This is a genomic window from Kaistia adipata DSM 17808 (assembly GCF_000423225.1).
Lineage (GTDB): Bacteria > Pseudomonadota > Alphaproteobacteria > Rhizobiales > Kaistiaceae > Kaistia > Kaistia adipata.
In genome coordinates, this window is the sequence record NZ_AUHO01000007.1 from 168,228 (window position 1) to 390,250 (window position 222,023).

Genomic DNA, 222,023 nt, shown 5'->3' on the forward strand with positions numbered 1-222,023 from the left:
CATGACCACGCTCGCCTCGCCCGTTTCCTCGCCCGCCGCCGCCCGGCCGCGCTCGCTGAAGAAGCCCGGCCATGTTTTCCCGGTCACCGTCGTCGTGATCGCGATCGTCGCGATCTGGTATGTCGGCGCCTTCTTCCTCAACGGGCAGCTCGCCCGCGACGCCTTCGCACGCCAGAAGGTGGAGCCGACGATCAGCCAGCTCGCCGAGGCGACCTTCTCGATGGAGCGGCCGCTCCTGCCGGCGCCGCACCAGGTCGCGACTGAGCTCTGGAAGAGCACGACCGGCTACGCCATCAACTCCAAGCGCAGCCTCGTCTATCACGGCTGGGTGACGCTCTCGGCGACGCTCGCCGGCTTCGTCATCGGAACGGCGCTCGGGCTGCTGCTCGCCATCGGCATCGTGCATGTGGCGAGCCTCGACAAGAGCCTGATGCCCTGGGTCGTCGCCTCACAGACGATCCCGATCGTCGCCATCGCGCCGATGATCGTCGTCGTTGGCTATAATCTGATGAATGGCCAGCTCGGGCTTTCGACCGATACGTCGCGCTTCCTCGCCAAGGCGATGATCTCGACCTATCTCTCCTTCTTCCCGGTCACGGTCGGCATGGTGAAGGGGCTGCGCTCGCCGGATCCGATGCATCTCGACCTGATGCGCACCTATTCGGCGACCAGCTGGCAGGCGTTCTGGAAGCTGCGCTTCCCGGCCTCGCTCCCCTATCTCTTCACCTCGATGCAGATCGCCATCGCGATCAGCCTGGTCGGCGCTATCGTCGGCGAACTGCCGACCGGCGCTTCGGCCGGTCTCGGCGCGCGGCTGCTCGCTGGCTCCTATTACGGCCAGACGGTGCAGATCTGGGCGGCGCTCTTGGCCGCCTCGATCCTCGCCGCCGTGCTGGTGGCGATCGTCGGCTTCGCCAACCGCATCGTCCTGAAGCGCATGGGGATGGCACGATGAGCGACTTCATCCATGCGTCGGGCCTTCTCCCTCCCCCCTGTGGGGAGGGCCGGGGAGGCGGGGCCACCTCGAGGGCGGGAATTGGTCTCTGTTCGCGCCGATATCATTCAATGCGGAGGGACCGAGCCGGTACCCCCTCCCTAACCCTCCCCGCAAGGGGGAGGGGATCTATGGCGGAGGGGATGGCACGATGAGCTCGCGCGGACATTTGCAGCCCTGGATCGCCTTCTTCGGCCTGTTCGCGGCGGTCGCGCTGCCGCTCGACGCCGCCGACCCGGCAAGCCTGCTGCCGCGCCAGGGGCTCGCCGGCTGGAGCGTCATCCTGCTTTTCGCCGCGGCGATTTACCAGTCGATCCGCGCCGAGCGGAGCACGTTCACGGCGATCCTGCTGGCGGTGGCGGCGCATGCCGGCGCCTGGCTGGCGCTCGACAGGCTGCCCGGCCTCGCCGGTCATGCCGGCCCCGGCTTCTGGGCGCTGCTCTTCACCTCGTGGCTGCTCGCCTGGCGGCTGGTGTCGCAGCTTGCCGCGATCCGGCCGCGCGGCGGGCTCGGCGGCTTCCTGCTGAAGCTGGTGGTGCCGCTGATCTTCGGCATCTGGATCCTGATCTTCTGGGAGGTCATCGTCGTCGCCTTCGAGGTGCCGCGCGTGCTGATCCCGCCGCCCTCGGCGATCTGGGCCAAGCTCATCTCGTCGATCCCGATCCTCGCCGCCGATTTCCGCCAGACCTTCCTGAAGGCGGTGATCGCCGGCTATGTCATCGGCTGCGGTTCCGGCTTCCTGGTCGCCATCCTGGTCGACCGCATCCCGTTCCTGCAGCGCGGCCTGCTGCCGGTCGGCAATCTCGTCTCGGCGCTGCCGATCATCGGCATCGCGCCGATCATGGTGATGTGGTTCGGCTTCGATTGGCCGTCCAAGGCGGCGGTGGTCGTGGTGGCGACCTTCTTCCCGATGCTGGTCAACACCGTCACCGGCCTCGCCGCGGCGCAGCCGATGCAGCGCGACCTGATGCGCACCTATGCGGCGAGCTACTGGCAGTCGCTCTTCAAGCTGCGGCTTCCCGAGGCGCTGCCCTTCATATTCAATGCCCTCAAGATCAATTCGACACTGGCCCTGATCGCGGCCATCGTCGCCGAATTCTTCGGCACGCCGATCGTGGGCATGGGATTCCGTATCTCCACCGAAGTCGGGCGCATGAACATCGACATGGTGTGGGCGGAAATCGCGGTGGCGGCGCTGGCCGGCTCCGCGTTCTACGGGGTGATCGCGCTCATCGAGCGCGCCTCGACCTTCTGGCATCCGTCCTTTCGCACCTGAGGGCGGGTTCCGGGAAAGGCTACAAGAACCGAACCTGGAGGGGTCAATGAAGAAGCTTATGATTGGGGCGCTCGCGGTTGCCGCGACGCTCATGACCAGCGTCTCGGCCCAGGCGGCCGACGCGCTGACGCTGCAGCTGAAATGGGTCACGCAGGCCCAGTTCGCCGGCTATTACGTCGCCAAGGAGAAGGGCTTCTACGAGGAGGAGGGCCTCGACGTCACGATCAAGCCGGGCGGCCCCGACATCGCCCCCGAGCAGGTGATCGCCGGCGGCGGCGCCGACGTCATCACCACCTGGATGCCGGCGGCGCTGGCTTCGCGTGAAAAAGGCGTGCCGCTCGTCAACATCGCCCAGCCCTACAAGAAATCGGGCATGATGCTGACCTGCCGCAAGGATACGGGCATCACCTCGCCGGACGATTTCAAGGGCAAGACGCTCGGCGTCTGGTTTTTCGGCAACGAATATCCCTTCCTCGCCTGGATGGCGAAGCTCGGCCTTCCGACCGAGGGCGGCCCGAACGGCGTCACCGTGCTGAAGCAGGGCTTCAACGTCGACCCGCTGATCCAGAAGCAGGCCGACTGCATCTCGACCATGACCTATAACGAGTTCGGCCAGGTCCTCGACGCGGGCATCCCGGAGAGCGAGTTGATCGTCTTCAAGTATGAGGACCAGGGCGTCGCGACCCTCGAGGACGGCCTCTATGTCATGGAGGACAAGCTCAAGGACCCGGCCTTCGTCGACAAGATGGCGAAGTTCGTCCGTGCCTCGATGAAGGGCTGGGCCTATGCCCGCGACAACACCGAGGAAGCCGCCAAGATCGTCCTCGACAATGACGAGACCGGCGCGCAGACCGAGGCGCACCAGAAGTTCATGATGGGCGAGGTCAACAAGCTCACCGAAGGCACCAACGGCAAGCTCGACGAGGCGGACTACAAGCGCACCGTGCAGACGCTGCTGTCGGCCGGCGGCGAGGCGCCCGTCATCACCAAGGAGCCGACCGGCGCCTGGACGCATGCCGTCACCGACGCGGCCGGGCTGAAGTAATTCCTGCCGCGCGACATCCGATAAGCGAACGGGCGCCCTCGAGGCGCCCGTTTTTCATTCTGGTCAGCTTCCACTTCTGCCCCTGACGCGAAGGGCCTCAGGATGATGGTGGAGCGGATCGCAAGCCTGGGGGAATCCGTTGCGATCGCGCGATCAAGTTGCGCAGGCGCCGAGCGCCTCCGGCAACAGCGCGGGGTCACGAGCGATCATCGTCAGCGTTTGCTCGCCGAAGCGGAAGCGGCAGACGATGGCGTCCGCCGTGAGCGCGGCCGGCAGCGGCTTGTGGGAGGCGGTCAGCAGGACGGCGAGCGGGCGCCCGGCCGCCCTGTCCCAGAGCCTCTCCATCGGCTCGCGCATCGGGTCGATGGCGTCGTAGCGGATGCCGTCCGTGGCGGCGACATAGTGGCGGAGCGCCTTCTCGGCCTGCGGCGCGTCGGTGAGGATCTCGGTGTCGGCGACGCCGTGCGCGCGCAGGAAGGCCGCGACTGGGCGCCAGTCATATTTCCGCTCCGTGACCAGCATGTCGGCCGCCTGCAGGCCCAGCCCGCAGAAGAAGAGGGTGAGGAGGGCCCCCGCCGCGACGCGGGATGCGCCGCGCCGGGCCGGGAGCGCCGCGACGCCCGCCGCCGCGAGCAGGATCGCCGCCGGCAGCATGCCGATCAGGTAGCGCCCGGCGCTGGCGGAGAAGAGGCCGAGGCCGAGGAAGACGAGCGGCGTGCCGAAGGCGGTGACGGCCAGCATGCGGAAGGCCGGGTTCCGGCGATGGGCGAGGAAGCCGGCCAGCATCAGGGCGAGGAAGCCGGCGGCGATCCAGCCGTTCCAGCCGGCGGCGAGGAATCGGTCGGCGTCGCGTGGCACGGCGAAGCCATAGGTCTCGCCGAAGGCCTCGACGACGCGCTGGCCGAAGGTGTCGCGGGTCTGCCACTTCATCAGCCCGACCGGCTTCGCCGCCTGCGCCAGCACGGCCGGGATCAGGAAGGCGGCGGCGCAGAGGATGCCGGCCCAGGTGACGAGGATGTGCCGCCACCAGAGCCGCTTCTCGGCCGGCGGGAAATCCCGGAAGCCGCAGAGCGGCAGCGCGAGGTGCTGCAGCGCGACCGGCACGATTGCGGCCGGCATGACGAACGCGGCGCCGAGCGTGCCGATCGTCGCGAGCACGGCCTGGCGCCCGGGATTGGCCCGCCCCGACAGCAGGCCTACCTGTCCGGTAATGGCGAGCGCGACGAAGGCGAGCATCAGCGCGTAGGGGCGCGCCTCCTGGCCGTACTGGATGAGGGCCGGGTAGAAGGCGTAGAGCAGCAGCGCCGCGATCGCCCCGGTGCGTCCCGACAGGCGGAGCGCGACGACGGCGACGAGCGCGGCTGCGAGGCTGTCGAAGAGGGCCGAGGGCAGGCGAAGCGCGAACTCCGATCCGCCGGCGAGGCCGAACGCCTTCAACGCCGCGAAATAGGTCGGGAAATGGCCGTTGCCGAGGCGGTCGGCGACGAGCGCCGGCCAGGGCGCGGCGGCGATGTCGGCGGTGATCACCTCGTCGAACCAGAGCGCCAGATGGCCGAGCGTCGACAGGCGGAGCAGGAGCGCGAGCAGGAAGGCGAGGGCGGCCCAACCGAGGCCCGCAGGCACGCGGACAGCCGGACGGGCTGCCGCGCTGACCGCCGCGAGTCGTCCGCCATCCGCCTCTGCCATGCAACCTCCCGCCTGATGCCCCTGCGTTGCCGCGTTTCGGGCCGGCCGTCAATGGCGGCTTGCGATGCGGGCCGGAGCGGGCTACCGGAGACGCGTCGCTCCTGTTGTCGTAGGGGCGGCCGCCATTTCCAGCCCCTTTCTCCCGGAGAACCGCCCCGTGCCGAGCCTGAATGCCGCCGACGATGCGCTGTACGAGGCCCTGATCGAGACGACGATCGCCGCCGGCCGCGTCGTGATGGAGGTCTATGATGGCGGCTTCGCGGTCGAGCAGAAGGGCGACGCCTCGCCGGTGACGGAGGCCGACCGGCGTGCCGAAATCGTCATCCTGGAGGCGCTGCGCCGGCTGGTGCCGACCATCCCCGTCGTCGCCGAGGAGGCGTGCTCGGTCGGGCTGATCCCGACCGTCGGCGGCGCGTTCTTCCTGGTCGATCCGGTCGACGGCACGCGCGAGTTCATCAGCCGCAACGGTGATTTCACCGTCAATATCGGCCTGGTCGAGAACGGCGCGCCCGTCCTTGGCATCGTCTATGCGCCGGCGCGCGGTGATCTCTATGCCGGCCGCTCCGGCCTGGGCGCCGAGCAGATGGCGGTCGCCGGCGGCGCGATCACGGCGCGCCGGGCGATCCGCGTCACCGATCCCGCCGCGATGCCGCCGCGCATTCTGGCCAGCCGCTCGCACCGGACGCCGGAGACGGATGCGTTCATCGCCCGCTATCCCGGCGCCGCGCTGGTCGCGGCCGGCTCGTCGCTGAAGTTCTGCCTGATGGCGGCGGGCGAGGCGGATCTCTATCCGCGCATGGGGCCGACGATGCAATGGGACACGGCGGCGGGCGACGCGGTGCTGCGCGCGGCCGGCGGCCGCGTCGAAACCGTCGACGGCGCGCCGCTCGCCTATGGGCCCGGCGCGGCCGATGGGGTCGCCGCCTATGCCAATCCGTGGTTCGTCGCGCGCGGCGGCGCGACGGCCGCGGACTGATTAATCCCGACTATTTCTATCGAATTTACTGAAATGACTTTTCGGAAACCGCTGCCGTCGCGCCAATCTTCCCGCTATGGATGGAGATATACGGCACGGCCGTGCTTGAGAATGCTTGCCTGCCAAGACTAGGTTTTCGCTCCCTTTCGGAGTTTCGCATGTCTCTATCCGCGCTGCCGCATCTTCGCCGCCTCGAGGCCGAGGCGATCTTCATCATGCGGGAGGTCGTGGCGAGCTTCGACAATCCCGTGATGCTCTATTCGATCGGCAAGGATTCGTCGGTCATGCTGCATCTGGCGATGAAGGCGTTCTATCCGGCCCGGCCGCCCTTCGCGCTGCTGCATGTCGACACGACGTGGAAGTTCCGCGAGATGATCGCGTTTCGGGACCAGACGGTGCGGCGGCTCGGCCTCGATCTTCGCGTCCACACCAATCCGGAAGGCAGGGCGGCCGGCATCAATCCGTTCGATCACGGCTCCTCCAACTACACCCAGGTGATGAAGACCGAGGCGCTGAAGCAGGCGCTCGACGCCGGCGGCTATGACGCGGCCTTCGGCGGGGCGCGCCGCGACGAGGAGAAGAGCCGCGCCAAGGAGCGCATCTTCTCGTTCCGCTCCGCCAATCACGGCTGGGACCCGAAGAACCAGCGGCCCGAGCTCTGGTCGCTCTACAACACCCGCATCAAGCCCGGCGAGAGCATCCGAGTCTTTCCGCTGTCGAACTGGACCGAGCTCGACATCTGGCAATACATCCTCGCCGAGAACATCCCGATCGTGCCGCTCTATTTCTCGGCCGAGCGCCCGGTCGTGCAGCGAAATGGCCAGTGGATCATGGCCGACGACGCGCGCATGCGCCTGCTGCCGGGCGAGGTGCCGCAGCCGCGCCGGGTCCGCTTCCGCACCCTCGGCTGCTACCCGCTGACGGCGGCCGTCGAATCCGACGCCGAAACGCTGGAGGACATCGTCCGCGAGATGTTCCTCGCCACCACCTCCGAGCGGCAGGGCCGCCTCATCGACCACGACGAATCCGGCTCGATGGAGAAGAAGAAGCGCGAGGGCTATTTCTGATGACCGAGTTGTTCAACCCGTCCCGCCCGGTCCTCGCCGAGCAGCCCGCCGCCGCGCTCTTCGGCGAGCTGGAGGACAAGGGCATCCTGCGCTTCCTGACCTGCGGCAGCGTCGATGACGGCAAGTCGACCCTGATCGGCCGCCTGCTCTACGACACCAAGCGGCTGTTCGAGGACCAGCTCGCGACGCTGGAGAAGGACTCGCGTAGGTTCGGAACGGTCGGCGACGACATCGATCTCGCCCTCCTGGTCGACGGCCTCGAGGCCGAGCGCGAGCAGGGCATCACCATCGACGTCGCCTATCGCTTCTTCGCCACCGAGAAGCGGAAGTTCATCGTCGCCGATACGCCCGGCCACGAGCAGTACACGCGCAACATGGCGACCGGCGCCTCGACGGCCGATCTCGCCGTGCTCCTGATCGACGCGCGCAAGGGCATCCTGACCCAGACGCGGCGACACGCCACCATCGCCGCGCTGCTCGGCATCCGCCATGTCGTGCTCGCCATCAACAAGATCGACCTCGTCGGCTATGACGAGGAGACCTATGCCCGCATCGTCGCGCAGTTCGATGCTGATGCCGACCACTATGGCTTCGCCACGCGCGTCGCGATCCCGCTCTCGGCCCGCTTCGGCGACAACGTCACCGCGCCGAGCCCGAGCATGGCCTGGTATCGCGGCCCGACCCTGCTGCAGCATCTCGAGACGCTCGAACTGGCGCCGGCCGCCGAGCGGCCGTTCCGCTTCCCGGTGCAATGGGTCAACCGTCCCGACCTCACCTTCCGCGGCTATGCCGGAACGATCGCGAGCGGCGCCGTCCGGCCGGGCGACGACGTGGTGGTCGCACGCACCGGCCAGCCGGCGCGGGTCGAGCGCATCGTCACGCATGACGGCGACCTCGCCGTCGCGGGGGCCGATCTCGCCGTGACGCTGACCCTCGACCGCGAGATCGACGTTTCGCGCGGCGACGTGCTGGTGCCGGCCGATGCGCGGCCCGAGGTTTCCGACCAGGTCGCGGCGCATCTGATCTGGATGGCCGAGGCGCCGATGCTGCCCGGGCGACCCTATCTGATGAAGATCGGCACCCGCGTCGTCGGCGCCGCGGTGACGGAGCTGAAGCACCTCGTCGAGGTCGAGACCTTCAAGCCGCTGGCGGCCAAGACGCTCGGGCTGAACGACATCGGCTTCGCCAATCTGTCGCTGGCCGAGCCGATCGCCTTCGATCCCTATGAGGCGAACCGCGCCACCGGCGCCTTCATCCTGATCGACCGCTTCACCAACCAGACGGTGGCGGCCGGCATGATCCGCTTCGGCCTGCGTCGCGCCACCAACATCCACCGTCAGGCGCTCGACATCGACAAGCAGGCGCGCGCCGGCGCCAAGGGCCAGCGCCCCGGCATCCTCTGGTTCACGGGCCTCTCCGGCGCCGGCAAGTCGACCATCGCCAACCTCGTCGAGAAGAGGCTCCACCTGATGGGGCGGCACACCTACCTGCTCGACGGCGACAATGTCCGCCATGGCCTGAACCGCGATCTCGGCTTCACCGACGCCGACCGGGTCGAGAACATCCGCCGCGTCGCCGAGACGGCGAAGCTCTTCGTCGATGCCGGGCTGATCGTCCTGGTGTCGTTCATCTCGCCGTTCCGCTCCGAGCGGCAGATGGCGCGCGACCTCGTCGAGGCGGGCGAGTTCATCGAGATCTTCGTCGACACGCCGCTTGCCGTCGCCGAGGAGCGCGACGTGAAGGGGCTCTACAAGAAGGCGCGCGAGGGCCAGATCAAGAACTTCACCGGCATCGACAGCCCCTATGAGGCGCCGGTCACGCCCGACATCCACCTCGACACGACCGCGCATGACAGCGAGGCGCTGGCCGACCAGATCGTCGACTACCTGACCGGCAACGGTTACCTGCCGGGGTAAGGGGGGCTCTTCCCCTCTTCCTGAGTGTCTGGCCCGAAATGCAGGGGACACTCTACTTTCACCTCTCCCTCAGGGAGGGGTGAAGGGAAGGCGGCGTGGCGGGCCTTGTCCAATTACGGGCCAGACACTCAGGAGACCTATGCCAGACACCACGCTCATCATGCTGAGGGGCCCGCAGGGCCGTCTCGAAGCACGCAGAGCCGACGTGCAATCGATGGCTTGCACCGAGATTGTGTGTCCTTCGAGGCCCGAGCTGCTCTCGGGCACCTCAGGATGATGGGGATCCAGCACCGCATGACCGCCGGGGGTGAAGGCGAACCTCCCGCCTGCGACCGGCGCTGCCCCTATTGCAGGATCTCGATCCGCACCGAGCTCACGTCGGCGGCCGTGCCGTCGCCGGGGATGCCGGGCTCGATCATGATCGCGTCGGTCTCGGGGCCGCCGCGTTCCTTCGGAACCTGCCAGGTCAGCGACAGCGGCGCATAGTCGGTGCCGAGCGCGCCGTCGAACCAGGGGCTGAGGCTGCGGCCGTTCTGGTAGGAGAAGCGGAGCGACGAGGCCGGGTCCGTCGCCGCCGCGCGCGCCACGACGACGACGCGCACGGTGCGGCCCTCGAGGCGCTCGAAGACGCCGCGCCCGACCGTGATCCGCGATCCCGAGCCGTTCGGCGAGGAGGAAATACGGGCGAAACCGCCCAGCGTGTCGCCCTCGAAGCGGATGGGATTGCCCGGCGACGACTGGAACACGCTCGGGTCGCGGCCGTCGAACAGGCTGAGCGTCTCGAGCGCCAGGCCGCCATTCGGGATCGCAGCGGGAGGCGGCGCTTCGGCGGGTGGTGTCGCGGGTTCGGTCGGCGTCGCGGTCGGCGGTGCCGGCTCCCCGGCCGATGCCGCCGGCGGCGCGGGCTGTTCGGGGGCCGCCGCCGTCAGTTGCGGCGTGTCCGGCCTGCTCATGAAATAGGTGGTGCCGAGCAGGATGCCGGCGAGTCCGACCACGCCCGCGGCGGCGGCCGCGATCATCGTGCCGTTGAGGCCGCCGGCGATCTCGCTCAGCCTCTCGCGCAAGGTCGGCCGGTCGCGCAGGTCATCGTCTTCGTCGGCGGCGGCGTCATCATCATCGTCGCGGTCGCCGGCGACGTCGTCATCGTCCTCGACGAGATGCCTCGGCATCGCGCGGGCGCGCGGATCGGCCGGCAGCTCGTCTTCGTCGGTGTCGTCGTCCGTGTCCCGTTCGTCGTCGGTGTCGTCGTCGTCCCGCCCGTCGTCCTCGTCCAACTCCTCGTCCGTCGCGTCGTCCGAATCGGCCTCGCGGTCGTCTTCTTCCTCGTCGTCGGCGCGATCGTCCGCCTCGACGGCGTCGGCTGCGTCGTCGTCCTCGAACAGGTCCGCGTCGTTTTCTGCGTCGTCCTCCGGGGCGTCGTCCGTCGCGACGGCCTCGTCCGCTTCATCCTCGAGCGGTTCGTCGAGCGCGTCGCGATCGTCGTCCGGCTCCGCCGTTTCTTCCGGGATGGGCGCCAGCTTGCCGTTGAGACGGGCGAGGGCCTGATCGACGGCCAGCTTTGCCAGCAGCGCGCCCTCGGTGGGCGGCTTGGCGGCGAGAGCGGCGGAGGTATCGGACTTTCCGGCCAGGGCTCCCGGCGTCGGCGACCCGATCTGCGGCATCGGCTCGAAGCGGGCCGGCCGGCGCAGCAGCGCCAGCGCCTCGGCCCGGCGCTCCGACATGACGGGGGCGTCCGCCGGCGGGCGGGACGGCGTGGTCAGCGGCGCCGGCGCCGCTACGGGCACTTCCGCGTCGTCCGGCGAGCCGCCCTCGTCCTCGTCCCAGGCGGGCTCGGTTTCGTTGCGTTCGGCCTCGTCCGGTTCGGTCTCGGCCGCCTCGGCCTCCGCTTCCGTCTCGTCCGTCCTCTCGCCGAGGATGATCGCGACGATGTCGTCGAATTCGTCGATCTTGCTGTCGATCTCGCTCGGCGAGAGCGGCGGGTCGTAGGACCACAGCAGCCGGATCATCGCTTCGCGCGCATTGACGAACACACGTTCCCGACCGTCGTGATCCGACGGGTCGAGATGCGCTACGGAGCGACGCAGGACCGATTGAAGCTGACTCATGTTCCTCGGGATGACCGGAAAAGGGTGAACGAACGGTTGATAGGACAGGCCGAAGGCAAAACTTCGGCAGCCTTGCGGCTGTCCATCGACCGCTGCGGGTCGTTTCCTAACCCTTCTTCAGGAACTTGAGGCCATGGCCGAGGATCAGCGGATCCGGCTCGCGCACCACCGACTTGTCGCGGCCCGGATAGTCGATCTGGCCAAGCACGTGGCGGATGATGTTGAGGCGGGCGCGGCGCTTGTCGTTGGCGAGCACCACCGTCCAGGGCGTGATGTCGTTGTGGCAGGCGTCGAGCATCGTGTCGCGCGCCTTGGAATAATCCTTCCACTTGCCGAGCGCGGCATAGTCCATCGGCGACAATTTCCAGATCTTGAGCGGATTGTGCCGCCGCTCGTGGAAGCGCTTCAGCTGCATTTCCTGGCCGATGTCGAGCCAGAACTTGAACAGGATGGTGCCGGACTGCACCTGGGCGGCCTCGAAATAGGGCACCTGCTTCAGGAAAATCGCGTGTTCCTCGGGCGTGCAGAAGCCCATGACGATCTCGACGCCGGCGCGGTTGTACCAGGAGCGGTCGAAGGTGACGATCTCGCCGGCAGTCGGCAGCTGCGCGACATAGCGCTGGAAATACCACTGGCCGCGCTCGGTCTCGGTCGGCTTCGGCAGGGCGACGTCGCGCGCGGTGCGCGGGTTCATGTACTGGCGCAGCGCGAAGATGGCGCCGCCCTTGCCGGCGGCGTCGCGGCCCTCGAACACCAGAACCACCTTGAGGCCCTTGTCGATGACGTGGTGCTGCAGCTTGACCAGTTCGATCTGCAGCGCCGTCAGGTCTTCCTCGTATTTCTCCGACTTGAGCGTCTTGTCATAGGGATAGCCGCCCGACTTGAGCGCGGCGTCCGCCACCCATTCCGGCAGGACGGGATCGTCGAGGTCGAAGGAACCGAGCCGGGTCTCGATCGGCGGGGCGTCGATGGTCGGCTCCAGCTGCTCCGGCAGGGGGGCGGCCGCCTGGCCATTGTCCTTGCCGCCGTTCTTGCCGTTCTGCTTGCCGCCGTTCCTTCCCTTGTCGCCATTCTTGGCCGTGTCGTTCGGCTTGTCGCCGTCCGTCTTGTCGTCCGATTTCGCCATCGTCCTTGCCGATGCCTCCTTGCCTGCTCCGCCATTCCGGGTCGATTGGCGACGGGACCGCCGATCGCCTAAGTATGGCTCGCGGCACACTGCCACGATGTCATCGGCTTGTCCTGTTCGACATGCAATGATGAGCCGGCAGTGGATCGGCACGGATATGGACATACGGAATGAACAATGACGACGGCGCGGCGGCGGGGCCGGACGGGATCGGTGAGGGGAAGGGCGGCGTGCTCGCCAGGCTGGCCGAGGCGCGCGCCTTCTTCCTGACGCTGGCGGCGCTCCTGCTGCTGCTCGTGCTGCTCGACCAGATCAGCGCGGTCGCGGCGGGGCTGCTGCTGGCGGCGAGCGTCGGCCTGTTCGCGGTGTTCGTGCGCGGCCGCGAGGCGGCGCCGGTGCGCCTGAAGAGCCGACAGCCGCCGTCGATCTGGCCGGAGACCGGCGTCAAGCGCATGGCCGACGCGCTGCCCGATCCCTGCGTCATCCTCGATCGCCGGGGCGTCGTGCGTTACGCCAACAGCCGCGCCGAGGCGAGCTTTCCGATCCGGCCGGGCGATCCGCTCACCTTCCGCCTGCGCGCGCCGGATTTCGTCGGCGCCTTCGACCGGGTCGCCGCCGGCGGCCCGGCGGAAAAGGTGGAGTTCCTCGAGCGCGGCCTGACGGAGCGCTGGTACGAGGCCTGGTTCGCGCCCCTGGAGCCGGCTCCGAACGGCGCCGGCGAGCGCAGCAGCTTCATCGTGCTGATCTTCACCGACCTGACCGAGCAGCGCGTCAGCGAGAAGATCCGCGTCGATTTCGTCGCCAATGCCAGCCACGAGCTGCGCACGCCGCTCGCCTCGCTTTCGGGCTTCATCGAGACCATGCAGGGGCCGGCGCGCGACGACGCGGTGGCGCGCGCGCGCTTTCTCGGCATCATGCACGACCAGGCGACCCGCATGAGCCGCCTGATCGACGATCTCCTGTCGCTGTCGCGCATCGAGATGAAGGCGCATATGCGGCCCGAGACGCCCGTCGACGTGGTGCGCGTCATCCGTGGCGTCGTCGACGCGCTGGAGCCGCAGGCGCGCGAACTTGGCGTGACCATCGAGACGGACCTGCCCGACGCGCCCCTCGTCGTGCCGGCCGACCGCGACGAACTCGTGCAGGTTTTCCAGAACCTGGTCGAGAATGGCTGCAAGTACGGGCAGTCCGGCAAGCGGGTGCTGGTGACGGCGCGGGCGGCCGTCGACGGGCGCGGCGGGCCGGTCGTCTCGGTGCGCGATTTCGGCGCCGGCATCCCGGCCGAGCACCTGCCGCGGCTGACCGAGCGCTTCTATCGCGCCGACATCCAGGCGAGCCACGCGCAGCGCGGCACGGGGCTGGGCCTGGCCATCGTCAAGCACATCCTGAACCGCCATCGCGCCCGCCTGCTGATCGAAAGCAAGGCCGGCGAAGGGGCGACCTTCACCGTCGCATTCACCACCACGCTCAGCCTTCCCGATTCGTCATCTGTCGGAAAAGTGAATTGATTTCAAAGGTTTGCACTGTCACAAAACAGTAATGATATCGTCATAGAACGATTACCTGCCGGCTCTAGGGTCCCCTCGCGTCCCGGTCGACAGCGGCGGGGACAGGCAACCGCAAGTCCCGGAACCTTCGTCAGGGAGACGTCAGGTGAAATTCAAGAACATCGCACTCGCCGCCGGCTTTTTCGCCGCCACGATCGGCTTCGGCTCGGCCCAGGCCGCCGATATCTCCGGCGCCGGCGCGACCTTCCCCTATCCGGTTTACGCCAAGTGGGCTGACGCCTATAAGAAGGAAACCGGCACCGGTATGAATTACCAGTCGATCGGTTCCGGCGGCGGCATCAAGCAGATCAAGGCGAAGACGGTCACCTTCGGTGCCTCCGACGCCCCGCTGAAGCCGGAAGAGCTCGAGAAGGCCGGCCTGGTCCAGTTCCCGACGGTCATCGGCGGCGTCGTGCCGATCATCAACGTGCCGGGCCTGAAGCCGGGCGAGCTCGTCCTCGACGGCCAGACGCTCGCCGACATCTTCCAGGGCAAGATCGCCAAGTGGAACGACGAGGCGATCAAGAAGCTCAACCCGTCGCTCGAGCTGCCGGACATGGCGATCGCCGTCGTGCGCCGCTCGGACGGTTCGGGCACCAGCTTCGTGTTCACCACCTACCTGTCGCAGGTCTCGAAGGCCTGGGCCGACGAAGTCGGCGCCGCCTCGGCCGTCGAGTGGCCGGTCGGCATCGGCGCCAAGGGCAATGAGGGCATCGCCGCCAATGTCGGCCAGACCCAGGGCTCGATCGGCTATGTCGAGTACGCCTTCGCCGCCCAGAACGGCATGTCCTACGCCAAGCTGATCAACAAGGACGGCAAGACCGTCGCTCCGGACGCGGCCAACTTCGCCGCCGCCGCCGCGAATGTCGACTGGGCCAACGCGCCTGGCTACTACGTCACCATGACGAACGAGCCGGGCGAGGCTTCCTGGCCGATTACCGCCACCACCTTCATCCTCGTCTATGCCAAGCCGGACAAGCCGGCCGACGTCGCCGAAGCCCTCAAGTTCTTCGACTGGGCCTACGCCAAGGGCGACGCGATGGCCGAGGAACTGCACTACATCCCGCTGCCGGACAGCGTCGTCGCCAACATCAAGGCAACGTGGACGAAGAGCATCGTCGACGCCGACGGCAAGCCGGTCTTCGCGGCTAACTAAGTCGAAACAAAGCGGAAGAGGGGCGTTCGGCCCCTCTTCCCACTTTCAGCAAATGGGTCCGTATGCGGAGCCGGGAAAACAACATGGTCGATGCAGCGATGACAGGCGTGACCAGCGCCGGCATGGATAGCGCCAGGCTCAAACGCATGCGGCGGTTCAGGACCGGCGACGCCACCTTCAGGGGGCTGACCTTCGGCGCCGCGCTGACGGTCCTGCTGCTCCTCGGCGGCGTGATCCTGTCGCTGGTCCATGGATCCCTCCCGGCGCTGTCGGAATTCGGCTTCGGCTTCCTGACTTCGCAGTCCTGGAATCCCGTCACCGAGAAGTTCGGCGCGCTGTCGCCGATCTACGGCACGATCGTCACCTCCTTCATCGCGCTGCTGATCGCCGTTCCCGTCGGCATCGGCATCGCCATCTTCCTGACCGAGCTTTGCCCGCCCTGGCTGAAGCGCCCGATCGGCGTCGCCGTCGAGCTGCTCGCCGGCATCCCGTCGATCATCTACGGCATCTGGGGCCTGTTCGTCTTCGCGCCCTTCTTCCAGACCAACGTCCAGCCCTTCCTGATCTCGCTGTTCGCGCCGATCCCGGTGCTGAACAACCTGTTCGCCGGCCCGCCCTACGGCATCGGCATCCTCACCGCCGGCTTCATCCTGGCGATCATGGTCCTGCCCTTCATCACCTCGATCACCCGCGACGTGTTCGACACCGTCCCGCCCGTACTGAAGGAGGCCACCTACGGCCTCGGCTGCACGACCTCGGAGGTCGTCACCAAGGTGGTGCTGCCCTACACCCGGGTCGGCGTCATCGGCGGCGTCATGCTCGGCCTTGGCCGCGCCCTCGGCGAGACCATGGCGGTCACCTTCGTCATCGGCAACGCGCACAAGATCTCGGCCTCGATCATGGCGCCCGGCACGACGATCTCGGCCTCGATCGCCAACGAGTTCACCGAGGCGGTCGGCGACCTCTACACCTCGTCGCTGATCGCGCTCGGCCTGATCCTCTTCATCATCACCTTCATCGTTCTCGCCGGGGCACGCCTGCTGCTGCTGCGCATGAACGTCAAGGCCGGCAACTGAGGCGCGCGATCATGGCAAACACTCTCGGCACCTCCGCCTCCGCCGGCTTCTCGGCCGCCTCCACGCCCGAGGCCCAGGCGCTCTATCGCCGCCGCCGGCGCGGCAATGGGATCCTCCTGTCGCTTTCCGTCGTCGCCACGCTGTTCGGCCTGCTCTGGCTCGTGCTGATCCTGGCGGCGCTGCTCTACAAGGGCGTCAGCGGCCTCTCGGTCGCGGTCTTCACGGAAATGACCCCGCCGCCCGGTTCCGCCGGCGGCCTGCTCAACGCCATCTGGGGCAGCCTGCTGATGACCGTCGGCGGCGTGCTCATCGGTACGCCGATCGGCATCCTCGCCGGCACCTACATGTCGGAGTATGGCCGCGGCAGGAAGCTCACCACCGTGGTCCGCTTCATCAACGACATCCTGCTCGCGGCGCCGTCGATCGTCATCGGCCTGTTCGTCTACGAGGTGATGGTCGTGCAGATGGGCCACTTCTCGGCCTGGGCCGGCTGCGTGGCGCTCGCCATCCTGGTCATCCCGGTCGTCGTCCGCACCACCGAGGACATGCTCAACCTGGTGCCGAACCAGCTGCGCGAGGCGGCCGCCGCGCTCGGCCTGCCGCGCTCGATCATGATCCGGCATGTCGCCTACAAGGCGGCGATGTCGGGCATCGTCACCGGCGTGCTGCTCGCCATCGCCCGCGTCAGCGGCGAGACGGCGCCGCTGCTCTTCACCGCTCTGAACAACCAGTTCTGGAGCTCCGACATGAACTCGCCGATGTCGTCGCTGCCGGTGACGATCTTCCAGTTCGCGCTCTCGCCCTATCAGGACTGGCAGTCGCTGGCCTGGACCGGCGCCCTGCTCATCACCTTCACCGTGCTTGCGCTCAACATCGTTGCGCGCGCCTTCCTCAGCCCCAAGGCTCAAAAATGAACCAGCTCGCGATGAACACCACCGGCTTGGCCGAGAAGGTCTCGATCCGCAACCTGAAGTTCTTCTATGGCGACACCCAGGCGCTGAAGACGATCAACCTGCCGCTCTTCGAGAAAAAGGTCACCGCCTTCATCGGCCCGTCGGGCTGCGGAAAGTCGACCCTGCTGCGCGTGCTGAACCGCATGTACGACCTCTACCCGCGCCAGCGCGCCGAGGGCGAGGTGCTGTTCGACGGCAAGAACGTGCTGGACCCCGACCAGGACCGCAACATGCTGCGCGCCCGCATCGGCATGGTGTTCCAGAAGCCGACGCCGTTCCCGATGTCGATCTACGACAACATCGCCTTCGGCATCCGTCTCTATGAAAGCCTCTCGCGCTCGGAGATGGACGGTCGCGTCGAGGCGGCGCTGACCCGCGCCGCGCTCTGGAACGAGGTCAAGGACAAGCTCAATTCCAGCGGCCTCAGCCTGTCGGGCGGTCAGCAGCAGCGCCTCTGCATCGCCCGCACCATCGCGGTGCGGCCGGAAGTGGTGCTGTTCGACGAGCCCTGTTCGGCGCTCGATCCGATCTCGACCGCTAAGATCGAGGAACTGATCGACGAGCTGACGACCGACTACACGATCGCCATCGTCACCCACAACATGCAGCAGGCGGCGCGCGTCTCCGACTACACCGCCTTCATGTATCTCGGCGAGCTGATCGAGTTCGACGAGACGGCGAAGATCTTCACCTCGCCCAGCGACAAGCGCACCCAGGATTACATCACCGGACGCTTCGGCTGAGGCCGGGCCGGGGGGTAGGAGCACGACATGTCCGAGCATATTGTTTCCCGTTACGATGATGAACTGAACGACGTCGCCCGCCGCATCGCCGAGATGGGCGGCATGGCGGAGCGCCTGGTGGATGTGGCCGTCGGCGCGCTGATGCGGGTCGATACCGAGACCGCCAAGCAGGTGATCGCCGACGACAAGAAGCTCGACGCGCTGCAGCGCGAATGCGAGGAGCGGGCTGTCATGATCATCGCCCGGCGCCAGCCCATGGCGCTGGACCTGCGCGAGGTCATCGGCGTGCAGCGCATCTCGAGCGATCTCGAGCGCATCGGCGACCTGGCCAAGAACATCGCCAAGCGCGTCATGGCGCTGGACGGCCAGTTCCAGTCGAAGCGCTTCAACACCGGCGTCGAGCACATGGCGCAGCTGTCGCTGGCCCAGCTCAAGGACGTGCTGGACGCCTATGCGACCCGCGATGTCGACCAGGCCTACCAGGTCTGGAAGCGCGACGAAGAGATCGACGCCATGTACACGTCGCTCTTCCGCGAGCTCCTCACCTACATGATGGAAGATCCGCGCAACATCACCTTCTGCACGCATCTCCTGTTCTGCGCCAAGAACATCGAGCGCATCGGCGACCACGCCACCAACATCGCCGAGACGATCTACTACGTCGTCAATGGCCGCGTGCTCGAGGAAGACCGTCCGAAGCAGGACGAGTCGAGCACGACCGCCGTCGCGTACGAGCAGAACTGAACCGCGCGCCGAGAGATCCGGATATTTCTTCATGACCCCCCGCGTGATGATCGTCGAGGACGAGGAGGCGCTGAGCCTCCTCCTCCGTTACAATCTTGAAGCCGAGGGCTATGCCGTCGAAGTGGTGCCGCGTGGCGACGATGCCGAGATGCGGCTGCTGGAGACGGTTCCCGACCTGCTGCTGCTCGACTGGATGCTGCCCGGCATCTCCGGCATCGAGCTTTGCCGGCGCCTGCGGGCGCGCGACGCCACCCGCACCCTGCCGGTGATCATGCTGACCGCCCGCGGCGAGGAGCAGGAGCGCATCCGCGGCCTCGCCACCGGCGCCGACGACTATGTGGTGAAGCCGTTCTCTGTGCCGGAGCTGATGGCCCGCGTCCGCGCCATCCTGCGCCGCTCGCGGCCCGAGGTGATCGCGACGCTGCTCAAGGCCGGCGACATCGAGCTCGATCGCGAGACGCACCGCGTCCGTCGTTCCGGCCGCGAGCTGCATCTCGGCCCGACCGAGTTCCGCCTGCTCGAATATCTGATGAAGAGCCCCGGCCGCGTGTTCTCGCGCGAGCAGCTCCTGGACGGGGTCTGGGGGCGCGACGTCTATGTCGACGAGCGCACCGTCGACGTGCATATCGGCCGCCTGCGCAAGGCCGTCAATCGCGGCCGGGTCAAGGATCCGATCCGCACGGTGCGCGGCTCCGGCTATTCCTTCGACGACCAGTTCGCGGCGGCCTAGCCGTCCGCCGGAGCCTTTCGCCTTTCGGGGCGGTTCGCTTCAATCCAAGCCGCGCGGGAACTCCCGGCGCGGCTTTTTGCTGTCCGCGCGACGGACGGCAGTCCCTGGAAACAATTCGGCCGCGCGTCTCCGGGGAGGCGCGCGGCCGAATCGTGTCGCGCCGGGAGGGGGGAGGACCGGCGCGTGGAGAGGATCAGCCTCGGCTCAGGCGCCGACGGCCTTCTTCTGGCGGCGGTCATGCACCGGCTGGTAGGCGACGCGCGAATGATATTCGCAGTACGGGATGCCGGAGTTGGAGCGCTGGCCGCAGAAGTGGAAATCCTCGGAGCTCGGATCGCCGATCGGCCACTTGCAGGTCTGCTCGGTCAGCGTGAGGATCGTGGCGTGCAGGCTGATCGGCACGACCACGTCGTCGGTGCTGGCGGCGCGGACGACGCGGCGCGGCTCCGGCGCCAGCTGGCCGAGCGGCTTCAGCGCCGTGTTGCCGGCGACCATCGGCCTGACCGGATTGGGCCGTCCGGTTGTCGCCGAGCGGCCGCTGCTGGTCGCGGCGGGCTTGCGGGCGCGGGCGACCGGCGTCGAGGCCGGCTTGGCGCGACCGGAGAGGCTCAGCCGATGTACCTTGCCGATGACCGCATTACGCGTTACGCCGCCCAATTCGGAAGCAATCTGGCTCGCACTCAGGCCGTCGGTCCAGAGCTTCTTAAGCAACTCAACCCGTTCGTCCGTCCAAGTCATTAGCGTGTCCTTGTCGGTCGGAGCGATACCCGGAATCCTGTCACGGTCGGCGGCGGGGGATGCACGACGACTGTGAACGCCTTACAAGGGTCAGGGAGAGGTACCTGCTCGATATTTCGTATCTTAACAATTGGTAAAGTACTATATGGCCGGACTCGGTGACAAGAGTCGGCGGGAATCCTAGGTGTGGATCAGCGCGTTTTCCCCAACTTGCGGCCGCATGCCGGAACCGTGAGTCGCGTCAAGCGCTTAGCTGGCGATGGGGCGTCGTCGTCCCCGTTTCGATTGACACAAATCGTCACGACCGTGATATAAGGGCAACGCAAAAAGGTGCTGCCTGCGCTTCGGCCTCGGCGGCACTTTTGATTTTTGGCACCCGTTTCCGTGGTTTTATTCAAGGAGGGGACATGAACGCCCCCGATAGCAACGCAACGAAGACCTCGACCAGCCTGTACAACACCTTTGCGCGCGCGCCGCTCGAGTTCGAGCGAGGTGAAGGGGCCTGGGTCTTCACGCGAGGCGGGGACGCTTATCTCGACTTCTCGGCCGGCATCGCCGTGAATACCCTCGGACACGCCAATCCGGTGCTCGTGCAGGCGCTGACCGAACAGGCCGGCAAGCTCTGGCACACTTCCAACCTGTTCCGCATTCCGGGCCAGGAGCGGCTTGCCGACACGCTCGTCGCCAACACCTTCGCCGACCGGGTGTTCTTCGCGAACTCCGGCGCCGAGGCCAACGAGGCCGCGATCAAGACGGCGCGGCGCTACCACTATGTCAACGGCCAGCCCGAGCGCTTCCGCATCCTGACCGTGGAAGGCGCCTTCCACGGCCGTACGCTCGCGACGCTCGCCGCCGGCGGCCAGCAGAAATATCTCGACGGCTTCGGTCCGAAGGCCGAGGGCTTCGACCAGGTGCCGTTCGGCGACATCGAGCTGGTCAAGGCGGCGGTGACGCCCGAGACCGCCGCGATCATGATCGAGCCGATCCAGGGCGAGGGCGGCGTGCGCGCCTTCCCGAACGCCTTCCTGCGCGAGCTCCGGGCGCTTTGCGACGCCACCGGCATGCTGCTGATCATGGACGAAGTCCAGACCGGCATCGGCCGCACGGGCAAGCTGTTCGCCTATGAGTGGACCGGCATCGCCCCGGACATCCTGACCGCGGCCAAGGGTCTCGGCGGCGGCTTCCCGCTCGGCGCCTGCCTCGCCACCGAGGCGGCCGCCGCAGGCATGACCCCCGGCACGCACGGCACCACCTTCGGCGGCAATCCGCTCGCCATGGCGGTCGGCAACGCCGTGCTCGACGCCGTGCTGGCGGACGGCTTCCTGGAGCATGTGCGCGAGACGGCACGCTATCTGTCGCAGCGCCTCGGCGCGCTCAGGGACAGCCATCCGGACGTCATCGACGACATCCGCGGCGAGGGGCTGCTGGTCGGCCTGCATGCCGTGAAGCCGGTCGCCGACGTGGTGGCGGCGCTGCGCGACCAGCACATGCTGGCTGCCGGTGCAGGCGACAACGTCCTGCGCCTGCTGCCGCCGCTCAACATCGGCAAGGCCGAGGTCGACGCGGCGATCGACAAGCTCGAGGCTGCCTTTACCGCTCTCGAAGCCGGCGCCGCCACGGCGCAGCAGCCGGCGTAAGGGGCGAGGATTTCATCATGGTTCGGCATTTTCTCGACCTGACGGATTTCGACTCCGCCACGCTGCGGCTCATCATGGACGGCGCCAAGCGCATCAAGGCGTCGCGCGCCGGCGCCCTTGATGGCGTCGGTCCGCTCGCCGGCAAGGTGCTGGCGCTCGTGTTCGAGCAGCCCTCGACGCGTACCCGCGTCTCCTTCGATGTCGGCATGCGCGAGCTGGGCGGCCAGACGCTGATGCTGACCGGGGCCGAGATGCAGCTCGGCCGTGGCGAGACCATCGCCGACACGGCGCGCGTCATGTCGCGCTACGTCGACGGCATCATGATCCGCATCCTCGACCATGACTCGCTGATCGAGCTGGCGCAGAACGCGACTGTGCCGGTCATCAACGGTCTGACGCGTCGTTCGCATCCCTGCCAGGTCATGGCCGACATCCTGACCTATGAGGAGCATCGCGGCCCGATCACCGGCAAGACCGTCGCCTGGGTCGGCGACAGCAACAACGTCATGGCCTCGTGGGTGCATGCCTCCGCCCGCTTCGGGTTCCGGATGAAGATCGCGACGCCGGAGGAGTTCGCTCCGGCGCACAGCCTGCTCGACTGGGCGCGCACCAATGGCGGGGAGGTGATCGTCGGCGAGGACGCGCACGAGGCGGCGGCCGATGCCGACTGCATCGTCACCGACACTTGGGTGTCGATGGGTGACAGCGAGGCCGAGCGGCGGCACAATCTGTTGAAGCCCTATCAGGTCAATGCCCGCCTGATGGCGCGCGCCAAGCCGGACGCGCTGTTCATGCACTGCCTGCCCGCCCATCGCGGCGAGGAGGTGACGGCCGAGGTGATGGACGGTCCGCAATCGGTCGTCTTCGACGAGGCCGAGAACCGGCTGCACGCGCAGAAGGGCATCCTGGCCTGGTGCCTGGGCGGTCCGGAGGCTCTTTGATGGAACAGGCTCAACCCACGGACGCCGGCGCGATCAGCGTGGCCGGCGATGACGCCGTGCTGCCCTTCGCCGTCGAGGGGCTCGACGTGCGCGGCCGCGCCATCCAGATGGGGCCGGCGCTGTCGGCCCTTCTCGCCCGTCACGACTATCCGCTGCCGGTCTCCAAGCTGCTCGGCGAGGCGGTCGTGCTGGCCGTGCTTCTCGGCTCGTCGCTGAAGTTCCAGGGCCAGTTCCTGCTGCAGACGCAGACCGACGGTCCCGTCGACATGCTGGTCGTCGATTTTCGCACGCCGGGCGACATCCGCGCCTATGCCCGTTTCGACAAGGAGCGGGTGGCGGCGATGCAGGAGGAGGGCACGCTGAAGCCCGAGCTGCTGCTCGGCAACGGCATCCTCGCCATGACCATCGACCAGGGCGCCCATACCAGCCGCTACCAGGGCATCGTCAAGCTCGACGGCGCCAGCCTCGAGGACGTGGCGCACGCCTATTTCGCCCAGTCCGAGCAGATCCCGACCATCGTCCGCCTGGCGGTAGCCGAGATGATGACGCGCGAGGATGGCGGCCCGGCGCATAGCTGGCGCGCCGGCGGCATGCTGGTGCAGTTCCTGCCCCAGTCGGGCGCCAAGCACCGGGACCTGCCCGCCGGCGACGTGCCCGGCGGCCATCTGGCGGAAGCGGAGAACGACGCCTGGGCCGAGGCGACCTCGCTGGTCCAGACGGTGCAGGACCACGAGCTGATCGACCCCGAGGTGCCGGTCGAACGGCTGCTCTACCGCCTGTTCCACGAGCGCGGCGTGCGTGTGTTCGAGCCGTCGGCCGTGCGCGATCAGTGCTCCTGCTCGCGCGATCGCATCGAGGGCGTGCTGCGCGGCTTCTCCGCCGAGGAGATCACCGACAGCATCGAGGACGGCGAGATTTCCGTCACCTGCGAATTCTGCAGCGCCAAATACAGCTTCGAGCCGCAGGAATTCCTGGGCTGATGTCGGTGCCCTGATCGCCCCGCGTCCGGCTCAGTGCAGGACGCGGGCGGCGTTCGGGATGTCGAGCGAGAAGGCGGGAATGTCGACGGAGAACATCTCGCCGTCGTCGGTCTGCATCTGGTAGGTGCCGACCATGATGCCGGACGGCGTCGAGAGCGGGCAGCCGCTCGTGTATTCGAAGCTTTCCCCCGGCTTCAGCGAGGGCTCCTTGCCGACCACGCCGATGCCGCGCACTTCCTCGGTGCGGCCGCGACCATCGGTGATCTTCCAGCAGCGCGACCGCAGGCGGACGTTCTCGAGCCCGAGATTCAGGATCTCGATCGTGTAGGCCCAGACATAGCGACCCTCGCTCGGCGCGGAATCATCCTCGACGAAACGGGGCTGCACGGTCACCTGGATCGATCGCGTGACGCTGCGGTACATGGTCTTTCTCGGCAATGGTCCGTGGCTCTTACCCCCGGCCGAGCCGGCGCGTCAATCGCGCCCGGCGCCGCAGCCCTGTGCGTTTCGCTTTCGCCAGTATTGATACGGCAGCCGTACACGTTTCACGCGTCCGGAGCCTGCGCTATAGTTCCGCGCGTGGTGAATCGAGCTAGCACAGCGAGCTGGGCAAAAGGAAGACGTGCATGCTGAAGGAATTCAAGGAGTTTGCTCTCAAGGGCAACGTGGTCGATCTGGCCATCGGTATCATCATCGGCGCCGCCTTCAGCGGCCTCGTCAATTCGATCGTCAACGACATCATCATGCCGATCATCGGTGTGATCACCGGCGGCATCGACTACACCAACAAGTTCATCCAGCTCGCCGGCGAGAAGCAGACCACGCTTGACGCGGCGCGCAAGGCCGGCGCCACCGTCGCCTATGGCAACTTCCTGACGCTGCTCATCAATTTCATCATCGTCGCCTGGATCCTGTTCCTGATCGTCAAGGGCATGAACCGGATGAAGCGCGAGAAGGCGGCCGAGCCGGCGCCGCCGCCGGCGACGCCCGAGGACGTGGCGCTGCTGCGCGACATCCGCGACCTGCTGGCCAAGCAGAAGGCCGGTTGATCCTCCGCGCCATTCGACGCGACGAGACGGCGGCCTCTGGCCGCCGTTTTGTCTTGGTTGCGTGCTAGACGGCACGATCATCCCATGGCGCTGCGGCGTGGGGCCCGCGCCATCAGCCATTTGGAACAACGCGTGACACTCCATCCCGTACTGAAGACACTGCGTCCGGAAGCGAGCGAGGCGCCGGAGAGCGGCATCGTCGAGGTCTTCAACTACGGCCGCGACCGCGCCGGCCTGATCCCGCTCTGGGTCGGCGAGGGCGACCTGCCGACGCCCGCCTTCATCAGCGAGGCGGCGCAGGCGGCCCTCTCGGCCGGCGAGACCTTCTACACGCACCAGCGCGGCATTCCGGAGCTGCGCCAGGCGCTGGCCGACTATCACGCCCGCGTCTATGGCCGCCCGTTCGACGTCGATCGCTTCTTCGTCACGTCGGGCGGCATGCCGGCGATCCAGATCGCGCTGCGCATGGTCGCCGGGCAGGGCGACGAGGTCGTCGTGCCGACGCCGGCCTGGCCGAACTTCGCCGCCGCCGCCGAGGTGGGTGGAGCCACGGTCGTCGAGGTGCCGCTCACCTATGGCAATGCCGGCTGGACGCTCGACCTCGACCGCTATTTCGACGCGGTGACGCCGCGCACCAAGGCGCTGTTCCTCAATTCGCCCTGCAACCCGACCGGCTGGACGGCGACGCGCGAGGAGCTTCAGGCGATCCTCGACTTCGCGCGGGCGCGCGGTCTCTGGATCGTGTCGGACGAGGTCTATACGCGGTTCTTCTACGAGGGGAATCGCGCGCCGTCCTTCTACGACATCATGGAAGCCGACGACCGCATCCTCTTCGTCAACACCATGTCGAAGAACTGGGCGATGACCGGCTGGCGGGTCGGCTGGATCGCGGCGCCGCCGGCGCTCGGCCAGGTGATCGAGAACCTCGTCCAGTATTCGAGCTCGGGCACGCCGAAATTCCTGCAGCGCGGCGCCGTCGCGGCGCTGGAGCAGGGCGACGCCTTCATCGACTTTCAGCGCAAGCGGGCGACTGAGGCCCGCGAGATCGTCTGTTCCGGCCTCGAGCGCACAGGCCGGGTGCGACTGGTCCGGCCGGCCGGCGCCTTCTACGCCTTCTTCGCCGTCGACGGCGAGCCCGACACCCGGGCGCTGGCCTTGCGCCTCGTCGACGAGGCCGGTGTCGGCCTGGCGCCGGGCGGGGCTTTCGGCGCCGGCGGCGACGGCTTCATGCGGCTTTGCTATTTGCGCGATCTCGACCAGATCCGCGAAGCGACGCGGCGCCTGGCCGATTGGCTGGCGAGATAGGCGCAGGCTGACCCCCGCCGTCCCTTGGACATGCAGAGGCCCGTCGATCCGTCGGCGGGCCTTTTCTCATGGCGCCTTAGGCTCGCGCGTCGCTGGCGGCGGCTCGATGCCGAGGGTGGCGCGCAGATGCGCCCAGGTCGCGCGCTCGAACCGCTCGGGCCAATCGACGCCGAGGCGTGCCGCCATCCGCCGCGCCCGCGGCAGGTAGAGCGCCGCATAGGCGAGATACGCGGCGATGAGCGCGTCGCGCTCGGCCACCAGCGGGGGCAGGGCGGCGAGCGCCTGCTTCTGCTCGGCCGTGATCAGCCGGTTCAGATGCAGCGCGCCGCCGCGATGCGGCGCGGCCGTTTCCTCGACCAGGAGATCGACGATCAGCGTTCGCAGGTGCAGCAGGCCGGTGACCGAGTTGAAGTATTCGGCCCGCCCCATCGCCAGCGGCAGCAGGCCAAGGATGCGGAGGAACTCCTCGATCTGCCAGAGCAGGCGCTCCGGGCTCGGCCCCGGCTTTGCGGCGGCTTCCGGCAACGCGCCGAAGAGCAGGTCGTGGTCGAAGAGGATCTTGAGCCCGTCGCGCGTCCGCCGGGTGATTTCCGGCGGGGTCGCGAAGTCGGCGTCGATCCGGAGCCACTCCGCCGTGATGGCGTTGACGAGGCTCGGCTTGACCTGCCGGTCGCGCCACAGGACGATTTCGCCGACCGCTGCCACCGCGCCGCGCCAAAGTGCCACGACGGTATCCGTCGCGCCGTCGTCGGCGACGACGAGGAAGTCGAGATCGCTATAGGCGTCCTCGAGGCCGGCGCCATAGCTGCCGCTGAGCGCCAGCGCGCGGATGCGCGGCTCCGCCACGAGCGCATCGGCGATGACACGAATGGCGGTGGTCGCGGTTTCCGGCGCGGGCGTTCGATCGGTCATGCGGCAGGCACTCCGTCTCGGCTGCGGCCCAGGGGTGCGCGGGCACCAGGGGGCGCCGGCGAGCCTAGCAGCCGGCCGGAATTGTGCAATCAGCCCCCGGGTTGACGCGCCAACGACCGGCCCGCAGACTTCTTGCCATGACCGATGCGTCCCCAGTCCTGACCGATGCGGAGATCGAAGGCTTCGTCGCCAACGGCTTCGTGCGCCTCGATGCGGCCTTCCCGTCGGAGACGGCGCTGGCCGCGAGGGCCATCCTCTGGCGCGATACCGGCTGCAATCCGGGTGATCCGTCGAGCTGGACGCGACCGGTGGTGCGGCTCGGCGAATATGGCGCGCCGCCTTTTGCCGAGGCGGCCAACGCGCCCCGCCTGCGCGCGGCGTTCGACCAACTCGTGGGCGAAGGCCGGTGGCTCCCGCGCAGGACGCTCGGCAGCTTTCCGATCCGCTTCCCGAGCGAACAGGATCCGGGCGATGCCGGCTGGCACGTCGACGCGAGCTTCCCCGGCAGCGATCCCGTCAACTATCTCGCCTGGTGCATCAATGCGCAGTCGAAAGGGCGGGCCCTGCTGATGCTCTTCCTGTTCTCGGATGTGAGCGAAGCCGATGCGCCGACACGCATCCGCGTCGGCTCGCATCGCGACGTCGCCCGCGTCCTGGCGCCGGAAGGCGAGGCGGGTCTCGACTTCATGGAGCTCGCCGGGAGGCTCGCCGTCACGGAGGGGCGGGGAGAGACGCTGGCGACTGGTCCGGCGGGAACCGTCTATCTCTGCCATCCGCTCCTGGCCCACGCGGCACAGCCACATCGCGGCCATGTGCCCCGCTTCATGGCCCAGCCGCCCCTGCTGCCGCGCGGACCGCTCGATCCGTGGCGCGCGGACGGCGCCGCCTCGCCGGTCGAGCGCGCCATTCGCCTGGCACTCGAAGCGGGTGCCTAGCGTCCCGCTTCGTGCTTGCCAAGCGCCCCTTGCTCGGCTAGAGCTTCCGCTTACATCAAGAGTTGGGCCGACGCCCGACGCCAACCTGCCTTTCCGGGCAAGGTGGCACTCCCGCAAGGGAGGATGTGGCCGATCCGGCAATCATACGGACCCAGTCACGCGTCGGCCTCCAGGAAGAAGGCTGATGCGAAATGCCGATCAAGATCCCTGACGACCTGCCTGCGCGCCGCAAGCTCGAAGCGGAAGGCGTCGTGGTCATGCGCGCGGCGGATGCCGTGCGGCAGGACATCCGTCCGCTGAAGATCGGCCTTCTCAACCTGATGCCGAACAAGATCACGACCGAGACGCAGATCGCGCGCCTGCTCGGCGCGACGCCGCTGCAGATCGAGCTGTCGCTGGTCCAGATCACCGACCATGCGCCGCGCAACACGCCGGCCGAGCACATGCTCTCCTTCTATCGTCCGTGGGAGGAGGTGAAGAACGAGCGCTTCGACGGCTTCATCATCACCGGCGCGCCGGTTGAGCGCATGCCGTTCGAGCAGGTCACCTACTGGGGCGAGCTGCAGCGCATCTTCGACTGGACCCAGACGCACGTCCATCGCGGCCTCAATATCTGCTGGGCGGCGCAGGCGGCGGTGCATCATTTCCACGGCATGCAGAAATACGACCTGCCGGCCAAGGCGTTCGGCATCTATCGCCACCAGGTGCCGGCGGCGAGCGCGCCGTCGCCCTATCTGCGCGGCTTCGCCGACGAGTTCGCCGTGCCGGTGTCGCGCTGGTCCGAGGTGCGCAAGGAAGAGATTCCGGCCGACAGCGGCATCATCGTGCTGGCCGAGAGCCCCGAGACGGGGCTGTGCTTGCTCGATGACACGCGCCATCGCGCGCTGAACATCTTCAACCATCTCGAATATGACAGCCAGTCGCTGGGCGACGAGTATTTCCGCGACGTCAATGCCGGCCTCGGCGTGCCGCTGCCGGTCGATTATTTCCGCAACGACGATCCGGAGCAGCCGCCGGTCAACAGCTGGCGCGGCAGCGCGCATCTGCTGTTCGGCAACTGGATCAACGAGATCTACCAGACGGTGCCGTTCGACATCGACCAGATCGGCCGCACGACCGAGGACGTCGCCGCCTGAAGCACGGTCCTTGGGCCGCCCCGGGCAAACCCTCTCCCGCACGCGCGGGGGAGGGTTTTTTTATGCGCCGCTGCCGCGCGGCGAATTCGAGCGCAGGAAGCGGATCGCACGATGCCGGCGGGCCTGACACCGTGCCCTGGAGCCGGCCCCGAGCGGCCGGACACCATGGGAAGCAGGAACAGGACGTCATGGAGCTCGAAAACAAGTCGATCATCATCACCGGCGCGAGCAGCGGCATCGGCAGGGCGGCGGCGCTGCTGTTCGCGGCCGAGGGCGGCAACGTGGTTCTCGGCGCGCGCCGGTCGGCGGAGCTCGAAGCCCTTGCGGCGACGATCAACCGCGGCATCGGCAGGGCCGTATACCTGGCCGGCGACGTGCGGGACGAGGGCTATGCCGGCGCCCTGGTCGATCTCGCCACGCAGGCATTCGGCGGTCTGGATGCCGCGTTCAACAATGCCGGCATCGTCGGCGAGATGGGGCCGGTCGCCGACATGGAACTCGGCACCTGGAACGATGTCCTCTCCGTCAACCTGACGGCCGCCTTCCTCGCCGCGAGGGCGCAGATCCCTGCGATGCGGGAGCGGGGCGGCGGCTCGATCGTCTTCACCTCATCCTTCGTGGGCTTCAGCAATGGCGGCCTGCCGGGAATGGGGGCTTATGCCGCGTCCAAGGCCGGACTGATCGGCCTGTCGCAGTCGCTGGCGTCCGATCATGCTGCGGAAGGCATTCGCGTCAACGCGCTCCTGCCCGGCGGAACGGTCACGCCCGTCGGCGGCGAACTGAAGCCGGACGTCATGGAGTTCATCGCGAAACTGCATCCGATGAAGCGGATGGCGGAAGCCAGGGAAATCGCCCAGGCGGCGTTGTTCCTGCTGTCCGATCGGTCGAGTTTCATGACGGGAAGCCCGATGATCGCGGATGGCGGGATATCCGTCCGGCTGGTCTGACCGGTATCCAGGAGAACCGGCATTCACGATCCCGAAAGCAAAAGGCCCGCCGGGACGACCGGCGGGCCTTTCGAATTCGGAAGAACGGTCATTCAGCCGCCGGCCGGCGGGAACAGCTCGAAGCCGGTGGCGCCGCCGACCGCGACGCGGGTATTGGCGGGGGCGGTGCGGCCCATCGGCAGCCACAGGCGCTGCCAGACGTCGATCAGCGCGTCGCGCAGCGCCAGGATCAGCGTCTCGTCGTGGCAGGGCGTCGGCGTGATGCGCAGCCGCTCGGTGCCGCGCGGCACGGTCGGGTAGTTGATCGGCTGGATGTAGATGCCGTGCTCCTCGAGCAGCATGTCCGAGGCCTTCTTGCAGAGGTCCGGATTGCCGACGAAGAGCGGCACGATATGCGTCTCGGACGGCATCACCGGCAGGCCGGCGGCGATCAGCACTTCCTTCGTGCGCTGCGCGTGATGCTGCTGCAGGTCGCGCTCGATCTGCGAGGTCTTGAGGTGGCGGATCGACGCGGTGGTCGCGGCGGCGATCGACGGCGGCAGCGCCGTCGTGAAGATGAAGCCCGGCGCATAGGAGCGCACGGCGTCGATCACGGCGCGGCTGCCGGTGATGTAGCCGCCGAAGGTGCCGAACGCCTTGGCGAGGGTGCCCTCGATGATGTCGATGCGGTGCATCAGGCCCTCGCGCTCGGCGATGCCGGCGCCGCGCGGGCCATACATGCCGACCGCATGCACTTCGTCGATATAGGTCATCGCGCCGTATTTCTCGGCGAGATCGCAGATGCCGGCGATGGGGGCGACGTCGCCGTCCATCGAATAGACGCTCTCGAAGGCGATCAGCTTGGCGCGGCCGGGGGCGGCTTCCTTCAGCAGCTGCTCGAGATGCTCGAGGTCGTTGTGGCGGAAGATGCGCTTCTGCGCGCCGGAGCGGCGGATGCCCTCGATCATCGAGGCGTGGTTCAGCTCGTCCGACAGGATCAGGCAGTCGGGCAGAAGCTTGCCGAGCGTCGACAGCGACGCGTCGTTGGAGACAAAGCCCGACGAGAAGACGAGGCCGGCTTCCTTGCCGTGCAGGTCGGCGAGTTCGGCCTCGAGCTCGACCAGCGGATGATTGTTGCCGGAGATGTTGCGGGTGCCGCCGGCGCCGGTGCCGAGGCCCTGCGCCGTCTCAACCATGGCGCGGACGACGTCCGGATGCTGGCCCATGCCGAGGTAATCGTTCGAGCACCAGACGGTGATTTCGCGGGCGCCGCGCTCGGAACGCCAGATCGCGTGCGGGAAGCGCCCGACGATGCGTTCGAGGTCGGCGAAAACGCGATAACGCTTCTCCGAATGGAGAGCGGCGATCGCGTCCACGAAAAACGATTGATAGTCCATCAGCAGCGCCCGCTTCTTGGATGGGTTCCAAACTAGCCGAGGAAACCTAGTGAGTCCAACGGTGTTTGGCTTTGCGGCAAATCAATGTTGCGTCAGTAATCACGACAACCACGCGATCGCCATTGCGCAATTTAGCGCATCTCCAGCCTATGCTGTCGCAGGGGCCGCCGGACCGGCGCGCGGCGGCAGCGCGAAACCGCCGGAACGTCCCGTTCCGGCGGATCCAGCGGCGTCTGTGGCGTCGCGGCCGTCAGGCCTTGTCGAGCGCCTGCGTCAGGTCCTCGATCAGGTCGTCGACGTCCTCGAGGCCGATCGAGAGGCGCAGCATGCCCGGCGTGATGCCGAAGCCGAGCCGGGCTTCCTCGCTCAGGCGCTGGTGAGTCGTCGTCGAGGGATGGGTGATCAGGCTCTTCGCGTCGCCGAGATTGTTGGAGATCGTCACGACCTCGGTGGCGCTGGCGACGCGGAACGCCGCTTCCTTGCCGCCCTCGACCTCGAAGGCGATCAGCGTCGAGCCGGCGCCCATCTGCTTCTTGACGACATCGGCCTGCGGGTGGTCGGCGCGGCCGGGATAGATCAGCTTCGCGACCTTCGGGTGCTTGGCCATCGCATCGGCGACCTTCGCCGCGCTCTCGGTCTGGCGGCGGACGCGAATGTCCAGCGTCTCCAACCCCTTCAGCAGCACCCAGGCGTTGAAGGCCGACAGCGTCGGGCCGGTCTGGCGCAGGAAGTTGTGCAGGTGGTCGTTCACATAGGCCTCGTCGGCGGCGAGGATGATGCCGCCGAGCACCCGGCCCTGGCCGTCGATGTGCTTGGTGCCGGAATAGACGACGACGTCGGCGCCGAGCTTGATCGGCTGCTGCCAGATCGGCGTCGCGAAGACGTTGTCGACGATCAGCAGCGCGCCGGCCTCATGCGCGATCTTGGCGACCTCGGCGATGTCGATCACCTCGAGCGTCGGATTGGTCGGGCTCTCCAGGAAGAAGGCCTTGGTGTTGGGGCGAACGGCATCGCGCCACTGGTTCAGGTCGGTGCCGTCGACCAGCGTCGACTGCACGCCGTAACGCGGCAGCAGGTCCTCGACGACATAGAGACAGGACGAGAACAGAGCCTTGGCGGCGACGACGTGATCGCCCGCCTTCAGCATGCACATCAGCGCGGCGGTGACGGCGGCCATGCCGCTGGCGGTCGAGCGCGCGGCGGCGGCGCCTTCCAGCAGGCGCATGCGCTCCTCGAACATGAAGGTCGTCGGGTTGGAGAAGCGCGAATAGATGAAGCCGGGATCCTCGCCCTTGAAGCGGGCTTCCGCCGCCTCGGCGGTGTCATAGGCGAAGCCCTGGGTCAGGAACATCGCCTCGGAAATCTCGCCGAACTGCGAGCGGAGGGTTCCGCCATGCACGAGCTCGGTGGCGGGGCGGCGGGGGGGCTTGGCCTTGTCTTCGGACATTCGTTCAGATCCCGATACGAAAAACCCGACGCGAGGTCGGGCCAAAAATCGGATGTCGGATCGCCGGCAACCGACCTTTTAGCGACGTTGTTTAACGTGGCGGCAAGCCGGTCGGCTCAAATTGACCACGGTGTATGTTTTTTTGATATGCCTCCGGCGGCTTGGCGTCAACGAAGAGTTCGGAGAACGCGCGGCTTGCCGCATCAGTCCGGCTCGCCTATGCAGTGGCATGAGTTACGGAGCGGGCATGTCAAGCGAAGCAGCAATCGGAATTCTCTCGGCCGAACAGATCCGGGCGAGCCTCGCTGCCGGCGCGATCCGGATCGAGCGGCCGCTCGACGTCGACCAGGTCCAGCCGGCGAGCCTTGACCTCCGCCTCGGCAGCGTCGCCTACCGCGTGCGCGCCAGCTTCCTGCCCGGCCCGAACGTGCTGGTGAAGGACCGCCTCGCCGAGCTCACGCTGCACGAGATCGACCTGACGCACGGCTCGGTGCTCGAGACCGGCTGCGTCTACATCGTGCCGCTGCAGGAGAGCCTGGCGCTGCCGGCCGACGTGCAGGCCTCGGCCAATCCGAAATCCTCGACCGGCCGGCTCGACATCTTCACCCGCGTCATCACCGACCGGGCGCAGTCCTTCGACACCATTCCGGCCGGCTATGAGGGTCCGCTCTATCTGGAAGTTTCCCCGCGTACCTTCCCGATCGTCGCGCGCGCCGGCTCGCGCCTGTCGCAGATCCGCTTCCGCCGCGGCGACACGCGCCTGAACGACGCGGCGCTCGCCGCGCTTCATGCGCGCGAGCCGCTGGTCGACGGCGCGTTCCACGCCTCGTCCGGCCTGCTGCTCTCGATCGACCTCGAGGGCTCCGACGGCATCATCGGCTATCGCGCCAAGCGGCACACCGGCGTCATCGACGTCGACAAGCGCGCCGCCTGCGACGTGCTCGACTACTGGGAGCCGATCCCGGTGCGCGGCAAGGCGGAGCTGATCCTCGACCCGGACCAGTTCTACATCCTCGTCTCGCGCGAGGCGGTGCATGTGCCGCCGGACTACGCCGCCGAGATGGTCGCCTTCGATCCGCTGGTCGGCGAGTTCCGCGTCCACTATGCCGGCTTCTTCGATCCGGGTTTCGGCCACCAGGCCGCCGGCGGCGCCGGCAGCCGCGCGGTGCTGGAGGTGCGCAGCCACGAGGTGCCGTTCATCCTCGAGCATGGCCAGACGGTCGGCCGGCTCGTCTACGAGAAGATGGCCGAGCGGCCATCGGTTCTCTATGGCAGCGGCCTCGGCTCCAACTACCAGGCGCAGGGCCTGAAGCTTTCGAAGCATTTTCGGTAGGGACCTGCCGCGGTAGCCCGCTCGCGATCGACAACACGGCTCCCAACATGCTGAGGAGGCCCGAAGGGCCGTCTCGAAGCACGCAGGGCCGCCGGGCAGGCGATCTCCCGCCCTTGGGCGGTGCGTCCTTCGAGACGGCTTTCTGCGAAAGCCTCCTCAGGATGTTGAAGGACGGTGTGCTGCAGATCCGGGTGAGGTGAAGGAAGGGCCAGCATTGCCGGCGCCTACTCCGAAACAGTCATCGTCACTGAACCAAGCCCCGTGATCTCGATCTCGACGGCGTCGCCGGGCTTCAGCCAGCGCGTCTCGACCAGGCTGCCGGTCAGCACGATCTCGCCGGCCCTGAGGCGGGAACCCCGCCCGGCCAGGCTGTTGGCGAGCCAGGCGAGGGCGTTGAACGGATGGCCGAGCACGTCGGCGCCGCGGCCGCGCGCGACCTCGGCGCCATTGATCCGCGTCACGCCAGTGAGCGTCGCGAGATCCGGGACGTCGTCGAGCGAATGCGGCGCGCCCAGTACCGAGCCGGCGGCGAAGAAATCGTCGGCGATCAGCGTCGGCGTGTCGGTCTTGCGCCAGTCGGCATAGCGGTCGTCGACCAGCTCGATCGCCGCCATGACGCTCTCGACCGCTCCGGCCATGTCCTCGGCGCGGAAGGGCGCGGCGCCCGGCTCCAGGTCGCGGCCGAGGCGGACGGCGATCTCGCATTCGATGCCGAGCTGAATGAAACCGGCGGCCGAAACGGTCGCGCCGGAGCGGTGCGTCGTGCCCTCGAACAGGCCGGCGCCGCAGGGGTTCGGAATGCCGAGATAGGTCTGCATCACCGGCGTGGTGCAGCCGATCTTCCAGCCAATGCGGCGCCCGTAGCGGTCTTCTGCCAGCCGCTCGTGCACACGGGCCTGCACGGCATAGGCCGTCGCTTCATCGGCGGGGCGGAGCGCATCGGGAAGGAGCGCCAACGGGGTGCGGGCGAGGCGCGCGTCGGCGATCAGGGCGGCGGCGTCTTCGATCTTCGTGGGCATTTCCGGATCCGGCGGGCAGGAAGGGGCGAGGGCAAGGCAAGGGCAGGCGCGGGCGGATCGCGCGCGAGTTGCACGCTTGCGACCAGCCCGGCTAGGATCGCGCGCGGCTCGTGTCCCGTTCCGTGCCGGCCCAGCGTGCCGCGCCGTTCCGTCCGGGACAAGCCCATACAACCAATTCGGCTGATGAACAGCGAATGAAGCAGGAACGGGGACGATGGAAGCGCGGGTAGACGGCAGGATTCTTCTGGTGACGGGCGGCACACAGGGCATCGGGCGCGCGGTGGCGCTGGAGGCGGCCCGCTCGGGCGCCGAGGGCGTCATGCTGGTCGGGCGCAATCCGGAGCGTGGCGCCGCCGTCTCGGCCGAACTGGAGGCGCTCGGCGTCGAGGCCGGCTTCGTCTCGGTCGACCTCGCCGATTCCGACGCGGCCGACATCGTCATCGACGCGACGCTCGATCGCTTCGACCGCGTCGACGGCCTGGTCAACGCCGCCGCCAATACCGATCGCGGCTCGATCGCCGACGCCGACATCGACTTCTTCGACCATGTCTTCGCGATCAATGTGCGCACGCCGATGTTCTTGATGCAGGGCGTGATCCGCCACCTGCGCGAGCGCGGCGCGCCGGGCTCGATCGTCAACGTCCTCTCGGTCAACGCCTATGGCGGCACGCCCGAGCTCGGCGTCTACGCCTCGTCCAAGGCGGCGCTGTCTATCCTGACCAAGAATGCAGCTCATTCGCACCGCTTCGACCGCATCAGCGTCAACGGCATCAATCTCGGCTGGGCCGACACGCCGGGCGAGCGCGAGATGCAGGCCGTGAAGCTCGGCAAGGGCGAGAGCTGGCTCGCGGCCGCCGAAGCCTCGATGCCGTGGGGCCGGCTGATCAAGCCGGACGACGTCGCCCGCCTCGCCATCTTCCTGATGAGCGACGTCGCGATCCCGATGACGGGCTCGATCGTCGACCAGATCCAGGACTATGTCGTCGGCGTGCGCGACTGAGGGGCGGGTGGCTTCCCGCATGAGGCTTCCGCTTCGCCGGATCCGGGGCGCCGCCGTCGTTGCGACGGCGCTGCTCGCCTCCGGCGCGCAGGCGGGAGAGGCGGGCGCCGGGTCGGCGCCTGCTTCGGCGGATTTCCGCGATGCCGAAACCGGGCTCGCCTTCACGGTGCCGCCATCGCTCGTCCTCGGCAAGCGGCGCGGCCATCGCGGGCATGATTTCGTCGTCCAGGTCGACAGCACGATGTTGCCGCGCGCCGGCACGTCGAAGAGCCTGTGCGGCGTCGGGCTGAAGAGACAGCCGGACGAGGTGCAGGCCCTGGACCAGGCGACGCTGTCGTCGTCGGACATGGTCGAGGAGACGCTCGAGTCGATGCGCCTGACCCTCGGCATGCTGGGCCGCGTCGACGCCATCGGCGCGGTCGATTTCGGTGGCGGTCTGCGCGGCGTGGCGGCGGTGACGACGCCGAGCTTCGGACCGGACCACGACGGCATCCGGCAGTACATCGCGATCGCCGAGACGCCGGCCTATCGAATCAGCCTTTCCTGTGCGACCACCGCTGCGGCGCTCGACGAGGCCCGGCCTCTGTTCGAGGCGCTTCTCGGATCGCTGCGGATCGAGGCCGTGCCGGAGGGGCGCTGATCGCGGGGGCTCCGGCCCGCACAGTCTGACAGGCAGGGGACATGACGCTCGACATCCATTCGCCCGATGAAGACATCCTTCGCGCGCTCTTCGACGCCGCGCTCGCCGCCGCGCTGCCGGACGGCCGTTTCGACGGGCTGCTGCCCGAGCCGCCGAAGGGACGCACGATCGTGCTCGGCGCCGGCAAGGGCGCAGCCCGCATGGTGCGCGCGTTCGAGGATGCCTGGGAGGCCGCCGGCAACCCGCCGCCGGAGGGCCTCGCCGTCACGCGCTATGGCCATGGCACGCCGACCCGCTTCGTCGAGGTGGTCGAGGCGTCGCATCCGGTGCCCGACGCCGCCGGCATGGATGCCGCCCAGCGCATCCTCGACATCGCTGGATCGGCAGGGCCGGACGATCTCGTCGTCTTCCTGATGTCGGGCGGCGCCTCGTCGCTGCTGGCGCTGCCGGCGCCGGGCCTGACGCTCGAGGACAAGCAGGCGCTGAACCGCGCGCTCCTGAAGAGCGGCGCGCCGATCGGCGCCATGAACCGCGTCCGCAAGGCGCTCTCCGCCATCAAGGGCGGCCGCCTCGCCGCGGCCGCTGCCCCGGCCCGCATGGTGACCTTCCTGATCTCGGACGTGCCGGGCGACGATCCCGGCGCGATCGGCTCGGGCCCCACCATTCCCGAGGCATCGGATCCCGAGGGCGCGCTGGCGATCCTCGCCGAATACGGCATCGCCGTGGAGCCGCGCATCGAGCAGGCGATCCGCGCCAACGCGGTCGAGGCCGGCGCGGGCGGCGCGGTCGAGATGCTGGCGACGCCGAAGATGGCGCTCGATGCGGCGGCAGAAAAGGCGCGCGCCATCGGGCTGACGCCGCTGGTGCTGGGCGACGCGCTGGAGGGCGAGGCGCGCGACGTGGCGCGCGTGCTGGCGGCGATCGGCACCTATGCGGCGGCGCATGACGAGCCGGCGACGAAGCCCTGCGTGATCCTGTCGGGCGGCGAGACCACGGTCACCGTCCGTGGCAAGGGCCGGGGCGGCCGTAACGCCGAATTCCTGCTGGCGCTCGCCGTGGCGCTCGGCGGCGAGAAGGGCATCGCCGCGATCGCCTGCGACACGGACGGCATCGACGGCTCGGAGGACAATGCCGGCGCCTGGATCGACGCCGGCATCCTCGCGGCGGCGAAGGCACAGGGGCTCGACCCGGTCGCGCGCCTCGCCGACAATGACGGCTACAGCTTCTTCCAGGCGCTGGACCGGCTCGTCGTCACCGGCCCGACGTTGACCAACGTCAACGATTTCCGCGCGATCCTGGTGCGGTGAAGCCGGAACGACTGTTGCCGACTTGCCGCAGCGGCCGCCTCGATTCGGAGCGCGGCCGCCCGTTGCCTTGACGGATGCCGCATCCGTACCGATCTGGGTCGTGATCGCGCCTTGTTTTGGCGCTATGGTGGCCTTGCTGGTGGGCTCCATGCGTATGCGTGCGGGTTCGAGAGGTACGGGATGAAGCGATTTCTTCTTGCAGGCGTGGCGTGGCTGGCGGTGTCCGGCGCGGCGACGGCTGCCGATATCGCCGTCAACGAACCGATCCCCGCGCCGGCGGAGCCTTCGGGCTTCGACTGGAACGGCTTCTACGCCGGCGTGCATGGCGGCTTCGGTTGGGGTAGCGGCACCAAGGACGCGGATTTCCTCGACAGCGTGACCGGCGGCCTGTTCGGCGCGCAGGTCGGCTACAACTACCAGGTCAGCGATCCCTGGCTCGTCGGCTTCGAGACGGACATCGCCTATAGCGGCCTCAGCGACAATGTCGGGGACGCCGCGATCGACCTGAACTGGCTCGGTTCGACGACGGCCCGCATCGGCTTCACCTATGACAAGTGGCTGTTCTACGGCAAGGGCGGCGTCGCCTATGGCGATGTCGAGGCCAAGCAGGCGGGCTTCGGCTCCGACAGCAAGTGGGCCGTCGGCTGGACCGCCGGCGCCGGCGTCGAATATGGCTTCACGCCCAACCTGACCGGCCGCCTTGAATATGACTATGTCGATCTCGGCAGCAAGACGATGCTCGAGGGCACGCCCGCCCAGACCGACGTCGGCGTCACCTCCAACGCGGTCAAGGCGGGCCTGAACTACAAGTTCTAGGGTTCAAGCCTCCGCCGATGGAAAAGAAAAGGCCCGGTCATGCCGGGCCTTTTGCGTTTCTCGTGCCCGCGTTCAGTCCGCGATATAGGGCTGCAGGAAGGCGAGGTCGGCCGGGCCGAGGCGGTCCTTGGCCGTCGCCGCCTGGTGCCAGTAGGGGTAGTTCAGCGGCTGCTGGCTGACCTTGTCGAGGCGGGCGCGCTCTTCCTCGGAGAGCTTGAGCTCGGCGGCGGCGAGATTGTCCTGGAACTGCGCGTCAGTGCGGCCGCCGATGATGGCGGAGGTCACGCCCGGCCGGCCGAGCAGCCAGGCAAGCGCCACCTGCGCTCCGGACACCCCGCGCGCGCCGGCGATCGCGACGAGCTCGTCGACGATGTCCCAGAGGCGGTTCCAGTCATGGATCGGCGGTTCGGTCCAGCCCTTGGCGAGGCGGCTGTCCTGTGGCGTCTCCTTGTCGCGGCGATGCTTGCCGGAGAGCAGGCCGCCGGCGATCGGGCTCCAGATCAGGATGCCGAGCCCCTGATCGAGCGAGATCGGCACCAGCTCCTGCTCGGCCTCGCGCGCCTGCAGCGTGTAGTGGATCTGCTGCGACACGAAGGGAACGCGATGATCGCGGCGGGCGATCTCCATCGCCTTCATGAGGTGCCAGCCGGAGAAGTTGGAGCAGCCGATATAGCGGACCTTGCCCTGCCGGACGAGCGTGTCGAGCGCTTCCAGCGTCTCTTCCAGCGGCGTCTGGCCGTCCCACTGGTGCACCTGGTAGAGGTCGATGACATCGGTCTTCAGGCGCTTGAGGCTGGCCTCGCATTCGCGGATCAGGTGGTAGCGCGACAGGCCGCGATCGTTCGGGCCGTCGCCCATCGGGAAGCGCGCCTTGGTGGCGATCAGCACGCCGCCCTTGCGCTTGCCGCCGAGCGCGTCGCCGATGATCTCCTCGCAGGTGCCGCCCGAATAGGCGTTGGCGGTGTCGAGCAGGTTGACGCCGGCGTCGATCACCATGTCGATCTGGCGCTGCGCGTCCTTGACCTCGGTGATGTCGCCGACCTTCGAGAAGCCGCCCTTCATGCCGAAGGTCATCGTGCCCATGGTGAGCACCGATACCTTCAGGCCGGAATTGCCGAGTTGCCGATATTCCATTGTCCGCTCCCGTGATCGCCGCGGTGTTGCCCGCTGAACTTTGACAGCACCGTCCTGCATTCGGACAGCGCTGTCAAAGCGGCAATCGACGGAGGGGAGGGGAAATCAGACCTCGATGATGGCCTTGATCAGGCCGCGCTTGTCATGGCTCCAGACCGGCATGTCGGTGGTGAGCTGATCGAGCGTCGTGCGGTGGGTGGCGAGCGCGTCGAGCGGCACCTTGCCGGCCTTGATCGAGGCGACGACATGGTCGAAATCGACCTTGGTGGCGTTGCGGCTGCCGATCAGCATCATCTCGCGCTTGTGGAACTCGGGGTCCGAGAACGAGATGTTGTCCTTGACGATCGACACCAGCACATAGGCGCCCCCATGCGCGACCAGCGCGAAGCCGGCCTCGATCGCCTTGGCGTTGCCGGTGGCGTCGAACACGACGTCGAAGCCCTCGCCGCCGGTCTCTGCCATCAGCGTCTTCTGCGCATCCGGCCCGGTTAGCGCCGACTTCTCGAAGCCGAGCGTGTCGCGCGCGAAGGCGAGGCGCTCCTCGCTGGCGTCGAGCAGCGTCACCTCGAGGCCGGCGATGCGGGCGAAGATCGCGACGCCGAGGCCGATCGGGCCGATGCCGACGACGAGCGCGCGGCCGCCTTCCGGCTGCGCGCGGCGCACCGCATGGGCGCCGATCGCCAGGAACTCGACCATGGCGGCGTCGCGCAGCGACAGGCCTTCGGCCGGATAGAGGTTGCCGGCCGGCATGACGATCTTCTCGGCCATGCCGCCATCGGTGTGGACGCCGAGCACGCGTACCGCCGTGCAGCAGTTCGGCTTGTTCTTGCGGCAGGCAACGCAATGGCCGCAGGCGATGTAGGGGTTGATGACGACCGGTGTGCCGACCGTGAGCGCGACGCCTTCGCCGACCGCGGACACGACGCCGGACAGCTCATGGCCCATGATGCGCGGATATTCCAGGAACGGGTGCTTGCCCTCGAAGATGTGATAGTCGGTGCCGCAGATGCCGACATGCTTGATGTCGACGGTGGCGAAGCCGGCGGCGGGTGCGTCCGGCTCGGGGCGCTCGACGAATTCCAGCTTGCCCGGCTCCACGCAGATCACAGTTTTCATGAGGTCCTCATCGACATCGTCCCAGCGCGCCGGTCCTAGCGCAGGCGCGGCGGATCTGCCAGCGGTGAAATGGCGATGGAGCGAAATGCCGGTTCGGGCGTTGGGGTTGTAAACGCGGGGGAAATCCTCTCCGGCGCGTACGCACGCGTGACGCGAACCTTGTTGTTCCGCACGCGTTGTTGAATACTTGACCAGTCGCTTCAACAAAAAGGAGATGGCGATGCCGCCCCGGAAGACTGCAATCGATCTCAAGTCCAACACCAAGACCGCTGCGATCGAGCTGCTCAACGCGGTTCTGGCCGACAGCATCGATCTGGCCTTGGTCACCAAGCAGGCACACTGGAACCTGAAGGGCCTGCAGTTCATCGCCGTTCACGAGATGCTGGACACCTTCCGCACCGATATCGACGGCCATGCCGACACGGTGGCGGAGCGGGCCGTGCAGCTGGGCGGCTTCGCACTCGGCACGACGCAGGCGGTGGCCTCCGGCACCAAGCTGGCGCCGTACCCGACCGAGATCTCGAAGATCAAGGATCATCTGGCGGAACTGATCGAGCGCTACGCCTATGTCGCCAACGAGGTGCGCAAGGGCATCGACAAGGCCGACGACATCGGCGATGCCGACACGGCCGACATCCTGACGGCCTATTCGCGCACCCTCGACAAGGCGCTGTGGTTCCTCGAGTCGCATCTCGAGTAGGGGGGCGTCGCCCGGCAGGTCGAGGCTCGCCATCGGCGGGCCTCACGCCGCGGACGGCTGAAGACGACAAGGCCCGCCGGAGCGGGCCTTGTGACAATTGCTCGGGAGCGCCGTCCTAGCCGTAGGGCGAGGTGCACTGGCGGCGCGGGCCGTTGTTCGGCTGGAACGTGTTGTCGGACGCCCGGTACGAACGATAGCGGTTCTCGCACCACTGGTAATGGGCCGCGCTGTAGCCGCCATAGCCGTTGTAGTTGTAGGACGGCTGCGTGACCATGGAACCGACAGCGGCGCCGACGCCGAACGCGGCCAGCGGATACCACCAGCCATCATAATAGCGATAGCCCGGCCGGGCATACTGGTAGCCGTGATAGCCGTTCCAGTATCCGGGACGGTAGCCCGGAGGACGGTAGCCGGGCCGGTGACCGCCATTCCAGTTGGGCGGGCGATGGCCGCCGTTCCAGTTCGGCGGACGATGGCCGGGCCGGTTGCCGGCATGGCCGGGGGGACGATTGCCGCGCCGGATCTCCTTGTGCGAACCGCCGTGGCGGACGTCGATGACGTTCGAATTCGCGCTGGCGGCGAGGTCGGGGACGATGAGCGGCAGGGCCATCGTCGGGGCAGGCGCCGCTGCCAGGAAGGTGACGGCGAGCACGCTACCGCATAGCTTGGTGAGAATACGGGTCAAGGCGATCCCTTCCCTTTGAAAATGTCCAGCCATTTAGGGTTGCTGGTCCTGGGATCAAGTCACGGGAACCGTTTTCGTTCCAAGGCCCGGTTTGGCAATCTGAGATTGGTGGTTGCCCCGGAGATCAGGCCGCCGGTCCCGGTGTCGACGTCAGGTGGGGCCCGGCGCGGTGGCCGCCCGGCGTCGTCCCTGCCATGGCCGGGTCGAGCCAGCCCGCAGGGCCGGGACGCATGGCCCGTTGAACCCCGGCGCGAGGAGGCATATCCATGAGCCGGATCGGGCGGCCTTCGATGGCGACGCCACGCCATGGAACGGGAAGGGACGACGAACCGATGACAAGACCGCATGCGGGCGCGGCGTTTCATCCAGCCAGCGAACCCGAGTGGCGCCAGTTGGCGGTGAAGGCGCTGAAGGGCGCCGATTTCGAGGCGAAGCTCGTCTCGCGCTCGGCCGATGGCCTGCGTATCGAGCCGCTCTATGCCAAGGCTGCCGGAGGGCATCCGCGTCCCGTGCGTGCCGGTTCCGGTCCGTGGCGCGTCGTGCAGCGCATCGATCTTGCCGATCCCGAAGCGGCGCGGCGCCAGGCGCTCGAGGATCTCGAGAACGGCGCATCGGGCCTCGTGCTGGTCTTCGCCGATGCGCCAACGGCGCGCGGTTTCGGACTGGCCGATGCGGGGGCGGCCGCGATAGCCCGCGCGCTGGACGGCGTGATGATCGATCTCGTCGCGCTGCGGCTCGAGGCCGGCCGGGCTGCGCCCGAGGCGGCCCAAGCCCTGGTCGACCTCGCCAGGAGCCAGAACCTGCCGCTTGACGCGCTCGATTTGGACCTGGGGCTCGATCCCCATGCGTTGCTTGCGCTCGATCCCGCCGGTGGTGACGCGACCGCGGCTCTGCTGGATGCGGCGGTCGAACTGGCGAGTGCCTTCGGCGCCGAGGCGAAGAGCCGCTTCCTGCGGGTCGACGGGCGTGTCTGGCACGAGGCGGGCGCATCGGAAGCGCAGGAACTGGCGCTTGCGCTCGCCGCCGGCGTCGACCATCTGCGCGGGTTGGAGGCGCGCGGGATCGCGCCCGAGCGCGGCCGCCGCATGATCGCCTTCCTGCTCGCGGCGGACGCCGACGAATTCCTCGGCATCGCCAAGTTCCGGGCGCTGCGCCGGCTCTGGGCCTGCGTCGAGGCGGCCTGCGGCCTCGCGCCCATGCCGATCCGGCTCGACGCGGAGACGAGCTTCCGCATGCTGACGCGCCGCGATCCGCACGTGAATTTGCTGCGCAGCACGACCGCAGCATTTTCCGCCGGTCTCGGCGGCGCCGACAGCGTCACGGTGCTGCCGTTCACGCAGGCGCTGGGGCTTCCCGATGCCTCGGCGCGCCGCATCGCCCGCAACACGCAGATCATCCTGATCGAGGAATCCGGCCTCGGCCATGTGGCCGACCCGGCCGGCGGCGCCGGCGGTTTCGAGGCGCTGACCGACGAGCTTTGCGCCGCGGCCTGGGCGCTGTTCCAGCGCATCGAGGCGGCCGGCGGCATCGCCGCGGCGCTCGGAAGTGGACTCGTCGCCGGCGAGATCGCGGCTGTCGCGGAAAAACGCGAGCGCGACGTGCGGCGCCGCAAGCTGCCGATCACCGGCACGAGCGCCTATCCGCATCTTGACGAGGCGACGGTCGCCGTCCTCGCGCCGCTGCCGGCGCCGGCTGGCGCCGCTGATGTGTCGCCTTTCGCGCCGCATCGCACGGCGGAGCCTTTCGAGCGCCTGCGCGATCGCGCCGAGGCGATCGCCGCGCGGCGCGGGCGCGGACCGTCGGTCTTCCTCGCCAATCTCGGCACACCCGCCGCCTTCTCCGCCCGCGCCGGTTTCGCCAGGGACCTGTTCGAGGCGTCCGGCATCGCCGCGCCGATGAACGACGGTTTTTCGACGGTCGACGCGCTGGTGGCGGCGGCGGTCGCGTCGGGCGCCGATGCGGTCTGCCTCTGTTCGTCCGACGAGGTCTATGAGCGCGAGACGGGCCATGCGACCTATGAGGGCGAGACGCTGGTGGAGGAGGTCGCGCGCCGCCTCAAGGCCGCCGGCATCGCGCATGTGGCGCTGGCCGGAAGGCCGGGCGAGCGCGAGACGGCCTATCGCCATGCCGGCGTCGAGGCCTTCCTCTTTGTCGGCTGCGACGCTCTGGACTATCCGGGCCTGGTTCTCGACCGGCTCGACGAGGCTCTGAAATGACCCGTATTCCCGATTTTTCGACCCTCGGCTTTGTCGACGCGCCGATCGCGCTTCCGGCCGCTGGCCCCGACTGGGCGACACCCGAGGGCATCGCGGTCAAGCCGCTCTATGCCGCCGGGGATCGCGACCATCTGGAGGCGGTCGACAGCTATCCGGGCGTCGCGCCGTTCCTGCGCGGTCCCTATCCGACCATGTATGTGAACCAGCCCTGGACGATCCGCCAATATGCGGGCTTCTCCACGGCCGAGGATTCCAACGCCTTCTACCGGCGCAATCTCGCCGCTGGCCAGAAGGGCCTGTCGGTCGCCTTCGATCTCGCCACCCATCGCGGCTATGACAGCGACCATCCGCGCGTCGCCGGCGATGTCGGCATGGCCGGCGTGGCGATCGACTCGATCTACGACATGCGCACGCTGTTCTCCGGCATCCCGCTCGACAAGATGAGCGTGTCGATGACGATGAACGGCGCGGTGCTGCCGATCCTGGCGCTTTATATCGTCGCGGCCGAGGAGCAGGGCGTCAGCCCGGACAAGCTGTCGGGGACCATCCAGAACGACATCCTCAAGGAGTTCATGGTCCGCAACACCTATATCTACCCGCCGGGGCCGTCGATGCGGATCATCTCCGACATCTTCGCCTATACCTCCGAGCATATGCCGAAGTTCAACTCGATCTCGATCTCCGGCTATCACATGCAGGAAGCGGGGGCGACGCAGGATCTCGAGCTCGCCTATACGCTGGCCGACGGCGTCGAATATATCCGCGCCGGGTTGAAGGCGGGTCTCGATATCGACCAGTTCGCGCCGCGTCTTTCCTTTTTCTGGGCGATCGGCATGAACTTCTTCATGGAAGTCGCCAAGATGCGGGCCGCGCGCCTGATCTGGGCGAAGCTGGTCAAGGAATTCCAGCCGAAGAACGAGAAGTCGCTGGCGCTCAGGACGCATTGCCAGACCTCCGGCTGGTCGCTCGCGGCGCAGGACGTTTACAACAACGTCGTCCGCACGACGGTCGAGGCGATGGCGGCGACGCAGGGCCATACCCAGTCGCTGCACACCAACGCGCTCGACGAGGCGCTGGCGCTGCCGACCGACTTCTCCGCCCGCATCGCCCGCAACACGCAGATCTTCCTGCAGCAGGAAAGCGGCACGACGCGGATCATCGATCCCTGGGGCGGCTCCTATTATGTCGAGGCGCTGACGGCCGAACTCGCCGCCCGCGCCATGGCGCATATCGACGAGGTCGAGAAGCTCGGCGGCATGGCCAAGGCGATCGAGGCCGGAATCCCGAAGCTTCGCATCGAGGAAGCGGCGGCGAAGACGCAGGCCCGCATCGACAGTGGCCAGCAGACCGTCGTCGGCGTCAACAAGTACCGCCTCGCCGACGAACCGGCGATCGACGTCTTGAAGGTCGACAATTCCGCCGTGCGGGCTCAGCAGATCGAGAAGCTCGCCCGGCTCCGGGCGGAGCGCGACGGGGAAGCCGTCGCGGCGAGCCTCGAAGCGCTCGCGGTGGCGGCGCGTTCGGGCACGGGCAATCTGCTGGCGCTCGCGGTGAAGGCCGCCCGCGCCAAGGCGACGGTGGGCGAGATCTCGTCGGCGCTGGAGCGGGCCTGGCAGCGCCACAAGGCCGAGATCAAGGTCAACAGCGGCGTCTATCGCGAGGGTTTTGGCGGCAACGACGGCGCGCCGATCGAGCGGCTGACGACCCTCGTCTCGGAATTCACCCATGACGAGGGCCGGCGCCCACGCATCCTCGTCGCCAAGATGGGGCAGGACGGGCACGACCGCGGCCAGAAGGTGATCGCCACCGCCTTCGCCGATATCGGCTTCGAGGTCGTCATTGGCCCGCTCTTCGCCACGCCCGAGGAGGTCGCGGCGCACGCGATCGCGGAACAGGTGCATGTCGTCGGCGTCTCGTCGCTGGCGGCCGGCCATCTCACGCTCGTGCCGGAGCTGAAGGCCGAGCTGGCGCGGCAGGGCCGTCCCGACATCATGATCGTCGTCGGCGGCGTGATTCCGCCGCAGGATTTCGAGGCGCTGATGGCGGCGGGCGCCGCCGCGATCTTTCCGCCGGGCACGCCCGTTACCGAGGCGGCGGCGGATCTCCTGGAAAAGCTGCGCGGCCATCTCGGCTTCGCGCAGAAGCATCCCTCCGCCTATGTCTGAGCCGGCGGGGAGGGCGGTTCGATGACGTTCCGCCTTTCCCGCCGCATTGCCGGGTTCGCGCTTCTGCTGCTGGCGGGCGTCGCGACGGCGCCGGCCGCCGGCGCTGCCGAGGAGACGACCGTGCAGACGATCTGCCGGCTGATCGACGGTGCCGCCGACGCGCATGACCTGCCGCGCGACTACTTCACCCGGCTAATCTGGCGGGAGTCGAGCTTCCGTCCGCATGTGACGAGCCCAGCCGGGGCGCAGGGCATCGCGCAGTTCATGCCGGGCACGGCGGACGAACAGGGGCTCGACGATCCGTTCGACCCGGAACTGGCGATTCCTGCCTCCGCCAAATATCTGAAAAGTCTTCGGAATCGGTTCGGGAACTTCGGCCTCGCTGCCGCCGCCTACAACGCCGGCCCGACGCGACTGGCGAAATGGCTCGACAGCGGCGGCTACCTGCCGCTGGAAACGGAGGACTATGTCCTCTTCATCACCGGCCGCAGCGTCACTGACTGGTCTGGAAAGGTCGAGGTGTTGCTACCGGCCGATGAGAAGGCTGCCGAGGTCCCGATTGCCGATCCGAAATCGGCGGCCCTCGTGAAGCCGAAGGCGGCGGGCCCGACAAAGAAGGACTGCGAGACGCTGGTCGCGTCGATCCGCAGCTATGCGCCGTCGGTGATCGAGGGCGCCTATGCGCCGTTCGGCGTGCAGCTCTCGGGCAATTTCTCCAAGAGCCGGGCGATCGCTTCCTATCACCGCCAGGTGGCGCGCTTTCCGTCGATCCTGGAGGGCAAGCCGACGCTGATCCTCGGCAAGCGCGGCGCCGGGCGCGGAAGGCGGGCCTTCTATAGGGTTCGCCTGCCGGCTGAAACGCTGCGCGAGGCGACGCGGCTGTGCCAGTCGCTGCGAAATAAGGGCGGCGCCTGTGTGGTGCTGCGGAACTGACGGCCAGTACCGCTCCCTCGGGGAGAGGTAAAGGGCAGCCTCGAAGCACGCACGGCGTTGGGGCCGGACAGGGCCAAAACGAATAATCCGGGCGGCTCGCGCCGCCCGGATCCGGTTCGTTCAGGCTGGGATCAGCCCTTGTTGGGCTCGACCTTGGCGGCGATGAACTTGAAGTTCGACCACCACCACCACGGGCCCTCATAGTAGTTGTCGGCGCTCGGGTAGTTCTTCCAGTAGGTCTCGTTCACCGGAACGAACTTCGAGGTGCCGAACATCTCGATCGAGGGCAGGCCCTTGACCAGGTCCTTCAGCATCTCGGTGCCGAGCGGCACGATCTGCGGGTCGTCGGCCGGGATCGAGCGCAGCGTGTCGATCTTGGCGGAGAGCACCTCGTCGACATAGCGGCCCTGGTTCGAGGACGCGGCGGTGCCGTTCGGGCGGACATAGTCCTTGTGCCAGCCTTCGAGGCGGACGAACGGATCCGGCACGATGCCGCACGAGGCGCCCCAGTAGGAGCCGACCTCATAGTTGCCGGTGTTCTCGGCCGTGAAGAACGGGCCGTCCTGCATCTGCTGCACGTTGGTTTCGATGCCGAAGGCGTTCCACTCATTGGCCGCGGCGAAGGCGAGGCGCTGCGACTGCACCTCGAAATCGGCCGGCGCCAGGATGTTGATCGTCCAGGGCTTGCCGTCCGGCAGCATCCACTTGCCGCCTTCCTTCTTGAAGCCCTGGGCCTCGAGCATCTTGGTGGCCTGGTCCGGATCGAACTTCCACCAGCCGACGCCGAGCAACTCGCGGAGCTGGTCGGGATCGGTCGGGATCGCCTCGACGCCTTCCGCGCGCAGCTGTTCGCCGATCTTGATCGCGTAGTCCGGATCGAACGGCTTGTAGCCGTCGGCGAGCGCGAACTCCTTCAGCCAGGGCACCATCGGCTTGTGATAGGTGTCCATCAGCACCTTCGTCGGCGGCAGGGCGAGCGGCGAGGCGCGCAGCATGCCCGAGAAGGTGGCGATCGAGGCCTGCGGCAGGTTCATGGCGAGCGCCAGCGCCCACCGGGTCTCGGCCTTGTCGTAGGGCGCCTTCGAGGTGTTGAAGTGGATGCCGCGCTCGCACGGATCGTCGAGGTTGGCATAGGGGAAGCCGCCGAACCACGCCTTCACCTTCGGATTCTGCTTCTGCAGGATGTCGAGGCTTTCCGGCGAGATGTCGGTCAGGATGTCCATCTGGTTCTGCGCCATGGCGAGGACGCGCTTTTCCTCGGTCCCATAGGAGCGGAACAGCACGTATTGCGCCTTGGGCTCGCCGACGATCTGGCCGACATCGGAGTTTTTCCAGTCGTCGCGCTTCTCCCACAGGAACCACGAGCCGTTCGGATCGGAGCTCTTGTACTTGTAGGCGCTGATCGTGACCGGCGGGAAGTTGGTGAAGGTGGCCGGGTCTTCCTTCTCCCAGATGTGCTTCGGCACGACGTGGAAGGGATTGCCGTAGATCAGCGAGCCGAGCACGAGGGAGAGGCGCGGCGTCGGCTTGGTCGTCTCGATCTCGATCGTGTGGTCGTCGACCTTGGTGAAGCCCTTGATCGCGGCGTTGAAGGCGGCGCTGTAGGCGATCGCGTCGTTCTTGGAGATCATGTCGGCCGTGAACACGACGTCATCGGCGGTGAACGGCTTGCCGTCGCTCCAGGTCAGGCCCTCGCGCAGCTTGACGCGGAACTTGGTGTAGGTGTCGTTGAGCGGCTCCGGCATCGCGGCGGCGAGATCGGGGATCTGCTTACCCGACGCCGTGTCGATGTCCCACATCAGGGCCGAGGCCATCTGGTGGAAGCCGTGATTGATGGTGACGCCCTGCTGGTAGGGGTTCATCGTGCCCGGATTGGAGACGCGGGCGTTCAGCATGTCGACGATCAGCGTCTGATCGCGCGGCGTGCCGACATCGGTCATCTCCTGGCTGAAGGCGGGCGCCGCCGTCAGCATGGTGCTCGCCATGAAAAGGGCGGCGCCCAGAATGGCGATGCCGCCGCCGCGTGATTTGCGGATGGACTTGGTCATGCGTTCCTCCTCGATGATGTGGTGCAGTCCGGCAGTCTGACGTCGGGTTCTGGGGCGAGGCTCTCTCCGCTTGGCGCTCCGGCCTTTTTCACGCTCTTCGAACCCGGCGTCGGTAGTCCCCCCCTCTCAGGCCATGGCGCGGCGCGGCGCGCGCGTTCCGTCGCCTCGGCCTTGATCGCCTCGATCTCGGGCCAGCGCTCGCCGAGCCGCGGAATGGCGGCCATCAGCTCGCGCGTATAGTCCTCGCGCGGATTGGCCAGGATTTCCTGCGGCGCACCGGCATCGACGATGCGGCCCTTGTTCATGATCACGACGCTGTCCGACAGGTAGTAAGCCGTCGAAAGATCGTGGGTGATGTAGACGAACGAGACGCCCTTCTCCTCCTTGATCGTCTTGAACAGGTTGACGATGTTCATCCGGAGTGAGGCGTCGACCATCGAAACCGGCTCGTCGGCGACGATCAGCTTCGGGTTGGGGATCAGCGCGCGCGCGATCGAGATGCGCTGCAGCTCGCCGCCGGAGAACTGGCGGATATACTTGCCGCGGATGCGCTCCAGCGAGAGGCCGACCGAGCGCAGCGCCCCTTCGGTGATCTCCGCCGCGTCGCGATCATTGCCGGCGACCTTCAGATTGCGCGCGGTGGCGAACAGGTAGCTGTCGAGCGGCAGATAGGCGCTGAACGCCTCGAACGGGTTCTGGAAGATCGGCTGCACCAGGCGGCGGAACTCGAAATCGTCGATCCGGTCGCGGTCCTTGCCGGTGAGCGGCCGGCCGCCGAGGCGGATGGTGCCGCTGGTCGGCTCGACCAGACGCAGGATCATCCGCGCCAGCGTGGTCTTGCCGGAGCCGGATTCGCCGACGATCGAGAACACCTGCGGCTTCGGGTCGAGCGTCAGGCTGACGCCGTCGACGGCGGCGATCTGCTTGCCGCTGAACAGGCCGCCGGCACGATAGTTCTTGTGGAGGCCGGCGATTTCGAGAACGGGCTTTTCGGACATGCGCGGGCCCTCAGCGGAAATGGCAGGCGGAGGCGTGGTTCGGCGCCTTCTCGGCGAGCGGCGGCGACGCCTGGCGGCAGATCGCCTGCGCCTGCGGGCAGCGGGGCGCGAAACGGCAGCCGTCCGGCGGCGAGGCGAGGCTGGGCGGGCGGCCCTCGAGGCCGACGCGCTCGCCCTTCTGGCCGACGCGCGGCAGCGCGCCGATCAGCGCCTCCGTATAGGGATGGCGCGGGTTCTCGAACACCTCCGCCGTCGGGCCGACCTCGACGATCTTGCCGGCATAGGCGATCGCGATCCGGTCGGTCATCTGGTAGTGCACGCCCAGATCATGCGAGACGAGCACCAGCGTGTTCTTCAGCCGCCGCTGGATCTCGACCAGCATCAGCAGGATGCGCTTCTGCACGACGACGTCGAGCGCCGTCGTCGGCTCGTCGGCGAGGATCAGGCGCGGCCGCACGAAGGCGGCGATCGCCACCAGCACGCGCTGGCGCATGCCGCCCGAGAGCTGGTGCGGGTAGCTGTCGAGCACCGTCTCCGGCAGGCCGAAGCCGGCGAGGAACTCGATGATGCGCTGGCGGAGCTCCGCCTTGCCGCCCTTCTTCTCGCGCTTCGGCAGCGCGTCGACGATCTGCTTCTCGATCTTCATGATCGGGTTCAGCACGCTCATCGAGCCCTGCGGTACGTAGGACATCACGTCCCACCACAGGTCCTGGAAGCGAGCGGCGTCGCTTTCCGTGGTGCGGCCCGTTTCGGGATCGGTGAAGCGCCCGGTGACCTTGCCGCCGGCCATCTTCAGCCCGCCGGAGAAGTCACCATAGAGGGTGCGCATCAGCGTGGACTTGCCGCAGCCGGATTCCCCGGCGATGCCGAGGATCTCGTTGTCGTTGACGGTCAGCGTGACGTCGTCGACGGCCGCGACGAAGGCGTCGGGCGTGCCATAGCCGGCGCGGACATTCTTCAGTTCGATCATCAGCCGATCCTCTTGGCTGCCGAGCGGATCGCGAGACCCGACGAAATCAGGAACAGCGAGATGAACATCAGCACGATGCAGAGCACGGGCGCGCCGACCCAGAGGTAACGCTGCGCCAGCAACGCCTGATACTTGAGCGCCCAGTAGATCATCGTGCCGATCGTCGCCTGCTGCGCGCTCGACAGGCCGATGACGGCGAGGCTCGTCTCGGTGGCGATGCCGACCAGCACCGTGTTGATGAAGTTGGCCGCCGACCAGCCGGCGATATAGGGGAAGATGTGGCGGCCGAGGATCTTGTAGCGCGGCTCGCCGGAGAACCAGGCGACGTTGATGAACTCGCGCTCGCGCATGGTCAGCGCCACGGCGCGCACCTGGCGGCCGGGATAGGGCCAGTTGAACAGGATCAGCGCGAGGCCGACGATCGGCAGCGACAATTGTCCGCCGAACAGGGCCGCGAGCAGGATCAGGATCGGCAGGCTCGGGATGCAGAGCAGCGCGTCCATGAAGAAGGACAGCACGCGGTCGAGCCAGCCGCCGGAATAGCCGGCGGCGAGGCCGGCGAAAACGCCGATCAACGTCGAGAAGAAGGCGACGACGAGGCCGAGGATCAGCGAATTGTGCAACGCCCAGGTCAAGAGCCAGAAGATGTCCTGGCCGAGATTGGTGGTGCCGAGCAGGTGCGAGAAGCTGGCGCCCTGGTTGCGAGGCGCCTTGTACCAGGTGAGCGGATTGGTCGGCGCGAACCAGGGCAGGATCAGGCCGAGGACGACGAAGATGGCGAGCAGGGTGAGGCCGAGGCCGAGCCGGAAGGAGCCGATCTTGGGAAGCTTGAAGGCGCGCATGATCACCTCGCCCGGATGCGTGGATCGAGGAGCGGGTAGATCAGGTCGATGATCATCGTGGCGGTGGCGACGGCGATGATCGACAGGCTGATCGTGCCCATGAGCAGGTTATAGTCACCCTGGATCACGGCCATGTAGATCAGGTGGCCGAGGCCCGGATACTCGAACAGGATCTCGGTGACGATCGAGCCGTTGAACATCAGGCCGATCTGCAGAGCCAGGAAGGTGATCTGCGGCAGGATGGCGTTCGGCAGAATGTAGCGGGTCAGGATGCGCCGGTCGGGCAGGCCCTTGAGACGGGCATAGCGGGAGAACTCTTCCTCGGCGAGCTGGGTCGTCTGCGCCTTGACGCTGATCACCCACCAGCCGAACACCACCAGCACGATCGACAGCGCCGGCAGGATCGAGTTCCACACCACGCTCTTGATGAAGGCGAAGGTCCAGGGCGCGCCATGCACGGACGCGGTCAGCGGGAAGATCGGCCAGATGTAGGAAAACAGGATCGAGAGCACGAGGGCGAGGATGTAGTAGGGGATCGGGTAGACGATGATCGCCAGCCCTTCCATGATCCGCGACGAGACGCGGTTCGGGCGCCATCCCGCCAGCAGGCCGACGAAATTGCCGAGCACCCAGGCGATCAGCGTCGAGGTCAGCAGCAGGCCGAAGGTCCAGGGCAGCGCCTGCGCGATCAGTTGGCTGACCGGCGTCGGATACATGGCCAGCGACGGACCGAAATCGCCGGTCAGCACGATGCGCTTGACGAAGTTCCAGTATTGCGTGAGCAGCGATCCCTGCAATCCGAAGGCGTCGGTGAGCGAGGCGCGCAGCGCGTCCGACTGGGCGGCGTCCATGTAGGCGCCCTGCGAACTCACCTTGGCGAGCATCGCCTCGACGGGATCGTTGGGAGCGAAGCGGGGTACGAAGAAGACCACGGTCAAGCCGAAGGCGATCACCAGTACGTAGGAGATCAATCGGGTCGCGATCTGGCCAAGAAGTCTCATGGGCGGCGGTCCCGTCCTGTTGCATCGGGCTCGAGAGGCGGGTCCGTGCCGGGATGTCGGCGGGGCCGCCTGGCGCTCCCGGGATGTGGCGTCCCGGAAGCGCTTGCTTGATGCGGCTCTGGCGAGCCGGGACGGCGATCCGCGTGGCGACCGCCGACCGTGGGATCGGGCCGAAGCCTCAGATGATCTCGAGATAGTCGCTGTCGGGCAGCGGCGGGAACGGCGCCGCGGGAAGCGTCTGGTACCAGAACGCGACCGAGGCGATGTCGTCCTGCAGCGGCAGGTAGCGGCGGCGATCCCTGCGGTCGGTCCGCCAGCCGATCGCCTGTATCGTCACCTTGAGATCGCTCTCGAAGCGGACCGGATCGGTGATGTGCCAGCGATACATGCCGAAGCGGGTCTGCGAGCGATAGGTGCCGTCCGGCCGGATCACCTGCGGCAGGCCGGCATAGGCGGTGGTGAACTCGCGGTATTCGCTGGTCATGGTCTCGTCGACGACGCCGCCGTCGAAATTGTAGGCGCCGCAGAAATAGTCTTCCGTGCCGGTGCCGCAGATGGTCGGGAAGTCCTTGTCGCCATCCATGAAGAACTTGATCTCGCCTTCACCCCACCAGCCGGCATTGTTGACGCCCCAGGCCATGTAGGTGCCGACATACTGGCCCTGGCCCTTGACGCCGTCGAGGATGGTGTAGTCCTCGCCATAGGGCAGCGGATTGGTGCGGCGGAACTGGGCGTGGAAATAGGCGGCGTCGGCCGGAACCTCGGTCAGTGTGTAGTTGATCTGGTAGTAGATGATCGCATGGTCGTCCGGATCGCGGTTTTCCAGCGTGATCCGGCAATGCTTCCGGAACGGCATTTCCCAGTAGCAGTTGAAGGCGCGGCCGGGATTGACGCAGACGGCGAGCGAGGAGACCTGCGCATACTGGTTCCAGCCGGCGCAGAAGAAGTCGCCGAGCGGGCTTTCGACCGAGGGATGCTCCTGGCCGTCCCAATAGATGCGGAGGATCAGGTTGCGCCAGCGCACATTGGCGGGGGTCATCCAGATCTGCTGGATCGCACCGGGGCCTTCGATATCGGCGATGACGCGGGTTTCGCCGGCTTCCATGCGGATCGACGGCGACACTTTCCAGCCGAGGCCGCTGCCATCCTTGCCGAGGCCGCGGGCGCAGCTGGCGCCCGTGCCTTCCAGCGCCATGCCGCCCTTGCCCTTCTCGCCGGTGAAGTTTTCCGGGCTGATCGAGCGGGTCTTCGCCTTGGACAGAAGCGAGAGATTGCCGAGATTCATCCCGAGTCCGGAAAAGCCCTCTGACATTTTTCCTCCATGTCAGTGCATGCGACGTCGATCCGTGGCGATCAGCATATCGCCATCGGTTGGGTGATCGTTGAAGTGTCGATTTTCGATATTTCGAGACAATAGCCATCCTGCCGCAGAGTTTAATACTGCGACTTGATCACTATGATCAATTTTAGTCTGCTGCCTGGTGATTTAACCTTGGCGTTGTGTTTCCATCCGGGAGAATTTTATTATTTTTATTTCGACGCTTTGATCGAAACTAGGTTGTTCGACGCGTCTTATTGATGTGAGATGCTAGGATCCTAGTTTGGAGGTGTCAATGGCCATCGCGATGTCGCGGAGAAAATCTCCGCCCGGCTCCGAGCATCAGCCCGGCGACAATCCGTTTCCCGCCGAGGCGGCCATCGACCGGTCGCGGCCGATCGGCGAGCAGGTCTATGCGCTGCTCCGGCGGGCGATCGCGCATTGGCATCTGCTGCCCGGCGATCCGATCCCCGAGGCGCTGGTCACCCGCCGCTTCGACATTTCGCGTTCGCCACTGCGTGAGGCGTTCCGCCAGCTCGCCTCGGACGGGCTGGTGGTGATCCGGCCGCAGGCGGGAACCTATGTCTCGCCGGTCGACCGGCTGCGTTGGGAGGAGGGGCGGATCATCCGCCGCGCGCTCGAGATCGAGGGCATCCGGCGCGCCGCGCTGCATGTCTCGCAGGCCAATCTGGACGAGCTGGAGCTGTTGCTGCGCCAGCAGCGCCGCGCCGCCGAGGCCGAGGATTTCGAGGAGCTGATCGATCTCGACGACCGCTTCCATGCCGCGATCTGCAACCTGAGCGGCTTTCCCCGGCTCTGGCGGATGATCGACGGCGCCAAGGCGCAGATCGATCGCACGCGCTTCATGGCATTGCCGGAAATGGGGCGCGCCGACGCGACCTTGGCCGAGCATCAGGGCATCGTCGATGCGCTCGCCGCCCGGGACCCGGAGCTATCCGTCCAGCTGCTCGTGCGCCACCTCGACCGCTCCGACGAGGCGATGGCCCGGCTGTTTGCCGGCGGGGATTTCTATTCTGGCTTGCCGCCTGCGGGCTGAGGCGCCGGCAAAAAAGAAGCCCGCCGGTTGGCGGGCTTCCCGATCGCCGCGATGCGGCTCAGTTGAAGGGCGAGAAGCACTGCTGGCGCGGCCCCTGATAGGGCTGGAACGTGTTGTCCGAGGCGCGGTAGGAGCGGTAGCGGTCCTCGCACCAACGCAGGTGGCTGGTGGAGAGGTGCGGCGGCGCGACCTCGCGCGGCTGGCTGGCGATGGCGCCGCCGATCAGCGCGCCGACACCGAAGGCTGCCATCGGGTACCACCAGCCGTCGCTGTGGCGGCGATAGCCCGGGCGCGGACCGCGATGGCCGTGATGACCATTCCAGTAGCCGGGGCCTGGCGGACGCGGGCGATAGCCGGGACCGCCGTGGCCTGGACCGCCATGGCCGGGGCCTCCCCAACCGGGACCGGGGCCGGGACGGTTCGGTCCGCCATGGTTGGGTCCGCCATGGTTCGGGCGGCCGGGCCGGTCGCCGGGACGGCAGCCCTGGGGCGGGCAGCGCCGGTCCTGGATCTGGATGATGTCGGAGGACGGGCTCGCGCCCGGATCGATGCGCAGCAGCGGCGCGGCCTGCACCGGCAGGGTGGCGGCAGTGACGCTGAGGGCCAGTGCCGCGGCGCAGATCTTCTTGAGATCCATGGGACTTCCTTCTGAACGGGGCGTTCGGAGCTGGCCCGGAGTGGGGGCCGCTCGTCCGTCGATCCGCGATCCGGATCGCGGGCGCCCGAATCGCAAATATCAACTGACCGTCAGGATAACTGAATAATTCAAACGGAATTGTGTCCGGGCGCCCGGTTTCGCGGAAAGGTTGCCGGGGCGTCTCGGTCCGTGGGCTGTGAGGGCGGGGACTGCCGCAGGGATGGTCGCGCATCGCGCAGACGGATTTCGCCCTGGCGGCCTCGGTCGGGAGGGCATGGAGCGGGTGAAGGGAATCGAACCCTCGTATGCAGCTTGGGAAGCTGCCGTTCTACCATTGAACTACACCCGCATTCCAAGCAATTGATATTGCTCGTCTTTTCGCTAAATTGTCCAACTAGAACGGCGAATCCGCGGAAAGTGGGACAATATGTACCTGCTTCACCCCACCTTGATCAAGGCCATCGCCTTGCCGGCCTGCTTCTTCCGATTAGCTCGTTTCGTGTAGTGCGACGCCTGCTTTGCAGAGGTCCATCCGAAGATGGCCATCAGCTGAGACTCCGTCGCCCCGTTCTCAGCGGCGATCGTCGCGCCGGCCTTACGGAGGCCGTGCGCCGAGCATTGCGGCAGCCCTGCCTCGTCGCACCAGTCGCGCATGCGGTTCGACAGGCCTTTCGCCGAATACGGCTTGTGCTGATGCGTCATCAGGAAGGTGAGATTGTCCTGCTTGCAGGCGTCGAGGACCTTCTGAAGATCCGGCAGAACAGGAACGCTCACCTCGATGCCGCTCGATCGGCTCGTCTTTGCCGGCTTAAAATCGAGCCATCCGTCATTGACATGCTGTCGGCCGAACAACCGGACGTCGGAGACGCGGGCGCCCGTATAGAGCAATAGTGCGTAGGCCAGGCGGGCCTGGGTTCCGATCGGATGGCGAGCTTCGAACTGCAGCGCCTCGGCCACCGTCCATGCGTGGTGGCCGTCTGTGGCCGCGCTGAAGAGCTCGACCTTGGCCGCCGCGCTCTCCGTGATCATCTCCTGTTCGATCGCGAACTCGAACACCTGGCGCATGATCTTGATGACGGCATTCGCCGCGGCGGGCGTCGCCAGCTTTCGGTCGCGGAGCACCCGCACGGCTTTCGGTGTCATGCGGCTGATGGGGACATCCCGGAAGCAACGGCTATCGCCCGGGGCGATGGGCTCGTCGAAGGTCGCCTCCAGTACTCGGCGATACGCGGCCCGTGTCGGCGGGGTCATCCGCAGATACGGGGCATACTCCGCAAAGTAACGCTCGCAGACCCATCGCCACGACCCGGATTCCGATCTCTTCAGGCGGCGCTCATCGTTCGGCGCCTCATCTCGCAGAGCGGCGTGATAGGCGTCCATGAACTCCGTCGACCAGGGCGTGCCGAGCAGCCTTACCTTCGGGCGACCTGGGCGACGCAGGTAGATGCGGATGTTCTTGTAGCGGTCCCTGTCCTCGACGCAGCCGGGCGGCAGGCGGCGGGGCATGGCATTCTCCATGGTCTCAGGGGGCGAAGTTCCAGTCGTCACCATCAACATCCCCTAAGCCGGAAATCGCGTCAAACGCTGCGTCGAGTGCCCGGATGTCCCAGATCACACAGCCATCTATCCGAAAGGGTCTGGGCATCTTCCCTTCAGCAACCAGCTGGTCGAATTTGCTTGAGCCGACGCCGACATAGGAGGCGGCCTCTTCGCGCCGAAGTCCGCGTCGCGGCGACGGCCGCAGCGCCGCCACCATGATGGGCTGGTGGGCATTCATTCGTTGCCTCCATGGGCGGAGCGTGACTCCGCTCTATATCCCCGCGGATGCTTCACCGCTTCGAACCTGTGCACGTCTGGGAAGGTCACGGCATTCGTCGAGTGATCAGCGATGTCGAGCGCGCGGCCGAGTGGCTGCTCGAGCGATGGCCGCCGGCGTTCAAGGATACGCCCGCTCAACTGGCCGCTCGGATGGCCTGCCTCGACGCATGGGAGGGCAAGGTGGCTGCCGGCCATGCGCGCACCGCGTTCGTCGTGGCGGCGCGTGAGGCGGGAATTCTGGTGCCGGAGGAGATCGCCGTCCGCCCGACGCGCGAGCTGTCGGCCCAGCGCTGGAAGTAGGCCGCTCGGCCGGGCCTCATTCCCCATGGCGATGCGGGGCTTGCGGCTGCTCATTCGAGCACCTCGGTCGCCATGCTGTCGGTCGGCTTGCCGCCGGCGGCGATGTGGGCGTCGAACCGGGCGCGCAGATCTTCAGGCTTGCTCGGCTCCTCGGTCTCAAGATCCACGAAGCCATCCGGCGCGTCGATCAGCACCTGATAGGTCGGCGCGCAAGCGGCGCACATCATGTCGCCACTGACGTCCGGATAGTAGTGATCGCCGGCGTGCATCCGCTTGCCGCATCCGAGGCAGGCGCCCAGGTCGTCCGTCAAGCTGGCCCGCCGTGCCAGTTCGTCTGCCACCTTCCGGCGAGCATCCTCCTCGTTGGGCTCGTCGACCTCGAATTCGTCGTCGCTGACCGCATCTTCGGCGGGCGGCAGCTGGGCGTAGTAGCGGGTCTCGACGACACCACCTCGCGAGATCGCGACGACGGTGCCCGGTTCGATGCCCTCATTGTCGAAGTATTCATGGGGGGCGCTGATACCGGCCTCGGAGCTGGTGTCCTCGGCGGGCCAGTACCAGTCGCAGGCGTCGAGGATCTTCTTCAACCGCGCGTTTTCCGCCTCGGCGGTGCGGGCGCGCTCCAGATAGCGATTGTTCGCCTCGAGCAGCTCGGCGACGCGGAGGTGGTGTCGGAGCATATCCGCTATGAGCGGATCAAGATTGAGCGTCTCCTCGGCCCGCGCCAGCATGAACGCCACATCCCAGTCATTGAAGGAGTGGGGGCCCTGGTAGCCGTTTGCCCGGGCTTCAAACCATGTCGCCAGGCTGTCGAGCATCGCTCGGTCGATCTCGCGGCGCTTGTTCATGACGGTATGGCAGCTCATGCTGCGGCTCCATTCTGGGTGAGGAAGCTGTCAACCGGCGCGATGTCGATGGCCTCGGCCTCGATGCGGCGCTCGCGGTTGCGGCGGCGGGATGCGGCGCCGCCGCGATCCCAGCGGACGGCGCCGCCATGACTCTCGCGCCAGTGCAGGAAGTCGTTCGCCTTCTGGCGCAGGGCAGGGGAAATGCGTGTGCGCATGGTCAACCTCGCATGGGCATGATGACGACGCCGCGGCTGTCGTCCTGGTCGTCGGAAAGTATGAGCGGGCTTTGCGGGTCGCTGATCGAGAGCGTGATGTCGTCCGAGGCGAAGCTGCCGAGGCCCGTCACGAGATATTGCCCGTTCACGGCGATGGTCTGAGCCGGCCCTTCGAGAATGACATTCAGGTGATCCTCGATCTCGGCCGTGGTCGTCGCGGATGCCGAGGTCAGCGTGAGGCCGTCGTCCTGTTCGCCATTAAAGGCGAGGCGGATCTGCTTGCTCTCCTTGTCGAGGATCGCGACGGCGCGGCCGCTCGCCAGTTCGAGCTGGCGGCGCGGCATCTTCACGAAGGTGACCGGGTTGGCGGGAATGACGCGGAGATAGTCCGGATAGCGGCCATCGATCAGCTTCGACAGCATGCGCCAATGGCCGAGTGCGACGCTGAGCTTGGTCTCGCTGACGGCGCAAGCGACCGGCTCGGTCGCATCTTTGTCGGCTCGCTTCGCAAGCAGGGGGAGAATTGTCGAGACCGTCTTGCGCGGAATGATGACAGCTCGCATGCCGGCGGCGGCGTCCGGCAGGTCGGTATGGGCCCAGGACAGGCGATGGCCGTCCGTGGCCGCAGCCGCGAGCTGCGCCTTGCCGTCCTCCTTCTCGCGGGTGTGCAGGTACACGCCGTTGAGCCAGAACCGCACTTCTTCGTCCGACATGGCGAACTCGGTGGCGGCCAGCAGCTTGACCAGATGCCCGACCGGGATCTGGAACTCGTGCTCCCAAGCCGCTGCCTCTGTCTTCGGGAAAATGTCGGCACCGAGCGTGAGCAGCGACGCCTTGGTGCGCCCGGCCCGGATCTCAAGGCGCAGGCCGTCGTGATCGAGCGCGATCTCGGCGCCGTCGGGGAGGCGGCGCACCAGGTCGTGCAAGTCGCCATGGTTGACGCAGAGCTCGCCGGGGCGGAGCACCTCGGCGGCAACGCGATCCGTCGTCTCGAGATCGTGGTCCGTGCCGGTGACGCTGAGTTCCGCGCCAGACGCGGAAAGGCGCACGCAGGCGAGAATCGGAATGGTGGTCCTGGCCTCGACGGTCGCCTTGCAGGTGGTCAGCGCCGCCAGGAGATTGGAGCGTTCGATGATCAGCTTCATGGCGTGAGCTTTCTTCCGGTCTCGCGCTCGAGGAGGGCGGTGATCGGGTGCAGGTCGGGGATGGCTCGGACGAGGTAGGTCAGAACGTCCGGCAGGCGCCGGGTTTCGTCGCCCATGCCCTTTGTCAGCGCGTGAATTGCGAGATCGATGTCCGGCTCACTGGCTATCGCACGGCCATCCGCATCGAAGTCGAGAGGCTCGCCACATGCGCCACAGATCATCATTTGCGTTCCTCCCCGATCCAGACTTCCAGGTTGGCGATGATGGCGTGGTCGTGCATGCCGTCCTCGATCAGGCCGAGGAGGATGAGCGTTGCCGTGGCGACCTTGGAGACGATCGCCCGGGGCGGCGTGATGCCGCCATTGCGGGCCGCCTGCAGGTCGGGTGCGGCTTCGGTCAGCAGCTGCTCGGCCTGCGCCAGGGCGGCGCGTTCGCTTCGGGTAAGCTCCGTCATCCGGGCAGCCTCCCGCAGACGAAGGCGACAAGGGCGATGCCGGCCAGGCAGGCGGCAAAGGCATTCCAGCTCGCCGCCGTGCTGTCCTGCACCGCGGCGATCATTTCGGTGATCGTGCGCATGGTTTGGTCTCGCTATGGGTGCTCTAGGCGAGCGTGCTACGTATTGGTGTGCCGGCCCGAGTCACCGGGCCGGCTTCCGCAACCCCCTCGAACTGGCTGAAGCCGAGGAGATTACGAATGGGAGAAGCAACATGGCAGGCAGTGAGGGAGCCCAAGCCTTCGGAGCCGAGGCCTCGACCGGAACCGCGGCCGACCGGGCCAGGGAACGAGACGAGGGATTCGCCGGTGGGCCCTCGGCCTCCGAGAGACGGGCGGAACTGAGTCCCGCCGAAGAGCTGCAGTTCGAGCTGATCCGGAACGCCCGGTATCACGAGGATCGCGAGCGGTTTTTCGATGGCGTGCATCGCTGGCTGATGTTCGCCGTCGTTGTTGCTGGCACAGCCGCCTTTGCCAATCTTGCGGGCCAGAACCGAACGGTTGGAATATTCGTCGCGCTGCTGACGACCATCGCAGGTCTTGCTGACCTGGTCTTCGATCTGTCCGGCAAGGCCCGGACCCATGGCTCGATGCGGCGCCTGAGCTTCGCCCTTCTCGGTGAGTTGGAGGGTGGTGCGGACCTCAGAAGCATCAAGGCCAGATTGTTGACGTCCTACGGCGACGAACCTGCCCCGAATGGGACGGCTGGCGCCTGCGCCTACAACGCGGCGATGCTTGCTATGGGGCGACCATCTGAGCATCTGTTTGCCATTGGGCCGTGGCGTCGGAGATTCCGACACTTCAGGGCCGGCGATGGCGACTTGAAGACGTATCATGAGCTCAACCTTCATCCGCCCGCCGACCTCAAGAATGCGGGATAGTGTCCGGTGAGACGCGGCTTCGGCGGGGGAAGAGGGCGGGAGGACCGAAGCCGCGCTGGCCTGACGCTTCCGCGTCAGGCGGCTGCCTGGCGAATGGAGCGACGCTGCGCTTCCTGGTTGGCTGCGCCGGCGTGCTCGGCGATCTCGGTCGCGGAGAAGCCGTAGTTGCGCAGGTCGGCTTCGGTGCAGCTGCCGCCGCCGGCGGCGAGATTGATCATCTCGGAGGCCATCAGGTCAGGCAGGCGGCCGAGGCGGCGCGCCTTGTCGAGCGCGGTCTCGCGCATGGTGCGGGAGGGGCGGGAAAAGCGGGTCTGGGTCGAAAGCATCGCGATCTCCATCGTGAACCTTGAAAGGTTCGGCGCGGGCCGCTGTTGCGATTGAATGGCCGTCGGCGTCGCGTCGATGATGGATATCAACACGACAACATGATTTATGTCAACATCGAATATGTTGATTGTGTTGGGCGGCTACAGCTTCGAGACCCTGCCAACCACCCGGCCGATGATTCTGAGGACCGAGAGCGACATCCGGTCCTCGCCGTAGGCATCCCGATTGTCTGAGATCACGCGGACCTCGTCCGTGCCCAGTACCTTCTTGAGGGACTTCACCCGGGGCTCTCCGTCGCCGTCATCGAACACGTAGATCGCGTCAGGTCCGAATACGTTCTGCCGGGTGTCGACGATCACGCGGTCGCCAGGCCAGAGCGTCGGGGCCATGGAATTGCCGATCACCGACATGAATACGCTGCCGTCTGGGTTGGCCTGCAGTTCGTGGCGATAGAAGGCATCCGGCAGTACCCACTCGGCAATCACGCGATGGCCGGTGACGCTCGAACCTGCTGAAATTGCGATACTTCTGGTGTCCCCGACCGCGCCTTCCCCAGCTCCCGGCATGACGTCGATTTCTGGTCGCGCGCCGGGCAAGCGGGGCTTGTAGTGATCGGCCGTGTAGGCTGCGACGCCATCTGCCTCGAAATCCGGATCGGGGTCGAACTCCTGGCCGAGCGGCACCCGTTTCGGGCCGTCCTCCTCGCCAGTCAGCAGCCATGCGGCGCTGACGCGGAACTTCTTCGCATAGATCTTGGCGGTCTCGGCGTCGAACTCATTCTGCCCGTTCTCGTGGGCGTTGTAGGTCGATGGCTTGAGGCCGAGGGCGAGCGCCGCCTTTGCCGCCGACGTGAACTTGGCCGCGATGCGAGCCTCTTTGAGGCGGGAGTGCATAGTTTCCATGGCGGAACTATCACACTTTATGTCAACATCAATCATGTTGACTTGCAAGCACGTTTCGTGTGAGTTCTGGCGAATGAACACGATTGGCGACCTCATCGACGCATTCGGCGGTAACACGAAGTTTGCGGCCGTGATCGGAAAGAACGTTTCGACGGCTTCCGAGATGAAGCGGCGCGACTCCATCCCGATCGACTATTGGCCGCTGATCATTCAGGCGGCGGCAGAGCGGGGCATGGCTGGCATTGATGCTGATCGGCTGATGAAGCTGCACCTCAAGGACAGCTCATGACGGTCGGCCTTGATGATCGCCTGCGCCGGTTCGAGGGCTCCGATTTCCCGGCTGTGGCCGGACCGAGAAGCGGCCGCCTGCGTGCTGCCGTGACTGCCCTCGGTCATCGCGTCCTTGGGCGTTTCCTCCCCAGACTTTGGACGGGCCGGCCCGCGCCGCGCCCGTCCGCTCTTTTCCTGGGCGACCTTCCCGACGATCGGCATCCGCGCGGCCCTCCCTGAGGCGTTCCTGACCGCTCGAAACTGACAGTTCGCCTTCGTTTTCGCACCGAAAAACCATGGGATGCTTTTTCGTGGACGCTATCGCTTTGCCTGTTGGCCTGACTTCCCTGATGAAAGAGGCGACGCGCCAGCTGGTGCTCGCCGCCGGCGGCCCCGCGAAGGTCAAGATTCTGACCGGCGTTTCGGACGGCCAGATCTCGCGCTGGCAGGGCGGCGCCTATCCCGATCTGATCCCGAGCTGGGCCGTCACGCTGATCGAATTCCATACGCAGGAACCGATCTGGGCGACCATGCTGGCGTCGCTCACCTCGCATCGCCTCGTCGCCGTCGCCGATTGCGCCGATGGCGGCGACGATCTCAATGGCGACCTCGTCGGCGACCTGGTCGGCGTCGCGCAATCAAGCGCCGAGGTGACGTCGTCGCTCGGCAGCGCGCTCGCCGATCGCGACGTGACGCCGGGCGAGGCCAAGGCCGCGCTGGCGACGATCGGCCGGCACGAGCACCGGTTGACGGCCACCAAGCGCCGCCTCTCCGTCGTCGCCGCGCGGGGCGCCTGACATGCGGCGCAGCCTCTCCGTCCCGCGCGTGCCGCGCGACACGCTCTGGCGCGCCATCGGCATCGCCATGCTCTGGCTCTCCTTCGCCAGCGTGCTGCTCCTCTCCGGGGCCAAGATCCTCTCCATCGCCATCGAATGGGTGAAGTCATGATCCTGACATGCCACGCATGCCCGCGGCAGTTCTGCGCGCGGGGGAAGCTTTCGACGGTCGCCGAGCTGGCGCGGCTCTTCGGTTGGACCCGGCGCGCCGGCGGCGACGGCTTCCTCTGCCTCGCTCATGGAGGCGCGGCATGACCTGGAAGCAAAGCCGCTCCGGCCTCGCGATCGACCTGGTGTGGCCGGATCTCTCGGCAATCGATGTTCGCGTTGATGTCGCCGTGCCGCTATCGCTGATCAACCGCTTCGACGGCCACGCCAGCTTTTCGGAATGGCACGGCTATTCCGTCGCCCAGCATTGCTGTCTGGGTGCCGACGCCATCCTGCATGAGACGGGCGGCGACACCAACGCGGCGCTCGCCTTCCTCCTGCACGACGCGCATGAGGTTTTCTCCGGCGACATCACCACGCCCGTCGCCGAGGCGCTGGACAGGATCGCCGACGACAGGAGCGTCGGCGGCATGCCTGGCCTGGTGCGTGCGGCCATCAAGGGCATGAGGCAACGGCTCGACGCCGCGCTCTACGCCCGTCTCGGGCTCGACTGGCCGCTTCCGCCGCGCATCGCTGAGATCGTCGCCGAGATGGACATCCGCATGCTCAAGGCCGAGCGCGACCAGTTCATGGCGAAGCCGCCCGCGCCCTGGCATGCCGCGGTCGAGGCGGCCGCGCCGATCCCCTCGCTGAGCTGGCTCAGCTTCGAGCCGAAGCGGCCGGGCTTCTGGGCCGACGAATGGATGGTGCGGGTCTTTGCGTGGCATCCGTCGCAGGCAATCGACGTGTTCGGCGACGTCATCACAATGGGCGTCGATGTGGTCGCGGAGGGCGCGCCATGAGCGAGGACGTCTATGACCCCTATGCCGCCGGCCGCATCCGCGCCGGCAAGACGCTGAAGCCCGACGCGCCGCCGGCCGATGACGGCGCGGTGGAGCGGATCGCCTCGCAGCAGCTTCGCTCGATCGTCGAGCGGATCGAGCGGCTGGAAGAGGAGAAGAAGGGCATCGCCGACGACATCAAGGGCGTCTACGGCGAGGCCAAAGCGAATGGCTACGACACCAAGGCGCTGCGCAAGATCGTGGCGCTCCGGAAGAAGGACGCCGGCGAGCGCGAGGAAGAGGAATCGATCCTCGAACTCTACAAGAACGCGCTGGGGATGGTGTGATGGAACAGTCAAGCGCTCCCCTCCGCATCATCGACAGGCCGCCGGCCGGAACGCCGCAGCATCCGGCCCGGCTTGCCACCGGCGCCGCACCGCAGCTGTCGTGGCTGTCGATCGATCTTCTTGTCGTCGACCCCGCCTATCAGCGCGAGATCTCGAGCAGCGGGAGAAAGAACATCCGCCGGATAGCGGATGGCTTCCGCTGGACGCGCTTCTCGCCGGTGATCGTCGCGCCCGTCGAGGGCGGCCGCTTCGCCATTCTCGATGGCCAGCACCGCACGACGGCAGCGGCGATGATCGGTATCGACAGCGTGCCCTGCCAGATTGTCTTCGCGACGCCCGGCGAGCAGGCCGAAGCCTTCACGGCGATCAACGGCGCGACGACGCGCGTGCACAATCTCGCCCTCTACAAGGCAGCGCTCGCCGCCGGCGATGCCGAAGCGGCGCGGATCGCCGAGGTTGCCGCTCGGGCCACGGTGAAGATCCTGTCGTCACCGACAACCGAGCTCAAGCAGAAGCCCGGCGAGACCATGGCGATCGGCGCGCTGAAGGAAGCCATTCGCGCCTATGGCGATGAGGCCACGATCCTGGCGCTCCGTTGCGTCCGCGAGACCCACAACAATGTGCAGGGCGGGCTGCCTGCCGCCATCATCACGGCGATGTCGCATTTCGTGGCGCGGGCGCTCTCTTTCGACCACCAGCCGACGGACATCCTCGCCTTCTTCGAGAGCGTCCTACTGATCCGCGAGCTCGACAAGGCCAAGATGACCGAACGTCCCAAGGGTACGGCGGTCTGGACTGTGCTCGTCGCCCGTCTCGACGCTGCCTGGACGAAGCACCTGGGAAGGGCTGCCTGACATGCTGCCGTTTCATCCCTATGCCGATCTCTTCCCGCTGATCGAGGGCGTCGCCTTTGACGAGCTGGTCGCGGACGTCGCAGCACGCGGCCTGCGCGAGCCGGTGGTGCTGCTCGACGGACGGATTCTCGATGGGCGCAACCGCTATCGCGCCTCGCGCGCCGCCGGCGTCATCAACAGCGAGGGCGCCGTCGATCCGGCCGACGCGCGGCACTTCGTGCGGTTCATCCCCGCCGTCGACGGCGATCCGCTCGCCTATGTGATCTCGAAGAACATGCACCGGCGGCAATTGACCGACGATCAGCGCCGCATGATCGCCGCGCGCCTCGTCACGATGTCCAAAGGCCGGCCCGATCTAAATACCGCCAATGGCGGTATTTCCCGACAGCAGGCGGCTGACCATCTTTCCGCCGACGAGGCGGGCGTCGAGCGAGCGCGGACAGTGATCAACCGCGCGGTGCCGGAAATCGTCGCCGCGGTCGACGACCGGAAGTTGAGTGTGCGGGCGGCGGCCGAGATCGCCACCTTGCCCGTTCCAGAACAGAAGGCTGTGCTTGCGCGGATTGCCGCGCAGGGGGAGACGGCGCGGGCGTTTCGCGCGGTCATCAAAGACCTGCGCGACGAGAAGACGGCCGAGAAGAAGGCGCGGCGTGCGGGGCGCGAGGCCGATCTCGCGGTGAAGCAGCGGGCGCTGCCCGACAAGCGCTATGGCGTGATCTATTCCGATTGCGAATGGCGCTTCGAGCCCTACAGCCGCGACAGCGGCATGGATCGGGCGGCCGACAATCACTATCCCACGACCTCGACCAACGACCTCGTCCTGCGCGATGTCGGCAGGATCGCGGCGAGGGACTGTGTGCTCTTCCACTGGGCGACGGCGGCGATGCTCAAGGCTGCCATCCGCGTCATGGAGGGCTGGGGCTTCGAGTACAAGTCGCATTTCATCTGGCTCAAGGACCGGACCGGCACCGGCTACTGGAACCGCAACAAGCACGAGCTGCTGCTCGTCGGCACGCGCGGCGGCATCCCGGCGCCGGCGCCGGGCGAGCAGTGGCCCTCGGTGATAGAGGCGCCCGTCGGCGCGCATTCGGCGAAGCCGGAGATCTTCGCCGAGCTGATCGAGGCCTATTTCCCGAACCTGCCCAAGATCGAGCTCAACGCCCGCCGCGCGCGGCCTGGCTGGGACGTCTGGGGGCTGGAAGCGCCGGAGGTGGCGGCATGAGTGCGCACGCCACTCCCGAAGATCTCGCGATGTCGCGCGAACAGCGCGTCGTGGCATGCCGCCGCGCGCTGGCGTTGCTCTTGATCCATCATGGCGCGAAGCCGCCGGACCGTCATGCGCGGGACGCCGTGAGACGGCTGCGCCACCAGATCGGCGGTTCGTGCCGGCTGAACGGGCCCAAGCTCTCCAAGGCGGCGCGTGCGACGGCGGCGCGGAAGGCGCGCCACAGCGCGACAGTCGACGACCTGGCGCATATGCGCGAGATATCCGCGGCCGTGATGGCCTTCTACGGTCTCACCGAAAACGAGCTGTTCTCGCATCGCCGTCATGGCGCGCTCGCCCGCGCGCGGCAGGAGATCATGTATCGCGCCGCCAAGGAAACGCGGCTCTCCCTGCCGCAGATCGGCCAGTTTCTCGACCGCGATCACACCACCGTCCTGCACGGCATCGCGCGGCATGCGGAGCGCCTCGGCCTCGCGCCGGCGCGCGGTCCGCTCGACCAGAGGAAGTCATCGGCATGACCGGGCCGCGTCTCTCCATCACGCTGGCGACTGCCTTCACGGACCCGCGCCTGAAGGGCAAGGCATTGAACGTGCTTGGCATTCTCGGCAGCCATACAGACCGGCATGGCTGGTGCACGCGCAGCCAGGTCAAGATGGCCAAGCAGCTCGGCTGTGTGCCTTCGACGATCAATGCCGCCGTGAAGCTTCTTGTCGAGCTCGGCTACATCGAGCAACGCCGTCTCGTTCGCGAGGACAATGGCGATCGCGCCAGTGAATATCGCGTGCTGCTCGATGATGTTCGTCCGGCCGAATTCATCACGGATGATGATGAATTGGAGGAGGAAGAAGATGGCGTCGACCCCCCCCCTGTCGATATACCGACACCCCCCTATCGGCTCCACCGACACCCCCGTATCGGCTCTGGGTCGATACCCATAAGAACGATCCCTTTATCTAACGATGAAGAGAGAGAGGCGCGCGGGGCGCGGGTTGGTGTGGCCGTGAAGGAGACGGCCGGCGAGAAGGCTGCACGCATTGCCAATGAAGCATGGGCCGATACGCGGTTCATCACGTCGGCGTGGCAGGTGTGGCCTGACACTGCCGCGGAGGTCATCACCCGCACCTACCCGGCCTGGCAGGCGCTCACGTCGGAGGAACAGGAAGCTGCGCTTGCGGCCATGCCAGCCGCGATTGCCTCGATGCGGGCCGGACGCAGGAAGGGCGGCAGGCGGCTGTTCAACTATCTCGAAGAGCGGGCATGGAAGAACTTCCATCTGGTCGCAGGCGGCGGAGCGGCGCTGTCGTCCGTCACGCTCGCTGCCCGCACGCTGCCATGGTTCGCGATGTTCTGGCGGCTCGTCGCGGCGGGCAGGCCGGTCAAGGTCATGTTTGAAAATATGCAGCGCGGAACCGGCTATGCCGTGCGTGTCGCCGACGTTCCGAGCGACGCCGAGACGGGCGCGCTCGTCAAGATCGGGGTGGCCGTCGATGGGCGCCCCACGGCGGAAATGGCGGCCTGGACGGCGGCGATGGCGCGGCACGGCATCAGCTTCACGCCGCTCTCGATCGGCATGCCCTTCGTCTGGGTTCCGAGCCGATGGCCTCCTGGCCACGAGCAGGCGAGGGCGGGCTGATGACGATGATCTTGGGAATGGAAATGGCGGCGGGTCTCATGAGCGAACAGGGCAAGGTCTGGCGGATCGGGGATATCGTCGAGGCGGGCCGCGCCGGGCGGTCTGCGGCAGCCGTTCGCGCGCCGGGGCGTGAAGGCTGGTACATCGTCTATGTGGCGGGCGGCGACGGGCGCGCCGTGCATGCGCTGGAGCGGCGCGGCTGGACCGTTTATCGGCCGATGACGACGCGCTATGCGATCGTGAAGAAGCGCGGTGGGCTTCGGGCCGACCGCACGCAATCGCGTAAGAAGCGTCGCGAGAAACCGACAATGCAGAGAATCACCGTGCCGCTCTATCCGCGATACCTGTTCGTCGCGGCCGATTCGCGCCTTGGCGCCTGGTGGGTGCTGCTCGATATCCCCGGCGTGGCGGCCGTCATCCGGCATGGGTCGAGCGAGGTCGTGCGCCTGGATGATGCCGTCGTTGATGGCATTCGGAACGTCGAGGCGAGCGGAGAGTACGACGAGCGCGAGCCCGTTAACATTTTGAAGCCATTGCCGAATATGCCCGTCCTCATCGTCAAAGGCCCGTTCCAGGGGTTCCCTGCCACGGTGGTTGAGGGCGGCGATCCGGACACCGTCAAGTGCGACGTCGGCGTGTTCGGTGGAACGGTGCCCGTCTTCATGCCGCTTGACCATGTTGAGGTCACCTGATAGCGAATCCGACAGGACGAGCGGACTGGAACACCATCGCACCCAGCAGGGTCATGAGCGAGGTCGGTCCCCCCGGAAGGCGGTAGCAACCGACCTTCGCCGGGGACGAAGTATGGCCCGGACGCGGACAGCGTGCCGGGCTTTCGTTTGTCTGGGGTATGTCGACCATCACCGTCAAATGGGCCGATGCTCATCTGGAACAGTTTCGTGAGCGGATAGTCGCGCTCAACACCAAGTTCCCGAAGGTGATGCCCCGCATCATCAACCAGGTCGGCAATCGCGCCAAGACGCAGGTGATCCGCAACCTGACCAAGCAAACCGGGCTGCAGCGGCGTGTGATCGTTGCGGCGGTGGAGGTGGCGAAGGCGGGGGGCAAGCGCCTTTCCTACGACATGGTAACGCGAGGCGGGAACATCCGGCTCAAATATCTCGATCCGAAGGAGACAGCGCCCGGCGTCGTCGCCAAGCCCTTCGGTAAGCGCACGCTTTATCCGCGGTCCTTCATGATGGGCGGAGCATTCCCGAGCCGCACGCCGGTCCCGCAGTGGAACGGCCACGTGTTCTTCCGCAACCGGTCGAAGGGGCGGCAATACAGCTACGCGCGGTCGGGTGTGTTCATCCCGAAGGAGATGTTGACGGGCGCGACAGCCGCCGCGTTCAAGGACGTGGCCGGCCAAGTGCTGAAGGACCGTGTCGAAAAGGCGTTGGCGAAGCTGATGCCCTAGTCAAGGAGTGAGCTTAGCGTGTCCTGTAGGCGACAATGTCCTTGATCTGTCTTCCCGTCTGGACATTGACGATCTCAAGGATCCGATCCGAACGGAACGTACGGCGATCATCTCTCTCGAAGCACCAGCAGAAATAGTACGTCACGGCTCCGCGCTTTCGCCAGCCGTCGACGTAGATCTCGCGCTCCGTCACGACCCCATCTTCATCCGCATAGGTGATGCGGAACTCCGGGTACGCCAAGCCATCAAACCGGTAGGCGTGAGGGTTGTACTCTCGCATCGAGGCTTCGGTCACAATGCGGAGATCGCCATGATCGGTGATCGTCTTGTGACTGAACTGAGTGTCCGTCGTCGGCGGCGTCGAGCATTTACTCCGCCCAAGCATGGCCAGAACGAGCAACACCACCACAAATCCAATGATCCACGCCATCATTCGAGTGCCCTCCCCAGCATCACTGTTGCCGAGCGAGGCAGGTACGGCAAGGCACCTCGATGGACGTCGATGACCAGGGCGAGGGGGTGACGCTTCTCGCAGGTGCGAGGGGCGACGGGTGGCCTTCGCAGGCGCGGCATGCCCCCCTCGGTCGGGTCCTCCCCCCGGCCTCGGCACCGAGCGGGTGAGCGCGACTGCCGGATATCGGCCTATGCAGAGTTTCGTAAGGGGATTCCCCCGCCCTTTGATCGGAATCGGAATCACGTGGCCAAAGGGTATCCATCAGAGCTTCGGCAGCAGGTTGTCGTCTTCCTGGATGAAGGACATACCGTGCGCCAGGCGGCCGAGCATTTCGGTGTCAGCCCCAGTTTTGCGGCGAAGGCGCGCAAGAAGCAGGCCGAGCAGGCGGAGGCGGAGCTCCCACTCGAGGTTGCGGCCGCGGAGGAGGCCAGCGCGCCGATCCTCGACGCCGAGATAACGGCCATGGACCTGGCCGACTTCCTCGGCGTTTCGAAGCGGGCGATCTCGGATTTCGCGGACCGTGGAATCATCGCGAAGACAGGGCGGAATCGCTTCGACCTTCGGCGGTCCGTCCAGCTGTACTGCGACCACCTGCGCGGCGTCGCCGCCGGTCGAGGTGGCGATGCCGGCGACGCCCTGTCGACGGAGCGTGCCAGGCTGGCGCGGGAGCAGGCGGACAAGGTGGCCATGGAAAATGCCGCCAGCCGCCGGGAACTGATCACTGTCACCGAGGTGCGCGGCGAATGGGTCGCCATCGCGAGGCGGATCCGCAACATGATGATGTCGGTTCCGTCGCGTTGCCGGCAGCAACTGCCGCATCTCACCACCTTCGACGTCGACCTGATCGACAGGGAAATCCGCACGGCGCTGACCGAGCTTGGTGAAAGGGACTATGACGGCGCTGGCAACACTGCGGCGCGCGGTGTGGGAAGCGATCACGCCGCCGGCGAAGCTCAAGCTCTCGGAGTGGATCGAGCAGACGGTCTATCTGCCTGACGGCGTGTCATCACTGACGGGCCGTGTCCGGCTGTGGCCGCCGCAGCGCGAGATCGCCGATGCGATCGGGGACAGCGCGATCGAGCGCGTCACGCTGGTAAAGCCGGTCCGCGTCGGTTTCACGACGTTGCTGACGAGCGCGATGGCAAGTTTCTGCTCGAATGACCCGTCGCCGATCCTGTCGCTGCTGCCGACCGAGGCCGACTGCCGCGACTACATGGTTTCCGACGTCGAGCCGATCTTCGACGCCTCGCCCGCCTTGAACGGGCTGCTGACGGGAGACGTGGACGAGGGGGGCAGGAATACGCTGCTGTCTCGTCGCTTTCCAGGTGGCTCGCTCAAGGTGATCGCGGCCAAGGCGCCGCGCAACCTTCGCCGCCACAACGTCCGCATCCTCTTCATTGACGAGGCGGACGGCATGGCCCCGACGAAGGAAGGCTCGCCGATCATCCTCGCCGAACGCCGGACGCTGTCCTTCGCCGATCGCAAGATCGTGATGGGCTCGACGCCGGTCTACGAGGAAACCAGCCATGTGCTGCAGGCATACGAGCAGTCCGATGGCAGGATCTTCGAGGTGCCGTGCGTTCGCTGCGGTGTCTTCTATGAGATCCATTGGAAGGACATCCGATGGCCCGAGGGAGATCCGCACAAAGCGGAGCTTGTTTGTCCGCAGTGCGATTCTGCGATCCATGAGCGACACAAGCTGGAAATGGTGGAGGCCGGCATCTGGAGCCGTACGCGCCCAGAAATAACGGACCACGCCGGCTTCCGCATGAATGCCCTCATCTCGCTGCTGCCGAACGCATCGTGGGGGCGCCTGGCGAAGGAGTTCGTCGGCGCGAAGAATGATCCGTCGAAGCTCCAGACCTTCGTCAACACCATCCTGGCGCAGGGCTGGAAGGAAAACGCGGACGAGCTCGATGACGTCGAGCTGTCGGGCCGGGTCGAGGATTTCGGTCTTGTCGAGGGCGGCGAGGACGGCACGTCGGGCATACCGGTCGAAGTCTTGATCATCACTGCCGGCGTTGACGTGCAGGATGATCGCCTCGAGGTGACACTGATCGGGTGGGACAAGGACGGCATCCCCTACGCGCTCGGGCATTTCGTCATCTGGGGCCGCTACGACGATCATACGACCTGGGCGGAGCTCGACGTGCTTCTGGCCACGAGCTGGGATCATCCGCTCGGCGGCAAGATCAAGGTGGATGCCACCTGCATCGACAGTTCCGATGGCGAGACCATGGAGACGGTCTATCGCTATGCCTTCCCCCGCTTCCGGCGGCGCGTCTATGCGATCAAGGGCGCGGCCGGAAACCGGCCGTGGATCGAGCGCTCCAAGTCGACCGTGCGGGGCGGCAAGCTGTTCATCGTCGGCGTCGAGGGCATCAAGAGCCATATCTTCGGGCGCCTGGCGCGCACGAAATCCATGCGGTTCTCCAAGAGCCTGCCGGCGGTGTGGTTCGAGCAGCTCGTCGGCGAGCAGATGGTCGTCCGCTATGCACGCGGCCAGCCGAGCCGGCAGTTCATCCCTGTGCCAGGGCGGCGGCATGAGGCGCTTGATTGCACGGTCTACGCCTTCGCCGCCCGGCAGATGGTCAACGCGAACTGGATGCATCGAGAGGGCGAGCTGTCGACGCCGCCCGAGATCAAGCCGGTTTCCAGAGTTCCCCAGATCGCACCTTCGGAGTGGTTATAGCCGTGGCCTCAATCGACGAGCAGATCGCTGCCCTTTCCGACGCGATCGCGCAGGGCGCGAAGCGGGTGGTCTTCCATTCCGGCGGGACACGCCGGGAGGTCGAGTATCATTCACTGAAGGATATGCGCGAGGCGCTGGCAGCCTTGCAGGCACAGAAGTCCGGTGCCTCCCGCATCATCCTGGCGGCGTTCTGATGACGAGGGCGAATTTCATCGATCGCGCCGTCGGCTGGATCGCGCCGCAGGCAGGTCTTCGCCGCATCCGGCACCGCGCCGCCATGGATGTCCTGACGAGGGATTATGCCGGCGCTGATCGCGGCCGGTTGAAGGCGTCGATCCGGGCGCCGTCGACCTCCGCCGATGCGGAGGTCTCGAAGGCCAGCCGCCTGCTGCGGGACCGCATGCGGGACCTGGTGCGCAACAACCCGCACGCCGCCAATGCGCTCTCGGTTCTCGTCACCCATGCTGTCGGCGACGGCATCGTGCCGCGGACCAAGGATCCGAAGGTCAACGCGCTATTCGCGGCGTGGTCGAAGCGCTGCGATGCGGATGGCTTGCTCGACTTCGCCGGCATCCAGTCGCTGGCCGTGCGTGGCATGTTCGAGTCGGGTGACGGCCTGGTGCGTCGTCGCCGTCGTCGTGTCGAGGATGGCCTGCCGGTTCCGCTACAGCTGCAGGTGCTGGAAACGGACCTGATCGACAGCAGCAAAGACGGCATCCAGTCCGGCGGCGGGGTCGTCATCCAGGGGATCGAGTTCGATGCGATCCGCAAGCGCCGCGCCTATTGGATGTTCGGCGCGCATCCCGGCAACTCGTTCTTCGACCCGCTCTTGTCGATCAAGTCGAACCCGGTCCCGGCCGAGGATATCGCCCACGTCTACGAGCGGCAGCGTCCGCAGGTTCGCGGAATTCCGTGGGGCTCGCCGGTGATCGCCGATCTCTATGACCTCGCCAGCTACGAGCAGGCCGAACTGGTCAGGAAAAAGCTGGAGGCCTGCCTCGTCGGCGTCGTCACGGGTGGCGATATCAACGATCCAATCGGCATGGAGATGAGCGGCGCCGATGGGCAGCCGCTACCGGCCGGTGTCTACAATGCCCGGGGAGCCCGTGTCGAAAAGTTCGAGCCGGGCATGTTCTACAATGCGGTCGGTGGCAAGGACATCAAGTTCAGCCAGCCCGCGGCGACTGGGTCCTACGACGCCTACAAGACGTCGATGCTGCATACCATCGCCGCCGGCTTCCGCGTTCCCCATGCCCTGCTGTCGGGGCGCCTCGACAAGATCAACTATTCGTCCAGCAAGGTCGGGATTGAGGTGTTCAACCGGATGATCTCGGCACTGCAGTGGCAGGTCATCATCCCCATGCTCTGCGAGCCGATCTGGCGGTGGTTCCTCGAGGCGGCGTATTTCGCCGGGCTGATCGACCACATGAACCATGAGGCCGAGTGGTCGCCGCCCAGACCCTATTCGGCGGATCCGGGCCGCGACGTGAACGCGAAGCTGGCGGAGGTGCGGGCCGGCTTCAAGTCGCTGTCCGCGGCCATCGCCGAGACGGGCTACAACCCGGATGACGTGCTCGCCCAGATCGCCGAGGACAACAAGAAGCTCGACAAGCTCGGCATCATCCTGGACAGCGATCCGCGTCGCATTTCGCAGGCCGGCCAGGTCCAGCAGCAGATCGACGACAAGGCCGATAGCGAGGACACGCCATGAGCCAACAGCAATCCCGAAGGATGCCGGAAGCCTTGCCGCTTCAGGTGCGTCAGCAGTCGATCGGTCGGGACACGATCGATATCGAAGCGCGCACTGTCACGCTGGTATTCACGACGGGCGCGACCGTGCGTCGTCGTCGCTATGCGGGCTGGGACACGGTCGTTCCCTTCGATGAGACCCTTGTGGTCAGCAGCGCGGCAATCGACCTCTCCCGCATGAATGCCGGCGCCCCGGTGCTCGACAGCCATTCGACCTACACGACCTTCTCGCAGGTCGGCGTTGTCGAGCGTGCCTGGATTGAGGGGAAGGAGGGCAAGGCAACTGTCCGCTTCCCAGCCGCCGGCCTCGACGAGCGCGCCGATCGCATGTTTGGCCTGGTCTCCGACGGCATCATCAAGAATGTCTCGGTCGGCTACTCGATCGACAAGATCCGCGTCGTCGAGCCGGAGAAGAAGGGGCAGGTCGAGCAGCACATCGTCGAGCGCTGGACGCCGAGCGAGATCTCGTTCGTCACGGTACCCGCCGATGTCGGCGCGCAGGTGAGGGCCGCTGCCCCGATCTTCCCCGTCGAGTTCGCGGATCGCGGCGGCATCGCGGCCGCGGCGCTCGCCCGCATGCGCATGCGCAGCCGGGCCTTGGGCTTTTAGCCCGGCTCCTCACTGAAATTCATCTCCTGTCGATTACCGCCAGCCTGGCGGAACGCCGTCGCCTGCCCTTCGGCAAGGCAAACCTCAAGACGAAAGGAATGTCCCGATGCGGACCCTGAAGCAGCTGCGGGCGGCGCTTGCGACGCTCAACGCGCGTGCCGCCGCCAAGCTTGGCGAGATCGATAACGGCATGGAGGCGGACGCCGTCCGCGCCATCGAACAGGATCACGAGGGCATCCTCGCCGAGATCGAGGAGGTCAAGGCCGAGATCGCCGAGCGCGAGGCCGAAGAGGGCGAGACCCGGTCCCGTCCTGGCTCCGGCTCCGCTGCCGAGGCTGCGGCGCTGGCTGTTCGCTCCGAGCGCGAGCGCGTTTCGACCATCACGGACCTTGCCCAGCGGGCCCGTGCGCCGGAGCTCGGTGCGGAGCATGTCCGCTCCGGTACTGCCGTGGATGACTTCCGCGCCGCGCTCCTCGAGCACATGGTCGCGCAGGAGGCGGCGGCGCCGACCGACAGCAACGTCCGCGCCCAGGTCGGCATGGAAGAGGCGGAGAAGCGTCGCGGCCTCATGGTCGAGGCGCTCTCCTACGGCCTTGGCGCGCCCCTTCCGCAGTCCGGGCCGAGCGAAGGTGCCCGCCAGTATATGGGCCGTGGCCTCGTCGATCTCGCCGCCGACAGCGTGAACTTCCGCGGCGGGCGCATGCTCAATGCGCGCCAGGTCGACGACATCTTCACCCGTGCCTCCCACTCGACGTCGGACTTCCCGATCATCTTCGAGGGCGCCATCAATCGCACGCTGGAGCAGCGCTACGCGCTGGCGCAGCCGACGTTCAAGCGCTTCGCCCGCAAGCGCAATTTCCGCGACTTCCGGCCCGACACGACCGTCAAGATCGGCGATTTCCCGATGCTACAGCAGGTCCTGGAGACGGGCGAGATCAAGTATGGCAGCTTCTCCGAGGGCAAGGAGCAGGTGCGGGCCTTCAGCTACGCCATCGCGCTCCGCGTCACCCGGCAGATGCTGATCAATGACGATCTCGGCGCGATCAGCGAACTGCTCTCGAGCTACGGCGCCTCGGTGGCGCTGTTCGAGGAGGTGACGTTCTACGCGACCGCCTTCAATGGCAAGCTCGCCGACAACAAGGATGTGTTCCACGCGGACCACGCCAACCTCGCCGCCGCCGGCACCGCGATCGACGTCGACAATGTCGGCAAGGCACGCGCGGCGATGTCGAAGCAGAAGAGCTCGTCGGGCAACCCGCTGCTCTCGAACTCGCCGAAGATCCTGCTGGTCGGACCCGACAAGCTGACCGAAGCGGAGAAGCTGCTGGCATCGATCACGCCGGCGACGGTTGCCAACGTCAACATCTTCTCGGGTCGCCTGGAGCCGGTGGAAAGCTCGCAACTCACTGGGAACGCCTGGTATCTGCTCGCGGACCCGGCCGCCGGCTCGAACTATCGCTGGGGCTACCTCGAGGGCTACGAGGCGCCGCGCGTCCGCATGGACGAGCCGTTCGGCCAGCAGGGCTTCGCCATGTCGGTCGAGCACGATTTTGGCTGCGGCGCGACCGATTCCCGCTTCGCCTACAAGAACCCCGGCGCCTAGCGGCTCCCCCCGCTTTGTCACCCGGCGGGGCCTAGCGCCCCGCCTCGACTTCCCGATCCCTCACCTCGATCCCAAAAGGAACCGATGCGATGAAGAACTTCATCCAGCGCGGCGATACCGTCACCGTTGCCGCTCCCGCCGATGTCGTGTCCGGCGCCGGCGTTCTGGTCGGCAAGCTGTTCGGCGTCGCCGGCTTCGACGCCAAGTCCGGCGAGCCTGTCGAAATCAGTCGCTCCGGCGTCTACGAGCTCGCCAAGACCTCCGGCCAGGCTTGGACCGTCGGCGCCGTGATCTATTTCGACGGAACGAAGGCGACCACGGCCGACAATTCCGGCGCCAATCCCAAGATCGGCTATGCGCTGGCAGCTGCGGCCAATCCGTCGGCGACCGGCGTCGTCCTTCTGTCGGCCTGACGATATGACGGGCTGGCGAGATCTTGAGGCGGCGGTCGATCGCAGGATCGGCCTCGCCTTTGGTGAGTCGGTTCGCCTGTCCTTCCTGACAGGCGGCGTCGTCGATCCCGCCCGCCCGGCCGTCGACATCGACGCCGTCCTGCATGTTGGCGGGGATGATTCCAAGCCCGTCGGCGATAACGCCGATCGCTACCGGTCCCGGCTGGCGCTCGGCCAGGCCGAGCTCTTCATCGAACGCTCGACCTATGCCGGTCCGATGCCGCGTCAGGGGGACAGTGTCCGCGCCAATGATCGCGCGGGCCGGCCCTGGTTCGAAGTGGCGGTGGTCAGCGATCGCTATTCGAACCTCATCGTTCTCACGCTCGGAGCCAAGTGATGCTGGCACGCATTGCGCTGCGGATCGCCACGATCGAGGCTTTGAAGGGCAGGACCCTGGTCGGCGGCAATGTGCTCGACAGCCAGATCGGCGCGATCGACATCGCCGCCGATGACAGCCTTCGCACCGATCAGGAGAGCCCGTTCGTCGCCGTCTATGTCGACGGCAGCAAGATCGAGGATCGGATTGATCTCCGATCGCTGCACAAGTCCGGACTGACCGAACTGACGATTGAGGCCGGCATCACGGCAGCAATGACCGAGACGGATGCCGAGACCGGTGCGAGCACGGTGATCGGGATCGGCATACCGGCCACCGATCCCGCGCTGGAGTTCTTTCTGGACTGTGTCGGTCGGGAGATCTCCGCGGCCCTCTCCGACCCCGACAATGCCTGGGCGGAGATCTGGCGCGGTCTGTCGTCCTCGGTCCTGAAGATCGAGAGGAAGCGGACCTCGGACGCCGCGAGCGGAACGCGCATCGCCGCGCACCAGCTTGTCATCACGCTCGACCTGTTGCCGGATCCGGTCTTCGCCGCGCCGATCGCCCCGACATCGGTATGGGCGGCGTTCCTCGCCAGGATGGAGGAGACCGGCCATCCCTATCTGGAGAAGCTTCGTGAGCTCCTGGGCGATCCAGCCGGTCGATCCGACGCCGACGCGGCGCGCCGCCGCTTCGGCTTGACGCTGGACGAGGCGCGCGCTCTGGCCATCCTGCCACCGCTTCCCGCCGAGGCGACGGGTCCGGATATCCTCGGCGTGACTGTCACGCAGGCGCCGTAGCGATGGGCCTCCTCGAACGGATCGTCGAGATCGAGCGCAGGCTCGCCGAGCAGGCCCGGCGGTCGCGCAATCGCCGGCGCACCGGAACGGTGACCGTTGTCGACAACGCCAAGGGGCTCGCGCGGGTCCGGATCGGCAATGGCGACAAACCCTATCTCTCGCCTTGGATTCCCTGGAAGGAGATCTCCGCCGGTGGCACGTCCACGCACATCCCGCCAACGGTCGGCCAGCAGGTGGATGTCGTTTCGGAGAGCGGCGATCTGACCGACGGCGTGATCGACTTCTCGACCCATTCGAACGCCAACCCGCGCCCGCATGACGGGCCCGAGGCCGTCATCGTCCATGGCGGAACCCGGATGACCATCGGCAACGGGAAGGTCGAGATCGTCGGCGATGTCACGATCAAGGGCGCCCTTGCCATTGAGGGGGAGGGCGTCGCGCACAACGGCACGAATATCGGTGACACGCACGTCCATAGCGGCGTCACCCCCGGCGGGTCCGACACCAAGACCCCGCACTAGATCCATGACCGCAAACGGGAGCCCCATGATGAAGGTCATCGTCAACACGTCCGGATTTTATGCCGGGACCTGGCATGCCGCCGGTCCCAAGGCCGTCGAGATGGCCGAGGCCGTGGCGCGGCCGTTCCTGCCGCCCTATGGCGATCAGCTTTCGCTGCCGAAGGCGGAGCGGGCGGCACCCGCGACCGACAAGAAGGCCGGCTGACATGGCGTCCTCCGGCTTCGGTCGCGATGCCGGAGCGGTGCTTTCCGGCTTCGATCATGTCCGGCAGTCGATCGGCGTGATCCTGACGACGCCGATCGGTTCCCGCGTCATGCGGCGCGAGTTCGGGTCCGAGCTGTTCGACCTGATCGACCGCCCGATGACGGATCAGGTCATCCTCGCGATCTATTCCGCGGCTGTGATGGCGATCGCGCGGTGGGAGCCGCGCTATGCGGTTCTCGGCTGCAAGCTGACCACGGCGTCGGCCAGCGGCGCCCTCTCTCTCGAATTGTCGGGCGTCTACTACCCGCGAGGCCATCTCGGCGATTTCACGCCTGAAGGCGGCGACGCGTCGATGATCATTCCGATTGCCGGGGGCGCGACATGACCACGATCGATCTTGCCGCCTTCCCGCCGCCGGAGGCGATCGCAACGCTCGACTTCGAGGCGCTCCTCGCCGCCGTCATGGCGGATGCGCAGGCGCGCTTCGATGCGGCCGGCATCGCCTATGACGTCGGCTCGCTGGAGACGGACCCGGTCAAGATCGTTGCCGAGGCGGCGGCCTATCGTGAACTGCTGCTGCGCGCCCGGATCAACGATGCGGTGCGGGCCAATCTGCTCGCCTTCGCGCGCGGCGCGGATCTCGATCATCTCGCCGCCTTCTATGACGCGGCGCGGTTGCCCGACGAGGGCGACGATCGCTTTCGGCTGCGGACGCAGCTCATCATCCAGGGGCGCTCGACCGGCGGCACCGAGCCGCGCTATCGCGCCGTCGCACTCGGCGCCTCGCTCCGGGTCGCCGATGCGGCGGTCTATCGCGACGGCACCTCGCCGCGGATCCAGATCGCGGTGATCGCCGCCGACAACAATGGCGTTGCCGACGCCGGCCTCCTGGCGCTCGTCGCGGCGGCCGTCAACGCGCCGGCCGTTCGCATGGTCAATGACACGATCCAGGTGATCGCCGCCGTCACGGACACGATCGACGTCGCCGCGCGGATCTGGCTGCTGCCGGACGCGTCGGCATCGCTCGTCGAGGCACTTGTCCCGGCGCTGCGGACGGACTGGGCAAACGAAGGCGGCCTCGGCTTCGACCTCACGCGCGAATGGCTGCTCTCCCGGCTGATGAAGTCCGGCGTCCAGCGCGTCGAGATCGTGACGCCGGCCGCGAACGTCATCGTGCCGCCCGGGCGTGCCGTGGCGCTTGGCGCGATCGACCTCGCGCTGATGGGGCGTGACCGGTGATATCGCCCGTCCATCTGCTGCCATCCTCCTCGACGGCGTTCGAGCGGGCGCTGTCGGAGGCGATCGACGTGACGCCGCGCGTCCACGGCGCCATCACCGGTCTGCACGGCATCAAGTTCACGCCGACGCCGACGATGCTGCCCTATCTCGTCTACGAGTACGGCCTCGGCGAGCTGACGCCCTATGTTCCGAACCTCTACGAGCTGATCCCCGAGGGCATCGCCTGGACCCGCGTCCGTGGCACGCCGGCGGCCGTCGATCGCGCGCTCGGCTGGTTGGGCTATGCCGCCGAGATCGAGGAAGCGCCAGTCCGCCGCACGCGCTGGAACCTGTTCCAGCTCCATCTCGATCGCATCCGCGACGATGAGGTCGACCTGGAGCCGATCGAGGGCGTGGCCGAGTTGTCGACGCCGCTCCGCTCGGTCTTCTGGCGCGGCTTCCACGGCTATGACGTCCGGGCGCTGGAATATGGCCGAGGCCGCTGGAGCGGTTCGCGCTACGGCTCGTCCTCTGGCGTTGCGATTCGCGACGGCGGCGCCAAGTGGTCCTTCGGCCGGCGCAACAGCTTCGATCATGCGATGACCGAGGCAGACCTGGTCGCGCTCGGTGTCTGGATCGAGCCGACCGGCGATGCCGAGCCGGCCTGGCTCGATATCGAATGGCCCGACATCGCCTGGGACGACCTCGGCGGCGATGCCCGCTCGGCCCTGATGCTGCTCGGCGTGCCGGTCGGCACCGCCTGGGCCTGCTTCCGCGACGCCGCCGGCGACGTCATCGGCTATCGCCGCTCCCGCGTGCATCGCCGCGTCGCCCAGGTCGCGAGCGGTCCCTACGAGTTCGGCGGCCTCAACTATGCGCCCGTCGCCTCCGGTGCCGAGATCGTCCTGGTCGAGGCGCTGACCGAGTTCGGCGACGGCTTCGGCAGTTCAGCTGCGTCCGTCTCCTTCATCCTTTCCGGCGTGCCGGCCGACCCGGCTCGCCCCGGCGCGCTCTGGCTCGGCCCCGGCGAACTCAACGCCAGCCTGCCCGAGATTGCTTCGACCCCGATCGACATCGAGTTCGGCCGCACCGTGCGCGAGCGCGTGCGCATTCTTCTGAGGTTCTGATGGATCACGAGCATTCTTCCGGACTGCCCGCCGCCTATGATCGCGCTCCGGCCAATCCGGGCTGGACCGGCGTCATCGTGCGCGAGGATCGCCTTGCGCAAGGCGCCGAGATCAATGAGGTCCAGACCATCCTCGGCCGCCGCGTGCAGCGGGTCGGCGACCTGGTGGCGCGGGACGGCGACCGGATCGAGGGCGCCGACGTCGTCGTCGATGTCGCCGCGGGCACCGTCATCCTGGCGCCGGGCCGCATCTATGTGCGTGGCGATATCCGCAACATCGCCGCCGCCACGCTCACGGCCGTGCCGATGGCCGGCGATGTCGCGATCGGCGTGCGGCTGCTCACGACCGTCATCACCGAGGTGGAAGATCCGTCGCTGCTCGGCCTGCATCCCGGTCCCGAGGGCGAGGGCGAGGCCGGCGCCGCGCGCTCGGTCGAAAGCGTCGCTTGGGGCTTTGCCGGCGATGGCGAGGCCGGTGACCTCTATTCGGTCTATCTGCTCTCGGATGGCGTCATCATCGACCAGACGCCGCCGCCGAGCCTTTCCGGCATCAACCAGGCGATCGCCGCCTATGATCGCGACGCCAATGGCCCCTACATCGTCGATGGCTGCCGGGTGACGGCGCTCGGCAAGGTCGGCGATGACCAGGTCTTCTCGATCTCGGAAGGCGTCGCCAATATCTGGGGTTTCAAGCGATCGCGCGGCGCCGCCATGCGGCATGCGCAGTTCGAGACCTTCGACCTTGAGCTGATCGCGTCCGAGCCGCACACATTCGACGGTAGCGGCACCATCACGCTGCCGCTCAACCATGGCCCGATCGCCTCGGTCTCGACCGTGATCGTCACCAAGGAAGTGACGGAGACCGTCACGCGCGGTACGCCGAACAACACCTCGGATCTGCTTTCCAATACCGGCGTGACGCAGATCCTCGAAGTGAAGCAGGGCGGCACGACCTATGCCGCCGGCACGGACTATGTCCGCTCCGGCGATCATATCTCCTGGGCGCCGGGCGGCGCGGAGCCGCTCGGCGGGTCCAGCTACACGGTCAAGTATCGACATCTCGCGGCAGTCACGCCGAGCCAGGTCTTCGCCGATGCGATCGAGATCGCCGGCGGCGTCACCGGCGAGGCGGTTTTCGTCTCCTATGCCTGGAAGCTGCCGCGCATCGATCTTCTCTGCCTCGACCAGAACGGCCAGGCCGTCTATCTGCCCGGCAAGTCGAACCGCTCGCATCCCGTCGCGCCGCAGGCGCCGGCCGATCTGCTGCCGCTTGCCACGATCACCAACACCTGGACGGGCAAGCCGGGCGTCGTGAATGATGGCGTCCGCGCCTATCCGTTCTGGAAGATCGATCGCATGTACAACATGCTGATCGATCAGACCGACCTGATCGCGCTGGAGCGCCTGCGTCGCGATATCGACAGCCGAGAGCCGGTGGCGAAGCATGGTGTCTTCGTTGATCCCTTCACCTCGGATCGCTACCGCGACCCCGGCGAACCGCAGACGGCCGCCGTCTTCAACGGCTCCTGCCAGCTCGCTATCGACCCGACCTTCTACGCGACGCCGCTGACCGCGCCGGCGACGCTCGCCTGGACGGAAGAGGTGATCGTCCGGCAGGAGCGCGTCACCGCCTGCATGCTCATCAACCCCTATGCGAACTTCGAGCCGCTGCCGGGCGCGATGACGATCAATCCTGCCGTCGACTTCTGGACCGAGGAGGCGACGGAATGGACGTCGCCGGTGACGCGGCAGTTCGGCTCCGGCAATTCCAGCCGGACCACCGTCGCGACCCAGCTGGTCGACGAGCGGACCGAGCTGCTCGAGTTCCTGCGGCCGATCTCGATCGCGTTCCAGGTGAAGGGGTTTGGCGTTGGCGAGATCCTGGAAAGCCTGACCTTCGACGGGCTCGACGTGACGCCCGCCGGCCCGCCGGTCGGTGACGCCAATGGCGAGATCGCCGGCAGCTTCACGATCCCCGCCAACGTCCCGGCCGGCTCCAAGTCGGTGAAGGCGACGGGCATGGCGGGCACCACGGCCGAGGCGGTCTTTGTCGGCCAGGGCACGATCGAGATCGACGTGATGCGTCGCGTCACGACGATCCAGCGCTGGCAGCAGCAGACGGTGCAGGGCACCTCCGGCGCCGATCCGCTGGCCCAGACCTTCACGCTGACCGAGGGTCGTCACCTCGCCGGTGTCGACCTGAAGTTCTGTGCCGCCGGCGACGCGGCGAAGGGCGTCCTGGTCGAGCTGGTCGAGGTCGAGAACGGCATCCCGACCACCAGCGTCATCACGTCGGCCTTCGTCGACATGGCAGCCGTCGTGCTCGGCGCCTGGACGGCGATCCGCTTCCCGATGCCGGTCTATCTGCCGGCCGACGTCGAATATGCTGTTGTCGTCAAGACCGACGACATCAGGCATTCGCTCTCGATCGCCCGGATCGGCGATCTCGACACGGCGGCGCAGCAGTTCCTCTCCGCCCAGCCCTACACGATCGGCGTGCTGCTCTCGTCCTCCAACGCCAAGACCTGGACGCCGCATCAGGCGGAAGACCTGACGTTCCGCCTGGTGGCGGCGAAGTTCGATCCGGTGACGCGGGTCGTCAGCCTCGGCACGCATGCGCTCGTTGACTGCTCCGACCTGATGGTGCGCGCCACGGCCGAGCTGCCGACCGCCGCAGCCTCGATCCGCTTCGAGATCGAGCGGCCGGGCGGCGAAGTGATCCGGCTCGACGCCGGCCAGGTGATGGAACTGACCAGCTACATCACCGAGAGCGTCGTGCTCCGTGCGATCCTCGCCGGCAGCGCCAAGGTCTCGCCGGTACTCTATCCGGGCGCCATGCTGGTCGCAGGCAAGCTGCGGCCGACCGGCACCTATGTCAGCCGCGCCATGCCGATGGGGTCGGCGATCCGCTTCGCCAATACGCTGAAGACCAAGCTGCCGGCCGGGTCGTCCCTCGTCGTCGAGATCGATGCGGCCGACGACAACTGGCAGGTGCTGGCCGCCACAGTCTCGGCCCCGCTCAACGATGGCTGGATCGAGCGCACCTATGAGCGCAACCCGCACACGGCCGTCGAGGGCCGGGTGCGCCTGACGCTGACCGGCACGCCTGCGGCGCGGCCCTCGGTGGCGGATGAACGCGCTGCGGCAACGGCGGTCTGAGGAAGAGAAGAATGGCGATCGACAACAGGACGCTGAACCGGGGCTACCGACTGCCGAATGTCGGCAATCTGATGAAGAGCGAGGATCTGCCTCGCCTCATCCTGTCGCTGGAGATGATCGACGAGGACATGGCGACGGTCGTGGCCGATGTGCTCGGCAAGGCTCCGTCCGATCACGAGCACACGATGGCGGCGATCATCGGCCTGGCCGATGCGCTCGCGGGCAAGGCGGCCTTCGTTCACAATCACAGCATCGGAAGTCTTCAGGGCGTCGATTTCTCCGGCGCCGCGACCAACCAGTTCGCGAAGTTCAACGGCTCGCTCTGGATCCCGGCCTTCATCCAGGCTGCCGACCTTGCGAACAAGATCATCACGAACGCCAAGCTGCGCGACAGCGACGCGCTGACGGTGATCGGCCGCGCGGCCGCCTCGATCGGCTCGCCGGGGGACATTTCGGCGCTGGCGAATGACACGTTCCTGCGCCGGGTTGGCGATGCGCTCGGCTTCGGCAGGCTGACCGCCGGCATGGTGCCGGACAACATCCTCACCTTCGCCATGCTGGCGTCGTCGGCGATCGCCACCAAGGCCGAGGCCGAGGCAGGTAATGCGCCAGACAAACTGCTGACGGTGGAGCGCGGCGCCGAGCAAATCGCCGCGCTGGGCGGCGGCGGCGTGAAGACTACGGTTTTCGGTATTGGCGGGACATTCGTCAAAGACCCGAAGGCGAAGAAAATACTGGTTCGGGGCGTCGGCGCTGGCGGTGGTGGCGGTGGAACCGCAAACGGAGCCAGTTGTAGAGGGGCTGGCGGGTGGGGTGCCTATGGTGGCGAGGCCCTCTTCGACGCGGCCGACGTCCCGTCTTCGGTCTCGGTTACAGTCGGAGCGGGCGGTCCCGGAGGGAGTTCCAGCGGCGGCAATGGAGGCAGTGGAGGAACCACCTCCTTTGGAGACCTCCTTGTGCTGCCCGGGGGGCCTGCGGGTAGCGGCGCGACGACCTCCGCTCAGATCCCTCCCCGGGCGGCGCCGCCCGGACCGGCGACGATCTCCGCGCTGGCCTTGTTCGGGTACGCTATGCTCGCGGTGCTCCCTGACTATCCGGACATCGACAATTCGCCGCTTCGCGGGTTGGGCTCACTTTGGGGGACTGGCGGCGCGCCGAGGGCTTCGCAGAACAACGGCATCGCTGGCACCGGGTACGGAGCAGGGGGCAGCGGAGCCTATGCGAACCTTCGAACGGGTGGGGCTGGTTCGGACGGTCTGCTTGTAGTCGAGGAGCGTTTCTGATGCGCACTTCAGTCATCAATGGCGGCATCGTCACGAATGTTGTCCTCGCGGGCGATGGTTGGGTGCCGCCCGAGGGGGCCGCTGCCGTCGCGAGCGAGACGGCCAATATCGGCGACTTCTATGCCGATGGCGTCTTTACGCCGCCGCCGGCGCCGGAGCCGCCGCTACCGCCGCCGCCGAGCGAGATCTCGCGCCGGCAGTTCTTCCAGGCGCTCGCCATGCCGGACTATGGGCTGATCACCGAGGCGGAAGCGCTCGCGGCAGTGCAGGCCGGCGCCATTCCGGCCGCCTTCGAGGCGTTCATCACAACGCTGCCGGCCGGCCAGCAGTTCGGCGCCCGCATGCTCCTCGCCGGCGCCGGCACCTTCGAGTTCGAGCATCTGATCTCGATCACCTTCGGCGGCGTCCAGGGCTGGACCGACGAACAGCGCGCGGCGCTGTGGCGGTTCGCCGCCGCGCTCTGACGGCCGGCTGGCCCGGATAGCCAGCAACCAGCACGACATCCACCCGGCCGCAGGGCCGCCTCGAAAGGAGAGCCGAATATGGCTTCTGTGTCCTTCCACCATGGCACGCGTGTATTCCAGAGCGCCGAAACGCCGGTGCTCGTCCGTACCGCGCAGACGGCCGTCATCGGCCTGATCGGCACGGCCGAGGACGCCGACGCGGTCAAGTTCCCGCTCAACAAGCCGATTCCGATCCTGCGGCCGCAGGATGCCGACGGCCTCGGCAGCGACGGAACGCTCGCCGATGCGATCGACAGCATCTTCGACCAGGTCGGCTGCCCGATTGTGATGGTGCGCGTCGAGGAAGGCGCGACGGTCGCCGATACCTGGGCCAATCTCGTCGGCAGCCAGGTCGCCTTTTCCGGCGTGCATGCCTTTCGCCGCGCGGTCTCCGATGGGCTCTACAAGCCGAAGCTGCTTCTCGCGCCAGGCTTCACCCAGACTTCGCCGGCGGATGGTATCGCGTCCATCGCCGTGACGACCGGCGGAACGGGATATGTCGACGGAACGACCGTCGTGGCGATCGCGGGAACTGGCGGCGTTGGCGCCGAGGCCAAAGCCGTCATCGAGGCCGGCGTGATCACGTCGATCCTCGTCACCAAGCCCGGCTACGGCTATACCGGGACGATCACGGTCACGATCACCGGGGCCGGCACCGGCGCCGCGGCGACGGCGACCAAGGGGGCGACCATCAATCCGGTCGTCGCCGAGCTGATGGGCGTCGCCGAAAGCCTCAAGGCGATGGCCTATGTCGACGGCCCGGACACGACCGACCAGGCGGCGGTGCAGTATCGCGGCCTGATCAACTCGGGGCGCATCTTCATCTGCGATCCGAAGGTGCTGAAGTTCGACACCGAGCTTGCCGTCAATGTGCCGCAGCCGTCGTCGCCGATCTGGGCGGCCCGCCAGGCGAAGATGGATCTCGAGCAGGGCTTCTGGTGGGCCGGCTCGAACGTCGATGTCGCCGGCATCGTCGGCATCAACCGGCCGATCGAGTATGGCGCGCAGTCGAACTATCTGAACGAGAACCGCGTCAACACCATCGTCAACATCAACAATACCGGCTTCCGTTTGTGGGGTGTGTGGACCTGCGACAGCGATCTGCTCTGGCAGTTCGTCTCGGTTCGCCGCACGGCGGATGCCGTGAACGAGGCGCTCGAGGCGGCCTATATCGAATTCGTCGATCGCCCCTTCACCAAGGCCAACCTGAAGTTCCTGATCGAGGCCGGCCGCGCCTACCTCCGCACGATGGAGCTCGAGGGCGCGATCCTGCCCGGCTCCGACGTCTGGCTTCTCGACAGCAACACCGACGAGGAGCTGGCGCAGGGAATCGTCAAGCTGGGCGTCAAGTTCGAGCCGCCGACGCCAATGGTCGATGTCCGGATCACCAGCCATCGCAACATCGCCGCCTATGAGTTGCTGCTCAACCAGGTGGCGCAGGAGATCAGCTCCGGCTCGCTGGGCAGCTGACGCCTCCCCGGGCGCCGGTTTCTGCCGGCGTCATCCTCATCCTTCCCCGCATCTGAAAGGAGGCCGCCATGGCTTCGAACTCGGACATGCCGCGCTACATCCTGCGCAACTGCACCATCTTCGCCGATCGCGTCTCCAAGATCGGCCAGGCCAGCGAGATCACCTTGCCGGTCCCGACCGTCAAGGTCGAGGAAATGCGCAATGCCGGCATGATGATGCCGATCGACGTGAACATGGGCTACGAGAAGCCGGAGAGCTCCTTCAAGCTCGTCGGTTTCGACCCGCAGACCATCGTCCTGTTCGGCCTCGCCGTTGGGGTCGAGAAGGAATACATGGCGACCGGCGCGCTGGCGCACGAGGACGGCACGATCGTCAACGCCACTGCCTATATTCGCGGGATGCTGATCAAGAATGATCACGGCTCGTGGAAGCCGGGCGAGGTCGGCGAGAACGATCACGCGATCACGCTGCGCTACTACCGACTTGAGGTCGATGGCCGCGTCCTGATCGAGATGACACCGTTCGATGTTTCGATCGGCGGCGTCTCGCAGACGAGCGCCATCCGCGATGCGCTGTTGGCGTAAGGGGCGGGATCATGACCAACGCAATCGAAGTCAAGTTCTCTCGCACCTACAAGCTGGCGGGAAAGGATGCCGACAGCCTCAGCTTCCGCGAACCGAAGCTCGCGGATCTGATCGCCATCGAGAATGTCGGCCGGGACGCGGGGCAGCATGGCGCCGCCGCCCTGCTGATGGCGCAGCTTTCCGGCGCGACCCAGCCGGAAATCGCCGAGCTGTCGCTGCCGGACTATGCGAAGTGCGACAAGGCGCTTCGCCCTTTCACAGTCATCGCCGAGGGTGGCGGCGACTGACCGCCTGGCTCTGTCGGGAGCTCAACACCCCTCTTTCCGAGATCACGGCCATGACGCCGACGGAGGCGATCCGCTGGCGTGACGAGGTCGCTGATCTGCTGACGCCGCGAAAGCCGTGACATGACGACACTCACCTCCAAGCTGATCGTTTCGCTCCAGGACATGGTGTCCGGTCCGGCCCGCGGCGTCGGCGCCGCGCTTGATCGCCTCAGTAATCGGGCGACCCGCATGAACGGCGCCCTCGTCGGGCGCACCAGTGCTTTCGGTGGCGGCATGCTGCGCGGCGCGCTGGCGATCGGCGCGGGCTATATCGGCGTCAGCAAGGCGGTGGGCGGGACGGTCGGGGCGGCGATCAAGTTCGAGGAAGCATTTGCCGATGTCCGCAAGGTCATCGACGGCACGCCAGCGCAGCTCTCGCAGATCCGCTCCGAGATCCTTGCGATGTCGAGGGTCCTGCCGAACTCGGCTGCCGGTATCGCATCGATCTACGCCGCGGCGGGGCAGTCCAACATTCCTATCAACGAGCTCGGCAAATTCTCCGAGATGGTCGCGAAGGTCGCTGTCGCCTGGGAGGTCAGCGAGGGCGAAACGTCGGAGGCCCTCGCCAAGATCAAGAACCAGCTCAACATGAATGTCGACCAGGTCGGCCTCTATGCCGATGCGATCAACCAGCTCGGCAACAACACGGCCGCCTCCGCTCCCAATCTGGTCGACTTCTCGAAGCGGGTCGCCGCGCAGGGCGAGATGTTCGGATTCACCGCAACGCAGTCTCTGGCCTTTGGCGGCGCCATGATTGCTGCCGGCGGTGAAACCGAGGTTGCCGCGACGTCGTTCCGCAACATGGGTATGGCGCTTGCGGACGCTGCCAACGCTCCGAAGCGGACGAGGGTCGCGTTCAAGGCTCTTGGCCTCGATGCGAGCAAGATGGCGAAAGCGTTCAAGAGCGACGCCGTCGGCACGATGCTTGACGTGTTCGAGCGTATCAAAAAGTTGCCCGAGCACGAGCGGCTCTCCGCGGCGATTGGCGTCTTCGGCAAGGAGGCGCGGGCGCTCATGCCGTTGATCAACGATTCCCGCGAGCTGCGTCGCCAGCTCGCGCTCGTCGCCAACGAAGCCGACTATTCGGGGTCGGCCTTCCGGGAATATCTCGTCCGCGCGGAGACGACGGGCAACGCGCTCGCGATCATCGGCAACAAGTTCAAGGCCATCGGAATCGGGATTGGCGACAGCTGGCTGCCGACAATCAAGGAGCTCGGCGCTGGCATCGGCGACGTGCTCGACACGCTGGAAAAGCGCGTCGGCGTGCTCGACCAGGTCAAGGTGGCGTTCCAGGGATTCATGGGTGGCATCGGCTATGGCGGCAGCGCCGGCCCGCGCGAACTGATGAACGATCTTGGCGATTTGCTTTTCGGCAAGGCGTTCGGCGGCAGCCTCCAGGAAGCCGATGATCGCGTTGTCGGCCTGGCTCGCCTGTCGAACCGGTTCCGCGGCATTGGCAAGGACCTGAAGTCGTTCGGGGAGAATGTGTCCGCCGGCAATGTCGGCGCCGCGTTCGCGAGCATCGGTAGCGCCATTGGCAAGCTGGGGGGCGAGTTGACGATGGGTGGGGCACTGGCGATCGGTGCGACGGGCGGTGCATTGCTCTGGCTTGCCAAGGGCGCGGCAGCGCTTGCGCTCTCGAAGACCGGGCAAATCTTCTTGATGGCGATGGCCGTCTCGACGCTGATCAACGCAGTCCAGGAGGCAAGTAGCCTGGGCGAGTTCGTCGAGAATTTGAAGGAGTTGTCGGCTCTGGAGTGGGCTGGTGTGGCGGGCGGCCTCTTCATGGCGGGCGGGCTGGTGCGGCGGCTCTGGAAGCGCCTGCCGGGCAGGGCGTCGGCAGGTGCTGGTGTTCCCGGTGCCGATGCGCCGGGTCCGGGCGAGAAGCCGCCCAAGGGAGGCGGATCTCCCAAGGGGCCCAATCGGTTCTGGGGCCCCTTGAGCCAATGGATGCTTTACCAGCTGGGCGAGTCCGCAATGAACTGGGGCTTCAACCAGCTGCCGCATCCGGAATATCCGGCGGGATATGACGTCGATGCCGAATTGAACAAGAGCACCTGGCAGCGCATCAAGGAGCTGATCGGCCGGCAGAGCGGCAGCGCCGAGCAGTCCTTCCTGTTCGGTCCCGAACCGGCGGGCGGCCCGCGCGATGTCAACCTCGTCGGTGTGCCGGAGATTTCGATCCCGGCTCCGGTGACGACGCAGCCGAGCGGGACGCAAGATGTCCGCGTGACCAACCCGCAACCGGCGCCGAACATCACCGTCAACGTGACAGCGGCGCCGGATCCGCAGGCGACCGCGATGAGGGTGCTGTCGGAGCTGTCAACGAAGTTCGGAGCGCTCTCGCGGGGCGCCTATTCCGACGGAGCGAATTGATGGCGATCCCGATGGCGCTCGGGCCATTCATGTTCCACAGCCTGCGGTTCGGATACAACGGCATCCGCCGCGATCTGTCGACACGCTGGGCCGAGATCCCCACGGTCGGCGGGCTCAATCGCCTGCAATGGACCGGCGGCGACGACGATGCCATTCAGATCGAAGGCGTGATCTTCCCGCATGAGTTCGGCGGGCTCGCCACGCTGGAAGGGGTTCGCGGCGCGGCGGCGGCCGGCGCCGTCCTGCCGCTCGTCACGCTCGCCGGCAATGTCTACGGCATGCATGTGATCGAGGGCGTGAACGAGGACCAGTTCTTCCACGATGCCCTCGGCCGGCCGCGGCGAGATGTATTCCGGCTGCGGCTCCGACGCTATACCGGCGGCGGCTTCTCGCCGCTCTCCATCCTCGCGACTTTGTTCGGGTGATCCGATGGCCATCTACATCACCCGCCAGGGCGACATGATCGACGCCATCTGCACCCGCGCCTATGGCGATGAGAGTGGCTATGTCGAGATCGTGCTCGACGCCAATCCAGGCCTCGCGGCCCTCGGCGTGCCGCTGCCGATCGGCACGGTCATCGATCTGCCCGAGATCGCCAACGCGAAGGATGTTGTGGCCGTCGTCAGCCTCTGGGACTAGCTGAGAAACCCTAGCTTTCTGAAGGCCCAGCACAGGCTGGTAAAGTGGTAGAGACATGAAAACACCCGTCGCCGAAATAGAAGTCAATGGCCGGGCCGTCGCCTCGATCTTCAACGAGCGGTTGATCTGCGTCACCATCACGGACAAGGAGGGGGTGACGTCCGACACGATTTCCTGCGAACTGAGCGACGGCAATCCATTTGCCGCGATCCCGCGGAAGGGGGACACCATCACCGCCTCGCTCGGTTATCTCGAGACCGGTCTCGCCTTCTTCGGCAGCTATACGGCCGATGATCCGGAGGTGCGGTGCCTGCCCTATGGCATGACCGTGAACGGCAAGGGGGCAAACGTCCGCGACCAGGCCAAGCAGCACCGCTCCCGCCATTGGGACAAGAAGACGGTCAAGGACATCATCTCCGAGATCGCCTCGGAAAACGGCCTTTCGGCCATCGTCGACGACGAGATCGGCGCGCATGAATATGACTGGTTCGGCCAGCAGGATGAAAGCGACCTGCATGTCGTCGAACGCTTGGCGCGCCGCCACGGCGCACTCTTCTCGATCAAGGACGGCAAGCTGATCTTCGCGGCCAAGGGCAGCGGCAAATCGGCAAGCGGCAAGGGGCTGACCGCAGTCGTCGCGTCTCCCGCCAATATCGTCGAGGGAACCTGCCGCACGAATTTCGCGCACCGGAATCGGTTCGGGAAGGTGAAGGCGCGCCACCACGACCGCGACGAGGCCGAGCTGATCGAGGTCGAGGCGGAGAGCGACGAGGGGGGGCGGCGGACTACACGCTGGCCGAGCCCTTCGCCGACGAAGAGGAGGCGAGAAGGGCGGCGGCAGCCACGGCTCGGGATCTCAAATCCGAGACCATCCGGACCTCCGTCACGCTGTTCGGCGACCCGTCCATTCGAGCCGGCGCGCCGTTCCGATACTCAGGTGTCCGGCCCGAGCTCGACGCGATCGAGTTCATCATCGAGTCGGCGACGCATGTGATTTCCAAGGCAGGCTACACGGCGCAGGTGGAGGCGAAGCTGAAGCCGGAAGCGGAGGAAGTCGGCGGCAAGGGGCAGGGGACGGGCTCCGGATCCGACAAGCCCGCCGCGCCGGCCGGCAATGCGTCACCCACGCCGACGATCCCGGATCCCGTCGCGCCGTCCGGACAGGGCGGCATCGGCAGCCGGTAGGTCGACCTCGATCCTGAAGTAATCATGGCGCCCGAATAGAAAACCCGCCGGGCGGGGCAGCTCCGGCGGGCCTGTCAGATTAGTCGCAGTTGTTGCTGCACAGCGGCACTTCTGCCGCGATCCGCTGCAGCAGCGCGCTCTTGTCGAGTATCGGCTTGGCATAGGTCTTCTTCATTCTCAGCCCTCCTTGCTTCGTTGCTCGTACAGCCTGCCGTCCTCGGCGGTCTGTGTCGATGACGTGACGGCAACAGTCTTTCGAAAGATGAACGATCCCAAGTGGGTCGCGCAGGCGCGCGGCTACCTGCGAAGGTCTTGGGCTGCAGGGTCGGGCTCGGTGCAGTCCAGGTAGTCTAGGGGCGCTTGAGGCGCCCCTATAATTACTCGATGCCTGCCTGGGTCAGCAATTCCATTGAGTCGTAATAGGCCCCTAATACTTGCAGCGCCTCGTCGATCGCCTGTCGGTTCGTGAAGCTTCCGCCATACAAGTTTGCGACCCGGGCGGGAACATTACCGAGGGATGCGACGTCGGCACTCAACTGCTCGGCCAGCTGAGGCGCGTGTTGCGCCAGCATTGTGGCCCAGCTGTGGGCGCCGCTCGTTTTGAGGCAGAGCCCTGACAGAATGCTATTGAATTCGCGAAGATCCTGCCCACCAAGCACAATGGAGCAGCTGCCCACTCTGAATGGGCGTTCCAGTGGACGCAGCGCGTCAGTTTCCAGCAAGCGGAGGGCTCGGTCCGCATGATGGATTAGGTCGAGCGTTGTCGTCACGAGCGGCTTCAGGCTGGTGCTGTTCTTGCTGAAGAAGCCGGCGGTCCCGGCGAGAGGACTAGACAGCTGTGCTACAGCAACTGCCCCCTGCAAGACCTGCGAGATGATGAGCCAAGGATCTACCTTCGCTCCTGAACGAATTCCGACGGTCGGGCCGGGGAGAGCGGTCTGCACGTTCATCGCGACATCCCAATAGATCGTTGTTGTTGCCTTTCTGTCCGGCGGACCCCGGACGCTCGCGATATGGTCACTGTTTCCTGGAGCTTCAATTGCGCGTTCTCCAACTCGCCGAGATCGAGGCAATGGCGGCGCGCACCGTGGTCGCCCGTGACTTCGTCCAGGTGGCAATGAAGCACCGGAGCGCAGGTCTTGGTCGGATGCCGGCCTTCGTCAGTCGCCGTCTGTAGCGTTTCGTCCGATGGGGGGGCGCAGCCAGGAGGGTCGACTCTGACCAGTGCTAGAGAGACTTCCTGCGGAAGGCTGCCGCACGAAAAAATGCCCGCCTCGAAGGCGGGCAAGTCTGTCGATACGCATCACCGTAGTGCAGCCGGGCCGGAGGACGCCAGCCGCCCTACGCGCCCTTAACGCCGCCGACTGGCGAGCGTTCCCACCTCCTCACATCTCCCGGAGATAAGACATGCTCGTCAACAACTGGCGCGCGGTGCTTTGCCGTGCGTGGTCCATCCGTCTGCTTCTACTCGCCGGCGTGCTGTCTGGCGTCGAGGTGGCGCTTCCCCTGATCGGGATCGAAGTCATCCCGCCTCGTCTGTTCGCGGTCTTGTCCGGCATCGTCGCCGCGGCCGCCTTTGTTGCTCGTCTCCTCGCACAGAAAGGGATCACAGATGCGTAGCAAGCGCGCGCAGGCGGCGCTGGCCTCCGGGCTCGGCGTCGTGGCACTGACGGCCGCCTATCTCACCGTGCCGTGGGAGGGCGTCGAGAACGCAGCCTACTGGGATGCCATCGGCAAGGCCTGGACGGTCTGCGCCGGAGAGACGAAGGGCGTGAAGCCGGGCGACAGCTACACCGACAAGCAGTGCATCGACATGCTGCACCGGCGCATGGAGCGGGACTATCGCCAACCGCTGCAGCGATGCATTCGCGGCTTCGACGCGGCGCCGCTGAGCGTACAGGCCTCCTTCCTCGACCTCTCCTGGAATGTCGGCGTCAGCGCCGTCTGCCGGTCGACAGCAGCCCGGCGCGCGATGGCGAAAGACTGGCCGGGCGCCTGCGAGGCGATGACCTGGTTCAACCGGGCCAGCGGCCGTGTCGTGCGTGGTCTCGATCTTCGTCGCAAGGAAGGCGACGCGCATCGGATCGGCGATCGCGAACTCTGCCTGGCGGGGCTGTGATGGGGGCGTTGTCGAAGATCCTGCGATCGACCGAGGGCGGACGTCTGATGTTTTGGTGTCCCGGATGCGATGGGGCGCATCAGGTCGGTGTCGGCGAGGGGGCCGGGCGGCGCTGGAGCTATAATGGCAATCCCGACGCTCCGACGTTCATGCCGTCCGTGCTGGTCACCTACAACGGCGCTGATGCCGATACACCCGGTGGGGTTCCGTCCGTCTGCCATTCGTTCGTGACCGACGGGCGGATCCAGTTTCTGGGTGACTGCACTCACGCGCTGGCCGGCCAGACGGTCGATATACCGGAATGGGAGGCGTCATGATTGCCTCGCCCCTCGGCCGCTGGCTCGCGGCCGGCGCGTTTGCTCTTGCGTTGATCGCGTTCGCATCCGTCACCGCCTATTTCGTCGGCCGCAGCGACGGCGCCGCCGGCTGCGAACAGCGCTGGCAGTCGAAGATGTCGGCCGAGCAGACCAGGCAGGCCTATGCCCGTGCGCAGGCGCTCGACGCGGCGGTCGCCCGCGAACTCGCCCGCGCGGCCGAGAATGAAGCTCTGGAAAAGAAGGTGTCCGACTATGAGGCTGAACTCGCACGCGAGCCGGCGCAGGCTGGCGGCTTTGATTGTCGTCTGCGCCCTGCCGATCTTGAGCGCCTTCGCCTGCTCCGACGATAGACCGGCGCTCGCGCTCGAGCTGCCGTCGATGCCGGCCGAAGTCCGCAAGCACTGCCGGCACCCCGATCTCGTGGAGATCGACTCGCGCGCGATGATCGGCCGCTATTCGCTGGCACTCGACCAGTGCGACGGCCGGCGGGCCGACGCCGTGGCGTTCGGCGATGATCTCAGGAAGGGGATGAGCCGGTGACGACTGCCGATAAAATCGCCGCAAACACCACCATTCTCGTCATGTCGCGCATCGCGATGCTGCTGACGCCGGCGCTGCTGAGCGCCATGGCGTTCCTGTTCTGGCTCTATCTCGATGGGATCTCGGCAGACGCGAGCGCGGCGGTCAGCACCGCCAACAAGCTCGAGACGCGCGTGACGGTGCTCGAGGGAAACGAGGCGATCGGACGTCAGGATCGCATCCGGTACCAGGATCAGGTGCTGGCCCAGCTGATGAAGCTCACCGACAAAGTCGACAACCAGGCCGGCCAGATCGCAGCGCTCACCGCGACGATCGAGGCGTTGAAGGGTAAGCGCTAAGCGCGCGATGCGGTCATGATCCTTTTCGCGCCCTGGCTGCCTTTTTCTCAGGCATGGGATGCGCTGCTTGGTAGGCCAATCTCTGTGCGCGAAGGCGCTCTGTCTTGGCGGCGGTCAACGCCTGTTCTCGCCCGATAATCTCAAGGGCGGCTGATGTTGTTGCATCAGCCTTCTGTTCTCGCGACGGGCCTTTGACTATTCTGGTCGGCATAGGTCCTCCTGAAACAAAAAAAAGGCCGGGCAAAGCCCGACCTTCTCCGGCAAACGAGCGGGGTGCCAGTACATCCGTGGTCACCGCTCAAGTTCGCGAATCATGCAGCCCGAAGGTTTTCGGCCGTATTCTTTCCGTTCCGCCTATCGGGCACTGCGTCGTAGCTGACCTTCTGGCCCTCTTGCAGTGTCCGCATTCCGGATCGCTCTACCGCCGAAATGTGAACGAAGATGTCGGCGTTGCCGTCCTCGGGCTGAATGAAGCCAAAACCCTTGGTTTCGTTGAAGAACTTAACTGTTCCAATAGACATACGATTTCCTTGCAAAATCGAGTGTATAAATGGCGACACCGCCAAAGCAGTTCGCCGCGAATACCGAAGATGTGGGGGAAAACGTTGTGGCTTTATCGGCCAGAACAGAGCTCTTCGCACGTTCGATTTTCAAATCATACGGGTGGATTGTGTTTTAAGCAAGGTGATTTGCGAGCGACACAATCGATCGCGAATTTCTCACTGAGGTGCGAGCGAGATGAAGCTCGAAGGTGTCATGCAAACGCGACGAGCGCATGTCCGGGCGCCAACGCAGGATGGTGAACAGGGCTCGGCCGTATAATTCGGGGGGTGGGCGTCGCGGCAGGTGACCTGGCACGAGATGTTGCGCGCCGCATCGAAGACTCAGTTCGCCCTAATCGTTCACGTCGAGACGCGGATTGAAGGTGTCCGCGATACGCTCAAAGAGACGAACGACAAGCTAGATCGTTTGCTGGGATACCCGGCGCCGAAGCGCTGGCCGTGTAGGAGCATGGCTGCGCAAGAAGTTGATCTACCAGTGCGCCAGCTCGCGTAAGGCCCATACGACGACGAGGCCCAAGACGCCCCCCCGAAGCACTACGATGCGATCCTTCAAATCGACGATCTGCACGTCACGTTTCGCAAGTTCACGCTCCAGTTCAGCGATCCGATTGCGGCTGCCGGCGACTTCATCGCGCTGGAATTCTCTATCAGCTAACGCTGTCGCAGCAGGCCTGAAGAAGACGTCGCGTTCCGACACTGTGCCTAAACCCTCGATAGTTCATGCCTGAAACTAGATTTGGCGGAATCTTGATACTTTTCAATCAGCATCCTGATTATCGGCTCCTGCCCGGCGCGGCCTTGCATCTTGAGGATGGGCGAGTCCCGGTGGATCGGCGAGCGAGCTGAGACCGAGCCTTAACGAGAGGTTAATGGCCCGGAGTCGCTCTTCATCCTCACTGTGGCATTTCTGTCATAGCGCGCGATCAGGCCTTCGGTAATAGTCAATCACAGGAATCGCGAGAAGAGATTCCGGTTGGATCTGTCGGTCACCCTGGGGTGGGGGCCAAAAAACAGAAACAGCTGAACGGGGATTAGGACGGACTTCATACGAGCTAGCGAGAAGGGGTGATCCGCAAGGGTCTACTCGGTAGCGACGAGAAGAATGGAATACTCTCCTGGTTTTACCTTTTTGGAGGTCAGGATATGAACTTTAAGACCCTTCTCCTCGGCTCTGCGGCCGCCATGCTCGTGGCTGGCAGCGCTCAGGCGGCGGATCTCACGGTCGCCGAGCCGGTCGACTACGTGAAGGTCTGCGACGCTTTCGGCACGGGCTTCTTCTACTCCCCCGGCACCGACACCTGCATCAAGATCGGCGGCTATGTGAAGTTCGGCACCTCCTTCGGTGACCGTTCGGATCTCGGCGACTTCAATAACATCTACCCGAACAGCAGCTGGGGCAACTTCTTCACGGAAGTGTCGATCCAGGCGACGGCTTCGTCGGTCACCGAATTCGGTAACCTGACCGGCTTCATCGACATGCGCGCCAAGACCGGCAACACGACCGGTTCGGACGAGACGCTGACCGACTACATCAACGCTTCGACCAACTCCGCTTACGTCGACAGCGCCTACCTCGAGCTCGGTCCGCTCAAGGCCGGTTACTTCACCTCGCTGTTCGATTTCGGCCGCGGCTACAACGACACCGGCATGTTCGGTTCGGACTCGACCGTCGACCACATCCAGCTGACCTACGCCGTCAACGGCTTCGGTCTGGCGATCTCGGTCGAAGACCAGCGTGATCGTGGTCAGCTCGGCCCGTACGTTGACCTCGTCGAGGAAGTCAACACCGACAATATCCCGGACATCGTCGGTGCCATCACCTACGCTTCGGGCATCTTCTCGGCCAAGATCGCTGCGGCCTACACCAACCAGGCCATCGAAGAGACCAACGTGCTTGACGTCTACGACGGAAAGTCGGGTTGGGCCGTCGGCGGCGGTCTCGAGGTCGCCCTCGACAGCTTCTCGGCTGGCGATCGCTTCTTCGTGTCGGCTGCCTATGGCGACAATGCCAACTCCTTCACCGGCATCGCCGGCGGCACCTCGGTGGCTGGCTTCATCGGCCCGATCCAGAGCGCCGCTATCTCGGTCCTGCCGGGCTCGAGCTGGAGCGCGCTGGCTTCGTACAAGCATGTCTGGACTCCGAACCTGTGGTCGTCGCTCTCGGGCGGCTACGCCAGCTTCGACGGTTCGAACTTCGTCGACGATTACGGCATCGACGCTTGGCGCGTTGGCTTCACGACCGCCTACACCCCGGTCAAGGGTCTCGACCTGGTCGGTGACGTCTTCTACACGGATGTCAACGTCACGCGCGACAACTTCGTCGATCCGGTCGACGGCAATGGCTGGACGTTCAACCTGTTCCTGAAGCGCTCCTGGTAATCCCAGGCTCGTTTGAGTGACACGAGGCCCGGCGGAGAAATCCGCCGGGCCTTTTCTTTTGGGTATGAAGAAGTTCGCCACCATCACCGTCGCCGGCAGATTGCTGGAGCTGGACGCGCCCGGCCTTAAGAGCCGGACGCGCAAGAACGGCTCGGTCTATGTGTATTGGGAAGCTCCGCCCTGGGCGCCGGACTTTCGGCCGCGCACGGTCGGCTTCCAGCCGGACTGGAACGAGCCGTCGGATTTTGAACGCATCGCGGCCGAGTGCCGGGCGCTGCAGCGACGCGCCGAAGAGATGGCGGGCCGCGTGGCTCTCTCCGCTGATCCGCCGGCGAGAGAAGGAACGCTCGGCCAACTCCTCAACGACTACCGATCAGCCGCCGACTCGCCCATGCGCGCCCTTCGAGGTGGCACGCGCGATACGTATGAGCGCTGGATAGGTCTGCTCGCTCCGTTTCGCGATGTCGGTTTGCGCGAGGTCGACCTTGAGGGGCTTCGCGCCTGGTTCGCCGCCATCGGCGCGCCTTCCGGTCCCGGCGCCGCGCCGAGGGGGCGCCGGGCAACGGCAGCCTTCCAGATGCTGCGCATGGTGCTTGCCTTCGGTGCCGCGCGTGGCAGGCCTTTTTGCGCCGATCTGGAGCGCCTCGCGAGGCGAAGCGAGTTTGATCCGTCCGGCGCGCGCCGTGATGCGATGAAGCCGGCGCAGGCAAACCGATTCGTACGCCACGCCCTATCGGCGGGTGAGATCCGGCTTGCGCTTTCCCAGGCCTGCCAGTTCGAACTCGGCCTGAGCCAGGCGGAGGTAATCGGGGATTGGCTGGAGGTCGAGGCGGGCTATGTGCCGCAGGCGGGAGAGATACTCTTCCAGCGTCGGCGCTGGACCGGCGGCCTTACCTTCGAGATGCTGAACGGGCATGTGCTGACCGTGCCTTCGCCAGGTGGTGATTTGGTTTTCGATCTCAGCAAGCATCAGCTCGTGCTCGCCTGCCTCGAGCGCATCCCGGATCGGGCCGGTCCCTTCATCGTGCGCAAGGATGGCCGCCCCTATGACAGATTTACCTTCGCGCGCGCTTGGAGGGCGCTCGCGGACGAGGCGGGCTTGCCGGCTGATCTGTGGAATAGCGACAGCTCGCGGCTGCGGGGATAACAGGCCCCCGGGGCCGGGCTTGGCGAGGCGGATGCGCTTCCCACGTCCCGATTCCCAGAACTTGGCTGATCTCTGGCTGCGCGGTGCAAGAGTGGCAACTCAAGGCCGCAATCCTCGCCTTCAAGCTGCAATGAGGCGATTTGGCTGTTGGACAAAGATGCAAAAAGCCAAAGGAAATCAATGCTGGACTTTTGTGTCCCACAGAGCGCTAACGCTCTGATATAATTGCAAAAATGTAGTCTACCATTGAACTACACCCGCATCGCCAGCATTGAAAAAACGCCGACCTTTTCGCGGATCGTTCGCTGGTGCGCCGAATCCGGAAATGCATGGGAATATGTAGCCGCTTCACCCGGTCGTGATCAAGGCCGCCGGACCGGGCCGGCCCGGTACCGGGTCCGCGTGCCGTTGAAAACCGGCGATGCCCTGGCCCGCAAGGGAGGATGGCGGTCGCGTCGGTTGCCGGCGAAGGCGGGAGCCGCTCAGGATTCGTCTCGCCCGATCGCCGCGGTCGGGCCGGTCCGGAGGATGTCCGGCTCGCTGCCTTCAGCCCCCTTCGCCGGCGGTGCGTCTTCCTGCGGAGCGCTTCGCGTGGGACGTGCGGCCGCAGGGCCTTCCGGATGGATTCGCGCGGGCTTCGTCTTCCCGGCGGGGCGCGCGCGGCTCGGCGCGGGGCGTCCGCGCGCGGACCTGGCCGGCCGAGGCGTCCGCGGCGCGTGCCCGGTGGAGAGGGCGGGGCCCAGCTCGTCGAAACGGTCGGCGATCCAGTGCATGTGGGACACGACCGTCGCGGAGCCTCCGCTTCGGAGCGGGGTCTCGGCGAGCTCGATCAGGTCGGATCGCAGCAGCCCCATCAGCGCCGAGATTTCCTGCAGGCTTTCCTTCAATCCGGTGCGCGCGGCCATGCTGGCGGTCCTCCTCTGCTGGCCGGGATCAACGCCGGCGCCGCGCCGGCGTTCCCGGCGGAGTTCCGGGCGAACCTGGCCCCACTGCGCCAGAGGGATCAGCAAGGGCGGTGCCCAATGTCGCCGAGGCGCCCGCGCACGAAGCCAAAGGATATACGAGCCGTCCTGGCGTCGATCGCCAGAAGCAGCGTCTCGATCACCGCGCGGGCGTCGCCCTGATGCGCCGTGACGAGGCTCTCGACCCGAGCCTGCAATGCCGCCTCGGCGCTGTCGATCCGTTCCGCTGTCTCTGCCATACGCCTTACTCCTACCAATGATGTTCCTATTTTGTTCTCATCGGGGTCGGAGTCAATCGGGTATCGCGCCGCTGTCCAGAGCGAAGTGCGCCGAAGGTGCGGAGGGCCGGCTGCGGCTGGTGTCGCTAGCTGGCCGGCCTCGACGGTCAGGCCTCGGCGGCCTGCTCGAACACCTCGGCCGCGGCCTCGGTCAGCGGCTCGGCGAACAGCGCGGCGGCGACCTTGGGCGAGAAGGTGAAGGTGTCGACGCCGAGGCGGCCAAGCCGGACGAGATCGTCGGCGGCGCGCAGGCTGGCGACGAGGATGCGCATCGGGCTGCCGGTGCCGCGCACGATCTCCTGCATGGCGGCGATCTCGGCGAAGCCGTCGCGGCCCGAATCGTTCATGCGGCCGAGATAGGGCGCGGCATAGTCGGCGCCGAGCGCCGCGGCGCTGAACGCCTGATGCGCCGTGTAGACGGCGGTCATGGTGATGCGCACGCCCTCAGCCTTGAGCGTCGCGGCGGCGAGCGCGCCATCGCGCGTGATCGGCACCTTGACGACGATGCGCGGGTCGAGCGCGGCGATCAGGCGGCCGTTGATGATCAGCGCCTCGGCGGTGCGCCCCCAGGTCTGGACCTGGAATTCCTGCATGCCGGAGGCGAAGGCGAACATGGATAGCCCCTTCAGCTCGGCCAGTGTGTTGGCGATCCCGGCATTGGCGAGGATCGTCGGGTTGGTGGTGATGCCGTGGAAAAGGCCGGTCGGCAGCCATTCGTCCCAGGCGGCTCGATCGGCGCTGTCGAGAAAGAGGCGCGGGCGCTTCATCGGGGTCTGCTCGGTCATCACTGCCTGTCGGTCATCTTCAAGGAAGTGGCAGTCTAGCAGCGTCGCCCGTGGCGGGAAGGGGGATTTCGCGTCTTGCCGCCGCCCTCCACGCCTCCGCCGCGGCGGGATGCTTGGCGGAAGCCGGCTGGTGCGGGCGGGTGCTTCCCGGGCGATGAAGATGGCGGTGCGCTGCTGTCACGAGGCGGAGGCCAGCTTGCGTGCCGCCTCGTCGACGCCGAACTCGTTCTGGATCGCCCGGCTGACGCCAGGGCGGCGGAGGCTGTCGATGCCGAGCTCGGGAAACAGCAGCTCGGCGACGCGATAGGCCTCCTCGAGATGCGGGTAGCCGGATCCGATCACCGGTGTCGATGCCGAGCGCCTGGTATTCGCCGAGCCGGGCGGCCACCTGCGCCGGCGTGCCGACGAGCGCCGTGCCGGCGCCGCCGCGCACCAGTCCGACGCCGGCCCAGAGATTGGGGCCGACGAGGAGCCTGTCGCGCCGGCCGCCATGCAGTTCCGCCATCCGGCGCTGGCCGACCGAATCCATCTCCTTGGTGAAGCGCCTGTACGCGATCTCGATCTGCTCGTCGGAGATGCGGCTGATCAGCCTGTCGGCCGCTGCCCAGGCTTCCTCCTCGGTCTCGCGCACGATGAAATGCAGCCGGATGCCGAAGCGCAGCCGCCGTCCCTTCGCGGTGGCACGGGCACGCGCCGCGGCGATCTTCTCGGCGACGGCGTCGAGCGGCTCGCCCCAGGTGAGATAGAGCTCCGTCTTCTCGGCCGCGAGCTCGATGCCGGCCTCCGACGAGCCGCCGAAATAGAGCGGCGGCGGCGTCTGCGCGGGCGGGAAATCGAGTCGGCCCTTCTCGATGCGATAGTGCTTGCCCTCGAAATCGACCCGCTCTCCAGAGACCAGGCCCTGCCAGATGGTCAGGAACTCGTTGGCCTGCTCGTAGCGCTGGTCATGCGGCAGGAACACGCCGTCGCCGGCGAGCTCGACCGGATTGCCGCCGACCACGACATTGAGCCGTAGCCGGCCGTTCGACAGGCGGTCGAGCGCCGCCGTCTGCCGCGCCGCATAGGCGGGCTGCACCACGCCGGGGCGCAGCGCGACGAGGAATTTGAGCTTCTCCGTCGCCGTCGCCAGCCCCGCTGCCGTCACCCAGCTCTCCTCGCAGGCCTGTCCCGTCGGCAGCAGCACGCCGCCATAGCCGAGGCGGTCGACGGCCTGCGCGATCTCGCGGAAATAGGCGAATTCCGGCGGCCGCTGCTGCGTCTCGGAGCCGAGATAACGGCCGTCGCCATAGGTCGGGATGAACCAGAAGAAGTCGAGCGGGGGGCGACGTGGGCCCATCGGGAAGCTCCGAGGCTCAGGCGGGTTGCAGGGAGGGATGCGGGGCGATCAGGCGCACGAGCTGGCCGGCGGCGAGGTCGATCCGGGCCGAGAGAACAGGGCCGACGGCATAGCCGTCGAAGTCCTTCTCGGTCGCGTAGAGGCCGGTCGGCACGATCTGGGTGCTGAAGAAGCTGAAGAGCGGACGCAGTTGATGCTCGATCACCAGGGCGTGGCGCTCGCTGCCGCCGGTGGCGCCGAGGATCACCGGCTTGCCGACCAGCTGCTTGGGATCGACGAGATCGAAGAGGTGCTTGAACAGGCCGAGATACGAGCCCTTGTAGACGGGCGAGGCGACGACCAGGGCATCGGCCGCCAGGATCGCCTCGAAGGCTTCGCGTGCCGACCCGCTGAGATCCTGGGCGGAATAGGCTGTGCCGAGCGCGGGCTGCAGGTCGAGAATGTCATAGACGGCGCTCTGGCCGTCCGCCTGCTGTGCTGCCCGCGCGACGGTCGTCTCGACCAGGGTGCGAGTGCGGGACGGATTGGAGATGTTGCCGGAAATGCCGACGATGAAGGGGGAGGGCGCGAAGGCCCCGGGGCTGATCGGCTGCTGGCTTTCGAGTGCTGGCACTATGCTGCGTCCCAATAACGACGATGCGCTATTGGACAAATGACGACCAATCTTATCAAGAAAACCTGGTATTGCAGTCGCGCGCTTCCTTGAAAAGGAAAACCCCGTTCGGCCGGAGCTCTAGTTCGAGCCGCCTTTCCAGCCATGCACCTCGTTCTGTGAACCCCGTCACTGACGATGACGCAGCGTCATGGTGAAACGCGGCCAGGCAGACGACGCAGGGTTCGTCGGGAAACAGGGGGCGCCGCAGCGCGGCGCGGAACGAAATGGCAGCCTTCAGCATGCGCACGATGATCAGCGTCGTCGGCTCCGCCGCCGTGCTCGCCTTCGCCATCACCGCCCATAGCAACCCGGCCGCGAGCCGCACCAGCGGCGCCGTGGATCCCACGGCCTTGTCGCTCTTCGCGAAGGCCTCCGTCGGCGGTCGCGTCGGCTGCGAGGTGCAGTCCTGGCCCTATATCGCGCCGGCCTGTCTCGTCGCCAGCGATGGGCGGGCCGCCGCCAAGGTCGCGCGTCGCATCTGAATTCGCTACGCCGCGAAGGCGGCTGCCGCGTGGTGCAGCAGCGCGTGGCGGCGAGCGATCGGTTCCACGTCGGCGCCGTAGCCGCCGCCGATGACTCCGGCCAGCGGGATGTCGCGCCCGCGCACCGCGCCGATCACCATCCGGTCGCGCGCCGCGAGGCCGGCATCGGTGAGCGACAGCCGGCCGAGCCGGTCCTCTTCATGCGGGTCGACACCGGCATTGTAGAAGACGATGTCGGGCTGCGCCCGGTCGAGCAGCGGAGTCAGGATCGCTTCGAGGGCTTCCAGATAGGCCTGATCGTCCGTGCGGTCGGCGAGGCCGATGTCGATCGTCGATTGCCGCTTTCGGACGGGATAGTTCTTCTCGGCATGCAGCGACAGCGTCAGGACGTTGGCATCGCCGGAAAAGATCTCGGCCGTGCCGTCGCCCTGGTGCACGTCGCAATCGACCACCAGCGCCGTGCCGATCAGGCCCTCCCGCATCAGCACGCGGATCGCCACCGCGACATCGTTGAAGGTGCAGAAACCGGCGCCCTGGCTCGAGCGCGCATGGTGGCTGCCGCCGGCCGTGTTGGTGGCGAGGCCATGCGCGAGCGCCAGCCGTCCGGTCAGGATGGTGCCGCCGGCGGCGGCGCAGGCGCGCCGCACCACCGTCTCGTTCATCGGCAGCCCGATCTCGCGTTCGATATTGGGCGGTACAGCGAGCGCCAGCACGGCGTCGACATAGGCGGGGTCGTGTGCCAGGGAAAGCTCGGCCGCCGTCGCCGGTTCCGGCGTCGCAAAGCCTGACGGCGCGAGGCCGTCCGCCGCCACCAGTTCGGCAAGCCGCCGGTATTTCTGCATCGGAAAGCGATGCTCGGCCGGGATGTCGGCGGTGTAGGCGGGGTGGTGGACGATGGGTGGCGGCATGGCGCGATCATAGGGACGAAGCACGGGCGCGTCGACGCGGACGCGCGAAGCAGCTATCGCTCCTCCCGCACCATCTCGACACGACGGGACCATGACCACCACCATCCGCCCCTTCGAAGTCACGCATCGCGGCATTCTCTCGATCGCCGTGCCGATGACGCTCGCCTATCTGACGACGCCGCTGCTCGGGCTGGTCGGCATGGGCGTGATCGGCCGCCTCGGTGACGCCGCGCTGCTCGGCGCCGTGGCGCTGGGCGCGGTGATCTTCGACTTCGTCTTCGCGACCTTCAATTTCCTCCGGAGCGGCACGACGGGGCTGGTGGCGCAGGCGCTCGGCGCCGACGACCGTACCGAGATCCAGGCTACCTTCTACCGCGCCCTGATCGTCGCCGTCGCGGTCGGGCTCGCGATCATCCTCCTGTCCCAGCCGATCCTGTCGGTGGCGCTCGCGGCGCTCGGCGGCAGTCCGGCCGTGCAGGCGGCGACGACGGAGTACTATTCCGTCCGCATCTTCTCGACGCCGTTCGCGCTGGCGAACTACGTCATGCTGGGCTGGCTGATCGGGCTGGGGCGCTCGACGCTCGGCCTGTTCCTGCAGACCTTTCTGAACGGCCTCAACATCCTGCTGAACATCCTGTTTGTGCTCGGCCTCGGCTGGGGCATCGCCGGCTCGGCGCTGGGAACGACGATCGGCGAGGCCGTGACCGCCATTCTCGGCCTGGCGCTGGTGGTTTCCCGCCTCGACCGGGCGCATCGCCCGTCCATGGCGCGCATTCTCGACCGCACCCAGGTCATGCGCATGATCGCCGTCAATCGCGACATCATGATCCGCTCGTTCACGCTGCTGTTCGCGTTCGGCTTCTTCGCCTCGCGTGGCGCCAAGATGGGTGACGTGGTGCTGGCGGCCAATGCCGTCTTGATGAACTTCTTCCTGGTCGGCGGCTATTTCCTCGACGGCTTCGCGGCGGCTGCCGAGCAATATGCAGGTCGTGCCATCGGCGCGCGCTATCGCCCGGCCTTCATCCGCTCGCTAAAGCTGACGCTCGGCTGGGGCTATGTGCTGGCGCTGATCGCCGCCGCCTGCTTCTGGTTCGGCGGCCCCTATCTGATCGACTGGATGACGGTGAACCAGGCCGTGCGCGACACGGCGCGGCACTATCTCGCCTGGACCGCGCTGACACCGATCGCCGGCGTGCTCGCCTTCGAGATGGACGGCGTCTTCATCGGCGCCACCTGGTCGGAGGACATGCGGAACATGATGCTGCTGTCGCTCGCGCTCTATCTCGCCGTCTGGGCGCTGGCCGAGCCGCTCTGGGGCGCGCACGGCCTCTGGCTCGCCATGCTCGTCTTCCTGTCGGCGCGCGGCTTCACGCTCGCCTGGCGCTGCCGCGCCCGGACGCAGGCGGCGTTCGCCTAAGGCGTCTCGGCCGCCCACTTCTCCGTCTCGATACCGACGGCGTCGGCGATCGAGGGCAGGCCGCGGCGGTCGAGGAGGCGCGAGAGGCCCGAGAGCATCGCCGCCGGCAGGCCGGGGCCGCCATAGACGAAGCCGGTATACATCTGCACCAGGTCCGCGCCGGCCGCGATCTTGGCGAAGGCGGTCTCGGCGGATTCGATGCCGCCGACGCCGATCAGCGGCAGGTCGGGACCGACCAGCTTGCGGAAACGGGCGAGCTGGATGGTCGAGAGGCGGAACAGCGGCCGGCCGGAAAGGCCGCCGGCCTCCTTCGCCGACGCCGCGTCGACGAGCTTCGGCCGGCTGATGGTGGTGTTCGAGACGATGACGCCGTCGATCTTCCGCGCCAGCGCCACCTCGGCGACATCGGCGAGCCCGGCCTCGTCCATGTCGGGCGCGATCTTCAGCAGCACCGGCACGCGCCGCGCCTTGCCGTCGCGCGCCGCCAGCACGCGTTCCAGCAATTCGTCGAGGGCGCCCCTGGCCTGCAGGTCGCGCAGGCCCGGCGTGTTGGGCGAGGAAACGTTGACGGTGAAATAAGAGGCGAGGTCGGCGAAGCCGACGATGCCGGCGACATAGTCGGCGACGCGGTCGGTCGCGTCCTTGTTGGCGCCGATGTTGACGCCGACGATGCCGCCCCGGGACCGGCGGGCCTCGAGCCGGCGTCGCGCCAGGGCATGGCCCTCATTGTTGAAGCCGAGGCGGTTGATCACGCCGTGGTCCTCGACCAGGCGGAACATGCGTGGCTTCGGATTGCCGGGCTGGGCGCGCGGCGTGATCGTGCCGACCTCGACGAAGCCGAAGCCGAGGGCCAGCAGCGCGTCTGGCACCTCGGCGTTCTTGTCGAGCCCGGCGGCGATGCCGAGCGGATTGGCGAAGTCGAGTCCGAACAGCTTGCGCGCCAGCCGCGGATCGCGGTCCGGCCGGGCCGACGGGTGCAGTCCCGACGACAACACCTTGATCGAGAGGCCGTGGGCGGCTTCGGGATCCATCTGGAACAGGAGCGGTCGGACGAGGCTGCGGAAGACGCTCATGCGGCGAGCTCCGGGAATACGTGGCGGCCATCATTGCCGACCGGCAGCGCCTTGGTCCAGATCACGGCGGAAAGGTCGAGCGGACCGTAGAGATGCGGGAACAGCGCGCCACCGCGCGACGGCTCCCACTTCAGGCCATCGCCCAGCTTGTCGCCATCGACCGCGACGAGCACCAGGTTGGACTGGCCGCCGAAATAGCGCTCGGCGGTCTCGCGCACCTGATCGGCGGCCGAGAAATGGATGTAGCCATCGGCGATGTCGATCGGGGCGCCTGTGAACACGCCCGCGTCGAGCGCGTCGCGCCAGAGCGTATCCGGAGCGATCTTGAAAATGACGGTCATGATGAATCCTTGACGGTTGCGCGGAACCTAGTGGCGGTGCTGTCGCCGAACAAGGGGCGGCAGCGGTCAGCGGCAAAATGCCGGTGTCGCCGCTGGACACGCGGCCGATCCGGGGATAATGCTTGCGGAAAGGGATTTATTCCTGTTTCCGGCCATGGCCGGCGGCATGAAGGCGCGGTCTGGGTCGGCCGAGGGCGCGCTGCGTGCAGGAGGAGGCTCCGCCATGTTGTCGCACGCGCGGATCTGGGCGGCGATCGATCGCCTGGCGGCCCGCCATGACTTGTCCGCCTCCGGGCTGGCCCGCAAGGCGGGCCTTGACCCGACGACGTTCAACCGATCGAAGCGCCATGCCGGCGATGGAAGGCCGCGCTGGCCGTCGACGGAGAGCATCGCCAAGATCCTCGAGGCGACGGGCGAGCGGCTCGATGCGTTCCTCGAAGTGACGGTGACGCGCGTGATCCCGCCCGCGCAGTCCGGTCCCTTCCGCCATGTTCCGCTGCTTGGCTTCGCGCAGGCGGGCGCGGGCGGCTTCTTCGATGATGGCGGTTTCCCCGTCGGACAGGGCTGGGACGAGGTGGCCATTCCCGAGACGCGATCGACCGAGGGCGTCTACGCCCTGCAGGTCTCGGGCGAATCCATGATGCCGCTCTATCGCGACGGCGACATCGTCATCGTCTCGCCGAGCGAGACCTGCCGGCGCGGCGACCGCGTCGTCGTCCGCACGCGGGACGGGGAGGTGATGGCCAAGGTCCTCGCGCGCAAGACGGCGCGCACCGTCGAGCTGCTGTCGCTCAATCCGGAGCATCCAAATCGCGAGATCGCCATGCGCGAGGTCGACTGGATCGCCCGGATCATCTGGGCGAGCCAGTGAGGACGGGGACAACCGTTGTCGGCGTCTTCGCGGTGGCCGCCGTGGCCTTCTTCGTGGTCTCGCAGTTCGGTGGCCTGGACCGGCCGGAGTTCATCGAGTTGATGAACGGCCCGAAGCCGGAGCAGGCGCGGCTCACGCCGGAGCCCGATGAAGGGACCGGCGATGATCTGCCAGGCAAGCCGGCGCCGGTCGCTCGTCCGCCCGAAGCGCCTCCGCCGGCGTCCGAGGCGCCAGAAGTCGTCGCGCCGCCGCAATCCGATCTCGTCACCTCGACGGTTCGCGGCGTGCGCAATGTCACGGCGCCGGGCATGACGCCGGCGCCGCCCGCGACCGGGCGGCTGGAGCGCGAGGCGGAGGCGAAACGGCCATCCGCGCCGTTGCGCTGGAGAGTGTTCTCGCCGGTCCGGGTGGTCGAGGCGGGGCAGCTCGACGTCGGCCCCCGCACCCTTCGCCTCGCCGGCATCGTGTCGCCGGCCGAGGACCGCCGATGCCGGCGTCCGGCGACCGATGCGGTGGTCGAGATGTCCTGCGCGCGGCTGGCCATGCTGGCGCTGCGCAGTCGCATCCGCGCCTTCGGCGTCGAATGCCAGGTCTCCGCCGATGATGGCAAGGACCTCGCCGTCGCGCCTTGCCGGATCGGCAAGACCGATCTGTCGTTCTGGCTCATCGAGCAGGGCTGGGCCGAAGCCGGGCCCAAGGCGCCGGAGGGCTATGCCGTCGCCGAGAAGGCAGCGCGCTGCGCCCGGCGCGGCATGTGGCAGGCGGATGCACCGCCGGCCGACTGCCTGCAGAACTAGCTCCCTGTCGGCCAAGCCCCCGAGCGAGCCTCGCTCGAAAACGCTCTAGGCGGCCGCCCTGCGCCAGCCGGCGGCGAGGACGCCGGCACCGACTAGCAGGCCGCCGCCAACGCGGTTGACGACGCGCTGCACGGCCGGCCTGCGGATCGTCTTGCGCGCGCCGGCCGCGATCAGCGCGTAGCTCGCGGCGTTGAGCGTCGCCAGCACCAGGAAGGTCGCTTCGAACAGGATCATCTGCGGCAGCAGCGGTTCGCTGGCGACGAGGAACTGCGGCAGGAAGGCGACGAAGAACACGATGCTCTTCGGGTTGAGCGCGGTCACGGCATAGGCGTGCAGGAAGATGCGCAAAGGCCGCGCTTCGCGCGTGTCGACGGCGCCCGGCTCGCTGATCGGAGCCCGCCAGAGCTTGATGCCCAGATAGATCAGATAGGCGCCGCCGATCCATTTCAGCGCCGTGAACAGCGCCGCCGAAGTGGCGAGCAGGGCGCCGAGCCCCAGCATCGAGGCGGTCATGGCGGTGAAGTCGCCGAGCGCGACGCCGGCGACCGTGGCGCCGGCCGACCGGCGGCCATGGCCGAGCGCGTAGGAGATGACGAGCAGCACGGTCGGTCCCGGAATGGCGAGCATCACGGCGGAGGCGGCCGCGAAGGCCAGCCAGATTTCGAAGGTCATGGCGAGTTCCCCGAAGGCAGGTTCGCCATCAATCCACCGAATGGGAAGGGTTGCAAGCCGGATGGACGGGAACGCGTCAGCTCTTGTTGAAGACGAGGTTCGAGAGCGTCGTCGCCGGCGCGTCCGGGCTCGGGCGGCTGACAACGCGGATCCGGAGCGTGCCGTGCCCGTCATTGACGATGGTCATCTGCGCCTTGGTGCTGCCATTGACCGGCTTCGGCCAGTTGATGGTGAAGTTGACGCTGTCGCCATTGCGCCGGCCGGAGATGGCGGCGGGACCGACGCGGGCGCCGATATAGGTGCCGCTATAGATGCCGGTCGCCGCGTCGTAGCGGACCTGCGCACCGATCTCGCGCGTCACCACGATGGCGCCCCGGCAATTGCCGTCGATGGCCATGCGGATGGCGGCGCGGTCGCCGGCGACCGTGCAGGTCACATTGAAGACAGGGGACTGGGCGTTGCGGCGCACCTGGCCGCTGCCCGACCAGGTGCCGTCGAAGCGGTTTATGAAGTCCTGCTCATCGGCCTGCGCAAGCGGGGTGCCGAGGCCCGACAGAAGGCAAAGCGCGGCGCAGCGGGTCCAGAAGCGGGGCATGGCTGTTCCTCCCGGCGAGAGAACAGCCAGCTTAGTCCCGAAGTTCCCGCTGTCCGGGCGGGACGTGATCACGATCCGTTCAAAAGAACCGGATCAGGATCCGCCGTCGGGGGCTTAGCCCTGGGCCGCCGCCAGCTCGCCCTTGAGCGCCTTGGCGATGCGGTCGCGCGTCTCGGGAATGCCGTAGATCGCGACGAACGAGCCGAAGCGCGGGCCTTGGTCCTGGCCGAGCAGAACCTGGTAGAGGCCGCGGAACCAGTCGAGCGAGACGCCGGGCGGGTTGCCGTCCGGGCCCTTCTTGTTCGGGTCCGGGAAATACTTGCGGCCGATGTCGAACACGACGGTCTGGATCTCGTCGGCATCCGCCGTGGCGGGCATCTCGGCCAATGCCGCGTCGAGCGCCACGAGCGCCTCGCGGATCGCGCCCTCCGGCACGACATAGTGCTTGCCGGCCTTCAGCACGTCGTTGAAGTAGCGGATCGCGTAGCCGGCGAGGCGATCGAGCTTCTCGTGCGTCGCCGCCGTCAGATGCGGCATGTAGCGCGAGATATAGGCCCAGAGCACGCCCTTGTCGGTGGCGTCCGAAACGCTGACCAGATTGAGCAGCATGGCGAACGGGATCGGCGAGCCTTCCGCCGGCGGATGGCCGGAATGGATGTGCCAGGCCGGATTGCCGAGGCGCTGCTCGATGGGCTGGCGCGGATAGGCGTCGACGAAGCCGAAATACTCGTCGACCGTGCGCGGGATCACCTCGAAGGAGAGCCGCTTCGCCGTCTTCGGCTTCTGGTACATGTAGAGGGCGAGGCTATCGTTGTCGGCGTAGGTCAGCCACTGCTCGATCGTCAGGCCGTTGCCCTTCGACTTCGAGATCTTCTCGCCGTTCTCGGCCAGGAAATGCTCGTAGGTGAAGCTCTCCGGCGGCTCGCCGCCGAGCGCGCGGCAGATCTTGGTCGAGAGCTTGACGCTGTCGATCAGGTCCTTGCCGCTCATCTCGTAGTCGACGCCGAGCGCGAACCAGCGCATCGCCCAGTCGGCCTTCCACTGGCACTTGACGGCGCCGCCGGTGACCGGGACCTCGACGCGCTCGTTGCTGTCCGGGTCGACATAGGTGACGGTGCCCTTCTCGACATTGCGGTCGACCATCGGCACCTGCAGCACGACGCCGGTCGTCGGCGAGATCGGCAGGAAGGGCGAATAGGTGGCGCGACGATCGGGCCCGAGCGTCGGCAGGATGATCTCCATCACCTCGTCATAGACCTCGAGCATGCGCTTGAGCGCCTTGTCGAAGCGGCCGGAGGTGTAATAGTCGGTCGCGCTGGCGAATTCGTATTCGAAGCCGAAACCGTCGAGGAAGGCGCGCAGGCGGGCGTTGTTGGCCGCGCCGAACGAGGGATATTCGTTCGAGAACGGGTCCGGCACGCGGGTCAGCGGCTTGCCGATATAGGCCTGCATCATCTCCTGGTTCGGCACGTTGGTCGGCACCTTGCGGAGGCCGTCCAGATCGTCCGAGAAGGAAAGCAGGCGGGTCGGGATCTTGTCCTCGGTCAGCAGGCGAAAGGCGTTGCGCACCATGGTCGTGCGGGCGACCTCGCCGAAGGTGCCGATATGCGGCAGGCCCGAGGGGCCATAGCCGGTCTCGAACAGCACCGGGCCGGCCGGCCGATTCTGCCGCTTCAACCGCTCGACGATCCGGCGCGCTTCCTCGAACGGCCATGCTTTCGAAACCTGCGCCGCCTGGACGAGCTCTGGCGCAAGATCGAGAACAGGGAGCGTGCCGGTCGACATCGAAAACCTCTTTGGGGAAGCGCGCGCGGGAATGGTTTGAAGATGCGCGCGTGGGCGCGGACCCTAGGGAGCGCTCGCGCGCGCGTCAATGGTCGCGTTGAGCGGGCTCGGCCGGTCACGCCGCGTCCCGTCGCGACAAGCCGCCCCGGTTGAACGCCGGCGCAAGAGATCTTACGCTGATCGCAGTCATCAGAGCGGGCATTTCCGCATGCAGGAGCGTATCGACATGGACAAGCCGACCGGCAGCACGGTCTCCCCGCAGGAGGCCCTGATCTATGCGATGGTGACGCTCTCCGCCGTCGATCGTCGGATGACTGACCGCGAGCTGCGCAAGATCGGCGACGTCGTCAACACGCTGCCGATCTTCGGGGGCTTCGACACCGATCGGCTGGTCGCGGTGGCGGAAGCCTGCGCCACGATCACCCGCGAGGAGGACGGCCTGCACGCGGTGCTCGCCACCATCGCCACCTCGCTGCCGAAGAAGCTGCACGAGACCGCCTATGCGCTCGCCGTCGAGGTGGCTGCGGCCGATCTGCATGTCGAGCAGGAGGAGCTGCGCTTCCTCGAGCTGCTGCGCGACGTTCTGGACGTCGACGCGCTGACGGCGGCGGCGATCGAGCGCGGCGCCCGGGCGCGTTACCGCACGCTCTGACCGACGGTTTGGCCGGGCTTTTTCAAGGCGAACGCCTCGTCCCTCCCTCGGGGAGGGGGGGGGGGGGGGGGGGGGGGCCGGGTCTGGATTCAGCCTCGACCTAGAAGTAGCCGACCGGGAAGTAGCGAAGGTAGAGCTCGGCGAAGGCCCCCTTGTCGTAGAGGCTGTCCAGCGCCCAGTTGAGCGCCAGCCGCAGGTCCTTGCGCTCGGGCGGCAGCGCGATGGCGAGGCCGGGCCCGAAGAAGCGCGGCTCGACATAGGGGCCGCCGACGAAGGCGCAGCATTGCGCGGCCGGCTCGGACTGGAGCCAGAAGGCGAGCTGCACGCCGTCGCCGAAGACGAAATCCACCGTGCCGGCCTTGAGCGCGTCGCGCGCGGCGGCGGGCGTTTCCATCGCCACGATCGTCGCCTTCGGGAAGAACGCGGCGAGATAGGCTTCGTGCGCGCTGCCCTTGGCGACGCCGATCTTGCGGCCGGTGAGGCTCTCCGCGTCGAGCCGGGCCGGCGCGCCGGCCTTGCGCGCGGCGAAGCGGGCGGCCGGGCGCAGATAGACATCCGAGAAATCGAGCTTGGCGCGGTTGTCCGGCGTGATAGCGATGCCGGCGATGGCGGCATCGACCCGGCCTGCCGCGACCGTGTCCACCAGGCCGTCCCAGGGGCGTGCCTGGATGGTGCAGGGCACGCTGAGCTCGCGGCAGATGGCGCGCGCGAGATCGACGTTGAAGCCGGTCAGCCGACCATCCGGCCCCTTGAAATTGTAGGGCGGGAAATCGTCGGTGGTGGTGAAGCGGATGCCGGTCAGCGAGGTGGTCGGCGGCTTGTCCAGCCGGCGATTGGGATCCCAGAGATTGGGGATGGTGACCGCGCCGGAGGCGGACGATGTCGTCATGTTCTGGGCGGCGGCCGGAACGGACAGCAGAGGAAGCAGCGCGACCATCATGCTCGCCATAATTGCAAACCTTGCCAAGGGCCGCCTCATGCCTGTATCTCTTTCGGTCCTGGGTGACGCTACGGAATGCCGCGCAAGGCGACGATGGACTATAGACCATTTTGCCGGGCGGGAATGATCCCGGCAGATCGGACCAGCGGGGGCTGGCATGGATGTCGGGGAAGGGGACAATCCTCGCCGTGACGACCCCGACGAGGCGCTGCGCTATGCGCGTCTCGCGGCTCGGCTGGGCGTGGAGTTCGATCCGTCGCCGCGCAAGAGCTGGGAGCGCGCCACCGCCGTCGAGGGCGGCGGGAGTACGAGCGGAATCGCCGATGCGATCCGGAATGGCGGCGCCGCGCGGATCGAGGATGGCAACACGCGCCGGTTGTTGGTCGCGCCGACGGCGGAGATGGGCGAACGGCTGGAGGCTGTGCTTCAGCGCCGCCCGGAGCTGGCCGACGGGCTGGTCGTGACCCTGCCCGCGGTGATCCGTCAGTCCCTGACCGAGACGGCGGGACCCCGGCTTGTCTGGCGCGCGGTGAACTGGCTCGACCGGAATTTTCCCGAGCTCTCGGCGCGGCGGCTGCTGACCCGCGGCCAGATGATCGCCGGCATCGTCCTGGTCCTGCTGATCGCCGTGGCAGGCTGGGCTGGAGGCTGGATGGTCCTGGCGGGCTTCAACCTCGTCGCCGGGCTGTTCTTCCTGGCGCTCGTCCTGTTGCGGCTGCTGGCGGTGAGCGTCGTGCTGGAGCGATCCCGGCGCGCGCCGCCGCCGCTCGACGTCGATCGGGAGACCTTGCCGGTCTACAGCATTCTGGTGCCGCTCTACGACGAGGCCCACATGGTGCCGGAGCTGGCGCGGGCGCTCGGCCGGCTCGATTGGCCGAAGGACCGGCTCGACATCAAGTTCATCGTCGAGGCGTGCGATCCGACGACGCGGCTCGCCATCGAGCGGCTCGGCCTCGGCCCGCCCTTCGAGATGCTGGTCGTGCCGGAGTGCATGCCGCGCACCAAGCCGAAGGCGCTCAGTTTCGCGCTCCCGCTGGCGCGCGGGCGGTTCGTCACCGTCTATGACGCCGAGGACAGGCCCGATCCCGGCCAGTTGCTCGAGGCCTATCTCGCTTTTGCGGCCGAGGACGAGCGCCTCGCCTGCGTCCAGGCGCCGCTCCTGATCGACAATGGCGACGCCAATGTGCTGACCGCCTTCTTCGCGATGGAATATTCGATGCAGTTCGACGGCGTCCTGCCCATGCTGGCGGCATTCGACATGCCGTTGCCGCTCGGCGGGACATCCAATCATTTCCGCACGCGTGCCCTGAAGGCGGTCGGCGGCTGGGATCCGCACAATGTGACCGAGGATGCCGATCTCGGCGTCCGCTTCGCGCGCTTCGGCTACCGGACGGGCACCATCACCCGGCCGACCTGTGAGGAGGCGCCGCATACGCTGAAACTCTGGTTGAAGCAGCGGACGCGCTGGCTGAAAGGCTGGATGCAGACCTCGCTGGTCCATTCGCGCCAGCCGCGCCGTCTCTGGCGCGAGCTCGGGCCACGGCGGACGCTCGGCTTTCTCCTGACTGGCTTCGGCGGCGTCCTCGCCGCGGCCCTGCATCCGCTCTATATCGGCACGACCCTCGGATTGCTGATCGATCCGTCGGCGCTTTGGCGAGCGGGGACGCCGCTCGTGTCGGCGATGATGTTTCTGAACGTGTTCAACTTCGTCGCCGCCTATGTCGCCTTCGTGGTGCTGTCGGGCGCCACGCTGCGATTGCGCCGGAGCCGGCGCCGGCCCGCGGTCCTGCTGTTGCTGCCGGCCTACTGGCTGCTGCTCTCGCTCGCCTGCTATCGCGCCTTGCTGCAGCTGATCGTCGCGCCGCATCGCTGGGAGAAGACGCGTCATCGCGGACATCGTTCGCGCCGCCCTTTCGGCGCGTCGGAACCGGTCCGCGCCGCGGCGCGGTCGCTGGCATAACACCGCCTCGGGCCGGTCCGACCCATTCGCCGGGCGCATCGCCGATCGCCCCTGAGATCCGAAGCCGCGATGGCGGATCTTGCGAACCGTCGCGCGCTCCCGCAAGGATGGAAGGACCTACACCGAAGGCGGCGCGGACCAACGGGGACCGTCCGACTTTGCGACGAGGATCGATCCGACAGGGGGCGCCCGATGCCAGCAAGGCCGATTGTCCATCATATCCCGGTCTGCCCCTTCAGCCAGCGGCTCGAGATCCTGCTGCAGCTCAAGGGGCGTCGCGATGCCGTGGAGTTTCGCGTCGTCGACATCACCCGGCCGCGCGATCCGGATCTCCTGCGGAAGACGCGCGGAACCACGGCGCTCCCGGTCCTGGAACTGGCGGATGGCCGCGTCCTGAAGGAAAGCCTGGTCATCCTGCAATATCTCGACGAGACGCTGCCGGGCGGTCCGGTGCGGCGGGCCGATCCGTTCGAGCACGCGGTCGAGCGGATGCTGATTGCCAGGGAGGGCGCCTTCACGACGGCCGGCTATGGGTTCGTGATGAACCAGGACCGAGCGGCGCGTCGGGCGCATGAGGAGAAGCTGCTCGGCCTGTTCGCCCGGATCGACGATTTCCTGCGCGAGCACAGCCCCGGCGGCGTGTTCCTGTATCCGGAGTTCGGGCTTGCCGAGACCGTCTTCACGCCCCTCTTCATGCGGTTCTGGTTCCTCGAATATTTCGAGGGCTTCGATCTGCCGGCAGAGGAAGGGTTCGCGCGCGTGCGGCGCTGGCGCGAGGCCTGCCTCGCCCATCCCGCCGCGCAGCAGGTCTCGCGCGAGGAAATCGTGAAGCTCTACTACGACTACGCGCTCGGAGCCGGCAATGGCAGCCTGCCTCCCGGCCGGACCCGGTCGAGCTTCGTCTTCGAACCGGACTTCCGGATGCGCCCCTGGCCGCCCGCCGACAAATACGGACAGCCGGCCAGCGACCGGGCGCTCGGACTCTTGGTGGACTAGCCGTTCGCTCCTTCGGGTACGTCAGCCGGGCGGCCGGATGGCGATCCAGATCACGTGCCGGGCGCCGCGCCGGCCGCGATGCGCCTTGACCCGTTCCTCGGTCGCCTCGAAGCCCGCCTTGCGCAGGCGTTGCGTGAAGGCGGCGTCGGGGCCCGACGACCAGACGGCGAGCACGCCGCCGGGACGCAGCGCCGCATAGGCGGCTCCGAGCCCGGCGAGCGTGTAGAGGCTGTCGTTGGATTCGCGCGTCAGGCCGTCGGGACCATTGTCGACATCGAGCAGGATGGCGTCGAAGCGGGCACGGCCGGCGCGGATCAGCGCTCCGACGTCGCCGACATGGATCGTCGTCCGTGGGTCGTCGAGGCAGGTGCCGAACACCTCGGCCATCGGCCCGCGCGCCCAGGCGACCACGGCGGGGACCAGCTCGGCGACGGTGATCGACGCGTCGGCGCCGAACTCGGCGAGCGCGGCGCGCAGCGTGAAGCCCATGCCGAGGCCGCCGATCAGGATCTGGGGCGTCGCGCGCCCCGTGATCCGGGCTGCGCTGAGCGAGGCGAGCGCCTCCTCCGAGCCGCTGAGGCGGCTGTTCATCAGCTCGTTCGAGCCGATCATGATCGAGAATTCGGCGCCGCGGCGCATCAGCCGCAATTCGCCGCCGCAATCGGGGATTTCTGCCGTGTCGAGCCGGACCCAGGGTATCAAGTGCATCTTCCGTGGCTGAGATCAAAAACGTCGGCACCATACACGGATCCCGCAGCGCGGGGCAGGCGCGCGAAGGGTCGCTTTCGTCGCGCGGCTAGGGAAAGGGCCGGCGGTGGATCCGGAGGCGGCAAGTGGCGAACTAGTCGCCGGCGAGGCGGTGGCTGGCGATGGCGTGGACGGTGTCGTTCAGCATGAAGGCGTGGAACGAAGGGCCGTCGAAGAGCGGGCGGAAGGCGGCGTCGAGGACGTTCAGGCCGCCGGCGAGGGCACCGAAGGCGGGCAGGACCAGCCGCCGGCCGTTTCCGACGAAGCAGCGCCGCCGTATCGAGCGGCCGCGACCGACCAGCCGGGCGGCGGGGTGGAGGTGACCGGCGATCTCACCCGGTTCCGCGTCGGGGCGGGGCTCGTGCCGGAAGGTGAGCGGTCCGACGGCGAGTTCGTGCGTCGACCAGCCGCCGAGCTCGCGCGGCGGCTCCGGGTCATGGTTGCCGGCGATCCAGATCCATTCCGTCGCGGCGGCCAGCGCCTTGAGCGCGGCCCGGTCAGCCTCGTTCAGGCGCTGGTTGCCCGTCCGGTCGTGAAAACTGTCGCCAAGCGCGATGATGCGATCCGGCGCCAGCCGCGCGACAAGCCCGCCGAGGCGCCGGAGCGTCGCCATCGTGTCGTAGGGCGGCAGCATCTGGCCCCGGCGGGCGAAGGACGAGCCCTTCTCGAGATGCAGGTCGGCGACGACGAGCGTCCGTTCGTCCGGCCACCACAGCGCGCCCTCGACCAGCGGCACTAGCGGCACGGTGGCGACCGAAAGCGCCGATGTCGCCGTGTCCGTCGTGTCGATGGCCGTGTTCGCGCGCTGCATGTCGACCGGGATCCTTGCGGAGCGGAGCGCTCCGAGGCGATTCATGCCGCCATTCTAGCAGCCACGTCCCGGCACGAAACCGCCTGCGAATGCGCGCATCGTCGCGCCACCGATTGGGCCGGAAAAGGCGTATGATCTCGCAGGAGCTGTTTCGGGTTCCCGGGAACCCTTTGGTGGCGCCTGCATCCAACGGGCGTCGATGCATCGCGCATCGCGGTTGCGGCCGGACCCAGGAGGCAGAGCATGGCCAGTCACGAACTTGCCCGGATCGAACTCGGCGAGGCCGACCTGATCCTTCGGGCGCTCCGCCACGACGAGGCGGCGGTGCGCACCATCATCCGCCAGAACAACCGGCGCCTGTTCCGCCTCGCGCGCGGCATGACCGGCAATGACGACGAGGCCGAGGATGTCGTGCAGGCCGCCTATGTGCGCGCCTTCGCACGGCTCGCCAGCTTCCGCCGCGAATCGAGCCTCGGCACCTGGCTGTCGCGCATCGTCATCAACGAGGTGCTTGGCCGCCGCCGCCGGCATCATCCGACCGTCGAGCTGACCGCCGTCATCGAAGCCGATGTCGCGGAAGCCGATATCATCCCGTTCCCGCTGGCGGCCGCCGGCCCCGACCCGGAGAGGAGCATGGCCCAGCGTGAAATCCGCCAGCTGGTCGAGGCCGCCATCGATGCGCTGCCCGAGCCGTTCCGCATCGTCCTCGTCGCCCGTCTGGTCGAGGATCTCTCGGTCGAGGAGACGGCGTTGCTGTTCGATCTGCGTCCGGAGACGGTGAAGACCCGCCTGTTCCGGGCGCGCAAGTTGCTGCGGCAATCGCTCGAGGCCAAGGTCGGCGACGTGCTGGGCGACGCCTTCCCGTTCGGTGGCGCGCGCTGCGAGCGTACCGCGGATCGCGTCGTGGCGCTTCTCGCCGCCGGCGCCGCATCGTCGCGGGAACCTTCGCCGGACGACGGCATCTAACGGAATGTCGCGGGGCAGACGCCCGCTATCGACTGGAGATGACCATGAATACGCTGAAGAGACTGGGCATCGGCCTCGCCGGGCTGATGCTGACGACGACGCTTGGCCTCGCGGCGGAGGCGACGAAGCCGACCGATCCCGAGATCGCCCATATCGCCTATACGGCCGACAACATCGACATCCAGGCAGCCGAGCATGCCGTGAAGGTGTCGAAGAACAAGGCGGTGCAGGATTTCGCCAGGGACATGATCCGCGACCATGAGGCGGTCAACAAGCAGGCGCTGGCGCTGCTCGCCAAGCTCAAGGTCGAGCCGAAGGACAATGCCACCAGCCAGGCGCTGGTGAATCAGGCCGACGCCACGCAGGCGCATCTCGCGACGTTGAAGGGGGCCGCCTTCGACAAGGCCTATGTCGACAACGAGGTCGCCTATCACCATGCCGTCAACACGGCGCTGGAAACGACGCTGATCCCGGCGGCGCAGAACGCGGAACTGAAGGACCTGCTGACGACGGGGCTGCAGATCTTCAAGGGCCACGAGGACCATGCCCGCATGGTCGCGGGAGAACTGAAGTGACGGCCGGTCGGGGGCGTCGGCGGGCGTGCGTCTTGGCGGCGCTCGCCGGCGTGGTTTTGCTGCCGGCCATGGCGGCAGCCGAAACCATCACCGTCCAGGTGACCAAGTTCAGCTTTGTTCCGGCCAGTGTCACGGCGAAGGTCGGCGACACGATCGAATGGGTGAACGCCGACTTCGTCGACCACACGGCGACGGCCGCCAACAAGGGATTCGACGTGAAGCTGCCGGCCAACAAGAGCGGTAGCGTGACCGTGAAGAAGGCCGGCACGTTCCCGTATTTCTGCCGGTTCCATCCCATGATGAAAGGGACGATCACCGTGAAGAAGTAGGAGCTTGACCTGTGGGCGCAGACGCCGGCGCCTCCTGCTGCACGGAGGTGTGGCTCCGCCGGTTGTCCACCCTCGCCGTCATCCCCGCGAAGGCGGGGAACCATGCAGCCCAAGTCTTAGCAGCCCAAGTCTTGGCGGTGCGAGTCTTGGCGGCGCGAGCCTCCGCGGAACTCGGTTGCATGGATGCTGGGTCAAGCCCGGGATGACGGCGAGTGGGGGCTGGCGAGGGTACCTGAAGATCGGAGAACCAAGACAGGGAGCCAAGACAGGGAGCCAAGACGCTATCGGCGAGCGCGGAGTCCTCAATTCACCTCGGACCTTTCCACTACCTCGCCCATCGCCTCGCGCACGAGGTCCTCGGCGTTCTCGCGCAGGATGGCCTCGTTCGCCTCGCCGCCGACCGGCTCCTTGCCGATGTCGAGCATCACCGGCACGGCGAGCGGCGAGATGCGGTCGAGCGGCTGGTGGCGGATATGGTCCTTCACCCGCGCCAGCATGTCGGAGAGGCGGCGCACGTCGAGAAGCCCTGTCGCGGCGTCGGCCCAGGTCGCCTGCAGCAGGATGTGGTCCGGCTCGTGGCTTCGGAGCACGTCGTAGATCAGATCCGTCGAAATCGTCACCTGCCGACCGGTCTTCTCCTTGCCGGGATGGCGGCGCTCGATCAGGCCGGAGATCAGCGCGCAACTGCGGAAGGTGCGCTTCAGCAGGTGGCTTTCCGCCAGCCAGGCGTCGAGATCGTCGCCCAGCATGTCCTGGTCGAACAGCTCGCCGACGGACGGCTTCCCTTTCGCGAACGCCGCGCCCATGTCGCCGAGGCCCCAGACGGCGAGCGCATAGTCCGAAGCGACGAAGCCCATCGGTTTCAATCGTGCCCGTTCGAGCCGTCGCGTCAGCAGCATGCCGAGCGTCTGGTGCGCCAGCCGCCCTTCGAACGGATAGGCGACCATGTAGAAGCGGTCGCCGCGCGGAAACGTCTCGACGAGAAGCTCGTCACGTTTCGGCAGGACGGAGGCCGATTTCTGCAAGGCGAGCCAGCCCGAGACCTGCGGCGGCAACCGGCTCCAGGCCGTCTCGTCGGCGAGGAGCCGGCGCACGCCATCCGCCAGATAGGTCGAAAGCGGAAACTTGCCGCCGAAATAGGACGGCACTTTCGGCGCCTCGTTCACCGTGCGGCTGACGATCGCCTCGTTGTCGCGAATGCCCTCGAGCCGCAGCACGAGGCCGGCGAACAGGAAGGTGTCGCCCGGCACCAGCGTCTCGAGGAAGTACTCCTCCACCTCGCCGAGCACGCGCCCGCCCATGCCGAGCGGCCCGCCGCGTCTTCGCGAGGTGAGCCGCACCTTCAGCATCGGGTCGGCGACGATGGTGCCGACATTCAGCCGGTATTGCTGCGCGACGGAGGGATGGGTAATGCGCCAGAGATCGTCCGCACCGCGCCGGATCTTGGCGAAGCGCTCATAGGTCCGGAGCGCATAGCCGCCGGTGGCGACAAAATCCACGACGCGGTCGAAGGTCTCGCGCGGCAGTTTTTTGTAAGGAGCGGCGGAGCAAACCTCTTCATACAGCGCATCGGACGAAAAGGGCGCGGCGCAGGCCATGCCCAGCACGTGCTGCGCCAGCACGTCGAGCGCGCCGCCGATCGGCCGGGGCGTGTCCTGCGCGCCGATCGTGCTCGCCTCGAGCGCCACGGTGCACTCCATCACCTCGAAGCGGTTGGCCGGCACGAGGAGCGCGCGCGACGGCTCGTCCATGCGGTGGTTGGCGCGGCCGATCCGCTGCGCCAGCCGGCTCGCGCCCTTCGGCGCGCCGACATTGACGACGAGGTCGACATTGCCCCAGTCGATGCCGAGATCGAGGGTCGAGGTGCAGACGACGCAGCGCAGGCTCCCCGCCGCCATCGCCTGCTCCACCCGCCGGCGCTGCGCGACGTCGAGCGAGCCGTGATGCAGCGCGATGGGCAGCGCGTCCTCGTTGACCTGCCAGAGTTCCTGGAACACGCGCTCGGCCTGGCTGCGCGTGTTGACGAAGACCAGCACCATGCCGTTCGCCTGGATCGCCGCGTAGATCTCGCCGATCGCGTGCACGGCCGAGTGCCCGGCCCAGGGCAGGCGCTCTTCGGTGTCGAGGATGGTGATCTCGGGCTTGGCGCCGCCGGCGACGGTGACGAGGTCCGACAGGCTGGCCGGCTCGCCGAAACGCTGCGGTATCAGCCAGGCGCGCAGATCGTCCGGCTCGGAGACGGTGGCCGACAGGCCGACGGTGCGCAAGTCCGGCGCCAGTTTTCGCAGCCGGGCGAGGCCGAGCGACAGCAGCTCGCCGCGCTTCGCCGTCACCAGCGCGTGCAGCTCGTCGAAGATGACCGTCTTCAGGTCGCCGAAGAAGCGACCGGCATCCGGATTGGAGAGAAGCAGCGCCAGCTGCTCCGGCGTCGTCAGCAGGATTTCCGGCGGTTTCAGTTTCTGGCGCTGGCGCTTGTGCGCCGGCGTGTCGCCCGTCCGCGTCTCGATCGCGATGTCGAGGCCGATCTCGGCAGCCGGCGCCTCGAGATTGCGGGCGATGTCGACGGCGAGCGCCTTCAGCGGCGAGATGTAGAGCGTATGCGGCCCGCGCCCACCTTTTCCCGCCGGCGGGCGCGTCGCGAGATCGACGAGGCTCGGCAGGAAACCGGCCAGCGTCTTGCCGGCGCCGGTCGGCGCGATCAGCAGCGCCGATCGTCCCTCGCGCGCCTTCTCCAGAAGCGCGAGCTGATGCGGCCGCGGCGCCCAGCCGCGACGGGCGAACCAGTCGAGGAAGGCAGGCGGCAGCAGCTCGGGGGAGGATCCGGTCTCGGCGCGCAGGGTCACGCGCTAGAGGTAGGGGAGGCGAACAGCGAAGTCGAGGACACGCTTCCCTTGTCCGGGCGCGCGCCTATCTTGGGGGCATGATCCGTCCCGAAGAACTCCTCTGCCCGACGCCGGAAGGTCTCTGGTGCCCGCCCGGCGGCTTCCACATCGATCCCGTGCGGCCGGTGGCGCGTGCGCTCATAACCCATGGTCATTCCGACCATGCCCGGCCCGGGCATGGCGCCGTGATGGCGACGCGCGAAACGCTCCGGATCATGGCCGAGCGCTATGGCCCCGGTTTCGCCGGTAGCGAGACGGTGGCGCGCCTCGGCGAGGCGGTGACAATCGGCGACGTGACGGTTCAATTCCATCCGGCCGGGCATGTGCTCGGCTCGGCTCAGATCGCCGTCGAGACGAAGGGGATGCGCATCGTCGCGTCCGGCGACTACAAGCGCCGGCGCGACCCGACCTGCGCGCCGTTCGAGCCGGTTCCCTGCGATGTCTTCATCACCGAGGCGACGTTCGGCCTGCCGGTGTTCCGTCATCCCGACGACATCAACGAGATCGGCAAGCTGCTGTCGTCGCTCGCCGCCTTCCCGGAACGGGCGCATCTCGTCGGCGCCTATGCGCTCGGCAAGGCGCAGCGGGTGATCAGGCGGCTGCGCGAGGAGGGCTACGACCGGCCGATCTACATCCACGGCGCGCTGGAACGGCTCTGCCGTCTCTATCAGGAAGAGGGCATCGACCTCGGGCGCCTGGAGCCGGCTACCGTGGAGGCTGGTCGCGGATCGAACGCCAGCGTCGACTTTGCCGGCGCGGTCGTGGTCGGGCCGCCCTCGGCCTTTGCCGATCTCTGGGCGCGGCGTTTTCCCGATCCCGTTTCCTGCTTCGCGTCCGGCTGGATGTCGATCCGCCAGCGCGCCAAGCAGCGCGGCGTCGAGCTGCCGCTGATCATCTCCGACCATTGCGACTGGGCCGAGCTGACCCAGACGATCGCCGAGATCGCGCCCGCCGAGGTCTGGGTCACGCATGGCCGCGAGGAGGCGCTGGTGCGCTGGTGCGAGCTGGCCGGGATCCGCGCCCGGCCGCTGCACATGGTCGGCTACGAGGACGAGGCGGAATAGGACGCCTTGGCGCTCATGCCTCTCTGGATCGCGTTTTCTTCACGCGAACCGGCACCCACTTCGCTCGAAAACGCTTCAGCGCCGGCTCTCGCGCCAGAGCAGGAACATCGACGCCCCGACGATCAGCGCCGCGCCGAGCCAGAGATGGCTGGGCGGAATCCAGCCGAACACCAGCCAGCCGGCCAGCACGTTGAGCGGCAGCTTCACGTGGTCGAAGGGCTGCACATAGGCGGCGTCGGCGCGGGCATAGGCGAGCGCCAGGAAGCCCTGCGCGGCGGCGGTCAGCACGCCGACGGCGAGGATCGCGATCCAGGCGTCGCCGGACGGCATGGAGATGCCGGAGGGGAGCGCCAGCACCAGGTTGACCGGCGCCAGCAGCAGCAACAGCCAGGCGGTGACCGCCTCGGGGCTGTCCTCGGCGAGCAGCTTCTTCTGGGTCAGCGAGACGCCGGCCCAGAGCACGGAGGCCGCCAGCGGATAAAGGCTGGCGGTCGTGAAGCTCTCCGAGAACGGATCGAGGATGATCAGGCCGCCAGCGAAGCCGACGATGACGGCGAGCCAGCGCTCCAGCGACACCTTCTCGCCGAGGAACAGCCCGGCGCCGAGCGTGACGATGAAGGGCGAGGTCATGACGAGCGCGATCGCCTGGCCGATCGGCACGGCATGGGCGAGGCCGGCGACCCAGAACTGCACGCCGACGGCGGCGAGCAGCACGCGAAAGGCCTGCAGGCCGGGCCGGCGGGTTTTCAGCGACGGCAGGCCGCGCCGCGCCGCCCAGGGCAGCACGACGACGAGCGCGATCGCATATTGCAGGAAGGCGGCCGTCGGCGCCGGCAGGTGCAGGCTGACGGTGGCGATCTGTTCGAGGGTGTTGACGCCGGCGAAGGCGACACCGGCAAGCACCATCCAGAACGCGCCGGCGATAGGCGCGCTGACCGGGGTGTTGGCGGGGGAAAGGCTGGACTGACTCATGTTGGTTCCCATCGGGTGCGACAACACGAAATCAGGGCATGAGCGAAAAAGCGCGCGCCAGCCCGCAAGGGCCGGTTCACGTTGTCTTCGCCGTTCTCTTCCATCCGGACTATGACCGTCGGCTTCGGATTCGCACCGAATCTGCTGACCCCTTCCGCTGGAACGGAAGGGCGCTCGCGGGCTTGAAGGAGAACCTTCTTACCGCCGGTGGGGAATTTCACCCCGCCCTGAGAACGAGATCCGGCCGCAGGCCGGACCGCCCACATCTAGGGCCTCCGGCGGCCGATCGCAAGAACGCGGGCTTTCGCAGTCTCGCTCCCATACCTAGATTGGCGCCATGCAGGACTTCGCCGCGTTCCTCGATCGCCTGATCCTGACGCCGTCGCGCAACACGAAGCTGCGGCTGATGGTCGACTATTTCCGCGCGACGCCGGATCCGGACCGCGGCTGGGCGCTGGCGGCGCTGACCGGCACGCTCGACGTGCCCTCGGTCAAGCCGGCCATGCTCCGGGCGCTGGTCGCCGAGCGCATCGACGAAGTGCTCTTCGCCTATTCCTACGACTATGTCGGCGATCTCGCCGAGACGATCGCCCTGGTCTGGGACGAGCGCGGTGTCGCGTCCGGTGGGATGGAGCCGGTACCCCCCACCCAACCCTCCCCCGCAAGGGGGGAGGGCTCTTCTCCCCAGCTTGTTGAGGCGTCGAGGACACCCTCAGGCGGGCCCTCTCCCCCCTCGTGGGGGAGAGTTGGAGAGAGGGGGGCGGTCGTCGCACGCGATGCCTCTCGGCAAAACCTCCCCTCGCTCTCCGCCATTGTCGAGACGCTGCTCGCGTCCTCCCGCGCCGACGGGCCGAAGCGGGTCGCCGCCTTCCTCGACGCGCTCGACGCCGACGGGCGTTGGGCGCTTTTGAAGCTCGTCACCGGCGGCCTGCGCATCGGTGTCTCGGCCCGCCTCGCCAAGCAGGCACTGGCCGATTTCGGCGGCGAAAAGGTAGAAGGGCTCCAGGTCAACGAGATCGAGGAGCTCTGGCACGGGCTGAAACCGCCTTTTCTGCCGCTCTTCGCCTGGCTGGAGGGGAGGGCGGGGAAGCCGGCCTCCTCGGCCCGCGCGCCGTTCCGCCCGGTGATGCTGGCGCAGCCGCTGGAGGAAGACGACCTCGACCGCGTGACGCCGGAAATCTACGCGGCCGAGTGGAAATGGGACGGCATCCGTGTCCAGGCTGTCTCGGACCAGGGCGTGCGCCGGCTCTATACGCGCACCGGCGAGGACATCGGCGACACCTTTCCCGACATGCTGGAGGCGCTCGATTTCGACGGCGCCATCGACGGCGAACTGCTGGTTGGCCGGCGCGCCGGCGAAGCGATCGAGCCGGGCTCGTTCTCGGAACTGCAGCAGCGTCTGAACCGCAAGACCGTGTCGGGAAAGTTGATCGCCAGCCATCCTGCCTTCATCCGCGCCTATGACTGCCTCGTCTCGGGCGGCGAGGACCTGCGCGATCTCGCCTTTCGGGAGCGGCGCGGCAGGCTGGAGGCGCTCGTCGCCGGCTCGCTCGCCCGTCGCGTCGATCTCTCGCCGCTGGTCGCATACGGGACGGCGGACGATCTGATGCTGAAGCGCGCGACGCCGCCGGCGCCTGTGATCGAGGGGCTGATGCTGAAGCGCTGGGATTCGGTCTACGAGCCGGGCCGGCCGAAGGGGCCCTGGTTCAAGTGGAAGCGCGATCCCTACACCGTCGATGCTGTGTTGATGTATGCTCAGCGCGGCCACGGCAAGCGCTCGTCCTTCTATTCCGACTACACGTTCGGCGTCTGGAAGGCGGGCGAGGCGGGCGACGAGTTGGTGCCGGTCGGCAAGGCCTATTTCGGTTTCACCGACGCCGAACTGGTCGAGATCGACCGCTTCGTCCGCCGCAACACGCTGAACCGCTTCGGCCCGGTGCGCGAGGTGGCGCACAGCGCCCAGACGGGCCTCGTCTTCGAGGTGGCGTTCGAGGGATTGAATCGCTCGACCCGGCACAAGTCGGGCGTCGCCATGCGCTTTCCCCGCATCAGCCGGTTGCGCTGGGACAAGCCGCCGGCCGAGGCGGACCGGATCGAGACGCTCGTGGCGCTGCTGGACATGCGGGGCTGATGCCGGATCCCGATCGCTTTTGCCTCGTCTCGATGCGGCGATCGGCTATCATCGCCGCGATTCGAACGCCAGGAGGCGCAGTCCGCGCCCGGCGTCACGGGAGATGACGAATGAACGGCCTTCAACGCTTCATGGGCGGCTCGCCCGCTCAGGTCCTGCTCCGCCTGGTCGTCATCTCGCTGATCGTCGGCATCGTGCTCTCGGCGCTCGGCATCTCGCCCTATGACATCATCGAAACGGCGCAGCAGTTCATCCGGCGGATCTGGAACATGGGCTTCGGCGCCATCGAATGGATCTGGCGCTACTTCCTGCTCGGCGCGGTGATCGTGGTTCCGGTCTGGCTGATCATCCGCCTGCTCAATCTCGGCAAGGGTGGCTGAGGGGCATCAGTCCCTTCGGAAGATCACTCCGGCGAGCCAGCCGGTGAAGACGGCGAGGATGACGCAGATCACGCCGTAGAGCAGGCCCTGATTCTGGGCGAGGTCGAAGGTGAACTGCTCGAAACCCATCTTGGCGATGCGGATCTCCGACTGGTCGGTGGCCAGCAGCGCGCCGTCGCGGAAGAGATAGACCATCACGACATAGCGCCCGACCGGCACGTTCGCCGGGATCTGCACGGCGGTCTGGAAGATCTCCGTGCCGGGGAAGGTGACGCCATAGGCCTGGCTGCGGAACAGTCCGTCCTCGCGCTTCAGCCGGAGGAAGGCCTGGCGGAACTCGTCGTCGGCGCCGGACGACACGGCGCCCGCGTCGGCGGAGACGGGGAAGACGAGGTCGTCGGCGCCGATCTGGAAGCGCTTCAGGATCTGCGGTGTCGTCACCTCGGACAAGGGCCGCGAAGAGTTGATCGCGTAGAAGGACGGGATGTTGACGAAGGTGCGCGAGGCGCTGTTCAGCCAGATGCCGAGGATGCGCTCCTTCTGGCGGGTGACGACCGTTTCCGGCGGCCCCTTGACCGCGACGACGACGTCGTAGAATTCGGCGCGTGACACGGTCGCGGCGTCGCGCTCGATCGCACCGAACACGGTGATGCTGGTGCCGGTGAAGTTGGACGTGATCCGCACTTCTTCCGACGACAGCGCGACGATCAGCTGCTCGGACCGGGCGGGCGCCGCGCCGAGCCAGAGCAGGGCGAGGCAGGCGAGGGCGGCGGCGCGGATCATCGCGTATCGCCTGTCAGCGTCGCCAGCGAGAACAGCTCCGCCGGCGTGTGCACGAGGTCGACCAGGAAGCGGATGCCGACGGCGAGCACCAGCAGCGCCAGCATGGCGCGGAGCTGGTCGCCGCGCACGACCGCGCCGACGCGGGTGCCGAACTGGGCGCCGATGACGCCGCCGACCATCAGGATCAGGGCGAGCACGCCGTCGACCGTGTGGTTGGTGGTCGATTGCAGCACGGTGGCGACCGCCATGGTGCCGGTCATCTGGATCAGCGACGTGCCGATGACGATGTTGGTGGGGACCCTGAGCAGGTAGATCAGCGCCGGCACCAGGATGAAGCCGCCGCCGATTCCGAGCAGCGCCCCGAGCGCGCCGATGCCGACGCCGATCGCGATGATCGGGATGACGCTGATATAGAGCTTGGAACGCGGGAAGCGCACCTTGAAGGGCAGGCCATGCGCCCAGTTGTGCTGGCCGGGCTTGCGCAAGGGCGCCGGCCGGCCGCGCCGCGCGTTGATCATGGCGCGGATCGATTCCGTCAGCATCAGCCCACCGACCAGGCCGAGGAAGGTGACGTAGCAGATGGCGATGACCAGATCGAGCTGGCCCCAGCGCCGCAGCAGGCTGAAGATGCCGACGCCGATCGAGGAGCCGACGATGCCGGAGGCCACCAGAAAGGCGGCGAGTTTCATGTCGATCAGCCGCCGCCGCCAGAAGGTGATGGCGGCCGAGGCCGAGGAGGCCACGACCTGCGCCGTCGTGCTGGCGACCGCGACGGCCGGCGAGATGCCGGAAAAGATCAAGAGTGGCGTCAGCAGGAAGCCGCCGCCGACGCCGAACAGGCCCGACAGGAAGCCGACGGCGCCACCCATGCCGAAGATGATGAACATGTTCACCGGCAGTTCGGCTATGGGAAGATAGATCTGCACGGCGACAGAACCGCTGGCATGGGGTGACGTGGAAGCGGCGGACCGCCATGAGCCGGGCCGGGCCCGTGTCGCGGCCAGCGCGAATCCTGATCAGGGCAGAGCCATGACAGTGCGATGGCCGTTGCGACCCGATAAAGCCGCTCGACCCCCGCGTGTCAATCTCCGTTCCCGCCCGCGCGCTTCCGCGCCGGCGACCGCTCGTCAGCCGCGCGGCGCCTGCACCTTGCCGGCATCGCGCATCGTCGTCTGCGCGACCGTGTTCTTCCACTCCGGCCGGAGGCGCGGCTCCGAGTTGGCGGTGGTGTCGAGCGGCTGGGCCTTGAAGGTCTGGACGACGGCGCGGGCGGCGGCGAGCGCGTCCGGCTTCATCGCCTTGCCGACCTCGTCGCGGCGCTTGCCGGCGTCACGGTCGCCCTGCTGGGCGGCCAGCGCGAACCACTTGTAGGACTGCACCAGATCGACGCCAACGCCGAGGCCGCGAGCATAGAGCACGCCGAGATTGTACTGGCTGTCGGCGACGCCGAGATTAGCGGCCTGGGTGAAATATTGGGCGGCGCGAACGTAGTCGGGATCGCCGGTCGCGCCTTCGCTCATCAGCACGGCGAGATTGTGGGTGGCGCGGGCATTGCCCTGCGCGCTCGCCTTCTCGTACCAGCCCTGGGCGGCGGCGAGGTCGCGTTGCACGCCGTCACCGCGCTCGTAGAGGCTGCCGATCCGGTACTGCGCGACGGCGAGCCCGGCTTCTGCCGATTTCAGGTACCAGTCGGCAGCGGCCGGGGCGTCCTTGGCCTGGCCGTTGCTGCCCTTGGAGAGGCGTCGGCCCATCTCGAAAGCGGCGACGGCGTCGCCCTTCGCCGCGGCGGTCTCGAGATCGAGCCCGGCGGTCGCGGCCGGCGTGCTGAAGCTGGAGGCGGAGGGCGCATCCGGCACCAGCGCCGCGAAGCGGTTGTCGGTTTCGGCCGCCGGCGCGAAGGCGAGCGCCCCGCTGCCGTCCTGGCTCGGGGCGACCATGGCGTTCGGCGCCGGCTTGGCGGCCGGGGTCGACGGCGTCGCGGGACGGGCCGGCTTCGCGGGGATCGAGCCGGTGGCGAGCGGATCGGTCGCCGGCGATTTCGCGGCCTGGCGTCCGGGCGGGTCGGTCAGCTGCATCGCGCCGAGCGCGAGCACGATCGCGGCGATCGCCAGCACCAGCGGGCGCTTGCGGGCCCGCAGCGCGTCGCCGATGCGGGTGAAGGTGTTCGGACGGTCACCGTCGGAGGCGCTGTCCGCGATCTGGCCCGCGGTTTCGGACTGCGCGGCCTGGGCGGCGCGGCGCGCCGCGGCGATGAAATCGGCCTTGCGGTCGCCGGGACGCGCGGTCTGAGGCGCGACCGGAGGCGCGCTCGCCTGCGGGGCGGGACGGCCGGAACCGGGCGCCAGCGGCCGGTGCTCCTCCGGCAAGCCGCCCTCGAGCCGCGCGGTGATCGTCATGGCCTCACGCGGCGGATGCGCGGCGGCGGCCAGTTCGTCGATCTCGAGCTGCGCGATCCGGTCCACGACCTTGGCCAGCGTGTCGTGAACGGCCTCCAGCGTGTCGTGCGTCTGCCGGTCGGAGCGCTCGGCCGCCGCCTGGAGGGCGCGCATGTCCTCGCGCAGCGCCTGGACCAGCTGGTCGTCGGCCGCCGGATGGCTGCCGGCGAACTCGCGGAAGGTCGCGCGCGCCGCCTCGCGGGCGGCCTCGATCGTGTCCTGCCGGCTGCTGCCGATCAGTGACTGCAGGCGATCGAGATTTTCCTCGACGCGGGCGAGCCCGCGCGGGTCGGGCCCGACCGAGATCTGCTTCGCCAGCGCGCCGACCTGGGCCTCGAGCTGCGCCAGCGCCTTGTTGTCGCCGGGCCGGCTCGTCTCGTCGAGCCGACGAACCAGCGCCTGCATCTGCGCTTCGATCGCATCGAGACGCACGGGCTCGCGGGCGGCGAAGTCCTGCCGCATCCGGGTGACCTCGGCGCGCAGCCCGTCGAAGGCGTCGGGCGGGGCGGGGGCGCGCAGCGTCGGCAGCTCGGCCAGCGCGTCGAAGCGCCCGGCCAGCGCGTCGAGACGATCCTCGAGGCGCGAGAGCGCGGTGGAATCGATGCCCGGCGTGCGCGGCTCGAACGTATCGAGCGCGTTGCGGATGCCGTCGATCTGCTTTTCGAGCCTGGCGAGCGCCATCGGGTCGGCGCCGCGCGAAAGGCCGTCCATGTCGCGGCGCAGCGCGTCGATCTCGCGCTCGATGCCGGAGAAGTCGATCGCCGGCGCCGGGCGGGCGGCCAGGGCGTCGATCGCCGCCTGCAGCTTGGCGATCTGGCGTTCGACCGCGGCGTCCGGTCGCGAAAGGGTGAGCGAGGCGACGGCGTTGCGGATGTCCTCGATCTCGGTTTCGAGCTCGCGTGCCGGCGTCGCGGATTCGATCGAGGCCGACAGCGCGGCGATGTCGCGCGTCAGGCGGTCGAAGCGGTCGGTCTCCGGCGCGTGGCGGACGATGTCGTCGAGCCGCTCGATGATGTGCCGATAGCCGGATTCGAGGCTGGCGAGCGTCGTTTCGCGCGCCGCCTGCGCCATGGCCTGCTTGACCTCTACAAGCTCGCGGCGAAGCTCCTCGACTGCGCCCGTCTCCGGGACGGGTCGCGTCTCGGCCAGTGCCTGGATGCGGGTCGCTAGCTCGGCCTTCAGCGACTGGCCGCTCTCGTCGCTGCGGCGGGCTTCGGCATTGATGCGGCGGCCGAGCAGCGCGATGTCGTCGCGCAGCGACGCGATGGCGTCCTCGATGGCGACGGCGTCGAAGGCGTTGGGAGGCGTGCTCCGTTCGGCGTCGATCGCGCGCTGGCGGGAGGCGATCTCGGCGATGGCCGCCTGCAGGCCGCCGAACGCATCGGCGCGCGGCCGCACCGGCGCGCCGTTCACCGGGCCGGGGGTGACCTGGGCCGCCGCGACCGGGGCGCTGGCCGGCTCCTGCGCCGGGGGGACGGATCGCGCGGCGGCGATCTGGCTCGCCAGCGTGGCGAGACGCGTCTCGATCCCGCTCAGGCGTTCCGACTGCTGATTGTCGAGCTGCCGGCCGAGCGCCTCGAAGCGATCGTCGAGGGCCGCGCGCTGGGGAGGCTGCGGCGGCTGGGCCGGGGGCTTCGGAGGCTGGCGCTGCGTGGCATCCTCCATGACGTCGATCTGTCGGGTGAGATTGTCGACGAGCGCCGACAGGGCGGCCAGACGCTGCGCGCCGTCCGGCTCGTTCCGCGACGCGAAGGCGCCCGGCGCGCGCGGCGGAAGGTCGGAGCCGGAACGGCCCGTGCCAAAGTCCAGCCTGTTGCCCGGCTTCATGTCCCAAAACCCCCGGATGCCACGCGCATGGGCATCATTCCCGTCTGCGATCGATTCACTGCCGTTTCCGGCGCGACGCCGGACCCGGACGTGGCCCGATTCATGACCCGGACCTCGGCGGGAGCTTCGCGCCGCTATGGTAAACAAGCGGTTAACCACCCCTTGCGTTCTACACACTTCGGTAAGGTGGTTTAACGAAATGCTCGCCGGAATCCGGGAAACAGGCCGCCGCGGCGCCGAAAACCGCGCCATTTAACAGTTATCGGGAAATGAAATTTCCGTTAGGTGACGCTAAAGCGCTTTACCTGACGCTGCGACACCTGCATGACGGAGAGACGCATTCCGGCAGCACCGGGCGACTCGATTACCCCGGTACAACCAAGAATAAGGATAGCTTTCTCGATGAGCATGGCCCAACTGGCGGGTATTTCCCGCGAAGATCTCGACAGCAATGGCGCCGCCGACGGCAACAAGCAGACTACGTTCACGATCGGCGATCTGTCGCGCGAGTTCGACGTCACCTTGCGTACCCTGCGGTTCTACGAGGACAAGGGTCTGCTCCATCCGCGCCGCGAGGGACTGAACCGCATCTATTCGCGCCGGGATCGCTCGCGTCTCAAGCTCGTCCTGATGGGCAAGAAGGTCGGCTTCTCGCTGACCGAGATCAAGGAAATGCTCGATCTCTACGACCTGAAGGACGGCCAGGTGCTGCAGATGCGGCTGGCGCTTCGCAAGTTCAACGAGCAGATCGAGGTGCTGGAGCGCCAGAAGGTCGACATCGAGCAGGCGCTGGACGAACTGCGCCGCACCGTCGACGTCGTGGCCGGCCTGCTCCGCCAGAAGGAAGCCGGCGCCGCCTGAGGCGTCCCTGGCTTCGCCGCGCCGACTGGATCGGTCGCGGCTGCCGAGGTCGGCACCCTATTCTCCTCCCTGGGGTGCCGACCTCTTCTTTCGCCGACGCGTTCGCGCGTCCGCATGGCCCATGCTATGGTCGCCCCAGGGGGCGCCAAGGCGTGGGACCAAAGGGAGCAAGCCGATGCCGCTGACGTTCAGATCCGGATCGCCCGATGCGCGCCGTTGGCGCGATGCTGTTCTGGCGAGCGTGCTTCTCGTCGCGTCGCTGTTCGGCGCTTCTGTCGTCGCCCGGGCCGAGAGCCCGACTCCTCCCGCCGCCGCCGTCCCTTCCGACAAGGTCCCGCCCGATGCCGGCCCGCGCGCTGGCCGCTACACCATGGTTCCGGCCGAGGGCGGTTTCGTGCGCCTCGATACCGAGACTGGCGCGGTCTCGCATTGCCGGCGCGGCGACGCCGTGTCGGGTGGCGTGTGGCAGTGCGCGGCCATCCCGGAAGCGGTGATCGCGAAGCCGCAGGCGGAAGAGAAGGGCGCCGACGACAATGCCGTGCTGCGGCGCGAGGTGGCCGATCTGCGCGCCCGAATCAAGGCGATCGAGCGGCGCACCGCCATGGCGGCCGCGCCGCCGGCGTCGGGATCGGGCGATCCCGAGCTCGACCGGGCGATGAATTTCAGCGAGGAGCTGATGCGGCGTTTCTTCGGCCTCGTGCGCGAACTCAAGCAGGACGCCGATCAGGGGCGCATCTGAGCCTCACGCGCGCCGCGTCTTGTAGCGCTCCGTGGCGGTGATCAATTCGTGGATGTTGCCAGGCTCCGACATGGCATGGCCGGCATCGGGCACGATCTTCAGTTCCGCGCCCGGCCAGACCTTCGACAGATCCCAGGCGATCGCCGCCGGCGTGCACAGGTCATAGCGGCCATGCACGATGACGCCGGGAATGCCGTCGATCCTGCCGGCATTGGCGAGCAGTTGGTCGTCGCGGTCGAAGAACCCCTTGTTGACGAAATAATGCGCTTCGATGCGGGCGAAGGCGATTGCGTAGTGCGGCGAACCGAAGGCGGAGACGCGCAACGGGTCCGGCAGAAGCGACAGTGCGTTGCCTTCCCACATGCTCCAGGCCCTGGCCGCCTCCATCCGGGCCGCGTCGTCCTCGTCGACAAGGCGCCGGTGGTAGGCGCCGATCATGTCGTGTCGTTCTTCCGGCGGGATCGGGGCCTGATAGGCCTCGAACGCTTCAGGCAGCAGCCAGGAGGCGCCTTCCTGGTAGAACCAGAGCAGTTCGCGCCGGCGCAGGGTGAAGATGCCGCGCAGCACCAGTTCCGTCACTCGCTCGGGATGGGTCTCGGCATAGGCGAGCGCCAGGCAGGAGCCCCACGAACCGCCGAGCAGCTGCCAGCGCTCGATGCCGAGCCGGGTGCGGATCGTCTCCATGTCGGCGACGAGGTCCCAGGTCGTGTTTTCGCGCAGCTCCGCATGGGGCGTGGAGCGGCCGCAGCCGCGCTGGTCGAACAGGATGATCCGGTAGGCCTCAGGGTCGTGATAGCGCCGCATGTTGGGATTGCTGCCGGCGCCGGGGCCGCCATGCACCATCAGCACCGGCTTGCCGTCCGGGTTGCCGCATTCCTCGACGTGGATCTCGTGCAGCGCCGAGACCTTGAGGCGGTGCACGGCGTAGGGCTCGATGGGCGGAAAGAGCTGCAGGCGGTTCTGCGCGAGCGAATCGGCGGGCATGGGCGGTCTCCGGTTCAGGTCCCGGTCGCGGCCGGACCGGTCGCGAGCGCGTCGTCGGGATCGGGATCGGGCTTGGAACCGGACGCCGAGGCGGGCGGGGGCGCGGACCCCCGCGTGAAGGCAGGCAGCGGCCCGAACAACGCCGCCGGCGTGGCGATCGGCGCCGAATGGGACGGCGCCTCCGGCATGGCGAGGGTCGGCGGTGGCGCGGCCTCGGCGGTGGTCGTTGCGCTGGCCGGCACCGTCTTCGGTTGCTGCGCGAGGCGGCGCTTCAGGCGGCGCGCGGCGTGGCGCAGGCGGAGCCAGATCAACGGCCAGGGCAGCCCCGGCAACAACGACAGGCCGAGCAGCGTCGCCAGCCCGCAGACCATGCCGATCGGGCCCGACAGGCCCACGGGAAGCCCGAACCATCCGGTCGGCCCGAGCACGGACGGCGTCACCGTTCCCATGCCGAGAAAGCGTCCGGCGAAGTCGGGAACGAAGCGGGCGAGCAGGACGTTGGCGACCGTTAGCCATAGGCCGACGGCGATGGCGGCGACGGCCGCGCGCGTGGTGGCGCGCCGCATCCGCCAGCCAACGAGCAGGAGCGGGGCGAGGCTCGCCGCCGCGACCGAGAGCGCGACGCCGGCCAGCATGGCGATGCTGCCGATCGCGAGCCGGCTCATGCCGAGGACCGCCGCGACCGCCAGGAGGATCGAGAGCCGGGTGATGAAGATGCGCCGGCCGGTCGGCGCCCGTCGCTCGACGACGGTGCCATAGAGGTCCTGCCCGACAGTGGTGGCGATCGTCGCGAGACCCATGGAAAGGGTGATCAGCGACGCCGAGATCAGGCCGCCGATCAGAAGCACGGCCGGCATCGCCGAGAGCCCGACGCGGGTCGGGAAGGAGACGACCAGCCCGAGCGGGTCGATCGTCGCGTCGATCCCGGCGACGCGGCCGTAAACGGCATAGCTCGGCGCCGCCAGCAGGATCACCGCCGTCCCAGCGACGCCGAGCAGGAGATGGCGGCGGGCCGCCGGTCGGCGCGCGGTCTGCCAGGCCGGAAAGGCGAGCGTCGGCATGGCGGCGACGCCGGCCACGAGCGAGATGATGAAGGCTGTGATGACGAAGGCGGGAATGCGAGCCGCCGCCGTCCGCGCCTCGGGATCGAGCAGGCCGACCCAGGGCATGGGCAACCACGTTTCTCCGATCGAGGCCGCCGTCACCGGCGCGAGATAGGCGAGGGCGACGATCGGCCCGAGCACGGCGGTGATGGCGATGGCGGCGCGCTGGCCGCCGACGACGCAGCCAAGCGCGGCAAGGCCGAGAAGGATGTCGGCGGCGAGCTGCGGCGGCAGGCCCAGCATGCGGGCCGCGACGGTGCCGGCGAGCGCCGCCTCTGCGGTCAGGAGCGGCAGCAGGGTCAGGATCACGGCCAGCGCCGCCACGGCGCGCACGGGTGCCCCGAAGCGGATGCCGAGCGCCTCGGCCAGCGTCGCCGCCGATACCGAGCGGGCCGAAGGGGCGACGACGAAGGTCGCGAGCGCCAGCCCGACGACGAAGGCACCGACGAGGATCAGGCCGCGTCCTCCGCCCAGCGCCGTTCCGACGGGGGCGGCGACCAGGACGATGGTGGAGAGCGCCGTGCCGACGACGGCCCATGCGATCGTCACGGAGCCGAGCTTGCCGCCGCGCATGATGTCGCCGAAATCGAGCGAGCGAACTCGCAGTGCGACCACGGCGGCGACGGCGAGTGGAACGATCGGGAAGAGCGCCGGCAGGACGGGCCAGGCGCCATAGCGGTCGAGCGCCTCGACGAGGCCGAGGCTCGCCAGCACGATGACGAAGGCCGCCACCGCCATTGTCCCGAGGCGCGCTTCTCCGACCAATTGACCCTCTCGGCCTGCAGATGGGAGAGCGATCGGACAGGAGCCGGCGTGGCTTGTCAACGCCGGGGCCGTCGCCCGGGGGGAGACGGCGCGATCCCCGGTTGCATCGATCCCGATTGTCGCTCATTGAAGGCAAGGGCCGCATGGCCGTGCCGCCTTGCGGCCCTTGCCTTCATTCGGGGATCCTTGCTTCATGACACGCTGGTTTCTGCGCAATCTGAAGCGCGCCGCGGTGCTGGTCGCCGTGGTCGCGGTGACCGCCCTGTCGGTCCGTGTCGTGGATGTCCTGCAGGGGCCGCCGCTGCAGCTCTGGCACAAGCACGCGCCGCACGAGCTGACGGTGAAGCAACTCGATGGCGCGACATGGGCGGACTATCTGAAGGCCGAGGACACGGTGTTCGAGGATGTCCGCACCGCCGTGACCGCCAAGCTGAAGCCGGCGCAGCGCGTGGCGTCCAATCGCTATTTCGACGGCAGCGCGCTCTATACGCCCGCCTTCCAGACCGACTGGAACCGTTCCTTCGTGCTCGCGCCGGATGGGCCGCCGGTGGGGGCGGTCGTGCTGCTGCACGGGCTGACCGATTCACCCTACAGCCTGCGCCATATCGCCAAGCTCTATCGCGATCGCGGCTTCGTCGCGATCGGCCTCCGCGTGCCCGGGCACGGCACAATCCCGGCCGGCCTGACCAACGTCAACTGGGAGCACTGGCTGGCGGCGACCCGCCTCGCGGTGCGCGAGGCGCGGCGGCTGGTCGGCGGCGAGGCGCCGCTGCACATGGTCGGCTATTCGAATGGCGGCGCGCTGGCGCTGCTCTATGCGCTGGACGCACTCGAGGATCCCGCGCTCGCCCGGCCGGACAGGCTGGTGCTGTTCTCGCCGATGGTGGGCGTCACGCGATTTGCCCGTTTCGCCGGCCTCGCAGGCCTGCCCTCGATCTTCCCGCCCTTCGCCAAGGCGGCCTGGCTCGGCATCGTGCCGGAGTTCAACCCGTTCAAGTACAACTCGTTTCCGGTGAATGCCGCGCGCCAGTCCTATGAGCTGACGGCCGTCCTGCAGGATCGGATCGCCCGGCTCGCCCGCGAGAACAAGCTTGCGGACTTGGCGCCGGTGCTGACCTTCCAGTCGATTGTCGACTTCACGGTCAGCGCGCCCGCCGTCGTGTCGATGCTCTATGCCAACCTGCCCGCGAATGGCAGCGAACTGGTGCTGTTCGACATCAACCGCAATGCCGATCTCGGTCCGCTCCTGAACGAGGCGGCCGAGACCGCGGTCGAGCGTATCCTTCCGCCGGCGCCGCGCCGCTACCGGACGACGGTGATCACCAATGTGACTCCGGATAGCGATCCGGTCGAGGCGCGCGTCCTCGAACCCGGCCAGACGGAGCCACGGGTCCAGCCGCTCGGCCTGGTCTATCCATCCGACATCTATTCGCTGTCGCATGTCGCGCTGCCATTCCCCGCCGATGACGGGCTCTACGGCACCGATCCCGATCCCGCCGACAATTTCGGGATTCGACTGGGCGACATCGCATCGCGCGGCGAACGCGGCACGCTGATCGTCGGCCTCGACACGCTGATGCGGATCTCGTCGAATCCGTTCTACCCGTATCTGGCGGAGCGGATCGAGGCGCTGATCGAGCCGGGCGCGCGCGGTGGCGCGGCGCCCTGACGGGCGATCGCCGTCGCTCAGCGCATCAGGAAGCCGATCACGACCGCATTGGCGATGTCGATGAAGAAGGCCGAGACTAGCGGCAGGATGATGAAGGCGCGCGGCGCGGCGCCATGCGCCTTGGTCACGGCCGTCATGTTGGCGATGGCGGTCGGCGTGGCGCCCAGGCTGATGCCGCTGAAGCCGGCGGAGATCACCGCCGCCTCGTAGTTTCGGCCCATGGCCGGGAAGACGACGAACAGCATGTAGAGCACGGCCGCGAGCGTCTGGATGCCCAGCACCAGGACGAGCGAGGGGCCGAGGCCGCCGATCGTCCAGAGCTGCATGCTCATCAGCGACATGGCGAGGAAGATGTTGAGCGACAGGTCGGAAACCAGCGCCAGCGCCTTGGTGCGGGTCGGCCAGTTCAGGCGCGGCAGCAGGCGCGGGATCGTGTTGGTGAGGACGATCGCCACCATCAGGCAGGAGACGAAGAGCGGCAGCCGGATGCCGAGATCATCCAGGATCTCGTCGACGGTGAAGCCGATCAGGACGGCCACGTTCATGATCAGGATGGTGCGCAGCAGGCTGACATGGCTGATCTCGTCGGCGGGCGACTCCGCCGCCGCGCTCTCGACGCCGAACACCGGCGGGACATCATGAGGGCCGCTCAGGCCGTTTCGCGCGATCAGGAGGCGGGCCACCGGACCGCCGACCAGGCTGGCGACGACCAGGCCGAGCGTCGCGGCGGCGACGCCCACCTCGACGGCATAGGGGAGGCCGAAGCGCTCGGCGATGATCGGTCCCCAGGCGATCGTGGTGCCATGGCCGCCGATCAGCGAGGCGGAGCCGAGCAGCACGGTCATGCCCTCGGGCAGGCCGAGCAGGGAGACGCTGCCGGCGGCGATCAGGTTCTGGATCACGAGGAAGGCGATGGTCAAAAGCAGCAGGATCAGCAGCGGCTTGCCGCCCGACAGCAGGTCGTCCAGCCGGGCATTGAGCCCGATGCCGGTGAAGAAGTAGAGCAGCAGCATGTCGCGCGCGGCGAGGTCGAACGTCACCGACACGTTGAAATAGCGATGGGCGCAGAGGGTCGCGAGCGCGGCGAGCAGGCCGCCCGTGACGGCCTCGGGAATGTTCCACTGGCGGAGCACCGCCACGGAGTTGTTGATGCCCGCCCCGATGAAGAACACGACGATGGCGATCGTCAGGCTGAGAAATCCTGGAACCTGAAAGGTCGTCACGGCAACCGCTACCTCATGTGGGGCGGCGAATCACCGCCGCATCGGCCAGTGCTATAGCGTGATCCGATCCGGCCGAGCTGAAAAAGGCTGCCTCCGCCACGGCGGCGCCGGGCGCTCCGAATTGATCCAAGTCATTTGTCGCGTGATACACGTCTTGGTAGAGGAGGCCCCAAAGGGTAGACTTGCCCTCGGAGGCATCAGCTTGGCATGCACGTGAATCCAAGACCGGCGAGCGACGGGCCCATCGAGCCGCTGCTGTTCAGCACGCGGGCGCTTTCGCCGCGCGACCAGTTCGACGCCTGGCGGAGCTTCATGGCGCCGGCCATCACGCTCGACGTCGATGGCATGCGGCAGGCGCCGTTCGGCGCCGATCAGACCGTGTGGGATGTCGGCAGCTTCGCCCTGACGCGCGCCGCAATGCCGAACGACGGACGCGTCCGCAACTGGACGCATCTGCGCAAGAATGCGCTGGACCATTGGTGCTTCGTCGTGGTGGACGACGATGCGTCGACGAGCCGAGGCCTGTTCTTTCGTTCGCTCGGCGAGCGATTCGAGGGCACGGCTTCTGACACCGGCGTTCTCAGCCTCTACCTGCCGCGCGAGTTGTTCGACGATGGGCTCAGCCGCATCGACGGCACCACGGCGGTGCCGGATCAGGGGATCGGCGCGTTGCTCGCCGACTATTTCGTCAGCCTCGAGCGCCGCTTGCCGGAAATTCCCCGGTCGGAACTGCCGCAGGTCGTCGAGGCGACGCGCGCGATGATCGCGGCCTGCGTGCAGCCCAGCCGCGACAGGCTCGACATGGCGCAGGGCGCGATCGTCGCGACCCTGATGGAGCGCGCGCGCGTTGTCGTCCGGCAGAATTTCGGCGCGCCGGGTTTCGGTCCCGATCAGCTGGCGCATGCGCTGGGCGTTTCCCGATCGCGGCTCTATCGTCTGTTCGAGCCGCATGGCGGCGTCGCGCGCTACGTCCATCGCCAGCGCATGCTGGCCGCCCATGCGGCGCTTTCCGATGCCGCTGACGCGCGGTCGATCGGCCGCATCGCCGAGGCATTTGGCTTTGGCGACGCCTCGGGGTTCAGCCGTGGCTTCAAGCAGCAGTTCGGCTACAGCCCCAGCGAGGCTCGCGTCGCCGGATTGGCGCGGGCGCCGGCACGGACACTTCCCCAGCGCCGGCATTCCAGCGAGACGGCGGAGTTCGCGGCCATCCTGCAGCGCCTTGCGGCCTGAGCCGCGACGCACCGTTTGGGATGGCGCGCACAAGCCTGGGATAGGCTGCTCATCACAGTGCTCGGAGGACGCCGTATATGGTCGCGGATGTCTGCGTTTCTGCGCGCATTGGCGGGTTGGTCGACGCGGCTTGACTGTGACTTGTGCTGACCGCACACAAGAAATTACGCGGCGCGAGCTGGGGCTTTTTGATTCTGGTTTGGATGGGCTCGGGTAGTATCCTGATCGCTTTCCTTCCGGTCGGGAATTTCAATTGGGGGTTTTCGTGACGAAACGGGCCGATTTCTGGACTTGTCTGCGTGGAACGCGTCGAGTCGCGGCGCTGCTCCTGGTCGTGGCGCCGGTCCTGGCTGCCTGCCAGAAAGAGGCAGAAACCGACACCGTCGAGGTGCGGCCGGTCCGCACCGTCGTCGCCGCACGCGAGAAGGCGGGCGAGACGGTCGTCCTGACCGGTCAGATCCAGCCGCGCAACGAGGCCAGCATGGCCTTCCGTATCGGCGGCCGGATGATCGGGCGCCCCGTCAATGTCGGCGACCGCGTCGAGGCGGGCCAGGTGCTGGCGACGCTCGACCCGGTCAACGAGCAGAACGCGCTGCGTTCGGCCCAGGCGGCGCTGACGGCGGCCGAAGGCCAACTCGTCCAGGCGCGCAACGCCTATGGCCGGCAGGAGCATCTGCTGCGCAACGGCTTCACCACCCGCGCCAATTACGAGCAGGCGCTCCAGGCCCTGCAGACCGCGCAGGCGCAGGTCGACAGCGCCGAGGCGCAGCTCGAGATCGCCCAGGACCGCGTCGCCTTCACCGAGCTGAAGGCCGATGTCTCGGGCACGATCACGGCGCGCGGCGCCGAGCCGGGCGAAGTGGTCCAGGCCGGGCAGATGATCGTCCAGCTGGCGCATGAGGGCGGCCGCGACGCCGTGTTCGACGTGCCGGCGCAGGTGTTGCGGGCGGCGCCCGCCGATCCGATCGTCACGGTGCGGCTGACTGACGATCCCTCCGTCACGGCTGTCGGTCGCGTCCGCGAGGTCGCGCCGCAGGCGAATGCGCTGACCCGGAACTTCCCGGTCCGCGTCGGCCTCGACAATCCGCCGGAGGCCATCCGTCTCGGTTCGACCGTCAGCGGGACGATTGACATGGACACGGCGGCGATCATCGCCATTCCGGCGACGGCGCTCACCGCCGCCGACCAGAAGCCGGCCGTCTGGATCGTCGATCCGGCGAGCTCCACCGTCTCGCTCCGCAATGTCGAGATCAGCCGACACGATCCCGCCACGGTGGTGATCGCCGACGGTCTGGAGGGCGGCGAGGTCATCGTCACCGCCGGCGTGCAGGCGCTTCATCCGGGCCAGAAGGTCCGTCTGGTCGAGGCGACGCGATGAGCGGCATCAATCTCTCCCGCTGGTCGCTCAATCACCGCTCCTTCATCTTCTACTGGATGATCGCGGTGATGGTGGCGGGCATCGCCTCCTTCATCAATCTCGGCCGCAACGAGGACCCGCCGATCACGATCAAGACCATGATCGTGCATGCGGTCTGGCCGGGCGCGACCATCGAGGACACGCTCAACCAGGTCACCGAGCGGCTCGAGCGCAAGATCCAGGAAATCCCCGAGGTCGACGACGTCCGCAGCGAGACCAGCGCGGGCAGCACGACCCTCTTCGTCAATCTGCGCCAGGAAGTGACGTCGGCCGAGGTGCCGGATGTCTGGTACCAGGTGCGGACGAACATCGCCGACATCCGCCATACGCTGCCGGCCGGCACCATCGGGCCGTTCTTCAACGACCGCTTCGGCGACACCTTCGGCATCATCTACGGCTTCACCGCCGACGGCTTCACGCATCGCGAGCTGCGCGACTATGTCGAGGCGGCCCGCTCGCGCCTGCTGCAGGTGCCCGACGTCTCGCAGGTCGAGATCATCGGCGCGCAGGACGAGAAGATCTATGTCGAGTTCTCGACCAAGCAGCTCGCCGGCATGGGCATCGACCGCGCCGCGCTCCTGAACGCGCTCCGCGCCCAGAACGTCGTCAGCCCCGCGGGCGTGCTCGAGACCGGCGAGGAGCGCATTTCGCTGCGTGTCTCCGGCGCGTTCGAGACCGAGCAGGACCTGCTCGACATCAACATCGTCTCGAACGGCCAGCTGGTGCGCCTGCGCGACATCGCAGAGGTTCGCCGCGGCTATGCCAGCCCGCCGCAGCCGCAGTTCCGCGTCAATGGCGAGCCGGCGATCGGCCTCGGCATCGCCATGCGCGACGGCGGCGACATCCTGGCGCTGGGCGAGAACGTCCGCAAGGCGATGGCCGAGGTCACGGCCGACCTGCCGCTCGGCATCCAGCCGTCGCTGGTCGCCGATCAGGCAGTCGTCGTCGACGAGGCGATCGGTGATTTCACCACCTCGCTCTGGCAGGCGATCGCCATCATCGCGGTGGTGAGCTTCGTCAGCCTCGGCATCCGCGCCGGAACCGTGGTGGCGCTGGCGATCCCGCTGTCGCTCGCCATGGTCTTCGTCGTGATGAGCATCGTCGGCATCGACCTGCAGCGCATCTCGCTCGGCGCGCTCATCATCGCGTTGAGCCTGCTCGTCGACGACGCCATGACGACGGTCGATTCGATGACGTCGAGACTTGCGGCCGGGGAGACCAAGGAAGAGGCGGCGTCGAACACCTTCTCGACGCTGGCGCTCGCCATGCTGACGGGCACGCTGGTGACGGCCTCCGGCTTCGTGCCGATCGGCTTCGCCCAGAGCTCGGCCGGCGAATACACCTTCTCGATCTTCGCCGTGGTCGGCATCGCGCTGGTGGTGTCGTGGCTCGGCGCGGTGATCTTCTCGCCGCTGATCGGCGCCCTGCTGCTGAAGGCGCCGAAGACCAGGCCCGATCCGGACAAGGTGAGCATCGTCGTGCGCATCTTCCGGTCGATCCTGCTCACGGCGATGCGGATGCGTTGGGTCACCATCGCCCTCACGCTCGCCTTCTTCGTCGGCGCGATCCTGCTCTCGCCGCATGTTCCGCGACAGTTTTTCCCGGCTTCGGACCGGACCGAGCTGATCGTCGACCTCCGCCTGCGCCAGAACGCTTCGATCTACGAGAGCGGCGACGTCTCCGCCCGCTTCGACGCGATCATGAAGGAGGATCCAGACGTCGCGCGCTGGAGCACCTATATCGGTCGCGGCGCCATCCGCTTCTACCTGCCGCTCAATGTCGAGCTGCCGAACGAGTTTATCGCCCAGGCCGTCGTCATCGCCAAGGATGTCGACGCGCGGCTGCGGCTCGAGCAGCGCCTCGAGACCAAGCTGGCGGAGCAGTTCCCGGATTCTGTCTCGCGCGTCTCTCCGCTCGAGCTCGGTCCGCCGGTCGGCTGGCCGGTGCAGTATCGTGTCAGCGGGCCCGACACCGACCAGGTGCGGGACATCTCGCTCCGCCTGGCGGAGATCGTCTCGTCCAATCCCGACACGCGGCGCGTGAACTTCGACTGGATGGAGCCGGCGCGTATGGTGCGCGTCAAGATCGACCAGGACCAGGCGCGTCTGCTCGGGCTGAGCTCCCAGGCGCTCGCCACCGCGCTGAACGCGGTGGTGACCGGCACGCCCGTCACCCAGCTGCGCGACGACATCTATCTCGTCGACGTCATCGCCCGGGCGACGGACGAGCAGCGCGTCTCGCTCAGCAGCCTGCAGACCCTGCAGGTGCCGCTGCCGAACGGACGGACGGTGCCGCTCAGCCAGGTCGCGACCTTCGACTACGGTCAGGAGTTCCCGATGATCTGGCGGCGCGACCGTGTGCCGACGCTGACGGTGCAGGCCGACGTGCGCGACGGCGGCTCGCCGGAAGCGGTCGTCGACCAGCTCGCCGACCAGGTCGAGGCGCTCCGCGCGACGCTGCCGCTCGGCTACGACATCGCGGTCGGCGGCGTCGTCGAGGAGAGCGCCCAGTCGCTCGCCTCGGTGATGGCGGTCGTGCCGGTCATGCTGTTCCTGATGGTGACGTTCCTGATGACACAGCTGCAGAGCTTCGGCCGGCTGTTCATCGTGCTCTGCGTCGTGCCCATGGGGCTGATCGGTGTCGTCGGCGCGCTGTACGTGTTCAACAGGCCGCTCGGCTTCGTCGCCATCCTCGGCATTCTGTCGCTGCTCGGCCTGATCGCCAAGAACGCGGTCATCCTGATCGAGCAGATCGAGGCGGACCGGGCGCGGGGGCTCAGCGTCTGGGATGCGGTCGTCTCGGCCACCGTGTCGCGCTTCCGGCCGATCATGCTGACGGCGATCTCGACGGTGCTCGGCATGATCCCGATCGCCGCGACGATCTTCTGGGGCCCGATGGCTTTCGCCATCATGGGCGGCCTGCTGGTCGCGACGCTGCTGACGCTCGTCTTCCTGCCGACCCTCTATGTCACGGTCTATCGTGGCAAGGAGGGCGAGGCCGCGCCGGGCGTCGCACCGACGAGCACGCCGCCGCTGGCGGCGGCGCCGAACTGATCCGGACTGGCCGGCCGCTTCCGGCCGGCAGGCGAATGCTCCAGAAAGGGCCGCGGTCTTCCGCGGCCCTTTTCCGTTGGTGCTGCTCGGGCTGTTCCTGACGGTTGCGACGACGGCCCCTCCGCCGTCATCCCGACGAAGGTCGGGATCCGGACGGCCCGTCCGGCGATCTGAAAGTCGAGCCGGATCGTCCCCGTCTGTGATCATGGGCCCCGGCCTCCGCCGGGGCGACGCGATGCTGGTTGCGCGGTCGATTGCAGGACGCCTCGACGCGCGAAGGCCTCCCATGGAAGGGACTATCCGGGCGTAGACCCTCACCCGCCGCATTTGGGGCCAGGCACGGCGGAGCCCCTCGCAGCGAGCCGTATCAGCGACGCCCGGCGCCCTCGAAAATCAGGATCGGAGCGGTCAGCACGGCGCCGGCGGCGGAGCCGAGCACCTGGCCGGCGCCGACCGTGGTGGCGCCCAGTGCGCCCGAGCCCGAGAGGCCGGAGTCGTTCACCGACTGGCCCTTGATCAACCGGTCGCCCATCAGCTGAACCATGTCGGGGCTGGTGGCGAACTTGGTGTGGTTGAGGCGATCGCCATTCTGCAGCGCCGTCAGGTCGAGAACCGTGAGGCCCTTCGCCGATTCCAGCTGCGACAGATATGGCTCTTTGGTGATGTCGATGGCGCCGAGGCGGGTCATCCGGCCGGAGATCAGCCGCGACAGCCGCAGCGCGCGGTCATTGCGCGAGACGAACAGCGTGATGTGCGGGCGCTTCGGGCCGATCTCCATCACCTGCTTGCGGAACACGTCGATGTCGAGATCGGGTGAGGCGAGGATCAGGTTGGTGACCTTGGCGGGGATCCGCCCGTCCTGCAGCGCGATCTGGCGGAGCGACTCGACCGCCAGCCAGCCGCCCATCGAATGAGCCATCACGGTGACGTCGGACACGGCCGGGCTCGCCGCCGCGGCACGGATCACCGCCGCCAGTTCGCTGCGCGAGTAATTGGCGCTCTCGCGGTCGTAATTATAGTCGAACACCTGTCCGCGCGACGGCCAGGAGAACAAGACCGGCGCCACGTTGGCGTCCGTGTCGTGCACGATCTGGGCGAAGCGGAAGACGCTGTCGGCATAGCGCGTATTGAAGCCGTGCACGAAGATCAGCACGCGACGCTGCTTGCCGGCGACGCGCTTGAACCAAGCCTTGGCCTCGTCCGGCTGCATCGCCGTCACCTGGGTTGTGACGAAGTCGCGTTCCGGATTGCCGGGCGTGCTGCTCGGCCACTGGATGGTGCCGATTTCGCGCTGCTGTGGCACCGATACGATGATGTTGTTGAGGGCGAGGCCGCTGCCGCGCTCGCCGCTGAAGAGGACGCCGGCTTCCGTCGCCGGTGCGCGCGTCGTCGCGACCAGGAGATCGACCTTGTCCGTGCCGGAGGCCGCCGCCGGTACCGGCGTCAGCACGTCGCGCGGCCGCGAGGCGCAGGCGGAAAGGGCGATCGCCAATCCGAGGATCAGCATCGTCCTTGAAAGGACGGCAACAACTGACGACACGCGTCCCCCGCAGCAAAGATCGGCGACGTCCAACACTACCCCGGCGTCGCTGACACCAGTGTTACACTGCGGCGCGGGCAGGGTGAAGCGCGGGACGTGCCGGCTCCCGTCCGCGCGGGCTCGGAGATCAACAATCTTGGCGAGCGTGGCCGCGAAGCCTCGCTGTCGCGGCGCCGAGGCGATGGCGGGGACGGCGCGCCGCCCGCCCCGCCTCCCGGATCAGGCCGGGGTCGCCAGCAGGCGGTCGATGCGACGCCCTTCCAGCGCCACCACCTCGAAGCGCCAGCCTTCCCAGGCGAAGCCCTCGCCGACCTCGGGCAGATGGCCGAGATGCTCGAGCGCGAAGCCCGCCAGCGTCGTGTAGTCGCCGTCGCCCTGCATGTCGCCGGTCTGCAGCGTGCGCTCGACGTCGTCGATCGGCATCCGCCCGTCGAGCAGCCAGGCGCCGTCCGGGCGTTGCGTGGCGTAGGGCTCTTCCTCGCCGGCCAGTTCCGGCATGTCGCCGGCGATCGCGATCAGGATGTCGGTCAGCGTCACGATGCCCTCGAAGGTGCCGTGCTCGTCGACGACGATCGCCATGTGCACGGTCGAGCCCTTGAAGCGCTCGAGCAGGGTCAGGACCGGCATCGTCTCGGTCACGTAGAGCGGCTCGCGGATCGCCGTTTCCAGTTCCAGGTCGTCCTCGTCGCGACCCACCAGGTCCTTGGCGTGGACGACGCCGAGGATCTGGTCGACATCGCCACGGCAGACCGGGAAGCGCGAGCGGCCGCTGTCGCGGATCTCCGCCAGGATCGTCTTCGGATCGTCCTCGACGTCGAGCCAGATGGCATCGACGCGCGGCACCATGATCGCGCGGACCGGCCGCCCGGCGAGCGACAGCACCTGCTCGATCATCAGGCTCTCCTCGGCGGTGAAGGCGCTGCCGCCGCCGCCCGTCGAGACGATCGCCGCGACCTCTTCCGAGGCCTGCGGCGCCGACTGCCCGCCGCGCAGCATGCGCAGCACCGCCATGGCGGTGCGGTCGCGCAGGTCGGCCGTCGTCACGCGCTTGACGACGTTGCGCCGGCCGATCTGGTTGGCCGCCTCGATCAGGATCGAGAAGCCGATCGCGGCGTAGAGATAGCCCTTCGGGATGTGGAAGCCGAGGCCCTCGACGATCAGGCTGAAACCGATCATCAGCAGGAAGCCGAGGCAGAGGATGACCACCGTCGGGTGGCGCGAGACGAAGGCCATCAGCGGCCGGCTCGCCAGCATCATGACGCCGATCGCGACGATGACGGCGATCATCATCACGGAGAGATGCGAGGCCATGCCGACGGCGGTGATGACGCTGTCGAGCGAGAACACGGCGTCGAGCACGACGATCTGCACGATCACCTGCCAGAACACGGCGTGCGCGCCGTTGCTCGACTTGGCGCCGTGGTCGCCCTCCAGCCGCTCGTGCAGCTCCATCGTGCCCTTGAACAGCAGGAAGGCGCCGCCGACGATCAGGATAACGTCGCGCCAGGAGATGTCGGAGCCGAGCACCGAGAAGATCGGATCGGTCAGCTTGACGATCCAGGAGATCGAGGCGAGCAGGGCGAGGCGCATCACCAGGGCGAGCGTCAGGCCGATGACGCGGGCGCGGTTGCGCTGATGCGGCGGCAGCTTGTCGGCGAGGATCGCGATGAAGACCAGATTGTCGATGCCGAGGACGATCTCGAGCACGATCAGGGTCGCAAGTCCGGCCCAGGCGGCCGGATCGGCCATCCATTCGAAGATCATTGAGGAATTCCCGTGACCGGACGGCGTGTCCGGTCATCCTGTTGACAAGGCGATGCGGCGGGCTTCTTGGCGGCGCGCGTCAGTCTGGCACGGGGCCACGACGTCCATGCGACAGCCCCGACCCGCCCCATCGCCCATGGCGAGGATCTGGCGGGGGGCGGAGGCTCCGGCCTGCGCCGCGCGCGGCCGGTTGCGGCGCGGCGCCGCGGCCTCGAAGGCGCGCGCGTCATCAGGCCCGCGGCGGCGCTGCGGGCGCTGGCACGGGGGCGGTCGGGGCGACTGGCGCCGCGAGGCCGGCGCTGGAGGAGGCTTGTTCCGGATCGGGCTCGCCCCCTGGCCCGGAACGGGGAGGGGGCGGTGGTACTATCGGGGTCGTCGGATGGCATCAGCTGACGGAATCCGGCAATCGGGGCATGTCTTGCGCGATCTCTCATGGAGCGGACGACATGTCCGCGGCGCGCAGTCTAGAGGCGCGCGCGCGATCGGTCCATGCCTCTTCGCGGATTCTGCCGGGAAAGGGCGTGCCTCGTCGCTAGAACCAGCCGAGCGACTTCGCCGTCTGCAGCACAGCGAGCACGACGATCAGCACGGCGAGCACGATCGCGCTGGTCGGCGGCCAGGACGGATCGGGTCGGTTCTTGCGCATCGGCCCTCCGGATGGGTCCGCGGCCGGACCCGCGGATTTCCGCCGTCACGATGCCACAGCGATCGCCCGGCGCCAATCGACGCCGGACGCGCGCTCGATCCGGCTGGGGAGAGAGTATCAGCCAGCCCGTCGCTCGGGAGGATGGGCGGGAGGCGAACGGGAGCCCCGGCGGCACCCGTTCGCGCTAGGTACCCCAGGTCAGAACTTGTAGTTCAGGCCGGCCTTGAGCGTATGGAAGGCTGTGTCGACCGTCATGCGGTCGCCCTCGATGCCGAAGCCCGTCCCCTCGAGGCTGCCGAGATCGACATAGAGATATTCGGTCTTCAGCGTGATGTTCGGGGTAATGCCGTATTCGACGCCGGCGCCGGCAGTCCAGCCCCAATTGGTTTCGGATATTTCACGGTTGGGCTCGTCGCTCGCACTGTCGGTGTATGTCACCCTGCCGTAGGCGGCGCCGCCGGTTCCGTAGAACAGGACATTGTCCCAGGCATAGCCGAGCCGTCCGCGCAGAGTGCCGAACCAGTCGATCTCGGTCGAATAGGTGCTGGTGAAATTCTCGCCGATATAGCTCTCGGTATGCTCCGCCTTGATCCCGGATGCGGCGAAATCGGCCTCGACACCGACGACCCAGTTCGGGGCGAACTGGTAGTTGTAGCCGGCCTGGGCGCCGCCGAAGGCGCCGAACGCCCGGTCGCTGACGTCGCCGCCCAATAGGCCGACTTCCGAATCGAAACGATACGAGCCGTCGAACTCGCCGCCGCCGACGCCGCCATGGACGCCGAGGTAGAATCCCGTCCAGCTGAAGGCTGGCGTTTCCACGGCGGGGACCGGCTCATAGGTGAGATCGGCGGCGTGGGTCGACGTCAGCCCCAGAGCCAGGGCGGAAACTGCGACGGCCGATCCGAGAAGGGATTTCATGGGGGGATGCCTTTGCATGGGGTGGAAGACGCCGGAGCGGGGCGGCTGGAGGCGCCGGGGTGCCCGGCTGGTGACGTGGTCGCGATCAGCCAGCGCGGGTCCGGAAGATGATCGCGGCAAACATCAGGACGCCGGCGAACACGACCAGCGACGCCACGGCGACGACGGGTTCCAGGGACGGGTTGCCGGTCAGGAGAAAGTAGAGCGCGGGCGTCATGACGAGGACGCCGGCCGTGTAGACATAGTACTGCGCCCTGGCGAGCCAGGTTGCGGCTCCGCGCGGATTGAGCGCGTGGAACGTGCCGAAGACCGCCATGGTCACCCAGCCAAGAAGATTGATGTGGGCATGTGCGCCGACGGCGGCATAGTCATGCGCGATCGACATCTTCAGGCCAACCAGAATTCCGGCAATCAGAAAACAGATGGCCGTGATGAAATACATCCTGGAGAGGGTCGGCATGCCAGCCTCGCGCGGTTCTGGACTGTCTGAAGGGAACGGCCGGTCTCGAAAGTCTGTCGGGTGACTCGCCAAACGATGTCGCGACGGTTGCATACCCCGTTTTGGATTGTCACGGGCAGTACCGTCAGATTGGGATGCGCGGTCATCAAGATGGGACGCATGGTCAGCCGGAGCGCCGCAGCCGCCGCTGCGTCGCTCGTCGGACGACAGAGGCAGCCGGTCATGTCCGGCGCGATGTCACGAGGCCGAGCGAGGCTCGTCCACTGCCGTTTCATGCGCCCGGGCCAGTGCCGCCGCGAGCCAGGCTTCCGGCGTCGACGTCTGGGCTTTGGCGTGCTTCTTCGACCAGCTCAGATACAGCATCGAGCCCCCGGAGCGCGTGACCAGGTCCAGGGCCGTGCTCGGGCTCACCGAATAGCGCTTCCGGAAGGCCCGGCTGAAATGCGCCTCGCTGCGAAACCCGTGCTGGCGGGCGAGGGCGGCCACCTTCAGGTCGCCCGCGGATCGCACGATCGTCTGCAGGCTGGTCATGAGGCGTTCGCCCAGCAGCCAGCGTTGCACGCCGCCATGCGTCTCGAACGAGCGAAAGAGCTTCGACCGGGACACGCCCAGCGCGAGCGCGAGCGCCTCGGGACCGAAGGCCGGGTCGGACAGTCTTCGCCTGGCCAGGTGATGGGCGCGATCGAGGAGGGAGGCCGCCGCGCTTCTCGTCCCGGGAGCGTCGACGGTAAGCGCGGTCGCGGCGAACCGCAGGATGCCATCGACGGCCGACTGGGCCTGGTCGACGCTGAGCTGGTCGATGAGGTCGATGAGCGATCGCATCTGGGCTGCGAGAAATCGGCCCGCACCGCTTTTCGCGGTCAGGGCCCTGCCGTGGATATGGCCCTGCAACCCCGCCGGGGCGAAAGCCCTGTCGAAGGTGATGGTGATCCCCTCATAGCCCGGCGTATGGGATTCGTAGGGCAGCGAATAGTCGACAGCGATGATGTCGCCGGGAACATGGGCGCGCTTGCGGCCGTCATAGTCGGTCACGACGCTGCCGTCCGTCACCAGGTAGAGCGACATCTGGGAGATCGGCCGGTCGTCGATGACCGCTTGCGGTCGCGACATCGACATGGCCGAACCGCCGTTGATCTGTACGAACGCCTCGGGCAGCTGCCAGGTGCGACCGTGAAAATCGAACTGGCTGGGATCCGCGTCCGCCGGAATGGCACAGTCGACCAGCCGGGAGAGCGCGGCCTTCCACGCGGCGTAGCATTCAAGGCCCGGCGGGAACGGCCAGTCGATAGCCTGTGTCGCGCCGGCGGGAGGACGGACCTCCGTCCTGGTCGTTGGAGACGAGCGGGTGACCCGGACTGGCGATGGCATCGGAGTGGGGCTGGCGGCAACGGAGGGGGCCGAGAGGGCGCGGACCGCCGCGGATGGCCGGGTCGTTCGCATCGCCACACCCCCATGCCCTGCCGCCAGGCCGCGCCCGGTCATGCGCGCCGCATCGCTGCGGCAGTTCTCGCATGGCCGCCGCGTCCTGTCATCGCCCCCCGCCACGTATTGGGACGCTCAGTCAAGGCGTTGGGACGGATGGTCGGCTCGGGATCGCCGGAAGCACGACGAGGCGGACGGACTCGCGGCGCTCGGCGCGGGGGGCATGACGCCCCTCGTTCCGAGTTTCGTCCTAGCGACGCGCGCGCAGCAGGCCAAAATAGTGCGATCGGAGGACCGGGATGGCGGCCAGGGGCGGATACAGCGCATCCGTCAGGGGGCCGAGCCGCTCGGCCACGGGCGGCAGCAGGGTCAGGGGCGCCAGCTCCGCGTCCAGCGTGGGGAACAGGTGGCGGATGCGGGACCGCGTCATCGCCCGCAGGTTGGGATTCGAGGGATTGGGGTAGCGCATGTCGTACCAGATGATCATCCCGCCATCGGTCGCCAGCACGCGCGTCATCTCGGTCGCGACCCGCTTGGCCACGAAGGGGTCGAGGATCGACGAAAAGACCGTGAAGGCCAGGGCGATGTCGAATTGTCCGGCCGCGAAGGGCAGGCGCTCGCCGCTGGCCTCGACGAAGGCCAGGTGCGGATAGGATTCGCGCGCCTTCGCGATTCGGTCCCGCTGGATGTCGACACCCGTGAGCCGGTCCGGCGAGGCACCCTGGAGATCAAGCCAGTGGGTCACGCTGCCGGTGCCACATCCAAAATCCAGGATGCGATATTCCGAAAGCGGCTTTTCAAGACGGGTTGAGAGCAATTGGGCCAACGCATCATTGCGTTCCTGCCACAGCCGCCGGAAACCACGATTGGCCAGTCTCTCGTCGAGGGATCGTCGCGAGGCATCTGCGATGTGGAGCCTGAGGGCCTCGTCGGCAGCCATGGCGTCGTTCTCCACGAAGGGGTTGCGTAGCAGAGACGATGATGCCGCGACGACCGCCTGGAATCGAAGAACGGGATTTCGCTGATCCGCAGCACCTCCGAACGCCTCTCGGACGAGAGTACAAGTCCGCGCGCCTCCGGTCCTCATTCGAACGAACGAGGCGGCGTCGGCCGCCGGGCCATCGGATCCGGATGTCGCCGGCATTGCGGCGGACGCGGAGCGTTGCCGCAGCCGAGGGGGCAGGGGCCTCGGACAAGGCCGCAGGAAGCCACAGCTCGAAGCGAGCGCGTCGGACGGGCTGTGCAGGGGAGCGAACTCTGGGGGAAGGATGGTGCTGCAAGAGGGCAACGTACTGTAATAACACGGTAATTCACGCTGTTTCATCTGCTCTCAGATGGCGCGCTGGCGCTGATTGTTCTTGTTTCGTTCGAAATCACCCCGTATCACTAGACATCACCCCATCGCGTCGCGAAAGGTGGATCGGGAGGTGGATGCAGAATGCCCCGCGGCCTGAACAAGCTCACTGCGGTTTCGGTGCGTTCCCTGCCTGCCGGAAAGTACTCCGATGGCGGAGGCCTGTGGCTGCATAAGCGGCCAGATGGGGGAGGGCAGTGGTTCTTGCGATTCACCATCCATGGGCGCCGCCGCGAGATGGGTCTTGGATCTGTTGCGGACGTCTCTTTGAAGGAAGCGCGAGGAGCGGCTGATAGTGCTCGGGCCGTCGTTCGCGCCAACCTTGATCCCATTAAGGAGAGGGATCGGCAGGCTCGCGAGGCCGCCCGCGACGTCCATATGCTTCGCGACATCGCTCTGGATGCATTTGAGAGCCGCAAGGCGGAGCTGAAGGGTGACGGCAAAGCTGGACGGTGGTTCACGCCGCTCGAACTGCACGTGCTTCCGAAGCTAGGGAGCGTGCCGGTGTCTGATATCGACCAGAAGGACATTCGCGACGTTCTTGCGCCCATCTGGCACACCAAGGCCGATACCGCCCAGAAGGCCCTTAATCGCCTCGGCATTTGCCTCAAGCACGCTGCAGCTCTCGGGTTGGACGTGGATTTGCAGGCCACCGAAAAGGCACGCGCGCTTCTCGGCAAGACCCGGCACAAGGTCCAGAATATTCCCGCTCTGGCGTGGCTCGATGTCCCAGAGTTCTATGCATCGCTGTCCGATGGATCTGTCACCCACCTGGCGTTGCGGCTTCTCATTCTGACGGGAGTGCGGTCTGGCCCCCTGCGCTTCGCTCGGGCGGATCAGATTGATGGTGATGTCTGGATCATCCCAGGCGAGGCGATGAAGGGGCGGAGGGATGCGACGCCGGATTTCCGCGTTCCGCTGTCCACGGAGGCCTTAGCCGTCATCGACGAAGCGCGCCGGCTGGCCAGGGGCGGCTACCTGTTCCCGAGCCTGCGCAAAGGCGTGATTTCAGACGCCACCATGTCTCGCTTCATGGAGCGAAGGGGCATGGACGCGCGCCCACATGGCTTTCGATCCAGCCTGCGTGATTGGCTCGCTGAGGTGACCGATGCGCCCCACGAAGTCGCGGAGACGATGCTGGGCCATGTGGTGGGGGGCTCGGTCGAACGGGCCTACAGGCGGACGGATTTCTTGGAACAACGGCGCGTCCTATTGGAGCGATGGGCCGGTCATCTGGTCGGAAAACAGGAAAGGCAGTCGGGTGTTCTTTCTGAATAATGATGTCCCCCTTACGATGGTGCGCGGTGCGATGATGGCTTTGGCGCCCAAAGCTCGGGCCAGTATGTCGCAATACAGCGAGCCTCCGCGCAATGACTGGGAAGTTATGAACAAGCTCACCTGGCAATGCTGCCGCCGGGCGGAGAAAAAGTACGTCGTGGCGGCTGGTGGCACAAAGACCTTCGTGTCCAATGAGCTATTCCATACAAACAGAGAATACAACTCTGTGAATTCACATATTAATCTGGCGGCGGGAACAATTGGTTCCGGCTGGGGTGATAATGAGTATGCCTATAATGATAGCGAGTATGATGACATAGTCGTTGGGTCGGATAGATGGAATCAGATTTACTATGGTCCGTATCTGTATTGCCATGTCATTTTTGATCGAGCCGAGTTCGATGCAATCCATCGAGACTTGTATCTGTCTATCGGCCAACCTGTTCCGGATCGCGCTGACGTCACTGAATCAATCGATGAACCTCCCCGATCTAGGGGGCGCACCAAAATTGGCGACGGACTAATTGAGCTGGCTGTTCGAAATGAATTTCTGCTGAGGATTAAGGCAGGCGACCGCCTACAGGACAAGCGGGAGGCGACAATCGCAGAAGCTATTGAGTGGGCAGAGGCGCGCTTTGAGCGCCAGATGCATCGATCGACAATTCAGAGATACTTGGCACCTGTATTTGATGCCCACAAATAGGCGCACGAATAGCGGGCGCGATTGCTGGATATTGGGCTGATATCTGTCTTCGCGCATCAGGTGGCGGATACTAGGCTCGTCTCGTATCAACCGAATACGAGGCAGAGCAATGGAACTCATCGACCCTCTCCTGACCGTCCGCGAAGGCGCAGCGGTTTTGCAGATGAGCATCCCGACTTTCTGGCGCCGTGTTGCCGATGGCACGGTGCCGAAGCCGCTCAAAATTGGCGGTATATCCCGCTGGCCGCGATCCGAAATCGTCGCAGTCATCGAGCACGCGAAGGCCGCTCGCACACAGCGCGCCGCTTAAGAAAAAGCCCCGCCAGTCGGACGGGGCTCAAGGCTATCGGTTTCGCGTATCCAGCATAGCCTCGACCGTCCTCTGGCTCCAAGCCACGAGGTCCAACATGAAACCTACAACGACGATGCGCCCCGATGTGCGGCGCGCCCCACCGCGAACGGAAAAGGCCGCGGCTGGTGACGCAGCGCACGGCCTTCCGAAAATCGATCACCTTGGCGGGCTGATCGGGTCCGAAGATATCCCCACTCCCTCGCTCCGACAAGCTGCCAGCCGCCTGCAGGCGCGCTTCGGCATGTCGTTCTCAACCGCGACGGTCACTGCCATCTGCGCCGGCCTCGCTATCCGTGAGGTCCACCAATGAGCAGTATCGTCAAACTGAAGCTCCGCGTTGGCGGTGAAGATGGCCGCATCCTGGTCCTCAAGGGTCGGGTGGCGTGGATGGTTGACCGCCTGATTAAGGCGGGGCCGCTCGGCACCACCAGTGTCGAAAGCCCAGCGCCGAGGGTCAGCCACTACATCTTCAAGGCCCGGCAGGCCGGCCTGAACATCGAAACGCTTGACGAGGCGCACGACGGAGCCTTTAGCGGCACTCACGGTCGCTACTTCCTTCGGTCGACGGTTGAGGTTCTGGAAGAGGAGCGCGCGGCATGAGCAACGTGATCCGCCTCTCCGAAGCCAAGGCAAAGCCGAGTCACGTTCTGATCGAGGCCGGCTTTGTTCCTAGCGTCCAGAGCGATGCCGTTCAGGTTCGGCGATACTTCCTCAGCGTGGTCGAACCTGACGGCGGAGTCACATGCGTCTGGGACGGTCCATCGCACAAGGATGCCATGGAGCAGGCCCGGCTCTGGGAGCTCCCCATCGTCGATGACGCGATAGAAGGAGGCGCCGCATGAGCGCCCCCAACCTGAACATTCGCGCCCAGGTCATGGACGAAATCATGACCACCATTCGGACGGCCGAAGACGCCGGCCAGGACGGCTACGCAGAGGCTCGGCGGGTTTATCCCGCCGTTCCGACCAGCGTCATCGCCGAGGCGTGGGCACGCGTCGGGCATGACCGCGACGAAGCTTGGTGGGCTTCTGTCGAACGGACGATCGAAGGGGAGATCATCCAGCGCGCCATTTCCGCGCCTTCGAAGGGAGGCGAGGCATGACGGCGACGATCCACTACCTTACGCCTCCAAGGGGCTATTCCATCTGGGGCAGTGTCGGGGTCGACGGTGACCCAGTTTGGTACGTGGCCCTCGCCGACAGCTTCGACGTCGTGCACGAACAATGGGAGTTCGGCACCCGCGAAGAGGCAGAGGCCTTCCTATCCGCGAAAAGAGGAGGCGCCCATGCAGGGCTTCCCCCTCAATGCGCGTGAAGTCGCGGCTGCCTTGGGAGGGGAAGTCACAGGAAGAAACAGCGTATCGGCACCAGGCCCCGGGCATTCCCGGGCCGACCGGTCGCTGTCGATAATGATTGATCCGAGGGCGCCCGGCGGCTTTGTCGTGACGTCCTTCGCGGGCGACGACCCGCTAGAATGCAAAGACCACGTTCGGGGACGGCTCGGCCTCGAGGAGTGGCGGCCGACGAGGAAGGACGATGCCGCGCCGATCGATTTCGTCAACCGCATGGAAGAGCGCGTCAGGAAATCCGGGGACTCAGCCACCGAGCCCGCCAGCAATCCCGATCAGGGAAACGACCGTCTATTCCCCATCGCAACGCGCATGTGGGACGAGGCCACCAGCATCAAGGATTCGCTGGCCGAGACCTACCTGAGGACGCGCGGGCTCTGGCTGCCGTCCGTGATCATTGCCGGCGGGCAACTCCGTTTCCACCCCTCTTGTACCTTCAAGCTCGGGGATGGCTCGCGGTTGAATGCGCCTGCCATGCTGGCGCTGATGACGGATGCAGAGACGGGCGAGCCCCGCGCCGTGCACCGGACGGCCCTTAGCCCGGAAGGCGGAAAGCTGGACGATCCTCGGCTGGGCAATCCAAAGAAGATGCTCGGTCGAGCCCGAGGCGCCGTCGTGCGGCTATGCCCTAACCAAGGCCCGGCACTCGGCATCGCCGAAGGCATCGAGAACGCCGTAGCGGCCGTCTGTGGCGGCCTAGGCGCGGTTTGGGCGGCGGGCATGGCGGCGAACCTTCAAAGCCTGCCAGTGCTCGCCGGCATCGAGACGTTGCGCATTCTCGCGGACGTGGGCGCTGCTGGCGAAAAGGCTGCTTCCGAATGCGGCGGCCGCTGGGTTGATGCCGGCCGACAGGTCGAAGCCCTCTACCCCAAGACCGGCGACTGGAACGATATGATGAAAGGGGTCCTATGAGCGCGACGCCCGAAACAATCGACGAAGGCCGGACCATCTTTCATCCGGAGAGCGGCAACCGCGTGCTGAAGTTCGAGCACGCCATTGGCAGGCGCCAGACCTTCACCAGAGCGCCCAGGCCGAAGACCATCAGTGCGACGCCCTTCGTGCTCCGAGATCCTGCGCTCATTCCTCAGCGAGATTGGATCTATGGCCGACATCTCGTCCGTCAGTTTCTGTCGACGACGGTGGCCCCGGGCGGTGTCGGGAAAAGCTCTCTCGTCATCACCGAAGCTCTTGCCATGGCAACGGGGCGGAACCTCCTGGGGCAGTGGTGCGCACCAGGCCTGCGCGTCTGGCTCTGGAACGGCGAAGACCCGGTTGAAGAGATGGAGCGCCGCATCGCTGCGACGGCTCTGCACTACGACATCAGACCGAGCGACCTAGCCGGCCGGCTGTTCGTCGACAGCGGGCGAGAAATGGAGATTGTCCTTGCCACGCAGGGCCGCGAGGGCACGACCATCGCCGAACCGGTCGTCGAGGCGATGATCGAGACGATCCGAGCCAACTGCATCGACGTCGTGGTGATCGATCCGTTCGTGTCCAGCCACCGCGTCACGGAAAACGACAACAATGCGATTGATCGAGTGGCGAAAACTTGGGGCCGCATCGCCAACGTCACCAACTGCGCGGTGCAGCTCGTGCACCATGTCCGAAAGACCAACGGCGCCGAAATCTCGGTCGAGGACGGCCGCGGGGCCGTCGCTCTCCTGGCTGCCGCGCGCTCGGCCCGCGTCCTCAACGTCATGAGCGAGGATGAGGCCACGAAGGCGAACGTCGAGAACCGCCGGCTCTACTTTCGGGTGACGGACGGGAAGGGGAACATGAGCCCGCCGGCCGACAAGAGCGATTGGCACAAAATGGAGCCTGTCGACCTCGGCAACGGTCACCTTGGTATGGGCGGGGATAGTGTCGGCGTCGTGACCTCGTGGGAGTGGCCTGACGCGTTCGCCGGCATCGAGACGGCCGACCTGCTCAAGGCGCAGAAGGCGATCAGCGGTGGCCAGTGGCGCGAGAACGACCAGGCCGGAGATTGGGTCGGCAAGCCAATTGCCCGTGCGCTCGATATCGACATCGGCACGGGACGGACAAGCGACCTGACCAAGGCACAGAAGGCCGCGAAGGCGAAAGTGAAAACCCTCATTCGCGTTTGGATCGGGAATGGAGCGCTCGTTCTGGTCGAGGGCAAGGATGGCAAAAGCAACATCCGGAAGTTCGTAGAGGTAGGCGAGTGGGCCGTAACCGAGACGTTCAAATAGTCGTTCCTCACCTCCACACCATGAGGTGAGGAGAGGTGTGGAAGGTGGGGGCAGATTTCCTCACCACCACCCCACACCCCCGTAGGGGGTGGGTGGTGAGGAGACCGGGGAGGGTGGGGATAGTGAGGTGGGGAAATCAGGGGTGACCATGGCCGACGAACTCGCCGTCTATGACGGCCGCGTGATGATAGGGACGACGCGGCGAAACGGGCCGCACGCCTTCGTGGCGAAGGGGCTCGACGGGAAGAGGCTCGGCACATTCCCCGACCAGGCCGCAGCGACACATGCGGTGCGCGTGGCGAGTCGGCCGGCGGGCTGGGTGAACCTCGCTTAAGATGCTGGCGCGGTTGGCGGATTGGGAGCTAACTCGTGAGCTAGCTCAGGACGACGGTCGGCCCTGGATTACACCTGTTGTAGTGGACATCGAGCGTACCCAGTCCCGCGTATCTCCGCACACCAACCCTATCAGCTCCAGTGCGTCATTGTGTTTCCTGGCCGGCCCTTTGTCGAAAATCGCACGATGATGGGCTATCCGGTTCCGCCAACGTCTTACGCCTTCGATGAGCAGCTGGATTTCCTCCCTCGTGACTGCTTTTGTCGCGCAGGGGAAAATGGGTTGAACTCCCTTTGCCCAAAGATATCGTTCAAATCGCTTGGTCGCTAAATGCTCCCAGAATCCGAAGGTGAGAGCCGAGACAATGTGATGAGCCGTCAGCCTATCCGAATGCTGCTTGGTTTCGGATGCAACAGCTTCTTGCAGGTCATCTCGGAAGCGATGGTCCAAGATTGCCAGGAAAGTGTTGTCTCGAAACCAATGGTCACCGGCCCTCGCGATCAAGGCCCTGTTGAATGCATTTCTGCAGACAATCTCAGCGTAGTGGAGCACCGGGTGAAAGCTCTCAGAGAGCTTGCAGTTCCATATGTAGTAGCTGAACGAGACATCAACTCGGTTCCCGGCGGCAGGCATATAGCGCATTAGGCGCTCGTGCTGAATGGCTGCCACGATGGTTGGGAACTTATCGGCAGCCGGGGAGTTCGGTAATTGCATCTTAAGCTCTTTGGCCCTAGGGTGCGTTCGTGAGCTGCAGATAGGTTGCGCAAGCCCCTCCTGCGGACAAGATCAGAAGGCGGGTCCCGAAAGGGACGCCGCCTTCATCTATTTTGAGCGCAACTCTGGGTTCGGGCAAGCTGCCGGACACACCCAACTTAGCCGCGTCGTCTAGTCGAGAAGGCAGCCCGCGCCACAGGTGGCGCTCCCCTGTTGAGCCCCTGTTCGCAGCCGCTGCGAAATGTAGGGGCTGACACGTATGCGCGCGCCTCACCTGAGGTTTTCTGAAGTCGCCCATGTCTTAGTGACCTTCAGTCCTATCATGGATAGCCTGCCGGTTCCGGGGAGGGGCACCATGACAAAGTCAGAGCGTATTCGAGAACTCGCGAGCCAAGGGGTACCAACAGCGGAAATCGCGCGTCGCCTCGGCATCCGCTACCAGCACGCCTACAACGTCTTAGCTGCGACTAAGCCCAGTTTCTACGCCATGCCGGCCGCGCATAAGGCTGATACGCCGAACCAAATTCCCTCAGGCCCGCGTGGCGCAGAGAAGCCATCACTCGGCGTAGACGTATTGGTTGCGGCCGGGTTTTCGTTCGCCGGGCGATGGGCTCTTTCTAGTTCCGGCGCGCTCGCCCCCGACCAGCCAATCTCAAAAGGGATGGGAGTCTATGCCTATGCCAAAGGCGGCACGGTTCTTTACGTCGGCTTGGCCACGATGGGGCTGGCGAAGCGGCTCTACTACTACGGTAAGCCCGGCCCCTCTCAGATGACCAACCTCAGGCTGAACGGAGCGATCAAGCGAGAGCTTGAGGCCGGGGATGTCATCGACATCTACACCGCCGAGCCCCCGGATAGTGAATGGAATGGCCTGCCGGTCCACGGAGCCGCGGGCCTTGAGATGGGGCTGATCAGGAAGTACGCGCTGCCCTGGAATCTTCGCAGCAGTGGGAGCGGCGTGAACTCCGCGTCTCTCGATTTGCCCGACTTGGCTGATGTCGCCCTCTAGGGCGTTGGAAAACTCAGTCGGATGTCAGGTCGCGGCGTCCTTGCAAGGGGCATCCATCAAGGGGGGTTCTCGACGAACGTTACTTGTCCGGCTTCGCTCACGCTGAACACCGATATGCCCAGCACGGCCGTTCCGGATTCTCGCTGGTTCAACATCCATGTGGGCCGACCGGGGATGCCCGCAACCTGAACATTTCTCAATAGGCCGCGCCCGACGATTTTGATTTCCTTTGATTGAATTCAAGCCGCGGCTCCTAAAAGGCCCCTACGCTTGGGCTATCCCTGCTATGATCTTCCAGCTGCGGAACGCATAGGCATATGCCACCTGCCGGCGGCTCCTTTGAGGACCGCATGGTAGGTGTCAATGACCCGGCCGATCCCTCAGAACACTCGCGGAGCAAGCCGCTGTTTGGGCTTGGAAGTTTTAGCGTTCGCTGGGGCCAGGACTGGTCACAGGAACACCGGCATTGCTCAGAATCTGCGACATCACTATTCGCCCTGGATGTTGCGAGGCAGTGCTGCCGACCACCTACGGATCGCGATTCGGCGCGCCGGTTGAACCGGCTGGAGGATACCCCATCATGCCCATGACGCTCACCCCCGAATTCAGTCCTGATGCAGACGAGGACTTGCCGGAGAGAGTACTGGCCGCGATTGAGGAAGGACTGACGCCGCTTGAGGCTGTCCGGGTCTGGAAGCAGCACACAGTTGAGCACCTGTCGGACCTATCGGGCGTAAGCCAAGCAACTATTCACGCTGTCGAACGCGGCCGCGAACTGTCACCCGACGCGCAGATCAAGCTCGCCTGCGCGCTGGGCGTGGGAGCTGATTTGATACTCGGTTAGCCCGTTCGGCATGCGCGCCGGCGCGCTCGCCCGTCTAGTCGATGTCCCACGCACCCGCATCGGGCGCCTGGCGACCGAGCAGACCGCGGTGACGTCTACGACGGATCTAGCCGTCGGGACGAACGGCGCTAGGTGGCAAGAGATCGATCGGATGGCGCTCTCGCCGGCAAGGAATGGGTATGGCTACGACAAGCTCTTCTGCGACGGTGGTTTTCAAGCATTCGTTTCGGCTCCCCGGAATGGACCGCTCCTATCCACCTGGCGCCTATGAGATTGAGACCGACCTGGAGACGCTGGATACCGTTTCGACGCTTGGTTATCACCGCGTCGCGACGCGCATCCTATTGACACGGCCGGGCGTTACCGAGGCACTGACGATTGACCCTAGAGACCTTGAAAAGGCCCTGGAGCGAGATGCGTCCGCTGATTGAGCCGCGCGAACTGACTGCCGACGGACGCCATCTGCGACAGGAGGAGCATAGGTCATCAATTTAAGTTGGGGCGACTTTGCGAGGTCGGATACCCATATTCCGTTGCGGAAGTGGCGGCGTCTGTCGCCGCAATACGACAATGTCAGGCCAACCCATGTTGTTGATGACCGAACTTCTGATCTGCGAGGTGATGATGGCTGTTGAAAACCGGGAGTCGATCGATATCGACGCTGCGGCGCAGAGATGCCGGTATCATCTGCCTCAGCACCCTGAAACCGATCAAAGGCTGAAGGATCGGCTTAACTATCTTGCGATAGAGTATGGCGCTGAGGTGGGACACGCATAGTGTCCTGTCGCCAGGGAAGTGTTGCCCCGTGGCGACAAACTTCCAGTGTCGGCTCACGAGGTGCGGCGAACAGCGCTCGCACCTCTTTCCGCACAGCTATTGCCTCGCCGGTGTAGAGCCCGTGCCGATACCGGCCGTGACGCGCGCCCTTTGGGGTGGCACCCCGCATCCGGGCTTTCGAGCGCGCCACTGACCGGGAGAGAATCTCTCCCCGCGATATGACTATGGAAAAATCTTCGCAGCTCGGACGGCCCTGCTCGTCCTCAATTTGAGGATGAACCGGTCAAGCCAGCGCCGGCAGCCTTTATGGCGTCGGAAAACTCGCGTGCCCGGACGCCTAAGGCGCTGCCACCTGTTACTTCCTGTTTATCGGCCTGTTCTCAGGACAGAACGCTGCCAGAGGGTGACACAGGCTGTGTCACCCTCCCAGCCACCACGCGCCTCTCTTTTAGGTGTCCGGATTGTCTGGATTGGACGCCTTTTTAGGTGTGCGGATTGCCGCCGGCGTGCATCTCCACCGGTCCGGATGTGGAGTCATGCCCCGACGCCGCAGAAACCCGCCATTTCGAGCCGGAAACCGTCGAAACGACTCGAGGGCAAATCGGCTCAGCCAGTTTTACGGCTTAGTCGCAAAACCCATCGCCGCCCGACTTCGAAAACCGGCCACTCCGATTTCCCATTATTATTCAACGGGTTAATGCCGATTTTCTCGCAAAAACGCTCAAACCGGCCACCGCGATGCGGGCCCTTCGGCCACACATGGGGAGAATCGCCTACGGGACTCGCAGGCGGGCTTCTCGGCCCCAAGGGCTCTAGGGGACATCGAAGCCAGGAACGCCGCCAGCGGCCTCCGCAGTGCCCGCAATCGCCTAATCCGGCCTATTTAATTGCCGGGTCGATATACGGTGTGGGGTTTGGGAGTACCTTTCACGTATAGTCCCCACTGGCCTTCGCCGGTTAGCGCCCATATGTCGGTTCGGCCACAGAGTTGATGTCTCCTGTCAGGACAGCAGCGAGGGCTTTCTAGGGCACGTTTCCAGGAAAGCTTCTGACAATAGGCTAGATCCGAGTTGCCACGGGTCTGTGTCTTCTTGGGCGCCTGCTGCCGCGGTGGCTTAGCGGCTTGTCGCCTCTGGACTTGAGCCTTCTTGGACTCCGTGCGCTCTCGGGCCTGCCGATCCGCCTCAAGCTGCCTTGCGATGGCTGCTGCTTCCTTTGCCCGGGCTCTCCCTTCCAGTCTGCGGGCGTCCACGTTGCGAGCCGCGTCACGCCTGCGCTGCTCTTCGGCCATTCTGGCCAGACCCTCTGGACCTAGGCGAGCTCGCCTCGCTGCCAGGGTTTCGGTGAATACCTTGGGATCGACGGGATTCTGGGCTTGGGCGGCGCTACATGCGCTCCCCCAACGCTTGGCTTCAGCTGTCAGCTTTGCGTTGCAGAGATAGCGGAGGTCGCCTTCATGCCTCGCGCATCCCTGCCTCAACTCACGCGTCTTCTCGCCCACGGTTCCCGAGCAAGAGCTGGTGAACGTGGTTGCGGGACCAAGGATCTTGTCGAAATCGAAATTGAAGTGGCGCGCCGCATACACCTCGTCACTGACAAGCGGCGAGGTTGGCTTCTTGAGTTCTTCCGCCTCTTCAGCTTCGAAGGGGCAGACAATACTGATCCTGCCGGTGTAGCCGCCGCATTCGCTCGTCTTGCAATGAGTGACCATCTGCTGGGTGCCGGGCATGGCATGACCGGGCACCCACGAGCCATCGCGTTTCTCCACCTCCATGGTGTAGTGGCGCGCGCAAATGTTGTCGACGTAAAACCCGGTGTACTCTTGGAATCCGAGGACAGGCCCTCCGCCGCGGACCTGAATGCAAGCGCGACCGGTCCAGTCCACTGGCCTGCATTTCTCTTGGGCAACCGCGGCTAAGCCCGACACCAGCCAAAGCACAAGTGCAGCTAGCAGTGAAATGCGCCCGTTCATAACACTCCCCTCCGCTTGCTGGATTGGAGGGTGCATCTCGCGGAAAATCAACTCCCGCGATTACTGCGGTGCAGCCAGATGGCGGGGTCTTGAGCCTGACTGCGAGGGGGGGCCATCGTTGGGCTGCAAGAGTAGAGGTCGCTGGAGATGACGTCCGCCCAATGCACGGCAAGGGCAAACGCGGCCACCAACGCAATCATTCTGCCCCCCTTGGCACACTTCCACTGTGGAGGCTATCCATCTACCCATCCGCTCGCAATGCCGCCGCAACAGCCGCGTCTCGATGAGACTTCGGGGCCACCAGCTCGACTCGTGTCACGAGCGGCGAGTTCTTGTCGCCGGCCAGGGTGAGCGGCAGCACCTTGCCGAGCAAGCCACAGAAGGCGGCAGGTTGAGTGCGGGCAATATGCGCCAGGTAGGCCACGAGGCGGTCATCGCCTTCCTCGCCATGGTCCCCGCCGGCTTCCACCGCAGCCTGAAGGATGGCGTCCTTGAGCAGGGCCGTCACCTTGTTCCGGGCGCCCTTGGGTCTGCCGCGGCCGCCGTTCGGTGCGTTCGCTTTCGGAGCCATGTCCACCTCAATGCAGGGTCGGCAGCAGGTTGCGGCCGAACACCTTCTGGCTGGTGGCGATGGCGAGGTTCCGAGCGGCCTTGGCAGCCAACTCCAAATCCTGCTCCTCGTTTGCCGCGGTGTGCACGTAGCGCGCCAGCCAGACGATGCCCTCGGGGCTGATGGGCACGATGGTGAGCATGCGGTCGCGCGCCACGCAGGCGTCAGCCCCGGCGACGTGCCAGCGCTCGCGGGCGGCTGCCAAGCCCAGCTCGTCCTGCGCTCTCACGCCACGTTCGGCGTCCTGTCGCAGGGCTTCATGCGCCGCGGCGACGAAGGCCTCGATAACCGGCGTATCTGTCACCGGGTCGCCGTCACTACCCCGGCGCATCGCCTCCGCGGCTTCGTCGATTTCTTCGTGTGAATGGGCGTAGACGGGCGCCGGCTTCCCGTCCTCCGTCGTGACGCCGATCAGCGCGCGGCAGGGTCGCCTGGCGTCATCCGGCAGAGCATCCTGCAGGCGTTCTAACTCGGCCCTGGCGGCGTCCACCTCGTCGAGCGCGGTGTTGTATTCGTCCCAGGCGACGACGAAGAGGTCTTCCGGCTCGTCAGCCTCGGGGGCGGCCTTCTGAGGATCTGGGGCGGCTCTCATCTGCGCATCCCCAACTGCTCGGCATAGCTCAGGCCGGGCGATCCGAGTTCCGACATATTCGCCGGCTGCGTCACCTCGACCTGCAGGGGCTCGGGCTCCTGCGTCCCGCCTGTGGCCGTTGCGGCACCGGAGGCGATGGACTGCCGATAGCGCTTGGCGAGGGCGACAGCCGGGCCGGTGTCCGGTTTGAACGCCCCCTTGTGCAGCAGGAGGGCCGCCCGGTCGGGATGCAGGAGGGCGTCGCGCACTAGGTCGTCGACACTGTTGATGCCGTTCTGGCGGAGTGCCATGGCGGTGCCGGCGCCGAGGACCGCAGCGAAGCCCGCGAAGCCGGTAGCAAAGCCCGCCGTAGCCGCACCTGCCGCGGTGGACAGGGCAATCTTGGTGAGGATGGTTTTGCCGCTGTCGCCAGGACCGACCGCCAGCGTATCCTGGACCGTGTTCGAGCCGCCGGGGAGCTTGACGGCGGATACAGACCGGTTCGCCCGCTGCAGGTCATCTGCGACGGCCTGCATGCGCTGCATCTCGTTCTCGCCGAAGATCCGCTTCAAGACGCTCCGGTTCTGCTTCAGGAAGCTCTGGAGCTGGTCCGCCTTGAGCAGGGTTCGACCCGAGGTGGCCGCCTCGGTGTTCGAGACATAGCGGCCGAGCATGTGGTCGACGACGGCCTTGCGGAGACCCTGCCGGGCTTCCGGGTTGGTGTTCGTCTCCTTCGCGAGGCGCGCCATGATGGCGTTCGCGTCCTGCCGGCCGAAGATGCTGCCGACCATGCGGGTGACGTCTTCGGGGTGCTCCGCGCCGATCAGCCGGCCGACAAGGCCACGCTGGTAGTCGTCGAGCTTCTGGGCGCGGCGCGTGCCGGCGTCGATAGCCGCCTGAGATGCCTTCTCGACATCAGCGAACCGGGCATTCAGGGCCGGAAAAGCCTTGAGTGCATCGGAGTGCCGGCGGCGCCAGACATCAAGGCGCTTAGGATCGATGATACCTTCCGGGGTCTCGGCCGCCTTGCGCATCTGCGCCACGGCATAGTCCTGCAGGTGGCCCATGGCCTGGTCGTCGCCGACCGCCTTGCGGAACTTGTTGATGTTCTCGGCCGACTTCCCACCGGGGAAGAACAACTTTTCGGGGACGGCCGCGTTCTGCAGCCTGTATGGGCCATCATTGCCCGAGCGTCGGAGCATCGAGCCCAGGGCGCCCTCGCCAAAGGTCTGCTTTCGTTGCTTGGTGGCCTCGGTGGCCGCAGCTAGCCGGCCTCGGGCGGCGTCGTCGAAGTTGGGGGTGAGGCCTGCATCTGGCGCCATTCCCGGATTGCTCGCAGCGTCATCAAATCCGCTTCGGCCCGGGCCTTGGCTTCGAGGTGCTGCAGAAACAGGGGCCGCTCGTGAAGTTCCAGAGGTTCCAGAACCCGAGACAACATTTCGCCCAGCTTCCCCGGCTCGACCTTCAAGCCACTCCCCTCTCTGCGCGCCCAGGACGGATTCCATCCGCGCCAGCAGCGTATCTTCTTCGCTCATCGCCCCTCGGGCGACGGCCTCGGCTTCCTGCGCTGCCTTTTGCGCAATTACGCCGTCGATATCCTGCTGGATCGCGCCGCGAAGTCGCTTGAGCCGAGCATAGGAGGGGCTTTCACCGTTGGCCAGAAGCTCCTTTCGCATCTCCGTCGTGATGCGCGAGCGCAGCGCCGACATGGAGGGGAAGCCAATCGCGCCCTTCAGGCGGCCGATGACATCGAAGATGGACGCCTCTTCGCCTTCCATGGGCTTCGCCGTCTCTGGCATCCCTTTGCGGATCTCGGCGGCGATATTGCGCAGGTTGTCGGTGCCGAGAGCGTATTTCCCCTCCGGATCGACTGCCTTCCAAAGTGCACCAGCTCGCTCGCGTTCCGCGGTGTCCGCAGCCCGCACTACCGAGCGGATCGCCTCTCCGGACGCCTCGGCCGAGTTCGTGCCACCGAGCGCCTGAGTCTTCGTGCGAGCGCTCTGCATGGCCGCCTGCACCAAGGCGTCGCCCTGCTTGTCGATGTTGTCGAACTGCGTCCGCAGAGCCCGCGTCAGCGCCTCCGGATGGCCCTCGGGCTGGATGCCGCCGAGGCTGTCGAGCCGCGCGGAATTCTGGTCGGCTCGCCGCTGGTTAAACGCGGCCGGGTCCGTCGCCGCATACTTCCGTTCGAGCGCGCCGAGGCCCATATCGCCGGTCTGCTGGAAGGTGGTGGGCGTCGAGCCGGGGACGATGACGCCGGGCTCGTCCAGTGCCATCGCAGCGGCGCGCGGGTCGTCAGCGGCAGCACGCAATATCTGGCCGGCCATGCGCTCCTGTCCGCTGCGGCGCATCGGAGCGACCCAGTCACCGGCAATCCGCGCGCCCTCGCCGGCCAACCGGGGGATACCGGATACCAGTGTGCCTACCGCGCCGCCTGCCATGCCGCCTGCGAGCCCGGAAAGCGGGTCGTAGCGGTCGGGCGTCGCCTCCATGGCGGCCACAGCACCACCACCTGCCGCACCGCCTGCGACCGCGTTTCCGGCGACTGCCGCCGTGCTACTGGGCCAGCCGAGGAGATTGTACGCAGCGGATGCGGCTTCCGGAGCAATCGCGCCGGCCTTGGCCAATCCACCGACTGTCGCCTGTGGCGCGACCGTGTAGCCGATGCCCTCGCCGACACCGCGGGCAATCCGCTCGCCGGTCGTGTTGGCTCGGACGTTCACCGGGTCGTCGACACCGATGGTTCCGAAGGCGTTGGCAATCGACTGGCTGCCGCCGATGGGGTCGCGGATCTCGGAGAGGTTAGCGCCGGTCGCGGCGTTCACGCCCTGGATGCCCTTGTTGATCAGCCAGGTCGCTCCATCGATCGGAGCGCCGGCCGTGTTGTAGAGCGCGCTGTTCAGGCCGGCCGCGGCGTTGCGCACGATACCGTCGCCCGGCCCCTTCGACTGCGCGTAGAGAGCCTGCAGGTCATCGTCGCTCATGGCCTGCAGGGAGGCGGCGCCGGCTCGTGTCTCAAGGCCCGCCTGAAGCTCAGGGCGCTGCGGCTGGGCGGAGATGTCGTCAAACACCGGACCGACGCGGCCTGTGCTGCCAGCGCCGACACTAGGTGTGTATTGTTGCGACTGCAGGAGGCCGGCGCCCGGGGCCGGCATCTGGGACTGATCCTTGAAGGAACCGGCTCCGGGGATGCGCTCGGCGTTTGAGGTGCTGGGAGCGAGATAGCCCCCGCCGCCCGTCTGGCTTTGGCTGTAGAGGTCGAGCAGCTCGTCGTCGGAAAGCGTCTGAAGATGCATTACATGAGCCCCCTGCGGCGCATCTCTGCCTCGATGTGCTGCGTCTGGAAATTGACGGCCGGGGCCTGCTGGCCGTTCGGCATCATAGAAGGGGGCGGCTCTCGGCCCGCGGTGGCGCCTGCGGCCGTTGCGTTCAGATCCGCCTCGAGGCCATTGAGCTTCGAATTGATGGTGTCGATGCTGTCGGCGACACCCGGCACGTACCGATTGACGTAGTCTTGGGCCTCAGACATCGACATGCCTTGGCCGGTCAGGTTGCGGCGTAGTGCATCGAGACCAGTCTGGATGCGGCGGTTTACCTCGCCCGCCTTGCCGAACCCGCCGCCCATGTTGAACATGGCTTCGGCGTTGTTCAGCAGCCCCTTGCCACCGAGCGTCCCCTTCTCGATTTCGGCTCGGATGGCGGGGAGATCCACGTTGACGAACTGGTTCCCCAGGCCGATGCGAGCGCCGATTTCTGCCGGGAGAGGTCGAGCACCACCGGACCCGCCGCCCTGTCCGCGCGCTCCCGCCAGATTGGAGATGACGGCCGGGTCTGCCGGGCCGCCGGGGATGAACGTAAGGCCCCCGCCTGGCGCCATCTGGTAGCCGTTCGGAATGTTGCCGGTCGGGGTTTTGCTGCCGCCGACTGGCCGGAAGCCGAGCGGGGACGACGGGTCGTAGATACCTTTCGTCTCGCGGCCCTGGTCGTCGTAGAAGGTTTCGATGCTGGGGCGGCTGGCAGCGGCATCAAGCCGGTTTGCAGTGCGCTGCTGCAGATTGAAGCCCTGCTGCCACTGGCTATCGCCAATCCGGTCGCGCTCGCTGCGGTAGTTGAAGTCCTGTTGGTCCTTGCCCTTCTCATAGGCGAACCGGTCGAGCGTGTGCGCGTAGTTGCGGTCAATCTGCGCGTTCCGCGTCTTCTCGATGCGATTGTCGCGGATCACATCGCCCGGGCCGCTGAACGCGTCGAAGAGAAACTTGCTGTAGTCCACCATCAAGCAGCCCTCCGAGCACGGGGAAGGCGGCGCCGGTCAATCTCGCGATAGCCGTCGATGCCGAGCGTGGCGACGACCGAATCCCGGAAGACGCGGGCGACGGACGAGCCCCTTCTGTCGGCTTCGGCACGCACCGCCTCGGACAGATCCGGCGGCAAGTAGATGGAGAATGTCAGCGGCATCACAGCCTCCGATGAACTGGATTTCAGTTCAAGGATTCTCGGCCCGAAATGCGGCTATTGCAAGAAATTAATTAATTGAAACAAGGTGATACGGGATGGCGTATCCGGATACTGCGTGACGCGGGTTGACTTCCAGAAGCACTTTCCGGCCTCAGCCCGCCCGGGCGGTCAGCCGCTACACGTTCTGAAAGGTGTACGGCTGACCGGTGAACAGATCAGGCTCTTCCGCCGGAAGCGGCAAGTCCGCGATCCCCACTACAGAAAATCCAAACTCGGCGCCCAGGCTCGCCATATCTCTGTCATCCGAATACAGCGTTCGGGCACCAGCCAACTTGGTAACGGCGGCAATCATGATGTCGAACTTCAGCTTCGCGCGGGCTTCAGCTCCAGCTGGCTTCCCTGAACGCAATCTAGCTGCGGTCATCGTTGCAGCCTCGACTGCTGCGCGCTTGCCGAATTCAACCAACCTAATGGGCTTGGTCTTCTCCATGACGGAGATGTAGGCGGGGCCAGCCTGTTCCGCTCGGACAAGCACCTCCGCCAGCACCGGGGTTGGAACGATGAGCGTTTCATTCGCCCTGCCCAACTCCTCTATGAGCAGTCTGACGCGCTCCTTGCACCCGGAGACTGGAGCGCCGGTTGCCTGGTCTAGAGGGGGAGGGGTGCTTTCGTTGAGCAGAAACAGCAAGACTGAGGTGTCAATCGCGACCGTCAATGAGGGCTGCTCCCGCGCTCGTCGAGGACGGTTTCAACTGGGTCGGGCAGATTTGGCCATTCATTGCCGGGTATTGCCCTGAGCCTAGCTATCGCGTCCGCTAGGGATATGTCTTCTAAAACCTCGAAGTCGCTGATGCGGAAGGACTTCAACTCCCATGCACCATCGCCCAGCCGCTCCCAGGTTCCAGTTCCGTGGAGCCGTACAGTGGGGCCAAGCATATGGGGCGCCAGTCGACGAGCAATCTCTTTGGTGGTGGCACATCCGCTGTAGACCTTGTCTCCGTCACGAAGCTGGATATGGATCGTGCTATCCTTGCCGCCTATCCGAACGACTTCCCCCTCCAACGTTCCTTCTTCTCTGAAGGGGCCATAGCTCAGCGGAATCGGGCGGGTTTTGCCGGGGAACGGGATAATCTCGGCGCCATCTCCATCCAGGAGCTGCCCAACCGCATTGTCCTGTGCCAACAGATCATCGAGCCTGTTGAGTGCCCGCATCGCTTCGTCGGGAGCTGTTCCATTGCGCACGGCAATTACGCGCCGCTGCACTGCCGGAACCGCGGGTAGGTCCACGTCTGCCCTTAGCAGGACGGACCCCTCGGCCACATCGTTGAGATGGACGTGGTCTGTCTCGCCGAGAAGCTTTGCAAGCTCGGCCATATACTCGGCTAACCGCGCCAAGGGGATGGACGCAGCGCTAAAGGATTCGGCGATACGAAGCGTGTAAGTGCTCATTCCATCCATCCATCCGCGGGAGCCTATCACAAACGAACAGAGTTGAAATATCATTGCGTTCTGCGGGCTTCGGTGGGTGTCCCCCAAATTGGGGAGACCTTCCTCCGCGCCGATGCCCAATCCGCCTCGGCGACTTTCCTGGCATGGCAACTAGCGTTAGGTCGGCGTCGAAGAGCGCATATCCTCTTGCCGCATCGGCTATGGTCCTTGTAGGCGAAAGAATTTCGATCAACGAGTATACGATCCACGCTGCGACACCCACCCAGTGCATTGGGAGCGCAATAGCCTCCGCGCAGCCAAGAGAGCCGCGTTTCAGAGCTAAAAGCGATTACATCCAGGGAAGACCCGACATGAATCTGAAGTGGATTCTCATGGCATGCGCCGCGACCGCGATGAGTGTGGGCCTAGGCTCGCATGGCGCAGTGGCAGGCACATTTGACGGCTATTTCAAGCAGCTCGAAGTCGAGACCTCAGCTGCCGTTATCTATGAGGTCTATCGCCACGCCAAGCGGTGCGATGCGATTGAGAGCCTGCCGATCAAGAGTGCATCGGTGAAGGCTGTGCTACGAAAGCTAGATGAGAGCTTGCTTACAATTGGCGTGAACCCCGACGCCGTTTGGGAACGAAGCCTTAGGGACCTCCCCCAAACTCCAGATTTGACCGAGGCCCTGAAATTCATCGCGGACAATATCGACAATTACGGGGTCCTTTCCGACGCAGACAAGACGAGAATTAGGAGCTACTGCACGCGGACGGTCCTGTTTATTCCGACTTTGGCGATGCCGCTGATCAAGATTATTTCGGCAAACGCCGCCGCGCAGCGACGTACGAGTTCGGATAAGGATTTCTGATGCAGCGCTCTGAAGCAGAGCGCTGAATGAAGCCGGATCAGGGCGCCAGGCGCGCCGCCTTTGTCGCCCCCCCGCATGAAAAGGAAGTATTAGGCGGCAGTCTCGCCCGTCATTGATCCAGGGATTGCCCGGCCGTAGGGCAAAGCTCAATATTAGGGCATCGGAGCGCTGATGCCGGGGGGATCAATTGAGATTTTTGAGAACGAGCCGGCGCGCCATCTTGGTGCTGAGCGCTCTTGCACTGGTCGCAACGCCAGCTGTTGCGAAAAAGAAAGTGAACCCAACAGATCTCGCGATGGAGATTCCATACGACGCCGGCCGCTGGGTAGGAATGGCGCTCAACGAGGCTACCGTGTGCGGCCAGGACCGAGATTGGATCTACCTCGAGCATGAGCGCTTGGTCGACGCTGTGCGCACCATCCCCGGGCTCAACGAGGGGTATATAAAGCGCAACTTCGGCCTCGGCGTCGCGGCAGCCAACAAGAGGATGGCGCACCTCCAATGCACGGACCAAGTTCGCGGCAATGTCGAGAAGCGCAAGGAGCAGGCTGAGCTTCTAAAGCGCTCGGCCCGCAGCCTCGCCCTTCAGAACCCGCTCGGGAAATAGCACTAGGATAAGCCGCGTCTTCACATGAGAGTGAAGCTCTAGGGAGGATCAGCATGGACGGACCACTAGGTGTCCCGCCCCTTGTCGTGTGGGCGGCCTCTGTTCTCGTCTTGGGAGGATCGGTCGCACTCTGCTGGTGGCTTCGTCTGGACTTTCAAACGACGCTGTTAGCGCTACTGGTTACAGGCTTCAGCTTCATAGCCGGCCTGATCTGGCTCGCCCTGAGCAGTCGCGAAGAGGTGGCAGTATATCAAGCGCATAGGGTCGTTGAGGCGCTCGAGGCTCAGCGCGATGACCTGTCCGAGATCCGCTTCAGAGTTGGTCGGATCGCCGATAAGAAGTGAGGCTGCACCAGTGTGCAAGGCGGGTCGCCTTCGCGGCCTTCCCAGGTCGATAGGGAAGCGCCAGGCCAGCAGCAACGAGATGCTGCGCCACATCCCCGGCCGAGGTCGACAAGTTCGCGAGCGTGCGCCCGTAGCGGTCCTTTCGGCCGGAGCGCTCGACATAGACCGTGGCGCCGCGAAGCAGTTGGGCAACGCGCGCCTTCGCCTGCAGCCCAACTTGACGCTCGCGGTCGCAGGTCGACCGGAACGTCTCGGGTGCGTCGATGTCGATGAACCGGATCTTCTCAGCGCATCCTCGGGCCGGCACCGCGCACGGCAGTGCCACGGTGTCGCCGTCGATGATGGCGATGCGGTCGCCATCGATGACCTCAGCGTAGGCGGGGGCCTGCGCGAGAATGGCGTATAGAACTGAGGCGAGGGCATTTAGGCCCCACGGGTGGTGCGCTTCAGGAGCCATGTTCCGATAGAGGCTCGGCTGCGGCACCATCAGTCTCGGCGGTTGTCGAATGGTCAGCGGCGACTTCGGCTTTCTTCCGTCGTTGCCGCTTCGGAACCCTTCCCTTTATCTCAGCCATTTTGGCTGCTTTCACCCGCTTCTTTGCCGGGAAAACCATTGAGGCGTGAATGAAATCTTCCAGCGCGGTCGTTAGGGCGTCGACGTCTGCCAGGCTGGGCCGCCATCCCCTATGTGCGGAGGCGCTACCGGCATCAATCAGTATTTCGATGCTGGCTTTGTCCGCTTCAACAATATGGCCTTTGTTGACGAGGCTCTCCATTTTTTCAGGGAAACTCAGGGCTGGGTCGACCCCAAGAAGCTCCGCGGCGATATCAAAAGATGTTCTAATCGCGATAGACGCCAGAACCATTAGGTCTGCGTCCAAAGCGCCATAAAGTTCTCTTAGTGATGCATTGAGAGCATTCGCATTCTTGATGTCGGTTTCGACAATTTGGTGCGAAAACCAATCGGGAATATCTCGCTTAGACCGTGCAGGCCACGTCTCGATTCGCTCGTTGTACTCGATCATTTCATCGCCTCGGCTATCGTAGCCAAGTTCATAATCTTCTGAATCTGTCGAGACTGATTGCGCAAATACGTGGTCACACCCGCGGCACGTCAAGATGTACCAGTCGGTATGCCAGCTGTGATAACCCTCGTCATCGCCGCCAGCTTGCCTGTGATGCCCGCGGACCTCACAGTTTCGGTCCCCTCCGCAGCTTGAACAGTAGGCCCGAATTATCGTTCCAAGTTCGCTTCGGTGGTCATTTACGCTAGCCTCACCCATCGTTCTCACTCGTCAGCTCTTCGGGACTCTTTCCTTCGTCGACAGCAGTCGCCCGGTCCCGCCAGCGCACGCCAGCACCGCCACCATTCTCGGGAATGAACTCGATGCCGGCGGATTCTAGAGCTTCGATGATCCTCATCACTGTCGCGAAGCTGGTGGCGGGTTCTCCGTCGCTTGCTTCGATCCGTTTGATCGTCGGGACCGACACGCCAGCGGACTTTGCCAGCGTTGCCTGATCCATCCTCACGAGGGCGCGTGCCGCTCGGATCTGACCGGCCGAAACTGACTTTGTCATTCGATTTTGATCCTTAGGTATCAAATCCGATCCATAGGTGTTGATCATATAGACCGTTACTGATACATAGGTATCAATCGCGGTCGAAAAGTTCAACCGTGGCTACCCCGGATAAATCCAGATCAGACGCCGGCAACGCTATTGCCGCGAACGGAGAAGCTATGTCCGCCTTCAACCTCTCCGCCATCATGAAGGAAGCCCATGCGCAGGCTCGGCGCTACGCCAAGCCGGGCCAGTATCGGAAGGCCCTCGTCTGGGCGCTGCGTATGGCCTGGCACGCCGCCAAGAGCGCCGCCCGCTTCGCCGCCGTGCTGATCACCCAGACGCCCGAACAGCGTCAGCGCTTCGACGCCGCCATGGCCATCGAGGCCAAGGACCGCCTTTCCCACGCCGACCGCCACCAGCTCGCCGAGCTGCGCGCCGCCTGAACCACCAGCCACAGAAGGAGAAGCCACCACCATGACTACCGTCGTCCCCGTCAGTCCTAGGCCTCGGATCATCGAGCCCGACGCCATCGAGCCGGGCTTCCGGCAGCAGCGCGTCGCCGTCGTGCTGGTCGTCGTCCTGCTGTGCATCCGCCACGAGGAGACGCCGACATGACCGCTCGCAAGCCAGCCGCCGGCCGCATGACTGACCTCAATCTCGCAGACGCCGCCAACGACCTCGGCCACTACATCCGCGCCGCCTGGATGGCCGCCGAGGCGCTGGACGAGCCGCAGGACCAGGAGGCTATTCGGATCGTTCTCTATGTCGCCGAGCACAAGCTCGCCGAGATCCAGAACGAGCTGGAACAGCGCCTGCAGACCATGCGGGGTGCAGCATGAGCACCGCGGCCCCGACCTTCGACGACATCGATGCCAAAGTGCACAACCTTGCCCAGCTCCTCGACACGACCGTCGAGAACCTGATGAACGTGAATTACCCGGCCAGCGTCGGCGACATGACGCGGATCTGCGCGCTTCTGATCATCGCCCGCGACATGAGCGTTGCGATGACGCGGGATTTCGAGGCCGCCCTTAGCGCCTGCGAGGTGAGGCCTCGCAACGTCTCGGCCGAGAGGGCTGCAGCATGACCGTCAGCAAGCTCGACATTGAAACCGCGATCCATGAAACGATGTCGGTCGTCATGGCTTTGGCCGAGCTGGTAGAAGCCAGCCTGACAGAGCCCGACCGTCGCGCGGATGGATTCCTGCACTTCGCCATGACACCCGGCCAGGTCGACGCGCGGCTTGCCATGACGGCGGTCGCCTCGGACAAGGCGGTTGCCCTGCGCGACCTGTTCCAGGCCTACATGCTCGGCGAGCGCGAGCGGAAGGTGGTGAAGGCATGAGCACCGCCCGCGCGAGAGCCGCCGCATATATCGACGCGACCACCGCCGCGGGCCACTCCATGAGCCTGCATCTGGGGTTCTGGCCGGACGGTGCGCCGGGCTTCCTAACGGCGTTCCACACCGGGCCGAAGTTCGAGCCGCCCGCGACGACTGCGGCACTCGCCGATACCTTTGACCGAGACCGGAAGGCAGACAGAAAGGCCCTGAAGGCCGAGCTGATCCGCAGGGGGATGGTGCAATGAGCCTCCTGCGCCTTCTTTGCCTCCGCATCCTTTTCCGAGTGGCGTTCAAGCTGCTCGATGCCGAAGAGCGCGCCCTTGGATTGGCGCCGATAACCAGGGAGCTACGCCGATGAGCATTCGACCTGACCATCAGAAATTCGCTCTCCCTCCCGCGCGGGGCGCCCTTGAACTGGAGGCTGAGCGGCTGGCTACCCTGCTCGCTGACACCGAGCGCGACCTGGCGCGACTGCTGGCCATCCTAGACTGGATGGACGGCGACGCCGACTGCGAGCCCGAAGAGGGCTGCGAGGATGACGACGCCGAGCCGTCACTCGGGGCGCCGGAGCGACATCCATCTTCGCGGGGACGGGCCAGGGACTGCACCTGCACGCAGATCCCTTGGGCGGCCGGCAGCGATAGCGACCGAGAGGTTGCGGTTGAGGCCTGCTAACCTTTGGCGACAATACGCTGGATCGCGGCGATTGCGCCGTCTTTCAGCGGGTCCAAATCCTCCACGCATTTGCGCGCCCACTCAAGCCACTCAGAGGCTGGCTTGCCTTCTATCGGCTTGCTTCCTTCGTGGATCCTGGCCGCCAAGTCATCGATAAAGGAGCGCACTACTTCGGCCTGGCGCCGGTTGGTGGCTGCTTCGATTAGAGCATTCCATCGAGCCATCTCGCGCTCGGTCTCGATGCGAGCGGCTTCTCGCCTTTGAGTGGCTTCCGCTATCCGATTGGCTCTGGCCTCTCGGCTTTGCTCCTCTTTTTGCTTGATGAGCCTCCCGAGCAGGAAGGCAGCCACAATTTCCGGGAAGCAGTCTTCAATTCGTATCGCGGTGGCGTCCTCCCACCTAGAGCGCGGTCCTATCCCATACGTTGTGATTTCGAATGCTAACCTCCCCGTCCGATGGAACACTTGATGCTTGGGCTGCCATAGCCGGCGATAGAGCTCGTCGGTGGGCGGAGGATTATCAACGAACTCCTGCCGAAGCCTCTCGTTCAGTCTAAAGGCAATCTGGCCGCCGTCGTAGACCGCGGCGAAGTGGCGTGTTGCTGCCAGCTTGATCTCCCAGCCGCGTTGGAGAAGCTGTTTGAACAGGGCGTCAAGAATTCGAAGTCGACGCTGATCGGTGGCAGTTAACTGCCGGACGCAGACGACTTCGGCCATTGATCCGTTGGATACCGTCCCAATGTGCTGCAGTCGAAAGTCCACATCGTCGCGCAGACGGGCGATCAACGGATGCGGCTTCCGCAATACTGAAGCGACAGAGGCTGAACTAACCTCGGAGGCAATGGCTTCCCTATGTGTGTGGGGGATAGCCTCTTCGCTTGGGCGGTTGGGGGGGAGGAATTGGACTCTCTCGACATTCTTCTTGGATGGCCCAAGCGGCGGTCGGTCGGGGACGGGTTTGCCCGCAGCAATCTTGTTCCAATATCCTAGCGGCGGCAGGGGGATGTCGGCGTTGACGCAAATCTGCTTAAGCCGGGCGCTCGTGACTCCAACACTGGCAGCGAGCCGCGTCATCGGCGACTGCCAGACTTCGAGGTATAGCTTCTCTCGGCTCCAGATCATTCGCTCGCTCGTGAACCCGCCTATGAAACCGAGCGCGCCTCATTCGGTCCGGTAGCGGCACTAAATAGGTGGACTGCGAGGTGGATTGGGTGGATGGCTGTATCAGCATCTCATTGAAAATACATGATTTTTTGAGATGTGATGGTGCTGCAAGAGAGGATTGAACTCTCGACCTCTCCCTTACCAAGGGAGTGCTCTACCACTGAGCTACTGCAGCGCCGGCGGGGGTGCGCCCCGGAATGGCGGTCTTCTGCCACAGCGATGCGGCGGGATCAAGCCGCTCGGCGAAGTTTCCCAGCCTTTCGCGTGAACGGGGATAAGTCGGCCGCGCCACGAGCGCCGGACGAGCGCTCGCCGGCTCGAAATCCGGGGCGTTTCGGACCCCGTGGAGACTCGGCCAAGAAGCCGGTGCCGACGCGCGCGGCCACAGCGGCAAGGGCGCAAGACCGGCGAGGGGGCGAGGTCTCGCCACGAAGGGGAGGCGGGGAGGCAGGGCGGCGACGCGCTAGCACGAAAGTCGTTCATCGGGATTGACGCGCGGAACGCTTCGGCCCCCGCGTCTATCCGCGTTTTCTCAACGCGAGGCATCCGTCTCTCTTGAAAGGCAAGCGGGCAGGCCGGGAGGTTCCTGGCCGCTGTGGGCGGTCGTGCTGCAGACGGAAGACGGGATGGCGGCGAGCGTCTATGCTGGCGCCGATCCGGCCCGCCTTCGCAGGGCCGCCGCGTGAACGAAAACCGTGACGACGATGACCAATCCCCCGCTGAAGCCCGACAACCCCGCCGCGTCGGCGCCCGAATCCGAGCGGCCGGGCGAAAAAAGCCAGCCGCCGGCGGACCCGCCCGGCAGCAAGGCCTCGACCCGCGCCGCCCGCGCGGCGCAGGAGGATCGGCTGGCGGCGGCGCTTCGCGCCAATCTCGCCCGTCGCAAGGCCGCGACGCGCGCGCAGCGCCAGACGGCAGGCCCGGCGGGCGATGACGACGCCGAGGCGTGAGGCCCTGCGCCGGCTTTTCCTTGTATCGGCCGCAATCCTGCATTAGAGCGACTGAAATCCGGGGTGGGGCACGCTCGTCGACGCTCGCCGCTGCTCATTACCTTCGCTTCGAAAGGCTTGGCTGCTCATGGACAGAATCCGCATCGTCGGTGGCGCGCGTCTGAACGGCACGATCCCGATCTCCGGCGCCAAGAACGCAGCCCTGCCGCTGATGATCGCGAGCCTCCTGACCGACGAGACGCTGATCCTCGCCAACCTGCCGCGTCTCGCCGACGTGGCGCAGCTGAAGCGCATCCTCGGCAATCACGGCGTCGACATGACGGTCGCCGGCAAGCGCCTCGGCGAGGCCGAGCTCTCCGGCGAGACCGTGCATCTGACGGCGCGCACCATCGTCGACACGACCGCGCCCTACGAGCTGGTCTCGGCCATGCGCGCCAGCTTCTGGGTCATCGGCCCGCTCGTCGCCCGCGAGGGCTTCGCCAAGGTGTCGCTGCCCGGCGGCTGCGCCATCGGCACGCGTCCGGTGGATCTTTTCCTCGACGCGCTGCAGGCGCTCGGCGCCGAGATCGACATCGAGGGCGGCTATGTCATCGCCCGCGCCCCGAACGGGCTGCACGGCGCCAAGATCAGATTCCCGAAGGTGTCCGTCGGCGCCACCCACGTCACGCTGATGGCGGCGACGCTCGCCAAGGGCGAGACTACAATCGAGAACGCGGCGCGCGAGCCGGAGGTCGTCGACCTCGCCGAGTGCCTGATCAAGATGGGCGCGAAGATCACCGGCGCCGGCACCTCGACCATCCGCATCGAGGGCGTCTCCCGCCTGAACGGCGCGCGCCATTCGGTCATGCCCGACCGCATCGAGGCCGGCACCTACGCCATGGCCGTGACCATGACCGGCGGCGACGTGCTGCTGGAAGGCGCGCGCGCCGACGACCTGAAGCGGCCGATCGAGATCCTGCGCGAAGTGGGCGCCGAGATCACCGAGACCAACGAGGGCCTGCGCGTCTACCGCAACGGCGCCGACCTGAAGCCGGTCAACATCACGACCGAGCCGTTCCCCGGCTTCCCGACCGATCTGCAGGCGCAGCTGATGGCGCTGGTGACGCGCGCCGAGGGCACCTCGGTGATTCGCGAGACCATCTTCGAGAACCGCTTCATGCACGTGCAGGAGCTCGCCCGCTTCGGCGCCGAGATCCATTTGGACGGCCAGAACGCCACCGTCGTCGGTGTGCCGCGCCTGAAGGGCGCGCCGGTGATGGCGACGGACCTGCGCGCCTCGGTGTCGCTCGTCATCGCCGGCCTCGTCGCCGAGGGCGAGACGATCGTCAACCGCGTCTACCACCTCGATCGCGGCTTCGAGCGCCTCGAGGACAAGCTGTCGCGCTGCGGCGCCACCATCGAGCGGATTTCCGGCTGAGGGTGGCTTTGCACACGCGGGCTGTTGCGGAGCGGCCACACAGTGACTACCTGTCGGATCAAGTAGAACAGGCCGACAGGTGCTCCCATGGATCAGCTTAGACTAGCCGCGTTCGACGCCGAGGACCTCGCCGTCGTCTCCGCGCATGTACAGGACGCGGTGCTGAAGGTTGGCGATATCGCCTTCATTCCGAAGGAAAAGCGCTTCGCCGGCGTCATCAATCGCTTCGTCTGGGAAAAGCAGCCCCAGGGCAGCGCCGCCAAGAAGAACTGGGAGCGTCGTCGTTCGGGCTTCCATTTCGACCGCGTGCTGTCCGTGCGCTCGACGGGCATCGACCGCAGCCGTCCCGACGCCGTGCTCGATCTCCTCGCCATCGCCTTCGAGGCAAAGGATGAGCCCGCCGGCACGGTCACGCTGATCTTCGCCGGCGGCGGCGCCATCGCGCTCGAGGTCGAGTGCATCGAGGCGGCCGTGCGCGACCTCGGCCCCGCCTGGGCCACCCAGTGTTGTCCCGAGCACAAGCTCGACGAGACCGCCTGACGGCGCTGGATCATCCGGAAGGCTGCCTGCGCTTCCTTGCGGCCTTTCCCCTCCGCCCGAACCGCGCTAGAGACGTCGCTCTTATCTGAGGAGCCGACGTCTTGGCCATTCGCCTGTCCCAAACCGATTCCGATTTCGAGACCCGTTTCCGCGCGCTCCTGGCGGCGAAGCGCGAGGTGTCGGAGGATGTCGACGCCACGGTGCGCGGCATCCTCGCCGATGTCCGCCATCGCGGCGACGCCGCCGTGCTCGACTACACGGCGCGGTTCGACCGGATGACGCTCGAGGCCGGGGCGCTGCGCGTCCCGGAGGCGGAGTTCGAGGCGGCGGAGAAGGCCGTCGACGAGAGGACCCGCGCCGCGCTGGTGCTGGCGCGCGATCGCATTCGTTCGCACCATGCGCGCCAGAAGCCGGCAGACGACCGCTACACCGACGCGCTCGGCGTCGAGCTCGGCTCGCGCTGGACGGCGATCGAGGCTGTGGGCCTCTATGTGCCCGGCGGCACCGCGTCCTATCCGAGCTCCGTCCTGATGAACGCGGTTCCCGCCAAGGTGGCCGGTGTCGATCGCCTTGTCATGGTGGTGCCGACGCCGGACGGCGTCATCAATCCGCTGGTGCTGGTCGCCGCGCGCCTCGCCGGCGTCGACGAGCTCTACCGCATCGGCGGCGCGCAGGCGGTGGCGGCGCTCGCCTATGGCACCGAGACGATCAAGCCGGTCTACAAGATCGTCGGCCCGGGCAACGCCTATGTCGCGGCGGCGAAACGCCAGGTCTTCGGCACGGTCGGCATCGACATGATCGCCGGCCCGTCCGAGGTGCTGGTGATCGCCGATGGCGACAATGATCCGGACTGGATCGCCGCCGATCTGCTCGCCCAGGCCGAACACGACACCGCCGCGCAGTCGATCCTGATGACCGACGATGCGAAGCTCGCCGATGCGGTCGAGCAGGCGGTCGAGCGCCAGTTGAAGACGCTCCCGCGTGGCGAAACGGCCGCGGCGAGTTGGCGCGACTACGGCGCCGTCATCGTGGTCTCGTCGCTCGACGACGCCGTGCCGCTCTCCGACCGGATCGCGCCGGAGCATCTCGAAATCGCCGTCGCCGACCCGGAGCCGCTGGTCGAAAAGGTGCGCAACGCCGGCGCCATCTTCGTCGGCCGCACCACGCCCGAGGTAATCGGCGACTATGTCGGCGGTTCCAACCACGTGCTGCCGACGGCGCGTTCGGCGCGGTTCTCGTCCGGCCTCTCGGTGCTCGATTTCATGAAGCGCACCTCGATCCTGCGCACCGGTCCGGAGCAGCTGCGCGTTCTCGGTCCGGCGGCGATCGCGCTGGCCGAGGCCGAGGGCCTCGGCGCGCATGCCCGCTCGGTGGCGATCCGTCTCAATCTGTAGCAGGATCGGCCGCCGATCGATGAAAGCGGATCCAACCATGGCCGAAGCGACGGCTCCCGAGATCGATGGCCGGCTGGTCGCCGTCGATCTCGACGGCGCGACGCTCGGCCGTGCCTCGGCCGATGTCGACCACGAGCGCAAGATCGCCATCTACGACCTGATCGAGGACAATCGCTTCACGCTGCCGGAGCATCCGGTCAGCCGCTACCGGCTGCATCTCTCCATCCGCGAGAACCGGCTGGTCTTCGACGTGCGCGACGAGGCGGACGCGCCGCTCATCCTGCATGCGCTGTCGCTGACGCCGCTCCGCAAGATCGTGCGCGACTATTTCCTGATCTGCGACAGCTACTATGCCGCGATCCGTACCGCGACGCCGAGCCAGATCGAGACGATCGACATGGGCCGGCGCGGCGTGCATGACGATGGCTCGCGCCTCTTGATGCAGCGGCTTGCCGGCAAGATCCTGGTCGATTTCGAGACGGCGCGGCGCCTGTTCACGCTGATCTGCGCCCTGCACTGGAAAGGCTGAGCTTGGCCGCCGCCGACGCTCCGGGTGTGCTTCCCTCCCGCGACGCGCGGCCACCGGGCGCCGTGCTGTTCGTCTGCGGCATGAACGCGATCCGCTCGCCGATGGCGGCGGCGCTCGCCGGCCAGCTGTTCCCGCGCCTCTATGTCGCCTCGGCCGGGGTGCGCAAGGGCGATCCGGACCCGTTCGTGCCGGTTGTCATGGAGGAGAGCGGGCTCGATCTCTCGCGCCACCGGCCGCAGACGATCGAAGACCTCGAGGACATGAATTTCGATCTCGTCGTGACGCTGTCGCCGCAGGCGCATCACCGCGCGCTCGAGCTGACGCGGACGATGGCGGTGGAGGTCGAATACTGGCCGATGCCCGATCCCACCCTCGTCTCCGGCACGCGCGAGCAGATCCTCGACGCCTATCGCGACGTGCGCGACCAGCTGCGCGCGCGGATCAAGGCGCGCTTCGGCTGGGCGCCGCTGCCGAGCGGCTAGGGCGGGCGGGGCCGGGCGGGGCGATGCCGGCGCTGTTCCCTTGAGGGGGCAATTCGGCTACGTTCCGCCGCGCGTCGCTCGCCGCAATTCCGGCGGTTCAGGCGGCGTTTCCTTCGATTCTCGACCGGACGGTAGAATGACAGGCCCCCCCAAACTCCTGCTTGCATCGGGCAGCCCGCGACGGCTGCAACTCCTCGCCCAGGCAGGACTGGAACCGGACAGCCTGTTGCCGACCTCGGTCGACGAGACGCCGCTGAAGAACGAGCTGCCGCGCAGCCTCGCCAAGCGTCTCGCCCGCAGCAAGGCGGACGCGGCGCGCGCCATGGCTGCGCGCACGCCCGATTTCGCCGACAGCTACATCCTCGCCGCCGACACCGTCGTCGCCGTCGGCCGGCGCATCCTGCCCAAGGCCGAGTTCCACGACCAGGCGGCGGACTGCATCCGCCTGCTCTCGGGGCGCTCGCACCGGGTCTACACGGCGGTTTGCCTGCTGACGCCGAAGGGCGCCGTGCGCCAGCGCCTGGTCGAGACCAAGGTGCGCTTCAAGCGGCTTGGAAGGCCGGAGATCGAGACCTATCTCGGTTCGGGAGAGTGGCGCGACAAGGCGGGCGGCTACGCCATCCAGGGCATAGCCGGCACCTTCGTCGTCAAGCTGGTCGGCTCCTACACGTCGGTGGTCGGCCTGCCGCTCTTCGAAACCATCGCGATGCTCGACGGGGAGGGCTACCCCGTCCGCAAGGGCTGGCTCGGGCCGGCCTGACGAGGAAGACCATGACCGACGAGACCAAGAGCGCCGAGATCCTGCCGCTGCGCGCGCCGAGGCGTTGCGCCAATTGCGGCAAGGAGACGGTGCGCGCCTTCTATCCGTTCTGCTCGAAGCGCTGCAAGGACATCGACCTGCACCGCTGGCTGTCGGGCGCCTATGCGATTCCCGTTGTCGAGCGCGACGCCGGCGACGACGAGGAAAGCTGAGCCGGCGCGGCCTTCCGGCGGCCCTGGCCGCCGGGTGGCCTCCCGGTTGTTCACAGGCCGCGATCTTCTGCGCGACGCCTCTGGACACGTTTCGAACGGTCGCCTATAAGGCCCTGACTTCGCGAGCGGCACCTCTTTCCGGGCCGGTTCGCTGGGCCCGGATAGCTCAGTTGGTAGAGCAGCGGATTGAAAATCCGCGTGTCGGTGGTTCGAATCCGCCTCCGGGCACCATTTGCCCAAGCTTGATACTCATAGATATTGCGTCTGGCACGGCTGTTCTTGGTCGCTGGCCGAGCTTTCTCGCTTCTCGTCGGGTTAGGCGTGCGGGTCCGTCATCGGTACCTATCGCGTGTCGCAAATGTTTGGTCAGTTCGCGAGCTGCCTTAAGATCTGGGCAGGGCTCTGAAGCAGGGGGGATGCTGGACCGGATCCGCCCTGTCCGGGTAGGTCGTCTTGACGTGAGTTCGCAGAGCCCGCGAGGTTTGTCCATGACACGCGTCTGTCGCATAGTGCTGGTGATCTATGGACTGATTGGCCTTGCTGCGCTGCTGATCATTCCGCTCAACGCTGTCGGCGCGTTCGGCATGGAGCCGGATCCGCTTTCAGCCGTCTATGCACTGATCGTTGCGGCGCCGTGGAGCTTCTTCATCCTGGACTACGCCGGAGAGAACGTCTTCTGGAACCTTGTCCTCGTCGCGATCGCCATGGCCATCAACGGCGCGATATTGGCGCTTCTGTGCCGTCACGCCGCCGTGAGGCGACGCTGAGGTCCGGTCAAGTTTTGTCTCCTGGTTCGGCTTCGGCCGAGGGCGCTATGAGTTCCACTTCTCCAGATCGGCATCCGCTTCGCGGGGGAGCGCGTCTAGCAGTCCGGGTAGAGATATCGATTGGCTTCCGACACGTCGGCCGGGCACCCCTTCGGCGAGTCATGCACCCAGCGTACGATGCGGGTGCCCGCCTTGTTGAAGGAGCACTGGAACGTCATGGGAGGCGATGTTTCGGCACTTCCATTGACGGCATGGGTCCCGTCAGTGCGTTGACCCTCATACTTGACATTGATGATGTCCGCATTGATGCGCAGATGCTTGGAGGCATAGGCACGACACGCCGTGATCATGTGGTCTTGATTGGCTGCTAGGGCGGGTGCAGGCACGGCCGCGAGCGTGGCGAACGCTACGGCCAAGACGATCATTCTCATGCGCTTTCTCCTCGTCATCAGTGTCCTAGTGCCATTGCGGCCAGTCGCATCTCGTCGATGCTGGTCTTTCAGTCTATTCCGATCTCGAGTGTGAAACGGCGGAACTTTCCTTCGCTTGCAGCGGCGCCCATCTGGTAGACTCGGATCGTATAGATGCCGCTCGATGGGAGTGTTCCGCCAAACTCGCTGCCGCCCCCCGAGCCGATGAACATCGCTTCGCCAGTGCTACCCGGCGCCAGCACGTTGAAGAACACGGTTTCGGGTTTCAGGACCACATCCATTGATTGACCAGCCCGGGCCCCGATGCGGTAATCGACATAGGAATCGCCTTTGAGGGCGCCCTTGACCGTCGTGCTGGAACTGCCCGCAGGAAAACGTATGGTGTGAGATTCCTGCGCAGCAGCGCTTCCGGCGGCGAGGGCCATAACGGTCGCTATCGCGACGGCCGATCTTCCCGATTGCTTCATGCCCGGACCCTCCGGATGCGCATGCTAACCAATGCCGAAGTCTATCCTGTACCGCTCGGTCCTGTCACCGCTGTTGATGACTTCGACGAGTTGATCGCCGCTCTGCCAGAGCTGGCCACGGTACGTCTTGTCTGGAGTCATCATGTCGAGAAGTGGCGACTGATCGGAATTCAGGATTTGGTACGAGATGTCTGGTCCGGCTAGCTCGATCCTGACGGTCAGAAACGGGCCCTTCCGCGCTCCGAGCACGCAGCACGTGCTGTTGCCTTGGGCAACTGATCCGTCATAGGTGGCGCTTGATGCGCCGCTGGCGAAACGCACCTGCCGGGTCGTCGTGCCGCCGCCGCCCTCCCGTGCAGGATTGCCTGTCATCCCGCCGCCGCCGTCATCTATCGCATTCGTCACCTTGAGTTCGCCGACCGTGCCATCGCGATATCGGATGCAGCGCCAGACGTTTCCGCCCGCATCACGCATCATGATGAAGGGGCCTGCCTCGCTCAAGTCCGTGGAGAGAACATCGATTCCGGCGCGGGCATCGGGGCCGCCCGCATTCCTGGCTTGCCTCACACAGGCGTCTACAGCTGGCTCGGCCGCCCCGGCCGCCCCGGCCGCCCCGGCCGCCCCGGCCGCCCCGGCCGTCGGCTGGAGCGAAGACGGATGCCGGTCGAATCAGGGAGCAATGTCCTAGGCTCATGTTGCACCACCGAAGTTGCCGCGCCGGAACAGGGGAAAGTCCGCGAGGAACTTCCAGTTCGGTTTACGAGGCGATGCAGATGCTCTGCTCAGCACACGCTGTTAGCGAAGTAGGCTACAATGGATGCACTGGTGTTCTGCGAACTGCCCTCTTGGCAAAAAGGCGAGGCCACTCGCGGGCGAGGGGGCTGGCTCTGGAGTCAATCGATTGGCCTCCTCGTGGCAGACAAGTTGATCCCCATCCCTTGATTGCGGCGCGAAGATCAAACCGCCCGACACAGTCGCAGCTATTGATTCGCCCTGCTGTGATTGGTGTCGCGGGCCATTCCTGAGCGTCGAAGGAAATGCACGAACTCGTTCCGAACGATATGGCGGATCGGGGCATGGTCCGTTCACGGGAAATCAAATTCCATTCAACAAAATTCGCTCTAGTCCGCTCTAGGGAATGCGGGCGCGGCTTTGCTAGTTGTGGAGATGCGCCGTGGCGCGCGTGCCGCGGGTGGGAACGGGAGGCAATCATGCGGATAGCGATCCTGGCATTGGCCGTGCTCGTCGCGGGCTGCACGACCAGCCAACGGAGCCGGATGGCCGACAGTGAAATGGAGCAGGCCCGCAGCGCCTGCCAGGCCGCCTATGACAGCGGCCGGATCACCACCCGGACGGCTCGTGCCAAATGCATCAACGACGCGGAGAACCGCTACGCGGCGAGTTCACCGGGCCTCGCCCAGCAGCAGGCGCTGCGGCTGGATCTGGCGAGGAAGGTCGATGCCGGGAAGCTGACCCAGGCCCAGGCCGACGCCCAGTATGCGAGCGGCATGCACCGGATCACCGGGCGATAGCGCTGCTGGCGCCACCGCTCTCGCATCGGAGGAGCCGGCGTCGGGATCGTCGCGCCAGCGGCACGGCGATCCCTTGCCTTTGTCCTGGCTGTTGCCCGACGCCTGACGCAGGGGCGGTTTGCGGTTGTCGCGCGCGGCGGTGGCGGGCCGGGCGGGCGGATGGCTTCCGGGGGCGAATGGTCGGGGAAATTGCCGCTTTTTCGACGCCGCGCCGCCTTACCCTGTTCATTCGGCATGCTTATCTTTGTCGGACGGATGTCTGATTGATGCACGGAATGGGGTGAAGATGGCTTCGGAAGTCTCGCGGCGCGATTTCGTCAAGGTGGGTGCGGTCGCCGGCGCGGGAATGCTCGTGGCTCATTCGACCGCCGCGACGGCCGGTCCGGCCAAGGCGAAAGCCGCCGCGCCGCCGCCCGCCTACAAGGCGCCGACCCGCGAGGGCGCGCTCCGGATCGCCAGCCTCAACGATCTCGAGGCCGAGGCCGCCAAGGTCATCCCCAAGGGTGCCTTCGCCTATATTTCGTCGGGTTCCGACAATGAGGTGACGCTGCGCAACAATCTGGCCGCGTTCGAGCGGATCCAGCTGCGGCCGCAATATCTGGTCGGCAAGGAGGCGCCGGATACCTCGATCACCCTGATGGGCGAGACGCTCGCCATGCCGGTGATCACCGCGCCGATGGGCGTGCACGGCCTCGTCCATGCCTCGGCCGAACTCGGCACGGCGCGCGGCACGGCGGCTGCCGGCACGCTGTTGACCGTGAGCACCGCCGCCAACAAGACGATCGAGGAGATCGCCGCCGCCTCCAGCGGGCCGAAGTGGTTCCAGCTCTATCTGCAGGACGACCGCGCGCTGTCGCGCGAGCTGATCAAGCGGGCGGAGACATCGGGCTACAAGGCGATCGTCTTCACCATCGACGCCTTCGCGCCCGGTTCGTCGGACGAGGCGGCCCGTCTCGGCTTCGCCTTCCCGCCGAGCCTGCCGCTCGTCAACAGCGGCACGGCGCGCTTCAAGGCGAGCCTGAGCTGGGACGATGTCGACTTCATCAAGGAAACGACCGACCTGCCGCTGATCCTGAAGGGCGTGCTGGCGCCGGACGTCGCCGAGAAGGCGATCAAGCGTGGCGTCAACGGCATCCAGGTCTCGAATCACGGTGGCCGCCAGCTCGATGGCGTGCCGGCGGCGATCGAGGCGCTGCCGGCGGTGGCGGGCGCGGTCAAGGGGCGCGTGCCGGTGATCATGGACAGCGGCATCCGCCGCGGCACCGACGTGTTCAAGGCGATCGCGCTCGGCGCCAATGTCGTCGCGCTCGGCCGGCCGGTGCTCTACGGGCTGGCGCTCGGCGGCGCGGCGGGCGTCGAAAGCGTCTACCAGCATCTCCAGGCCGAGCTGGCGCGCACCATGATGATCGCCGGCGCCGCCACGGTCGGCGAGATCAACAGCCGATTCATCGTCTAGTCGGGCACAATCTCGCTTCGGCATGTTGCGGTTGCGAGAGATCAAGGCTTCACGAACGCGGTTCGGTCACGGATACTGGCAATCGACTCTTGGTTGCGACTTGCGAGGTATCGAGTGATGCGCCCCTCCTGGCCGAAGACGGCATTGATCGCGCTCCTGGCGCTTGGCGGTGCCGAGTTGGTGTCCGGCGCGCTGGCGCCGGGCTCGTCCTGGGTGCCGGAGGCGGCGGCGCAAGGCTCGCTAAAGAATCTGATCGACAAGCTGCGCGGCAACACGCTGCCGGCCGGCATCGCCCGCTCGAACGGCCGCATCGAGGGCCAGGAGATCGACGTCTCCAGCAAGTATCCGGGCCGGCTCGTCTCGGTCGACGCGCATGAGGGCGACACGGTCGAGGCGGGGCAGGTCGTCGCCCGCATCGATGACCGCGAATATCGCGCCCAGCTGCTCGGCGCGCAGGCGCAGGTGCTGCGAGCCGAGAGCGCGCTCAGCGAGGCGGACGCCCAGATCTCGCAGCGCGACAGCGACCGCGCGCTGGCGCAGGCGAGCTTCGACCGCATCGATGCGCTGTTCAAGAAGGGCCACGCGACGGCGCAGATGCGCGACGAGGCGCAGAACAAGCTGAACGTCGCCAACGCTGCCTATCAGGCGATGGTGGCGGCCCGCGCCCAGGCCGAGAGCTCGATCAAGGCGGCCGAGGCGGACGTTTCGCGCCTCAACGCGATTATCGAGGACATGGTGCTGGTGGCGCCGCGGCGCGGCCGCGTCCAGTACGAGCTGGCGCGCGCCGGCGAGGTTGTCGGCGCCGGCACCCGCGTGCTGACGCTTCTCGACCTTTCCGACATCTCGATGTCGATCTACCTGCCGGCCAAGGATGTCGCCGGCATCGCCATCGGCGACGAGGCGCGCATCATCCTCGATCCGATCCCTGATTATGTCATCCCGGCCACCGTCACCTTCGTGTCCGGCGAGGCGCAGTTCACGCCGAAGACCGTCGAGACGAAGGATGAGCGCGACAAGCTGATGTTCCGCGTCAAGCTGCAGATCCCGCGCGCCCTGGTCCAGAAATACGAGAAGCAGGTCAAGGTGGGCGTCCGCGGCGTCGGCTTCGTGCGGACCTCGGTCGATGCCGACTGGCCCGATGGCCTCAAGGTCAATGTCCCGCAATGACGGAACCCGTCGCGCGCCTCGATGGCGTCAGTCACCGCTATGGCAAGCGGCTGGCGGTCGATGACCTGACGCTCGCCATTCCCGCCGGCTGCATGGCCGGCCTGATCGGCCCGGACGGCGTCGGCAAGTCGACGGTGCTCGGCCTGCTTGCCGGCGTGCGCAGGCTGCAGACAGGGCATGTCGAGACGCTCGGCGGCGACATGGCGGTGAAGCGCGTGCGCGAGGCGGCGTCGCCGCGCATCGCCTACATGCCGCAGGGCCTCGGCCGCAATCTCTACCCGACGCTGACCGTCTTCGAGAATCTCGATTTCTTCGCCCGCCTGTTCGGCCAGGGCGCGGCCGAGCGGCAGGAGCGCATCCGCGACCTGCTGACGGCGACCGGGCTCGACCCGTTCCCCGATCGCCCGGCCGGCAAGCTTTCAGGCGGCATGAAGCAGAAGCTCAGCCTCTGCTGCGCGCTGATCCATGATCCCGATTTCCTGATCCTCGACGAGCCGACGACCGGCGTCGACCCGCTGTCGCGGCAGCAGTTCTGGGACCTGATCGACACGATCCGCGTCCGCCGGCCGCAGATGAGCGTCATCGTCGCCACCGCCTACATGGAAGAGGCCGAGCGCTTCGACTGGCTGGCGGCGATGGATGACGGCAAGGTCATCGCCGAGGGCTCGCCCGACGAGGTCCGGGCCAAGGCCGGCAAGGACACGCTGGAGGAGGCGTTCATCGCCCTCCTGCCGGAGGAGAAGCGACTGGGCTACCAGAGCGTCGAGGTGCCGCCGCGCGTCGTCACGCCCGACGAGGTGCCGGCGATCGAGGCGGAGGGTCTCACCTGCCGCTTCGGCGACTTCACCGCCGTCGACCATGTCAGCTTCCGCATCTCCAAGGGCGAGATCTTCGGCTTCCTCGGCTCGAATGGCTGCGGCAAGTCGACGACGATGAAGATGCTGACCGGCCTGATCACGCCGACGGAGGGCTGGACGAAGCTGTTCGGCCAGTCGCTCGCCGGCAATGAACTGGAGATCAAGCAGCACGTCGGCTACATGTCGCAGTCGTTCTCGCTCTATACCGAGCTGACGGTGCGGCAGAATCTCGACCTGCACGCGCATCTCTTCTTCATCCCGGCCGACGAGATCGCGGCGCGCATCGACGAGATGCTCGATACTTATGACCTTCGCGATGTCGCCGACTCGTTTCCCGACAGCCTGCCGCTCGGCATGCGGCAGCGCCTGCAGCTCGCCGTCGCGGTGATCCACCGGCCGTCGATCCTGATCCTCGACGAGCCGACCTCCGGCGTCGACCCGGTGGCGCGCGACTCGTTCTGGCGCACGCTGATCACGCTGGCGCGCGATCACGGCGTCACGATCTTCATCTCCACCCATTTCATGAACGAGGCGGCGCGTTGCGATCGCATCTCGCTCATGCATGCCGGCAAGGTGTTCGCCGTCGGCGCGCCGCAGGAACTGGCCGAGCAGCGCGGCAAGGCGACGCTGGAGGAGGCGTTCGTCTCCTATTTGAAGGAGGCCTCTGGCATTCCCGAGGAGGCGCCGGTGGCGACGGCCGAGGAAACGGCGGCGCTGGAGGCGGCGACGAACGCAGCGCCCGCGGCGGCGGCTCGCCCCCGTCGCTTCGATCCCGGCCGTCTCTGGGCCTATGCCCGGCGCGAGACGATGGAGCTGCTGCGCGACAAGATCCGGCTCTATTTCGCGCTGCTCGGGCCGGTCCTGCTGATGATCACCTTCGGCTACGGCATCTCGTTCGACGTCGAGAACCTGACCTTCGCCGTCTATGACCAGGACAGGACGCCGGAAAGCCGGGAGCTGATGGAGAACTTCTCCGCCTCGCGCTATTTCAGCGAGCAACCGGAGATTTCCTCCGAAGGCGAGCTGCAGAACCGGCTGAAGAGCGGCGATGTCAACATCGCGATCGAGATCCCGTCCGGCTTCGGACGCGACGTGATGGCGTCGCGCCAGCCCGAGGTGGCGGTGACCGTCGACGGCAGCATGCCCTTCCGGGCCGAGACCGCGCGCGGCTATGTGACCGGCCTTGCCGCCGGCTATGCCTCGGAACTGGCCGCGCAGAGGGGGCAGGCGGTGCCCAGCGTCTCGATCGAAACCCGCTTCCGCTACAATCAGGCCTTCAAGAGCGTCAACGCGATGGTGCCCAGCGTCATCATGCTGATGCTGGTGCTGATCCCGGCGATCATGGCGGCGATCGGCATCGTGCGGGAAAAGGAAACGGGCTCGATCGCCAATTTCTACTCGACGCCGATCAGCAAGGCGGAGTTCCTGCTCGGCAAGCAGCTGCCCTATGTCGGCGTCGCGCTGTTGAGTTCGGTGATCCTGTTCCTGCTGGCGCTGTACCTGTTCCAGCTGCCGTTGAAGGGCTCGTTCGGCCTGTTCGCGGTCGGAACCTTCCTCTACATCATCTCCACGACCGGCTTCGGCCAGCTGGTGTCGACCTTCACGCGCTCCCAGGTGGCGGCGGTCGTCGCCACGGCGATCATCTCGATCATTCCGGCCGTCAACTTCTCCGGCCTGATCATTCCGGTCTCGTCGCTGACCGGCGCGGGCCGCGCCTTCGGCCTGTCGTTCCCACCGGCCTGGTACCAGCCGATCAGCGTCGGTGCCTTCACCAAGGGGCTCGGCTGGGCGGATCTGTGGCCCAACGTGCTCGCGCTCTGCGGCTTCTGCGTGCTGTTCTTCGTGGTCTCGCTGCTGCTGCTGCGCAAACAGGACGCCTGATGATGAGCAAGTTCCCCCGCTGGTCCGCCGGCCTCTTCCAGCTCTTCATCAAGGAACTCCGCAGCATCAAGGCGGATCCGATCATGCTCGTGCTGGTGCTCTACGCCTTCACGCTGGCGGTCTATTCGGTCTCGACCAGCGCCTCGACGGAACTCAGGAACCTGGCCGTCGCGGTCGTCGACGAGGACGATTCGCAATTGTCCCGGCGGCTCATCGAGGCCATACAGCCGCCGATCTTCCAGCAGGCGGCGAAGCTCTCGCCACGCGACGTGGATGTCGCGCTGAACGAGGGGCGCTATGTCTTCGTCCTCGACATCCCGCCCAATTTCGAGCGCGACGTGCTGGCCGACCGGCCGGCCGAGCTGCAGGTCGAGATCGACGCCACCGCCATGGTCTTCGCCGGCAATGGCGTGGTCGTGCTGCAGAACGTGATCGCCAACGAGATCTCGGAGTTCCGCTATGGCGGCGGCCTCGAGACGACGGCGCCGGTCAGGCTGGTGATGCGCAATGCCTTCAACCCGAACCTGAACTCGGTCTGGTTCGGCGCGCTGATGCAGGTGATGAACAACGTCACCATGCTGACGCTGATCCTGTCCGGTGCCGCGCTGATCCGCGAGCGCGAGCGCGGCACCGTCGAGCATCTCCTCGTCATGCCGGTCGGCGCCAGCCAGATCGTCCTCGCCAAGATCCTGGCCAACGGCCTGATCATCGTGGCGGCGGCGACGCTGTCGCTGGTGTTCGTGGTACAGCTTCTGCTCGGCGTGCCGATCCAGGGCTCGGTGGCGCTTTTCCTGCTCGGGACGACGATCTACACGCTGTCGATCGCCTCGATGGGCATCCTGGTCGCCACCTTCTCGACCTCGATGGCGCAGTTCGGCCTGCTGGCGATCCCGGTGCTGATCGTGCTCAACCTGCTCTCCGGCAGCGCGACGCCGATGGAGAGCATGCCGGTGTGGCTGCGCTATGTGATGCAGTCGCTGACGACGACGCCGCATTTCGTGTCGTTCACCCAGGCGGTGCTGTTCCGTGGCGGCGGCTTCCCGCTCGTCTGGCAGTATCTGCTGATCTTCCTGGCCTTCGGAGCGGCCTATTTCCTGGTGTCGCTCGCCCGCTTCCGCAGCGCGGTGCTGAGGGGGTAGGGCGGGCCTGATCATTGGGCCCGCGGCCTGGGCGAAGTCGAACTCGCCCATCATCCTGAGGTGCCCGGCGAAGCCGGGCCTCGAAGGAGGGTCCAGGGAATGCTTCTGTGCTTCGCTGGAGCCTCCTTCGAGGCTTCGCTTGCGCGAAGCGCCTCAGGATGCTGGCGGAGTTGGGAGGCTCGGCCTTGAAAGCCGGATTCCCCCCAATGAGGCTGGCGCTATCAGGGCAGGGCGGCGACGGCCGTGATCTCGATCGTGTAGGCCGGGTCGGCGAGCGGAATCTGGCCGGTCGCGCGCGCCGGCGGATTGGCCGGGTCGACCCAGGCGTCCCAGACGCTGTTCATGGCGTCGAAATCGGCGATGTCGGCGAGCCAGATCGTCACCGAGAGCAGGCGCGACTTGTCGGTGCCGGAGAGCGCGAGCACGCGGTCGATCTCGGCCAGCGCGCCGCGCGTCTGGGTGACGATGTCGGTGCCGGCCGGGCCGACCTGGCCGGCGACATGCACGACGCCGTCATGGGTGGCGGTCTCGCACCAGCGCAGGTCCGGTTCCAGTCTCGAAATCTCCACTTCGGTCTCCTTTTGCTGCTGGCGCGCGGCGGGCTCGCCGGGTCCATATCCCGCCCTGTTAGTCGAAGCCGCGCGGACGCGCTACCATTGATGATCCCGTCGCGGGAAACGCAGCGTCCAGCTGCCGAAACCAGTTGACAGGGATCCTGCTTGCTATCTGATATGAACGAGATGTCTCAAATACAAAACGCCCGGACGCGGTGCGCCCCGGGGCAGGGGCATCGCGGGGAGTGGCCATGCGGCCAGGGGAAAGGCGGGGGCGTGCGCGCGCCCCGTTCATAGGGAGAGACAGCACGATGACACTGGCACACAGGATGAAGACAGCTCTGGCGGCCGCTGCAGGCGCCGCTGCCCTGATGAGCGGCGCGGCCGTGGCCAGCGCGGCCGAGCCGCCGGCGGCCTTCAAGACGCTGCCGCCGGAAGTCCAGGCGCTCTATCTTGGCGTCGAGGAGACGATCCAGCCGTCGGCCTATGACAATTTCGCCCCCGTGGCGAAGCCGTGGAAGTGGTGCCACTCGGAGTCCTACCAGGGCAACCCGTGGCGCGTTTCGGTGACGCATGAGCTCGAGCGCCTGGTCGGTCTCTACAAGGAGAAGGGCTGGATCTCCGATTTCGAGATGTCGGATTCGAACGGCGACACCAGCCAGCAGATCGCCCAGATCCGTGCCTTCATCGACAAGAAGTGCAGCATCATCACCTCCTTCGCCGGCTCGTCGACGGCGCTGAACGAGGTGATCGAGGCGGCGTTCAAGGCCGGCATTCCGTTCGTCACCGGCTCCGGCGCCGTCACCAGCCCCTACGCCATCAACGTCGACTCGAATTTCGTGAAGTTCGGCTATGACGTCGCCAAGGGCGTCATCGACGGCATTGGCGGCAAGGGCAACGTCCTGCGCATCGAGGGTATTGCCGGCAGCCCGCTGGTGGCCCAGCAGCGCGCCGGCGCCGACAAGGCCTTCGCCGAGGCGCCGGAGGTCAAGGTCATCCGCGACGTCAACGGCAACTGGTCGCCCAACGTCACCAAGACGGTGACGCTGCAGGTGCTCGCCACCACGCCGCAGCCGATCGCCGGCGTCTGGACCTCGGGTTCGGAGTCGCGCATCGTCGCCGAGGCGTTCCAGCAGGCCGGACGGCCGATCCCGGTCGTCTCCGGCTCGATCTCGGGCGACGCGCTCGGCTTCTGGAAGGAAAATCCGGAGACGTTCCGCTTCACCGGCGGCGCGCTGATGCCGTCCTGGACGGCGCAGACGCTGTTCCGCGTCGGCGTGCGCGTGCTGGAGGGCCAGCAGCCGAAGCTCAACATCCTGATGATCCCGGTGCCGGCGGTGAAGCCGGACGAGCTCGGCAAGTGGCATCGCGAGTGCATGACCAAGGATGCGGTCTCGATCTTCCCGGTCGCGCCGCAGGACCCGATGCCGGAAGAACTGATGGACGCCTATTTCGCCAAGCCGGCGCATACGGCGCTGTTCGACTACGCGCAGACGCCGGATCCCTGCGCCAAGTAGGCGCCGCAGATTCCAGCCACTCGACCCCGGCGGCCCTGACCGGTCGCCGGGGACTTTGGTGCCAATCGGGGAACATGCATGCTGGAGATCCGGGATCTCTCGAAGCGCTACGGCGAGACGGTGGCGCTCGACGGCGCCAACGTCGCCTTCGCATCCGGCACGATCCATACCATTCTGGGCGAGAACGGCTCGGGCAAGAGCACGCTGGTCAAGCTGCTCTCCGGCATAGTCCTTCCCGATCGCGGCTCGATCACCTTCGAGGGCCGGCCGATCGTCGGCCGGGATCCCGCCGATTTCCGCGCCGCCGGCTTCGCCACCGTGTTCCAGGAAGTGCTGATCGCGCCGGACCGCAGCGTCACCGACAACATCCTGCTCGGCTATGACGGCCTGTTCCGCCGCCGCGTGCCGCGCGGCGAGCGGCGGGCGCTGGCGGAAAGCGTGCTCGCCGAATTCGCTGTCACCCGCGTGCCGCTCGACGAGCCGGCCGGTGAGGTGCCGCTCGCCGGCCAGCAATTGATCGTGCTCGCCCGCGCGCTGACCCGTAAACCCCGGGTGCTGATCCTCGACGAGGTGACGGCGGCGCTCGATTTCGCCGACCGCGAGGCGGTGTTCGCGCTGATGCGCCGGCTGGCGCGGGAGGGCTGCCTGATCCTCTTCATCACCCATCGCATGGACGAGGTGACGGGCCTTTCCGACCGCGTCACCGTGCTGCGGAGCGGCCAGGTCGTGAAGACGCTCGAGAAGGACCAGCTGGTGCCCGACGAGCTGCTCGCCCTGATGGCGCCGGAGACGGCGCGGGAGCTGCATCATGGCTGATGTTGCCGCCGTGCTTTCGGTCTCCGGCCTGTCGCTGAAGCCGGGCGCTACGCCTTTCGATCTCTCGATCCGGCGCGGCGAGATCGTTGGTCTCGCCGGCCTCGACGGCCATGGCCAGGACGCCTTTATCGAGACGCTGGCCGGCCTCCGCGCGCCCGTGACGGGCGAGGTCCGCGCGCCGCTTTCGGGCCACGCCATCACCAGCTTCCGTCGCGCCGTTGCGAGCGGCATCGCCTACCTGCCGCGCGACCGTCGCGCCACCGGCATCTTCCCGTCGATGTCGATCCTCGACAATTTCGCCATCGCGACCGTCGGCCGCGACCGCAGGCTCGGCCTGATCAGCCGGGCGGAGCGGCGCAAGCGCTACGACTATTATCGCGAGCGCCTCGCCATCGTCGCGCCGGACCCGAGCCACCCGATCACCACGCTTTCCGGCGGCAACCAGCAGAAGGTGCTGCTCGCCCGCGCCCTGGCGCACAAGCCGGACGTGCTGCTCCTGAACGACCCGACGCGCGGCGTCGACATCGCGACGCGCCGCGTCCTCTATGCCGTGTTCCGCGAGCTGGCGCAGGAGGGGATGGCTCTGGTGGTGCTGTCGACCGAGATCGAGGAGGCGCTGGTGCTCTGCGACCGCATTCTGGTCTTCCGCGAGCAGGAACTCGCCGCGCCGCTCGAGGGCGACGCGCGTTCCTCCGAGCGCATCATCGCAACCATGTTCGGACGGGCCGCATGACCGCCGCCGTGACCACTTCCCGCGCCGAGGGCGGCCGCCTGCCGGCCTTGAAGGCGCTCTGGCGCCAGACCGGCTTCGCGCCGCTGCTCTTCGTCATCCTGCTGGTGATCAACATCGCCATCAACCCGGCCCGCTTCGCGCCGGGCGCCTGGGGCACGCTGATCGGGCTCGCCGCGCCGCTGATCGGCGCGGCGATCGCCTCGGCGCCGGCGATCCTCGGCGGTCGCGGCGGCATCGACATTTCGGTCGGTCCGATCATGGGCTTCGTCAACGCCATCGTCGTGCTCGTGCTGGTGCAGAAGCTCGGCCTGACCTCGCCCTTCGTCGTCGTCGGATCGGCGATCCTGATCGGCGCGGCGGTCGGCGCGCTGAACGGCTTCCTCGCCACCATCCTGCGCATCCAGCCGATCGTCGCCACGCTCGGCACCTACCTGCTCCTCGTCGGCACGACGCTGACCATCCTGCCGGCGCCGACCGGCACCGTGCCGGTCTGGCTGAAGGCGCTCGGCGGGCCGCTTTCGATCCTGCCGCTCGGCGCCGTCTTCCTCGCCTGGTTCCTCATTCGCAGGCTGCCCTACTACGACCACCTGATGGCGGTCGGCAGCGACGACCGCGCCGCCTATACGGCCGGCATCCCGGTCACGCTGGTGCGCTTCCTGTCCTACGTGATCACCGGCGTGTTCGCCGGCGTCGCCGGGCTGATGATGACGGCGCTGATCGGCTCCGCCGACCCGGCGATCGGCCCGACCTACACGCTGATCGCGATCTCCGCCGTCGCGCTCGGCGGCGTCAGCCTGGCCGGCGGCCGCGGCGGCCTCGTCGGCGCGGCGATCGGCGCGATCGACATCTTCCTGCTGCAGAGCGCGCTGACCTTCTTCAACTTCTCGACCTTCGTGCTGCAGATCGCCTATGGCGCCATCCTCGTCATTGCCATCGTGCTGACGGCGCTGCAGGACCGCTGGCTCGGCCGCGCCAGGGAGGGCCGCTGATGTTGCGCCTCGGCTCCGACCAATCGCGCGTGCTCGGCGCGCTCCTCGTCGCCGTCCTGCTGCATCTCGCCGGCACGGCGCTGATCGAGGGCTATTCGAGCGCCTTCTCGATGCGGGCCATGCTGGTGCTCGCCTCGCTGCTCGCCATCGCCTCGATCGGCCAGACGCTGGTGGTAATCATCGGCGGCATCGACCTCTCGATCCCCTTCGTCATCGGCTTCGCCAATGTCGTGACCGCCCAGCTCTATGGCGGCGGCATGGATTTCTGGCTGGTCTGCGGGATCGTGCTGGCGCTCGCCGCCGCGATCGGCGGGCTGAACGGGCTGATCTCGTCCGGCCTCGGCCTGCATCCACTCATCGTCACGCTCGGCATCGGCACCATCGTGCAGGGCTCCGTGCTTTTGTGGACTGGTGGCTTCCCGTCCGGCTCGGCCCCGGCCTCGGTGACGGAGTTCGTGTCGATCGGCGGCTCGGTCGGCCCCGTGCCGGTGCCGTGGCTGGTGCCGTGCTTCGTGGCGCTCGCGGCGATCGTCACGGTCGCGCTCGCCCGCACGCCCTATGGCCGGCGGCTGTTCGCGCTCGGCAGCAATCCGCGCGCCGCGCCGCTGGCGCTGATCAACCCGGTTGCGATGTGGACGGCCACCTTCGCCATCTCGGCCGTCTTCGCCGCCGTCACCGGCATCCTGCTGCTCGGCTTCACCGGTTCGGCCTATGGCGAGGTCGGCCAGCCCTATCTGTTCCAGACCATCGCCGCCGTCGTCATCGGCGGCACGGCGCTGGTCGGCGGGCGGGGCTCCTATCTCGGCACGGTCGCCGGCGCGCTGGTGCTGACCGAGATCAACACGCTCCTGATCGGCCTCGGCCTGCAGCCCTCGCTGGTCCAGGCCGTGCTCGGAATCGTCATCGTCGTGCTGGTGTCGTTCTACGGCCGTGACGCCCATGTGCGGACGACCATCTGACCGCCACCGCACCCCCTCGATACCCCTTCGGAATTGGAAGAAAAATGTCCGGCGAACTCTATAGCGGGCCGATCATCGATGCCCATCACCACTTCTGGGATCTCGGGCTCGGCAAGCATGGCTGGCTCGCCGGGGGCAGCCCCAGCGACGAACTGGCGCCGATCCGCCGCAACGTGCTGCCGGCCGACTACGAGGCGCTGGCCAGGCCGGAGAACATCGTCGCCAGTGTCCACATCGAGGCGAACTGGGACCCGGCCGATCCGGCCGGCGAGAGCGCCTGGCTCGACAGCCTGCCGCGCGGCGAGGGCATTGCTGCCCGTTATGTCGCCTATGCCGCGTTGGCCGAGGCGGACGCGGCTTCGGTGCTCGCCCGGCACGCGGAGAATCCCCGTGTCGTCGGCATTCGTGAGATCCTGAGCTGGCATCCCGACCCCGCCAAGCGCCGCATGCCGGACAATGACCGCATGGACGATCCGCGCTGGCGCGCCGGCCTCGCGCGCTTCCGCGATCTCGGCTTCAGTTTCGATCTCCTGATCTCGCCGCACCAGCACGAGACGGCGCGTCGCCTCGCCGACGCGTTTCCGGATATCCGTTTCCTGGTCAATCACTGCGGCAGCCCGATGGATCGCGACGCCGAGGGCATGCGGCGCTGGCGCGAAGGGCTGGCGCTGATGGCCGGCGCGGGCAATGTGGCGATCAAGATCTCGGACCCGGTCGCCTACGACCCCGACTGGACGCCGGCGAGCCTGACCGAGGTGATCCAGGCCTGCATCGACGCCTTCGGCACGGAACGGTCGATCTTCGCCAGCGACCATCCGGTCGCCGGCCTGCATATCGGCCTCTCGGAATGGATCGCCGTGTTCAAGCAGGCGGTGCGCGGTTTTTCGCCGGACGAGCAGGCGGCGCTGTTCGCTGGCAATGCGCGGCATTGGTACTGGCTGGCGTAAAGCGGATGCAGCCCCTTCACCTCTCCCTCAGGGAGAGGTGAAGGGGCGCTCGAACCCGAGGCCGACGCCTCCTCGAGCTACCGGCTCGCCTCGGTCTGCACGTCGTCGAGCCTGACGAAGACGGTGCCCTTCTCGATCAGCCGCTGGATGCCGTCGACGACGCCCTTGCCGGCCGGGTGTCCCGGCTGGTTGATGTGGGCGATGATGACGTCGCCGGAACGGGCGGCGGCGATGCGCTTCGCCACCGTCGTCGCGGGCAGCGACGCGCCCATGTCGGCGTTCAGCGAAAAACCGGCGATCGAATAGCCAGCGGCGCGGATCGCATCGAGCGCGTCGGGGCTGTAAACGGCCGTGGCGCCGCGAAACCAGCGCGGCGCCTTGCCGGTCGCCTGCCGGACGGCCGAGGCGCCACCCTCGACCTCGTTTCGCACGGCCTCCAGCGAGCCGGCCGTCTTCAGGCCGTAGAGCCGGGCGGTGTCGGTGATCGCCGGCACATGCTGGTCGCCATGGTTCTCGATCTCGAACAGGTCGGGATGGGCGGTCAGGATCGCCATGGTCGCCTGGTTCCGCTTCAGCCAGCGATGTGTGACGAAGAGGGTCGCCGGGATGCGGTTCGTCACCAGCGTGTCCAGGATGCGGCGGTCGATCGCGCCGGAGCAGGCGTCGAAGGTGAGCGCCACCACGCGCGGTCCCGGCGGCGGCGCGGCGATGCGCAGCTTCAGTTCGACATCGTGCGACCTGGCCAGGGCCGGGGCGGAAAACGCCAGGGCCGCGCCGGTGGCGAGGAGGGCGGCGAGCGCCAGACGGGAGCGGAACATCGGAGACTCCGGAACGCGTTGGACGGGGACGGGATCCGCTGCTTCAAGAAGGATAGGCGCGCCCTTGCCATCCTGCCATGCCGCGCGTTGTCGCGTCGCGCGCGGAGGCGTGTGGACGCGCTCTGCACTTTGCGAATGCCTGACTTGACGCTAAGGTCAAGTGCCCGGACCTGTGGAGGGGCTCACAGTCGTCCGGAGCGAGGCGGAGGCGCCTCATGACCCGCGAGACGGCAAGCATACGTTGCAGGACCTGGCGACGGCAGCGCGCATTCGGGAACCGGCTGCGAGGGGCGGTGCCGGTGGCGCCGCGTCGGCGGAGGGCCGCGCCATGACAGAGCACGCGCCACTGATCCTGCTGGTCGAGGACGAAGCCATGCTGCGCATGGCCGCGGCCGACCTGCTTGAGGAAATGGGCTTTCGCGTCGAGACGGCCGGTTCGGCCCGCGAGGCGACGGCGCGTGTCGGCCATGCCGGCGCGGCCTATGACGCGGTGATCATCGATCTCGGCCTTCCGGATCGCTCGGGCGCCGATCTGGCGCGCGAGATCCGCGGCAATCGCGCCGATGTGCCGATCGTCATCGCCAGCGGCTACGACGAGACGGACCTCGACAACGTGCTGGCCGACGACGCGCGCATCGGTTTTCTCGGCAAGCCTTACGGCGCCCGCAGCATGACGCGGGTGTTCGCGGCGCTCGGCATCGCCATTGGCCATTCCGTGACCGACTGAGCCCGGTGTCGCGCGCCATGCAACCAAGGCGCGGTTCGCGCGTCGTGCCTGAGGACGGGCGCCGCGTCCGGGCGGCATTCGCAAGCGGCACCTCGAACAGGCGGATGGCGCGATCTTGGAAACCGGGCTCTATCTCGACACGTCGCTCAGGCTGGGGGCGGCCGCGCTCTGCGGTCTTCTCATCGGCATCAACCGGGACGCGCACGAGAAGCCGGCTGGCATGCGCACGCTGGCGCTGGTGGCGCTGGGCGCCGCGCTGGTGACGCTGAGCGCGCTGCGGATCCCGGAATTCACGGGCGAGCCGGACGCGCTGAGCCGCGTCCTGCAGGGCGTCATCCAGGGCGTGCTCGCCGGTATCGGCTTCATCGGTGCCGGCGCCATCCTGCGGCTCGGCCGGCGCGGCGAGAATGTTCAGGGCGTGACGACGGCGGCGACGGTCTGGGTCTCCGCGGCGCTCGGAATCGCCTGCGGCATGGGCCAATGGCCGATCGTGCTCGTCGGGATGGTCCTGGTCTTCCTCATCCTCATCGTCGCCAAGCATTTCGAGAACTGGCTGCTGCGGCAATTGCTGGCGCATGGCGAGAAGGGCCATCCCGACCGCAGCGTCCGGATGGCCGAGGAGGGCGGCGACCCGCCGCCTAGGTCAGGACGCTCGCGCCGAGGTTGATGGCCAGCGCCAGAAGCGTCGTGTTGAACACGAAGGACGCGATCGAGTGGAACATCATGACCATCCGGAAATCGGTGGTCCGGACGTTCACGTCCGAGGTCTGGAACGTCGCGCCGAGGCAGAACGAGAAATAGAAGAAATCCCAGATCGACGGCTCCGGCGTGTCCGGGAAAATCAGCCCGCCGACGTCATCCTCCTTGCCGTCCGCGTTGCTGTCGGTGCCGGCAGGCGCGTAGTAGAGGCGGGCATAGTGGAAGGCGAACAGCGTGTTGAACGCCGTCCAGCCGAGCGGAATGCTGATGATGGCGATCGCGAGATGCGCCGCTGACGTGTTGGCGCCATTCAGGATCGAGAAGATCGAATAGAACGAGAAGGCGATGGCGCCGACCGTCAGGCACATGATCAGGACGATGCCTTCGTCCTCGCTCCTCGCCCGCAGCCGCAGCTTGTCGAGATTGGCCCTCGTCGCGAGCCGCAGCTGAAAGAACAGATAGACGATGAAGAATACGTCGCCGGCGGCGATCATCGCGAATTCCGGCCGCACCAGGCGGATGACGAAATAGGCGATGATGGCGACGAGGATCGACTGGTAGAAATGCGGGTGCTGCTGCCAGTGGCGTTGGACGAAGGAAATCGGACTACTCCGCCTTGCGGGTTACTCGACGAATACGGTCACGCGATCCGACCGGCCGGCCGAATCGACCACCGATAGCGTAACAAATCCGGGTCCGTCCGGCGCCCAGCTTTCGCTGCGCGCGAAGGGCGTGCGGGCGATCGGCACGCCATTGGCGAACCAGGTGAAGGGCGGCTGGCCGTTGCGGATCTTGATCGCGAGCGGCATCGGATCGCCGGCGCGGATGCCGAGATCGACCTGGACGCCGTCGGGCGGGAAGGCGATCTCCGGCGTATCGGGCGCCTTGCTGGTGAGAACGTCGTTGCCGCGAAAGCGCTTCAGCGGCGCCGGCAGGTCGCCATTGGCGGCGATCAGCGCGCCGCGCGGGGCGGAGGGGAGCGGGGCGCGCTGGCCGCCCATCTTGTCGAACGCCTCGAACAGCAGCGGCGCGGCCGTGCCGATGCCGGAAAGGCCGGAGACGGGCGCGCCATCGGCCCGGCCGGCCCAGACGCCGATCACCGTGCGGCCGTCGAAGCCGATCGACCAGGCGTCGCGATAGCCGTAGGAGGTTCCGGTCTTGTAGGCGATGCGGCCGCGGGCGCCGATCGTCGGCGGCGGCACGTCGGCGAGGATGTTGCCGACATACCAGGCGGCGAGCGGCTCCAGCACCGGCGCGGGCTCGGCCGTCGGCGTGCGCGGCGCGGGCTCGGCATGCAGGCTGACCGGCCGGCCGCCGCGGGCGATCGCGCCATAGAGCGCGACGAGATCGCGAAGCGAGATGCCGACGCCGCCGAGACCGACGGCGAGGCCGGCGGCCGACATGTCGGGCAGGCGCGGGCTGGCCTCGGCGCGCTTCATGCGGGCGATCAGCCGCGCCGGGCCGACCGCGTCGAGCACCTGCACCGCCGGCACGTTGAGCGACTGGGTGAGGGCATCGTGAATGGTGACGGTGCCGCGATAGAAGCCGTCGAAATTGACCGGGGCGTAGCCGGCGAAGGCCGACGGCTTGTCCTCGATCAGGCTCTGCGGATGGGCGAGACCCTGCTCGAAGGCGAGGCCGTAGATCAGGGGCTTCAGCGTCGAGCCGGGCGAACGGATCGCCTCCGTCATGTCGACGAAGCCGTTGCGCGTGCCGTCCATGAAGCCGGCCGAGCCGACGGACGCGAGGATGTCGCCGGTGACGTGGTCGGCGACGAGGATGGCGACGGAGGCCTTCGGGCCGGCCTTGGCGGCGCGGGTTCCGGCGAGCGCCTCGAGCTTGGCCTGCAACCTCCCGTCGACGGTGAGCTGGATGACCGGGTCCGTCGGATGGCGCCTGCGGGCCTGGTCGCCGAGATGGGCGGCGAGCATCGGGAACGGCTTGCGCCCCGTGGGCACGCGCTCGGTCTTGGCGGCTGCCGCCGTTTCCTCGTCCAGCACGCCTGCCGTCACCAGCCGGTCGAGCACGCGGTCGCGCGCCGCCTTGGCCGCCTTCGGGTCGCGGTCGGGCCGGCGCGCCTCGGGCGATTGCGGCAGCGCGACGAGAAGCGCGGCCTCGGCGATCGTCAGCCGGCGCGGCTCCTTGCCGAAATAGGCCAGCGTCGCGGCGCGGATGCCCTCGAGATTGCCGCCATAGGGTGCGAGAGTCAGGTAGAGCGACAGGATCTGGTTCTTGTCGAGCTTCTGCTCCAGCGCGCGGGCGTGCACGATCTGCCTGAGCTTGCTCTCGGCCTGCCGCGTCGAGCCGCCCTGCACCAGCCGCGCCACCTGCATGGTGAGCGTCGAGCCGCCGGAGACGATGTGGCCGTTGCGGACGACCTGCGTCGCGGCGCGGCCGAGCGCCCACCAGTCGACGCCGTGATGCTCGTCGAAGCGCCGGTCCTCGTAGCCCTTCAGCATGGTGAGGAACATCGGGTCGACGTCGGCGAGCTTCACCGGCAGCCGCCAGCGGCCGTCGGCGATCGTATAGGGCCGGAGCAGCGCGTCGGTGCGGTCGACGACGATCTGCGAGGTCGGCACATTAGCCGGATCCGGCACCGGCGGCAGGCTCTTTTCGATCAGGCGCAGCGCATCGGACAGCCCCGCATAGCCGAAGAAGCCGGCGAGCCCGGCGACGACCGCGGTGACGGCGAGACGGCGGGGCCATTTGCGCCCTTCTCCCTCCCCCTTGTGGGGAGGGCCGGGGAGGGGGGGCGCTGGGGACGAATCGGACGTGTCCGGAGAGGGCGAGTTGGTACCCCCCTCTCCAACTCTCCCCCGCAAGGGGGGAGAGAGACCGTCGTCGCGCTCCATCGACATCGCGGCTCAGCGCCTCACTTCGTCGTCGTCGGTCCGACGATCTCGACCGAGGCCGTATCGGTGTGGGCCTGGCGCTCGGGGTCGTACATGTCCTCGACCGTCGCGGCCGGATGCACGAAGGTGCCCGGCGAGACGGCGCGGACGCCGTAGGCGACCGTGAACTCCAAGGGATCGCCGGACGAGCGGGTCAGCGCCGCCACGAAGCGGTCGGTGCGGGCCTCGGTATGGGCGAGGCTGGTGGTGCCCTGCAGCCACTCATAGGAAGAGGTGTCGCCCGAGCGCGAGATGTTGGGGTTCTCGATCTCGAAGCCGGCCGGCAGCGGATCGACCACCATCAGCCGTCCGAACCGGGCCTGGTCGGCCGCCACCTTGAGCACCACCACCAGCCGGTCGTTCTGCGCGACCGTCGACGGGTCTGCCTCGCTGCCGTCGGAGTTGAAGTAGCTGCGGGTGATCGTGAAGCCCTCGCCGCCGGCCGGCTCCGGCGAGGCCGGAATGCCGGTCAGCGTCAGCGCCGCGTCGAGCGGGATGTCGCTGGTATTGGCGACGACGAGCGGCTGGGTATCGACATCCGAGCCGAGGAGCTTGCGGTAGAGCGGCACCTCGCCCTTGTGGCCGTCGATCTCGATCGAGGCCTCTCTCAGGTCCGCCATCATCGCGGCGGCCGCCATCAGCATCCAGCCCTGCTCCTGGGTGGAGAGATAGCGGCGGCTGTCGCGGGTGGTCGCCACCTCGTTGACGAGGGTCTTCACGTCGATGCTCTTCTCGCCGCTCTCCGCGACGAGGGTGAGCACCGCCGCCTGATCGCGCAGGCCGGAGCCGTAGTCCTCGCGGCCGGCGAGCTGCTGGCCGGTGGCGCGGCGGAGATTGTCGATGGCGACGCCGAGCACCGTGCCCGAGCGTGCTTTGTCGCCATAAAGCGCCAGCGCCGCGCCGATCTGTGCCTGCGCCAGCGGCGTCGCGAAGTTGTTCAGCTTCGTCTCCGCGTAGTAGCGCAGGTCGCCGATCGCCGCCTTGCCGTTGCGGGCAAGCACGTAGAGCGAATAGGCGATCGCCTCGCCGCCCCGGTCGAAGTCGGTGGCATAGCCGACCTTGTTCGAGAGGTTGTCGAGCGCGTTGTTGAACGCGACCTCCGGAACGAGATAGCCGGCCGCCTTGGCGCGGGTCAGGAAGTCGGTGACATAGGCGTCGAGCCAGAGATCGTCATAGCCCGGCCCCCAGAGGCCGAACGAGCCGGCCGAGGACTGGTTGTCGAGCACCTTGCCGATCGAGGCCTGGATGCGCTCGCGCAGTTCGCTGTCCTGCGCGATGCCGATCGTCGCCGCCACCTGGTTCAGGTAGAGCAGCGGCATGGCCTTCGAGGTGATCTGCTCGGTGCAGCCATAGGGGTAGCGGTCGAGCGAGGCGAGGATCGCCGCGACGTCGAGCTTGGCCGTGCCGCCGACGGCGAGCGTCGCGCTCGTCGTGCCGGGCACGAACTCGGAGAAGGCGTAGCGGTCGAGGCTCAGCGTGTTGCCCGGCGCCATCGAGATCAGCGAGCGGCGCGACACCGGCTGGCCGGCGGGGCGAATGCCGAGCATGTAGGTCCGGTCGAAGGTCTGGCCATTTTCCGGGCTTGCCAGGCTGACGGTGATCTCGTGGTCGCCGATGTCGACGGCCTTGATCGGCAGCGCGACGGTCGCGCGGCCGGCCTTCTCCAGCGGGATCGCCTTGTCCGCATCGGCGGGTTCCATGGCGACGCCGGGCGCCGCGACGGTGAGCCGGTAGTCGCCCGCCGGGCCCTCGACATTGTTGATCTCGACGAGGATGCGGCTCTGGTCGTCCGGCGTCATGAAGCGCGGCAGGCTGGCCATCAGCACGACGGGATCGCGCACGATGACGTCCTGCTCGGCGTGGCCGACGCCTTCCTTCGACCAGGCCATCGCCATGACGCGGACCGTGCCGTTGAAGTCGGGCAGGTCGAAGGTGATCGTCGCCTTGCCGTCGCCGTCGACCTTCACCACGCCCGAATAATAGGCGATCAGCTTCTCGGTCGGCGGGGGGGACTTCAGCCCCGCCGCGCCGCCGTCGCCGCCGGAGCGGAGGCGGCCGGGAACGCCCTGCATGCGGTCGATCAGCAGGCCGTAGAGGTCGCGGATCTCCATGCCGAGCCGGCGCTGGCTGAAATACCAGCCATCGGGATCAGGCGTCTTGAACTGGGTCAGGTTGAGGATACCGACATCGACGGCCGCGACCGTGACATAGGCGTCCTCGCCCGCTTTCAGGTTGGCGAGCGTGACGGGGATGGTCAGGGGGCCGCGCGGCCGGATCTGCGCCTCGGCGCCGAGCTTAACGTCGATGCGGCGGTCGGCCGGATCGACCGGCACCCAGGCGAGGCCGAGCGCGCGCGACGGCATCCGCTTCGCCTGGACGTCCATCGGCCGGAACAGCGTGGCGGTGACATAGGCGCCGGGGCCCCAATTGGTCGTCACGTCGAGGTCGACGGTGGTGCCGCCCTCCGGCACATCGACTGTCTTCATGTCGATGACGCGGTCGTCGATCACCATGATCTGGGCGATGCCGGGGAAGCGCGGATCGAGGCGCAGCTTGGCGGTCTCGCCGGGCTTGTAGTTCTTCTTGTCGAGCGAGACGGTCAGCATGTCCGGCGTCTCGGACGCGGCCGAGGCATCGACATACCAGCCGGCGTCGAAGGCGTAGCTCGACGAGGTCGGTGTGTCGCCGGCGAGCGCCACCGTCAGGCGGAAGCGGCCCCAGTTGACCTTGCTTTCGACCGTCGCCGGCTTGCCGGCCGTGAGGTCGACCGTGCCGTTGGCGACGCGGGTCGCCGTGGTGATCGCCTCGTATTTCCAGGCGCCGTCGCGACGGTACCACTGGTAGTTCGTGTCGAGCTTCTCGATCGACCAGGTCGCGCCATCCGCATCGATGCGCTGGCCGTCCGGACCGATGGCGATCAGCTCGAAGGAAGCCGCGCCGCCCTCCGGCACGCTGCCATCAAAGCTCGGCTTGATGCCGATATGCGGCTTGGTGCCGTCGGCCGGCAGCGTCATCCGCCGCTCGACCGCGCGGCCATTGGTATCGGTGACGCGGACGATGATCTCGGCGTTGAAGAGTTTTGTCGTCTCCGGCAGGCCCGGCACGGTGGCGTCGAAGCTGGCGCGGCCGTCCTCGTCGGTGATGGCGCTGGCGCCGAGCGAATCCCTGATGCTCTCGACCGGATCGTCCGAAAGGCCGAACGAATAGCCGGGATAGTCCGGGCTGACGCTGGTCGGCGTCGCGATGATGTCGCCGTCGACGCCGAGGCCGATCGCGTTGGCGCCGTAGAGATATTTCGCGGTGAGCTCGATCGGGAAGGTGCCGCCCGAGGTGAGGCGCTCGGCGGTGGTCTTCAGTTCGAAGGCGACGCGTTCCGGCTCGAAATCGTCGACGAGCGCCGAGATCTCGGTCAGCGCCGCGCCGTCCGGATCGGCATAGAGCTGGAAGCGCCAGGCGCCGCGCTGGGCGCCGTCGGGAATGGCGACGTCCTGGCTGTAGCCGCCCTGACCCTCGTCATCGAGCTTGGTGCGCAGGAACTCGACGCCGTCCGGGCGGTCGACGACCAGCGTCAGCGGCAGGCCGGAAACCGCCTTGGCCTGGCTGTCACGCAGCAGCGCGGTCAGGTGCACGGTTTCGCCGGGGCGGTAGATGCCGCGCTCGGAGGTGAAGAACGTGTCGAGCGCGCCCGGTGCCGGACGGCCGTCGACGCCGCGATCGGTCAGGTCGAACGCCGTCTTCTTCATGTCGAGGAAGGCGTAGTCGCCGGCCTCCGTCTGCGCGACCAGAAGCTGGGGCGCCATGCCGCCGGTGCCGCGCGCCAGGCCCGGCTCGAAATGGACATAGCCGTCGGCGTTGGTCGTCGCCTCGCCGAGGATCTCGTCATTGGTCGCGACGAGCTTCACCTTGACGCCCGGCAGCGCCTTGGCGGTGTTGAGCGAGCGGATGACGGCATGGACGCCGTCATTGCCGGAAAGCGCCGACAGGCCGAGATCGGAGACGATGAACCACTGCGTCGCCAGGCTGTTGTAGTAGTCGTCGCTCGAGCCCTTGGTGGCGGCCTTGGCGGTGATGACGTAGACGCCGGGCTCGATCGTCTTGACCGCGTCGCCGATCGGGATCGCCGTGGTGATGCTCTCGTTCAGCTTGTTGCCGCCGACTTCGATCTGGCCCTTCCAGACCGAGGTTCCGGACTGGTTGGCGATCTGGCTGGCCGAATAGGTGTCGAGCTGGCGCAGGAAATTGCCGTCGCGCACCGCGATGGCGATGGAGCGATCGCCGATCCGGTAGACCTCGGCGTCGATCAGATCGGTGTTGATCGAGTCGATCGGGATCGAGGCGCCCTGGCCGGCCGGCAGCACATAGGCGTTGCCGGCGAAGCCGACCCACGGCGCGCGGTCGCGGATATAGCTCGAGACCTCGGCCATCTGCTGCAGCCTCTCGCCGTCGGCGGAGGGCAGGCCGGCACGGAAGCGCATCGTGTAGCGCTGACCGTGCTTCAGTCCGTCGATGCAGATCTGGTTGTCCTGCGGCTCGACCGCGAGGCCCTTGCCGCCCTCGACGACGACGAAGTCGGAGAGTGTTGGATCGGAGACGGGGAGCGGATCGGAGAAGATGACGCACATGCGTGGCGAGGCGGCGTCGGCATCGACCGTGTTGGAGACGATGCGGAAGCCGCGCTCGGCGATGAGCTTGTCATAGGCAGCGCGCAGCTGCGGATCCTGCTTGTATTCGAGGCTGAGACGATAGGCCTTGATCGCCGTCTTCCACATCTCGCGCTTTTCCAGCGCGCGGCCGAGCAGGCCGAGGGACTGCGCCTGTTCCCCGGCGCCGTCGGCGCGGAGATAGGCGTTGATCGCGGCGGCGGAGGCGGCCGTCTGGACCTGCTGGCGCTCGCTGTATTCGCTCGGGTCGCGCTCGAGCAGCGCGGCGGCGAAGGCGCGCCAGAGCGCCGGATCGTCGGGCGCGATGGCGAGCATGGCGCCGAGATCGCGCACGAGCTCCGTCGTGTTGCCGGTCTGGCGGGAGCGTTCCGCGCCCTGGCGGATCGTGTCGTAGCCGATGCCGTGCGAGGGATAGTCGCTGGCGAGCGATCCGAGCTGGCGCTTCGCCTCGTCGAAGGGCGAGGGGCCGAGGAAGGCGAGTTCCTCGATCCGCTTTTCGGTGACGCTCTTGTCGATCGCCCTGGCCGTGACGATGCGGCCGGCATTGGCGCCGGGCGAGACCGCGAGTGCGCCGAAATCGCTCTTCAGGAAGCACCACTTGGCCTTGGTATTGTAGGTGAAGGCCTTGCAGGACGGATCGTCGGCGCAGGCCGAGGCGCAGGCCTTCTGCTCGACGTCCTTCAATGTCTGGTAGTCGAAGCCGGGATAGTCGGCGTCGCGGCTGATGATGACACGTCGCGGTCCGCTCTCCTGCGCGCCGGCCGATGTCGCCAGGCCGCCGAGGGAGAGCGTCAGGCCGAGCACGAGCCCCAGAATTCCGCCGATACCGCGCATGATTGTCTCCCGCAAGCCGCCGTCTCGATAGCGCGGCAGTCTACGAGCCGCGCCGCTCGCCGTAAAGCGGCGGCCAATGCCGGTGGACAACGCTAAGTACCTTGGAATGAATGGAAATTAGCCGCGACAGCATCGCCGTGTGATGGTGATCACAGAGTTGGGATCGCGCTTCTTAGCGTTCGCCGAGCGCCGAAAGCGCTGTCACGGCGGCCGAGGCGCGGTTCTCGACGCCGAGCTTCTGGTAGACCTGCTCGAGGTGCTTGTTCACGGTGCGCGGCGACAGGCCGAGGATCTCGGCGATGTCGCGGTTCGATTTTCCGCGCGCGATCCACAGCAGCACCTCGGCCTCGCGCTGGGTGACCGTGAACTGGCGGCGCAACAGCGCCTCCTGGTCGCTGTCGTCCTCGCTCGACAGGCGGAACAGGAACTCGTCCTTGCCGGTCTTGCCGAGGAAGGCGAGCTGCAATTGCCGGCCGCCCTCGACGGGGATCGGGCCGGGCTGGCTGGTGCCGCCGCGCTCGCCGGCCGAGACGCGCAGCCAGATGCGGATGCTCTCCGGCAGGCGGATGTTGCCGTCCGAGCTTGGCAGCGTCGCTTCCAGCAGCTTCACCGCCTGCGGCGTGCACCAGCGGATCTCGCCCTCGCGGTTGGCGGCGAGCAAATAGCGCCCGGCCGTGTCGAGCGCGAGGCGCGCGCTCTGCGCCGTGCGGGCATTGGCGAGATGGACGCGGATGCGGGCGAGCAGCACGTCGAGCACGATCGGCTTGGTGACATAATCGACGCCGCCCGCCTCCAGCCCCTCCAGCACGTGCTCGGTCTCCGACAGGCCGGTCATGAAGATGACGGGCACATGCGCCAGCGCCGTGTTCGCCTTCAGCCGGCGGCAGGCCTCGAAGCCGTCCATGCCGGGCATCACCGCGTCCATCAGCACGATGTCCGGCGTGATCCGCTCGACCAGCGTCAGCGCCCGCGCGCCGGATGTCGCGACCAGCACGGTGGCGCCGGAACGCTCCAGCGCCTCGGTCAAGAAGCTCAGCGTCTCCGGCGAATCGTCGACGACCAGGACGATGTCGCGGCCATGCGTCGTTTCACTCATGGCTCGCTCACCTCCTCCAGTGTCGCCTGGTAGCCGTCGAAGTCGAAGTTCCGGAGGTGTCCGCGCAGCACCGTCACGAAAGGCTGGTTGTCCGCGTTGGCGAAAAGCGCGTCCAGCTTCGCCTCGATGCCGCGGACATAGCCGATCTGGCCGAGGTCGAGAAGCTCGCGGACATGGTCGGCGCCGGGGCTCCGGAGCGGCGCCGCTTGCGGTTCGGGCTTCGGCGCCGGCGGCTCGTCGATCCAGTCGAGCTGCAGCAGCGCCTGGATGCGGTCGAGCAATTGCCGCACATCAAACGGCTTCGGCAGCGCCGCGTCATGCGCCGCGTCCTCGGCCGGCTCCGGCTGCATCTCGCCGAGGCTCGCCGACAGCATGACGATTGGCGCGGCATGGCCGTTCTCCCGGAGCTTCCGCGCCAGCTCGAAGCCGGTCATGCCGGGCATCGAGATGTCGAGCAGGAAGAGGTCGGGCCTTATGTCGGCCGTCAGCGCCAGGCAGGCGGGGCCGTCGCCGACGGCGAGCACCGTGAAGCCGAGCGGCTCCAGGATCTGGCGCACCAGCTCGCGATGATCGGGGTCGTCGTCGGCGACGAGAATGACGCGGCGCTGGCCCTGATAGCCGAACACCCGCTTTGCCGGCGAGGGCAGCGGCGCCGGCCGGTTGACGGCCGCCAGCATGACCCGCACCTCGAAATGGCTGCCGATACCGGGTGCGCTGGCGAGCCGGATGTCGCCGCCCATCAGCTGCGCCAGCATCTTGGTGATGGTGAGCCCGAGCCCGGTGCCGGGCGCGGCCAGCGCCTGGGCGCCATTGCCGCGCTCGAACGGCTCGAAGATGCGGTCGAGGTCCTCGGTCGCGATGCCGGGGCCGGTATCCTCGACGGTGAGCGTCGCGATCTGGCTGCGATAGGCGACACGGAAGGTGACGCTGCCTCGATCCGTGAACTTGATCGCGTTGGAGAGCAAGTTGACGAGGATCTGGCGCAGCCGCTTCTCGTCGGTCGCCACCACTTCCGGTAACAGCTCCGGCCGATCGAAGCGGAAGGCGAGGCCCTTCGCCTCGGCCTGGAAGCGGAACATGTCGACCAGCTGGTCGAGGAAATCGCCAAGACGGATCTCGTCGCGCTGCAGCCGCAGCCGCCCCGTCTCGATGCGCGAGATCTCGAGCAGCCCGTCGATCAGGCCGGAGAGATGCTCGGCGCTGCGGCGGATGACGCTGATATTGCCCTGGCGCGTCGGCGGGATCGCCTCGTCGCGCTCCAGGATCTGCGCATAGCCGAAGACGGCATTGAGCGGCGTGCGCAGTTCATGGCTCAAGCCGACCAGATAGCGGCTCTTCGCCTGGTTGGCGGATTCGGCGACTTCCTTGGCGCGCTGCAGCTCGGCGTCGGTCTTCCGGTGCGCCTCGATCTCGCGCAGCAGTAGCGTCGTCTGCCGCGCCGATTCCTCCTGCGCCACGTGCCGGCTCTCGTTGGCCAGCACGAGGAACCAGGCGGCGATGCCGGAGACGATCAGCAGGATGAAGAAGGCCGCCCAGAGCGTCTGGCCGATGATGTCGCCAAAGCCGCTTTCGTGCACGTTCTGATAGGACGTCGCCTGCACGTGGATCAGCAGCAGCACCAGGCTGATCACCGCCATGAACAGCGTCAGCACGCCGGCATATTGCACGACCCGGGGCCCGACGCGGGCCGCGACCTCGCTCGGCAGCACCTTGGCAGCGGCGATGCTGACCTGGTTCTGCAGCCGTGCGTGGGGCTTGCAGAGGTCGTGGCAGCGGGCGTCGAGCGAACAGCAGAGCGAGCAGATCGGCCCGGAATAGGCCGGGCAATAGGCAGTGTCTTCGGGCTCGAAATGGTGTTCGCAGACGGTGCAGCGGATCTCCTTCATCTCGTGCCAATGCGCGCGCGGCTTTCGCGCGAGGTAGTAGCGGCCGCCCGTGCCCCAGGCGATCAGGGGCGCCGCCACAAGCGCTGCGCCGAGCGCGATGAACGGCGCGAAGGCCTGCGCCACGGCGCCGGCGAGGCCGACCGCCGCCATCAGGCCGAGCGCGGTGGCGATCGCCATGGCGCCGACGCCGACCGGGTTGATGTCGTAGAGGTGGGCGCGCTTGAACTCGATCCCCGGCGGCGACAGGCCGAGCGGCTTGTTGATGGCGAGATCGGCGACGATCGTGCCGAGCCAGGCGACGGCGACGACGGAGAACAAGCCGAGCGTCTGCTCCAGCGCCCGGTAGATGCCGAGTTCCATCAGGAGCAGCGCGATCGCGACGTTGAAGATCAGCCAGACGACGCGGCCGGGATGGCTGTGGGTTAGCCGTGAGAAGAAGTTCGACCAGGCGAGCGAACCCGCATAGGCGTTCATCACGTTGATCTTGAGCTGCGAGACGACGACGAAGGCGGCCGTCAGGAACAGGGCCGCGTCGGGCCAGGGCAGCACGTAGCCGAAGGCGACGACATACATCCGCGCCGGCTCGGCGGCATGCTCGACCGGCACGCCGTGCCGCAGCGCCAGCACGGCGAGGAAGGAACCGAACAGGAGCTTCGGCGCGCCGACGAGGATCCAGCCGGCGCCGGCGAGCAATGTCGCGATGCGGCCGCGCTTGCCCTCGAGGCCCGTCGCCGGCAGGAAGCGGAGAATGTCGACCTGCTCGCCGATCTGCGGCATCAGGCCGAGGATCACCGAGCAGGCGGCGCCGAGCGAGATCAGGCCGAAGGCCGGGTTCGCCTCCGTCGGTGCCGGGCCCTCGAAGGCGAGCCAGGCCGTGACGGCGCCGGGCTCCTGCCAGAGGATGAAGCCGACCGGCAGGATGTTGAGGATGATCCAGAGCGGCTGGGTGAAGATCTGGAAGCGGCTGATCCAGGTGATGCCGTGCGTCACCAGCGGGATCACCACCACCGCGCTCAATATGTAGCCGAGCCAGATCGGAATGCCGAAGGCGATCTCCAGCGCCGTCGTCATGATCGAGGCTTCGATCGCGAACAGGATGAAGGTGAAGGTGGCGTAGATCAGCGAGGTGACGGTCGAGCCGATGTAGCCGAAGCCGGCGCCGCGGGTCAGCAGGTCGATGTCGACGCCGTAGCGCGAGGCGTAGCGGGCGATCGGCAGGCCGGTCAGCAGCAGCACGATGCCGACGATCGCGGTGGCGTAGATGGTGGTGATGGTGCCGTGCGACAGCGTGATCGCGCCGCCGATCGCCTCCAGCGCCAGGAACGAGATGGCGCCGATCGCGGTCTGCGCGACGCGCGGCGTGGTCCAGCGCCGCGCGCTCTTGGCGGTGAAGCGGAGCGCGTAGTCCTCCAGCGTCTGGTTGGCGACCCAGCGATTGTAGTCACGGCGGACGGGGAGGATCCGCTGTCGTCCGGCCATCGCGATCTGCTCATCTTCTGGGCTTGCCTAGTAATTGAGCGAAGATGCGCGATCCCGCGCTGCGGCGCAAGAGGAACGGTGGTGATTGGAGGCGGGGCACCGGCCCATTCACCGCTCGAACGAGGCCGCCCGCCCCACACTCGCCGTCATCCCGGCCTCCGAGCCGGGATCCATCCGGCCGGGTTGCCTGTCGTCGGCGCGCAATAGCGCAGGCCCTAGGCTGAATGGATTCCTGCTTTCGCAGGAATGACGGAGGTTTCTTTTGGCGGGAGGGCGCTGTTTCGTCGCCGCGCCTTCTTGGACGACGGCAGGCGTTCGCCATTAGGCCGCGACGCCAGCCCCACGCTCGCCGTCATCCCGGCCCCCGAGCCGGGATCCATCTATCCGCGCCTCGCCGCCGGGGTCCGTGGCGCGAACCGTTCGAGGCTTCGGCTGAATGGATCCTCGCCTTCGCGAGGATGACGGAGTTCCGCAGGCGGGAAGCGGCTTCTTCACCTCTCCCATGGAGAGAGGCCGACGGCAGGCGTTTGCCGTTAGGCCGCGACGCCGGCCAAGCCCTCCGCAGTCATCCCGGCCTCCGAGCCGGGATCCATCGATCCGCGCCTCGCCGCCGGGGTTCGTGGCGCGAACCGTTCGAGGCTTCGGCTGCATGGATCCTCGCCTTCGCGAGGATGACGGTACGCCTCCGCCCTTCCGGAAGAGGACCATCCGCCCAGCCCGACCCCGTCCGATCTACGTCAATCGACGTATATGCTGCACTGCCGAAACTGCCGAGACTTGCCCCCAAGAACGCGATCGGCCCACTCCGGAAATCCCGCCGATCCCGTTCCACGATGTTCGCACAGAAACCGCCCGATCCGGCGCGCCCCGCCGGACAAAGGGCCGAACAGGGGGACTAGCAACCGATGCTGAACTATGTGAGCCGGACCATCGGCGCGCTTGCGACGGCAGCCATGATCGGCGCCGGCGTGACCGGCGCCGTCGCCGCGGAGGAGACGATCAAGGTCGGCGTCCTCCATTCGCTGTCGGGCACGATGGCGATCTCCGAAACCACGCTCAAGGACACCGTCCTCTTCCTGATCGACGAGCAGAACAAGAAGGGCGGCGTGCTGGGCAAGAAGCTCGAGGCGGTCGTCGTCGACCCGGCCTCGAACTGGCCGCTCTTCGCCGAGAAGGCGCGCGAGCTGATCAGCCAGAACAACGTCTCGGTCGTTTTCGGCTGCTGGACCTCGGTCTCCCGCAAGTCGGTACTGCCGGTGTTCAAGGAGCTGAACTCGATCCTGTTCTACCCCGTCCAGTATGAGGGCGAGGAGAGCGAGCGGAACGTCTTCTACACCGGCGCCGCGCCGAACCAGCAGGCGATCCCGGCCGTCGACTATCTGATGAGCGAGGAAGGCGGCGCCGTGAAGCGCTGGGTGCTCGAAGGCACCGACTACGTCTATCCGCGCACCACCAACAAGATCCTCGAGGCGTACCTGAAGTCGAAGGGCGTCGCCGCCGAGGACATCATGGTCAACTACACGCCGTTCGGCTTCTCCGACTGGCAGACCGAAGTCGCGGCGATCAAGAAGTTCGGCTCCGCCGGCAAGAAGACCGCCGTCGTCTCGACCGTCAACGGCGACGCCAACGTGCCGTTCTACAAGGAGCTCGGCAACCAGGGCATCAAGGCGACCGACATCCCGGTCGTGGCCTTCTCGGTCGGCGAGGAAGAGCTGGCCGGCATCGACACCAAGCCGCTCGTCGGCCATCTCGCCGCCTGGAACTACTTCCAGTCCGTCGACACGCCGGAGAACGAGGAGTTCATCAAGAAGTGGCGCGCCTTCATCGGCAACGAGAAGCGCACCACCAACGACCCGATGGAAGCGACCGTCATCGGCTTCAACGCCTGGGTGAAGGCGGTCGAGAAGGCCGGCACCACCGAGCCGGACGCGGTGATCGACGGCCTGATCGGTGTCTCCGTGCCGAACCTGACCGGCGGCTTCTCCACCATCATGCCGAACCACCACATCACCAAGCCCGTCTATATCGGCGAAATCCAGGAAGACGGCCAGCTCGACGTGGTGTGGCAGACCCCCGGCCTGGTGGTGGGCGACGAATGGTCCGACTACCTGCCGGACTCGAAGGACCTGATCGCCGATTGGCGCGCCCCGATGTCCTGCGGCAACTTCAATGTCGCGACCGGCAAGTGCGGCGGCAAGGGTTCCTGACCCCCGCCACAAGACCCGAGAAGACGGGAGGCGGCGCGTCCGCCTCCCGCATCATTCCGAAGGGACTGCCCGACGCATCCCACGACCCAGCAGGGCTCCGCGCCCGAGGACAAATCCGTGGTCGACATGATCCAACGCTTCAAGGCCCTTCTCGCCATCCTGGCTCTCGTCCTCGTCGCCGCCATGCCGGCCCGCGCGGATGATCTGAAGCCGCTGGTCGACGGGCTCGGCAAGAACGGCTATGCGGCGCTGCGCGAGGCTATCGGCGCGCTGGCGGCGACCGGCGATCCGGCCGTGGCGCCCGTGCTGCAGGCGCTCGGCGCCGGCGATCTCTATGTGCGGAAATCCGATCGCGCCGTCTTCGCCGCGACCAAGGCGGATGGCGGCTTCGCCCTCAAGGATCCGCTCACCGGCGCCGACGCCGGCACAGCCGGTTCGCGCGACGTCGAGAAGATCAGGGTCAACAACGCGGTGCGCGAGGCGGTGACATCAGCGCTTGGCTCGCTGACGCTGATGAGCGCCGATCCGGCCAAGCGCCGCGCCGCGGCGGCGGATGTGTTTAGGAACAGCGACCCCGCGCAGATCCCGCTGATCGACCAGGCGATATCAAAGGAGACCGACGCGGGCATCGCGACGACGCTGCAGATGGCGCGCGCCGCGGCCGTGCTGAAGTCGGACGCTCCCGACGCTGAGAAGGTCGCGGCGATCGCCGCGCTGCAGGCGAAAGGCGGCCGCGACGTGCTGGCGCAACTGACCGCGATCGAGGCCTCGGCGCCGGACGGCGCGGTCAAGGCGGCGGCGCAGACCGCGATCACCTCGATCCAAGGCACGCTCAAGCTCTGGGACGGCGCGCAGAACATCCTCTACGGCATCTCGCTCGGCTCGGTGCTGCTTCTGGCGGCAATCGGCCTCGC

General features: G+C 66.9%; 224 protein-coding genes, 3 tRNA genes, 2 pseudogenes and 3 riboswitches (1 of these 232 only partly in view). Of the genes and pseudogenes, 143 read left to right on the forward strand and 86 right to left on the reverse strand.

All coding sequences use genetic code 11. The features are described 5' to 3' along the window. Position 1 precedes the first annotated feature (1 nt). The 3 genes from G539_RS0105645 (at position 2) to G539_RS0105655 (ending at position 3,315) form a co-directional block, all read left to right on the forward strand. Positions 2-955, forward strand: a complete 954-nt coding sequence (locus G539_RS0105645; RefSeq protein ID WP_245576808.1) for an ABC transporter permease — start codon at positions 2-4, stop codon at positions 953-955. A gap of 190 nt (positions 956-1,145) precedes the next feature. Next, positions 1,146-2,270, forward strand: a complete 1,125-nt coding sequence (locus tag G539_RS0105650) for an ABC transporter permease (protein WP_035830443.1) — start codon at positions 1,146-1,148, stop codon at positions 2,268-2,270. Between the two features lie 46 nt (positions 2,271-2,316). Then, complete coding sequence (locus G539_RS0105655) at positions 2,317-3,315, forward strand: ABC transporter substrate-binding protein (RefSeq protein ID WP_029074341.1); 999 nt, start codon at positions 2,317-2,319, stop codon at positions 3,313-3,315. A 153-nt stretch (positions 3,316-3,468) separates the two neighbouring features. Here the strand turns inward: G539_RS0105655 and G539_RS0105660 are convergent, their stop codons facing one another. Beyond that, positions 3,469-5,001 (reverse strand): glycosyltransferase family 39 protein, encoded by a 1,533-nt coding sequence (locus G539_RS0105660; RefSeq protein WP_029074342.1) that lies wholly within the window; start codon positions 4,999-5,001, stop codon positions 3,469-3,471. A gap of 166 nt (positions 5,002-5,167) precedes the next feature. On the opposite strand from G539_RS0105660, the gene cysQ reads away from it, so the two are divergent. The 3 genes from cysQ (at position 5,168) to cysN (ending at position 8,960) form a co-directional block, all read left to right on the forward strand. After that, complete coding sequence (gene cysQ, locus G539_RS0105665) at positions 5,168-5,977, forward strand: 3'(2'),5'-bisphosphate nucleotidase CysQ (protein ID WP_051231225.1); 810 nt, start codon at positions 5,168-5,170, stop codon at positions 5,975-5,977. A 158-nt stretch (positions 5,978-6,135) separates the two neighbouring features. Then, positions 6,136-7,044, forward strand: coding sequence for a sulfate adenylyltransferase subunit CysD (gene cysD, locus G539_RS0105670; protein WP_029074344.1), 909 nt, complete (start codon positions 6,136-6,138; stop codon positions 7,042-7,044). Further along, a complete protein-coding gene (gene cysN / locus G539_RS0105675; RefSeq protein WP_029074345.1) occupies positions 7,044-8,960 on the forward strand; it encodes a sulfate adenylyltransferase subunit CysN in 1,917 nt (638 codons plus the stop codon). Before cysD ends, cysN begins: the two co-directional genes overlap by 1 nt. Positions 8,961-9,304: 344 nt before the next feature. Here cysN and G539_RS26070 read toward each other — a convergent pair whose 3' ends face one another. Together G539_RS26070 and ppk2 are read right to left on the reverse strand one after the other, a co-directional pair. Next, positions 9,305-11,065 (reverse strand): hypothetical protein, encoded by a 1,761-nt coding sequence (locus G539_RS26070; RefSeq protein WP_156911847.1) that lies wholly within the window; start codon positions 11,063-11,065, stop codon positions 9,305-9,307. A 106-nt stretch (positions 11,066-11,171) separates the two neighbouring features. Beyond that, positions 11,172-12,191, reverse strand: coding sequence for a polyphosphate kinase 2 (gene ppk2, locus G539_RS0105685; protein WP_245576809.1), 1,020 nt, complete (start codon positions 12,189-12,191; stop codon positions 11,172-11,174). Between the two features lie 170 nt (positions 12,192-12,361). Between ppk2 and G539_RS0105690 the strand changes: the two genes are divergently transcribed. The 7 genes from G539_RS0105690 (at position 12,362) to phoB (ending at position 19,140) form a co-directional block, all read left to right on the forward strand. Further along, on the forward strand, positions 12,362-13,699 hold the full coding sequence (locus G539_RS0105690) for an ATP-binding protein (RefSeq protein ID WP_029074347.1): 1,338 nt from the start codon (positions 12,362-12,364) through the stop codon (positions 13,697-13,699). A 145-nt stretch (positions 13,700-13,844) separates the two neighbouring features. Next, positions 13,845-14,894: a phosphate ABC transporter substrate-binding protein PstS gene (gene pstS / locus G539_RS0105695; protein ID WP_029074348.1), complete on the forward strand. Its 1,050-nt coding sequence runs from the start codon at positions 13,845-13,847 to the stop codon at positions 14,892-14,894. Between the two features lie 122 nt (positions 14,895-15,016). Next, entirely contained in the window at positions 15,017-15,970 is a 954-nt protein-coding gene (gene pstC / locus G539_RS0105700; RefSeq protein WP_425402346.1) for a phosphate ABC transporter permease subunit PstC, read from the forward strand. 11 nt (positions 15,971-15,981) lie between these two features. Then, the gene (pstA, locus tag G539_RS0105705; protein WP_035830452.1) at positions 15,982-16,884 is read left to right on the forward strand and encodes a phosphate ABC transporter permease PstA; all 903 of its coding nucleotides are present in this window, start codon (positions 15,982-15,984) and stop codon (positions 16,882-16,884) included. After that, positions 16,881-17,666, forward strand: a complete 786-nt coding sequence (gene pstB / locus G539_RS0105710; RefSeq protein ID WP_029074350.1) for a phosphate ABC transporter ATP-binding protein PstB — start codon at positions 16,881-16,883, stop codon at positions 17,664-17,666. Before pstA ends, pstB begins: the two co-directional genes overlap by 4 nt. Positions 17,667-17,693: 27 nt before the next feature. Further along, on the forward strand, positions 17,694-18,410 hold the full coding sequence (gene phoU / locus G539_RS0105715) for a phosphate signaling complex protein PhoU (RefSeq protein WP_029074351.1): 717 nt from the start codon (positions 17,694-17,696) through the stop codon (positions 18,408-18,410). Positions 18,411-18,441: 31 nt separating this feature from the next. Then, entirely contained in the window at positions 18,442-19,140 is a 699-nt protein-coding gene (phoB, locus tag G539_RS0105720) for a phosphate regulon transcriptional regulator PhoB (RefSeq protein ID WP_029074352.1), read from the forward strand. 204 nt (positions 19,141-19,344) lie between these two features. On the opposite strand, the gene G539_RS0105725 is transcribed toward phoB, so the two are convergent. Further along, on the reverse strand, positions 19,345-19,878 hold the full coding sequence (locus tag G539_RS0105725; protein ID WP_029074353.1) for a GcrA family cell cycle regulator: 534 nt from the start codon (positions 19,876-19,878) through the stop codon (positions 19,345-19,347). Between the two features lie 407 nt (positions 19,879-20,285). On the opposite strand from G539_RS0105725, the gene G539_RS0105730 reads away from it, so the two are divergent. The 3 genes from G539_RS0105730 to G539_RS0105740 are packed head-to-tail and all read left to right on the forward strand — an operon-like array spanning position 20,286 to position 23,436. Continuing rightward, positions 20,286-21,515: an aspartate aminotransferase family protein gene (locus G539_RS0105730; protein WP_035830456.1), complete on the forward strand. Its 1,230-nt coding sequence runs from the start codon at positions 20,286-20,288 to the stop codon at positions 21,513-21,515. Between the two features lie 17 nt (positions 21,516-21,532). Then, positions 21,533-22,456, forward strand: coding sequence for an ornithine carbamoyltransferase (argF, locus tag G539_RS0105735; protein ID WP_029074355.1), 924 nt, complete (start codon positions 21,533-21,535; stop codon positions 22,454-22,456). Further along, complete coding sequence (locus G539_RS0105740; protein ID WP_029074356.1) at positions 22,456-23,436, forward strand: Hsp33 family molecular chaperone; 981 nt, start codon at positions 22,456-22,458, stop codon at positions 23,434-23,436. Before argF ends, G539_RS0105740 begins: the two co-directional genes overlap by 1 nt. A gap of 30 nt (positions 23,437-23,466) precedes the next feature. Here G539_RS0105740 and apaG read toward each other — a convergent pair whose 3' ends face one another. Then, positions 23,467-23,859: a Co2+/Mg2+ efflux protein ApaG gene (gene apaG, locus G539_RS0105745; protein WP_029074357.1), complete on the reverse strand. Its 393-nt coding sequence runs from the start codon at positions 23,857-23,859 to the stop codon at positions 23,467-23,469. A 203-nt stretch (positions 23,860-24,062) separates the two neighbouring features. On the opposite strand from apaG, the gene mscL reads away from it, so the two are divergent. Both mscL and G539_RS0105755 read left to right on the forward strand, forming a co-directional pair. Next, positions 24,063-24,485, forward strand: a complete 423-nt coding sequence (gene mscL, locus G539_RS0105750; RefSeq protein ID WP_029074358.1) for a large conductance mechanosensitive channel protein MscL — start codon at positions 24,063-24,065, stop codon at positions 24,483-24,485. Positions 24,486-24,635: 150 nt separating this feature from the next. Further along, the gene (locus G539_RS0105755; protein WP_210162799.1) at positions 24,636-25,790 is read left to right on the forward strand and encodes a pyridoxal phosphate-dependent aminotransferase; all 1,155 of its coding nucleotides are present in this window, start codon (positions 24,636-24,638) and stop codon (positions 25,788-25,790) included. A gap of 66 nt (positions 25,791-25,856) precedes the next feature. On the opposite strand, the gene G539_RS0105760 is transcribed toward G539_RS0105755, so the two are convergent. After that, on the reverse strand, positions 25,857-26,702 hold the full coding sequence (locus tag G539_RS0105760; RefSeq protein WP_051231130.1) for a nucleotidyltransferase family protein: 846 nt from the start codon (positions 26,700-26,702) through the stop codon (positions 25,857-25,859). A 137-nt stretch (positions 26,703-26,839) separates the two neighbouring features. On the opposite strand from G539_RS0105760, the gene G539_RS0105765 reads away from it, so the two are divergent. The 3 genes from G539_RS0105765 (at position 26,840) to G539_RS0105775 (ending at position 29,720) form a co-directional block, all read left to right on the forward strand. Continuing rightward, positions 26,840-27,637, forward strand: coding sequence for a phytanoyl-CoA dioxygenase family protein (locus tag G539_RS0105765; protein WP_029074361.1), 798 nt, complete (start codon positions 26,840-26,842; stop codon positions 27,635-27,637). Between the two features lie 47 nt (positions 27,638-27,684). Next, positions 27,685-27,792: riboswitch (SAM-I-IV-variant riboswitch) on the forward strand. Positions 27,793-27,828: 36 nt separating this feature from the next. Continuing rightward, on the forward strand, positions 27,829-28,773 hold the full coding sequence (locus G539_RS0105770) for a homoserine O-succinyltransferase (protein WP_029074362.1): 945 nt from the start codon (positions 27,829-27,831) through the stop codon (positions 28,771-28,773). Between the two features lie 188 nt (positions 28,774-28,961). Then, entirely contained in the window at positions 28,962-29,720 is a 759-nt protein-coding gene (locus tag G539_RS0105775) for an SDR family oxidoreductase (protein WP_029074363.1), read from the forward strand. 92 nt (positions 29,721-29,812) lie between these two features. Here G539_RS0105775 and hemA read toward each other — a convergent pair whose 3' ends face one another. Continuing rightward, on the reverse strand, positions 29,813-31,096 hold the full coding sequence (gene hemA / locus G539_RS0105780) for a 5-aminolevulinate synthase (protein ID WP_029074364.1): 1,284 nt from the start codon (positions 31,094-31,096) through the stop codon (positions 29,813-29,815). Between the two features lie 250 nt (positions 31,097-31,346). After that, positions 31,347-32,543, reverse strand: coding sequence for an O-succinylhomoserine sulfhydrylase (locus G539_RS0105785; RefSeq protein WP_029074365.1), 1,197 nt, complete (start codon positions 32,541-32,543; stop codon positions 31,347-31,349). A gap of 58 nt (positions 32,544-32,601) precedes the next feature. Beyond that, a riboswitch (SAM riboswitch) is annotated at positions 32,602-32,682 on the reverse strand. Between the two features lie 108 nt (positions 32,683-32,790). Between G539_RS0105785 and G539_RS0105790 the strand changes: the two genes are divergently transcribed. After that, positions 32,791-33,876, forward strand: a complete 1,086-nt coding sequence (locus tag G539_RS0105790; protein WP_029074366.1) for a 2'-deoxycytidine 5'-triphosphate deaminase — start codon at positions 32,791-32,793, stop codon at positions 33,874-33,876. A gap of 224 nt (positions 33,877-34,100) precedes the next feature. On the opposite strand, the gene G539_RS0105800 is transcribed toward G539_RS0105790, so the two are convergent. Next, positions 34,101-34,895 (reverse strand): 2-keto-4-pentenoate hydratase, encoded by a 795-nt coding sequence (locus G539_RS0105800; RefSeq protein WP_029074367.1) that lies wholly within the window; start codon positions 34,893-34,895, stop codon positions 34,101-34,103. Between the two features lie 214 nt (positions 34,896-35,109). Between G539_RS0105800 and G539_RS0105805 the strand changes: the two genes are divergently transcribed. The 4 genes from G539_RS0105805 (at position 35,110) to G539_RS0105820 (ending at position 38,658) form a co-directional block, all read left to right on the forward strand. Beyond that, entirely contained in the window at positions 35,110-35,895 is a 786-nt protein-coding gene (locus tag G539_RS0105805) for an SDR family oxidoreductase (protein ID WP_029074368.1), read from the forward strand. Between the two features lie 19 nt (positions 35,896-35,914). After that, entirely contained in the window at positions 35,915-36,535 is a 621-nt protein-coding gene (locus G539_RS0105810; RefSeq protein WP_029074369.1) for a hypothetical protein, read from the forward strand. Positions 36,536-36,576: 41 nt separating this feature from the next. Further along, positions 36,577-37,842, forward strand: a complete 1,266-nt coding sequence (locus tag G539_RS0105815) for a glycerate kinase type-2 family protein (protein ID WP_029074370.1) — start codon at positions 36,577-36,579, stop codon at positions 37,840-37,842. A 180-nt stretch (positions 37,843-38,022) separates the two neighbouring features. Further along, complete coding sequence (locus tag G539_RS0105820; RefSeq protein ID WP_029074371.1) at positions 38,023-38,658, forward strand: outer membrane protein; 636 nt, start codon at positions 38,023-38,025, stop codon at positions 38,656-38,658. Positions 38,659-38,730: 72 nt separating this feature from the next. On the opposite strand, the gene G539_RS0105825 is transcribed toward G539_RS0105820, so the two are convergent. Both G539_RS0105825 and G539_RS0105830 read right to left on the reverse strand, forming a co-directional pair. Further along, entirely contained in the window at positions 38,731-39,792 is a 1,062-nt protein-coding gene (locus G539_RS0105825; protein WP_029074372.1) for an aldo/keto reductase, read from the reverse strand. 105 nt (positions 39,793-39,897) lie between these two features. Then, the gene (locus G539_RS0105830; protein WP_029074373.1) at positions 39,898-40,908 is read right to left on the reverse strand and encodes a zinc-binding alcohol dehydrogenase family protein; all 1,011 of its coding nucleotides are present in this window, start codon (positions 40,906-40,908) and stop codon (positions 39,898-39,900) included. Between the two features lie 220 nt (positions 40,909-41,128). Here G539_RS0105830 and dps point away from each other — a divergent pair, with 220 nt between their 5' ends. Then, positions 41,129-41,608 (forward strand): DNA starvation/stationary phase protection protein Dps, encoded by a 480-nt coding sequence (dps, locus tag G539_RS0105835; protein ID WP_029074374.1) that lies wholly within the window; start codon positions 41,129-41,131, stop codon positions 41,606-41,608. 115 nt (positions 41,609-41,723) lie between these two features. On the opposite strand, the gene G539_RS0105840 is transcribed toward dps, so the two are convergent. After that, complete coding sequence (locus tag G539_RS0105840) at positions 41,724-42,293, reverse strand: BA14K family protein (protein ID WP_029074375.1); 570 nt, start codon at positions 42,291-42,293, stop codon at positions 41,724-41,726. A 332-nt stretch (positions 42,294-42,625) separates the two neighbouring features. On the opposite strand from G539_RS0105840, the gene G539_RS23775 reads away from it, so the two are divergent. Genes G539_RS23775 through G539_RS0105855 form a run of 3 tightly spaced genes read left to right on the forward strand, consistent with a single transcriptional unit; the run spans position 42,626 to position 47,607 of the window. Continuing rightward, the gene (locus G539_RS23775) at positions 42,626-44,509 is read left to right on the forward strand and encodes a methylmalonyl-CoA mutase subunit beta (RefSeq protein WP_051231133.1); all 1,884 of its coding nucleotides are present in this window, start codon (positions 42,626-42,628) and stop codon (positions 44,507-44,509) included. Then, a complete protein-coding gene (scpA, locus tag G539_RS0105850; RefSeq protein WP_029074376.1) occupies positions 44,506-46,674 on the forward strand; it encodes a methylmalonyl-CoA mutase in 2,169 nt (722 codons plus the stop codon). The genes G539_RS23775 and scpA overlap by 4 nt, the downstream gene beginning before the upstream one ends. Before the next feature lie 21 nt (positions 46,675-46,695). Further along, positions 46,696-47,607, forward strand: coding sequence for a lytic transglycosylase domain-containing protein (locus G539_RS0105855; RefSeq protein WP_029074377.1), 912 nt, complete (start codon positions 46,696-46,698; stop codon positions 47,605-47,607). Between the two features lie 131 nt (positions 47,608-47,738). Here the strand turns inward: G539_RS0105855 and G539_RS0105860 are convergent, their stop codons facing one another. The 6 genes and pseudogenes from G539_RS0105860 to G539_RS0105885 form a co-directional block, all read right to left on the reverse strand. Further along, on the reverse strand, positions 47,739-49,655 hold the full coding sequence (locus G539_RS0105860) for an ABC transporter substrate-binding protein (RefSeq protein WP_029074378.1): 1,917 nt from the start codon (positions 49,653-49,655) through the stop codon (positions 47,739-47,741). A 212-nt stretch (positions 49,656-49,867) separates the two neighbouring features. Then, positions 49,868-50,653: pseudogene (locus G539_RS23780) on the reverse strand (ABC transporter ATP-binding protein); the annotation flags it as partial. A gap of 10 nt (positions 50,654-50,663) precedes the next feature. Continuing rightward, a complete protein-coding gene (locus tag G539_RS0105870) occupies positions 50,664-51,623 on the reverse strand; it encodes an ABC transporter ATP-binding protein (RefSeq protein WP_029074379.1) in 960 nt (319 codons plus the stop codon). Then, the gene (locus tag G539_RS0105875) at positions 51,623-52,465 is read right to left on the reverse strand and encodes an ABC transporter permease (protein WP_051231134.1); all 843 of its coding nucleotides are present in this window, start codon (positions 52,463-52,465) and stop codon (positions 51,623-51,625) included. Before G539_RS0105875 ends, G539_RS0105870 begins: the two co-directional genes overlap by 1 nt. A gap of 2 nt (positions 52,466-52,467) precedes the next feature. Then, complete coding sequence (locus G539_RS0105880) at positions 52,468-53,466, reverse strand: ABC transporter permease (RefSeq protein WP_029074381.1); 999 nt, start codon at positions 53,464-53,466, stop codon at positions 52,468-52,470. Positions 53,467-53,644: 178 nt separating this feature from the next. Beyond that, positions 53,645-54,778 carry a glycoside hydrolase family 172 protein gene (locus G539_RS0105885; RefSeq protein WP_245576810.1) on the reverse strand — a complete coding sequence of 378 codons (1,134 nt, stop codon included), beginning with the start codon at positions 54,776-54,778 and terminating at the stop codon, positions 53,645-53,647. A 301-nt stretch (positions 54,779-55,079) separates the two neighbouring features. Between G539_RS0105885 and G539_RS23785 the strand changes: the two genes are divergently transcribed. Continuing rightward, the gene (locus G539_RS23785) at positions 55,080-55,841 is read left to right on the forward strand and encodes a GntR family transcriptional regulator (RefSeq protein ID WP_051231135.1); all 762 of its coding nucleotides are present in this window, start codon (positions 55,080-55,082) and stop codon (positions 55,839-55,841) included. 58 nt (positions 55,842-55,899) lie between these two features. On the opposite strand, the gene G539_RS0105895 is transcribed toward G539_RS23785, so the two are convergent. The 4 genes from G539_RS0105895 to G539_RS0105910 form a co-directional block, all read right to left on the reverse strand. Next, the gene (locus G539_RS0105895; RefSeq protein ID WP_029074383.1) at positions 55,900-56,478 is read right to left on the reverse strand and encodes a BA14K family protein; all 579 of its coding nucleotides are present in this window, start codon (positions 56,476-56,478) and stop codon (positions 55,900-55,902) included. Between the two features lie 275 nt (positions 56,479-56,753). Continuing rightward, a tRNA-Gly gene (locus G539_RS0105900) sits at positions 56,754-56,827 on the reverse strand. An 89-nt stretch (positions 56,828-56,916) separates the two neighbouring features. Beyond that, positions 56,917-57,984, reverse strand: a complete 1,068-nt coding sequence (locus tag G539_RS0105905; protein ID WP_029074384.1) for a tyrosine-type recombinase/integrase — start codon at positions 57,982-57,984, stop codon at positions 56,917-56,919. Positions 57,985-58,000: 16 nt separating this feature from the next. After that, positions 58,001-58,255 carry a helix-turn-helix transcriptional regulator gene (locus G539_RS0105910; RefSeq protein WP_245576811.1) on the reverse strand — a complete coding sequence of 85 codons (255 nt, stop codon included), beginning with the start codon at positions 58,253-58,255 and terminating at the stop codon, positions 58,001-58,003. Between the two features lie 47 nt (positions 58,256-58,302). On the opposite strand from G539_RS0105910, the gene G539_RS23790 reads away from it, so the two are divergent. Next, the gene (locus G539_RS23790; protein ID WP_084639846.1) at positions 58,303-58,596 is read left to right on the forward strand and encodes a DUF982 domain-containing protein; all 294 of its coding nucleotides are present in this window, start codon (positions 58,303-58,305) and stop codon (positions 58,594-58,596) included. Between the two features lie 50 nt (positions 58,597-58,646). On the opposite strand, the gene G539_RS26075 is transcribed toward G539_RS23790, so the two are convergent. Genes G539_RS26075 through G539_RS27655 form a run of 6 tightly spaced genes read right to left on the reverse strand, consistent with a single transcriptional unit; the run spans position 58,647 to position 61,380 of the window. After that, positions 58,647-59,462, reverse strand: coding sequence for a hypothetical protein (locus G539_RS26075; RefSeq protein ID WP_051231137.1), 816 nt, complete (start codon positions 59,460-59,462; stop codon positions 58,647-58,649). Continuing rightward, positions 59,459-59,659, reverse strand: a complete 201-nt coding sequence (locus tag G539_RS0105925) for a hypothetical protein (protein WP_029074386.1) — start codon at positions 59,657-59,659, stop codon at positions 59,459-59,461. Before G539_RS0105925 ends, G539_RS26075 begins: the two co-directional genes overlap by 4 nt. Positions 59,660-59,661: 2 nt before the next feature. Further along, complete coding sequence (gene dnaN, locus G539_RS0105930) at positions 59,662-60,804, reverse strand: DNA polymerase III subunit beta (RefSeq protein WP_029074387.1); 1,143 nt, start codon at positions 60,802-60,804, stop codon at positions 59,662-59,664. Further along, positions 60,801-61,028, reverse strand: coding sequence for a hypothetical protein (locus tag G539_RS0105935; RefSeq protein ID WP_029074388.1), 228 nt, complete (start codon positions 61,026-61,028; stop codon positions 60,801-60,803). Before G539_RS0105935 ends, dnaN begins: the two co-directional genes overlap by 4 nt. Further along, the gene (locus tag G539_RS0105940; RefSeq protein ID WP_029074389.1) at positions 61,025-61,258 is read right to left on the reverse strand and encodes a hypothetical protein; all 234 of its coding nucleotides are present in this window, start codon (positions 61,256-61,258) and stop codon (positions 61,025-61,027) included. Before G539_RS0105940 ends, G539_RS0105935 begins: the two co-directional genes overlap by 4 nt. After that, a complete protein-coding gene (locus G539_RS27655; RefSeq protein WP_281173885.1) occupies positions 61,255-61,380 on the reverse strand; it encodes a hypothetical protein in 126 nt (41 codons plus the stop codon). Before G539_RS27655 ends, G539_RS0105940 begins: the two co-directional genes overlap by 4 nt. A gap of 131 nt (positions 61,381-61,511) precedes the next feature. Between G539_RS27655 and G539_RS0105950 the strand changes: the two genes are divergently transcribed. Beyond that, positions 61,512-62,177 carry a hypothetical protein gene (locus G539_RS0105950; protein ID WP_156911849.1) on the forward strand — a complete coding sequence of 222 codons (666 nt, stop codon included), beginning with the start codon at positions 61,512-61,514 and terminating at the stop codon, positions 62,175-62,177. A gap of 74 nt (positions 62,178-62,251) precedes the next feature. On the opposite strand, the gene G539_RS0105955 is transcribed toward G539_RS0105950, so the two are convergent. After that, positions 62,252-62,503: a hypothetical protein gene (locus G539_RS0105955; protein WP_156911851.1), complete on the reverse strand. Its 252-nt coding sequence runs from the start codon at positions 62,501-62,503 to the stop codon at positions 62,252-62,254. 141 nt (positions 62,504-62,644) lie between these two features. After that, positions 62,645-63,397 carry a S24 family peptidase gene (locus G539_RS0105960; protein WP_029074392.1) on the reverse strand — a complete coding sequence of 251 codons (753 nt, stop codon included), beginning with the start codon at positions 63,395-63,397 and terminating at the stop codon, positions 62,645-62,647. Positions 63,398-63,479: 82 nt separating this feature from the next. On the opposite strand from G539_RS0105960, the gene G539_RS27280 reads away from it, so the two are divergent. From G539_RS27280 to G539_RS0106020, 11 genes are all read left to right on the forward strand, one after another. Next, a complete protein-coding gene (locus G539_RS27280) occupies positions 63,480-63,695 on the forward strand; it encodes a carph-isopro domain-containing protein (protein WP_029074393.1) in 216 nt (71 codons plus the stop codon). 331 nt (positions 63,696-64,026) lie between these two features. Beyond that, a complete protein-coding gene (locus tag G539_RS0105970) occupies positions 64,027-64,473 on the forward strand; it encodes a hypothetical protein (RefSeq protein WP_029074394.1) in 447 nt (148 codons plus the stop codon). A gap of 1 nt (position 64,474) precedes the next feature. Further along, entirely contained in the window at positions 64,475-64,624 is a 150-nt protein-coding gene (locus tag G539_RS26960) for a hypothetical protein (protein ID WP_156911853.1), read from the forward strand. Positions 64,625-64,763: 139 nt separating this feature from the next. Then, complete coding sequence (locus tag G539_RS0105985; RefSeq protein WP_029074395.1) at positions 64,764-65,462, forward strand: HD domain-containing protein; 699 nt, start codon at positions 64,764-64,766, stop codon at positions 65,460-65,462. Positions 65,463-65,551: 89 nt separating this feature from the next. Continuing rightward, positions 65,552-65,788: a DUF2312 domain-containing protein gene (locus G539_RS0105990; protein ID WP_029074396.1), complete on the forward strand. Its 237-nt coding sequence runs from the start codon at positions 65,552-65,554 to the stop codon at positions 65,786-65,788. Further along, on the forward strand, positions 65,788-66,642 hold the full coding sequence (locus tag G539_RS23800) for a ParB N-terminal domain-containing protein (RefSeq protein ID WP_051231138.1): 855 nt from the start codon (positions 65,788-65,790) through the stop codon (positions 66,640-66,642). Before G539_RS0105990 ends, G539_RS23800 begins: the two co-directional genes overlap by 1 nt. Position 66,643: 1 nt before the next feature. After that, a complete protein-coding gene (locus G539_RS26080; RefSeq protein WP_051231139.1) occupies positions 66,644-67,864 on the forward strand; it encodes an MT-A70 family methyltransferase in 1,221 nt (406 codons plus the stop codon). Continuing rightward, positions 67,861-68,385: a helix-turn-helix domain-containing protein gene (locus G539_RS0106005; protein WP_084639849.1), complete on the forward strand. Its 525-nt coding sequence runs from the start codon at positions 67,861-67,863 to the stop codon at positions 68,383-68,385. The genes G539_RS26080 and G539_RS0106005 overlap by 4 nt, the downstream gene beginning before the upstream one ends. After that, the gene (locus G539_RS0106010; RefSeq protein ID WP_029074399.1) at positions 68,382-69,500 is read left to right on the forward strand and encodes a helix-turn-helix domain-containing protein; all 1,119 of its coding nucleotides are present in this window, start codon (positions 68,382-68,384) and stop codon (positions 69,498-69,500) included. Before G539_RS0106005 ends, G539_RS0106010 begins: the two co-directional genes overlap by 4 nt. Then, a complete protein-coding gene (gene nusG, locus G539_RS0106015) occupies positions 69,500-70,192 on the forward strand; it encodes a transcription termination/antitermination protein NusG (RefSeq protein WP_169516615.1) in 693 nt (230 codons plus the stop codon). The genes G539_RS0106010 and nusG overlap by 1 nt, the downstream gene beginning before the upstream one ends. A 158-nt stretch (positions 70,193-70,350) precedes the next feature. Next, the gene (locus G539_RS0106020) at positions 70,351-70,917 is read left to right on the forward strand and encodes a hypothetical protein (RefSeq protein ID WP_029074401.1); all 567 of its coding nucleotides are present in this window, start codon (positions 70,351-70,353) and stop codon (positions 70,915-70,917) included. 13 nt (positions 70,918-70,930) lie between these two features. On the opposite strand, the gene G539_RS0106025 is transcribed toward G539_RS0106020, so the two are convergent. After that, positions 70,931-71,350 (reverse strand): WYL domain-containing protein, encoded by a 420-nt coding sequence (locus G539_RS0106025; protein WP_029074402.1) that lies wholly within the window; start codon positions 71,348-71,350, stop codon positions 70,931-70,933. Positions 71,351-71,488: 138 nt separating this feature from the next. Here G539_RS0106025 and G539_RS23805 point away from each other — a divergent pair, with 138 nt between their 5' ends. From G539_RS23805 to G539_RS27530, 25 genes are all read left to right on the forward strand, one after another. Beyond that, the gene (locus G539_RS23805) at positions 71,489-72,367 is read left to right on the forward strand and encodes a helix-turn-helix domain-containing protein (protein ID WP_084639850.1); all 879 of its coding nucleotides are present in this window, start codon (positions 71,489-71,491) and stop codon (positions 72,365-72,367) included. Next, positions 72,264-74,063, forward strand: coding sequence for a phage terminase large subunit family protein (locus G539_RS0106035; RefSeq protein ID WP_029074403.1), 1,800 nt, complete (start codon positions 72,264-72,266; stop codon positions 74,061-74,063). The genes G539_RS23805 and G539_RS0106035 overlap by 104 nt, the downstream gene beginning before the upstream one ends. Before the next feature lie 2 nt (positions 74,064-74,065). Next, on the forward strand, positions 74,066-74,257 hold the full coding sequence (locus G539_RS0106040; protein WP_029074404.1) for a phage head-tail joining protein: 192 nt from the start codon (positions 74,066-74,068) through the stop codon (positions 74,255-74,257). Continuing rightward, positions 74,257-75,774, forward strand: a complete 1,518-nt coding sequence (locus tag G539_RS0106045) for a phage portal protein (RefSeq protein ID WP_029074405.1) — start codon at positions 74,257-74,259, stop codon at positions 75,772-75,774. The genes G539_RS0106040 and G539_RS0106045 overlap by 1 nt, the downstream gene beginning before the upstream one ends. Beyond that, on the forward strand, positions 75,771-76,421 hold the full coding sequence (locus G539_RS0106050; protein WP_156911855.1) for an HK97 family phage prohead protease: 651 nt from the start codon (positions 75,771-75,773) through the stop codon (positions 76,419-76,421). Before G539_RS0106045 ends, G539_RS0106050 begins: the two co-directional genes overlap by 4 nt. Positions 76,422-76,527: 106 nt before the next feature. Then, complete coding sequence (locus G539_RS23810; RefSeq protein ID WP_029074407.1) at positions 76,528-78,024, forward strand: phage major capsid protein; 1,497 nt, start codon at positions 76,528-76,530, stop codon at positions 78,022-78,024. 89 nt (positions 78,025-78,113) lie between these two features. After that, the gene (locus G539_RS0106060) at positions 78,114-78,437 is read left to right on the forward strand and encodes a DUF2190 family protein (RefSeq protein WP_029074408.1); all 324 of its coding nucleotides are present in this window, start codon (positions 78,114-78,116) and stop codon (positions 78,435-78,437) included. Further along, a complete protein-coding gene (locus G539_RS0106065; protein ID WP_245576813.1) occupies positions 78,379-78,813 on the forward strand; it encodes a hypothetical protein in 435 nt (144 codons plus the stop codon). Before G539_RS0106060 ends, G539_RS0106065 begins: the two co-directional genes overlap by 59 nt. Beyond that, on the forward strand, positions 78,813-79,592 hold the full coding sequence (locus tag G539_RS0106070; protein WP_035830471.1) for a hypothetical protein: 780 nt from the start codon (positions 78,813-78,815) through the stop codon (positions 79,590-79,592). Before G539_RS0106065 ends, G539_RS0106070 begins: the two co-directional genes overlap by 1 nt. Before the next feature lie 2 nt (positions 79,593-79,594). Continuing rightward, a complete protein-coding gene (locus G539_RS23815; RefSeq protein ID WP_035830472.1) occupies positions 79,595-80,113 on the forward strand; it encodes a phage baseplate assembly protein V in 519 nt (172 codons plus the stop codon). Between the two features lie 25 nt (positions 80,114-80,138). Continuing rightward, positions 80,139-80,318, forward strand: a complete 180-nt coding sequence (locus G539_RS0106080; RefSeq protein ID WP_029074411.1) for a hypothetical protein — start codon at positions 80,139-80,141, stop codon at positions 80,316-80,318. A 1-nt stretch (position 80,319) separates the two neighbouring features. Continuing rightward, complete coding sequence (locus G539_RS0106085; protein WP_029074412.1) at positions 80,320-80,703, forward strand: GPW/gp25 family protein; 384 nt, start codon at positions 80,320-80,322, stop codon at positions 80,701-80,703. Continuing rightward, the gene (locus G539_RS0106090; protein WP_029074413.1) at positions 80,700-81,557 is read left to right on the forward strand and encodes a baseplate J/gp47 family protein; all 858 of its coding nucleotides are present in this window, start codon (positions 80,700-80,702) and stop codon (positions 81,555-81,557) included. The genes G539_RS0106085 and G539_RS0106090 overlap by 4 nt, the downstream gene beginning before the upstream one ends. After that, positions 81,554-82,663, forward strand: coding sequence for a phage tail protein (locus G539_RS26965; protein WP_035830473.1), 1,110 nt, complete (start codon positions 81,554-81,556; stop codon positions 82,661-82,663). The genes G539_RS0106090 and G539_RS26965 overlap by 4 nt, the downstream gene beginning before the upstream one ends. Beyond that, complete coding sequence (locus tag G539_RS0106095; RefSeq protein WP_035830475.1) at positions 82,663-85,821, forward strand: DUF4815 domain-containing protein; 3,159 nt, start codon at positions 82,663-82,665, stop codon at positions 85,819-85,821. The genes G539_RS26965 and G539_RS0106095 overlap by 1 nt, the downstream gene beginning before the upstream one ends. Before the next feature lie 11 nt (positions 85,822-85,832). Then, on the forward strand, positions 85,833-87,104 hold the full coding sequence (locus tag G539_RS26085; protein WP_156911859.1) for a glycine-rich domain-containing protein: 1,272 nt from the start codon (positions 85,833-85,835) through the stop codon (positions 87,102-87,104). Continuing rightward, the gene (locus G539_RS23830) at positions 87,104-87,568 is read left to right on the forward strand and encodes a hypothetical protein (RefSeq protein WP_051231141.1); all 465 of its coding nucleotides are present in this window, start codon (positions 87,104-87,106) and stop codon (positions 87,566-87,568) included. The genes G539_RS26085 and G539_RS23830 overlap by 1 nt, the downstream gene beginning before the upstream one ends. Positions 87,569-87,646: 78 nt before the next feature. After that, on the forward strand, positions 87,647-89,077 hold the full coding sequence (locus G539_RS0106110) for a phage tail sheath subtilisin-like domain-containing protein (RefSeq protein WP_029074416.1): 1,431 nt from the start codon (positions 87,647-87,649) through the stop codon (positions 89,075-89,077). Between the two features lie 68 nt (positions 89,078-89,145). Next, positions 89,146-89,661, forward strand: a complete 516-nt coding sequence (locus tag G539_RS0106115; RefSeq protein WP_029074417.1) for a phage major tail tube protein — start codon at positions 89,146-89,148, stop codon at positions 89,659-89,661. 11 nt (positions 89,662-89,672) lie between these two features. Beyond that, positions 89,673-89,948, forward strand: a complete 276-nt coding sequence (locus tag G539_RS0106120; protein WP_029074418.1) for a phage tail assembly protein — start codon at positions 89,673-89,675, stop codon at positions 89,946-89,948. A gap of 120 nt (positions 89,949-90,068) precedes the next feature. Beyond that, positions 90,069-92,363, forward strand: a complete 2,295-nt coding sequence (locus G539_RS23835; protein ID WP_035830485.1) for a phage tail tape measure protein — start codon at positions 90,069-90,071, stop codon at positions 92,361-92,363. Further along, on the forward strand, positions 92,363-92,788 hold the full coding sequence (locus tag G539_RS0106130; RefSeq protein WP_029074419.1) for a phage tail protein: 426 nt from the start codon (positions 92,363-92,365) through the stop codon (positions 92,786-92,788). Before G539_RS23835 ends, G539_RS0106130 begins: the two co-directional genes overlap by 1 nt. Positions 92,789-92,792: 4 nt before the next feature. Further along, a complete protein-coding gene (locus tag G539_RS0106135) occupies positions 92,793-93,002 on the forward strand; it encodes a tail protein X (RefSeq protein WP_029074420.1) in 210 nt (69 codons plus the stop codon). 154 nt (positions 93,003-93,156) lie between these two features. After that, the gene (locus G539_RS23840) at positions 93,157-93,996 is read left to right on the forward strand and encodes a phage late control D family protein (protein WP_245576814.1); all 840 of its coding nucleotides are present in this window, start codon (positions 93,157-93,159) and stop codon (positions 93,994-93,996) included. Further along, positions 93,993-94,187 (forward strand): hypothetical protein, encoded by a 195-nt coding sequence (locus G539_RS27530; RefSeq protein WP_245576815.1) that lies wholly within the window; start codon positions 93,993-93,995, stop codon positions 94,185-94,187. The genes G539_RS23840 and G539_RS27530 overlap by 4 nt, the downstream gene beginning before the upstream one ends. A 377-nt stretch (positions 94,188-94,564) precedes the next feature. On the opposite strand, the gene G539_RS0106150 is transcribed toward G539_RS27530, so the two are convergent. After that, positions 94,565-95,137 carry a hypothetical protein gene (locus G539_RS0106150; protein ID WP_029074421.1) on the reverse strand — a complete coding sequence of 191 codons (573 nt, stop codon included), beginning with the start codon at positions 95,135-95,137 and terminating at the stop codon, positions 94,565-94,567. 89 nt (positions 95,138-95,226) lie between these two features. Here G539_RS0106150 and G539_RS26970 point away from each other — a divergent pair, with 89 nt between their 5' ends. From G539_RS26970 to G539_RS0106185, 7 genes are all read left to right on the forward strand, one after another. Then, positions 95,227-95,364: a hypothetical protein gene (locus tag G539_RS26970; RefSeq protein WP_156911861.1), complete on the forward strand. Its 138-nt coding sequence runs from the start codon at positions 95,227-95,229 to the stop codon at positions 95,362-95,364. Between the two features lie 230 nt (positions 95,365-95,594). Beyond that, positions 95,595-95,807, forward strand: a complete 213-nt coding sequence (locus G539_RS0106160; RefSeq protein ID WP_029074422.1) for a DUF7940 domain-containing protein — start codon at positions 95,595-95,597, stop codon at positions 95,805-95,807. Next, positions 95,800-96,306 (forward strand): lysozyme, encoded by a 507-nt coding sequence (locus tag G539_RS0106165; RefSeq protein ID WP_029074423.1) that lies wholly within the window; start codon positions 95,800-95,802, stop codon positions 96,304-96,306. The genes G539_RS0106160 and G539_RS0106165 overlap by 8 nt, the downstream gene beginning before the upstream one ends. After that, entirely contained in the window at positions 96,306-96,623 is a 318-nt protein-coding gene (locus G539_RS0106170) for a ubiquitination-like system serine protease family protein (protein ID WP_029074424.1), read from the forward strand. Before G539_RS0106165 ends, G539_RS0106170 begins: the two co-directional genes overlap by 1 nt. Next, positions 96,620-96,973 carry a hypothetical protein gene (locus G539_RS26090; RefSeq protein ID WP_029074425.1) on the forward strand — a complete coding sequence of 118 codons (354 nt, stop codon included), beginning with the start codon at positions 96,620-96,622 and terminating at the stop codon, positions 96,971-96,973. Before G539_RS0106170 ends, G539_RS26090 begins: the two co-directional genes overlap by 4 nt. 28 nt (positions 96,974-97,001) lie before the next feature. Further along, positions 97,002-97,163: a hypothetical protein gene (locus G539_RS0106180; protein WP_156911863.1), complete on the forward strand. Its 162-nt coding sequence runs from the start codon at positions 97,002-97,004 to the stop codon at positions 97,161-97,163. Continuing rightward, positions 97,160-97,501, forward strand: coding sequence for a hypothetical protein (locus G539_RS0106185; protein WP_156911865.1), 342 nt, complete (start codon positions 97,160-97,162; stop codon positions 97,499-97,501). The genes G539_RS0106180 and G539_RS0106185 overlap by 4 nt, the downstream gene beginning before the upstream one ends. A 311-nt stretch (positions 97,502-97,812) precedes the next feature. Here G539_RS0106185 and G539_RS0106190 read toward each other — a convergent pair whose 3' ends face one another. Together G539_RS0106190 and G539_RS0106195 are read right to left on the reverse strand one after the other, a co-directional pair. Beyond that, positions 97,813-98,022 (reverse strand): cold-shock protein, encoded by a 210-nt coding sequence (locus G539_RS0106190; RefSeq protein WP_029074428.1) that lies wholly within the window; start codon positions 98,020-98,022, stop codon positions 97,813-97,815. A gap of 511 nt (positions 98,023-98,533) precedes the next feature. Beyond that, on the reverse strand, positions 98,534-98,761 hold the full coding sequence (locus tag G539_RS0106195; RefSeq protein ID WP_029074429.1) for a hypothetical protein: 228 nt from the start codon (positions 98,759-98,761) through the stop codon (positions 98,534-98,536). Positions 98,762-99,207: 446 nt separating this feature from the next. On the opposite strand from G539_RS0106195, the gene G539_RS0106200 reads away from it, so the two are divergent. Both G539_RS0106200 and G539_RS0106205 read left to right on the forward strand, forming a co-directional pair. After that, a complete protein-coding gene (locus G539_RS0106200; RefSeq protein ID WP_035830487.1) occupies positions 99,208-100,443 on the forward strand; it encodes a porin in 1,236 nt (411 codons plus the stop codon). A gap of 64 nt (positions 100,444-100,507) precedes the next feature. Further along, complete coding sequence (locus tag G539_RS0106205) at positions 100,508-101,590, forward strand: hypothetical protein (RefSeq protein WP_029074431.1); 1,083 nt, start codon at positions 100,508-100,510, stop codon at positions 101,588-101,590. A gap of 482 nt (positions 101,591-102,072) precedes the next feature. Here G539_RS0106205 and G539_RS0106210 read toward each other — a convergent pair whose 3' ends face one another. From G539_RS0106210 to msuE, 5 genes and pseudogenes are all read right to left on the reverse strand, one after another. Beyond that, positions 102,073-102,495, reverse strand: a complete 423-nt coding sequence (locus G539_RS0106210; protein WP_156911867.1) for a hypothetical protein — start codon at positions 102,493-102,495, stop codon at positions 102,073-102,075. A gap of 98 nt (positions 102,496-102,593) precedes the next feature. Next, positions 102,594-102,791 (reverse strand): hypothetical protein, encoded by a 198-nt coding sequence (locus G539_RS0106215; protein ID WP_029074433.1) that lies wholly within the window; start codon positions 102,789-102,791, stop codon positions 102,594-102,596. Positions 102,792-102,937: 146 nt separating this feature from the next. Next, entirely contained in the window at positions 102,938-103,615 is a 678-nt protein-coding gene (locus G539_RS0106220; RefSeq protein WP_029074434.1) for a transaldolase family protein, read from the reverse strand. Positions 103,616-103,792: 177 nt separating this feature from the next. Then, positions 103,793-104,951 (reverse strand): annotated as a pseudogene (ssuD, locus tag G539_RS23850) (FMNH2-dependent alkanesulfonate monooxygenase). 16 nt (positions 104,952-104,967) lie between these two features. Further along, complete coding sequence (gene msuE, locus G539_RS23855) at positions 104,968-105,564, reverse strand: FMN reductase (protein WP_245576816.1); 597 nt, start codon at positions 105,562-105,564, stop codon at positions 104,968-104,970. 266 nt (positions 105,565-105,830) lie between these two features. On the opposite strand from msuE, the gene G539_RS0106235 reads away from it, so the two are divergent. After that, the gene (locus G539_RS0106235) at positions 105,831-106,088 is read left to right on the forward strand and encodes a hypothetical protein (RefSeq protein WP_156911869.1); all 258 of its coding nucleotides are present in this window, start codon (positions 105,831-105,833) and stop codon (positions 106,086-106,088) included. Positions 106,089-106,093: 5 nt separating this feature from the next. Here the strand turns inward: G539_RS0106235 and G539_RS0106240 are convergent, their stop codons facing one another. Beyond that, a complete protein-coding gene (locus G539_RS0106240) occupies positions 106,094-106,996 on the reverse strand; it encodes a histone deacetylase family protein (RefSeq protein ID WP_029074436.1) in 903 nt (300 codons plus the stop codon). Positions 106,997-107,087: 91 nt separating this feature from the next. Between G539_RS0106240 and G539_RS0106245 the strand changes: the two genes are divergently transcribed. Further along, complete coding sequence (locus tag G539_RS0106245) at positions 107,088-108,413, forward strand: MATE family efflux transporter (protein ID WP_029074437.1); 1,326 nt, start codon at positions 107,088-107,090, stop codon at positions 108,411-108,413. On the opposite strand, the gene G539_RS0106250 is transcribed toward G539_RS0106245, so the two are convergent. Beyond that, a complete protein-coding gene (locus tag G539_RS0106250; RefSeq protein WP_029074438.1) occupies positions 108,410-109,486 on the reverse strand; it encodes a quinone-dependent dihydroorotate dehydrogenase in 1,077 nt (358 codons plus the stop codon). The two genes, G539_RS0106245 and G539_RS0106250, sit on opposite strands and share 4 nt — an antisense overlap. Beyond that, positions 109,483-109,827, reverse strand: coding sequence for a DUF952 domain-containing protein (locus G539_RS0106255; RefSeq protein WP_029074439.1), 345 nt, complete (start codon positions 109,825-109,827; stop codon positions 109,483-109,485). Before G539_RS0106255 ends, G539_RS0106250 begins: the two co-directional genes overlap by 4 nt. 223 nt (positions 109,828-110,050) lie before the next feature. Here G539_RS0106255 and G539_RS0106260 point away from each other — a divergent pair, with 223 nt between their 5' ends. Together G539_RS0106260 and G539_RS26095 are read left to right on the forward strand one after the other, a co-directional pair. Further along, entirely contained in the window at positions 110,051-110,698 is a 648-nt protein-coding gene (locus G539_RS0106260) for a S24 family peptidase (protein ID WP_029074440.1), read from the forward strand. Continuing rightward, positions 110,695-111,495, forward strand: coding sequence for a thermonuclease family protein (locus tag G539_RS26095; RefSeq protein ID WP_029074441.1), 801 nt, complete (start codon positions 110,695-110,697; stop codon positions 111,493-111,495). Before G539_RS0106260 ends, G539_RS26095 begins: the two co-directional genes overlap by 4 nt. A gap of 45 nt (positions 111,496-111,540) precedes the next feature. On the opposite strand, the gene G539_RS0106270 is transcribed toward G539_RS26095, so the two are convergent. The 3 genes from G539_RS0106270 to G539_RS0106280 form a co-directional block, all read right to left on the reverse strand. Continuing rightward, a complete protein-coding gene (locus G539_RS0106270) occupies positions 111,541-112,167 on the reverse strand; it encodes a LysE family translocator (RefSeq protein WP_029074442.1) in 627 nt (208 codons plus the stop codon). Between the two features lie 76 nt (positions 112,168-112,243). Then, positions 112,244-112,762 (reverse strand): hypothetical protein, encoded by a 519-nt coding sequence (locus G539_RS23865; protein ID WP_051231142.1) that lies wholly within the window; start codon positions 112,760-112,762, stop codon positions 112,244-112,246. Positions 112,763-112,876: 114 nt separating this feature from the next. Then, the gene (locus G539_RS0106280; protein ID WP_029074443.1) at positions 112,877-114,547 is read right to left on the reverse strand and encodes a lysine--tRNA ligase; all 1,671 of its coding nucleotides are present in this window, start codon (positions 114,545-114,547) and stop codon (positions 112,877-112,879) included. A 226-nt stretch (positions 114,548-114,773) separates the two neighbouring features. Here G539_RS0106280 and G539_RS0106285 point away from each other — a divergent pair, with 226 nt between their 5' ends. Further along, entirely contained in the window at positions 114,774-115,199 is a 426-nt protein-coding gene (locus tag G539_RS0106285) for a tellurite resistance TerB family protein (RefSeq protein ID WP_029074444.1), read from the forward strand. Positions 115,200-115,299: 100 nt separating this feature from the next. Here G539_RS0106285 and G539_RS0106290 read toward each other — a convergent pair whose 3' ends face one another. Then, positions 115,300-116,148, reverse strand: coding sequence for a transporter substrate-binding domain-containing protein (locus tag G539_RS0106290; RefSeq protein WP_035830492.1), 849 nt, complete (start codon positions 116,146-116,148; stop codon positions 115,300-115,302). 148 nt (positions 116,149-116,296) lie between these two features. Between G539_RS0106290 and G539_RS23870 the strand changes: the two genes are divergently transcribed. Then, positions 116,297-118,099, forward strand: coding sequence for a glycosyltransferase family 2 protein (locus G539_RS23870; RefSeq protein ID WP_051231143.1), 1,803 nt, complete (start codon positions 116,297-116,299; stop codon positions 118,097-118,099). Positions 118,100-118,291: 192 nt separating this feature from the next. Continuing rightward, positions 118,292-119,095: a glutathione S-transferase family protein gene (locus G539_RS0106300; RefSeq protein WP_029074446.1), complete on the forward strand. Its 804-nt coding sequence runs from the start codon at positions 118,292-118,294 to the stop codon at positions 119,093-119,095. Between the two features lie 21 nt (positions 119,096-119,116). Here G539_RS0106300 and G539_RS0106305 read toward each other — a convergent pair whose 3' ends face one another. Beyond that, positions 119,117-119,797: a spermidine synthase family protein gene (locus G539_RS0106305; protein ID WP_029074447.1), complete on the reverse strand. Its 681-nt coding sequence runs from the start codon at positions 119,795-119,797 to the stop codon at positions 119,117-119,119. A gap of 139 nt (positions 119,798-119,936) precedes the next feature. Beyond that, positions 119,937-120,653 (reverse strand): ligase-associated DNA damage response endonuclease PdeM, encoded by a 717-nt coding sequence (gene pdeM / locus G539_RS0106310; protein WP_051231227.1) that lies wholly within the window; start codon positions 120,651-120,653, stop codon positions 119,937-119,939. 243 nt (positions 120,654-120,896) lie between these two features. Between pdeM and G539_RS0106315 the strand changes: the two genes are divergently transcribed. From G539_RS0106315 to G539_RS0106325, 3 genes are read left to right on the forward strand one after another with little or no spacing between them, the layout of a single operon-like run. Next, entirely contained in the window at positions 120,897-121,619 is a 723-nt protein-coding gene (locus G539_RS0106315; protein WP_029074449.1) for an RNA polymerase sigma factor, read from the forward strand. Positions 121,620-121,663: 44 nt separating this feature from the next. Next, positions 121,664-122,194, forward strand: coding sequence for a DUF4142 domain-containing protein (locus G539_RS0106320; RefSeq protein ID WP_029074450.1), 531 nt, complete (start codon positions 121,664-121,666; stop codon positions 122,192-122,194). A gap of 32 nt (positions 122,195-122,226) precedes the next feature. Then, complete coding sequence (locus tag G539_RS0106325) at positions 122,227-122,523, forward strand: cupredoxin domain-containing protein (protein WP_029074451.1); 297 nt, start codon at positions 122,227-122,229, stop codon at positions 122,521-122,523. A gap of 302 nt (positions 122,524-122,825) precedes the next feature. Here the strand turns inward: G539_RS0106325 and G539_RS0106330 are convergent, their stop codons facing one another. Then, on the reverse strand, positions 122,826-125,366 hold the full coding sequence (locus tag G539_RS0106330; RefSeq protein WP_051231144.1) for a ligase-associated DNA damage response DEXH box helicase: 2,541 nt from the start codon (positions 125,364-125,366) through the stop codon (positions 122,826-122,828). An 80-nt stretch (positions 125,367-125,446) separates the two neighbouring features. Between G539_RS0106330 and G539_RS0106335 the strand changes: the two genes are divergently transcribed. Then, a complete protein-coding gene (locus tag G539_RS0106335) occupies positions 125,447-126,469 on the forward strand; it encodes a ligase-associated DNA damage response exonuclease (RefSeq protein ID WP_029074453.1) in 1,023 nt (340 codons plus the stop codon). A 75-nt stretch (positions 126,470-126,544) separates the two neighbouring features. Here G539_RS0106335 and G539_RS0106340 read toward each other — a convergent pair whose 3' ends face one another. Next, positions 126,545-127,441 (reverse strand): DMT family transporter, encoded by an 897-nt coding sequence (locus G539_RS0106340; RefSeq protein ID WP_029074454.1) that lies wholly within the window; start codon positions 127,439-127,441, stop codon positions 126,545-126,547. Positions 127,442-127,529: 88 nt separating this feature from the next. Further along, a riboswitch (FMN riboswitch) is annotated at positions 127,530-127,680 on the reverse strand. Between the two features lie 98 nt (positions 127,681-127,778). On the opposite strand from G539_RS0106340, the gene G539_RS0106345 reads away from it, so the two are divergent. Together G539_RS0106345 and G539_RS23875 are read left to right on the forward strand one after the other, a co-directional pair. Next, entirely contained in the window at positions 127,779-129,572 is a 1,794-nt protein-coding gene (locus tag G539_RS0106345) for a cisplatin damage response ATP-dependent DNA ligase (protein WP_029074455.1), read from the forward strand. Positions 129,573-129,682: 110 nt separating this feature from the next. After that, positions 129,683-129,952: a DUF6460 domain-containing protein gene (locus tag G539_RS23875; protein WP_035830497.1), complete on the forward strand. Its 270-nt coding sequence runs from the start codon at positions 129,683-129,685 to the stop codon at positions 129,950-129,952. 6 nt (positions 129,953-129,958) lie between these two features. Here the strand turns inward: G539_RS23875 and G539_RS0106355 are convergent, their stop codons facing one another. From G539_RS0106355 to G539_RS23880, 3 genes are all read right to left on the reverse strand, one after another. Next, entirely contained in the window at positions 129,959-130,735 is a 777-nt protein-coding gene (locus tag G539_RS0106355; protein ID WP_029074456.1) for a TIGR02186 family protein, read from the reverse strand. After that, complete coding sequence (locus G539_RS0106360; protein ID WP_029074457.1) at positions 130,732-131,661, reverse strand: sulfite exporter TauE/SafE family protein; 930 nt, start codon at positions 131,659-131,661, stop codon at positions 130,732-130,734. The genes G539_RS0106355 and G539_RS0106360 overlap by 4 nt, the downstream gene beginning before the upstream one ends. Before the next feature lie 201 nt (positions 131,662-131,862). Continuing rightward, positions 131,863-134,997, reverse strand: coding sequence for an SEL1-like repeat protein (locus tag G539_RS23880; RefSeq protein ID WP_035830500.1), 3,135 nt, complete (start codon positions 134,995-134,997; stop codon positions 131,863-131,865). Between the two features lie 402 nt (positions 134,998-135,399). On the opposite strand from G539_RS23880, the gene G539_RS0106375 reads away from it, so the two are divergent. After that, complete coding sequence (locus G539_RS0106375; RefSeq protein ID WP_029074458.1) at positions 135,400-135,858, forward strand: MerR family transcriptional regulator; 459 nt, start codon at positions 135,400-135,402, stop codon at positions 135,856-135,858. Between the two features lie 175 nt (positions 135,859-136,033). Then, positions 136,034-136,597 carry a hypothetical protein gene (locus G539_RS26100; RefSeq protein ID WP_051231145.1) on the forward strand — a complete coding sequence of 188 codons (564 nt, stop codon included), beginning with the start codon at positions 136,034-136,036 and terminating at the stop codon, positions 136,595-136,597. Positions 136,598-136,600: 3 nt separating this feature from the next. On the opposite strand, the gene pip is transcribed toward G539_RS26100, so the two are convergent. Both pip and G539_RS23895 read right to left on the reverse strand, forming a co-directional pair. After that, positions 136,601-137,581, reverse strand: coding sequence for a prolyl aminopeptidase (pip, locus tag G539_RS23890; RefSeq protein WP_051231146.1), 981 nt, complete (start codon positions 137,579-137,581; stop codon positions 136,601-136,603). Between the two features lie 14 nt (positions 137,582-137,595). Continuing rightward, positions 137,596-139,416, reverse strand: coding sequence for an SLC5/6 family protein (locus tag G539_RS23895; RefSeq protein WP_156911871.1), 1,821 nt, complete (start codon positions 139,414-139,416; stop codon positions 137,596-137,598). A 226-nt stretch (positions 139,417-139,642) separates the two neighbouring features. On the opposite strand from G539_RS23895, the gene G539_RS0106390 reads away from it, so the two are divergent. Then, on the forward strand, positions 139,643-141,118 hold the full coding sequence (locus G539_RS0106390) for an alpha/beta hydrolase (RefSeq protein WP_029074460.1): 1,476 nt from the start codon (positions 139,643-139,645) through the stop codon (positions 141,116-141,118). Between the two features lie 17 nt (positions 141,119-141,135). On the opposite strand, the gene gltS is transcribed toward G539_RS0106390, so the two are convergent. Then, positions 141,136-142,341, reverse strand: coding sequence for a sodium/glutamate symporter (gene gltS / locus G539_RS0106395; RefSeq protein WP_029074461.1), 1,206 nt, complete (start codon positions 142,339-142,341; stop codon positions 141,136-141,138). Positions 142,342-142,554: 213 nt separating this feature from the next. Between gltS and G539_RS23900 the strand changes: the two genes are divergently transcribed. The 3 genes from G539_RS23900 (at position 142,555) to G539_RS0106410 (ending at position 148,041) form a co-directional block, all read left to right on the forward strand. Beyond that, positions 142,555-143,571, forward strand: coding sequence for a helix-turn-helix domain-containing protein (locus G539_RS23900; RefSeq protein ID WP_210162792.1), 1,017 nt, complete (start codon positions 142,555-142,557; stop codon positions 143,569-143,571). Positions 143,572-143,836: 265 nt separating this feature from the next. Beyond that, entirely contained in the window at positions 143,837-144,949 is a 1,113-nt protein-coding gene (locus tag G539_RS0106405; protein ID WP_245576817.1) for an efflux RND transporter periplasmic adaptor subunit, read from the forward strand. Continuing rightward, positions 144,946-148,041, forward strand: coding sequence for an efflux RND transporter permease subunit (locus G539_RS0106410; protein ID WP_029074463.1), 3,096 nt, complete (start codon positions 144,946-144,948; stop codon positions 148,039-148,041). Before G539_RS0106405 ends, G539_RS0106410 begins: the two co-directional genes overlap by 4 nt. Positions 148,042-148,408: 367 nt before the next feature. Here the strand turns inward: G539_RS0106410 and G539_RS0106415 are convergent, their stop codons facing one another. The 6 genes from G539_RS0106415 to G539_RS27285 all read right to left on the reverse strand — a co-directional run bounded on the left by G539_RS0106415 (position 148,409) and on the right by G539_RS27285 (position 155,731). Next, positions 148,409-149,581, reverse strand: a complete 1,173-nt coding sequence (locus G539_RS0106415; RefSeq protein WP_029074464.1) for an alpha/beta hydrolase — start codon at positions 149,579-149,581, stop codon at positions 148,409-148,411. Between the two features lie 219 nt (positions 149,582-149,800). Continuing rightward, complete coding sequence (locus G539_RS0106420) at positions 149,801-151,345, reverse strand: TerC family protein (RefSeq protein WP_029074465.1); 1,545 nt, start codon at positions 151,343-151,345, stop codon at positions 149,801-149,803. Positions 151,346-152,189: 844 nt separating this feature from the next. After that, entirely contained in the window at positions 152,190-152,909 is a 720-nt protein-coding gene (locus tag G539_RS0106430) for an outer membrane protein (RefSeq protein WP_029074466.1), read from the reverse strand. 85 nt (positions 152,910-152,994) lie between these two features. Further along, on the reverse strand, positions 152,995-153,369 hold the full coding sequence (locus tag G539_RS0106435; RefSeq protein WP_029074467.1) for a hypothetical protein: 375 nt from the start codon (positions 153,367-153,369) through the stop codon (positions 152,995-152,997). A gap of 237 nt (positions 153,370-153,606) precedes the next feature. Then, positions 153,607-154,851, reverse strand: coding sequence for a helix-turn-helix domain-containing protein (locus G539_RS23905; protein ID WP_245576818.1), 1,245 nt, complete (start codon positions 154,849-154,851; stop codon positions 153,607-153,609). Positions 154,852-155,041: 190 nt separating this feature from the next. After that, on the reverse strand, positions 155,042-155,731 hold the full coding sequence (locus G539_RS27285; RefSeq protein ID WP_169516616.1) for a class I SAM-dependent methyltransferase: 690 nt from the start codon (positions 155,729-155,731) through the stop codon (positions 155,042-155,044). Positions 155,732-156,229: 498 nt separating this feature from the next. On the opposite strand from G539_RS27285, the gene G539_RS23915 reads away from it, so the two are divergent. The 9 genes from G539_RS23915 to G539_RS0106485 all read left to right on the forward strand — a co-directional run bounded on the left by G539_RS23915 (position 156,230) and on the right by G539_RS0106485 (position 162,370). Further along, positions 156,230-157,423 carry a tyrosine-type recombinase/integrase gene (locus G539_RS23915; RefSeq protein ID WP_029074469.1) on the forward strand — a complete coding sequence of 398 codons (1,194 nt, stop codon included), beginning with the start codon at positions 156,230-156,232 and terminating at the stop codon, positions 157,421-157,423. Further along, positions 157,407-158,126: a hypothetical protein gene (locus G539_RS26975; RefSeq protein WP_156911873.1), complete on the forward strand. Its 720-nt coding sequence runs from the start codon at positions 157,407-157,409 to the stop codon at positions 158,124-158,126. Before G539_RS23915 ends, G539_RS26975 begins: the two co-directional genes overlap by 17 nt. A 109-nt stretch (positions 158,127-158,235) precedes the next feature. Further along, positions 158,236-158,436 carry a helix-turn-helix transcriptional regulator gene (locus G539_RS0106455; RefSeq protein WP_029074470.1) on the forward strand — a complete coding sequence of 67 codons (201 nt, stop codon included), beginning with the start codon at positions 158,236-158,238 and terminating at the stop codon, positions 158,434-158,436. Positions 158,437-158,784: 348 nt separating this feature from the next. Continuing rightward, positions 158,785-159,078, forward strand: a complete 294-nt coding sequence (locus tag G539_RS0106460; protein WP_029074471.1) for a winged helix domain-containing protein — start codon at positions 158,785-158,787, stop codon at positions 159,076-159,078. After that, positions 159,075-159,320, forward strand: coding sequence for a hypothetical protein (locus tag G539_RS0106465; RefSeq protein ID WP_029074472.1), 246 nt, complete (start codon positions 159,075-159,077; stop codon positions 159,318-159,320). Before G539_RS0106460 ends, G539_RS0106465 begins: the two co-directional genes overlap by 4 nt. Next, positions 159,317-159,580, forward strand: coding sequence for a hypothetical protein (locus tag G539_RS0106470; RefSeq protein WP_029074473.1), 264 nt, complete (start codon positions 159,317-159,319; stop codon positions 159,578-159,580). The genes G539_RS0106465 and G539_RS0106470 overlap by 4 nt, the downstream gene beginning before the upstream one ends. A 183-nt stretch (positions 159,581-159,763) precedes the next feature. Beyond that, the gene (locus G539_RS0106475; RefSeq protein WP_029074474.1) at positions 159,764-160,738 is read left to right on the forward strand and encodes a DUF7146 domain-containing protein; all 975 of its coding nucleotides are present in this window, start codon (positions 159,764-159,766) and stop codon (positions 160,736-160,738) included. Further along, complete coding sequence (locus tag G539_RS0106480; RefSeq protein WP_029074475.1) at positions 160,735-162,036, forward strand: AAA family ATPase; 1,302 nt, start codon at positions 160,735-160,737, stop codon at positions 162,034-162,036. Before G539_RS0106475 ends, G539_RS0106480 begins: the two co-directional genes overlap by 4 nt. A gap of 142 nt (positions 162,037-162,178) precedes the next feature. Next, positions 162,179-162,370: a hypothetical protein gene (locus tag G539_RS0106485; protein WP_156911875.1), complete on the forward strand. Its 192-nt coding sequence runs from the start codon at positions 162,179-162,181 to the stop codon at positions 162,368-162,370. 45 nt (positions 162,371-162,415) lie between these two features. Here G539_RS0106485 and G539_RS26980 read toward each other — a convergent pair whose 3' ends face one another. Then, entirely contained in the window at positions 162,416-163,084 is a 669-nt protein-coding gene (locus G539_RS26980) for an Abi family protein (RefSeq protein WP_156911877.1), read from the reverse strand. A gap of 355 nt (positions 163,085-163,439) precedes the next feature. On the opposite strand from G539_RS26980, the gene G539_RS0106490 reads away from it, so the two are divergent. From G539_RS0106490 to G539_RS27395, 4 genes are all read left to right on the forward strand, one after another. Beyond that, a complete protein-coding gene (locus G539_RS0106490; protein WP_245576819.1) occupies positions 163,440-164,093 on the forward strand; it encodes a GIY-YIG nuclease family protein in 654 nt (217 codons plus the stop codon). Between the two features lie 580 nt (positions 164,094-164,673). Further along, the gene (locus G539_RS0106495; RefSeq protein ID WP_029074478.1) at positions 164,674-164,937 is read left to right on the forward strand and encodes a helix-turn-helix domain-containing protein; all 264 of its coding nucleotides are present in this window, start codon (positions 164,674-164,676) and stop codon (positions 164,935-164,937) included. A gap of 179 nt (positions 164,938-165,116) precedes the next feature. Continuing rightward, complete coding sequence (locus G539_RS0106500; RefSeq protein ID WP_029074479.1) at positions 165,117-165,368, forward strand: hypothetical protein; 252 nt, start codon at positions 165,117-165,119, stop codon at positions 165,366-165,368. Positions 165,369-165,531: 163 nt separating this feature from the next. After that, entirely contained in the window at positions 165,532-165,714 is a 183-nt protein-coding gene (locus G539_RS27395) for a hypothetical protein (protein WP_210162793.1), read from the forward strand. A gap of 883 nt (positions 165,715-166,597) precedes the next feature. Here G539_RS27395 and G539_RS26985 read toward each other — a convergent pair. The 8 genes from G539_RS26985 to G539_RS0106540 form a co-directional block, all read right to left on the reverse strand. Further along, positions 166,598-167,686, reverse strand: coding sequence for a hypothetical protein (locus G539_RS26985; protein ID WP_156911879.1), 1,089 nt, complete (start codon positions 167,684-167,686; stop codon positions 166,598-166,600). A gap of 241 nt (positions 167,687-167,927) precedes the next feature. Beyond that, complete coding sequence (locus tag G539_RS23920; protein WP_035830672.1) at positions 167,928-168,257, reverse strand: hypothetical protein; 330 nt, start codon at positions 168,255-168,257, stop codon at positions 167,928-167,930. Positions 168,258-168,264: 7 nt separating this feature from the next. Further along, entirely contained in the window at positions 168,265-168,888 is a 624-nt protein-coding gene (locus G539_RS0106515; protein WP_029074481.1) for a hypothetical protein, read from the reverse strand. Beyond that, on the reverse strand, positions 168,885-172,163 hold the full coding sequence (locus tag G539_RS0106520; RefSeq protein WP_029074482.1) for a hypothetical protein: 3,279 nt from the start codon (positions 172,161-172,163) through the stop codon (positions 168,885-168,887). Before G539_RS0106520 ends, G539_RS0106515 begins: the two co-directional genes overlap by 4 nt. Continuing rightward, on the reverse strand, positions 172,163-173,140 hold the full coding sequence (locus G539_RS0106525) for a hypothetical protein (protein WP_029074483.1): 978 nt from the start codon (positions 173,138-173,140) through the stop codon (positions 172,163-172,165). Before G539_RS0106525 ends, G539_RS0106520 begins: the two co-directional genes overlap by 1 nt. Beyond that, on the reverse strand, positions 173,140-173,322 hold the full coding sequence (locus G539_RS0106530; RefSeq protein WP_029074484.1) for a hypothetical protein: 183 nt from the start codon (positions 173,320-173,322) through the stop codon (positions 173,140-173,142). The genes G539_RS0106525 and G539_RS0106530 overlap by 1 nt, the downstream gene beginning before the upstream one ends. A 175-nt stretch (positions 173,323-173,497) precedes the next feature. Then, entirely contained in the window at positions 173,498-174,037 is a 540-nt protein-coding gene (locus G539_RS23925) for a type II toxin-antitoxin system VapC family toxin (RefSeq protein WP_051231153.1), read from the reverse strand. Continuing rightward, positions 174,034-174,771, reverse strand: a complete 738-nt coding sequence (locus G539_RS0106540) for a hypothetical protein (protein WP_051231228.1) — start codon at positions 174,769-174,771, stop codon at positions 174,034-174,036. Before G539_RS0106540 ends, G539_RS23925 begins: the two co-directional genes overlap by 4 nt. 350 nt (positions 174,772-175,121) lie before the next feature. On the opposite strand from G539_RS0106540, the gene G539_RS0106545 reads away from it, so the two are divergent. After that, positions 175,122-175,622: a hypothetical protein gene (locus G539_RS0106545; protein WP_029074486.1), complete on the forward strand. Its 501-nt coding sequence runs from the start codon at positions 175,122-175,124 to the stop codon at positions 175,620-175,622. A 220-nt stretch (positions 175,623-175,842) separates the two neighbouring features. Further along, positions 175,843-176,229 (forward strand): hypothetical protein, encoded by a 387-nt coding sequence (locus tag G539_RS0106550; RefSeq protein ID WP_156911881.1) that lies wholly within the window; start codon positions 175,843-175,845, stop codon positions 176,227-176,229. A gap of 312 nt (positions 176,230-176,541) precedes the next feature. On the opposite strand, the gene G539_RS26115 is transcribed toward G539_RS0106550, so the two are convergent. From G539_RS26115 to G539_RS23935, 3 genes are all read right to left on the reverse strand, one after another. Further along, positions 176,542-177,060 (reverse strand): thermonuclease family protein, encoded by a 519-nt coding sequence (locus tag G539_RS26115; protein ID WP_051231154.1) that lies wholly within the window; start codon positions 177,058-177,060, stop codon positions 176,542-176,544. Further along, positions 177,020-177,598, reverse strand: coding sequence for a DUF4145 domain-containing protein (locus G539_RS26990; RefSeq protein WP_156911883.1), 579 nt, complete (start codon positions 177,596-177,598; stop codon positions 177,020-177,022). Before G539_RS26990 ends, G539_RS26115 begins: the two co-directional genes overlap by 41 nt. A 250-nt stretch (positions 177,599-177,848) precedes the next feature. Further along, positions 177,849-178,247, reverse strand: coding sequence for a helix-turn-helix transcriptional regulator (locus G539_RS23935; RefSeq protein WP_342665054.1), 399 nt, complete (start codon positions 178,245-178,247; stop codon positions 177,849-177,851). 65 nt (positions 178,248-178,312) lie between these two features. On the opposite strand from G539_RS23935, the gene G539_RS0106565 reads away from it, so the two are divergent. From G539_RS0106565 to G539_RS0106590, 6 genes are read left to right on the forward strand one after another with little or no spacing between them, the layout of a single operon-like run. Then, a complete protein-coding gene (locus G539_RS0106565; protein WP_029074488.1) occupies positions 178,313-178,579 on the forward strand; it encodes a hypothetical protein in 267 nt (88 codons plus the stop codon). Positions 178,580-178,610: 31 nt separating this feature from the next. Beyond that, positions 178,611-178,751, forward strand: a complete 141-nt coding sequence (locus G539_RS26995; RefSeq protein ID WP_156911885.1) for a hypothetical protein — start codon at positions 178,611-178,613, stop codon at positions 178,749-178,751. After that, entirely contained in the window at positions 178,748-178,975 is a 228-nt protein-coding gene (locus G539_RS0106575) for a hypothetical protein (RefSeq protein ID WP_029074489.1), read from the forward strand. Before G539_RS26995 ends, G539_RS0106575 begins: the two co-directional genes overlap by 4 nt. Then, the gene (locus G539_RS0106580) at positions 178,972-179,223 is read left to right on the forward strand and encodes a hypothetical protein (RefSeq protein WP_029074490.1); all 252 of its coding nucleotides are present in this window, start codon (positions 178,972-178,974) and stop codon (positions 179,221-179,223) included. The genes G539_RS0106575 and G539_RS0106580 overlap by 4 nt, the downstream gene beginning before the upstream one ends. Then, positions 179,220-179,480 carry a hypothetical protein gene (locus tag G539_RS0106585; protein WP_029074491.1) on the forward strand — a complete coding sequence of 87 codons (261 nt, stop codon included), beginning with the start codon at positions 179,220-179,222 and terminating at the stop codon, positions 179,478-179,480. Before G539_RS0106580 ends, G539_RS0106585 begins: the two co-directional genes overlap by 4 nt. Then, on the forward strand, positions 179,477-179,722 hold the full coding sequence (locus tag G539_RS0106590) for a hypothetical protein (RefSeq protein WP_029074492.1): 246 nt from the start codon (positions 179,477-179,479) through the stop codon (positions 179,720-179,722). The genes G539_RS0106585 and G539_RS0106590 overlap by 4 nt, the downstream gene beginning before the upstream one ends. Before the next feature lie 426 nt (positions 179,723-180,148). Here the strand turns inward: G539_RS0106590 and G539_RS27000 are convergent, their stop codons facing one another. Continuing rightward, positions 180,149-181,273, reverse strand: coding sequence for a hypothetical protein (locus tag G539_RS27000; RefSeq protein ID WP_156911887.1), 1,125 nt, complete (start codon positions 181,271-181,273; stop codon positions 180,149-180,151). Positions 181,274-181,415: 142 nt separating this feature from the next. Beyond that, positions 181,416-181,490: transfer RNA gene (locus G539_RS0106610), tRNA-Thr, on the reverse strand. A 529-nt stretch (positions 181,491-182,019) separates the two neighbouring features. Between G539_RS0106610 and G539_RS23945 the strand changes: the two genes are divergently transcribed. The 10 genes from G539_RS23945 (at position 182,020) to G539_RS0106665 (ending at position 188,366) form a co-directional block, all read left to right on the forward strand. Beyond that, positions 182,020-182,265, forward strand: coding sequence for a hypothetical protein (locus G539_RS23945; RefSeq protein ID WP_156911888.1), 246 nt, complete (start codon positions 182,020-182,022; stop codon positions 182,263-182,265). Between the two features lie 127 nt (positions 182,266-182,392). Beyond that, positions 182,393-183,682: a UDP-N-acetylglucosamine 1-carboxyvinyltransferase gene (murA, locus tag G539_RS0106625; RefSeq protein ID WP_029074494.1), complete on the forward strand. Its 1,290-nt coding sequence runs from the start codon at positions 182,393-182,395 to the stop codon at positions 183,680-183,682. Between the two features lie 87 nt (positions 183,683-183,769). Next, the gene (locus G539_RS0106630) at positions 183,770-184,222 is read left to right on the forward strand and encodes a DUF2948 family protein (RefSeq protein ID WP_029074495.1); all 453 of its coding nucleotides are present in this window, start codon (positions 183,770-183,772) and stop codon (positions 184,220-184,222) included. 101 nt (positions 184,223-184,323) lie between these two features. Further along, complete coding sequence (hisD, locus tag G539_RS0106635; RefSeq protein ID WP_029074496.1) at positions 184,324-185,616, forward strand: histidinol dehydrogenase; 1,293 nt, start codon at positions 184,324-184,326, stop codon at positions 185,614-185,616. Positions 185,617-185,653: 37 nt separating this feature from the next. Continuing rightward, complete coding sequence (locus G539_RS0106640) at positions 185,654-186,145, forward strand: UPF0262 family protein (protein WP_029074497.1); 492 nt, start codon at positions 185,654-185,656, stop codon at positions 186,143-186,145. Positions 186,146-186,147: 2 nt separating this feature from the next. Continuing rightward, positions 186,148-186,627, forward strand: coding sequence for an arsenate reductase ArsC (locus tag G539_RS0106645; protein ID WP_245576820.1), 480 nt, complete (start codon positions 186,148-186,150; stop codon positions 186,625-186,627). 136 nt (positions 186,628-186,763) lie between these two features. After that, a complete protein-coding gene (locus tag G539_RS0106650) occupies positions 186,764-187,387 on the forward strand; it encodes a Maf-like protein (protein WP_029074499.1) in 624 nt (207 codons plus the stop codon). A gap of 11 nt (positions 187,388-187,398) precedes the next feature. After that, on the forward strand, positions 187,399-187,599 hold the full coding sequence (yacG, locus tag G539_RS0106655; protein ID WP_029074500.1) for a DNA gyrase inhibitor YacG: 201 nt from the start codon (positions 187,399-187,401) through the stop codon (positions 187,597-187,599). Positions 187,600-187,754: 155 nt separating this feature from the next. Continuing rightward, positions 187,755-187,830, forward strand: a tRNA-Phe gene (locus G539_RS0106660). Between the two features lie 284 nt (positions 187,831-188,114). Then, positions 188,115-188,366 carry a hypothetical protein gene (locus G539_RS0106665; RefSeq protein WP_156911890.1) on the forward strand — a complete coding sequence of 84 codons (252 nt, stop codon included), beginning with the start codon at positions 188,115-188,117 and terminating at the stop codon, positions 188,364-188,366. Between the two features lie 95 nt (positions 188,367-188,461). Here G539_RS0106665 and G539_RS23950 read toward each other — a convergent pair whose 3' ends face one another. The 3 genes from G539_RS23950 to G539_RS0106680 all read right to left on the reverse strand — a co-directional run bounded on the left by G539_RS23950 (position 188,462) and on the right by G539_RS0106680 (position 189,741). Continuing rightward, entirely contained in the window at positions 188,462-188,797 is a 336-nt protein-coding gene (locus G539_RS23950) for a hypothetical protein (RefSeq protein ID WP_156911891.1), read from the reverse strand. 68 nt (positions 188,798-188,865) lie between these two features. After that, the gene (locus G539_RS0106675) at positions 188,866-189,264 is read right to left on the reverse strand and encodes a hypothetical protein (protein ID WP_029074502.1); all 399 of its coding nucleotides are present in this window, start codon (positions 189,262-189,264) and stop codon (positions 188,866-188,868) included. Positions 189,265-189,288: 24 nt separating this feature from the next. Next, positions 189,289-189,741 carry a hypothetical protein gene (locus G539_RS0106680; protein ID WP_156911892.1) on the reverse strand — a complete coding sequence of 151 codons (453 nt, stop codon included), beginning with the start codon at positions 189,739-189,741 and terminating at the stop codon, positions 189,289-189,291. Positions 189,742-190,475: 734 nt separating this feature from the next. Here G539_RS0106680 and G539_RS0106685 point away from each other — a divergent pair. From G539_RS0106685 to G539_RS0106705, 5 genes are all read left to right on the forward strand, one after another. After that, positions 190,476-190,796, forward strand: a complete 321-nt coding sequence (locus G539_RS0106685) for a hypothetical protein (RefSeq protein WP_029074504.1) — start codon at positions 190,476-190,478, stop codon at positions 190,794-190,796. A 286-nt stretch (positions 190,797-191,082) separates the two neighbouring features. Then, positions 191,083-192,252, forward strand: a complete 1,170-nt coding sequence (locus G539_RS0106690; protein ID WP_051231229.1) for an alpha-hydroxy acid oxidase — start codon at positions 191,083-191,085, stop codon at positions 192,250-192,252. Between the two features lie 117 nt (positions 192,253-192,369). Further along, positions 192,370-193,419 carry an HlyD family secretion protein gene (locus tag G539_RS0106695; RefSeq protein ID WP_029074506.1) on the forward strand — a complete coding sequence of 350 codons (1,050 nt, stop codon included), beginning with the start codon at positions 192,370-192,372 and terminating at the stop codon, positions 193,417-193,419. After that, complete coding sequence (gene rbbA, locus G539_RS0106700) at positions 193,416-196,157, forward strand: ribosome-associated ATPase/putative transporter RbbA (protein WP_029074507.1); 2,742 nt, start codon at positions 193,416-193,418, stop codon at positions 196,155-196,157. The genes G539_RS0106695 and rbbA overlap by 4 nt, the downstream gene beginning before the upstream one ends. Before the next feature lie 2 nt (positions 196,158-196,159). After that, positions 196,160-197,296 (forward strand): ABC transporter permease, encoded by a 1,137-nt coding sequence (locus tag G539_RS0106705; RefSeq protein WP_029074508.1) that lies wholly within the window; start codon positions 196,160-196,162, stop codon positions 197,294-197,296. Between the two features lie 221 nt (positions 197,297-197,517). On the opposite strand, the gene G539_RS0106710 is transcribed toward G539_RS0106705, so the two are convergent. After that, positions 197,518-197,865: a RidA family protein gene (locus G539_RS0106710; RefSeq protein WP_029074509.1), complete on the reverse strand. Its 348-nt coding sequence runs from the start codon at positions 197,863-197,865 to the stop codon at positions 197,518-197,520. Positions 197,866-198,161: 296 nt separating this feature from the next. Between G539_RS0106710 and G539_RS0106715 the strand changes: the two genes are divergently transcribed. The 6 genes from G539_RS0106715 (at position 198,162) to G539_RS23955 (ending at position 203,811) form a co-directional block, all read left to right on the forward strand. Continuing rightward, positions 198,162-199,367 (forward strand): substrate-binding domain-containing protein, encoded by a 1,206-nt coding sequence (locus G539_RS0106715; protein ID WP_029074510.1) that lies wholly within the window; start codon positions 198,162-198,164, stop codon positions 199,365-199,367. A gap of 78 nt (positions 199,368-199,445) precedes the next feature. Further along, a complete protein-coding gene (locus tag G539_RS0106720; RefSeq protein ID WP_029074511.1) occupies positions 199,446-200,183 on the forward strand; it encodes an ATP-binding cassette domain-containing protein in 738 nt (245 codons plus the stop codon). After that, positions 200,176-200,916 carry an ATP-binding cassette domain-containing protein gene (locus tag G539_RS0106725; protein WP_029074512.1) on the forward strand — a complete coding sequence of 247 codons (741 nt, stop codon included), beginning with the start codon at positions 200,176-200,178 and terminating at the stop codon, positions 200,914-200,916. The genes G539_RS0106720 and G539_RS0106725 overlap by 8 nt, the downstream gene beginning before the upstream one ends. Beyond that, positions 200,913-201,905 carry an ABC transporter permease gene (locus G539_RS0106730; protein ID WP_029074513.1) on the forward strand — a complete coding sequence of 331 codons (993 nt, stop codon included), beginning with the start codon at positions 200,913-200,915 and terminating at the stop codon, positions 201,903-201,905. The genes G539_RS0106725 and G539_RS0106730 overlap by 4 nt, the downstream gene beginning before the upstream one ends. Then, positions 201,905-202,864, forward strand: coding sequence for an ABC transporter permease (locus G539_RS0106735; protein ID WP_029074514.1), 960 nt, complete (start codon positions 201,905-201,907; stop codon positions 202,862-202,864). Before G539_RS0106730 ends, G539_RS0106735 begins: the two co-directional genes overlap by 1 nt. A 44-nt stretch (positions 202,865-202,908) precedes the next feature. After that, positions 202,909-203,811 carry an amidohydrolase family protein gene (locus G539_RS23955; RefSeq protein WP_035830511.1) on the forward strand — a complete coding sequence of 301 codons (903 nt, stop codon included), beginning with the start codon at positions 202,909-202,911 and terminating at the stop codon, positions 203,809-203,811. Between the two features lie 77 nt (positions 203,812-203,888). On the opposite strand, the gene G539_RS0106745 is transcribed toward G539_RS23955, so the two are convergent. Beyond that, complete coding sequence (locus tag G539_RS0106745; protein ID WP_029074515.1) at positions 203,889-204,629, reverse strand: polysaccharide deacetylase family protein; 741 nt, start codon at positions 204,627-204,629, stop codon at positions 203,889-203,891. A gap of 328 nt (positions 204,630-204,957) precedes the next feature. Here G539_RS0106745 and G539_RS23960 point away from each other — a divergent pair, with 328 nt between their 5' ends. Then, complete coding sequence (locus G539_RS23960) at positions 204,958-205,356, forward strand: response regulator (RefSeq protein ID WP_051231158.1); 399 nt, start codon at positions 204,958-204,960, stop codon at positions 205,354-205,356. Between the two features lie 115 nt (positions 205,357-205,471). After that, on the forward strand, positions 205,472-206,023 hold the full coding sequence (locus G539_RS23965; protein ID WP_245576821.1) for an MgtC/SapB family protein: 552 nt from the start codon (positions 205,472-205,474) through the stop codon (positions 206,021-206,023). On the opposite strand, the gene G539_RS23970 is transcribed toward G539_RS23965, so the two are convergent. The 5 genes from G539_RS23970 to G539_RS0106780 form a co-directional block, all read right to left on the reverse strand. Beyond that, a complete protein-coding gene (locus G539_RS23970; RefSeq protein ID WP_156911893.1) occupies positions 205,995-206,549 on the reverse strand; it encodes a DUF1345 domain-containing protein in 555 nt (184 codons plus the stop codon). The two genes, G539_RS23965 and G539_RS23970, sit on opposite strands and share 29 nt — an antisense overlap. A gap of 129 nt (positions 206,550-206,678) precedes the next feature. Beyond that, positions 206,679-208,907, reverse strand: a complete 2,229-nt coding sequence (gene pbpC / locus G539_RS23975) for a penicillin-binding protein 1C (protein WP_425402347.1) — start codon at positions 208,905-208,907, stop codon at positions 206,679-206,681. A gap of 20 nt (positions 208,908-208,927) precedes the next feature. Then, positions 208,928-214,441, reverse strand: a complete 5,514-nt coding sequence (locus tag G539_RS23980) for an alpha-2-macroglobulin family protein (RefSeq protein WP_035830516.1) — start codon at positions 214,439-214,441, stop codon at positions 208,928-208,930. 172 nt (positions 214,442-214,613) lie between these two features. After that, a complete protein-coding gene (locus tag G539_RS0106775; protein WP_029074516.1) occupies positions 214,614-215,537 on the reverse strand; it encodes a response regulator transcription factor in 924 nt (307 codons plus the stop codon). Further along, positions 215,534-218,902: an ATP-binding protein gene (locus G539_RS0106780; protein WP_029074517.1), complete on the reverse strand. Its 3,369-nt coding sequence runs from the start codon at positions 218,900-218,902 to the stop codon at positions 215,534-215,536. The genes G539_RS0106775 and G539_RS0106780 overlap by 4 nt, the downstream gene beginning before the upstream one ends. Positions 218,903-219,855: 953 nt before the next feature. Between G539_RS0106780 and urtA the strand changes: the two genes are divergently transcribed. Next, the gene (urtA, locus tag G539_RS0106785; RefSeq protein ID WP_245576842.1) at positions 219,856-221,109 is read left to right on the forward strand and encodes an urea ABC transporter substrate-binding protein; all 1,254 of its coding nucleotides are present in this window, start codon (positions 219,856-219,858) and stop codon (positions 221,107-221,109) included. A 126-nt stretch (positions 221,110-221,235) separates the two neighbouring features. Continuing rightward, on the forward strand, positions 221,236-222,023 hold the 5' portion of the coding sequence (urtB, locus tag G539_RS0106790) for an urea ABC transporter permease subunit UrtB (protein ID WP_035830700.1). Its footprint extends 826 nt past the window's final position; only the first 788 of its 1,614 coding nucleotides appear in the window; it begins with the start codon at positions 221,236-221,238; its stop codon lies beyond the right edge, outside the window.

Excerpts from the sequence above, each read along its gene's own strand:
- G539_RS0106465 (WP_029074472.1), top strand. The coding sequence starts at position 159,075 with ATGAGCAACGTGATCCGCCTCTCCGAAGCCAAGGCAAAGCCGAGTCAC.
- G539_RS0105960 (WP_029074392.1), bottom strand. The coding sequence starts at position 63,397 with ATGCACTCCCGCCTCAAAGAGGCTCGCATCGCGGCCAAGTTCACGTCG.
- G539_RS27280 (WP_029074393.1), top strand. The coding sequence starts at position 63,480 with ATGAACACGATTGGCGACCTCATCGACGCATTCGGCGGTAACACGAAG.
- G539_RS23880 (WP_035830500.1), bottom strand. The coding sequence starts at position 134,997 with ATGAAGCCGGGCAACAGGCTGGACTTTGGCACGGGCCGTTCCGGCTCC.
- G539_RS27395 (WP_210162793.1), top strand. The coding sequence starts at position 165,532 with ATGACCGAACTTCTGATCTGCGAGGTGATGATGGCTGTTGAAAACCGG.
- scpA (WP_029074376.1), top strand. The coding sequence starts at position 44,506 with ATGACCCGTATTCCCGATTTTTCGACCCTCGGCTTTGTCGACGCGCCG.
- G539_RS0106585 (WP_029074491.1), top strand. The coding sequence starts at position 179,220 with ATGACCGTCAGCAAGCTCGACATTGAAACCGCGATCCATGAAACGATG.
- G539_RS0106205 (WP_029074431.1), top strand. The coding sequence starts at position 100,508 with ATGAAGAAGTTCGCCACCATCACCGTCGCCGGCAGATTGCTGGAGCTG.
- phoU (WP_029074351.1), top strand. The coding sequence starts at position 17,694 with ATGTCCGAGCATATTGTTTCCCGTTACGATGATGAACTGAACGACGTC.
- G539_RS0106005 (WP_084639849.1), top strand. The coding sequence starts at position 67,861 with ATGAGTGCGCACGCCACTCCCGAAGATCTCGCGATGTCGCGCGAACAG.
- G539_RS0106050 (WP_156911855.1), top strand. The coding sequence starts at position 75,771 with ATGAGCCAACAGCAATCCCGAAGGATGCCGGAAGCCTTGCCGCTTCAG.
- dnaN (WP_029074387.1), bottom strand. The coding sequence starts at position 60,804 with ATGAAGCTGATCATCGAACGCTCCAATCTCCTGGCGGCGCTGACCACC.
- G539_RS26085 (WP_156911859.1), top strand. The coding sequence starts at position 85,833 with ATGGCGATCGACAACAGGACGCTGAACCGGGGCTACCGACTGCCGAAT.
- pstA (WP_035830452.1), top strand. The coding sequence starts at position 15,982 with ATGGCAAACACTCTCGGCACCTCCGCCTCCGCCGGCTTCTCGGCCGCC.
- G539_RS0105895 (WP_029074383.1), bottom strand. The coding sequence starts at position 56,478 with ATGGATCTCAAGAAGATCTGCGCCGCGGCACTGGCCCTCAGCGTCACT.
- G539_RS0106300 (WP_029074446.1), top strand. The coding sequence starts at position 118,292 with ATGCCAGCAAGGCCGATTGTCCATCATATCCCGGTCTGCCCCTTCAGC.
- ppk2 (WP_245576809.1), bottom strand. The coding sequence starts at position 12,191 with ATGGCGAAATCGGACGACAAGACGGACGGCGACAAGCCGAACGACACG.
- G539_RS23875 (WP_035830497.1), top strand. The coding sequence starts at position 129,683 with ATGAACGGCCTTCAACGCTTCATGGGCGGCTCGCCCGCTCAGGTCCTG.
- G539_RS0106130 (WP_029074419.1), top strand. The coding sequence starts at position 92,363 with ATGGCGATCCCGATGGCGCTCGGGCCATTCATGTTCCACAGCCTGCGG.
- G539_RS26985 (WP_156911879.1), bottom strand. The coding sequence starts at position 167,686 with ATGAACGGGCGCATTTCACTGCTAGCTGCACTTGTGCTTTGGCTGGTG.
- G539_RS23835 (WP_035830485.1), top strand. The coding sequence starts at position 90,069 with ATGACGACACTCACCTCCAAGCTGATCGTTTCGCTCCAGGACATGGTG.
- G539_RS0106650 (WP_029074499.1), top strand. The coding sequence starts at position 186,764 with ATGACAGGCCCCCCCAAACTCCTGCTTGCATCGGGCAGCCCGCGACGG.
- pbpC (WP_425402347.1), bottom strand. The coding sequence starts at position 208,907 with ATGGAGCGCGACGACGGTCTCTCTCCCCCCTTGCGGGGGAGAGTTGGA.
- G539_RS0106215 (WP_029074433.1), bottom strand. The coding sequence starts at position 102,791 with ATGGCAGAGACAGCGGAACGGATCGACAGCGCCGAGGCGGCATTGCAG.
- G539_RS26960 (WP_156911853.1), top strand. The coding sequence starts at position 64,475 with ATGCGGCGCAGCCTCTCCGTCCCGCGCGTGCCGCGCGACACGCTCTGG.
- G539_RS0105925 (WP_029074386.1), bottom strand. The coding sequence starts at position 59,659 with ATGCGCACACGCATTTCCCCTGCCCTGCGCCAGAAGGCGAACGACTTC.
- G539_RS0106630 (WP_029074495.1), top strand. The coding sequence starts at position 183,770 with ATGGATCAGCTTAGACTAGCCGCGTTCGACGCCGAGGACCTCGCCGTC.
- G539_RS0106285 (WP_029074444.1), top strand. The coding sequence starts at position 114,774 with ATGGACAAGCCGACCGGCAGCACGGTCTCCCCGCAGGAGGCCCTGATC.
- G539_RS0105935 (WP_029074388.1), bottom strand. The coding sequence starts at position 61,028 with ATGATGATCTGTGGCGCATGTGGCGAGCCTCTCGACTTCGATGCGGAT.
- G539_RS0106345 (WP_029074455.1), top strand. The coding sequence starts at position 127,779 with ATGCAGGACTTCGCCGCGTTCCTCGATCGCCTGATCCTGACGCCGTCG.
- G539_RS23805 (WP_084639850.1), top strand. The coding sequence starts at position 71,489 with ATGCCCCCCTCGGTCGGGTCCTCCCCCCGGCCTCGGCACCGAGCGGGT.
- G539_RS0105885 (WP_245576810.1), bottom strand. The coding sequence starts at position 54,778 with ATGTCAGAGGGCTTTTCCGGACTCGGGATGAATCTCGGCAATCTCTCG.
- G539_RS23870 (WP_051231143.1), top strand. The coding sequence starts at position 116,297 with ATGGATGTCGGGGAAGGGGACAATCCTCGCCGTGACGACCCCGACGAG.
- G539_RS0105905 (WP_029074384.1), bottom strand. The coding sequence starts at position 57,984 with ATGCCCCGCCGCCTGCCGCCCGGCTGCGTCGAGGACAGGGACCGCTAC.
- mscL (WP_029074358.1), top strand. The coding sequence starts at position 24,063 with ATGCTGAAGGAATTCAAGGAGTTTGCTCTCAAGGGCAACGTGGTCGAT.
- G539_RS23790 (WP_084639846.1), top strand. The coding sequence starts at position 58,303 with ATGCTTCACCGCTTCGAACCTGTGCACGTCTGGGAAGGTCACGGCATT.
- G539_RS23905 (WP_245576818.1), bottom strand. The coding sequence starts at position 154,851 with ATGACCGGGCGCGGCCTGGCGGCAGGGCATGGGGGTGTGGCGATGCGA.
- G539_RS0106500 (WP_029074479.1), top strand. The coding sequence starts at position 165,117 with ATGGCTACGACAAGCTCTTCTGCGACGGTGGTTTTCAAGCATTCGTTT.
- G539_RS0105955 (WP_156911851.1), bottom strand. The coding sequence starts at position 62,503 with ATGCTTTCGACCCAGACCCGCTTTTCCCGCCCCTCCCGCACCATGCGC.
- G539_RS23815 (WP_035830472.1), top strand. The coding sequence starts at position 79,595 with ATGGGCCTCCTCGAACGGATCGTCGAGATCGAGCGCAGGCTCGCCGAG.
- G539_RS0105950 (WP_156911849.1), top strand. The coding sequence starts at position 61,512 with ATGGCAGGCAGTGAGGGAGCCCAAGCCTTCGGAGCCGAGGCCTCGACC.
- G539_RS0106165 (WP_029074423.1), top strand. The coding sequence starts at position 95,800 with ATGCGTAGCAAGCGCGCGCAGGCGGCGCTGGCCTCCGGGCTCGGCGTC.
- G539_RS0106045 (WP_029074405.1), top strand. The coding sequence starts at position 74,257 with ATGACGAGGGCGAATTTCATCGATCGCGCCGTCGGCTGGATCGCGCCG.
- G539_RS0106200 (WP_035830487.1), top strand. The coding sequence starts at position 99,208 with ATGAACTTTAAGACCCTTCTCCTCGGCTCTGCGGCCGCCATGCTCGTG.
- G539_RS0106115 (WP_029074417.1), top strand. The coding sequence starts at position 89,146 with ATGGCTTCGAACTCGGACATGCCGCGCTACATCCTGCGCAACTGCACC.
- G539_RS0105690 (WP_029074347.1), top strand. The coding sequence starts at position 12,362 with ATGAACAATGACGACGGCGCGGCGGCGGGGCCGGACGGGATCGGTGAG.
- dps (WP_029074374.1), top strand. The coding sequence starts at position 41,129 with ATGCCGCCCCGGAAGACTGCAATCGATCTCAAGTCCAACACCAAGACC.
- G539_RS0105940 (WP_029074389.1), bottom strand. The coding sequence starts at position 61,258 with ATGACGGAGCTTACCCGAAGCGAACGCGCCGCCCTGGCGCAGGCCGAG.
- G539_RS0106695 (WP_029074506.1), top strand. The coding sequence starts at position 192,370 with ATGCGCCCCTCCTGGCCGAAGACGGCATTGATCGCGCTCCTGGCGCTT.
- nusG (WP_169516615.1), top strand. The coding sequence starts at position 69,500 with ATGACGATGATCTTGGGAATGGAAATGGCGGCGGGTCTCATGAGCGAA.
- argF (WP_029074355.1), top strand. The coding sequence starts at position 21,533 with ATGGTTCGGCATTTTCTCGACCTGACGGATTTCGACTCCGCCACGCTG.
- G539_RS23970 (WP_156911893.1), bottom strand. The coding sequence starts at position 206,549 with ATGATCGCCGCCGGCGACGTATTCTTCATCGTCTATCTGTTCTTTCAG.
- G539_RS0106240 (WP_029074436.1), bottom strand. The coding sequence starts at position 106,996 with ATGCCGCCACCCATCGTCCACCACCCCGCCTACACCGCCGACATCCCG.
- G539_RS0106430 (WP_029074466.1), bottom strand. The coding sequence starts at position 152,909 with ATGAAATCCCTTCTCGGATCGGCCGTCGCAGTTTCCGCCCTGGCTCTG.
- G539_RS0106085 (WP_029074412.1), top strand. The coding sequence starts at position 80,320 with ATGGCGTCCTCCGGCTTCGGTCGCGATGCCGGAGCGGTGCTTTCCGGC.
- G539_RS0105790 (WP_029074366.1), top strand. The coding sequence starts at position 32,791 with ATGTCAAGCGAAGCAGCAATCGGAATTCTCTCGGCCGAACAGATCCGG.
- G539_RS0105765 (WP_029074361.1), top strand. The coding sequence starts at position 26,840 with ATGACCGATGCGTCCCCAGTCCTGACCGATGCGGAGATCGAAGGCTTC.
- G539_RS27655 (WP_281173885.1), bottom strand. The coding sequence starts at position 61,380 with ATGCGCACGATCACCGAAATGATCGCCGCGGTGCAGGACAGCACGGCG.
- G539_RS0106640 (WP_029074497.1), top strand. The coding sequence starts at position 185,654 with ATGGCCGAAGCGACGGCTCCCGAGATCGATGGCCGGCTGGTCGCCGTC.
- G539_RS0105910 (WP_245576811.1), bottom strand. The coding sequence starts at position 58,255 with ATGAATGCCCACCAGCCCATCATGGTGGCGGCGCTGCGGCCGTCGCCG.
- G539_RS0106455 (WP_029074470.1), top strand. The coding sequence starts at position 158,236 with ATGGAACTCATCGACCCTCTCCTGACCGTCCGCGAAGGCGCAGCGGTT.
- G539_RS0106480 (WP_029074475.1), top strand. The coding sequence starts at position 160,735 with ATGAGCGCGACGCCCGAAACAATCGACGAAGGCCGGACCATCTTTCAT.
- rbbA (WP_029074507.1), top strand. The coding sequence starts at position 193,416 with ATGACGGAACCCGTCGCGCGCCTCGATGGCGTCAGTCACCGCTATGGC.
- G539_RS0106290 (WP_035830492.1), bottom strand. The coding sequence starts at position 116,148 with ATGGCGAGCATGATGGTCGCGCTGCTTCCTCTGCTGTCCGTTCCGGCC.
- murA (WP_029074494.1), top strand. The coding sequence starts at position 182,393 with ATGGACAGAATCCGCATCGTCGGTGGCGCGCGTCTGAACGGCACGATC.
- pstB (WP_029074350.1), top strand. The coding sequence starts at position 16,881 with ATGAACCAGCTCGCGATGAACACCACCGGCTTGGCCGAGAAGGTCTCG.
- pstC (WP_425402346.1), top strand. The coding sequence starts at position 15,017 with ATGGATAGCGCCAGGCTCAAACGCATGCGGCGGTTCAGGACCGGCGAC.
- yacG (WP_029074500.1), top strand. The coding sequence starts at position 187,399 with ATGACCGACGAGACCAAGAGCGCCGAGATCCTGCCGCTGCGCGCGCCG.
- apaG (WP_029074357.1), bottom strand. The coding sequence starts at position 23,859 with ATGTACCGCAGCGTCACGCGATCGATCCAGGTGACCGTGCAGCCCCGT.
- G539_RS0106280 (WP_029074443.1), bottom strand. The coding sequence starts at position 114,547 with ATGTCGACCGGCACGCTCCCTGTTCTCGATCTTGCGCCAGAGCTCGTC.
- G539_RS0106525 (WP_029074483.1), bottom strand. The coding sequence starts at position 173,140 with ATGGTGGACTACAGCAAGTTTCTCTTCGACGCGTTCAGCGGCCCGGGC.
- pdeM (WP_051231227.1), bottom strand. The coding sequence starts at position 120,653 with ATGCAGCGCGCGAACACGGCCATCGACACGACGGACACGGCGACATCG.
- G539_RS27000 (WP_156911887.1), bottom strand. The coding sequence starts at position 181,273 with ATGATCTGGAGCCGAGAGAAGCTATACCTCGAAGTCTGGCAGTCGCCG.
- G539_RS0106680 (WP_156911892.1), bottom strand. The coding sequence starts at position 189,741 with ATGATGCGTGATGCGGGCGGAAACGTCTGGCGCTGCATCCGATATCGC.
- G539_RS0106170 (WP_029074424.1), top strand. The coding sequence starts at position 96,306 with ATGGGGGCGTTGTCGAAGATCCTGCGATCGACCGAGGGCGGACGTCTG.
- G539_RS0106160 (WP_029074422.1), top strand. The coding sequence starts at position 95,595 with ATGCTCGTCAACAACTGGCGCGCGGTGCTTTGCCGTGCGTGGTCCATC.
- G539_RS0106475 (WP_029074474.1), top strand. The coding sequence starts at position 159,764 with ATGCAGGGCTTCCCCCTCAATGCGCGTGAAGTCGCGGCTGCCTTGGGA.
- G539_RS26090 (WP_029074425.1), top strand. The coding sequence starts at position 96,620 with ATGATTGCCTCGCCCCTCGGCCGCTGGCTCGCGGCCGGCGCGTTTGCT.
- G539_RS0106675 (WP_029074502.1), bottom strand. The coding sequence starts at position 189,264 with ATGAAGCAATCGGGAAGATCGGCCGTCGCGATAGCGACCGTTATGGCC.
- G539_RS0105810 (WP_029074369.1), top strand. The coding sequence starts at position 35,915 with ATGAGGCTTCCGCTTCGCCGGATCCGGGGCGCCGCCGTCGTTGCGACG.
- G539_RS0106545 (WP_029074486.1), top strand. The coding sequence starts at position 175,122 with ATGAATCTGAAGTGGATTCTCATGGCATGCGCCGCGACCGCGATGAGT.
- G539_RS0105830 (WP_029074373.1), bottom strand. The coding sequence starts at position 40,908 with ATGAAAACTGTGATCTGCGTGGAGCCGGGCAAGCTGGAATTCGTCGAG.
- G539_RS0105870 (WP_029074379.1), bottom strand. The coding sequence starts at position 51,623 with ATGATCGAACTGAAGAATGTCCGCGCCGGCTATGGCACGCCCGACGCC.
- G539_RS0106460 (WP_029074471.1), top strand. The coding sequence starts at position 158,785 with ATGAGCAGTATCGTCAAACTGAAGCTCCGCGTTGGCGGTGAAGATGGC.
- G539_RS0106010 (WP_029074399.1), top strand. The coding sequence starts at position 68,382 with ATGACCGGGCCGCGTCTCTCCATCACGCTGGCGACTGCCTTCACGGAC.
- G539_RS0106355 (WP_029074456.1), bottom strand. The coding sequence starts at position 130,735 with ATGATCCGCGCCGCCGCCCTCGCCTGCCTCGCCCTGCTCTGGCTCGGC.
- G539_RS23775 (WP_051231133.1), top strand. The coding sequence starts at position 42,626 with ATGACAAGACCGCATGCGGGCGCGGCGTTTCATCCAGCCAGCGAACCC.
- G539_RS0105880 (WP_029074381.1), bottom strand. The coding sequence starts at position 53,466 with ATGAGACTTCTTGGCCAGATCGCGACCCGATTGATCTCCTACGTACTG.
- G539_RS0105985 (WP_029074395.1), top strand. The coding sequence starts at position 64,764 with ATGACCTGGAAGCAAAGCCGCTCCGGCCTCGCGATCGACCTGGTGTGG.
- G539_RS0106245 (WP_029074437.1), top strand. The coding sequence starts at position 107,088 with ATGACCACCACCATCCGCCCCTTCGAAGTCACGCATCGCGGCATTCTC.
- G539_RS0106035 (WP_029074403.1), top strand. The coding sequence starts at position 72,264 with ATGACGGCGCTGGCAACACTGCGGCGCGCGGTGTGGGAAGCGATCACG.
- G539_RS0106720 (WP_029074511.1), top strand. The coding sequence starts at position 199,446 with ATGCTGGAGATCCGGGATCTCTCGAAGCGCTACGGCGAGACGGTGGCG.
- G539_RS0106095 (WP_035830475.1), top strand. The coding sequence starts at position 82,663 with ATGGATCACGAGCATTCTTCCGGACTGCCCGCCGCCTATGATCGCGCT.
- G539_RS0106575 (WP_029074489.1), top strand. The coding sequence starts at position 178,748 with ATGACCGCTCGCAAGCCAGCCGCCGGCCGCATGACTGACCTCAATCTC.
- G539_RS0106135 (WP_029074420.1), top strand. The coding sequence starts at position 92,793 with ATGGCCATCTACATCACCCGCCAGGGCGACATGATCGACGCCATCTGC.
- G539_RS0105740 (WP_029074356.1), top strand. The coding sequence starts at position 22,456 with ATGGAACAGGCTCAACCCACGGACGCCGGCGCGATCAGCGTGGCCGGC.
- G539_RS26080 (WP_051231139.1), top strand. The coding sequence starts at position 66,644 with ATGCTGCCGTTTCATCCCTATGCCGATCTCTTCCCGCTGATCGAGGGC.
- G539_RS0106390 (WP_029074460.1), top strand. The coding sequence starts at position 139,643 with ATGACACGCTGGTTTCTGCGCAATCTGAAGCGCGCCGCGGTGCTGGTC.
- G539_RS0105770 (WP_029074362.1), top strand. The coding sequence starts at position 27,829 with ATGCCGATCAAGATCCCTGACGACCTGCCTGCGCGCCGCAAGCTCGAA.
- G539_RS0106340 (WP_029074454.1), bottom strand. The coding sequence starts at position 127,441 with ATGAGTCAGTCCAGCCTTTCCCCCGCCAACACCCCGGTCAGCGCGCCT.
- G539_RS23830 (WP_051231141.1), top strand. The coding sequence starts at position 87,104 with ATGCGCACTTCAGTCATCAATGGCGGCATCGTCACGAATGTTGTCCTC.
- G539_RS0106090 (WP_029074413.1), top strand. The coding sequence starts at position 80,700 with ATGACCACGATCGATCTTGCCGCCTTCCCGCCGCCGGAGGCGATCGCA.
- G539_RS0106190 (WP_029074428.1), bottom strand. The coding sequence starts at position 98,022 with ATGTCTATTGGAACAGTTAAGTTCTTCAACGAAACCAAGGGTTTTGGC.
- G539_RS0105775 (WP_029074363.1), top strand. The coding sequence starts at position 28,962 with ATGGAGCTCGAAAACAAGTCGATCATCATCACCGGCGCGAGCAGCGGC.
- G539_RS0106690 (WP_051231229.1), top strand. The coding sequence starts at position 191,083 with ATGGCTTCGGAAGTCTCGCGGCGCGATTTCGTCAAGGTGGGTGCGGTC.
- G539_RS0105825 (WP_029074372.1), bottom strand. The coding sequence starts at position 39,792 with ATGGAATATCGGCAACTCGGCAATTCCGGCCTGAAGGTATCGGTGCTC.
- G539_RS0106180 (WP_156911863.1), top strand. The coding sequence starts at position 97,002 with ATGCCGGCCGAAGTCCGCAAGCACTGCCGGCACCCCGATCTCGTGGAG.
- G539_RS27285 (WP_169516616.1), bottom strand. The coding sequence starts at position 155,731 with ATGGCTGCCGACGAGGCCCTCAGGCTCCACATCGCAGATGCCTCGCGA.
- G539_RS0106470 (WP_029074473.1), top strand. The coding sequence starts at position 159,317 with ATGAGCGCCCCCAACCTGAACATTCGCGCCCAGGTCATGGACGAAATC.
- G539_RS0105645 (WP_245576808.1), top strand. The coding sequence starts at position 2 with ATGACCACGCTCGCCTCGCCCGTTTCCTCGCCCGCCGCCGCCCGGCCG.
- G539_RS0106235 (WP_156911869.1), top strand. The coding sequence starts at position 105,831 with ATGGCAGCCTTCAGCATGCGCACGATGATCAGCGTCGTCGGCTCCGCC.
- G539_RS23960 (WP_051231158.1), top strand. The coding sequence starts at position 204,958 with ATGACAGAGCACGCGCCACTGATCCTGCTGGTCGAGGACGAAGCCATG.
- G539_RS0106020 (WP_029074401.1), top strand. The coding sequence starts at position 70,351 with ATGTCGACCATCACCGTCAAATGGGCCGATGCTCATCTGGAACAGTTT.
- G539_RS0106490 (WP_245576819.1), top strand. The coding sequence starts at position 163,440 with ATGACAAAGTCAGAGCGTATTCGAGAACTCGCGAGCCAAGGGGTACCA.
- G539_RS0106735 (WP_029074514.1), top strand. The coding sequence starts at position 201,905 with ATGTTGCGCCTCGGCTCCGACCAATCGCGCGTGCTCGGCGCGCTCCTC.
- G539_RS0106220 (WP_029074434.1), bottom strand. The coding sequence starts at position 103,615 with ATGACCGAGCAGACCCCGATGAAGCGCCCGCGCCTCTTTCTCGACAGC.
- G539_RS0105785 (WP_029074365.1), bottom strand. The coding sequence starts at position 32,543 with ATGTCCGAAGACAAGGCCAAGCCCCCCCGCCGCCCCGCCACCGAGCTC.
- G539_RS0106495 (WP_029074478.1), top strand. The coding sequence starts at position 164,674 with ATGCCCATGACGCTCACCCCCGAATTCAGTCCTGATGCAGACGAGGAC.
- G539_RS23945 (WP_156911888.1), top strand. The coding sequence starts at position 182,020 with ATGACCAATCCCCCGCTGAAGCCCGACAACCCCGCCGCGTCGGCGCCC.
- G539_RS0106515 (WP_029074481.1), bottom strand. The coding sequence starts at position 168,888 with ATGAGAGCCGCCCCAGATCCTCAGAAGGCCGCCCCCGAGGCTGACGAG.
- G539_RS0106410 (WP_029074463.1), top strand. The coding sequence starts at position 144,946 with ATGAGCGGCATCAATCTCTCCCGCTGGTCGCTCAATCACCGCTCCTTC.
- G539_RS0106435 (WP_029074467.1), bottom strand. The coding sequence starts at position 153,369 with ATGCCGACCCTCTCCAGGATGTATTTCATCACGGCCATCTGTTTTCTG.
- cysN (WP_029074345.1), top strand. The coding sequence starts at position 7,044 with ATGACCGAGTTGTTCAACCCGTCCCGCCCGGTCCTCGCCGAGCAGCCC.
- G539_RS0106580 (WP_029074490.1), top strand. The coding sequence starts at position 178,972 with ATGAGCACCGCGGCCCCGACCTTCGACGACATCGATGCCAAAGTGCAC.
- G539_RS0106705 (WP_029074508.1), top strand. The coding sequence starts at position 196,160 with ATGAGCAAGTTCCCCCGCTGGTCCGCCGGCCTCTTCCAGCTCTTCATC.
- G539_RS23915 (WP_029074469.1), top strand. The coding sequence starts at position 156,230 with ATGCCCCGCGGCCTGAACAAGCTCACTGCGGTTTCGGTGCGTTCCCTG.
- G539_RS0106120 (WP_029074418.1), top strand. The coding sequence starts at position 89,673 with ATGACCAACGCAATCGAAGTCAAGTTCTCTCGCACCTACAAGCTGGCG.
- G539_RS0106745 (WP_029074515.1), bottom strand. The coding sequence starts at position 204,629 with ATGTTCCGCTCCCGTCTGGCGCTCGCCGCCCTCCTCGCCACCGGCGCG.
- G539_RS23810 (WP_029074407.1), top strand. The coding sequence starts at position 76,528 with ATGCGGACCCTGAAGCAGCTGCGGGCGGCGCTTGCGACGCTCAACGCG.
- G539_RS0106080 (WP_029074411.1), top strand. The coding sequence starts at position 80,139 with ATGATGAAGGTCATCGTCAACACGTCCGGATTTTATGCCGGGACCTGG.
- G539_RS0106255 (WP_029074439.1), bottom strand. The coding sequence starts at position 109,827 with ATGACCGTCATTTTCAAGATCGCTCCGGATACGCTCTGGCGCGACGCG.
- G539_RS0106315 (WP_029074449.1), top strand. The coding sequence starts at position 120,897 with ATGGCCAGTCACGAACTTGCCCGGATCGAACTCGGCGAGGCCGACCTG.
- G539_RS0105760 (WP_051231130.1), bottom strand. The coding sequence starts at position 26,702 with ATGACCGATCGAACGCCCGCGCCGGAAACCGCGACCACCGCCATTCGT.
- hemA (WP_029074364.1), bottom strand. The coding sequence starts at position 31,096 with ATGGACTATCAATCGTTTTTCGTGGACGCGATCGCCGCTCTCCATTCG.
- G539_RS0106060 (WP_029074408.1), top strand. The coding sequence starts at position 78,114 with ATGAAGAACTTCATCCAGCGCGGCGATACCGTCACCGTTGCCGCTCCC.
- G539_RS26115 (WP_051231154.1), bottom strand. The coding sequence starts at position 177,060 with ATGGTGCCGCAGCCGAGCCTCTATCGGAACATGGCTCCTGAAGCGCAC.
- G539_RS0105650 (WP_035830443.1), top strand. The coding sequence starts at position 1,146 with ATGAGCTCGCGCGGACATTTGCAGCCCTGGATCGCCTTCTTCGGCCTG.
- G539_RS0105875 (WP_051231134.1), bottom strand. The coding sequence starts at position 52,465 with ATGCGCGCCTTCAAGCTTCCCAAGATCGGCTCCTTCCGGCTCGGCCTC.
- G539_RS0106110 (WP_029074416.1), top strand. The coding sequence starts at position 87,647 with ATGGCTTCTGTGTCCTTCCACCATGGCACGCGTGTATTCCAGAGCGCC.
- G539_RS23785 (WP_051231135.1), top strand. The coding sequence starts at position 55,080 with ATGGCCATCGCGATGTCGCGGAGAAAATCTCCGCCCGGCTCCGAGCAT.
- G539_RS0106530 (WP_029074484.1), bottom strand. The coding sequence starts at position 173,322 with ATGCCGCTGACATTCTCCATCTACTTGCCGCCGGATCTGTCCGAGGCG.
- G539_RS0105820 (WP_029074371.1), top strand. The coding sequence starts at position 38,023 with ATGAAGCGATTTCTTCTTGCAGGCGTGGCGTGGCTGGCGGTGTCCGGC.
- G539_RS0106210 (WP_156911867.1), bottom strand. The coding sequence starts at position 102,495 with ATGGCCGCGCGCACCGGATTGAAGGAAAGCCTGCAGGAAATCTCGGCG.
- G539_RS0106565 (WP_029074488.1), top strand. The coding sequence starts at position 178,313 with ATGTCCGCCTTCAACCTCTCCGCCATCATGAAGGAAGCCCATGCGCAG.
- G539_RS0106725 (WP_029074512.1), top strand. The coding sequence starts at position 200,176 with ATGGCTGATGTTGCCGCCGTGCTTTCGGTCTCCGGCCTGTCGCTGAAG.
- G539_RS26100 (WP_051231145.1), top strand. The coding sequence starts at position 136,034 with ATGCCGCTGACGTTCAGATCCGGATCGCCCGATGCGCGCCGTTGGCGC.
- G539_RS0106420 (WP_029074465.1), bottom strand. The coding sequence starts at position 151,345 with ATGATCTTCGAATGGATGGCCGATCCGGCCGCCTGGGCCGGACTTGCG.
- G539_RS0106025 (WP_029074402.1), bottom strand. The coding sequence starts at position 71,350 with ATGATGGCGTGGATCATTGGATTTGTGGTGGTGTTGCTCGTTCTGGCC.
- G539_RS0106780 (WP_029074517.1), bottom strand. The coding sequence starts at position 218,902 with ATGGCCGGACGACAGCGGATCCTCCCCGTCCGCCGTGACTACAATCGC.
- G539_RS23955 (WP_035830511.1), top strand. The coding sequence starts at position 202,909 with ATGTCCGGCGAACTCTATAGCGGGCCGATCATCGATGCCCATCACCAC.
- G539_RS0106260 (WP_029074440.1), top strand. The coding sequence starts at position 110,051 with ATGTTGTCGCACGCGCGGATCTGGGCGGCGATCGATCGCCTGGCGGCC.
- G539_RS0106775 (WP_029074516.1), bottom strand. The coding sequence starts at position 215,537 with ATGAGTGAAACGACGCATGGCCGCGACATCGTCCTGGTCGTCGACGAT.
- G539_RS0105730 (WP_035830456.1), top strand. The coding sequence starts at position 20,286 with ATGAACGCCCCCGATAGCAACGCAACGAAGACCTCGACCAGCCTGTAC.
- G539_RS0105860 (WP_029074378.1), bottom strand. The coding sequence starts at position 49,655 with ATGACCAAGTCCATCCGCAAATCACGCGGCGGCGGCATCGCCATTCTG.
- G539_RS23950 (WP_156911891.1), bottom strand. The coding sequence starts at position 188,797 with ATGAGAATGATCGTCTTGGCCGTAGCGTTCGCCACGCTCGCGGCCGTG.
- G539_RS0105800 (WP_029074367.1), bottom strand. The coding sequence starts at position 34,895 with ATGCCCACGAAGATCGAAGACGCCGCCGCCCTGATCGCCGACGCGCGC.
- G539_RS0106590 (WP_029074492.1), top strand. The coding sequence starts at position 179,477 with ATGAGCACCGCCCGCGCGAGAGCCGCCGCATATATCGACGCGACCACC.
- G539_RS0106685 (WP_029074504.1), top strand. The coding sequence starts at position 190,476 with ATGCGGATAGCGATCCTGGCATTGGCCGTGCTCGTCGCGGGCTGCACG.
- G539_RS23865 (WP_051231142.1), bottom strand. The coding sequence starts at position 112,762 with ATGCCCCGCTTCTGGACCCGCTGCGCCGCGCTTTGCCTTCTGTCGGGC.
- G539_RS0105805 (WP_029074368.1), top strand. The coding sequence starts at position 35,110 with ATGGAAGCGCGGGTAGACGGCAGGATTCTTCTGGTGACGGGCGGCACA.
- G539_RS23800 (WP_051231138.1), top strand. The coding sequence starts at position 65,788 with ATGGAACAGTCAAGCGCTCCCCTCCGCATCATCGACAGGCCGCCGGCC.
- G539_RS0106150 (WP_029074421.1), bottom strand. The coding sequence starts at position 95,137 with ATGAACGTGCAGACCGCTCTCCCCGGCCCGACCGTCGGAATTCGTTCA.
- G539_RS23980 (WP_035830516.1), bottom strand. The coding sequence starts at position 214,441 with ATGCGCGGTATCGGCGGAATTCTGGGGCTCGTGCTCGGCCTGACGCTC.
- G539_RS0106540 (WP_051231228.1), bottom strand. The coding sequence starts at position 174,771 with ATGAGCACTTACACGCTTCGTATCGCCGAATCCTTTAGCGCTGCGTCC.
- G539_RS23920 (WP_035830672.1), bottom strand. The coding sequence starts at position 168,257 with ATGGCTCCGAAAGCGAACGCACCGAACGGCGGCCGCGGCAGACCCAAG.
- pip (WP_051231146.1), bottom strand. The coding sequence starts at position 137,581 with ATGCCCGCCGATTCGCTCGCGCAGAACCGCCTGCAGCTCTTTCCGCCC.
- G539_RS0105660 (WP_029074342.1), bottom strand. The coding sequence starts at position 5,001 with ATGGCAGAGGCGGATGGCGGACGACTCGCGGCGGTCAGCGCGGCAGCC.
- G539_RS0106520 (WP_029074482.1), bottom strand. The coding sequence starts at position 172,163 with ATGCATCTTCAGACGCTTTCCGACGACGAGCTGCTCGACCTCTACAGC.
- G539_RS0106250 (WP_029074438.1), bottom strand. The coding sequence starts at position 109,486 with ATGAGCGTCTTCCGCAGCCTCGTCCGACCGCTCCTGTTCCAGATGGAT.
- G539_RS0105725 (WP_029074353.1), bottom strand. The coding sequence starts at position 19,878 with ATGACTTGGACGGACGAACGGGTTGAGTTGCTTAAGAAGCTCTGGACC.
- G539_RS0106730 (WP_029074513.1), top strand. The coding sequence starts at position 200,913 with ATGACCGCCGCCGTGACCACTTCCCGCGCCGAGGGCGGCCGCCTGCCG.
- urtA (WP_245576842.1), top strand. The coding sequence starts at position 219,856 with ATGATCGGCGCCGGCGTGACCGGCGCCGTCGCCGCGGAGGAGACGATC.
- G539_RS0106270 (WP_029074442.1), bottom strand. The coding sequence starts at position 112,167 with ATGACCTTCGAAATCTGGCTGGCCTTCGCGGCCGCCTCCGCCGTGATG.
- G539_RS0105970 (WP_029074394.1), top strand. The coding sequence starts at position 64,027 with ATGAAAGAGGCGACGCGCCAGCTGGTGCTCGCCGCCGGCGGCCCCGCG.
- G539_RS26990 (WP_156911883.1), bottom strand. The coding sequence starts at position 177,598 with ATGATCGAGTACAACGAGCGAATCGAGACGTGGCCTGCACGGTCTAAG.
- G539_RS26070 (WP_156911847.1), bottom strand. The coding sequence starts at position 11,065 with ATGAGTCAGCTTCAATCGGTCCTGCGTCGCTCCGTAGCGCATCTCGAC.
- G539_RS0106065 (WP_245576813.1), top strand. The coding sequence starts at position 78,379 with ATGCGCTGGCAGCTGCGGCCAATCCGTCGGCGACCGGCGTCGTCCTTC.
- G539_RS0105855 (WP_029074377.1), top strand. The coding sequence starts at position 46,696 with ATGACGTTCCGCCTTTCCCGCCGCATTGCCGGGTTCGCGCTTCTGCTG.
- phoB (WP_029074352.1), top strand. The coding sequence starts at position 18,442 with ATGACCCCCCGCGTGATGATCGTCGAGGACGAGGAGGCGCTGAGCCTC.
- G539_RS0106070 (WP_035830471.1), top strand. The coding sequence starts at position 78,813 with ATGCTGGCACGCATTGCGCTGCGGATCGCCACGATCGAGGCTTTGAAG.
- G539_RS0105815 (WP_029074370.1), top strand. The coding sequence starts at position 36,577 with ATGACGCTCGACATCCATTCGCCCGATGAAGACATCCTTCGCGCGCTC.
- G539_RS0106375 (WP_029074458.1), top strand. The coding sequence starts at position 135,400 with ATGAGCATGGCCCAACTGGCGGGTATTTCCCGCGAAGATCTCGACAGC.
- G539_RS26980 (WP_156911877.1), bottom strand. The coding sequence starts at position 163,084 with ATGCAATTACCGAACTCCCCGGCTGCCGATAAGTTCCCAACCATCGTG.
- G539_RS26995 (WP_156911885.1), top strand. The coding sequence starts at position 178,611 with ATGACTACCGTCGTCCCCGTCAGTCCTAGGCCTCGGATCATCGAGCCC.
- G539_RS0105655 (WP_029074341.1), top strand. The coding sequence starts at position 2,317 with ATGAAGAAGCTTATGATTGGGGCGCTCGCGGTTGCCGCGACGCTCATG.
- G539_RS26075 (WP_051231137.1), bottom strand. The coding sequence starts at position 59,462 with ATGAGCTGCCATACCGTCATGAACAAGCGCCGCGAGATCGACCGAGCG.
- G539_RS0106715 (WP_029074510.1), top strand. The coding sequence starts at position 198,162 with ATGACACTGGCACACAGGATGAAGACAGCTCTGGCGGCCGCTGCAGGC.
- cysD (WP_029074344.1), top strand. The coding sequence starts at position 6,136 with ATGTCTCTATCCGCGCTGCCGCATCTTCGCCGCCTCGAGGCCGAGGCG.
- G539_RS0106320 (WP_029074450.1), top strand. The coding sequence starts at position 121,664 with ATGAATACGCTGAAGAGACTGGGCATCGGCCTCGCCGGGCTGATGCTG.